Origin of the sequence: Halomonas sp. KM-1, from assembly GCF_000246875.1 — a bacterium.
Taxonomy (GTDB): domain Bacteria; phylum Pseudomonadota; class Gammaproteobacteria; order Pseudomonadales; family Halomonadaceae; genus Halomonas; species Halomonas aerodenitrificans.
Genome location: NZ_BAEU01000110.1, coordinates 1 through 191574 on the forward strand (window position 1 = coordinate 1; position 191574 = coordinate 191574).

Annotated in this window: 174 protein-coding genes; 98 read left to right on the forward strand and 76 right to left on the reverse strand. The window is 63.3% G+C overall.

The window, feature by feature from the left end; translation table 11 throughout:
- The coding region (locus B8115_RS11695) for an amino acid adenylation domain-containing protein (protein WP_010627984.1) at positions 1-8053 on the forward strand (8053 nt) is incomplete at its 5' end.
- Positions 8054-8248: 195 nt separating this feature from the next.
- Here B8115_RS11695 and B8115_RS11700 read toward each other — a convergent pair.
- The 4 genes from B8115_RS11700 to B8115_RS11715 form a co-directional block, all read right to left on the reverse strand.
- Complete coding sequence (locus tag B8115_RS11700; protein ID WP_010627985.1) at positions 8249-9157, reverse strand: ABC transporter substrate-binding protein; 909 nt, start codon at positions 9155-9157, stop codon at positions 8249-8251.
- A gap of 87 nt (positions 9158-9244) precedes the next feature.
- Positions 9245-11377: a TonB-dependent siderophore receptor gene (locus B8115_RS11705; RefSeq protein ID WP_010627986.1), complete on the reverse strand. Its 2133-nt coding sequence runs from the start codon at positions 11375-11377 to the stop codon at positions 9245-9247.
- Positions 11378-11613: 236 nt separating this feature from the next.
- Positions 11614-12918, reverse strand: coding sequence for a lysine N(6)-hydroxylase/L-ornithine N(5)-oxygenase family protein (locus tag B8115_RS11710; RefSeq protein WP_010627987.1), 1305 nt, complete (start codon positions 12916-12918; stop codon positions 11614-11616).
- A 24-nt stretch (positions 12919-12942) separates the two neighbouring features.
- Positions 12943-14049: a GNAT family N-acetyltransferase gene (locus tag B8115_RS11715; RefSeq protein ID WP_010627988.1), complete on the reverse strand. Its 1107-nt coding sequence runs from the start codon at positions 14047-14049 to the stop codon at positions 12943-12945.
- A gap of 153 nt (positions 14050-14202) precedes the next feature.
- Here B8115_RS11715 and B8115_RS11720 point away from each other — a divergent pair, with 153 nt between their 5' ends.
- Positions 14203-14427 (forward strand): hypothetical protein, encoded by a 225-nt coding sequence (locus tag B8115_RS11720; RefSeq protein ID WP_010627989.1) that lies wholly within the window; start codon positions 14203-14205, stop codon positions 14425-14427.
- Positions 14428-14670: 243 nt separating this feature from the next.
- On the opposite strand, the gene B8115_RS11725 is transcribed toward B8115_RS11720, so the two are convergent.
- The 3 genes from B8115_RS11725 to B8115_RS11735 all read right to left on the reverse strand — a co-directional run bounded on the left by B8115_RS11725 (position 14671) and on the right by B8115_RS11735 (position 19225).
- Positions 14671-16854, reverse strand: a complete 2184-nt coding sequence (locus tag B8115_RS11725) for a TonB-dependent siderophore receptor (RefSeq protein ID WP_010627990.1) — start codon at positions 16852-16854, stop codon at positions 14671-14673.
- 162 nt (positions 16855-17016) lie between these two features.
- Positions 17017-17793 carry a siderophore-iron reductase FhuF gene (gene fhuF / locus B8115_RS11730; protein WP_083861826.1) on the reverse strand — a complete coding sequence of 259 codons (777 nt, stop codon included), beginning with the start codon at positions 17791-17793 and terminating at the stop codon, positions 17017-17019.
- Between the two features lie 505 nt (positions 17794-18298).
- Positions 18299-19225 (reverse strand): ABC transporter substrate-binding protein, encoded by a 927-nt coding sequence (locus B8115_RS11735; protein ID WP_238539213.1) that lies wholly within the window; start codon positions 19223-19225, stop codon positions 18299-18301.
- A 637-nt stretch (positions 19226-19862) separates the two neighbouring features.
- On the opposite strand from B8115_RS11735, the gene B8115_RS11740 reads away from it, so the two are divergent.
- Positions 19863-21503, forward strand: coding sequence for a cyclic peptide export ABC transporter (locus B8115_RS11740; protein WP_010627994.1), 1641 nt, complete (start codon positions 19863-19865; stop codon positions 21501-21503).
- 73 nt (positions 21504-21576) lie between these two features.
- On the opposite strand, the gene B8115_RS11745 is transcribed toward B8115_RS11740, so the two are convergent.
- Both B8115_RS11745 and B8115_RS11750 read right to left on the reverse strand, forming a co-directional pair.
- Entirely contained in the window at positions 21577-22344 is a 768-nt protein-coding gene (locus tag B8115_RS11745; protein WP_010627995.1) for an ABC transporter ATP-binding protein, read from the reverse strand.
- Positions 22345-22399: 55 nt separating this feature from the next.
- Positions 22400-23293, reverse strand: coding sequence for a helix-turn-helix domain-containing protein (locus tag B8115_RS11750; protein WP_158409648.1), 894 nt, complete (start codon positions 23291-23293; stop codon positions 22400-22402).
- 116 nt (positions 23294-23409) lie between these two features.
- Between B8115_RS11750 and B8115_RS11755 the strand changes: the two genes are divergently transcribed.
- The 3 genes from B8115_RS11755 to B8115_RS11765 are packed head-to-tail and all read left to right on the forward strand — an operon-like array spanning position 23410 to position 27676.
- The gene (locus B8115_RS11755) at positions 23410-25398 is read left to right on the forward strand and encodes a TonB-dependent receptor (RefSeq protein ID WP_010627997.1); all 1989 of its coding nucleotides are present in this window, start codon (positions 23410-23412) and stop codon (positions 25396-25398) included.
- 8 nt (positions 25399-25406) lie between these two features.
- Positions 25407-26426, forward strand: a complete 1020-nt coding sequence (locus B8115_RS11760) for a methyltransferase (protein ID WP_202949081.1) — start codon at positions 25407-25409, stop codon at positions 26424-26426.
- Complete coding sequence (locus B8115_RS11765) at positions 26426-27676, forward strand: MFS transporter (RefSeq protein WP_010627999.1); 1251 nt, start codon at positions 26426-26428, stop codon at positions 27674-27676. Before B8115_RS11760 ends, B8115_RS11765 begins: the two co-directional genes overlap by 1 nt.
- Here the strand turns inward: B8115_RS11765 and B8115_RS11770 are convergent.
- Together B8115_RS11770 and B8115_RS11775 are read right to left on the reverse strand one after the other, a co-directional pair.
- Positions 27653-27931, reverse strand: a complete 279-nt coding sequence (locus tag B8115_RS11770) for a hypothetical protein (protein ID WP_238539214.1) — start codon at positions 27929-27931, stop codon at positions 27653-27655. The two genes, B8115_RS11765 and B8115_RS11770, sit on opposite strands and share 24 nt — an antisense overlap.
- A gap of 349 nt (positions 27932-28280) precedes the next feature.
- A complete protein-coding gene (locus B8115_RS11775) occupies positions 28281-30377 on the reverse strand; it encodes a TonB-dependent receptor (RefSeq protein ID WP_010628001.1) in 2097 nt (698 codons plus the stop codon).
- A 184-nt stretch (positions 30378-30561) separates the two neighbouring features.
- Here B8115_RS11775 and fhuB point away from each other — a divergent pair, with 184 nt between their 5' ends.
- The 4 genes from fhuB to B8115_RS11795 all read left to right on the forward strand — a co-directional run bounded on the left by fhuB (position 30562) and on the right by B8115_RS11795 (position 35479).
- Entirely contained in the window at positions 30562-32547 is a 1986-nt protein-coding gene (gene fhuB / locus B8115_RS11780) for a Fe(3+)-hydroxamate ABC transporter permease FhuB (RefSeq protein WP_010628002.1), read from the forward strand.
- 47 nt (positions 32548-32594) lie between these two features.
- Positions 32595-33374, forward strand: a complete 780-nt coding sequence (gene fhuF / locus B8115_RS11785; RefSeq protein ID WP_010628003.1) for a siderophore-iron reductase FhuF — start codon at positions 32595-32597, stop codon at positions 33372-33374.
- 79 nt (positions 33375-33453) lie between these two features.
- The gene (locus tag B8115_RS11790) at positions 33454-35124 is read left to right on the forward strand and encodes a multidrug ABC transporter permease/ATP-binding protein (RefSeq protein WP_010628004.1); all 1671 of its coding nucleotides are present in this window, start codon (positions 33454-33456) and stop codon (positions 35122-35124) included.
- Between the two features lie 82 nt (positions 35125-35206).
- The gene (locus tag B8115_RS11795; RefSeq protein WP_010628005.1) at positions 35207-35479 is read left to right on the forward strand and encodes a type B 50S ribosomal protein L31; all 273 of its coding nucleotides are present in this window, start codon (positions 35207-35209) and stop codon (positions 35477-35479) included.
- Positions 35480-35537: 58 nt separating this feature from the next.
- Here B8115_RS11795 and B8115_RS11800 read toward each other — a convergent pair whose 3' ends face one another.
- Positions 35538-36452, reverse strand: a complete 915-nt coding sequence (locus B8115_RS11800; protein ID WP_238539215.1) for an ABC transporter substrate-binding protein — start codon at positions 36450-36452, stop codon at positions 35538-35540.
- Positions 36453-36546: 94 nt separating this feature from the next.
- The gene (locus tag B8115_RS11805; RefSeq protein ID WP_010628007.1) at positions 36547-37374 is read right to left on the reverse strand and encodes an ABC transporter ATP-binding protein; all 828 of its coding nucleotides are present in this window, start codon (positions 37372-37374) and stop codon (positions 36547-36549) included.
- A 207-nt stretch (positions 37375-37581) separates the two neighbouring features.
- Here B8115_RS11805 and B8115_RS11810 point away from each other — a divergent pair, with 207 nt between their 5' ends.
- From B8115_RS11810 to B8115_RS11820, 3 genes are read left to right on the forward strand one after another with little or no spacing between them, the layout of a single operon-like run.
- Positions 37582-38409 (forward strand): ABC transporter substrate-binding protein, encoded by an 828-nt coding sequence (locus B8115_RS11810; RefSeq protein WP_010628008.1) that lies wholly within the window; start codon positions 37582-37584, stop codon positions 38407-38409.
- Positions 38403-39407 (forward strand): iron ABC transporter permease, encoded by a 1005-nt coding sequence (locus B8115_RS11815; RefSeq protein ID WP_010628009.1) that lies wholly within the window; start codon positions 38403-38405, stop codon positions 39405-39407. The genes B8115_RS11810 and B8115_RS11815 overlap by 7 nt, the downstream gene beginning before the upstream one ends.
- A complete protein-coding gene (locus B8115_RS11820) occupies positions 39404-40435 on the forward strand; it encodes an iron ABC transporter permease (protein WP_010628010.1) in 1032 nt (343 codons plus the stop codon). The genes B8115_RS11815 and B8115_RS11820 overlap by 4 nt, the downstream gene beginning before the upstream one ends.
- A gap of 58 nt (positions 40436-40493) precedes the next feature.
- On the opposite strand, the gene B8115_RS11825 is transcribed toward B8115_RS11820, so the two are convergent.
- A complete protein-coding gene (locus tag B8115_RS11825; protein WP_010628011.1) occupies positions 40494-42617 on the reverse strand; it encodes a TonB-dependent receptor in 2124 nt (707 codons plus the stop codon).
- Positions 42618-42840: 223 nt separating this feature from the next.
- On the opposite strand from B8115_RS11825, the gene B8115_RS11830 reads away from it, so the two are divergent.
- Positions 42841-44931 (forward strand): TonB-dependent siderophore receptor, encoded by a 2091-nt coding sequence (locus tag B8115_RS11830; RefSeq protein WP_026038070.1) that lies wholly within the window; start codon positions 42841-42843, stop codon positions 44929-44931.
- 73 nt (positions 44932-45004) lie between these two features.
- Here the strand turns inward: B8115_RS11830 and B8115_RS11835 are convergent, their stop codons facing one another.
- Both B8115_RS11835 and B8115_RS11840 read right to left on the reverse strand, forming a co-directional pair.
- Positions 45005-47107, reverse strand: a complete 2103-nt coding sequence (locus B8115_RS11835; RefSeq protein WP_010628013.1) for a TonB-dependent siderophore receptor — start codon at positions 47105-47107, stop codon at positions 45005-45007.
- Positions 47108-47210: 103 nt separating this feature from the next.
- A complete protein-coding gene (locus B8115_RS11840) occupies positions 47211-48146 on the reverse strand; it encodes an AraC family transcriptional regulator (protein WP_010628014.1) in 936 nt (311 codons plus the stop codon).
- Between the two features lie 306 nt (positions 48147-48452).
- Between B8115_RS11840 and B8115_RS11845 the strand changes: the two genes are divergently transcribed.
- The 6 genes from B8115_RS11845 to B8115_RS11870 are packed head-to-tail and all read left to right on the forward strand — an operon-like array spanning position 48453 to position 53379.
- On the forward strand, positions 48453-49226 hold the full coding sequence (locus tag B8115_RS11845; RefSeq protein WP_234255493.1) for a DUF3450 domain-containing protein: 774 nt from the start codon (positions 48453-48455) through the stop codon (positions 49224-49226).
- Positions 49223-50602 carry a MotA/TolQ/ExbB proton channel family protein gene (locus B8115_RS11850; protein ID WP_010628016.1) on the forward strand — a complete coding sequence of 460 codons (1380 nt, stop codon included), beginning with the start codon at positions 49223-49225 and terminating at the stop codon, positions 50600-50602. Before B8115_RS11845 ends, B8115_RS11850 begins: the two co-directional genes overlap by 4 nt.
- Entirely contained in the window at positions 50586-51134 is a 549-nt protein-coding gene (locus tag B8115_RS11855) for a MotA/TolQ/ExbB proton channel family protein (RefSeq protein ID WP_035590926.1), read from the forward strand. Before B8115_RS11850 ends, B8115_RS11855 begins: the two co-directional genes overlap by 17 nt.
- Positions 51127-51534, forward strand: coding sequence for a biopolymer transporter ExbD (locus B8115_RS11860; RefSeq protein WP_010628018.1), 408 nt, complete (start codon positions 51127-51129; stop codon positions 51532-51534). Before B8115_RS11855 ends, B8115_RS11860 begins: the two co-directional genes overlap by 8 nt.
- Positions 51531-52295, forward strand: a complete 765-nt coding sequence (locus B8115_RS11865) for an energy transducer TonB (RefSeq protein ID WP_010628019.1) — start codon at positions 51531-51533, stop codon at positions 52293-52295. Before B8115_RS11860 ends, B8115_RS11865 begins: the two co-directional genes overlap by 4 nt.
- 4 nt (positions 52296-52299) lie before the next feature.
- The gene (locus tag B8115_RS11870) at positions 52300-53379 is read left to right on the forward strand and encodes a hypothetical protein (protein WP_026038073.1); all 1080 of its coding nucleotides are present in this window, start codon (positions 52300-52302) and stop codon (positions 53377-53379) included.
- A gap of 30 nt (positions 53380-53409) precedes the next feature.
- Here B8115_RS11870 and xthA read toward each other — a convergent pair whose 3' ends face one another.
- Together xthA and B8115_RS11880 are read right to left on the reverse strand one after the other, a co-directional pair.
- On the reverse strand, positions 53410-54243 hold the full coding sequence (gene xthA, locus B8115_RS11875) for an exodeoxyribonuclease III (RefSeq protein ID WP_010628021.1): 834 nt from the start codon (positions 54241-54243) through the stop codon (positions 53410-53412).
- A complete protein-coding gene (locus B8115_RS11880; RefSeq protein WP_010628022.1) occupies positions 54240-54500 on the reverse strand; it encodes a hypothetical protein in 261 nt (86 codons plus the stop codon). Before B8115_RS11880 ends, xthA begins: the two co-directional genes overlap by 4 nt.
- Before the next feature lie 143 nt (positions 54501-54643).
- Here B8115_RS11880 and rhlB point away from each other — a divergent pair, with 143 nt between their 5' ends.
- Positions 54644-55918 (forward strand): ATP-dependent RNA helicase RhlB, encoded by a 1275-nt coding sequence (gene rhlB / locus B8115_RS11885; RefSeq protein ID WP_010628023.1) that lies wholly within the window; start codon positions 54644-54646, stop codon positions 55916-55918.
- A 210-nt stretch (positions 55919-56128) separates the two neighbouring features.
- Positions 56129-58261: an ATP-dependent DNA helicase DinG gene (dinG, locus tag B8115_RS11890; protein WP_010628024.1), complete on the forward strand. Its 2133-nt coding sequence runs from the start codon at positions 56129-56131 to the stop codon at positions 58259-58261.
- 63 nt (positions 58262-58324) lie between these two features.
- Here the strand turns inward: dinG and B8115_RS11895 are convergent, their stop codons facing one another.
- On the reverse strand, positions 58325-59401 hold the full coding sequence (locus B8115_RS11895; protein WP_010628025.1) for a 3-deoxy-7-phosphoheptulonate synthase: 1077 nt from the start codon (positions 59399-59401) through the stop codon (positions 58325-58327).
- 298 nt (positions 59402-59699) lie between these two features.
- Here B8115_RS11895 and rpoE point away from each other — a divergent pair, with 298 nt between their 5' ends.
- The 10 genes from rpoE (at position 59700) to pdxJ (ending at position 69690) form a co-directional block, all read left to right on the forward strand.
- Entirely contained in the window at positions 59700-60305 is a 606-nt protein-coding gene (gene rpoE / locus B8115_RS11905; RefSeq protein ID WP_010628026.1) for an RNA polymerase sigma factor RpoE, read from the forward strand.
- Positions 60306-60487: 182 nt separating this feature from the next.
- Entirely contained in the window at positions 60488-61198 is a 711-nt protein-coding gene (locus B8115_RS11910) for a sigma-E factor negative regulatory protein (protein ID WP_026038074.1), read from the forward strand.
- 68 nt (positions 61199-61266) lie between these two features.
- Complete coding sequence (locus tag B8115_RS11915) at positions 61267-62187, forward strand: MucB/RseB C-terminal domain-containing protein (protein ID WP_158409649.1); 921 nt, start codon at positions 61267-61269, stop codon at positions 62185-62187.
- A 43-nt stretch (positions 62188-62230) separates the two neighbouring features.
- Complete coding sequence (locus B8115_RS11920) at positions 62231-63664, forward strand: DegQ family serine endoprotease (protein ID WP_010628029.1); 1434 nt, start codon at positions 62231-62233, stop codon at positions 63662-63664.
- 198 nt (positions 63665-63862) lie between these two features.
- Positions 63863-65680 carry a translation elongation factor 4 gene (gene lepA / locus B8115_RS11925; protein WP_010628030.1) on the forward strand — a complete coding sequence of 606 codons (1818 nt, stop codon included), beginning with the start codon at positions 63863-63865 and terminating at the stop codon, positions 65678-65680.
- A 13-nt stretch (positions 65681-65693) separates the two neighbouring features.
- Positions 65694-66497, forward strand: coding sequence for a signal peptidase I (gene lepB, locus B8115_RS11930; RefSeq protein WP_010628031.1), 804 nt, complete (start codon positions 65694-65696; stop codon positions 66495-66497).
- 24 nt (positions 66498-66521) lie between these two features.
- On the forward strand, positions 66522-67214 hold the full coding sequence (gene rnc / locus B8115_RS11935) for a ribonuclease III (protein WP_010628032.1): 693 nt from the start codon (positions 66522-66524) through the stop codon (positions 67212-67214).
- Positions 67211-68110, forward strand: coding sequence for a GTPase Era (gene era, locus B8115_RS11940; RefSeq protein WP_010628033.1), 900 nt, complete (start codon positions 67211-67213; stop codon positions 68108-68110). Before rnc ends, era begins: the two co-directional genes overlap by 4 nt.
- A gap of 51 nt (positions 68111-68161) precedes the next feature.
- Positions 68162-68863, forward strand: a complete 702-nt coding sequence (gene recO, locus B8115_RS11945; protein ID WP_010628034.1) for a DNA repair protein RecO — start codon at positions 68162-68164, stop codon at positions 68861-68863.
- A 32-nt stretch (positions 68864-68895) separates the two neighbouring features.
- Complete coding sequence (pdxJ, locus tag B8115_RS11950) at positions 68896-69690, forward strand: pyridoxine 5'-phosphate synthase (protein WP_010628035.1); 795 nt, start codon at positions 68896-68898, stop codon at positions 69688-69690.
- Between the two features lie 55 nt (positions 69691-69745).
- Here the strand turns inward: pdxJ and B8115_RS11955 are convergent, their stop codons facing one another.
- Positions 69746-72460, reverse strand: coding sequence for an ATP-binding protein (locus B8115_RS11955; RefSeq protein WP_026038075.1), 2715 nt, complete (start codon positions 72458-72460; stop codon positions 69746-69748).
- 117 nt (positions 72461-72577) lie between these two features.
- On the opposite strand from B8115_RS11955, the gene cysM reads away from it, so the two are divergent.
- The 5 genes from cysM to ppc are packed head-to-tail and all read left to right on the forward strand — an operon-like array spanning position 72578 to position 80725.
- Positions 72578-73474, forward strand: a complete 897-nt coding sequence (gene cysM, locus B8115_RS11960) for a cysteine synthase CysM (protein WP_010628037.1) — start codon at positions 72578-72580, stop codon at positions 73472-73474.
- A gap of 1 nt (position 73475) precedes the next feature.
- Entirely contained in the window at positions 73476-74897 is a 1422-nt protein-coding gene (locus tag B8115_RS11965; RefSeq protein WP_010628038.1) for a 23S rRNA (uracil(1939)-C(5))-methyltransferase, read from the forward strand.
- Between the two features lie 4 nt (positions 74898-74901).
- On the forward strand, positions 74902-77178 hold the full coding sequence (relA, locus tag B8115_RS11970; protein WP_010628039.1) for a GTP diphosphokinase: 2277 nt from the start codon (positions 74902-74904) through the stop codon (positions 77176-77178).
- Positions 77175-78080: a nucleoside triphosphate pyrophosphohydrolase gene (gene mazG, locus B8115_RS11975; RefSeq protein WP_010628040.1), complete on the forward strand. Its 906-nt coding sequence runs from the start codon at positions 77175-77177 to the stop codon at positions 78078-78080. The genes relA and mazG overlap by 4 nt, the downstream gene beginning before the upstream one ends.
- Complete coding sequence (ppc, locus tag B8115_RS11980; RefSeq protein ID WP_010628041.1) at positions 78077-80725, forward strand: phosphoenolpyruvate carboxylase; 2649 nt, start codon at positions 78077-78079, stop codon at positions 80723-80725. Before mazG ends, ppc begins: the two co-directional genes overlap by 4 nt.
- Positions 80726-80839: 114 nt before the next feature.
- Here ppc and B8115_RS11985 read toward each other — a convergent pair whose 3' ends face one another.
- From B8115_RS11985 to B8115_RS12000, 4 genes are all read right to left on the reverse strand, one after another.
- Positions 80840-81499 carry a peroxiredoxin gene (locus tag B8115_RS11985; RefSeq protein ID WP_010628042.1) on the reverse strand — a complete coding sequence of 220 codons (660 nt, stop codon included), beginning with the start codon at positions 81497-81499 and terminating at the stop codon, positions 80840-80842.
- 173 nt (positions 81500-81672) lie between these two features.
- Complete coding sequence (locus B8115_RS11990) at positions 81673-82329, reverse strand: hypothetical protein (RefSeq protein WP_010628043.1); 657 nt, start codon at positions 82327-82329, stop codon at positions 81673-81675.
- 131 nt (positions 82330-82460) lie between these two features.
- Positions 82461-83366, reverse strand: a complete 906-nt coding sequence (locus B8115_RS11995) for a ketopantoate reductase family protein (protein WP_010628044.1) — start codon at positions 83364-83366, stop codon at positions 82461-82463.
- Between the two features lie 76 nt (positions 83367-83442).
- Positions 83443-85377 (reverse strand): DNA topoisomerase III, encoded by a 1935-nt coding sequence (locus B8115_RS12000; protein WP_010628045.1) that lies wholly within the window; start codon positions 85375-85377, stop codon positions 83443-83445.
- A 133-nt stretch (positions 85378-85510) separates the two neighbouring features.
- On the opposite strand from B8115_RS12000, the gene B8115_RS12005 reads away from it, so the two are divergent.
- Together B8115_RS12005 and B8115_RS12010 are read left to right on the forward strand one after the other, a co-directional pair.
- Positions 85511-86755 carry an AarF/ABC1/UbiB kinase family protein gene (locus tag B8115_RS12005; RefSeq protein ID WP_010628046.1) on the forward strand — a complete coding sequence of 415 codons (1245 nt, stop codon included), beginning with the start codon at positions 85511-85513 and terminating at the stop codon, positions 86753-86755.
- Positions 86756-86862: 107 nt separating this feature from the next.
- On the forward strand, positions 86863-88680 hold the full coding sequence (locus B8115_RS12010; protein WP_010628047.1) for an SEC-C domain-containing protein: 1818 nt from the start codon (positions 86863-86865) through the stop codon (positions 88678-88680).
- Between the two features lie 8 nt (positions 88681-88688).
- Here the strand turns inward: B8115_RS12010 and B8115_RS12015 are convergent, their stop codons facing one another.
- Positions 88689-90056, reverse strand: a complete 1368-nt coding sequence (locus tag B8115_RS12015) for an MFS transporter (RefSeq protein ID WP_010628048.1) — start codon at positions 90054-90056, stop codon at positions 88689-88691.
- Positions 90057-90235: 179 nt separating this feature from the next.
- Here B8115_RS12015 and rfaH point away from each other — a divergent pair, with 179 nt between their 5' ends.
- From rfaH to B8115_RS12045, 7 genes are all read left to right on the forward strand, one after another.
- Positions 90236-90778 carry a transcription/translation regulatory transformer protein RfaH gene (gene rfaH, locus B8115_RS12020; RefSeq protein WP_010628049.1) on the forward strand — a complete coding sequence of 181 codons (543 nt, stop codon included), beginning with the start codon at positions 90236-90238 and terminating at the stop codon, positions 90776-90778.
- Positions 90779-90841: 63 nt separating this feature from the next.
- Positions 90842-91348, forward strand: coding sequence for a peptidylprolyl isomerase (locus B8115_RS12025; RefSeq protein WP_010628050.1), 507 nt, complete (start codon positions 90842-90844; stop codon positions 91346-91348).
- A 157-nt stretch (positions 91349-91505) separates the two neighbouring features.
- The gene (gene ccoM / locus B8115_RS24110) at positions 91506-91622 is read left to right on the forward strand and encodes a cytochrome c oxidase subunit CcoM (protein WP_275949231.1); all 117 of its coding nucleotides are present in this window, start codon (positions 91506-91508) and stop codon (positions 91620-91622) included.
- Positions 91623-91775: 153 nt separating this feature from the next.
- Positions 91776-92261: a hypothetical protein gene (locus tag B8115_RS23920; protein ID WP_234260531.1), complete on the forward strand. Its 486-nt coding sequence runs from the start codon at positions 91776-91778 to the stop codon at positions 92259-92261.
- The gene (locus B8115_RS12035) at positions 92255-93385 is read left to right on the forward strand and encodes a diguanylate cyclase (protein ID WP_010628052.1); all 1131 of its coding nucleotides are present in this window, start codon (positions 92255-92257) and stop codon (positions 93383-93385) included. The genes B8115_RS23920 and B8115_RS12035 overlap by 7 nt, the downstream gene beginning before the upstream one ends.
- Positions 93386-93455: 70 nt before the next feature.
- Complete coding sequence (locus B8115_RS12040) at positions 93456-94406, forward strand: alpha/beta fold hydrolase (protein ID WP_010628053.1); 951 nt, start codon at positions 93456-93458, stop codon at positions 94404-94406.
- Positions 94403-94834, forward strand: coding sequence for a hypothetical protein (locus B8115_RS12045; protein ID WP_010628054.1), 432 nt, complete (start codon positions 94403-94405; stop codon positions 94832-94834). The genes B8115_RS12040 and B8115_RS12045 overlap by 4 nt, the downstream gene beginning before the upstream one ends.
- 6 nt (positions 94835-94840) lie before the next feature.
- Here the strand turns inward: B8115_RS12045 and B8115_RS12050 are convergent, their stop codons facing one another.
- From B8115_RS12050 to B8115_RS12060, 3 genes are all read right to left on the reverse strand, one after another.
- Positions 94841-95548 (reverse strand): lytic transglycosylase domain-containing protein, encoded by a 708-nt coding sequence (locus B8115_RS12050; RefSeq protein ID WP_083861829.1) that lies wholly within the window; start codon positions 95546-95548, stop codon positions 94841-94843.
- Positions 95508-97229, reverse strand: a complete 1722-nt coding sequence (locus B8115_RS12055; protein WP_010628056.1) for a proline--tRNA ligase — start codon at positions 97227-97229, stop codon at positions 95508-95510. Before B8115_RS12055 ends, B8115_RS12050 begins: the two co-directional genes overlap by 41 nt.
- A gap of 265 nt (positions 97230-97494) precedes the next feature.
- Entirely contained in the window at positions 97495-98088 is a 594-nt protein-coding gene (locus B8115_RS12060; RefSeq protein ID WP_010628057.1) for a GNAT family N-acetyltransferase, read from the reverse strand.
- A 134-nt stretch (positions 98089-98222) separates the two neighbouring features.
- Here B8115_RS12060 and B8115_RS12065 point away from each other — a divergent pair, with 134 nt between their 5' ends.
- Positions 98223-98660, forward strand: coding sequence for a hypothetical protein (locus tag B8115_RS12065; protein WP_010628058.1), 438 nt, complete (start codon positions 98223-98225; stop codon positions 98658-98660).
- A 40-nt stretch (positions 98661-98700) separates the two neighbouring features.
- Here the strand turns inward: B8115_RS12065 and B8115_RS12070 are convergent, their stop codons facing one another.
- Entirely contained in the window at positions 98701-99198 is a 498-nt protein-coding gene (locus B8115_RS12070) for an Lrp/AsnC family transcriptional regulator (protein WP_010628059.1), read from the reverse strand.
- Positions 99199-99390: 192 nt separating this feature from the next.
- Between B8115_RS12070 and B8115_RS12080 the strand changes: the two genes are divergently transcribed.
- A complete protein-coding gene (locus B8115_RS12080) occupies positions 99391-100407 on the forward strand; it encodes a 1-aminocyclopropane-1-carboxylate deaminase (RefSeq protein ID WP_010628061.1) in 1017 nt (338 codons plus the stop codon).
- Here B8115_RS12080 and B8115_RS12085 read toward each other — a convergent pair.
- The 7 genes from B8115_RS12085 to B8115_RS12115 form a co-directional block, all read right to left on the reverse strand.
- Positions 100404-101342, reverse strand: a complete 939-nt coding sequence (locus B8115_RS12085) for an N-acetylmuramoyl-L-alanine amidase (protein ID WP_010628062.1) — start codon at positions 101340-101342, stop codon at positions 100404-100406. The two genes, B8115_RS12080 and B8115_RS12085, sit on opposite strands and share 4 nt — an antisense overlap.
- 2 nt (positions 101343-101344) lie before the next feature.
- Positions 101345-102103, reverse strand: coding sequence for a DUF3307 domain-containing protein (locus B8115_RS12090; protein ID WP_010628063.1), 759 nt, complete (start codon positions 102101-102103; stop codon positions 101345-101347).
- Entirely contained in the window at positions 102100-102741 is a 642-nt protein-coding gene (locus B8115_RS12095; protein ID WP_010628064.1) for a hypothetical protein, read from the reverse strand. The genes B8115_RS12090 and B8115_RS12095 overlap by 4 nt, the downstream gene beginning before the upstream one ends.
- A 191-nt stretch (positions 102742-102932) precedes the next feature.
- Positions 102933-104111, reverse strand: a complete 1179-nt coding sequence (locus tag B8115_RS12100) for a VWA domain-containing protein (RefSeq protein WP_010628065.1) — start codon at positions 104109-104111, stop codon at positions 102933-102935.
- Between the two features lie 3 nt (positions 104112-104114).
- On the reverse strand, positions 104115-104969 hold the full coding sequence (locus B8115_RS12105) for a MoxR family ATPase (RefSeq protein WP_010628066.1): 855 nt from the start codon (positions 104967-104969) through the stop codon (positions 104115-104117).
- A gap of 127 nt (positions 104970-105096) precedes the next feature.
- A complete protein-coding gene (locus B8115_RS12110; protein ID WP_010628067.1) occupies positions 105097-106299 on the reverse strand; it encodes an MFS transporter in 1203 nt (400 codons plus the stop codon).
- A gap of 18 nt (positions 106300-106317) precedes the next feature.
- Positions 106318-107193: an NAD(P)-dependent oxidoreductase gene (locus B8115_RS12115; protein ID WP_010628068.1), complete on the reverse strand. Its 876-nt coding sequence runs from the start codon at positions 107191-107193 to the stop codon at positions 106318-106320.
- A 219-nt stretch (positions 107194-107412) separates the two neighbouring features.
- Here B8115_RS12115 and B8115_RS12120 point away from each other — a divergent pair, with 219 nt between their 5' ends.
- Positions 107413-107832 (forward strand): VOC family protein, encoded by a 420-nt coding sequence (locus B8115_RS12120; RefSeq protein ID WP_010628069.1) that lies wholly within the window; start codon positions 107413-107415, stop codon positions 107830-107832.
- A 134-nt stretch (positions 107833-107966) separates the two neighbouring features.
- Here B8115_RS12120 and B8115_RS12125 read toward each other — a convergent pair whose 3' ends face one another.
- Entirely contained in the window at positions 107967-108539 is a 573-nt protein-coding gene (locus B8115_RS12125) for a hemerythrin domain-containing protein (RefSeq protein ID WP_010628070.1), read from the reverse strand.
- 164 nt (positions 108540-108703) lie between these two features.
- On the opposite strand from B8115_RS12125, the gene B8115_RS12130 reads away from it, so the two are divergent.
- The 5 genes from B8115_RS12130 to B8115_RS12150 all read left to right on the forward strand — a co-directional run bounded on the left by B8115_RS12130 (position 108704) and on the right by B8115_RS12150 (position 112674).
- Complete coding sequence (locus B8115_RS12130) at positions 108704-109465, forward strand: metallophosphoesterase (protein WP_010628071.1); 762 nt, start codon at positions 108704-108706, stop codon at positions 109463-109465.
- Positions 109466-109487: 22 nt separating this feature from the next.
- Positions 109488-110099, forward strand: a complete 612-nt coding sequence (locus B8115_RS12135; RefSeq protein WP_010628072.1) for a glutathione S-transferase family protein — start codon at positions 109488-109490, stop codon at positions 110097-110099.
- A gap of 248 nt (positions 110100-110347) precedes the next feature.
- Positions 110348-110770, forward strand: a complete 423-nt coding sequence (locus tag B8115_RS12140; protein ID WP_010628073.1) for a hypothetical protein — start codon at positions 110348-110350, stop codon at positions 110768-110770.
- A 110-nt stretch (positions 110771-110880) separates the two neighbouring features.
- Positions 110881-111162: a DUF503 domain-containing protein gene (locus B8115_RS12145; RefSeq protein WP_010628074.1), complete on the forward strand. Its 282-nt coding sequence runs from the start codon at positions 110881-110883 to the stop codon at positions 111160-111162.
- A 525-nt stretch (positions 111163-111687) separates the two neighbouring features.
- Positions 111688-112674 carry a patatin-like phospholipase family protein gene (locus B8115_RS12150; protein WP_010628075.1) on the forward strand — a complete coding sequence of 329 codons (987 nt, stop codon included), beginning with the start codon at positions 111688-111690 and terminating at the stop codon, positions 112672-112674.
- Positions 112675-112802: 128 nt separating this feature from the next.
- Here B8115_RS12150 and B8115_RS24140 read toward each other — a convergent pair whose 3' ends face one another.
- Positions 112803-113162, reverse strand: coding sequence for a KGG domain-containing protein (locus B8115_RS24140; RefSeq protein ID WP_010628076.1), 360 nt, complete (start codon positions 113160-113162; stop codon positions 112803-112805).
- A gap of 545 nt (positions 113163-113707) precedes the next feature.
- Between B8115_RS24140 and B8115_RS12160 the strand changes: the two genes are divergently transcribed.
- On the forward strand, positions 113708-115243 hold the full coding sequence (locus B8115_RS12160) for a methyl-accepting chemotaxis protein (protein ID WP_010628077.1): 1536 nt from the start codon (positions 113708-113710) through the stop codon (positions 115241-115243).
- 81 nt (positions 115244-115324) lie between these two features.
- The gene (locus tag B8115_RS12165) at positions 115325-116293 is read left to right on the forward strand and encodes a DUF523 and DUF1722 domain-containing protein (protein WP_010628078.1); all 969 of its coding nucleotides are present in this window, start codon (positions 115325-115327) and stop codon (positions 116291-116293) included.
- 24 nt (positions 116294-116317) lie between these two features.
- On the opposite strand, the gene B8115_RS12170 is transcribed toward B8115_RS12165, so the two are convergent.
- Together B8115_RS12170 and B8115_RS12175 are read right to left on the reverse strand one after the other, a co-directional pair.
- Positions 116318-118093: an ABC transporter transmembrane domain-containing protein gene (locus B8115_RS12170; RefSeq protein ID WP_010628079.1), complete on the reverse strand. Its 1776-nt coding sequence runs from the start codon at positions 118091-118093 to the stop codon at positions 116318-116320.
- 117 nt (positions 118094-118210) lie between these two features.
- Positions 118211-120685 carry an NAD-dependent epimerase/dehydratase family protein gene (locus B8115_RS12175; protein ID WP_010628080.1) on the reverse strand — a complete coding sequence of 825 codons (2475 nt, stop codon included), beginning with the start codon at positions 120683-120685 and terminating at the stop codon, positions 118211-118213.
- 178 nt (positions 120686-120863) lie between these two features.
- On the opposite strand from B8115_RS12175, the gene B8115_RS12180 reads away from it, so the two are divergent.
- On the forward strand, positions 120864-121589 hold the full coding sequence (locus B8115_RS12180) for a glutamine amidotransferase (RefSeq protein WP_010628081.1): 726 nt from the start codon (positions 120864-120866) through the stop codon (positions 121587-121589).
- Positions 121590-121601: 12 nt separating this feature from the next.
- Here B8115_RS12180 and yejK read toward each other — a convergent pair whose 3' ends face one another.
- The 9 genes from yejK to B8115_RS12225 all read right to left on the reverse strand — a co-directional run bounded on the left by yejK (position 121602) and on the right by B8115_RS12225 (position 128761).
- Entirely contained in the window at positions 121602-122618 is a 1017-nt protein-coding gene (gene yejK / locus B8115_RS12185; RefSeq protein ID WP_010628082.1) for a nucleoid-associated protein YejK, read from the reverse strand.
- Positions 122619-122748: 130 nt separating this feature from the next.
- A complete protein-coding gene (locus tag B8115_RS12190) occupies positions 122749-123975 on the reverse strand; it encodes a GGDEF domain-containing protein (protein ID WP_010628083.1) in 1227 nt (408 codons plus the stop codon).
- Positions 123976-124196: 221 nt separating this feature from the next.
- Positions 124197-124958 carry an ABC transporter permease gene (locus B8115_RS12195; protein WP_010628084.1) on the reverse strand — a complete coding sequence of 254 codons (762 nt, stop codon included), beginning with the start codon at positions 124956-124958 and terminating at the stop codon, positions 124197-124199.
- Positions 124955-125878: an ABC transporter ATP-binding protein gene (locus tag B8115_RS12200; RefSeq protein WP_026038082.1), complete on the reverse strand. Its 924-nt coding sequence runs from the start codon at positions 125876-125878 to the stop codon at positions 124955-124957. The genes B8115_RS12195 and B8115_RS12200 overlap by 4 nt, the downstream gene beginning before the upstream one ends.
- Before the next feature lie 382 nt (positions 125879-126260).
- Positions 126261-126539 (reverse strand): peptidylprolyl isomerase, encoded by a 279-nt coding sequence (locus B8115_RS12205; protein ID WP_010628086.1) that lies wholly within the window; start codon positions 126537-126539, stop codon positions 126261-126263.
- Between the two features lie 74 nt (positions 126540-126613).
- Positions 126614-126901, reverse strand: a complete 288-nt coding sequence (locus tag B8115_RS12210) for a DUF1330 domain-containing protein (protein WP_010628087.1) — start codon at positions 126899-126901, stop codon at positions 126614-126616.
- Between the two features lie 17 nt (positions 126902-126918).
- Entirely contained in the window at positions 126919-127239 is a 321-nt protein-coding gene (locus tag B8115_RS12215) for a hypothetical protein (RefSeq protein ID WP_010628088.1), read from the reverse strand.
- A gap of 2 nt (positions 127240-127241) precedes the next feature.
- Positions 127242-128132 (reverse strand): SDR family oxidoreductase, encoded by an 891-nt coding sequence (locus B8115_RS12220; RefSeq protein ID WP_010628089.1) that lies wholly within the window; start codon positions 128130-128132, stop codon positions 127242-127244.
- The gene (locus tag B8115_RS12225) at positions 128129-128761 is read right to left on the reverse strand and encodes a glutathione S-transferase family protein (protein WP_010628090.1); all 633 of its coding nucleotides are present in this window, start codon (positions 128759-128761) and stop codon (positions 128129-128131) included. Before B8115_RS12225 ends, B8115_RS12220 begins: the two co-directional genes overlap by 4 nt.
- Positions 128762-129062: 301 nt before the next feature.
- On the opposite strand from B8115_RS12225, the gene B8115_RS12230 reads away from it, so the two are divergent.
- The 3 genes from B8115_RS12230 to B8115_RS12240 all read left to right on the forward strand — a co-directional run bounded on the left by B8115_RS12230 (position 129063) and on the right by B8115_RS12240 (position 132534).
- A complete protein-coding gene (locus B8115_RS12230) occupies positions 129063-129593 on the forward strand; it encodes a hypothetical protein (RefSeq protein ID WP_141638578.1) in 531 nt (176 codons plus the stop codon).
- Positions 129565-130776, forward strand: a complete 1212-nt coding sequence (locus tag B8115_RS12235) for a methyltransferase (RefSeq protein ID WP_010628092.1) — start codon at positions 129565-129567, stop codon at positions 130774-130776. Before B8115_RS12230 ends, B8115_RS12235 begins: the two co-directional genes overlap by 29 nt.
- Before the next feature lie 126 nt (positions 130777-130902).
- Complete coding sequence (locus B8115_RS12240; protein WP_010628093.1) at positions 130903-132534, forward strand: sensor domain-containing diguanylate cyclase; 1632 nt, start codon at positions 130903-130905, stop codon at positions 132532-132534.
- Here B8115_RS12240 and B8115_RS12245 read toward each other — a convergent pair.
- On the reverse strand, positions 132503-133624 hold the full coding sequence (locus B8115_RS12245) for a site-2 protease family protein (RefSeq protein ID WP_010628094.1): 1122 nt from the start codon (positions 133622-133624) through the stop codon (positions 132503-132505). The genes B8115_RS12240 and B8115_RS12245 overlap by 32 nt on opposite strands.
- Before the next feature lie 219 nt (positions 133625-133843).
- Here B8115_RS12245 and B8115_RS12250 point away from each other — a divergent pair, with 219 nt between their 5' ends.
- A complete protein-coding gene (locus B8115_RS12250; protein ID WP_010628095.1) occupies positions 133844-134854 on the forward strand; it encodes a M28 family peptidase in 1011 nt (336 codons plus the stop codon).
- Positions 134855-134943: 89 nt separating this feature from the next.
- Here the strand turns inward: B8115_RS12250 and B8115_RS12255 are convergent, their stop codons facing one another.
- On the reverse strand, positions 134944-135414 hold the full coding sequence (locus B8115_RS12255; RefSeq protein ID WP_010628096.1) for an aminoacyl-tRNA deacylase: 471 nt from the start codon (positions 135412-135414) through the stop codon (positions 134944-134946).
- A 139-nt stretch (positions 135415-135553) separates the two neighbouring features.
- On the opposite strand from B8115_RS12255, the gene B8115_RS12260 reads away from it, so the two are divergent.
- Positions 135554-136093: a PH domain-containing protein gene (locus B8115_RS12260; protein ID WP_010628097.1), complete on the forward strand. Its 540-nt coding sequence runs from the start codon at positions 135554-135556 to the stop codon at positions 136091-136093.
- The gene (locus tag B8115_RS12265) at positions 136090-137631 is read left to right on the forward strand and encodes a PH domain-containing protein (RefSeq protein WP_010628098.1); all 1542 of its coding nucleotides are present in this window, start codon (positions 136090-136092) and stop codon (positions 137629-137631) included. The genes B8115_RS12260 and B8115_RS12265 overlap by 4 nt, the downstream gene beginning before the upstream one ends.
- Here B8115_RS12265 and B8115_RS12270 read toward each other — a convergent pair.
- From B8115_RS12270 to glnH, 6 genes are all read right to left on the reverse strand, one after another.
- Entirely contained in the window at positions 137619-138023 is a 405-nt protein-coding gene (locus B8115_RS12270) for a glutaredoxin (protein ID WP_035590928.1), read from the reverse strand. The two genes, B8115_RS12265 and B8115_RS12270, sit on opposite strands and share 13 nt — an antisense overlap.
- A gap of 83 nt (positions 138024-138106) precedes the next feature.
- Positions 138107-139033 (reverse strand): MurR/RpiR family transcriptional regulator, encoded by a 927-nt coding sequence (locus tag B8115_RS12275; protein ID WP_083861832.1) that lies wholly within the window; start codon positions 139031-139033, stop codon positions 138107-138109.
- The gene (locus tag B8115_RS12280; protein WP_010628101.1) at positions 139002-140057 is read right to left on the reverse strand and encodes a C45 family peptidase; all 1056 of its coding nucleotides are present in this window, start codon (positions 140055-140057) and stop codon (positions 139002-139004) included. The genes B8115_RS12275 and B8115_RS12280 overlap by 32 nt, the downstream gene beginning before the upstream one ends.
- Positions 140047-140775, reverse strand: a complete 729-nt coding sequence (glnQ, locus tag B8115_RS12285) for a glutamine ABC transporter ATP-binding protein GlnQ (protein ID WP_010628102.1) — start codon at positions 140773-140775, stop codon at positions 140047-140049. The genes B8115_RS12280 and glnQ overlap by 11 nt, the downstream gene beginning before the upstream one ends.
- Positions 140772-141428 (reverse strand): glutamine ABC transporter permease GlnP, encoded by a 657-nt coding sequence (gene glnP / locus B8115_RS12290; protein WP_010628103.1) that lies wholly within the window; start codon positions 141426-141428, stop codon positions 140772-140774. Before glnP ends, glnQ begins: the two co-directional genes overlap by 4 nt.
- Positions 141429-141474: 46 nt before the next feature.
- Positions 141475-142212: a glutamine ABC transporter substrate-binding protein GlnH gene (gene glnH, locus B8115_RS12295; protein ID WP_010628104.1), complete on the reverse strand. Its 738-nt coding sequence runs from the start codon at positions 142210-142212 to the stop codon at positions 141475-141477.
- Between the two features lie 289 nt (positions 142213-142501).
- Between glnH and B8115_RS12300 the strand changes: the two genes are divergently transcribed.
- The 4 genes from B8115_RS12300 (at position 142502) to B8115_RS12315 (ending at position 145904) form a co-directional block, all read left to right on the forward strand.
- Positions 142502-143152: a LysM peptidoglycan-binding domain-containing protein gene (locus B8115_RS12300; RefSeq protein ID WP_010628105.1), complete on the forward strand. Its 651-nt coding sequence runs from the start codon at positions 142502-142504 to the stop codon at positions 143150-143152.
- Between the two features lie 94 nt (positions 143153-143246).
- Positions 143247-143600, forward strand: coding sequence for a hypothetical protein (locus tag B8115_RS12305; RefSeq protein ID WP_010628106.1), 354 nt, complete (start codon positions 143247-143249; stop codon positions 143598-143600).
- 54 nt (positions 143601-143654) lie between these two features.
- Positions 143655-144761: an acyltransferase family protein gene (locus tag B8115_RS12310; protein WP_010628107.1), complete on the forward strand. Its 1107-nt coding sequence runs from the start codon at positions 143655-143657 to the stop codon at positions 144759-144761.
- Between the two features lie 51 nt (positions 144762-144812).
- A complete protein-coding gene (locus B8115_RS12315) occupies positions 144813-145904 on the forward strand; it encodes a serine hydrolase (protein WP_010628108.1) in 1092 nt (363 codons plus the stop codon).
- A gap of 43 nt (positions 145905-145947) precedes the next feature.
- Here the strand turns inward: B8115_RS12315 and B8115_RS12320 are convergent, their stop codons facing one another.
- A complete protein-coding gene (locus B8115_RS12320; RefSeq protein WP_141638579.1) occupies positions 145948-146187 on the reverse strand; it encodes a hypothetical protein in 240 nt (79 codons plus the stop codon).
- A 272-nt stretch (positions 146188-146459) separates the two neighbouring features.
- On the opposite strand from B8115_RS12320, the gene B8115_RS12325 reads away from it, so the two are divergent.
- The 5 genes from B8115_RS12325 (at position 146460) to B8115_RS12345 (ending at position 151116) form a co-directional block, all read left to right on the forward strand.
- Complete coding sequence (locus B8115_RS12325; RefSeq protein WP_010628110.1) at positions 146460-147530, forward strand: TRAP transporter substrate-binding protein; 1071 nt, start codon at positions 146460-146462, stop codon at positions 147528-147530.
- A gap of 63 nt (positions 147531-147593) precedes the next feature.
- Positions 147594-148184: a TRAP transporter small permease gene (locus B8115_RS12330; protein WP_010628111.1), complete on the forward strand. Its 591-nt coding sequence runs from the start codon at positions 147594-147596 to the stop codon at positions 148182-148184.
- 3 nt (positions 148185-148187) lie between these two features.
- Positions 148188-149471, forward strand: a complete 1284-nt coding sequence (locus B8115_RS12335; RefSeq protein WP_010628112.1) for a TRAP transporter large permease — start codon at positions 148188-148190, stop codon at positions 149469-149471.
- 45 nt (positions 149472-149516) lie between these two features.
- The gene (locus B8115_RS12340) at positions 149517-150005 is read left to right on the forward strand and encodes a gluconokinase (protein ID WP_010628113.1); all 489 of its coding nucleotides are present in this window, start codon (positions 149517-149519) and stop codon (positions 150003-150005) included.
- 115 nt (positions 150006-150120) lie between these two features.
- Positions 150121-151116, forward strand: coding sequence for a substrate-binding domain-containing protein (locus B8115_RS12345; RefSeq protein ID WP_026038088.1), 996 nt, complete (start codon positions 150121-150123; stop codon positions 151114-151116).
- Between the two features lie 11 nt (positions 151117-151127).
- On the opposite strand, the gene B8115_RS12350 is transcribed toward B8115_RS12345, so the two are convergent.
- Positions 151128-151529: a RidA family protein gene (locus tag B8115_RS12350; RefSeq protein WP_010628115.1), complete on the reverse strand. Its 402-nt coding sequence runs from the start codon at positions 151527-151529 to the stop codon at positions 151128-151130.
- A 151-nt stretch (positions 151530-151680) separates the two neighbouring features.
- Here B8115_RS12350 and B8115_RS12355 point away from each other — a divergent pair, with 151 nt between their 5' ends.
- The 5 genes from B8115_RS12355 to B8115_RS12375 all read left to right on the forward strand — a co-directional run bounded on the left by B8115_RS12355 (position 151681) and on the right by B8115_RS12375 (position 156519).
- Positions 151681-153099 carry a bifunctional enoyl-CoA hydratase/phosphate acetyltransferase gene (locus B8115_RS12355; RefSeq protein WP_010628116.1) on the forward strand — a complete coding sequence of 473 codons (1419 nt, stop codon included), beginning with the start codon at positions 151681-151683 and terminating at the stop codon, positions 153097-153099.
- Positions 153096-154316, forward strand: a complete 1221-nt coding sequence (locus B8115_RS12360) for an acetate/propionate family kinase (RefSeq protein ID WP_010628117.1) — start codon at positions 153096-153098, stop codon at positions 154314-154316. Before B8115_RS12355 ends, B8115_RS12360 begins: the two co-directional genes overlap by 4 nt.
- 138 nt (positions 154317-154454) lie before the next feature.
- Positions 154455-155036, forward strand: coding sequence for a TetR/AcrR family transcriptional regulator (locus B8115_RS12365; RefSeq protein ID WP_010628118.1), 582 nt, complete (start codon positions 154455-154457; stop codon positions 155034-155036).
- 47 nt (positions 155037-155083) lie between these two features.
- Complete coding sequence (locus tag B8115_RS12370; RefSeq protein WP_083861833.1) at positions 155084-155731, forward strand: DUF1326 domain-containing protein; 648 nt, start codon at positions 155084-155086, stop codon at positions 155729-155731.
- Positions 155728-156519 (forward strand): DUF2182 domain-containing protein, encoded by a 792-nt coding sequence (locus B8115_RS12375; protein WP_010628120.1) that lies wholly within the window; start codon positions 155728-155730, stop codon positions 156517-156519. Before B8115_RS12370 ends, B8115_RS12375 begins: the two co-directional genes overlap by 4 nt.
- Positions 156520-156604: 85 nt before the next feature.
- Here B8115_RS12375 and B8115_RS12380 read toward each other — a convergent pair whose 3' ends face one another.
- A complete protein-coding gene (locus tag B8115_RS12380) occupies positions 156605-158002 on the reverse strand; it encodes a PLP-dependent aminotransferase family protein (protein ID WP_010628121.1) in 1398 nt (465 codons plus the stop codon).
- A gap of 99 nt (positions 158003-158101) precedes the next feature.
- Here B8115_RS12380 and B8115_RS12385 point away from each other — a divergent pair, with 99 nt between their 5' ends.
- On the forward strand, positions 158102-158704 hold the full coding sequence (locus B8115_RS12385; RefSeq protein ID WP_010628122.1) for a LysE family translocator: 603 nt from the start codon (positions 158102-158104) through the stop codon (positions 158702-158704).
- 18 nt (positions 158705-158722) lie between these two features.
- Here the strand turns inward: B8115_RS12385 and B8115_RS12390 are convergent, their stop codons facing one another.
- The 4 genes from B8115_RS12390 to B8115_RS12405 form a co-directional block, all read right to left on the reverse strand.
- Positions 158723-159670: a threonine/serine dehydratase gene (locus B8115_RS12390; protein ID WP_010628123.1), complete on the reverse strand. Its 948-nt coding sequence runs from the start codon at positions 159668-159670 to the stop codon at positions 158723-158725.
- A 9-nt stretch (positions 159671-159679) separates the two neighbouring features.
- Positions 159680-160297: an exopolysaccharide biosynthesis protein gene (locus tag B8115_RS12395; protein WP_010628124.1), complete on the reverse strand. Its 618-nt coding sequence runs from the start codon at positions 160295-160297 to the stop codon at positions 159680-159682.
- Between the two features lie 70 nt (positions 160298-160367).
- Positions 160368-161273: a cation diffusion facilitator family transporter gene (locus tag B8115_RS12400; protein WP_010628125.1), complete on the reverse strand. Its 906-nt coding sequence runs from the start codon at positions 161271-161273 to the stop codon at positions 160368-160370.
- A 105-nt stretch (positions 161274-161378) separates the two neighbouring features.
- Positions 161379-161834: an Lrp/AsnC family transcriptional regulator gene (locus B8115_RS12405; RefSeq protein WP_010628126.1), complete on the reverse strand. Its 456-nt coding sequence runs from the start codon at positions 161832-161834 to the stop codon at positions 161379-161381.
- A 130-nt stretch (positions 161835-161964) separates the two neighbouring features.
- On the opposite strand from B8115_RS12405, the gene B8115_RS12410 reads away from it, so the two are divergent.
- From B8115_RS12410 to B8115_RS12420, 3 genes are all read left to right on the forward strand, one after another.
- Positions 161965-163176 (forward strand): methionine gamma-lyase, encoded by a 1212-nt coding sequence (locus B8115_RS12410; RefSeq protein ID WP_010628127.1) that lies wholly within the window; start codon positions 161965-161967, stop codon positions 163174-163176.
- Positions 163177-163293: 117 nt separating this feature from the next.
- The gene (locus B8115_RS12415; protein WP_010628128.1) at positions 163294-165000 is read left to right on the forward strand and encodes a methyl-accepting chemotaxis protein; all 1707 of its coding nucleotides are present in this window, start codon (positions 163294-163296) and stop codon (positions 164998-165000) included.
- 126 nt (positions 165001-165126) lie between these two features.
- On the forward strand, positions 165127-166479 hold the full coding sequence (locus B8115_RS12420) for a cytochrome P450 (RefSeq protein ID WP_010628129.1): 1353 nt from the start codon (positions 165127-165129) through the stop codon (positions 166477-166479).
- 74 nt (positions 166480-166553) lie between these two features.
- Here the strand turns inward: B8115_RS12420 and B8115_RS12425 are convergent, their stop codons facing one another.
- Positions 166554-168080 carry a GGDEF domain-containing protein gene (locus B8115_RS12425; protein ID WP_010628130.1) on the reverse strand — a complete coding sequence of 509 codons (1527 nt, stop codon included), beginning with the start codon at positions 168078-168080 and terminating at the stop codon, positions 166554-166556.
- A 237-nt stretch (positions 168081-168317) separates the two neighbouring features.
- On the opposite strand from B8115_RS12425, the gene B8115_RS12430 reads away from it, so the two are divergent.
- Positions 168318-169151 carry an AraC family transcriptional regulator gene (locus B8115_RS12430; protein WP_010628131.1) on the forward strand — a complete coding sequence of 278 codons (834 nt, stop codon included), beginning with the start codon at positions 168318-168320 and terminating at the stop codon, positions 169149-169151.
- 22 nt (positions 169152-169173) lie between these two features.
- Here the strand turns inward: B8115_RS12430 and B8115_RS12435 are convergent, their stop codons facing one another.
- Both B8115_RS12435 and B8115_RS12440 read right to left on the reverse strand, forming a co-directional pair.
- Positions 169174-169767, reverse strand: coding sequence for a LysE family translocator (locus B8115_RS12435; protein ID WP_010628132.1), 594 nt, complete (start codon positions 169765-169767; stop codon positions 169174-169176).
- Between the two features lie 126 nt (positions 169768-169893).
- Positions 169894-170580: a type 1 glutamine amidotransferase domain-containing protein gene (locus B8115_RS12440; RefSeq protein ID WP_010628133.1), complete on the reverse strand. Its 687-nt coding sequence runs from the start codon at positions 170578-170580 to the stop codon at positions 169894-169896.
- A 182-nt stretch (positions 170581-170762) separates the two neighbouring features.
- Between B8115_RS12440 and B8115_RS12445 the strand changes: the two genes are divergently transcribed.
- Both B8115_RS12445 and B8115_RS12450 read left to right on the forward strand, forming a co-directional pair.
- Positions 170763-171635 carry a DUF3626 domain-containing protein gene (locus B8115_RS12445; RefSeq protein WP_202949083.1) on the forward strand — a complete coding sequence of 291 codons (873 nt, stop codon included), beginning with the start codon at positions 170763-170765 and terminating at the stop codon, positions 171633-171635.
- 37 nt (positions 171636-171672) lie between these two features.
- On the forward strand, positions 171673-172146 hold the full coding sequence (locus B8115_RS12450; protein ID WP_010628135.1) for a GFA family protein: 474 nt from the start codon (positions 171673-171675) through the stop codon (positions 172144-172146).
- Positions 172147-172165: 19 nt separating this feature from the next.
- On the opposite strand, the gene B8115_RS12455 is transcribed toward B8115_RS12450, so the two are convergent.
- Together B8115_RS12455 and B8115_RS12460 are read right to left on the reverse strand one after the other, a co-directional pair.
- Positions 172166-172591 carry a DCC1-like thiol-disulfide oxidoreductase family protein gene (locus tag B8115_RS12455; RefSeq protein WP_010628136.1) on the reverse strand — a complete coding sequence of 142 codons (426 nt, stop codon included), beginning with the start codon at positions 172589-172591 and terminating at the stop codon, positions 172166-172168.
- 75 nt (positions 172592-172666) lie between these two features.
- Complete coding sequence (locus tag B8115_RS12460) at positions 172667-173677, reverse strand: GlxA family transcriptional regulator (RefSeq protein WP_010628137.1); 1011 nt, start codon at positions 173675-173677, stop codon at positions 172667-172669.
- An 85-nt stretch (positions 173678-173762) separates the two neighbouring features.
- Between B8115_RS12460 and B8115_RS12465 the strand changes: the two genes are divergently transcribed.
- The 8 genes from B8115_RS12465 (at position 173763) to B8115_RS12500 (ending at position 180952) form a co-directional block, all read left to right on the forward strand.
- A complete protein-coding gene (locus B8115_RS12465; protein ID WP_010628138.1) occupies positions 173763-174866 on the forward strand; it encodes a DJ-1/PfpI family protein in 1104 nt (367 codons plus the stop codon).
- A 46-nt stretch (positions 174867-174912) separates the two neighbouring features.
- Complete coding sequence (locus tag B8115_RS12470; RefSeq protein WP_010628139.1) at positions 174913-175491, forward strand: hypothetical protein; 579 nt, start codon at positions 174913-174915, stop codon at positions 175489-175491.
- A 90-nt stretch (positions 175492-175581) separates the two neighbouring features.
- Positions 175582-175950, forward strand: a complete 369-nt coding sequence (locus B8115_RS12475; protein WP_010628140.1) for a glyoxalase superfamily protein — start codon at positions 175582-175584, stop codon at positions 175948-175950.
- A gap of 1 nt (position 175951) precedes the next feature.
- On the forward strand, positions 175952-176470 hold the full coding sequence (locus B8115_RS12480) for a GNAT family N-acetyltransferase (protein ID WP_010628141.1): 519 nt from the start codon (positions 175952-175954) through the stop codon (positions 176468-176470).
- Entirely contained in the window at positions 176467-177033 is a 567-nt protein-coding gene (locus B8115_RS12485; protein WP_010628142.1) for a dihydrofolate reductase family protein, read from the forward strand. The genes B8115_RS12480 and B8115_RS12485 overlap by 4 nt, the downstream gene beginning before the upstream one ends.
- Positions 177030-177776: an SDR family oxidoreductase gene (locus tag B8115_RS12490; protein ID WP_010628143.1), complete on the forward strand. Its 747-nt coding sequence runs from the start codon at positions 177030-177032 to the stop codon at positions 177774-177776. The genes B8115_RS12485 and B8115_RS12490 overlap by 4 nt, the downstream gene beginning before the upstream one ends.
- Positions 177777-177826: 50 nt before the next feature.
- Positions 177827-178438, forward strand: coding sequence for a hypothetical protein (locus B8115_RS12495; RefSeq protein WP_026038093.1), 612 nt, complete (start codon positions 177827-177829; stop codon positions 178436-178438).
- Positions 178439-178753: 315 nt separating this feature from the next.
- Complete coding sequence (locus B8115_RS12500; protein ID WP_010628145.1) at positions 178754-180952, forward strand: OsmC domain/YcaO domain-containing protein; 2199 nt, start codon at positions 178754-178756, stop codon at positions 180950-180952.
- A 9-nt stretch (positions 180953-180961) separates the two neighbouring features.
- Here B8115_RS12500 and B8115_RS12505 read toward each other — a convergent pair whose 3' ends face one another.
- The 5 genes from B8115_RS12505 to B8115_RS12525 form a co-directional block, all read right to left on the reverse strand.
- On the reverse strand, positions 180962-181663 hold the full coding sequence (locus B8115_RS12505; protein ID WP_010628146.1) for an aspartate/glutamate racemase family protein: 702 nt from the start codon (positions 181661-181663) through the stop codon (positions 180962-180964).
- 3 nt (positions 181664-181666) lie between these two features.
- Positions 181667-182971: a TRAP transporter large permease gene (locus B8115_RS12510; protein ID WP_010628147.1), complete on the reverse strand. Its 1305-nt coding sequence runs from the start codon at positions 182969-182971 to the stop codon at positions 181667-181669.
- The gene (locus tag B8115_RS12515; RefSeq protein ID WP_010628148.1) at positions 182968-183609 is read right to left on the reverse strand and encodes a TRAP transporter small permease; all 642 of its coding nucleotides are present in this window, start codon (positions 183607-183609) and stop codon (positions 182968-182970) included. Before B8115_RS12515 ends, B8115_RS12510 begins: the two co-directional genes overlap by 4 nt.
- 15 nt (positions 183610-183624) lie before the next feature.
- A complete protein-coding gene (locus B8115_RS12520) occupies positions 183625-184662 on the reverse strand; it encodes a TRAP transporter substrate-binding protein (protein ID WP_010628149.1) in 1038 nt (345 codons plus the stop codon).
- Between the two features lie 267 nt (positions 184663-184929).
- A complete protein-coding gene (locus B8115_RS12525) occupies positions 184930-185778 on the reverse strand; it encodes a MurR/RpiR family transcriptional regulator (RefSeq protein WP_010628150.1) in 849 nt (282 codons plus the stop codon).
- 190 nt (positions 185779-185968) lie between these two features.
- On the opposite strand from B8115_RS12525, the gene B8115_RS12530 reads away from it, so the two are divergent.
- From B8115_RS12530 to B8115_RS12540, 3 genes are all read left to right on the forward strand, one after another.
- Positions 185969-186445, forward strand: coding sequence for an NYN domain-containing protein (locus B8115_RS12530; protein ID WP_010628151.1), 477 nt, complete (start codon positions 185969-185971; stop codon positions 186443-186445).
- A gap of 87 nt (positions 186446-186532) precedes the next feature.
- Complete coding sequence (locus B8115_RS12535; protein WP_010628152.1) at positions 186533-187195, forward strand: dihydrofolate reductase family protein; 663 nt, start codon at positions 186533-186535, stop codon at positions 187193-187195.
- 152 nt (positions 187196-187347) lie between these two features.
- Positions 187348-188286, forward strand: a complete 939-nt coding sequence (locus B8115_RS12540; RefSeq protein ID WP_010628153.1) for a sensor domain-containing diguanylate cyclase — start codon at positions 187348-187350, stop codon at positions 188284-188286.
- 33 nt (positions 188287-188319) lie between these two features.
- Here the strand turns inward: B8115_RS12540 and B8115_RS12545 are convergent, their stop codons facing one another.
- Entirely contained in the window at positions 188320-188766 is a 447-nt protein-coding gene (locus B8115_RS12545) for an isoprenylcysteine carboxylmethyltransferase family protein (protein WP_010628154.1), read from the reverse strand.
- Positions 188767-188854: 88 nt separating this feature from the next.
- On the opposite strand from B8115_RS12545, the gene B8115_RS12550 reads away from it, so the two are divergent.
- Entirely contained in the window at positions 188855-189454 is a 600-nt protein-coding gene (locus B8115_RS12550) for a Crp/Fnr family transcriptional regulator (RefSeq protein ID WP_202949084.1), read from the forward strand.
- Between the two features lie 61 nt (positions 189455-189515).
- Here the strand turns inward: B8115_RS12550 and B8115_RS12555 are convergent, their stop codons facing one another.
- The gene (locus tag B8115_RS12555; protein WP_202949085.1) at positions 189516-190304 is read right to left on the reverse strand and encodes a siderophore-interacting protein; all 789 of its coding nucleotides are present in this window, start codon (positions 190302-190304) and stop codon (positions 189516-189518) included.
- An 84-nt stretch (positions 190305-190388) separates the two neighbouring features.
- Here B8115_RS12555 and B8115_RS12560 point away from each other — a divergent pair, with 84 nt between their 5' ends.
- A complete protein-coding gene (locus tag B8115_RS12560) occupies positions 190389-191132 on the forward strand; it encodes a TetR/AcrR family transcriptional regulator (protein WP_010628157.1) in 744 nt (247 codons plus the stop codon).
- Positions 191122-191511 (forward strand): DUF1801 domain-containing protein, encoded by a 390-nt coding sequence (locus B8115_RS12565; protein WP_010628158.1) that lies wholly within the window; start codon positions 191122-191124, stop codon positions 191509-191511. Before B8115_RS12560 ends, B8115_RS12565 begins: the two co-directional genes overlap by 11 nt.
- Positions 191512-191574 lie beyond the last annotated feature (63 nt).

Below are 191574 nucleotides of genomic sequence, written 5' to 3' on the forward strand. Positions count from 1 at the left end.
CGAAGAGCCAGAGCCTAGCCTTCCGGCACAGAACCCCCAGGGCAGCAATACCGTTGCCGATACCGCATCACTTGCCAGCAGCTTATCGATTGATGCAACCACGCAACTGCTGGGGCCGGTGCATAAAGCCTATCGCACCCAGGTGGATGACCTGCTTCTCACTGCACTATCGAGCGCCCTGTGCCAATGGGCGGAGCGAGGCAGCGTACTGGTCGAGCTAGAAGGCCATGGTCGCGAAGACCTGTTCGATGGTATCGATCTCAGTCGCAGCGTGGGTTGGTTCACCTCGCTCTACCCGGTGCGTTTGACGCCGGGCAGTACCGAACCGGGCTCGAGCCTCAAAGCCATCAAGGAGCAGCTTCGCCAGGTGCCCGACAAGGGACTCGGCTACGGCGTGCTGCGTTATTTGAAAGAAGAGCCCGCGCTGGTGAGTGGTGCCTACCCCCAGGCCACCTTCAATTATCTAGGCCAGTTGGATCGCTCCCTGCAGGGCGATGGGGCCTGGCGGCTCGCCAAAGAGAGCGCCGGGCAGCCCCGCGCGCCGCAAAGTGAGCGCCGTACCTGGATTGAGGTGGTGGCCTGGGTTCAAGATGGCCAGCTACGCTTTGACTGGCACTACAGTCGTGAGATTCACAGCGAGGCAACGGTGCGTGCCTTGCGAGCAAGCTTCCAAGCGCAACTGGAGGCACTGATCGAGCACTGCACCGGCGGCGCACAGGGTGCGACGCCCTCGGACTTCCCGTTGGCTGGGCTCAGTCAGAAGCAGCTCGACGACCTGCGATTGGATATCGCCAACGTCGAGGACCTCTACCCGCTGGCGCCGATGCAGCAAGGGCTGCTGTTGCATACCCTGCTCAACCCGGGCTCCGGGATGTACATGATGCAGGACCGCTACCGGTTCGCCTCGTCGATTGACGTGGGCGCCTTCGAGCAAGCCTGGCAGCGCGTCGTCGAACGTCACGAGATACTGCGTACGGGGTTCGTTTGGCGAACCGAAGAGATGCAGTGGCAGGTGGTGTATCGAAAGGTCCCTTCACCGGTGGAGTACCTCGACTGGAGCGGACTCGACGAACCCGAGGCGGAGCGTCGCCTGGCGGCGCTGTTGCGCCAGGAACTCGACGAAGGCTTCGCCCTGGAGCACCCGCCGTTGCTGAAGGTGCGCCTCATCCGGTTGGCGGAGGACCTCTTCTATTTCGTGCAGAGTTTCCACCACATCCTGATGGATGCCTGGTGCCGCTCCCTGCTGCTCACCGAGTTCTTCCACTATTACACGACCCATCGCCATGCGACTCGTACCGACCTGGCGCTGCCCCGGCCGTACCGGGATTTCATCGCTTGGTTGCAGAAGCAGGATGAAGGCGCGCTACGTGACTACTGGCAACGCGAGCTCGCCGGCTTCGATACGGTGACGCCGGTTCCCTACCTGAAGCCGCATGGCTCACTCGACAGCGTCGCCACGGTGGCCGATGTGTTCGCCTCGCTATCCCACGCCGAGAGTGCGGCATTGCAGGACCTGACGCGGCGCCATCAGCTCACCGTCAACACGATTGTCCAGGGCGCCTGGGCCCTGCTGCTGGGGCGGCTTGCCCAGGCGGACGACATCCTGTTCGGCGTGACGGTGGCCGGGCGTCCGCTCGAACTGGAGGGAATCCAGGAGACCGTTGGTCTGTTCATCAACACGATTCCACTGCGCGTGGCGCTGCCCTCGCCACAAACGTCGATTCTCGAATGGCTGCATGAGTTGCTGGCGAAGAACCTGGAGATGCGCCAATACGAGCACCTGCCGCTGGTGGATATCCAGGCAATGGGCGAAGTGCCGCGTGGTCGTAGCCTGTTCGACAGCCTCTTCGTGTTCGAGAACGCGCCGATAGATGCGGGCCTGGCCGTTAAAGGCCGGGATTTCCAGGTGGCGGTCAAGGGCAACCGCACGCATACCAACTATCCCTTGACCGTGGTTGTCGTGCCCGGCGAGGAATTGAAGCTGCAGTTGTCCTACGACGCGCGCAAATTCGACGGTTCCGATGTCGAGCGCCTGCTGGCCGGCTTCCGTCAGCTGCTTCTGCAGATCATCGCCAAGCCCGACGCGGCTTGTCATGAGTTGGAGGTGTTGCCGGCGGATGAGAGAAAGACGCAACTGGCGCAATGCCGGGGGCCGTCGGTCGCTTATCCCTTCGCGCGCGGCTATATCGACCTGTTTCGCGACCAGGTACACCAGCAGCCACACCGGGTCGCCGTGCGCCACCTGGGAGAAACGCTCACCTACGAAGAACTCGACGACCTCTCGAATCGTATCGCCCAGGCGCTGCGGCAAGCCGGCGTGAAGAAGGATGATGTCGTGGCGCTGCATGCCGAACGCGGCCTGGCGTTGCCGAGCATGATCCTGGGCACGTTCAAGGCCGGCGGGGCGTACCTGGCGCTGGATCACCGGCTTCCGGACCCTCGCATCGCCGCGATGCTGGCGTCCAGTCGGGCTTCGGTAGCGGTGGTTGCCGCCGAGCAGGCCTCACGTCTCGAAACGGTGTTTGCTGGCATGTCCCATCCGCCGCGGATGCTCGTGTTCGAGGAGCTCGCCGCGGCGGAAGATCCGCAGGGCGATGTCGCCATCCCGGTGCACCCCGATCAGGCCGCCTACGTCATCTATACCTCAGGTTCAACCGGTGAACCCAAGGGCGTGGTGGTCAGCCAGCGTGGCATGCTCAACAACCAATTGAGCAAGATTCCCTATCTGGGTCTGTCGCCCCGCGATGTCATCGCGCAAACGGCCGCGCTGAGTTTCGATATCTCCGTCTGGCAATCGCTGGCGGGCCTGCTGTGTGGTGCCTGTATCGAGATCGTCCCCGGCGAGGTCGCGCGTGACCCGGGGGCACTGCTCGATTACGTTCGCGACAACGGCATCACGGTGCTGCAAAGCGTGCCCGCACTGATCCAGAGCCTATTGGCCGCTTCCCCGGCCGAGCTACCGGCACTGCGTTGGATGCTGCCCACCGGCGAAGCCTCCACGTCCGATTTGGCACGCCAATGGTTCGCGCGCTATCCGTCGATCCCGCTGGTCAATGCCTACGGTCCCGCCGAGTGTGCCGATGACGTGTCGCTGCACCTGCTGCGTGCCGACGATGATGAGCGTGCGCCCGTGGTACCGATCGGCAAGCCGACCGACAACACCCGGCTGCTGGTTCTGGATGATCACCTGAATCCGTTGCCCAGCGGCGTGTGCGGCGAGCTGTATGTCGCCGGCGTGGGCGTCGGGCGGGGCTACCTGAACCGGCCGGGCCTGACGGCGGAACGTTTCGTGCCCAACCCGCATGCCGACGCGCCCGGGGAGCGACTCTACCGGACGGGCGATCTGGCCCGCTATCGCGCCGACGGCGTGCTGGAGTACGCCGGTCGTGTCGACCAGCAGGTCAAGATCCGGGGCCAGCGCCTTGAGCTCGGCGAGATCGAGTCCCGACTGGCGGAGGTCGAAGAAGTCCGCGATGCGGTGGTGGTGACCCAGGACGGGCCGGGCGGTGCCCGGTTGGTGGCGTATGTCGTGGCCCAGCCGCATGGCGCGATCGACACGGCTGCACTGCGTGAGCGCCTGGGACAACAACTGCCCGACTATATGGTGCCGAGTGTGATGGTGACGCTCGATGCCTTGCCGTTGACGCCCAATGGCAAGGTGGACCGCAAGGCGCTGCCGGCACCGGAGGTCGGCAGTGGAGAGGCGTATGTCGCCCCGCAAGGCGAAGTGGAGGCAGCGCTGGCGGCGATGTGGTCGGAGGTGTTGGGCATCGAGCGCGTGGGACGCCACGACAACTTCTTCGAACTGGGTGGGCATTCGCTTCTGGCACTTGGTGTGCTCGAGCGCCTGCGTGCCCGGGGCCTGGAGGCGCAAGTTCGAACCCTGTTTCAGTGGCCCGAACTGGCGGCCTTCGCCAAGGCGCTGTCTCAGGCACCGGAGCGGCAGCAACTCGTCGTACCGCCCAATCGGATTCCGGAAAACTGTCAGTCGATCCAGCCGGAGATGCTGACGCTGATCGACCTGGATATCGAGGAAATCGGCCGGATAGAAGGCGTGGTACCAGGCGGGGCGTCCAATATCCAGGATATCTACCCACTGGCACCGTTGCAGGAGGGCATCCTTTTCCATCACCGGCTGCAGCAAGTGGGCGACACTTATGTCCTTCCATGCTTGCTTGGCTTCGGTAGTCGGGAACAGCTCGAACGGTTCATTGCCGGTTTCAACCAGCTGATTGCCCGTCATGACATCCTGCGCACCGCGGTCTTGTGGGAAGGGCTCCACGAGCCGGTGCAAGTGGTGTATCGACACGCCTTGCTGGAGATCGAGTGGCTGGAACGGGAAGAAGCCGATGCCTCGAGCAACGTGGCCGAACGACTGAATGCCCATGTGGATCCTGAGCAGTACCGCATCGATGTACGCCAGGCGCCGATGGTCCGGGCGATTGCGGCACAAGACGCCGAGCAAGGGCGCTGGTTGTTGCAACTTCCCAGCCACCACCTGGTGCTGGATCACACCACCCTCGAGCTGCTGGTGGAGGAGATCGCCCTCATCCAGCAAGGACGAGAGGACGAGTTGCCCAAACCGCTTCCATTCCGAAACTTCGTGGCGCAGGCAAGGTTGGGCGTGAGCCCGGCAGAGCACGAAGCCTTCTTTAGAGAACGGCTGGGTGACGTGGAGGAGCCCACTGCTCCGTTCGGTCTTCTGGACGTACGCGGCGATGGCAGCGACATAGAGGAAGTGCGCATGCCGCTGGAGGCCGAGTTGGCTCAGCAAGTGCGACAGCAGGCACAGCGCCATGGCGTGAGCACGGCCAGCCTGTTCCATCTGGCATGGGCCCTGGTGCTGAGCAAGACGACGGGCCGAGACGATGTGGTGTTCGGCACCCTGCTGTTCGGGCGCATGCAAGGCGCCGAGGGTGCCGAAAGGGCGCTGGGGATGTTCATCAACACCTTACCTGTCCGCATCGGACTGGGCGTGAAAGGTGTGGCCGATTGCCTGCGTCAGACGCATGACGTGGTGACCGAACTGTTGCACCACGAGCATGCGAGCCTCGCCCTGGCGCAACGCTGTAGCGGACTGCCTGGGGGAACTCCACTGTTCTCGACCTTGCTGAACTATCGTTACAGTGCTCCTCAGCAGGAAGCTTCCACAAGGCGGGCGTGGGAAGGAATGGAGGTATTGGGTAATCGTGGTCGTACCAATTACCCGATCGTGATGTCAGTAGATGACATGCGGAGTGGATTCCAACTGGTGGGGCAGGCCAGCAATTCAGTCGGCGCACGGCGGCTGTGCGCTTACATGAGCGCTGCCGTTGCCGGCATCGTGGCCAGCCTGCAATCGGCTCCGCAGCAGGCACTGAGCGAAATTGCTCTGCTCAGCGAAGCCGAACGTCGCCAGCTTGTTGACTGGGGGCTCAATCACCAGCGCAATCCAGGTACCGACCCCGTGCATCGCCTGTTCGAGCGCCAGGTGGCGACGAGCCCAGACGTTAGGGCAGTGGTTTTCGAAGAGCAGACACTAAGCTACGCCGAACTCAATACTCGCGCCAACCAGTTGGCCCACCATCTGATCGGCCTGGGTGTAAAACCCGAGACACGGGTGGGCATCGCCATGGAGCGTTCCATCGAGATGATGGTGGGGCTTCTGGCGATCCTCAAGGCTGGTGGCGCCTACGTGCCGCTGGATACTGACTATCCGTCCGAGCGGCTGGCTTATATTGTCGAAGACAGTGGCATCGCGCTGCTGCTCACCCAGCAGTATCTGCGTGAAGTACTACCGTCGACTGAAGGCCTGAGTGTCATCGAGCTGGATCGTCTGGAAGTCGTGCACCATGCATCAACCAATCCAGAAGTGGAACTGCATGGTGAACACCTCGCCTACGTGATTTTTACCTCCGGCTCCACCGGGCGGCCCAAGGGCGCCGCTATCCGTCATGAGGCCTTGACCAACTGCATGGTGTGGATGCAGGAGACCTACCGGCTTACCGATACCGATGCCGTACTGCACAAAGCGCCGTTTGGGTTCGACGTTTCGGTATGGGAAATTTTCTGGCCGCTGAGTGTCGGGGCTCGTCTGGTAATCGCCCAGCCAGGCGACCATCGAGATCCCGAGCGCATCATCGAGCTGGTCCAGCGCCACGGCGTCACCACGCTCAATTTCGTGCCCTCAATGCTGAAGGCGTTCCTGGCCTATCCCGATGTCAAGACCAGGACGCGGCTCAAGCACATCATGTGTGGTGGGGAAGCGGTCCCGGCCATACTTCAGCAGGAAGTGCAGGAACGTCTCGACGGGGCGAACCTGCACGACCTGTATGGACCGACGGAAACCACAATCCATGTGACTTCCTGGTGGTGTCATGACGAGGCTCAGCGACAGATTCCCATTGGGCGACCGATTACCGGTACCCGCACCTATGTAATGGATGGCGAGCTCAACCTGGTGCCACCGGGTGTGGTGGGGGAATTGTACTTGGGCGGAGTAAGTCTGGCGCGAGGATATCTGAATCGTAGCGATTTAACGGCGGAACGTTTTGTCGCCGACCCGTTTGCAGCCGGAGAACGTCTCTACCGTACCGGCGACCTGGTGCGCTGGCGGGAGGATGGCCAGCTCGAGTACCTGGGACGCCTCGACCATCAGGTGAAGATCCGTGGGCTACGCATCGAGCTTGGCGAGATCGAAGCAGAATTGCTCTCCCAGTCAGAGGTTCGCGAGGCAGTAGTGGTGGCCCAGGAGGGACCGGGCAGTGCACGGCTAGTGGCTTACGTCGTTCCCGAAGCCGGCGCTGAACTCGACACCGCCTCGCTGCGCGAGCGACTGGGCCGACTTCTGCCAGATTACATGGTGCCGGCAGTCGTGGTGACACTGGAAGCGTTGCCGCTGAATGCCAACGGCAAAGTGGATCGCAAGACGTTGCCTAAGCCTCACCTAGAAGAAGTCCGAGATTACGTGCCACCCTCCACACCAGAGGCACGCCAACTCGCCGCGATTTGGCAAGAAGTGCTGGGTGTAGAGCGAGTCGGAGAAACCGATAACTTCTTTGAGCTGGGTGGAGACTCGCTGCTGAGCCTGAAAGTGTTGAGCCATGCGCAGGCTCTGCAGGAAACCAAGCTCGACTTCAAGTTACGCGATTTGATGCAGAAGCCGACCATTGCCCACCTGTTGGGAATGAGTAGACATACAGAGGCCTTGCATGAAGGAACTGTCATGCTCAATGGCGAATGTCATGAACAGCCGCCGCTGTTCTGTCTCCATGCCGTTATGGGAACGGTTTTCGACTACCAGGCGTTGGCCCGACGTCTGCAAGGTAAATGCACTGTGTACGGGTTGCCTTGCCGAATGCTGACCGATCCGCAGCATCTAGACATTTCGCTGGAAGCAATGGCCGATGCCTATGCAGGGACGATCCGTCGCTTGCAGCCCGTTGGTCCCTATCGGTTGCTGGGTTGGTCCCTAGGTGGAACATTGGCGGCCATGGTCGCTGCACGTCTTGAGGAGCAGGGCCAAGGGGTGAGTTTGCTTGCATTGGTGGACCCCTATGTCCCGGGGGCAGGGCGGCGAGTCGAGGACGGCTGGCTACGAGATTTTGCCGGCTTCGTATCGGTGATATTGCCGGGAGTCTCACTCGAGATGCTGGAACGCGATGATGAAGAGCGGAGCGAGGAACCGAGTGTCGAGGAACTTGCGACTAAGCTGAAGAAGCTGCTGACATCGTATGAGGCGAACGGACGGGAGGGTTATGCAGCATTGGGTAGTGAGGAACTGGCCAGGATCTTCTATGTGGCTCGCCACCTGAAGCGGCTCTCTCTGCAGACCGATACCTTACCGAAGTTGTGCTGCGAAGCGGACTGCTGGTGGGAGGCGGGACGACCGCAAGTGGAGCAAGGGGCACTGACGAACCAGTTGGACCGTATGCCGAGGCGCTCCATTGGGACCTCCAAGGATCATTTTTCCATCATTACTGATGACGACTTGCTATCCCAGATAGAAGAGCAGTTGTTAGAAAGTAGTGAGTGCCATCCGCATACACATGAGACTGTACTGCCGGTGCCATGAATCCAAACCCTTCGTAAGCAGGAGTTATTGAGCATGGAAAGTGCGCCAGACTTATCTGGCGCACTTTATTTATCAATGAATATTGAAAAAGGTGGAGTTCTTGAATTGTTCTGAAGGTATGGGATCGTAAAGGAAGTGGAAAGAGCTTTAGCGATGGAGGAAAGGGCAGCTGGCAGCCGAAGGTGGGTGTGCGGCTTAGTTTTCAATGAAAGCGTTAACCAAAGATTCTGCAAAAAACGTGGCAGAAGGAATAGCACCAAATACCCAAAATTCAGCATTCAGCATGGTGATGTTGTTTTTCTGTACACTAGGTAAAAGATTCCACAGTTCGCTACTCATCACATTTTCCTGTATGATTCTTTTACTCTGTAAGTGAGAGGTGTCGATGATGACAAAATGCACGTCATGATTGAATAGTTCGCTAATACTGATGGTGGCAAAGCCCCACCGGTTGGAGGGGCCGCTCCAGGCATTATATAATCCAAGCCGATCGAGAACGGCTCCTGGAAGGCTGTTATCTCCGTAAACCCTGACATGCTTCTCGTCAAGAAGTTGCATCACCAGTAAGGTTTCTGGAAAGAGTGAAGTTGAGACTTGCAGTCCGTCCATCAAGTTTTCCGCTTCAGAGATAAATCGGTCGGCTTCTTGCTCCCGGTTTATGTGAGATCCAATTTCCTTGGTGAAGGTTGTCATGCCTTCCCAGTTGTTCATGGAGCTAGGGTTGTAAGGGGATAGTTGCGCTACGGGAGCTAGTATCGAAAGATCATTCGCCAAGTGGGAATATTGTAGCGGTGCGAGTATTGAAAATAGATTTAATGAGGAAATTAATTCCTTGTTGGGGTTGGGGTTGGCACCTATGTCCACGAGATTTGATGGCGTTGAATTTTTTCCAGTCCAGCTCTTGTAATTATCGACACTACCCATAGCGATTGGCAGGTCTGCAATATCGAAAAGAGTCTCTGCAATCGCGAAGTCAAGGGCCAATATGTAGCCTTCATCGCTGGCTTGCTGTCCAAGTGCAGACGAAGAGGCGAATGAGATGGCGGCTGCCAGGGCAAGCAGCTCGCTTTTTTTTCTCAAGGCCAACACGAGTCCATGAAACATCTTTAATGCCTGTTGCCAATTTTCTATATTGTATGAGTAACTAAGGTGAAAGGCCAGTGCGAAAGACTCCCTCACCGGCCTTGCTGCTCAGTATTGATAGCGCATCGTTAGCATAAAGTTGCGTGGCGCACCATAGTAATTGTTGCGAGTATTGGCCCTCAATGTATCAAAGTACTTCTTGTCTGTCAGGTTTTCGCCTGTCAGGGAGAAATCAAGGTTACGATTGAACCTATAGCCGATCAGGCCGGAGAGTGTCGTGTACCCACCTTGTTGCCAACGCGTATCCATGGCTTCTGCATAGATGCTGCTGGAATAGTTGAGGCCGGCCCCGATTCGCCATCCCTGATCAGGGTTGTCGGAGAAGCGATAGCGCGTCCACAACTTAAAGTCATGCTTTGGAGTGTCGGTGGAAAATGGTTGACCTTCCTGGTTCGGGTCGTTGACATATTCTGTCTTGGTATAAGCATAGCCTGCCGAAATATCCCAGCGAGGCAAGGGGCTCCCGGTAATTTCAACCTCGAAGCCTTCACTCTCGGCTTCTCCCTCGGCAACCGAGAAGCCTGGGTTGGCTAGATCAGCAACGCTGCGGTTCTGATCGGTAATCTGGAAGACTGCGGCATGCCAGTTCAATGCCCCATTCAAGTGCTCGCCTTTCAGCCCCAGCTCGAGCTGCTTGCCACTGCGTGGCTCGAGGAAGTCGCCCTCAACAGTTTGTGAACTTTGCGGCTGGAAGATCTCGGTGTAGCTGGCATAAGTCGAGACTTGGCCGTTGATATCATATATCAAGCCCGCATAGGGCGTGAACTCGCTGTCAATTGAGAAGTTATTGGAAGAATCCAGTCGGTCCTGAGTTTCCCACCAGCTGACACGACCGCCCGCGATCAGCGTGGAATTATCAAAAATGGAAAGATTCAGCTGGCCGTAGAGGCTGGATTCTTCCGTCTTAATGTTCCTTGTTTCGTTAATGTCGAATGTGGGCTTCGGCGTATGGGGGTCGGGGTTGGTCAGGTTGCGTTGTATAAATTGCGGGTCACCAGATCCCCAGATGGTTTGTTCTTCGGTCACTCTGTGACTGGCGCCTATCATAAAGTTATGGGAGTTGCCAAAAAGCTCGAATGGCGTAGAAAGTGTTGCGTCGTAAAAACTGTCTTCACGCGGGTTAAGTTGACGCCATTGCCAAATATTGATGTCATCCATGTTGGATGCAGGAATACTGACGCCCGCAGTGCTTTGTTGAGTGTCAGATTCTCGTTCAATATGATTTGCACTGAAGCGCAAGCTGCCACCATTTGCCAGCTGATGCTCTAGTTCGGCAAAGTATCTCTCAATACTTTCATCCTTAATGTCCCAAAGCGAACCGTGGTACGTGGATCGGTCGATATTCAGCAATCGACCTCCGGCAAGCTGCGGTAGCCCATAGTTAGGCCTGGAGGCGCCGGACTGGCTCATGATACCGGCGGACAGGGTGGTGTTGGGAGTGACATCGTACTCTAGGGTGCCATAGCCTACAGTATTTTCGATATAGACATGATCGATGAAATGGTCTCGGTCATCGTATACGCCGACGAAGCGACCACGTAGTCTGCCGGACTTGTCCAGCGCACCAGTAACGTCGATCTCGCCGCGATAGGTGTCCCAAGAGCCATAAGTCAGGGCTGTTTCAAAACCGAACTCCTTTTGGGCACGCTTGCGCACCATATTGACGGTACCACTGGGTTCGCCAGAACCTTGTATCAGTCCTGCCGGGCCGCGCAGGACTTCTACACGATCCATGACAGCTGTATCGAACATGGTATCGGTTACGCCGATCGCGCTGTCGATCGGGCTGCCATCCAGTAGCAGGGTATCGATTTCGTACCCGCGCGACCGGAATGTGGAAGCTGTGGGGCCAAAGCTCCGCCTGGTGATGCCGGTGGTTTGGGTCAGGACATCATCGAGCGTCGTCATGTTCTGGTCGTTCATACGCTCGCGGGTGATAACGCTGACGGATTGCGGCGTTTCCCTGAGTGACTGCTCCCGTTTGCCGATGGTAACCCGGTTCGAGGTATATGAACCGGTGTCTGCGGTGGTGGCGTCATGAACATGCTCACCCGTTACCGTTAGGGTGGGAAGGGTATTGTCATCACTATCACTGTCCTGGGCCAGTGTGATGGTGGGAGAACTACAGGCGACGGCTATGGCTGTGGCCAATAAACTTCTGCGGGTGAGTAGGTAGGTCATGGTGAAGTTCTCTGGGGTTCCGTTTGATGATGCCTAATCTTAAATAGAATTGTTATTATTTGTATTTAGTATCATTGATGAGGCGCCCATATGCAACCGGAGGTACTCATGCCGAGTCAGGCTGCGCCGTGCTGGCATGAGATGACGGATGTCGGGATGCAAGATGGGAAGCCTTGGATAGAGCTACCGACGCAGGCCGCTCAGGCCGGAGTGGCGATGGCTGCATGCATGGCTATCTAGTTCGTGCTTAATGCGCTTTCTGCCTGAGCACTGGAGTAGCTTTCTCCCGCTGCCGGGAGCGTGGCGTCGAGCACTTCGCAGATCTCCTGGGTGCGTGACGCCAAAATCGACAACAGTGTATCGCTGAGGCCGTGGGTGGGCTCGCAGCAGCCCTGCAGGAAGATTGCCGGCTTGAAGTGGGGTGGGGTGAATACGCGGTAGTGACGATCGACGGCGAAGTCGCCGAGGTGGGGCTTAAGCGGGTCGAGCAGCGTTTTGTGCACGTCGCGCCGGTAGCCCGTGGCCAGTACGACGGCGTCGAAGCTGGCCGTGTCCGTGGCGCCGCTATCCAGTTCGGTGATGTCCAGTCGCACGCGGTCCTCCGTCGATTCGGCGTGGGTGACCTCATGGCGGCGGCGGAAGCGATGGCGCGTCTCGCCGGTGACCTTCTGCTGGTAGAACACGTTGTAGATCTGCTCGATCAGCGCCAGGTCGGGCGCCGAGTAGTTGGTGCTCTTGTACTCCTGCATCAGCGCCTGGCGCTGGCCGGTGGGGTTGTTGAACACATAGTCGGTGTACTCGGGGTTGAAGATTTCATTGACGAAGGGGCTGTCATCGGAGGGTTTGAATGCCCAGGCCCGGGTGATCAGGTCGACCTCGATGCCGGGGCGATTGTGGAGGTCGAGGAAGATCTCGGCAGCGCTCTGCCCGGCGCCGACCACGGCGATGCGTCGCGGCGACTTTTGCCGCGCCAGCTCCCTGAGGTAGTGGCTGGAGTGGAAGACCCTGGGATCGTCGTAGAGCCCGGCAAAGCAGGGCGGAACATTGGGTGCGCCGCCAACGCCGATCACCAGGGAGCGCGTCAGGCGCTCGTGGTGGTTGCCGTTGGCGTCTCGCGAGCAGACGCGTAGCAGCGTGATGTCATCGCCCTCGCCGTGTGGCAGCACTTCGACGACCTCTTCGCCATAGCTGCAGCGTTCCTCGAAGTGCGATGCCACCCAGGACAGGTAGTCGTTGAACTCGTGACGGCTGGGGAAGAACGTCTGCAGGTTGATGAAGTCCTGCAGTCGGCCTTTGGCATGCAGGTAGTTCAAGAAGGTGTAGTGGCTGGAGGGCGCGCGAGGGGTGACCAGATCCTTGAGGAAGGATATCTGCATATGGGCGTGGTCGAGCATCATGTCCGGGTGCCAGGCGAAGGCGGGCTGACGTTCGATGAAGAAGGCATCTCGCGCCTGCCCCCTTTGGTCCTGCTCTTCGAGGGCGATGGCCAGGGCGATGTTGGAGGGGCCGAAGCCGATACCGATCAGATCGTGAATATGCATGTGAAATCCTTGTGGGTGTCGTGATTATCGAGAGAAGCGCGGGTCGGGTCTGGGAGTCGATCCGGGGTGAGGCGGCTGGGGGATCCAACTGCGCTCGTTGAAGAAGTGCTCGCGTAGCTGCATGCCGAGCATGGCCCGCTTGTGCGGGAAGTCGAATGCCTTGAGGTGGGCGTAACCGCAGCGCGCCAGGTTGTGGAGCATCTTGGCGTTGTCCACGCGAGGCTCGATGACCAGGCGCTGGGTGCGGCAGTCGTCCAGGAACAGGTAGTGGGAGATGGAAGGCAGCCAGGCGGCGACATAGGGTGAGCCACGGAAGGCGGCCTCGCCGATCAGCAGGTGCCAGCCGCGGTCGAAGTCGTCGGCAGCGTAATACGTGCCGAGGCGGTCCTCCTTGGCCCAGTAGACCTCGAAATAGCCAAAGGGTTGGTCATCGAAGCAAGCGATCAGCGGCAGGGCGCTGGGATGGCGTAGGGTTGCTTCCAAGCGTTGGCGATGTTGGGCCAGGTCGCCTTGCTCCTCCCAGAAGTGAGCCACCACCGGATCGTTCATCCAGCGGCTGAAGCGCTCGAGGTCGTGTTCCAGGTCGAGAACGCGAAAGCTCAGAGTGGCATTCAGCCAGGGGATATGGCGCCTATAGACGGTGCCAACGGGCTTGGGGGGGCGGCGCGGATGGCGTCGACCATCGCTCGAGATCGGCTGCTGCGGATAGGGTAGTGACTTGGGGGAGGGAAGCCACAGGTCAGGCTGTTGCCAGAACAGCTCGGCGGGCACCCAGGGCACTCCCTCACTATCGTCCACCACGATGCCGGTATGGCGCAGCGATGGGTACATGGCCTCCGGCACCTGCAGCTGCAATGTCTGGCTGTCGGGATGCAAGGCAAAGGCGGTCTCGATGGCCGCGAGGGTGGCAGCGTGTGGTGGGGCGCTGCTGGTAGGCCAGGTGAGCGCCAGCCGGCCGGCGTTTTTGTCCAGGCGCCAGGTGGCGCTGTGACGGTCGCTCTCGACATGCAGGCGATGGGCTTCGGCATCGTGGTCGACCCGATGCGGTACGCCATGGGGGTAGGAGACGAACTCGTTGGCTGCCGTACGTTGCGGCGTGGCATGCGGTTCTGCTTGAACGGTGGTAGACACTGCTGGGCTCCTGTCAGGGGCTCGCGAAGGCAAGTGGCCTGCTCACCTTGATGACGAATGAGAATGCGCCTTGTTTAATTTTTGTCGTCGGTCGATAACTTTCCGGGGTGTCGCTCGTCAGCTAAATAGGTCTCCCGTTCGAGTGAGGTCGCTGTGCTCTCCTTTCTGATTCGTCGTTCCCTCGCCTTGATGCTGGCCGCAACCCTGGCCAGCGTAGGGGCGGGGTTATGCAGCGTGTTGTTGATCGCGCAGATCAACGCTGCCTTGACCAGCGATGCAGAAAGCCGCGCCGGTATCGCCTGGCTCTTTGCCGCCGTGGCGGTGGCATTGATGCTGAGCCGCATGTCGTCTGTAGTGCTGTTCGAACGCCTGGGGTAGCACGCCCTGGCGGAGTTGCGCGCTACTGGTGGTGGCTATTGGGAGGACCTGGTCTTCGACGAGTGGGCTGCGGACCAAGATCTGCTATTCAAGGAAGTGATCTCCCACGACGACCGCTATTTCCCTGGCTGGCGCGGTTGGAGAGCGGCAAACATGATCACATTTTTCATTTTAATTGGAGTGGTTGTTTAGTTGTAGGCAGGGGGCTTAGCCCCCTGCCTATGTTTTAGCATTAGGGCTTCATCAGAACTCGAAGCGAATACCGCCAAAGAATGTTCTGGGGTTGCCGACGCTGATCCGAGTGTTACCACCGGACGCAACGATATACTCCTCATCGGTGACGTTCTTGACGCCTAGGTCGAAGCGCAGGCGGTTGCCATTTCCGACCGGTAGGTAGTACCAGAGGCCGGTGTCGAGAATGGTATAGTCGCCAAGTTCGAAGGAGTGTGTATTGTCCCCATAGCGGTTGCTGGCATAGGTGATACCGCTGCCTATTCCCAGCCCCCTGAGGGCGCTTTCTGGGTTCTGGAATTCGTAACTTGCCCACAGACTGGCGGTAGTCTTCGGCACGTTACGCGGGCGGTTGCCATCCGTTGCGTCATTGTCGCTATCTATCTCGGCATCCAGTACGCCGACCCCACCACGCACGTTGAAGCCATCGATCGGATTGGCGGCCACCGAAACCTCCGCGCCCTTGGAAGTGATGCCACCCGTTGGCACAGGCTCTCCGTTGACGAACTCGACGACATTGTCTTCACGAATATCAAAGATGGCTCCAGTGATGAAATAGCGGTTGTCAGCTGATCTCCATTTCATCCCTGCTTCAACTTGCCTGCCCTCGCTGGGATTCTGCTCAATGACCCGTTGATCGCCAAAAAAGATATTCTGGGGTTCGAAGGTATCGGCATAGCTGATATAAAGGTTCAAGCCCGGAGTCGTTTCCCACACCAGTCCGAGTCCCTTGGTCAGCTTGTTCATTCTTCCCGAATCCAAGTCGGTGGTTACCCCCGTCAGCAAGTTTTCGTTATGGTAGTCGTTTTCGAATCGCTCGTATCTGAGGCCGAGGTCCAGTGTCAACGTGTCGGTCAATGAGAATTCGGTGGCGGAAAATACGCCATAGGACTTTATCGAGGCATCGGAGAACTGGGCGCGGCTAGGTGTGCCAATATCGTTTACTAGTGAGAATGAATCAGGGTTGCTGACTGTTCCGCCTGCCTGGATATTGCCGGAAAAGTTTTTCCACTCCTGATTGTATTCACGATATTCGACACCCGTTGCCAGCCGCATTGGTATGGCTGTGTCGATCTCGCCAATGAGCTGGGAGCGGGCGAATCTATGTACAATTTCCTGATCCCTGTTGTTTATCACTCTCCTGGCCAACACGTCATCAGGAAGGCCGCTATCTGGGCCGACAGAGGCGACTTCAGCCTTGATATCTTCACTGGTTTCCCGACTGTAGAAGAGCTTGTTGTCGATTTCCCAGGCCGGGTTGGCCAGCGGGATGGTGACATCGAGCTCGAAAAGATGAACTTCGGAGTCCCGCTCGTTGGGGATATCGCCATCGTATCGGGTATCGAAGGGCACGTCGGCGATCTCGCGCCTCGAAGCGCCGGTCGGCACCGTGATCAGCCCCCTGTCGACTTCACGGCGATCCCGCGTGTATTCATGGTTGAGGCCGATACGCACGCCCGAGTCGCCCTGCCAGAGCAACGAAGACGACAGGAACTGCCGGTCGACCGTGGTATCGCGGAAGGTATCGCTATCCTCGGCGGCACCGGTTATGCGGTAGGCCAGGTTCTGGCTGTCGCCGACCGGGCCGGTGAGATCGATTACGCCACGGCGCTGGCCATGCTCGTCGAAGGTCGTCGATACGGAATGTTCGCGCTGGAACTGCGGCTGCTTGGTTTCGATATTGACGATGCCACCTGGAGACATCCGCCCGATATCCGCAACCGGCCCCTTGATGATCTGGACATTGTCGATCGTGGCGGGATCCACACGACTGGCATTACCCGATGGAACGCCATTGCGGTAGATATTGTCGTTGCGATTGAAGCCGCGGATCAGGGTATGCTCACGACTACCGCCAAAGCCGTCGCCAACGACCATATTGGGCGATAGCCGGAAAGCATCCGCCATTTCCCGTGCCTGCTGGTCGAGCAGGAACTGTTCGGGAATGACGTCGATGGTGCGTGGTACTTCGGCAATGTCCTTGGGAATGCGCAGTGCCGTGTCGGCGTACCGCCCTTCATAGCGGGACGGGAGGGTGCCGTAAATAGTTACAGTGTCGAGCTGCTGGCCTGTCTCTGCGTCATCCGCGGAGGCATTCTGCGCTAGAGCGATAGAGGGGAATGGTGCCAGCACGGTGCCGCAGGCGGCAGCGATGGCAATGGTCAGAAGGGGCCTGCGTAAAGGGGGTTGATGCATTTTTGGTCTCCAATGTTGTCATGGCAGGGGTAGTTTTCTCCCGGGCTAATCGTAATAATAATTGTTATCATAAATGTGCAATATGTGACTGGATGGAAACCCCCAAGTGACTGGCTGCCAGGGATGGCCTTGCAGTGCTTGGTATCCAGGCTGGCTAATGGTTCATGAGGGAGAAGTAGCTCCTTTGCGCTTGCGAAATTCGGGGGAAAGAGGACAGAGGCCGCAGTAACTCCCTCCTGGCAGGAGGTAATCGAGGCAGCACTGTCGGTGCAGACGTACTGGCACCTCACCGTTTTCGGTGATCCGGGTCGCCTGGCGTTTGTGGCCGAACATTGGGTTGCGTTGGCCGTCCGGCCATGTCCGCCGTTCCAGCAGGTATTCCTTGTCGCGGGCAGCCCGTTGGGCGGTGTCGGCAGGATGGCCGGGCAATTGCTGTGCCAGGGTCAGGATGGTTTCCAGTCGCCGGGAGGTATTTCCCCATAAAATCTTGGCCGGGACCCGTGCTCGCGTGGAGAGATAGCCAATCAGCGGCTCCAGGTGCTCCTGGAGCAGTGGGGCATAGCGTCGCTGGGTATCGAGACCGGCAATGCTCTCGCCGAGATGCGGAATGACGAAGGCTACCGGCTTTGCATCGTCGTCCAACATCACCGAAATGTCCTTAGGATCGACGGGAAATCCATGCTCCAGTACCGATGCGGCCACAGCGACGGGGGGGACCAGCAGGGTGACGTATTTCAGCAACCAGACCGCTGCTACGGGACGCAAGTCGTCGCAACCGACGAAACGAGCCCGCCTTGTCAGGATGTCATCGATCTCTCGAGGTCGGTCGAGCAGGTCGGCAAGTCGGTATGCATGGCTTCCTGCGGTCTTGCTGCAGATCAGTGCTTCACCATGGTGAGCCCACTCGCCCTGGAAGACAGGGGTCAGTAGTTCGATCATGTGGCAGTGTCGCGTCGGCAGTTGATGGAGGTCTGCTTGGGAGCGCACGCAGAGCCAAGTATTCAAAGCATTGGAATAAAAATAACACGCAATGGTAGTGAATAATCATTCGTATTACAATCTGTGGCATTGCTTGCCACGCATCAGCTTCTTCACTGACTGCTGCAATGGGGAAATGCCAGGCTCATCGGCCTGGTGCCGGTTCCGGCTGAACTGGAGAGTTCGTCACTGAAAGGTGTCAGGCATTGCTACTACCATGAGCAGAGTGACGAGGTCTTCGAGCTGGGGTCCATCGACTTGACCTTCGGGCCTGGCGAGATCGTCTTCCTGGTGGCCGGCAACGACAGTGGCAAGACCGCCCTGGCCAAGCTGCATTTTGCAGCACAAGGTGCAGGTCGAGAACGGCGCCTTCACGACCCAGGCGCTGTCACAAGGGCAACGTAAGCGCCTGGCGCTTGAGGATCGTGAAGAAGACCGCTGCTACTTGAGCGGTACCTCAAGGCAGCTATGGTGTTGTCAGTGCCTCGACGAGAATGTCAGCAAAATGATAGGCAGAGGGTAGGGCGCCGAAGTGGCTGAACGTCGCTGGTAGGTAAATCGCATCGCCACGCCGTATGCTCGGTAAATGCTGCCAGATGCCATTCGCAGTGAATTGCTCGCGAATGGCGCTGGTGGCATAAGGGCTTTCCAGTATCACCAGGCGGGCATCGATGTTCATCAATTCATCGATGGTGACTAAGGTCATGCCCCAATGGTTGTCTGGGCCTTGCCAAGCATTGGTTAGTCCGAGTTCTTCCAAAGCTCCGTGGAATAGACTGTTTTGACCAAACACTCTGGCATGATGGTGGTCCATAAGGCGAACGACAAGCAATGGGGGAGTCTGTTGCCCGGAAAGCCTAGCCCTCAACGAACAAAGATCTGCTTCGGCTTCTTGGGCCAGTTGCTCTGCGCGGGGATCTTCGCCGATGAGGTGTCCCAGGTTTCTTGTGAAGCGCGTCATGCGTTGCCAACTGTTGGCCTCGTCGTCGGGACTGTAGGGGGTCAAACGCTCGACCGTGGCTGTGGGGAATCGGGACGCCGCATGCATGAAACTTGGTGAGGTCAGGATCAGCTCAGGCGATGCTTGATCAAGAAGCTCCAGGTTGGGCTGCATCAGCATTCCGAGATTGATGGCTTGTGCTGCCTGGGAAGGCGCGAAATGCTGAGTTTCCGGGTCTATGAGCGCTACTGGGGTGATTCCCATCGCAAGAAGAGTCTCGATGATGCGTGAATCGAGAGCGGCAATTGATGGGTGTGTGCGGGCAACGCCGCCCAAGCAGGGTGAAGGTATCGCCAAAGTCGCTATCAGTACCGCAACTGCCAAGCATTGAATTTTATGCGTCATACGTAAGTGCAGCCAGAGAGTGGCGTGAAGAACAAGGGTAGCAGCCAAAGGCGATCAGCTCGCTCGTGACGAGGTTTTTGGCTCTCGGCAGGGCTGGGGCAGATAGGCCACCCGTCGGGCGAATTCGCGTTGGTTCCAGTCACGCACGGGGCGGCCATCCAGCAGAATCGATCCCTATAGGGTAAACGAGAATCGTTGGCTTTATCTACCATGCTATACGGCTCGGGGTATAGCTGAAGAAATCCGAGAAGGCCGCGCTGACGTTGTTGGGCCTATGGACAGCGACACACCCGACACACCACTGGGTTTCTTCGGCGACGTGACGTATTACAAGCGTAGCCTGGACGTACATAGGGGCTGAGTAGGGATGTGCCGAATGCCTGTTTGACGGCTATCGACGACCTGTTGCTTGCGCACTGGCGAGGACTTGAGGCGCCGATGCGGCACGCCATGGGGGTAGGAGACGAACCCGTTGGCTGCCATGCTTTGCGGCGTGGTATGCGGTTCTTCTTGAGTGGTGGTAGACACTGCCGGGCTCCTGTCAGGGGGCTTACGAAGGCAAGTGGCCTGCTCACCTTGACGACGAATGAGAATGCGCCTTGTTTATATTTTGTTGTCTTGTCGAGTAACTTTTTCGGGACGTCGCTCGTCAGCTAAATAGGTTTCCCGTTCGAGTGAGGTCGCTGTGCTCTCCTATCTGATTCGTCGTTCCCGCGCTTTGATGCTGGCCGCAACGCTGGCCAGCGTTACCGCGGGGCTATGCAGCGTGTTGTTGATCACGCAGATCAACGCCGCCTTGACCAGCGATGCGGAAAGCCGCGCCCGTATCGCCTGGATCTTTGCCGCCGTGGCGGTGGCACTGATGCTGAGCCGCATGACGTCTGCAGTGCTGTTCGAACGCCTGGGGCAGCACGCCCTGGCGGAGTTGCGCCGCTTCATCTCCAGGCGTGTCGCCGCCGCCGACTATCGTCATCTCGAGCGGGTGGGCAGTGCCCGGGTGCAGTCAGCACTGTCGGAGCACAGCACCAATGTGGCGCAGTTCTTCGTCAGCCTGCCGGTGATCCTGACCAACACGGTGGTGGTGGTAGGCTGCCTGTGTTATCTGGCGCTGCTCTCCTGGCAGATCTTCTTGATGGCCATCGCCGTGATCGGCCTGGGGTCCATCGGCTACCACCTGGCGCACCTGCGAGCCATTCGCTTGCTCGATCAGGCATCGACCGAGCAGGACCGCTTGTTCGGCCACTTCCGCGCTCTCACCGACGGCGCCAAGGAGCTACGCCTCAATCGGCCTAAGCGAGGGGCCTTCATCGGCGAGGTGCTGGAGGCCTCCATCGACGGCGTGCGGCGCCTGCGCACCCGGGGCATGTCGCTGTTCGTGATCTCGACCAGTTGGGGGCAGTTTCTGATCTATGCCTTCATCGGCTTGGTGCTGTTCGTGCTGGTGGGGGGCGGCCAGGAGCAGACCCGGGTGATGACCGGCTTCGCGTTGGTATTCGTGTTCATGGTGACGCCGCTGGAGGCGCTACTGATGAACATTCCCCGCGCCAATCTGGCGCGTGTTTCGGCCACGCGTATCGGCGAGCTCACCGCGGACATGCCTGAGGCGGAGGGCACTGCCGAGGGGGCCGCACCGGCCAGGCTGGAGCGCCTGATGCTGAAGGGGGTCACCCACGGCTATTACCATGAGCAGAGTGACGACGTCTTTGAGCTGGGGCCCATCGACTTGACCTTCGAGCCCGGCGAGATCGTCTTCCTGGTGGGCGGCAACGGCAGCGGCAAGACCACCCTGGCCAAGCTGCTGGTGGGGCTCTATCCCCCGGAAGGCGGTGAGATATGGCTCAATGACGAGCGCATCGAGGCGCATAATCGCGATGCCTATCGGCAGCTGTTCTCGGTGGTGTTCTCCGACTTTCATCTGTTCGAGCGGCTGCTGGAGGCGCCGCGTGCCGATCTCGACCAGGAGGGCAACCGCCTGTTGGCCAAGCTGCATCTGCAGCACAAGGTACGGGTCGAGAACGGCGCCTTCTCCACCCAGGCGCTGTCCCAGGGCCAGCGCAAACGCCTGGCACTGGTGGTGGCCTATCTGGAGGATCGCCCCTTCCTGGTCTTCGACGAGTGGGCGGCGGATCAGGATCCGCTGTTCAAGGAGGTGTTCTACCGCGAGGTGTTGCCCGAATTGAAACGCATGGGCAAGGCCGTGCTGGTGATCTCCCACGACGACCGCTACTTCCCCCTCGCTGACCGTCTGGTGCGGCTGGAGAGTGGCAAGCTCAGATTGACCGAACCCTCTGCGAGTGAAGCACCGGTGTCTCCGGTGGCCTCGTAGACGACGAGCTGATGGGCAGTTGATGACTCGCCTTCAGACGAAGGCGAGTTTGATTCTATGATTGCTTGCGCAATCAGCACGCCACAGCAATACGATGCTCGCCGTTGGGATGCGACATGACCTGCATGGGCAAGCCGTAGATGGCTTCCAGGGTGGCGTCGGTCATCATTTCCGCGGGGGGGCCGTGGGCCAGCACCCGGCCTGTGTGTAGCGCGAGCAGTTCGTCGCAGTAGCGTGAGGCCATGTTGATGTCGTGGAGCACGATGATCACGCACAGCTTGAGTTCGTCGCACAGCTTGCGAATCAGTGCCAGCACTTCCATCTGGTGAGAAATATCTAGCGCGGCCAGCGGTTCGTCGAGCAGCAGGAAGCGGCTCTCCTGGGCCAGCAGCATGGCTAGCCATACGCGCTGGCGCTCGCCGCCGGAGAGGGTATCCACCAGGCGGTCGGCGAAGGCCTCGGTATGGCTGAGCTCGATGGCGCGCTCGACGGCGGCTTTATCCTCGGCGGTATGGCGGCCCAGCAGCCCATGCCAAGGGTAACGCCCGAAGCTGATTAGCTCGCGCCCGATGAGATTCTCGGCGCTCGGCAGGTGCTGGGGCAGATAGGCCACCCGGCGGGCAAATTCACGCTGGCCCCAGTCACGCACGGGGCGGCCATCCAGTAGCACCTCACCCTGGCTGACGGGCTGCTGCTGGGCGAGCAGCTTGACCAAGGTCGATTTACCCGAGCCGTTGTGCCCGATCAAACCGTAGACCTTGCCTTCCGAGAAGTGGTGGGTCACCGGCTGGAGCAGGCGCTTGCCATTTACCTCGAAGGTAGCGTCCTTGACCTCGAACATGGGAGTTCCTTGCACGTAGAATCGATCTGCATAGGGTAAACGAGAATCGTTGGCTTTATCTACCATGCTTTACGGCTTTCGGGGGGTAGCCGAAAAAACCCGAGAAGGCCGCGCTGAAGTTGCTGGGATGGCGATACCCGGTGGCATAGGCGGCCTGAGCCACTTGCTGGCCGCTTTCCAGCAGACGGTGGGCGTGGCGCATACGCTGCTCGTGGAGGAAGCGGCCTGGCGTGATGTCGAACAGGTGCTGAAATCCCGCCTTGAGTTTCTGCTCCCCCAGTCCCACCCGGGCCGCCAGGTAGGCCAGGGTCAGCGGGGTGTCCAGTTCCTCCACGATGATATTCCGGGCCTGGTGGATGCGCTCGGCGTCAGCCGTCGTCATGCGCCCCTTGGCAGGCGCAGCCGGAGTCGGAGTCGGCAGCACGGTCTCGAGTTGCTCCCCCATCAGGCTGAGCGCATGGATGTGTAACTGGATGCGCGAACCGTTCGTCTGGAGCAGGGTTCGCAGTGCCTGGAGGTGCGCGCCACTGCTTGCGGGTGTGGGCCGGAAGGCCAGAGTGCGAATTCCGCTGGAGGTGGGCAGCGTGGCCTGGCTGCTCTTGCCCAGGTAACGGGTCAACCATTCGGCACTGGCGATAAGGCGTAGCTGGAGCACGGGGTCGCCGGCCGGCATGCGGCGCTCGCCTCGGCTGTGGTCGAACGCGGTGACCGTGGTATGGCCGCGGCAGAAGTCGACCCGAGGCCCGCAGCACTCCCGATACTCGGAGCTCCCCTGCAGGCCGAAGGTCAGAATTATCCCTGCTTCGGCGTGTGGGGTGTGGCTCGTCTCGATCAAGGCCCGGGGCGGGCGGCAGCGCGTGAACGCCAGCGCAAGACCGTCGTCGAGCCGATGGAGCCAGGTGCCTTGCTGCAGGAAGTCGCGGCTGTTGCCTGAGGCACCGTATTGCATAGGAAGCGGATCGCTTTGCATATGAATGATCATGATAATTGATCGCGTTTGTCGTTAGCCTACTCCTTCGAGAGCTCCCGTACCAGCGGGAGATACCCGGTCGAAGGAGGCGAGCGATGCAACGCAGTGGCTGGTGGGGTGGGGCGGCAATGCTGCTGGTGGGAAGCTGGGCGTTCGGCGCAGCCGCTCAGGAGGACGTGCTGCCGGCGGTTACGGTTACGGCCAGCAAAGTGGTTCAGAGCGAAGAGGAGGTGCCATCGAGCCTGGCCGTGGTCTGGGGTGCAACCCTGGCGGACGGTGGGGCCAGCCGCGTGGAGGATCTGGCCCGACAAGCGCCAGGGCTGAGTTTCCAGCCCTTCGGCCAATCAGGAACGGCGCTGCCGGTAATGCGTGGGCTGACCTCGGGGGCCACAGCCTTCTCCTCCTCGGTGTTGATGCTGATCGACGGCGTACCGGTGGTGACCGGGCAGGGGTTCGATCACGACCTGCTGGGCGTGGAGCGGGTCGAGGTGCTGCGTGGTCCGCAGTCGACGCTTTACGGCCGCAATGCCGAGGCCGGCGTGATCAGCCTGCACACCCGGCCGCCCGATGAGGCTCCTTATGCAGAGCTGGAGAGTGTATTCGGCAGCCGTGACCTCCGCGCACTGCGCCTTGATGCCGCTCAGGCGCTGGTGCCCGAGCGGCTTTATCTGGGCGTCAGCGGCGAGGCGCGTCAGCAGGACGGCTATGTAGAGAACCTGGCTCAAGATGGAGCAGCAGACGATCGCCAGCGCTGGAGCGGTCGCTTGGCCCTGCACTGGCTGCCTGCACAGGGAACCGAGCTGACGCTGCGCCATGGCCAGCGGCACTATCGCGATGGGGCAGCGCCCTGGGGGCCTGCCGCGCGAGACTCTCGTCATGTCGACTCCGTCGATCCCGGCCGCAATCGTTCGTCCGGTCAGGACCTCTCCCTGGACATACGCCATGCCCTGGCCCCACAACTGACGCTGCGCGCCATTACCGCTCGGCGGGAGACTCGCGATCGTGTTGCTCAGGAGACCGACCTGACACCGGCCCAGCGCTTTGGTGTGGAACGCGATCAGAATTTCACCACGCTTTCCCAGGAGCTGCGCCTGGAGCACCAGGGCGATGCAGGGAGCAGTTGGGTGCTGGGCCTGTATGGCGACCGTGACGACCATCGGTTGCAGTTCGAGCAACGCAATCCAATGGGCGCGCAGCGCAATCGGGCGCTGCTGGAGGGAGAAAACCTGGCGCTGTTCGGGCAGTGGACGCTGCCGCTGGGGGAGCGCTGGCGCCTGACGCCTGGCTTGCGCCTGGAGCAGAGCCGCGTGGCCTTGACGCCCCAGGGAGCCGAGCGGCGCAGCGAGCGCTGGCGCGACGTGACCTCGCAGTTGGCGCTGCAGTACCGCTTGGGGGATGACGACTGGCTCTACGGCCGCTATGCCGAGGGTTTTCGCGCTGGCGGTTTCAATGCCTTTTCGCCCGCCAGCGACTACCCGAGCTATGCACCGGAAGAAGTGGCTTCCTACGAGCTGGGCATCAAGGGCACGGCGCTGTCTCAACGGCTGCGCTATGGGGTGGCCAGCTATTGGATGAGCATCGACGACATGCAGGTGCAGCAGGTCCTCCAGCCCGGAAGTGTGCTGATCAGCAATGCCGCCGCGGCACGCTCGCGGGGTGTGGAACTGGATCTCGATTATCTGCTGGGTGGCCACTGGACGCTGCAGGCGGGGCTGGCGCTGAATCGCACGCGCTTTCGTGAGTTCGAAGATCTGAGCGGTGACCATGCCGGCAATCGCAACCCGTTTGCGCCGGACATCAGCGGTCGGCTGGGGCTGCGCTACGATTCGCCCCAGGACTGGTATGCCCAGGCCAACCTCAGCGGCATGGGCAAGACCTACCTGGATGCGTCCAACCGCAACCGTCGCTCCGGGCACGCCCTGCTGGATCTGGCTGTTGGCTATCGCCACGGGCCTTGGTCGTTGGGAACCTACGTCAACAATGTCGCCGATCGTCGCTTCGATGCTGTCGGCCTGCTCAATGGCAGCGTGCGGGAGTACAGTCCCCCCCGCGAAATCGGCCTGCGTGTGGGGGTATCGCTATGAGCCGGCCCGTGGATGCGCCCCCTCATCCCCTGCAACCCTGCTGGGACCTGGCACTTGCCGCGGTGCAGGCCGAAGCTCTGCAACTGGCGTTGGCAGAGGACCTCTTCGAGACGCTGATAACGCCTTGCACGCCTGAAACCCTGGCGCGGCGACGGGGATGGCGCCCCGCAACGACTCATCATTGGCTGACGCTGCTGTGGAGTATGCAACTGCTCGAGCGGAACCGGGAAGGAGCGGGTGAGTGGCACTATGCCAGCAGCGCAGCGGCACGGCGCTACCTGGTCGCTTCGTCGGCGCTTTACTGCGGTGAGGCGTGGCGTTTTCGGCTCGCATCGATGCGTGACTTCGGCGCCACACTGCCCGCGGGCCTGCATGGCGCGGACCAGCCAGCGCCGTTGGCCAGCGGTGAGCGCTGGGCAGCGGCGGCGCGTGGCCACCTGGCGCGTGAGCAGGTGGCAGTGACGGCGCCCGCCGCCTGCCAACTGGTGGCACGGCGCGTATGCCGTAATACACCCAGGCGGCTGCTGGATCTGGGTGGCGGTCCCGGGCTAGTCGCCATCGCCCTGGTTCAGGCATTTCCGCACATGACCGGGGTGGTCTTCGAGCTGCCCGAGGCCGCCAAGGTCGCCGCGCAGCAGATTGCTGAAGCCGGCCTGACCGCGCGACTCGAAGCGCGTGGCGGCGATCTGGAGACGGATACCCTCGGCACCGGATACGACGTGATCTGGTGTTCCTCGGTGCTGCACTTTGTGCCCAACCTCTCGGCCAGCCTACGCAATCTACATACCGCCCTGAATCCTGGGGGTGAGCTGATCTGTGTGCATGCCGAAATTCCCGCCGCACCCGAGGCGGCACGCCGCATGCTCTCCTACTACCTGCCGTTGTTGTGGCAGGGGCGCCGGGTGACCCATGCCGGCGAGCTGCGCGACGCGCTGCTGGCTCATGGCTTCGAGGTGTGCGAGGAGCAGCCGATCAATCTGGCCATGGCCCCTGCCACTGCCTTGGTGGCACGGCGGAGGGTGGAGTGATGCGTTCACTGACAGTCAGACAGCTGGCGTTCGGTTGGCTCCACTTCGCTCTGGCACTGCCCAGTATCTATTTGCTGTTGGGAATGCCGCTGGTACTGCGCGAGCAGGGCTGGAGCGGTACCCAGATCGGCCTACTGCAATTGGCGGGCCTGCCGGCGGTGCTCAAGTTGCTCATGGCATTTCCCGTGGAGCGATGCCGGCCGGCGGGCGGCGGTTATCGGGCCTGGGCCGGCCTGCTCGGGGTACTGCTGTGTCTGGCGCTACTGGGGCTGGCGTACGACCTGCCGCTGACACAGCCGCTGCGCTTTGTGGCCTGGGTGTTGCTGATCAGCCTGCTGGCGACCTGGGCCGATGTACCCGTCAATGCGCTGGCGATTCGCTGCCTGCCCGCCGGGGAGCGGCTGCGCGCGGGCAGCATTCGCTCGGCGGCGCTGTTCCTGGCCGCGGTAGTCGGCGGTGGCCTGCTGCTGGTGTTGCACCAGCGAGCGGGCGGGACCGCTCCCTTCGTGTTGATGGCTCTACTGCTGGCGGTCGGCGGCATCATACTGTGCGCACTCGAGACCCCCGCGCAGGGGGAAGGTGGGCCGACGAGCAGTACATCGACACACGACTTGCCGCAGGGCAGTACGAGTATTGGCGGATTCTTTCTCCAGCCATCCGCCGCCATCTGGGTGGTGCTACTGATGTTGCTATTTCCCTTCGTCGGAGCTGGCTGGGTTTATCTCAAGCCACTGCTGCTCGATCTTGGCATGCCGGCGGAGCAGGTCGCCTGGTGGGTTGGGGTTGGCGGTGGAACGGCGGGAGCACTGGCGAGCCTGGCGGGACAGCGCTTGACGCAGGGGCTGGGCATTGGCCGTGCGCTGCCGCTTTATGCTGGCCTGGGGGCGTTAGCCTTGGCCTGCTTGGGTCTGGTGAGCCATATGGCGGCTGGGCAGACGTTATGGCTGGCGGGCGCGGGGCTGCTGGCCTGTGCCATGGGGGCGCTCTCGGGGCTGGTGTTCGGGCTGATGATGCACTTCGCACGGCCAGGGTATCGTGCGCTCGACTACGGTCTGCAGGCGAGCCTGTTCACCCTCTCTCGATTAGCGATGCCGATACTGGCCGGGGTGCTGCTGGATGGGCTGGGCTACGCGGGGATGTTCATGGTGCTGGCGCTGGGCATGGTGGCGGTGGGCGCGCTGACGCTACCCACAGCGGGCAGGCTTGAGTCGGCGCTGTCCCGAGTTCTACCACCCAAGCCAGCTGCGTAGGCGCTGGCCGGGCGACGACGCACGGCTGACAGCCGTGCGGTTGGCATTACCTGAGAGCTGGGCCGTGGCTTCCTTGAGCGGTGCCATGATGGCCTCGAGATGGTGTTGGCAGAGCTGGCGATCAAGGGCGGCAGGGCACTGGGCCATCAGCAGGCCGCAGTGATAGACCGCAGTATCCAGCGACTGCCGGACTTCCTTGAAAGGTGCTGCCTCTCTTCGGCAGCGCTGCAGTTCGCTGAGGAGCATGCGTAGCATCTGGGCATCCAGCCAGCAGGGTGTGTCATCCCGCTTCGGAGAAGTGGCTACCGAGTTATGCACGGCCTGGAAGGAGACGTGCAGGAAGACGCACGTGTAGTACAGCTGGGAGCGTTCCGTGTTCATAGGGCACCATAGGAAATCTCAATGAGATTTATTTGCATTTTGGTTGGTGGGAAGTTTCCTGTCAAACTCAGGCTGCAAGTTGATCCTGTTGAGTCGCAGGTGGTGCTCGGCCATTACGTCTGGTGCTTCCTTGACCTCTAGTATCTTCCACGCATGCGAAGCGCGGGTCGGCTGCGGGGGGCGAGAATGGGCTTGAGGGGGCGAGCATCACGATGAAGGCGGGTCAGTAGTCCATCGACCAGGTCAGGCTGTAGGTGCGTCCGCGGCCTTGGTAGTCGTAGAGGTATTCCGGGCCATAGTAGGGTGAATAGAACATCGCCGCGCGTTGGCCCCACACCGTGGAGTAGCTCTCGTCCAGCAGGTTCTGCACGCCGAGGCTGAACTTGCCGAAGTCGGTCTGTCGGCTCAGCGCCAGGTCCAGGGTGGTGTTGCCGTCGATCCTGCGATCGGCGTCATCCTCCAGGTCGAAGGTGTGGTTGGCCTGCAGGCGGGCCGAATGGACGTGGTCTCGCCAGCCGACGAAGGCGGTCGCCGAGGAGAGCGAGGCATAGCGGGCATCGCGCTTTTCCCATCCGCCTTCGTCGTTCTCCTGCTCCGAGCGCACCAGATGCAGAGTGCCGCCGACTTCGAGGCCGTCCGAGAAGTAGCGGGTCAGGGCACCTTCGATACCGTAGTCGCGCTTCCTGTCGTCGATCACGTCGACGCTCAGGTCGCCGCTGTTGATTTCCAGGGCCTTGTCGGACCAGGCGTAGTAGACCGCCGCCTGGGCCACCCAGTCGCCGCCCTGGTAACGCCAGCCGAGTTCAGCCTGGTCGGTCTCGATGGCGGAGAGCGGGTTCGCGCCGACGCTAATGCCCGGACGGCCGTAATACTTGGCCGGATCGGGAAGCTCGAATCCCTGGCTGTAGCGCAGCCAGCTCTGGTGGCCGTTGCCGAAGTCGTGGAGCGCGCTGGCGTTGAGCAGGGTGGCGTCGTAGTCGTTCTCGCCGCCGGGAATGCCGTTGAAGTCGTCGACCTCGACGTCGGAGTGCTGGCGCCGAACACCGGCCGATAGCTTGAGAGCATCGGTCGCCTGCCAGTCGAGCTGGGCGAAGGCGGCGAGAGTGTCGACCCGGTAGCCGGGATAGCGTGGTGCGATGCTGGCCTGTTCCTGTACCAGCCCGCCAGTGGCGTCGGATACGGCCTTGTCGAAGGTCATCTGGCTGGCGTCGAAGCTCTCGCGATCGTAATCCAGGCCATAGATGAGGCCGATACGCTCGTTCAGTCGTGCATCGAACAGCGCCTTTAGGCCGCTGAGCTCGGTGTTCTGCTGGGAGGCACGGAACTCGGAGCCGCCGGCGACCGGGTAGGGGAAGGCCTGGAAGCTGGCTTCCTCCTCGCGATGGAAGGCCTGCAGATAGAAGTTCTGCCCCAGCAGGTCAGCGTGGTGGTACTGCAGGTTGACCATCTTGCGATCGGTGGCTGGGTCGCGGTCGGAACGATAGCCGTCACGGATCTCGGCGTCCTCCAGGCTGGGACTGGCAGCGTCCAGGTGGGGGAAGTAGACCCCACGATCCCCCTCGTAGCCCGAGCGGTAGAGCTGGGCAGCGAGTTCCAGGGTTTGAGCGTCATTCAGCTGAAAGGTGAGGTTGCCCAGCACGTCGATACTGCGATTGTCCTGCAGGTCGGTCTGCGCGAGATCGGGGAAGATCTCGTTACCGCGACCGTCGAACTGGCGGCCATTATCCTGGAAGGCGGTGCCGAGATAGGCCTGCACCCGTTCGCTGCCACCGCTGACCGACTGAGCGATCCGCCTGTCGAGATCGCTGCTGCGATTGAAGCCGGTGGTGACTCCGACCTCGGTGCGCCAATCCGGCCCACCGACACGGCCTTTACGGGTGATGATGTTGACGATGCCGCCGGTGGCGCCGCCGCCATAGAGACTACTGGCCCCGGAGAGCACCTCGACGCGTTCGATGTTGAAGGGGTCGATGGAGTCGAATTGACGGGACAGGCCCCGAGAGCTGTTCATCGACACGCCGTCGATCAATACCTGTACGGTGCGGCCGCGCAAGTTCTGGCCATAGTTGGTGCGCCCCTCGGGGGCCATGTCGAGGCTGGGCACGAGCCTGCCCAGAGCCGTCTTGAGATCGGCGCCGGCTTCGATCTGCTGCTGTAGTTCCTCCTTTTCGATTATCCACACCGCGCCGGGTATCTGGTTGATCTGGGAGGGGGTGCGCGATCCCACTACCACCATGGTGTCCTGGCGTTCTTGGGCGTGAAGGGTCATGGCGGCCGAGCTGGCAACCACGGTGAAACCGAGGGCTATGCGTTTCTTCATGGGATTCCCTTGCCTGGAAGACTCGAGTGGTGTTGCTAGGCGGGAAAGAGTATCATTCACAATTAAGATATCAATGATAATTGTTAGCGTTAGTTGATGAGCTGATGAATCGATGAGCGAAAGGAGCCGCATGGCTGACGAAAGGGTGCCGCCGGGTGTGGCAAGGGCTGCAGGCGAGGCAAATATGATGGGGCACACGATGCGCGGCGGTATGCCGGCGCTTACCTGCTGGCTGCTGAGTCTGCCGCTGGTGGTGCTGTTCTGGCTGGGCCTGGAGGCCCAGGGCGGTATGGCGTTGGGCTTCAAGGCGCTGTTGTCGCCCTCGTTCGAGGATATCGACCAGTTGCTGCTGCATTACGCCTGGTGGCCACGGCTCTCGGTTGCGCTGCTGGCCGGAGGTGGCCTGGCGCTGGCCGGGGTGCTGATGCAGCAAGTGCTGCGCAACCCGCTGGCGTCACCTACCACCCTGGGGGTGGCTTCGGGGGCCAACCTGGCGTTGATGACGGCGACCCTGCTGGCGCCGGGGCTGCTGTCCTTTGGCCGCGAGTGGGTGGCGCTTGCCGGTGGCGGCTTGGCGGTGGGGTTGGTGTTCATGCTGGCCTGGCGGCGGGGCTTGGCGCCTATCGTGGTGGTGCTGGCCGGGCTAGTGGTGAACCTCTACCTGGGGGCGTTGGCCACGGCGCTGCTGCTGTTCAATCACGAGGCACTTTCGGGCCTGTTGATCTGGGGCGCCGGCTCACTGGCCCAGAATGGCTGGGATGGCGTGGCGATTCTTTGGCCGCGGCTGGCCATCAGCTGCGTGCTGGCCTGGTTCCTGCTGCGCCCCCTGGCGGTGCTGGAGTTGGACGATGCCAGCGCCAAGAGTCTGGGTGTGTCGCTTACCCATCTGCGCTTTGCGGGCATGGGGCTGGCGGTATTCATCACCGGTAGCATCGTCAGCGTGGTGGGCATCATCGGCTTCATCGGCCTGGCTGCGCCCAATATCGTGCGCCTGGCGGGGGCGCGCCGCCTTAGCGAGCGGCTGCTATGGGGCACGCTGCTGGGGGCGGTACTGCTGGCCACTACCGACTTGCTACTGCAGAACTTCACTGGTCTGGTGCCGATGCTGATTCCTACCGGCGCGGTGACAGGTGCCCTTGGCGCGCCGCTGCTGCTGTGGCTGATCCCGCGCCTGAAGCTGCAAGGTAACCGGGCACCACAGCCGTCAGCCGTGCAGGCCAACCGACATCCCGCCCCCGAACGCCTGGCCACGCGCCTGGCCATTGGCCTGCTGATGGCTGCCGCCCTGGGTCTGCTACTGGGGCAGGGGGTGAATGGCTGGTACTGGCTGTCGCCGGATAACTGGAACGTGATGCAGTGGCGTATGCCCCGGGTGCTGGCGGCGGCGGCCAGCGGCTTGATGCTGGCGGTGGCCGGTACCTTGCTGCAGCGCCTCTCTGCCAACCCCATGGCCAGCCCCGAGGTACTGGGTATCAGCGGTGGTTGTGCGATCGCCCTGATCCTGGGGATCTTTCTGCTACCCGCGCCGACCAGCGGCATGCTGGTCGGCGTCGGCACCCTGGGGGCCTTTGCCACGCTGCTGATCCTGGTGGCACTCAATCGCCGCAGCGGCTTCGTACCGGAGCGCCTGCTGCTCACCGGGGTGGCGGTCACGGCGCTGTTCGATGCGGTGCGCAGCGTGATGCTGGCAGGCGGTGATCCCCGTGGGCAGCAGGTGATCGCCTGGCTGGCGGGCTCTACCTATTACGTCGATCTCACCAGTGCTCTGGTGGTAGGGACGCTGGCCGCGTTACTCACGCTGTGCACCCTGCCGCTGACCCGCTGGCTGGACATTCTCCCCCTGGGGGCGCCCACCACGCTGGCGCTGGGCATTGCCCTCAATCGTGCTCGCCTGGTGCTGCTGTTGCTGGTGGCCCTGCTCACGGCCTGCGCCACCCTGGTGGTGGGGCCGCTCTCATTCGTCGGGCTGTTGGCGCCGCACATGGCCAGGTTGCTGGGGCTGTCACGCGCCCGCCATCACCTGCTGGGTGCGGCACTCGTGGGCATGCTGCTGATGGTGCTGGCCGACTGGCTGGGTCGCCAGGTGATCTTCCCCTACGACATGCCGGCAGGGCTGGTCGCATCGTTGATCGGTGGCGCCTACTTCATGTGGGGGCTGCGCAGGCTGTGATGTCGAGTCGACGCCCAGTCGATAAGTGATGGATACAGGAGGTACGCATGACTCACGCAGCGGAGCTCATCACTCGCCAGGCGGATCCGGTCGAGTCGCTGCTCGCGCTCTATCGTCAGCCGCCCCTGGACAACCTGAAAGTTCCCGCCTTCGGTGCCCCTGATGTGGCGACACTGCCTGGCAGTGCGCTGCTCGACCGGGCAATGCTCGATGAGCTGCTGGCACGCTATACGGCCAGTTTCGGTGAGGGGGTCGATCGAATGGCGGCGGCGTCGATCTGGTCGAAGTATCTTTTCAGCCTGGTCTCGATACCGTCCCTGGTAGCCAACCTGCTGTTGGGGCGGGCGCTGCCGGTGCAGCCCGAGGTGCTGCGCGTCGAGCTGGGCGACCGGGACGAGGCGACTCACCTGTGGCTGCGTGATGGCGGCGCTTCCCTGGCGTCACTCTACTTCGAGACCCGCTTCACCACGCTGTTCGATGATTTTTGTGCGCCCTTGATCGAGGCACTGGCCGAGTGCTCGGGGCTTTCGTCCAAGGTGTTCTGGAGCAACCTCGGCCACTACGTTGAATACGTGGGCCAGACCTGTTCGCGGCATCCACATTTTACCGCTGCCGGGGAGCCGCTGCTGCGCTATCTCGACACCAAGACGCTCGCTGACGGGCGTCGCAATCCGCTCTACCAGCCGGTGCGCTATCTCGAGTTGGGCGGTGATATCCCCACCCGTGTGCGGCGGTTGTGTTGCGTGAAATATCGTCTGCCCGATGAGCCGCTGTGTGGTGGCTGCCCGCTGAAGCCGGAGAACAAGCCGGCCAAGAAACGCCGCTAAGGCTTTGTCTGAAAGGCTTTGTCTGAAAGGCTATGAGACACGCTGCTGCGCGTTCAACTCTTTGAAGGGGCCAAGGTTGATGGAGCTGTTCAGGATCGTATGGAGGGATTACCGCTGGCCCTTCGTGGCCGTGGTGGTGCTGAGCCTGGCCAGTGCTGGGCTGGGCATTGGGGTCATCGCCTTTATCAATCAGCGGCTGCTGGGCACCTTTCCCGAGCCCTGGCGAATCCTGCCAGAGTTTCTGGGCCTGATCGCGCTGTTGTTGGTGATCACCCTCGCGTCGCAGCTGGCCTTGACTACCCTGGGCCACCACTTCGTTTTCCGGCTGCGTGGGCAGTTGATCAAGCGCATCATGGACACCGATATCGAGCGCGTCGAGCAGATCGGCAGCGCCCGTTTGCTGGCTAGTCTCTCCACAGACGTCCGCTATATCACGGTGGCCTTCGTGCGCTTGCCGGAGCTGGTGCAGGGTGGGGTACTTACCGTGGGCGCCTGCCTCTACCTGGGCTGGCTATCACCCTCGATATTGGCGGTGACGGCACTTTGGACCGTGGTCACGGTGGCGGTCTGCATGCGCCTGGTCACCTGGGTCTACCAGCATATGGCCAAGCTGCGCGAAGTCGAGGATCGGCTCTACGCTGACTATCAGTCGGTGATTGGGGGGCGCAAGGAGCTGGCGCTCAACCGCGACCGGGCCAAGTGGCTCTATCGTGACGTCTATACGCCAAATGCCGATGCCTACCGGCACCATATCGTGCGCGGCGACACCTACCACCTCAGCGCGATCAACTGGTTCAATATCATGATGCTGGGCGCCATCGGCCTGGTGTTCTTTCTGGCCAATGGCCTGGGCTGGGCGTCGGTGCAGGTGGCCACCACCTTTTCGCTCACGCTGCTCTTCCTGCGCGCTCCCTTGATCCAGGCGGTGGGGGCCGTGCCGACGCTGATCAACGCCCGGGTAGCGTTCGAGAAATTGAGCTCGCTGGCCCTGGCGGATTACCGCGATAGCTTCGATAGCGATACGCGGCGTCACGACTGGCAGGAGATCGTCCTCGAGCAGGTGACCTACCGCTATCCCGAAGAGGAGGCGCGGCCAGGCTTCGCGATAGGACCTGTCGACCTGACCCTGCGTCGTGGCGAGGTGGTGTTTCTGATTGGCGGTAACGGCAGTGGCAAGTCGACCCTGGCGCGCTTGCTCACCGGGCTCTATCAGCCTCAGAGCGGAGTCGTGCGAGTCGATGGCCGGGCACTGCAGGCGCCGGACTGGGTGACCTACCGCCAGCACTTCTCGGCGATCTACACCGACTTGCACCTGTTCGACCGCCTGATGGGGCCGGGAGGCGAGTCACCCGATGCGACGCTGGTGGAAGAGTGGCTGGCTGCCTTGAACATGCACAGCAAGCTCGACTTCGAAGACGATCGCGTCACCAATATCAATCTCTCTCAGGGGCAGCGCAAGCGCCTGGCGATGCTGCTGGCGGTGGCCGAGCACCGCGACCTGCTGCTGCTCGACGAGCGGGCCGCCGACCAGGATCCGCAGTTCCGGCGAGCCTTCTATCGTGAGCTGTTGCCGCGTCTGCGGGCGCTGGGCAAGACGCTGGTGGTGATCAGCCACGACGACCACTACTTCGATCAGGCGGACCGGCTGCTGGAGATGTGCGATGGCCAGCTGCATGAACTGGTCGGTGAGGAGCGTGTCGCCGCCAGCCGCGATGCGGTGGCGAGGGTAGGGCGACAGACCCCAGTGTAGGAGCAGTATGAGGGGCGCTTTGCAAGGAAATGAGAATCATATCTAATTGATATGTTATTTCGTTACATTTTATGGAGGCACCATGAAGAAAGGCATTCATCCCGACTACGGCTACGTAGTGTTTCGCGATACCAGCTGCGGTGCGACCTTTCGTGTCCGCTCCACCTGCAAGTCGGACAAGACCATCGTATGGGAGGACGGGGAAACCTACCCGCTCGTCGATCTCGATGTCTCCAGTGCTTCGCATCCGTTCTATACCGGGGAGCAGCGCCGGGTTTCCGCCGAGGGGCGTGTGGCACGCTTCCAGCAGCGCTTCGGTAAGATTTCCACGCCTCGATCCTCAGACTCGAGGTAGGAAGTTTCAGGAAAGCCAAGGCGGAAAGCAGGGCAGATAAAGCCCGCACCTCTTGACGTCAGGTGCCCGAAGTTTCTACCAGTTCTGCCACCAGCAGCTCGGCGAAGCGCTGTGCCGAGGGCAGGGCGCCAAAGCTCCAGACAGGGGGGAGCGTGATCATGCTGCCGTCACGCACGCTGGGCTGGTGCTGCCAGAGCGCGCTGGCGGCGAGCTTCTCTTCAATGCCGACGGGGTAGGGTTGCACCACAACCAAACGTGCCTCCAGGTGGAGCAGGGCCTCGAGTCCGACCAGCGAAAAGCCCCAGGCGTTGGTCTCGCCCCGCCAGGCGTTTTCCAGTCCCAGGCGGTCCAACACGGCCTGGAACAGGCCGTGCTCACCGAAGACCCGCACATGTCGCTCGTCCATGAACTGTACGACCAGCAAAGGCGGCATTTCCTCCGGGAGGGTCTGGCGTAGCGTCTCGAAGCGGGCTTCGGTGGCGGCAATCAACGCTTCGGCTTCATCCTGGCGACTGTAAGCTGCGCCAAGCTCACGGGTCAGAAGGAGGATCTGGCTCCAGGTATCCACCTGGGGTGTGTAGAGCTCTTTGGTATCGACCGCGCCGATCCTCTCGAGTCGAGGCGCCAATCGGCTGAACATCGGGGAGATGAGGATGTTCACAGGGGCTAGGTGGGCCAGCAGTTCGACATTGGGCTGAGAGCGAAGCCCGATGTCTGAGACGTCGCTTGGCAGCCTGGGCTCGCCGACCCAGCTGTGATAGTCCTCTACCTGAGCCACCGCTTCGGGAGGTTCGCTAAGGGCGACCAGAGTTTCGGCCAGCGTCCAGTCGAGAGTGGCAACGCGTGTATTGTCGCCGGCCACTGCCGGGGCGGCTGCCAACCATAGCCAACCCAGCCATAGCCAGCTGAGCATTCCGGCCAGGCATCGAGAGTGTATCCTGCGGCGAAAACCGCAAAGCAGCATTACGGGCATGACATGACTCGAGCCGAGGTCATGAGTGCAGCGTGCCCTCTTTGGGGAGCACCGCATGCCAGGCTTCCACGCGTGCAAAAGCGGCGGGCGTCACTCATGCCGGTGTTTCCTCCCTAATGGTTCCCCGCGCTGCGGTTCCCCCCAGGGCCGGTACGCAAACCAGTCTCCCGGTGTTGGGGGCGCGCATCACTGCGGCGTCGAGGCCGAAGACCTGTTTCAGGTTGGCGGCGGTGAAGACGTCGTCGGGAGAGCCGCGATGCTCCACGCGTCCGGCACGCATCATCACCAGCACGTCGGCATAAGCGGCGGCCAGATTGAGATCGTGGAGGACCACCAGCAGGGTACGGCTACGCTCGTGGGCCAGCCGTACCAGCAGCTCCAGCAGGTCGACCTGCACCTTGAGATCGAGAAATGTGGTCGGCTCGTCGAGCAGGATGAGGTCGGTCTCCTGGGCCAGCACCATGGCGATCCAGCAGCGCTGACGCTGACCGCCGGAGAGGGCATCCACGGGGCGTTCGGCGAACTCGGTCACTTGTGCGAGAGACATGGCCTCGCTTACCGCTCGTTCGTCCTCCTGCGACCACTGGCGCCAGATCCTCTGGTAGGGAAAGCGTCCCATACCGACCAGCTCGCGTACCTTCAAACCTTCCGGTGCGCTGGGGCTCTGGGGCAGGATGCCTAGCCTCTGGGCCACCTCGCGGGTGCGATGATGATGAATATCGTGCCCATCGAGCAGAACACGGCCTCGCAGAGGTGTCAGCGTCCGGGCCAGCGTCTTGAGCAGCGTGGACTTGCCGCTGCCGTTGGGTCCCAGCAGCACCGTGAGGCGGCCCTCGGCGACACGAAAGTCCACGCTCTCGAGCACCAGACGATTCTCGTAGCCGACGCTTAGGTTCTCGCTGCACAGGCGGTGGGTGGGCATTCAGGAATCGTATCCTTTACGATAATGGTTTGCATTAAAAGGCGTAAGTGTGTCACTTTCGCCGCCTTCGTGTCTATTCAGCTTCGAGTGCTTTCCGTGAGGCCATCTCTGCCCATGAGGCCATCTCTGTGTGTCCTGCTGTTGGGCCTACTGGCCCTTTTGCCAGCTGCAGGTGTCGGTGCCCAGGAATCGCAGGAAGAGCGCCCAGTGCGCATCGTGACGCTCTACCAGGGCGCCACCGACAGCGCCCTGGCCCTAGGGCTCGAGCCGGTGGGCGTGGTCGAGTCGTGGTTGGAGCGCCCCATGTATCGCTACCTGCGTGAAGAGCTGCCCGAGCGGGTACGCTATCTGGGGCTGGAAACCCAGCCGGACCTGGAAGCGCTGGCGGGGCTCGCGCCCGAGCTGGTGGTCGGGGTTGGCTACCGCCATGCCGGCCTCTATCCGCTGCTCTCGCGCATTGCGCCGACGCTGATTGCCGATACCGCTCACGACTTCGAGGCGCTGCTCGAACTGATGGGCGAGGCCACCGGTCGCGAGGTTGAAGCGCAGGTGCTGCTGGCCGAGTGGCGGGGCCGGGTTGCCGATTTTCGCTGTCGTGCCGAGGCACAACTGGGCGATGCCTGGCCGCAGCGGGTTTCGGTGGCCAACTTTCGCAGCGATCACGCACGTTTGTACTACGACGGCTTTGCTCGCCACATCCTCGATCAACTGGGCTTCCTGAGGCCATCAGGACAGTGGCGCAGCGGCTGGGGCGTCAAGCTGGTAAGCCGTGAGAGCCTGCCGGCCATGGACGCCGATGCCATTTTCGTTTTCATGCGCGACGAGCCGGCGGTAGCCGAACTGCACCGAGAGTGGACATCTCACCCGCTGTGGCAGCGCCTGGAAGCGGTTCAGGCGGGGCGTGTCTACTACGTCGACCCGGTGATCTGGAACATGGGGGCAGGCATCCTCGCTGCCCATCGCTTGCTGGATGAACTCTATGAACACTATGGTTTCGTCGACGAGCGGCAGACGGGGGAGGGCGGAGCGTGCTGAGTACACCTGCGTCGCGCTGGATTGGCCTGTCGCTGGTGGCGATGGTGGCGCTTCTTGCCGCCCTGGGCAGCCTGCTGCTCGGCGCCACCGAGATTGCCCCGGGCAGTCTCATCGATGCCTTCGTAGCGCCCGATCCGGGCTCGATGGAGCACCTCATTCTGCGCACCGAGCGCCTGCCGAGGGCGCTGATCGCGAGCGTGGTTGGTGCCAGCCTGGCGGTAGCCGGTGCTCTGACGCAGACGTTGACGCGCAATGCCTTGGCAGCGCCGAGCATACTCGGCATCAATGCCGGAGCGATGTGTTTCGTGGTGATAGCGAGCAGTTTTTTTGCGTTGCGCTCGCCACTGGCACTGGTGTGGGTGGCCTTCTTCGGGGCTTTGATGGCGGCGTTGCTGGTTGCGTTGCTGGGGCGTGAGCGGAGTGGCGGTCTTTCGCCGTTGCGGACGGTACTGGGTGGCGTGGCGGTCACGGCGCTGTTCGTTTCGCTTGCCCAGGGCCTGCTGATCGTCGATCAGGACGGCTTCGAAAGCCTGCTGCTATGGCTGGCCGGCTCGGTGGCGGGGCGCGGTCTGGATGTCTTGATGCCACTGCTACCGTTCTTCCTGGTCACGGCCGTGCTCTGCGCACTGATGGTGCGTCAGCTCAATCTATTGATCCTCGACGACGAAGTTGCCAAGGGGCTGGGCCAACGTACCGGCTGGGTCAGGCTGCTGGCTGGCGTGGCGGTGATCGTGCTGGCCGGTGGCTCGGTGGCACTGGCTGGCTTGATCGGCTTCGTGGGCTTGATCGTGCCGCACATGGTGCGCGCACTGTTCGGTCGCGACCATCGCTGGGTGCTGCCCGGCTGCGCCTTGCTCGGTGGCGGCCTGCTGCTCGCTGCCGACACCCTGGCACGTTTGCTGATGCCGCCTCAGGAGGTACCGGTGGGGGTGATGACGGCGCTGCTCGGCACGCCGTTCTTCCTCTATCTCGCCAGGCGTCGGAGCTTCGCACCATGAATGCTGCCGTCGTGATGCGCCTTGCCCGCGGGCGCCTGTCGCTACGTGTCGAGCACCGCACCCTGGTCGTGACGTTGCTGCTCGCCCTGGCTCTCGCCGCCAGCGCATTGACTTCGCTGAGCCTCGGCAGTCAGGCGACGTCGCCTGGGGCGGTGCTGGAGGCGCTGCTTTATCCCGCCCGCAGCGACATCGCTCTGATCGTGCATGAGATTCGTCTGCCGCGGGTCGTGTTGGCGGTGCTCGTCGGTGCGTGCCTGGGGGTGGCCGGCCTGTTGTTGCAGGGGCTGGTGCGCAATCCCTTGGCGTCACCCGATGTGATCGGCATCACCGGTGGTGCGGCATTGGCGGCGGTGAGCTTCCTGGCGCTGGGCGGAGCGGTATTGGGCGAGGCCTGGCTGCCCTGGGTGGCGCTGGCAGGTGCGCTGACGGTGACGCTGGTGATTCTTGCTCTCAGCGGGCGCGGCGTGACGCCCACCCGCCTGGTGCTGATCGGCATCGGCCTGGCTGCTGCACTCGGCGCGGGTACCACCCTGGTGCTGGTGCTTGCCACCGATACCACGGCCATGCAGGCCTATGTGTGGCTTACCGGCAGCCTCTATGCCGCTCAGTGGCGCAGCGTGGCGGGGCTGGCGCCCTGGGCGCTGGTGGGTTTGCCGCTGGCCCTGGTGCTGGCGCGGCGTCTGGATGCGTTGGCGCTGGGGGACGAACTGGCCACTGGGTTGGGGGCGTCGGTGCGGCGTACCCGGCTGGCGCTGCTGCTGCTGGTCGTGGCACTGGCCGGAGCGGCGGTAGCGTTCGCCGGCGGATTGAGCTTCGTCGGCCTGCTCGCACCGCATATCGCCCGCCGGCTGGTGGCGTCCCGCCATACCGGCCTAGTGCCGGCCACGGCGCTGATTGGCGCACTGATCGTGCTGCTCGCCGACCTGCTGGGACGTATCGCTTTCCTGCCGCGGGACCTGCCGGCAGGGATCTTCGTCGCTGGCATCGGTGCCCCATTCTTCGTCTACCTGCTCTACCGCTGGCGTTAAAAAAAGCGGCGCCCACAGGCGCCGTCAAGCAGTAAGCCAGGCCCGGAAGGGCGAGGATTCAGAAGTCCAGTTGATAGCCGATGGTGAAGGTGCGGCCGCGGCCGGCGAAGTAATATTCGTCGCTGGCTCGTGCCGACTGCGAGTAGTAGGTGATGTACTGCTTGTCGGTCAGGTTCTCGACGCCGAAGGAGAGCCTGCCGGCAGGCAGACGGTAGCCCAGCGATGCATCGATCAGGCCGTAGCCGTCGAATTCGAGCGCCGGATCATCTACGCTGCGGTCGAAATAGTAGCTGGCCTGCAGGTGCGAGGTAAGGCGATCGTTCCAGGCCGCGCTCCAGCCAAAGCGCAGCGTATCCGGCGCAATATTGATTCCCGTCAGTTTGGTATCGACACGACCGTCGCCACTAGTGTCCGATTTACCTTCGGCATGAGTGTACGAAAGGCTCAGGTCGTGGGCGTCTCCGAGTCGCATTTCACCGGTGATTTCCACGCCCTGGATCTCGGTGCGCTCGCGGCTGCCGACAAAGACACCGCTTTCATCGGTGAGACGCTCGCCATAATCGGAGTCGGACTCGTAGTAGCTCAGTTCGAGGCCGTAGCGCCCCCAGTCGAAGCGTGCGCCGATTTCGCGGTTGTCTGTGACGATTGGCTGCAACTGCAGCAGTGAGTCGATATCCCGTCCGGGAGTATCGATACCTCGTAACACCCGCCCTACATCTGGCATACCGAAACCCTGGGAATAGTTGGCATAGAGCTGAGCCCAGGCGGTGGCTTGGTAGACCACTCCCAGGTTGTACAGGGTCTCGTTGAAGGTGGGTGTGCCACCGGCCACGCTGACGTTGTCTTGCATGACGTTGCTGCGGTCGATGGTCGAAAAGTCGTCGACATTGAGCTCGGCATATTCGTAGCGTGCCCCGCCGTGCAGACTTAGGGAGTCCGTCAGGCTGAGGTCGCCTTGTACGAAGGCCGCGTAGTTGCGAAACCGGGTTTCCGGGACGTAGGTGCGGCCGGTATGCGCCAGCATCTGGCGCGTCTCGTCCTGCAGTATGTCGATGCCGGTGGTCAGTTTTAGACGCTCCTCCAGCAGGCCGTCACGACTCATGGTGAACTTGGCGCCCAGCTTATCCGATTCGTTACGAGTCTGGTCGTAGTGGGAATCACCGGCGGCATCTAGGTAGGGGAAGAAGGGCGTGGTAGCGAATTGGGCCCGAAAACGCTGACGATAGAGCTGGGCATTGAGTGCATTGCCATGCCAGTCGTCGTGTGAATAGGCGAGGTTAGCCATGCTGACCCGATTGTAGCCGGGATCGCCTACTGGGGTACCCCGCCGTGCCGTGGTGGGAATGCCCGCCGCTCGATCACCGACCACGGGGACGTAGTCGTCGCCTTCCTCTAGGTCGAAATGCTTGAGTGATATCTCGATATTCTGGTTGTCGTCGATCCAGTAGCCGAGCTTGCCGAACAGGTCATGGCTGATGGAGTTTTGCAGCTCCCCTGGGTAGGCCATACCCACGATCTCGTCGTTGCCGTCAAAAAAGACGCCGCGCTGTTGGCGGCTAATGGCGCCCAGGTATTCCCAGGCGCCGCTATGGCCGCTCAGCCGGTAGTCGAGCTTGTAGCCGAAGCCCTCGGACTCGAAGTTGTCGTCACTGGTCAGGCTGACTCCTGCATGCTGGTTGATCCCCTCTCCGCTGCCGCGCCGGGTGACGAAGTTGATGATGCCACCGGTGGCGCCCAGGCCATGCTCGGCGCTGGCACCGTGGATCACTTCGATGCGCTCGACCATCGCCAAGTCGATGGTGTAGCTGTCTCGAGCACCATCGCGCAGCGGGGTTGACTGCGGCACTCCATCGACCAGGAACAACGGCGACCGACCGCGGAAGGTCTCGCCGGTATTGGAGAGCTTCTGACGGCTCGGCGAGTAGGATGGAATCAGGTTGCTCAGTACCTGGCCGGGGTCCTGGGTTATGGCCAACTGCTGCTCGATCTGCTCGCGGGTGATGACGGTGACCTTCTGGGGCGTTTCTCCTGCCTGGCTGCGGTTGCGGGTCGCGGTTACCACCACGGGCGAAAGATCGGGCGAAGTGGCGGCTTCGTCAGAGGTCTGGGCAATGGCCAGTCCGGGCAGGGTGGAACCGAGTATCGCGGGTGCCAGCCAGGCGATAGGTGTCTTGTGGGTCATGGGGTCATTCCCTTGCTTACTGATGGGCTTTTTTACGTCACCGCGGCGGAGAGAACAGTCTGTTCGTCAAGGCTGCCAACGATAATGGTTTGCATTTTATTTATCAAATGATTTGAAATGATCTATGATGTAAATTTACATTCGACACTCAGTATTATCTGGATGCGCGTGCCAACCGCTGATTCCCACTCTGTTCTGTCATAGCCTCCGAGAGGTCGCTTCCATGTCCCATACTCGCCCTCCTTCTCAGCCGAATGCACTGGCTCAGGCGGTGCGTCTTTCACTTGGGCTCACGTTAGGGGGTGCGCTGTCAGGCGTGGTGCCTCAGGCGTTTGCCGAGCAAGCTCTCAAGGCCGAAACCCTGGTGGTGGTCGGCACGGCGCTGAAGACCGATACGCCGGCGTTGGAAACGCCACGGTCCGTTTCATTGGTGACGGAGGAGGAGCTCGGGACCCGCGCCGTCACGAAGTACGACGAAGCCTTGCGCTATCGCAGTGGGGTGCTGGCCGGCCATTATGGGCGTGATACCAAGGCCGACTGGTTCTTTCTGCGCGGTTTCAGCGGCGAGAACTCCACCTATCAGGACGGCCTGCGCCTCTTTCGTGAAGGGGGCTATTTCTGGTGGCAGACCGAGCCCTTCGGTTTGGAGCGAATCGAGGTGCTCAAGGGGCCGGCCTCGATCCTCTATGGTGAGGCGCCCCCTGGCGGGGTGATCAACGCCATCAGCAAGCGACCCACTGAGGATGCGCGCGGCCTGCTGTCGCTGCAAGGCGGCAACAAGGGCCATCGTCAACTTGGTATCGACAGCTCCGGCCCGGTGGGTGAGCGTGACGACGTGCGCTACCGCATGGTCGGGCTGTTCCGAGAAGGGGACGGCGACATCGACGGAACCGACAACCAGCGGGTCTACCTCGCGCCCAGTCTCGAGGTCGACCTGAGCGACAGGACGTCCATCACGCTTCTCGGCAGCTACATGCGCGACCATGGCACGCCGACCAACGGTTTCTATCTGCCTTACGGAACGCTCGAAAACACACCGTTCGGTCGCGTTCCGCGTGGCACCAACCTGGGCGAGCCGGGCTACGATCGACGTGAGGTGACCCAGCTGTCATTGGGGTACGAACTCGAGCACGAAGTCAGCGATACCTGGCGTTTCCAGCAGAACCTGCGCTACAGCGAGTTCGACATGCTGCTACGAGGGGCCTACCTGTTCTGGATGCTGGACGACAGACAGGGGGCGCGTGGTCTGACCTATCGCGACGGTAGCTACGATGCCTTTACCGTCGACAACCGGATGGTGGCCAACTGGTACACCGAGAGCACCGAAAATACGCTGCTGGTGGGTCTCGACTACCAGAAATTCGATGTCGAATACGGCAACGGCGACAACTTTGCTTTCGCTCCGATCGACATCTTTGCCCCTCGATACGGCAACTTCACGCCGGCGAACATTCACACTCGGCACGAAGAGGGCAAGGAGCAGCTTGGCTTCTACGTGCAGAATCAGTTGACGCTGCAGGATCGCTGGATCCTTCTGGCCGGACTGCGGCGCGATAGCGTCGACGTGACCAATCGAGCAGAAGGCAGTGCCGATCAGGACTTCAGTGACTCCCAGCTCTCCTTTACGGGTGGTGTCATGTACCTGGGCGATCATGGCCTGTCACCCTACCTTAGCTATAGCGAATCCTTCAGTCCTCTGGTCGGCAGCGACCCGGGTGGCAACGCCTACGTGCCCAGCGAGGGGGAGCAGTGGGAGCTGGGCGTGAAGTATGCGCCGAACTGGCTAGACGGCTACGTCAATGCCGCCGTGTTCGATCTCAAGGAGAGCAACACCCTTTATACCAGCGGGGAGGCCAGTTCCAGGCAGGGTGGCGAGCGCCGTTCCCGCGGCTTCGAACTCGAGGGTGTCGGCTATGTCACCGACCAACTGCAGCTAACCGCGGCGTATACCTATACCGACACCCGCGTCGATATCAGTCCTGAGGCGACGAATCTGCGTGCCGGCCTGATCCCTCGCCACCAAGCTTCGCTGTGGCTCGACTACGGTTTCGATTCGGAAATGCTGGCGGGTCTCAGCATCGGCGGTGGGGTGCGCTATGTGGGCGACAGCGTTGACCTGCCGCAATACAGCGACACCGAAGTCCCGTCCTACACGCTCTATGATGCCAAGCTGAGCTACGACCTCGACGAGAGCTGGACTGCGCAGCTCAACGTCAACAATCTCACCAACGAAGAGTACGTCAGCGGCTGCGACTACTGGTGCTTCTATGGCGAATCGCGCAGCGTGATCGGCAGCCTCACCTATCGCTGGTGATGCGTCATGGTCTTGAGCAAGACACCCGGTCGCTGGGCCGGGTGTCTGCGTTTGGGTTGGACTGCATCAAGGGTCAGAACGCGTAGCTCAGCGTGCCGAGCACGCCGCGCTCGGCGCCGAAGTAGCAGAACTCGAGCGAGTTGCACGAGGCGACGTACTCTTCGTTGGTGAGATTGGTGACGTTGAGGCGTGCGCTCATGCCGTCGAGGCCGAGACCACCGAGATCGTAGCCTAGGGTCGCGTCGACCAGCGTGTATGCCGGCACCCGGGCAGTGTTGGCGCGATCAGCCTGGATATCGGCGTAATGACGTACCCCGAATCCGGCATCGAGTCCTGCCAGCGTACCGTTCTGGAAGACGTAATGACCCCATAGGCTGGCCTGGTGACGCGGTGCATAGATGGCGCGATTGCCCTCATTGCCGTCGTCGCTGCGCTTGTAGGTGATGTCGGTATAGCTGTAGGCCACCTGCAGCCTCAGGCTGTCGGTCAGATGGGTGTACGCCTCGAGCTCGAGCCCCTTGGATTCGATCTCGCCCACGGCGCGATAGGGATCGATGGGCTGCTCCTTAGTGGCTACGTTCTCCTGGTTGATCTGAAACAGCGCTGCGCTGTAGCGATCCCGGGTTCCCGCCGGCTGATACTTCAGGCCGGTCTCGACCTGCCTGCCCTCCATTGGCGGGAGCAGGTCGCCCTCGGCATCGACGAAGCTGGTCGGCGTGAAGGCGGTAGAGTAGCTGAGGTAGGGGGCCATGCCGTTGTCGAACAGGTAGAGCAGGCCGGCACGGCCGCTGAACTGGGTGTCGTCGAGTTCGCTGGTGTCGTTGCTGTCGAGGTTGGTATTGGTGATGTCCACCCAGTCGTAGCGTCCGCCGAGCGTCAGCCGCCAGTTGCCCAGGGCCATTTGATCCTGCAGGTAGATGCCGGTCTGGCGGAGTTCATGGTCCTCACGCGTGGGGGCGTACATGGCGATCGGCCCGGCGCCGTATTGGGGGTCGAAGGCATCGACATTGGGGAACATGCCGGAGGGCCACTCAACGCGATTGTCGCGCCGTTGATAGTCGGCGCCGACCAGCACGGTATGGTCGATGAAGCCGGTGGACAGGCTGGCTTCGAGCTGGTTGTCGAGGGTCCAGGCTTCCAGGGATTCATCTGCGCCCGAGTAGTAGCGGATCAGCTCGCTGTCGCTGCCGGGCATCCAGCCGTAGGCATAGACCTGATTCAGCGTCACGTCGGCGTTGAGATAATTCAGCCGCTGACGTCCTGTCCAAGCCTCGTTGAAGCGGTGCTCGAGTTCGTAGCCCAGCAGTCGTTGGGTGCGCTGGTACTTGTCGTACTCGTCTTCTCCCTCGAAGAAATTATTGGATATGCGTCGGCCGCCGCGGTCCACCACGGTACCTTCATAGGGCAGGCCAGCATGATAGCCCCCCTCGGGATCCTGCTGTAGGTAGGCCTTGAGCGTCAGGCTGGTAGCGTCGTTGAGGTCCCAGGTCAGTGAGGGTGAGATGGCATAGCGTTCCTCTTCCACTGGGCCGAACTGGGTGTCGGCGGCCCTGGCCAGGCCGACGAGTCGGTAGGCGACGCGCTGCTGCTCGCCCAGTGGTCCCGTCAGATCGAAGGCGACGCTGCGCTGGGCGTTGTTGCCTGTGGATAGGCGCACTTCGCCACCCTGCTCGAACTGCGGGCGCTTGCTGGTGAGAGCGACGACGCCTCCCGGCGAAGCCTGACCATAGAGTACTGATGCAGGCCCGCGCACGATCTCGATGCTGTCGAGAAACCACGGGTCGATGGTCATCGAGCTATGTGAGTTGGTATCCCCCATCAGCTTGAGTCCATCGAGGAAGGTATTGCTCAGGCTGCCGTCGGAGAAGCCGCGCAGCACCAAGTAGTCGAAGCGGTTGGAGGCGCCGATCTGGTTGGTAAAAACGCCTGGAGTGTAGTCCAGAGCGCGCTGCACGGTTTGGGCGCCGCGGCTTTCCCACTCTTCGCGCTCGATGGTGGAAGTCGACTGTGGCGTTTCGACGAACGGCGTCTCGGTCTTGGTCGCAGCCTGCCCGGTAATGGTCATGGCCTCCAGGGTTTCTGTCTGTGCCTCCTCGGGCCGTTGGGCTTGGGCATGGCTGGCGACGAGGGCAGACACGAGTGCAATGCTCAGTGCCAGTGGGCGAGGTGTCGGCATGGTGGTTCCTCTGCGGAATGTCATCTCGTGGGGTAATGAGAATTATTCCTCGCCCAGGATGTTGTCGTCCTCTGTCGCATGCTCAGTTTTCTCTGCGCGTCGCTCAACCTGCACCGCGCAGAGAACTTGGTGGGTAACCGTAGCGTTGGCGGAAGGCCGTGGTGAAGTTGTTGGCATGCCGATAGCCAGCACACTGAGCGGCGCGCTCGATACCGTGGCCTTGCAGCAATAGTTCGCGGGCGAGTTCGAGACGCCGTTCGCGCAGAAAATCGAAGACGGAGCAGCCGTATACCGCCTGGAACTTGCGACGCAGAGTGGCGGGGCTCATGGCGGCCAGTTCGGCCAGCGCTGACAGGCTGTGCGAGCGTGCCGGGCAGCTTTGCAACTGTTCGCGGACACGCTCCAGGCGCTGCCACTCCCCGGGAGAAAGCCGGGCGGAGGATGCGTCCAGCTCTGGTGGCAGGCCGTGGGCCAACAGCTGAAGCGCCAGACCTTGCCATTGTAGGCGTGCAGCTGTAGCGGAAAGTGGGGAATCCAGAGCCTGCTCCAGCTGTTGTCTCAGGCCTGGGGGTAATTGCCAGCAGTGCAGGCTCGAGCCTGGCCTAAGCGACTTGCCGCCCAGTGTTGCGGCCAGGCGCGGCGCATCCAGTGCCAGGGTCAGGGCGCGGATGCGCTGGTTGGGAAGCTGCATCGCCTGAAGGCCGTTGCGTTCGTCCAGGCGCACGCTGAGGGCCATGCCGGTGGTGAACGCAAGGCGCTGCTCACCTAGACCGATCTTCGCCCTTCCTTCCAGCATGACGATGATCGACAGCGGGGCAGGGCGGTGCGAGCAGGAGTCGTAGCGCTGCAGCACTTCGATGTCCGAGGCCACCAACTGCATGCCGGTCGCCGGGGCAAGCTCGAGGATGCGTCCGCGAAGTACGGCCTGCCCAGCCGCAGCCGGAGGTTGCGTGGGAAAACGGTAGTCGATCCCGTAGCGCTCCCCATAGGTCCGGAGGTCGCGGGAGGTGTGCTGGCAGACGGCGGTGGCCAACGTCATGCCATCGATCCGCATATGATGCAGAGATTGGCTGGGTGGTGGTTGCCATGGCAAGCCGAGGCAGCGATAGCGGCATGAATATGCAATGGCATGGGCGCGACAGTGCCAGTCCTGATGTGGGGGGGATGGATGAGGGCAGTATAGCGTTTGTCCTTACAATCTCAATGATAAGCATTATTATTTATCTGCGATGATGAGCAAGCGATGCGTCGATTTCATTGATAACGGTTATCATTTATGGCATCGTCTTGGCCTGTTCACAGGGCGGATTGCCTGTTCAACGAGTTTCTTGCCGGGAGTCAAATCGTGAGACCGTTTCGCCATCCATGCCTCTGGGGGGCAATACTCTGGCTGGGTTTGGCCGCCTCGGCGTCCGCCGACCCCGAGCTGTACCAGGAGTCGCGTGAGGCCCAGCGTAGCCAGGCCGAGCTTCAGGCGAGCATCGACGCCGCAGATGACGAAGCCCGTGCCATGCTTGAGGAGCTGCGCGAGCTCGAGCGTGCCGAGCGTCGTCTGACGCGGGAGAACGCCGAACTCGCACCGCGCAACGAGCGCTTGGCCGAGACACTGGATCGCCGTGAGGCGGCACTCGATACCTTGGCGGAAACCCGCGAGGCCTTGCCCGTGCTGCAGGAGCGCTTGATCGAGCGACTCGAGCAGTGGGTCGATGGCGACATGCCGTTCCTGCGCGAAGAGCGGCTGGCGCGGGTCGCCAGCCTGCGCTCCCAGGGCGACGAGCTCTCCAGCGCCGAGCGTTGGGAGCGGATCGTCTCTGCGTGGCGTGCCGAGCTGGATTACGGCCGTGAGGTCGATGCCTGGCGCGGTTATCTCGGCGAGGGCGACTCGCGCCGCGAGGTGGATTACCTGCGTCTTGGGCGCGTGGGCTTCTATTACCTGACTCCTGACGGCCGCGCAGGCCGAGTCTGGCGTGCCGACAGCGGCAGTTGGGCACCGCTCGATGAGGCTGAGCGTCGAGAAGTGCGCAATGGTCTGCGCATCGCCCGGGATCGCCGTTCGCCTGAGCTGCTCACGCTGCCGATCACGCAGCCGGTCGAACAGAGTCGGGAGGATGACGCATGAAGGCGCTGCGCTATTCGGTTTCTCTCACGGCGGGGTTGCTTATCGCCATTTTTCTGACAGCCCCGGTCATGGCTCAGTCCGAGCCGCTGACTACCCTGCGCGCCGAGCGTGAAGCCGCCGAAGCCCGGGACCGGGCGCGACTGGCCGAGCTTCTCGAGGACCGCAGCGCCCTGCAGGCCGCCCTTGAGGAGGCGCGTGCTGCCCACGATCAGGCGGAAGCTCGCCACGCCGAGCTGCAGGCCGAGGCCCAGGTGCTGGGCGAGCGACAGGCCGAGCTCGAAGCCCGCCAGCAGGAGCAGGGCAACGATCTCGAAGCCGTGCTGGCCTCGCTTGCCCGCCACAGCGGCGAGCTGCGTGACGATCTGGCCGATAGCTGGTTGACGGTAGGGGGCGCGGCGTTGCCGCCGCGGCTCGACGATGCCGAGGTTCTCGAGCTCGAGCACCTCGAAGTGTTCGCCGACCGTCTGGTGGCGCTGACCGCCGATACCGCTCGAGTGGTCCGCTTCGAGGCGCCGGTGGCGTCGGTCAGCGGTGAGCTTGCGCCAAGAGATGTGGTGCGACTGGGGGATTTTGCTGCCTTCACCGAGGGAGAGTTGTTGCGTCGTGGCGCCGATGGCCAGACGCTGTCGGTGATCGAGCGCACGCCGCGGGAAGTGGCTACCAGCCTGGCAGCTTTTCATGGCGGAGAGTCGCGCTTGCTGGCGCTCGATCCTACCCGTGGGCAGGTCATCTCGGCGTTGGCCCAACGTCCGAGCCTGATCGAGCGTTTCCACCAGGGTGGAGCAGTCGGCTACGTGGTGGTGGGGCTCGGCGCTCTCGGCCTGCTGGTCGCGCTGCTTCAGTACGCCTACCTGTTGCGGGTGACGCTGGCCATGCGTCGCCAGCTGCGTGACCTCACCACGCTGCGCGAGGACAACCCGCTCGGCCGCGTGCTGCAGCGCTTCCGTGCGCTGCACGACGATCCCGTGCCGGAAGCGCTGGAGGCTCGCCTCGACGAAGCGGTGCTAGCCGAGCTGCCGCGCCTGGAGCGTGGCCAGCCGTTGGTCAAATTGCTGGCGGCGGTGGCGCCGCTGCTGGGATTACTTGGCACCGTCACCGGCATGATCGTCACCTTCCAGGCCATCACCGTGTTCGGCACCGGCGACCCGCAACTGATGGCGGGCGGTATCAGCCAGGCACTGGTGACGACAGTGCTGGGGCTGATCACCGCCGTGCCGCTGCTGTTTGCATACACCGCCCTTGCCGGTCGCAGCCGCCATCTGGCGGGTCTGGTCGAGGGGCAGGCCAGTGCGGCCCTGGCCGAGCAGCTCGAACATCGCCCGCAAGGGCCCGATGGCGTCACCGGGAGCGCGCGTCGCGATGCCGCCTTGGCTTGAGATAGGGGGCCTTGAGCCGTTGGAGCGCCTGGTCGAGGCCGGCGGCTCGGTGCTGGTGGTGATTGCCCTGGTAGCGATGGTGCTGTTCAGCCTGGCGTTGGAGCGGGTGTGGTATTTCCGCCTCACCTATCGCCGGGCCAGGCGTGCCCTTATCGCACGCTGGGCGGCGCGTCAGGATCACCTGAGCTGGAGTGCCCTGACCCTGCGCGAGGTCTGGGCGCGCGAGCTGATCGGACGGCTGCGGCGTCCGCTGCCGTGGCTCAAGCTGCTGGTGGCGCTGTGCCCGCTGCTCGGTTTGCTGGGCACCGTGACCGGTATGATCGCCGTGTTCGACAGCCTGGCGATGACCGATACCAGTCAGGCCCGCGCCATGGCCGATGGCGTGGCCCGCGCAACCCTGCCGACTTTGACCGGCATGGCCGTGGCGGTAGTGGGGCTGCTGTTCACCAGCCGCCTCGAGCAGATCATTCGACGCGAGGACCAGCGGCTGCACGACCGCCTGGCCCGCGCCGTGGAGGATACCGATGCGTAGACGCCGAGTTGGCGCCGATGACAGCGAGGCCAGCGAGGTCAACCTGACCCCGATGCTGGACGTTGTCTTCATCATGCTGATCTTCTTCATCGTCACCACCAGCTTCATCAAGGAGAGCGGAGTGGAGATCGAGCGACCCGAATCCAGCGCCGCCACGCCGCGACCCGATGCACAGGTGATGGTAGCCATCACACCCGAAGGGGCGGTATGGGTCGATGGTCGTGCCGTCGACCTGCACCGCGTGGGTAACGAGGTGGCTGGGTTGGTGAGCGAAGACGGCTCGGTGGTGATCCAGGCCGATCGCGACTCCACCACCGGGCTGCTGATCGAAGTGATGGACCGCATTCGCGAGGCCGGCGTGGAGCAGGTGGCCGTCGCCGCCAGCCGGAGTCGGTCGTGACGCGCATCCCTTTTTCTTCGCTGGGCGGCGTGGCGCTGGCGCTGCTGCTGTTCTGGCTGCTGGCGCTGCTGGTGACACCTCCGGAGGAGGAGTTCGACGTGGTCGACGTCAGCATGACCATGAGCATGGTCGAGGCGCCGGAGCCGGTGCAGGAGGAGACGGTCGAGTCCAGTGCCGAGCCGCCGCCCCCGCAGGTAGAGGCCACTCCACCGCCGCAGCCGGAGCCGCTGCCGCCACTGGAGAGCTCGATTGCCATGCCGGAGCCGGAGTTGCCGCCAGAGCCGCAGGAGACGGTGGAACTCGACACCACCCTGCCCGAGCTTGCCGAGGTGCAGCCTGAACCGCCGCCTGAGCCGAGGCCGGAGCCGCGACCCGAGCCGGCGCCACAGCCGGCTCCCGAACCAGCACCTGCTCCGAGCCCGCCTGCGGCAGCGCCCAGTGCTGCGCAGGAGGGGCCGACCACCGAGCAGGCGGCGCCTGCCGAGTCGGGCCCGGTGGATGTGGGTGAAATAGCGCCGACCAGCCGCGTGCCGCCGGAATATCCATCCCGCGCCCAGCGTCGAGGGTTGGAAGGGCATGTGGAGTTGCAGTTCCTGATCCGTCCCGACGGTAGCGTCGATCGTTCGTCCATTCGTGTGGTCGAGTCGCAGCCGCGTAACGTCTTCGATTCTGCCGCCGAGCAGGCCGTGGCGCGCTGGCAGTTCGAGCCGGCTAGCGGCGTGCGTCGGGCGCGGCAACGTCTCGAGTTCCAACTGAGGTGAGGCCATGAGGATGCGCGCTGCAATTCGCCTGATCGCCTGTGCCGGCCTGCTGCTGACCGCTGTTGCCCATGCCGATGCGCCGGCACTTCCAGGCGACGTCATCGCTGACTTGGAACAGCTCCAGCGTCAGCTGCAGCAGGGTGAGCATGACAGAGTCGCCGAGCGCGCACGCTCGCAGGCCCAGCGTTTGGAAGGCGGCAATGCCGCCGACCGCTGGGCCGGTGCGCTGTACCGCCAACTGGCGGCGGGGGCCGAAGCCGATATGGGGCGCAGCGAATCTGCTGCCGATCAGCTGCGTCAGGCACGCCGGGTGCAGGAGGCGCCGACGCGTCAGCGTGATCGCTGGCTGCGCGAAGAGGCCCGCCTGCGTCTGGCGGCAGGGCAGACCGAAGAGGCAGTGGCGCTGTGGCTCGACTGGCATGAACGCCACGACGGCAGTACCGATGACAGCTGGCGCCTGGCCCGTGCTCTGGCAGAGTTGGAGCGTTGGGAAGATGCCGCGGGTTGGGTCGAGCGTGCGCTGGCGGACGACCCCGCTCCCGATGAGCGACGTCAGATGCTGGCTGCCAGCGTGTTCCAGCACGCCGGGCGCGGCGAAGAGGCCCTGGCAAGGCTGGAGACTGCCCTGGGGGCCGAGGCTCCGCCCGAGGCCTGGCGACGGGCGACGGCACTGGCTCAGGGGTTGGGCGATACCCAGCGCGCTGCGGCCATCTGGGAAGCCGGCTGGCGCCTGGGGGTGTTGCGCAACGAGGCGGACCTGCGTCAGCGCATCGAATTGCATCTGATCGCTGGTACACCGGCCCGAGCCGCGGAACATCTCGAAGCGGCGTTGGACGATGAGGCGCTGCCCGATACCCTGGATAACCGGCGCCTGCTGGCTCGCGCCTGGGAGCAGGCCCGCGATCGAGAACGGGCGCTCGCGGCCTGGCGCGAGGTGGCACAGCGCAGCGAGAAAGGCGATGACTGGCAGCGCCTGGCGCTGCTGGCCAATGGCTGGGGGCGGCTCGAGCTGGCGCAGGAGGCTATGCAGCAAGCCCAGCGCCGTGGGGCGGAAGTCGATCCGCACTGGCTCTCGACTCGCTAGCAAGCCGAGAGCCAGTGGGTCAGGAACGGCTCAGAGTTCGAATTCGGTCCACACCGGGGCGTGGTCGGAAGGGCGCTCCATGCCGCGCAGGTCGTAGTCGATGCCAGCATCGCGCACGCGCTCGGAGAGCGGTGCCGTGACCAGGATATAGTCGATGCGCAGGCCGCGCCTGGGCTCGCGTTCGAAACCGCGGGAGCGATAGTCGAACCAACTGAAGCGGTCGTCCACCTCTGGATAACGCACCCGATAGCTGTCGCTGAGTCCCCACGCCTTGAGCGTTCCGAGCCACTCCCGCTCTATGGGCTGGAAGCTGGTCTTGCCTTCGCGCAGCCAGCGCTTGCGGTTGTCCTCGCCAATGCCGATGTCGATGTCCTCGGGTGAGATGTTGAAATCCCCCATCACCACCAGCCGCTCGTCGGGGCGATGCCGCTCCTGCAGCAGCGCGATCAGCTGTGCGTAGAACTCGCGCTTGTTGGGAAACTTGGTGGGATGATCGACGTTCTCGCCCTGAGGGAAGTAGCCGTTCCACACGGTCAGCGCCTCGCCGTCGGCGGTGCGCAGACGCACACCGATCAGACGGCGCTGGGACTCCTCGCCGTCGCCGGGCAGGCCGAAGAAGACCTCTTCCGGCCCGTTTGGGCAGAGCGTCTTGTGGCACATGAGCGCAACGCCGTAGTGGCCCTTCTGGCCGTGGTAGTGGACGTGATAGCCCATCGCCTCGACCGCCTCGCGGGGAAACTCGTCGTCATGCACCTTGGTTTCCTGCAGGCCGATCACCAGCGGCTGGTGGGCTTCGATCAGCGCCTCGAGCTGGTGCAGCCGGGCGCGCAGGCCGTTGATGTTGAACGAGACAAGGCGTGTCACTCGTCATGCTCCTCGCGAGTCGTTGCACTCTGTTCTGAGGCGGGGGTGGGGTGGATGGCGATGCTGGCGCCCTGTTCCTGGCGGGCCAGCTTGCGTGCCGCCTGCAGCTTGCGCTGCTGGCGCTTCTTCTGGGTGAAACGGCGCGACGAGGTCACCTGGTCGGGGTTTTCGTGGCGCCACTTCTTGTAGTCCTTGCGCTTGCCGGTGCGGATGGTCACCTTGTCGGCCAGCGAGCGGGTCTTTTTGCGGCGTGTCATTGGCCGGACTCCTAATCTTCAAGAGCTGCATGAGTGGGCATTCTACCAGTCCGATGCAAGAGGCGCGCCCTCCTCGCCATAGGCTGGTACAATATGCGGCTGTACGAAGTTCACCCCATTGCTACGGACAAGACATACAGCCTATGAGCGAGTCGGAACAGACCACAGCCCCGGCCGAGAACCGCAAGCCCAAGCGTCGTCGTCGCAAGCCGCGCCGCAGCCAGTCCAACTGGGACCTGCGCCAGTTTCAGGTGCCTGCCGTGGCGGGCAAGTGGCGCTTTCACGACTTCGATCTACCGCTGCCGCTGATGCGCGCCATCCACGCCCTGGGCTTCGAGTACTGCACGCCGATCCAGGCCGAAGCGCTGGCCCACACCCTGCTGGGTGGCGATGTGGTGGGCAAGGCCCAGACCGGCACCGGCAAGACCGCTGCCTTCCTGATCTCGATCCTGGCCTACTTCCTCGAGGAAGAGGTGCCGAATGGGCAGAAGCCCGGTGCGCCGCGTGCGCTGATCGTGGCACCGACCCGTGAGCTGGCGCTGCAGATCGAGAAGGACGCCAAGGCCCTGGCGCGCTTCACCGATCTCAACGTGGCCAGCGTGGTCGGCGGCATGGACTACCAGAAACAGCGCGAGCACCTGGGCAAGAAGCTCGACCTCCTGGTCGCCACGCCCGGTCGTCTGCTCGACTTCCACGAGAAGCGCGACGTCGATCTCACCCAGGTCGAGATCCTGGTGCTCGACGAGGCCGATCGCATGCTGTCGATGGGCTTCATTCCCGACGTCAAACGCATCATTCGCCATACGCCGAAGAAGGAAGAGCGTCAGACTTTCCTCTTCTCGGCCACCTTCTCCGAAGACATCCTCAACCTGGCCAGCCAGTGGACCCATCAGCCGACCCACGTCGAGATCGAGGTCACGGTAGACAACAAGGCCAACATCGATCAGCGCGTCTACATGGTCAGTGATGACGACAAGCAGCGCCTGCTGATCAACCTGCTCAAGCAAGAGAGCTTCGACCGGGTGATGGTGTTCGGTAACCGTCGCGATCTGGTTCGCAAGCTAGAGAGTCTGCTCAAGAAGGCCGACATCAACGTGGCCATGCTCTCCGGCGACGTGCCGCAGAATCAGCGCATCAAGACCCTGGAGCGCTTCCGCGAGGGCGAGGTGCAGGTGCTGGTGGCCACCGACGTGGCCGGCCGCGGCATCCACATCGAGGATGTCAGCCACGTGATCAACTACACCCTGCCGGAGGATCCGGAGGATTACGTCCACCGCATCGGCCGTACCGGCCGTGCCGGGGCCACCGGGGTGTCGATCAGCTTCGTCGGCGAGGAGGACGCCTTCTCGCTGCCGGAAATCGAGCGCTACATCCAGGACAAGCTGCCCTGCGAGCACCCGCCCGAGGGGCTGTTGTAACGGCATGCTGTCTTGCTGCACAGGGCCGGGGACAGGTTGAAGAGGAGGTCTTTTGCCATGGATGGCAAAAGTAGCGCCCAGGGATGGGTTCACAGCGCCTCCTCGTAAACCTGTCGACGGACCCGGATTCGCCGCCAAGGGCTCCCTGGCAGTCGCTGAGCTCCGGTTTGCTCGAAGCCGTTCCTCCCAAGTTCTCTAGAGAGTGAGGCCATGCTCGACGAGGCCCTCAAGGGTGAGATACAGGCCGCCTACCGTCGCGTGCTGGAGGCCCAGGGGCTGACGCCACGCTACGGCCAGCGGCTGATGATCGCCGAGATCGCCCGCACGCTGGGCGGCATCGAGGCCGACGACGCCGGCCGGCGGCTTTCCGACGAGCACGTCTGCGTGCTCGAAGCGGGCACTGGCACCGGCAAGACCCTGGCCTACCTGCTGGCGGCGCTGCCGGTGGCCAAGGCCAAGGGCAAGCGCCTGGTGGTGGCCACGGCCACCATTGCCCTGCAGGAGCAGGTGCTGCTGCAGGACCTGCCTACTCTCAAGGCCCACAGCGGCCTCGACTTCGACTACGCCCTGGCCAAGGGGCGCGGTCGCTACCTCTGCCTGACGCGCCTGGAACAGGCCCTCGACGGCGTCGAGGACAACCCCACCCTGTCGCTGTTCGAGCAGAGCCTGGCCCAGGGTGCCGGCGATCATTTCCAGGCGCTGGTGCAGGAAATGGCCGATGCCTACGGCAGCGGTCGCTGGGAAGGGGATCGCGAGAGCTGGCCCGTGGCCATCGACGACGGCGACTGGCGGCGGCTGACCATCGACCATCGCCAGTGCACCAATCGCCGCTGCGGTCATTTCGCCGCCTGCGCCTTCTTCCGTGCCCGCCGCGACCTCGAGAGTGCCGACATCATCGTCGCCAACCACGATCTGGTACTGGCCGACCTGTCGTTGGGTGGCGGTGTGGTGTTGCCGCCTCCCGGCGACTGCATCTACGTCTTCGACGAAGGCCACCACCTGCCGGATAAGGCGTTGAACCACTTCGCCCACCGTGTGGGCATCAATGGCACGCTGCGCTGGCTGGGCAATCTGAAGAAGTCGCTGACCGAGCTCAACCAGGCGCTGGCGATACAGCCGACCCTGGCGCGGTTGCTCGCCGGGCTGCCGGAAACCATCGCCGCGCTGGAGCCGCGTCTGGGTGAGGCCTATTCCCTGGGCCATCAGCTGGCCGGGCGGCAGCATGGGCTCGCGGAAGATGAGGAGAATCATCAGTTTCGCTTCGAGATGGGACGCGTTCCCGAGGCCCTGCGCGAGCATGCCGGCAGCCTGCTGGTGGGCTTCGCCGAACTCTCGCGCACGCTGGAAACCATGAGCGACATCCTGCGTGAGAGTCTCGACCCCGACAAGCACACCGGGCTCGAACGCGAGCAGGCCGAGGCGTGGCTGCCGCTGCTGGCGCTGTTGCACGGTCGCGCGCTGGAGGCCCACGGGCTGTGGGAGTCATACGCCGAAACCGACATGGAAGGCGAGGCGCCGAGAGCGCGCTGGCTGACGCTGGAGCGCTTCGGCAGCGAACCCGAGCTGGTGTTCTCGGCGAGTCCCGTGTCGGCGGCACCGACTCTGGCCAAGAGCCTGTGGGGCAGCTGCTTCGGTGCGGTGGTGACCTCGGCCACGCTGACCGCCCTGGGCCGCTTCGAGCGCCTGCAGGAGCGTGCCGGGCTGGCCAACCGCTACCGCTACCAGCGCCTGCCGAGCCCCTTCGATTACTCCCGAGCGGTGCTCAGTGTGCCGCGCCAGGCCGTGGACCCCGGCGACCGCGATGCCCACGAGCGGGCCATCGTCGATTTCGTCAGCGGGCTGGGCGACAAGGAAGCCGTGCTGATGCTGTTCTCGTCGCGAGCGCAGCTGCGCGCGGTGGAAAAGGTGCTACCGGCGAAGTGGCGCGAGCGGGTATTGGCACAGGACCGCTTGCCCAAGCGCGAGCTCATCGAGCGGCATCGGGCGCGGGTGGATGGCGGCGAGGGCAGCGTGATCTTCGGTCTGGCAAGCTTCGCCGAGGGCATCGATCTGCCCGGCGACTATCTGACCCATGTGGTGATCACGCGGCTGCCGTTCGCCGTGCCCGACGACCCGGTGGGTGCGACCTTGGCCGAATGGATCGAGAGCCGGGGTGGCAATCCCTTCATGCGCATCAGCGTGCCCGATGCCTCGATCAAACTGGTGCAGGCCTGTGGCCGTCTGATTCGCAAGGAGGCCGATCAGGGACGCATCACGCTGCTCGACCGGCGCGTGCTCACGCGGCGCTACGGACAGGCATTGCTCGATGCGCTGCCGCCGTTCAGGAGAGAGATCGACGGCTAGGGCCCCAACGAGAAGGGCCCGCAGTGCGAGCCCTTCTCTGTCGTGCTGCTTGTGTCGCGGCTGTCAGCCCTGGCGTCGCTCCGCTAGCACCGTGCTCAGCTTGCTCGCCATGCGCGTCATGGTCTCCTCGGTGGTGGCCCAGTCGATGCAGGCATCGGTGACGGAAACGCCGTACTGCATCTGGCTGTGGTCGTCTAGGATCTTCTGGCTGCCCCAGCCGATATTGGACTCCACCATCAGCCCCATGATCGAGCGGTTGCCCTCGAGGATCTGGTTGGTGACGTTGTCCAGCACCAGCGGCTGCAGCGCCGGGTCTTTGTTGGAGTTGGCGTGGGAGCAGTCGATCATGATGTTGGGCTTGATGCCGGCCTTCTTCAGCTCCTGCTCGGCCAGCGCCACGCTGACGCTGTCGTAGTTGGGCTTGCCGTTGCCGCCGCGCAGCACCACATGGGCGTAAGCGTTGCCGCGGGTGCGGATGATCGCCACCTGGCCGCTCTGGTTGATGCCGAGGAAGTTGTGCGGATGCGAGACCGACTGCAGGGCATTGATGGCCACGTCGAGGCTGCCGTCGGTGCCGTTCTTGAAGCCCACCGGGCTGGAGAGGCCCGAGGACATCTCGCGATGGGTCTGGGACTCGGTGGTGCGCGCGCCGATGGCCGACCAGCTGATGCAGTCCTGCAGGTACTGCGGCGAGATCGGGTCCAGCGCCTCGGTGGCCAGCGGCAGGCCGAGCTCGGAGAGTTCCACCAGCAGCCGGCGGGCGATGTGCAGGCCTTCCTCGATCTCGAAGGAGCCGTTGAGATGCGGGTCGTTGATCAGGCCCTTCCAGCCGACAGTGGTACGCGGCTTCTCGAAATAGACGCGCATCACGATGAACAGGCTGTCCTTCACCTCGTCGGCCAGGCGGCGCAGGCGACGCGCATAGTCCAGGGCAGCGTCGACGTCGTGGATCGAGCAGGGGCCGACCACCACGAGCAGGCGCGGGTCGCTGCCGTCGAGAATGTTCTGAATGGTCCGGCGACCCTCGATCACCGTTCTCTCGGCGACGTCACCGAGGGGGATCTCGTTCTTGAGGGCTTCGGGAGTGATCAGTACGTCCTGGGAAAGGACGTTGAGGTTGCTGACCTGCTGATCTGACATGTTGCTACCTGTGTCGTGATGCGTTGAAGGCAAGAAGATGAACTACTATACACCCGCCGAGGGAATAATCGGCAATCGGAACGGAACCCGAAGCTGCCCGAGGGGTCTCAGCGCCGGCAGCATGGCGGCCGGCTTGATGCGCGGCCAAGAAACAGGAACACTTGTCGGGACGGACGACGACGTCCAGGGACATTCAGCGGCCAACGGGCTCCAGGTTGAAACCATGCAAGCAGATTATTCAACGACGCTTTACTCCCGCATCCCGCCTCGGGGCGCTGCCCTGTCGGGGAGGGCATGAATGGGCAACCGGGAAACCGATCAGCAGCTCGTGGAGCGTGCGCAAAATGGCGATACGCGTGCCTTCGACCTGCTGGTGAAGAAGTATCAGCACAAGATCATCGGCTTGATCGGTCGCTACGTTCAGGACCACGCCGAAGTACAGGACGTGGCCCAGGAGGCTTTCATCAAAGCCTATCGTGCTCTTGGCAAGTTCCGCGCCGAGAGCGCGTTCTATACCTGGATGTATCGCATCGCCATCAATACGGCCAAGAACCATCTCGTCTCGAAGGGGCGCCGCCCACCAGGCAGCGATCTCGATATCGTCGATGCCGAAATTCTCGACCATAGCGGTCGGCTTTCCGATATCGAAACCCCGGAGTCGTCGCTGGCCCGGGATCAGCTCGAGGCGGCCGTCTTCGAGGCCATCGAAAACCTGCCCGACGATCTGCGCACGGCCATCACCTTGCGCGAGCTCGATGGGCTCTCCTATGAGGACATCGCCAACATCATGCAGTGTCCGGTGGGAACGGTGCGCTCGAGGATCTTTCGTGCTCGTGAGGCGGTGGATCAACATATTCAACCGCTGGTGGAGACGGCTCGGACCCGGGAATCGGTGACCGAGTGAAGTTTTTCAAGAAGTTTTCGTCTCGACGCTGAACTGTCTCGCGTCGATGACGTCTGAAGCATTGACCGCAGTTTGAGAGCGGCAAATCATGGGCTGTCGGCATTCCGTTTCGGTGCGTTCGGGAATGCCGGAAAACATTGGTAGCAAGGCAGGGTGCCTTGTCGATGTGGGGGTGTTGAGGAATGAGTCAGAATGCACGGGAATCGCTTTCTGCCCTGATGGACAACGAAGGTGATGATCTCGAGCTTCGCCGAATGCTCAAGTCACTCGAAGAGCAGCCGGACGCGGCGGAAGCCTGGCGGCGCTATCATCTGATGCGCAGCGTCATGCGGCGGGATCATGACATCGATGTCAGTACGGACCTCTCGGCCGGTATCATGGCCAGGCTTGAAGCCGAGCCGGTGCCTGAAATGGAAGCGCCTCGTATTGCACCGCGTCGCATCCAGCCCTTTGCTCGCAGCGCGGGGATTGCGGCGGCGGTCACGCTGATGGTGATCACCGGGGTGCAATTCTACAACGGCACCGATTTCACTCGCTCGGGCGGTGAGACCGAGCTGGCCGACAATCAAGCGCCCGCTGCCGTGGGTCAGACACAGCGCAACCTCGTGGCCCAGGCCGGAAGCGGCAGCCAGGCCACCCCCGTTGGCATGCCGTTGTTCTCTCCGGCGGTGTCGGGCGGTCAGGCCGGTGGCGTGATGCCGGTCGGCGCCGGTTTCGACAACCCTCTGTTCCTGACTCCCAATCCGCGGCAATCCCGCAGCACCGACCAGGAGCAGGCGCGCTTGCTGCAGTCATACCTCGACCGTCATTCTCAGGGGGCCACCAACCTGAGCGGCGACGTCTGGATGCCACTCTTGCGGGCTTCGGGTAACGAGACGCTGGGGCAGCGCTGATGGTCAACAGGCGTAACGCCAGGTGCCTGGCTGCGTTTAGCGGTGCCTTGCTCCTGGCTTACGGTGCCGTGGCGATTGCAGAAACTGCGGATGAGCCAACCGAGACCGAACGCTTCGACTGCCGCCAGCTGGCCGAGTGGGAGCGTCCCGAATCGCCATTGGAGTGGTTCGAGCGCAGCCTGTGGGCGGGGCACTGTCATGTCTTTCAGGCGCGGGCGGTACGCATCGGCATCGATGGCGTCCGCACACTGGCGCTTTCCCGCGACATCCAGGACGGCATCGAGCGCGAAGTGGCGCGTTTCCTCGACGGGCCGCCCGTCTTCTTCGAGCGCCGTGGCCATATCGGCCGCATGAGCTGGTCCAACGGCGAGCCGGAAGTGCCCGCATCGCCGGCAGGCATGGCCAGGCATATCGAGCAGTATTATCGGCTTTCCATGGGCAGCGATGAGCGTATCGCCAATCGCAGTGCGGTTCGGCTGGATATCGAGCCGTTGGACGGTTTGCGCTTCGGCCATCGCCTGTGGCTCGACGAACACACCGCATTGCCGCTCAAGCGCGAGTTGATCGACGACCGAGGGCGTGTGGTCGAGACGTTCCAACTGACCGAACTCCAGCCACCGCAACTGTACCAAGGCGGCGTGGTGCTCGATGCGAGCCCCACGCCGCCACGGCAGGCCTGGCGGGCGGCCTGGCTGCCCAATGGATTTCTCGATCAGCCTGTCGATACGCAGACCGACCGACACGATCCGGAGATCGGTCATCGCATCTACAGCGATGGCCTTTCGACCCTGAGTCTGTTCGTCGAGCCGATCGAGGAGGGGCGGGAGCGGTTGATTCCGGGGCTGCATCGTCTGGGAATCTCGCTCGCCGTGGTACGCCATGTGGTGGTGGATGGTCGGCCCATGCAGGTGGTGGCAATGGGTGAGTTGCCGCCGCGGGTGTTGGCCCAGGTGGCGGAAAGTCTCACCTGGCGCGAAGCATCCGAATAGTAAGTTCCGCTAGAGATAACGAAATGCTGATGCAGGAGCTCTCATGAAGCCATTGACGCGACAGGTCTCTCTTTGGGCGCTGCTGGTGGCCATGCTGCTGTCATGGCAGTCTGCCTTTGCCCGCGAACTGCCCGATTTCACCGTGCTGGTCGAGCAGGCGGCCCCCGGAGTGGTCAACATCTCGACGACTCGCATGATCTCGGGGCGCTCCCAGGGGTTCGAAGATTTCGGCGGACAGGACATTCCGGATATCTTCCGCCACTTCTTCGGCGACCGCTTCCCGGCGCCGCCCGGTGGCGGAGGCGGTGGGCCGGGGCGGGGACATGAACGTCAGTCCCTGGGCTCCGGTTTCATCATCAGTCAGGATGGTTACATCCTCACCAATGCCCATGTGGTCGACGGAGCCGACGAAATCCTCGTGCGTCTCAACGACCGCCGGGAGCTCGAAGCCGAGCTGATCGGTGCCGATACCCAGACCGACGTGGCGCTGCTCAAGGTCGATGCTTCCGACCTGCCGACGCTGCGCATGGGAGATTCCGACCGGCTGCGCGTAGGCGAATGGGTGGCGGCCATCGGTTCGCCGTTCGGTTTCGATCACTCGGTGACCGCGGGCATCATCAGCGCCATCAACCGCACGCTGCCGCGTGATGCCTACGTGCCTTTCATCCAGACCGACGTTGCCATCAACCCGGGCAACTCCGGTGGGCCGCTGTTCAATCTCGATGGTGAGGTGGTGGGCATCAATGCCCAGATCTTCACCCGCAGCGGTGGTTTCATGGGTGTGTCGTTCGCGATTCCCATCAACGTGGCCATGGACGTTGCCAATCAGCTGCGTGACGACGGCCGCGTGCGTCGTGGCTGGCTCGGCGTGATGATCCAGCCGGTGTCGCGCGACCTGGCCGAATCGTTCGGCATGGACAGCGCCAGCGGTGCTCTCATCGCCGACCTCGACCCCGAAGGTCCGGCAGCACGTGCCGGCCTGCAGGCGGGTGACATCGTGCTCGAGGTCGATGGCGAGGAGGTCGAGCGTTCGCGCAACCTGCCGCGCCTGATCGGGCGGGTCACGCCGGGCAACGATGCCGAATTGACCATCATGCGTGACGGTGAACGCCGAGACATTGCCGTCACCATCGGCGACTGGCCGGATAGCGAGCGCTCGGAGCAGGCACGGCCCGGTGGCGATTCGGACGCTCAGGCGCGCCTGGGCATTGCCGTGGCCGAACTCGAGGATGCCGAGCGTCAGCGGCTCGGAATCGACAGCGGAGTAGTGGTGCGTGACGTCGACCCCCGTGGGGCGGCCGCCGATGCCGGCATTCGACCCGGTGACGTGATCGTCAGCCTTGACCATCACGCCGTGGAAGAGCCGGCCCAACTGCGCGAGCTGGTCGAAAGGCTGCCTACCGATCGCGCCGTGCCGGTGCGCCTCTACCGTGAGGGTCGCTCGCTGTTCGTGGCACTGCGCCTGGGCAACGGCTGAGCGGCGAAGGCAACCGACCGTCGCTACGACACCTCCCGCTCATGCGGGAGGTGTCGTCGTTTTTGCCGCTGCATGCGGCTGTGCTGTCCAACCCTTGGCCATGCCGGTACAATACCGGCCATTGAATTCATATGACGTGAACGGGCGCCGTCCTAGATTGCCGCTGCCGCGCTCGTGTCGAATACCGGACTGGGTTAGATGAGCAACGAAGCAAGCAACGGAAAACTGAAGCACATTCGTAACTTCTCGATCATTGCCCATATCGACCACGGCAAGTCGACCCTGGCAGATCGCCTGATTCAGAGTTGCGGCGGACTGACCGAGCGCGAACTGAAGGAGCAGGTGCTCGACTCGATGGACCTCGAGCGCGAGCGCGGCATCACCATCAAGGCCCAGTCGGTCACGCTGGATTATCATGCCCAGGATGGCAACACCTACCAGCTCAACTTCATCGACACCCCGGGGCACGTCGATTTCTCCTACGAGGTATCGCGCTCGCTGTATGCCTGCGAGGGGGCACTGCTGGTGGTGGACGCCGCTCAGGGCGTCGAGGCGCAGTCGGTGGCCAACTGCTACACCGCCATCGAGCAGGGGCTCGAGGTGCTGCCGGTACTCAACAAGATGGACCTGCCCCAGGCGGACCCGGACAAGGTCTCCCACGAGATCGAGGAGATCATCGGGCTGGACGCCACCGATGCCTGCCAGGTGTCGGCCAAGAGCGGTTTGGGCATCGATGGGCTGCTCGAGCGCCTGGTGCGCGACATTCCGCCGCCCAAGGGCGATCCCGATGCGCCGCTGCAGGCGCTGATCATCGACTCCTGGTTCGACAACTACCTCGGTGTGGTGTCGCTGGTGCGCATCTTCGACGGCACCCTGAAAAAGGGTGAGAAGATCCGCATCAAGTCCACCGGTCGCGACTGGCAGGCCAACGAGGTGGGTATCTTTACCCCGATACGCAAGGAAACCAACATCCTGCGTGCCGGTGAAGTGGGCTTCGTGGTGGCCGGTATCAAGGACATCCACGGCGCCCCGGTGGGGGACACCATCACCCACGCCAAGACACCGGACGTCGAGCGCCTGCCCGGCTTCCAGAAGGTCAAGCCGCAGGTCTACGCCGGCATGTTCCCGGTCAGCGCCGACGACTACGAAGACTTCCGCGATGCGCTGGAGAAGCTGGCGCTGAACGACGCCTCGCTGGAGTACGAGCCGGAAAACTCCGATGCGCTGGGCTTCGGCTTCCGCGTCGGTTTCCTCGGCACGCTGCACATGGAGATCATCCAGGAGCGGCTCGAGCGCGAGTACGATCTCGATCTGCTCACTACCGCGCCTACGGTGGTCTACGAGCTGGCGATGAAGAACGGTGACGTCAAGTATGTCTCCAACCCTTCCAAGCTGCCCGACATGGCCGACGTGGACGAGATGCGCGAACCGATCGTGCGCGCCAGCATCCTGGTGCCGCAGGAGTTCGTCGGCAACGTGATCATGGAGTGCGAGAACCGTCGCGGTAACCAGCTCGACATGCAGTTCCTCGGCAGCCAGATCCAGCTCACCTATGAGTTGCCCATGTCCGAGGTGGTAATGGACTTCTTCGATCGGCTGAAGTCTATTTCCAAGGGCTATGCTTCGCTGGACTACAACTTCGAGCGCTTCGAGGCGGCCAGGCTGGTGCGGCTGGACGTGCTGATCAACGGCGACCGGGTCGATGCGCTGGCCGTCATCATTCACCGCGACCATGCCCACACGCGGGGGCGGGTGCTGGTGGAAAAGATGAAGGAGCTGATCCCGCGCCAGATGTTCGACGTGGCGATCCAGGCTGCCATCGGCGGTCAGGTGGTGGCTCGCTCCACGGTCAAGGCGCTGCGCAAGAACGTGACGGCCAAGTGCTACGGTGGGGACGTGACGCGCAAGAAGAAGCTGCTCGAGAAACAGAAGGCGGGCAAGAAGCGCATGAAACAGGTCGGTCGGGTGGAGATTCCCCAGGACGCTTTCCTGGCCGTACTCAAGGTGAACGACTAGGACCGGCGATAACATGGATTTCTCTTTGCTACTGGTGGTGGCAGTCGCCATCACTGGACTGATCTGGCTGCTCGATCTGGTTTGGTGGCGCCCGGCGCGTCGCCGCAAACTGGCCGCCGTAGAGGCGGGCACCACGGAAGGGCTCGACGAGGCTGCCCGCGAGCGGGCCATGAAGGAGCCCTGGCCGGTCGACTATGCGCGCTCGTTCTTTCCGGTATTGCTGGTCGTCCTGCTGCTGCGCAGCTTCCTGGTGGAGCCGTTCCAGATCCCCTCGGGCTCGATGCGTCCGACCCTGGAAGTGGGTGATTTCATCCTGGTGAACAAGTACGCCTATGGTTTGCGTCTGCCGGTGACCCACACGCGTATCGTCGAGTTGGGTGAGCCCGAGCGTGGCGACGTCATGGTGTTCCGTTTCCCCAGTGAGCCCTCGGTGAACTTCATCAAGCGAGTGGTGGGCCTGCCGGGCGATACCGTGCGCTACGAAGACAAGCAGCTGTACGTCAACGGCGAGCCCGTACCCAAGCGCGTGCTGGACGAAGCGCCGCCCACCGCGCCGGGCGAGTGGCTGCTGGAGGAGCGCCTGGGCGAGGTCAGCCATCGTATCTACAATAATCCACGTGACCCGGGCCCGCGTGTGCGCGAGATCGTGGTACCCGATGGCCACTATTTCACCATGGGCGACAACCGCGACCACTCCAACGACAGCCGCTACTGGGGCTTCGTGCCCGAGGAGAACGTCGTCGGCCGAGCCTTTGCCGTATGGATGCACTGGGACGGTGGTCTGCCCAGTTTCACCCAGGTTCGCCGCATCCATTGATGGATCAGCAATAACAGGAATTTCGTGAGCAAATCCCTTTCCGCCTTCAGCCGACGCATCGGCCACGATTTCAGCGACATCACTCTGCTGGAGCTGGCCATGACGCACCGCAGCTTTGGGGGCCAAAACAACGAGCGGCTCGAGTTTCTCGGCGACTCCATCGTCAACTTCGTGATTGCCGAGGCGCTATACGAGCGTTTTCCCCAGGCTCGCGAGGGCCAGCTGTCGCGCCTGCGGGCACGGCTGGTTCGCGGCCAGACCCTGGCCGAGCTGGCCAGGGAGATGTCGTTCGGCGAGTGCCTGCGGCTAGGCTCGGGCGAGATGAAGAGCGGCGGTCACCGGCGCGACTCGATCCTGGCCGACGCAGTGGAAGCCGTGCTTGGCGCCATCTATCTCGATGCCGGCATGGATGTGGCGCGTACCCGCGTGCTGGCGTGGTACGCCGAGCGCCTGGAGTCGATCGATCTGCAGGATACCCAGAAGGATCCCAAGACCCGGCTGCAGGAGTTCCTGCAGTCGCGTCAGTCGCCGCTGCCGCGCTACGATGTGGTGTCCGTCGAGGGCGAGGCGCACGACCAGACCTTCACGGTCGAGTGTCACGTCGAACTGCTGGCGACGCATACCCTGGGTACCGGCTCCAGCCGCCGTCATGCCGAGCAGCAGGCCGCCGAGCTTGCTCTGCTCCAGCTCGAAAACCAGAAAGGGGCGAAATCATGAGCGAGACCTGTGGCTTCGTGGCCATCGTCGGTCGTCCCAACGTCGGCAAGTCGACGCTGATGAACCGCATCCTCGGCCAGAAGATATCGATCACCTCGCGTCGCCCGCAGACCACCCGACATCAGGTCATGGGGATCAAGACCGAGGGCGAGGCGCAGTTCATCTACGTCGACACGCCGGGCATCCATATCCTGGGGCGCGATCGCAACAAGGCGATCAACCGCTTCATGAACCAGGCCGCCACTCAGGCCCTGCGCGACGTCGATTGCGTGGTGTTCATCATCGACCGCACGCGCTGGACCGATGAGGATCAGGTGGTGCTGTCGCGTCTGGAGCACGTTCAGGCGCCGGTGATCCTCGCCGTCAACAAGGTCGACCGGCTCGAGGACAAGAGTACGCTGCTGCCTTGGCTGGCCGAGGTCGGCGCGCGCCGCGACTTTGCCGCCATCATTCCTGTTTCCGCCAAGCACGGTACCAACGTACCGGAGCTGGAGGCGGAGGTGGCCAAGCATCTGCCCGAGGGCATCCACCACTTCCCCGACGATCAGGTCACCGACAGAAGCCAGCGCTTCCTGGCGGCGGAGCTGGTGCGCGAGAAGATCATGCGCCAGCTCGGCGACGAGCTGCCCTATCAGGTGACGGTCGAGATCGAGGAGTTCCGTGACGAGGGCAGGGTGGTGCACATCAGCGCCCTGATCCTGGTGGAGCGCGCCGGGCAGAAGAAAATCCTCATCGGCGACAAGGGTGAGCGAATCAAGAACATCGGACGCGAGGCGCGGCTCGACATGGAGCGTGCGCTCGACGCCAAGGTCATGCTCAATCTCTGGGTCAAGGTGAAGCGCGGCTGGTCGGATGATAAGCGAGCGCTGAAGAGCCTCGGCTACGACCTGGACTGATACTGCCCAAACCTGTCTGCGCTTGCCCCTTTTTCGTTCAGGCGATTCACCATGCAGCCGCAGCCGGCCTTTCTTCTCCACAAACGTCCCTATCGCGAGACCAGCGCTCTGGTCGAGCTGCTGACCCTCGAGCACGGCCGCGTGCGGGCGGTGGCTCAGGGCGTGCAGCGACCGGGCTCGCGCTCGCGGGGCCGTCTGCAGCCCTTTGCGCCGCTGCACGTCACTTGGGTGGGAGAAGGGGAGCTCAAACGCCTGCGCCTGATGGAGAGTCGTGGCGCGGCGGCGCTGCTGGCCGGGGAAGGGCTGCTGTGCGGACTCTATGCCAATGAACTGCTGACGCGAACGCTGCCGGTGGAGCTGCCCGTGCCGGACGTGTTCGCCTTCTACACTGCTCTGCTCGGGGCGCTGCCGCGACCCGATGGGCGTGCCATGGCGCTGCGGCGCCTGGAGTTCACGCTGCTCGATGCGCTGGACGCCTTGCCGCGCTACACCACGCCTGAGGGCGAGGAGCTGGACCCCCAGGCACGCTACCGTTTCGATACCGCCTCGCGTGCCTTCGTACCCGGCTCGCCCGGAATCGATGGCCGTACCCTGCGTTTGCTGGCCGGCGGCGACTGGGCAGCCCCCGGGCTGGCCGGGCCGGCCAAGGCGGTGGCGCGGGCGGCGCTGGTGCCCTTGCTCGGCACACGTCCGCTGCGTTCCCGTGAGCTGATGCGTCAGCTTGCCGAACGGCGCCGTCCCCCCTCACACTGATTCGCTCATTCAACCAGCCGCTGGAGGCCACCATGCATCCCCCGCGCATTCTGCTTGGCGTCAACATCGACCACATTGCCACGCTGCGTCAGGCGCGCGGCACACGCTACCCCGATCCGGTTCAGGCGGCGCTACTGGCAGAGGAAGCCGGCGCCGACGGTATCACCGTGCACCCGCGGGAAGATCGTCGTCACATCCAGACACGCGACGTGCGCCTGCTGGCCGAAGTGCTCAATACGCGCATGAACCTGGAGATGGCCGTCACCGAAGAGATGCTGGCGCTGGCCGAGGAGGTGCGCCCGGCGCACGTATGCCTGGTCCCCGAGAAGCGCGAGGAGCTGACCACCGAAGGCGGGCTGGACGTGGTGGGCAATTTCGCTGCCGTGGCCGATGCCTGCCGACGTCTGGCGGCAGCGGGCTGTGAGGTCTCCCTGTTCATCGATCCCGAGCCGAGTCAGATCGAAGCGGCCAAGCGCGCCGGGGCACCGGTCGTCGAGCTGCACACCGGGGCCTATGCCGAGCGCTCCGGGCAGGCGGCGCGCGAGGAGCATGCGCGGCTGACGGCAGCGACAGAAATGGCACTCGAACTGGGGCTGACGGTAAATGCCGGGCATGGGTTGAACTACCACAACGTCGAGGCGATCGCTGCCATTCCGGGCCTGCACGAGCTCAACATCGGCCATGCCATCATTGCCCGGGCGCTGTTCGTCGGGCTCAAGGAGGCCGTGGCCGAGATGAAGCGGTTGATCATCGCCGGGCAGGAGGCGGGCTTCGTCGCTTCGCTCGAAGAGCATGACCATCACCATGAGCACGACGATGAGGATTGACCTCAGCGCCGCTGCCGATAACGCCGTCAGGTGGGGCTAGGCGACGCAGCCAGGCTCACTTGGCGGTACTGGGAGGCGCTTCCTGGCTCTGGGCATGCCACTCGTTGAGCCTGTCGATGGCTTTGAACAGGTCTTCGAGCAGCGATGAGACCTCCGACATTCCTCGCGAACGCAGCCGTGTTTCCAGGGTTTCGGCGACCAGGGCCAGCTCGGGCGCGCCGCAGTAGCGGCAGGCGCCGTTGAGGGCATGCACGGCATCCAGCAGTGCCTCGGAATCGCTGCTGGCCAGTGCCTTGTGTAGCTGTTCGAGGGTGTCGGGCAGTGAAGCCACGAGCTCGCCGATCAGTTCGTAGGCCAGACTCTCGTTGCCATTCGCCAGTCGTGTGCCCAGTTCCAGATCGACGACCGCCAGATCCGCGGCGATGTCATTTTCACGCACCGCCGGCAGGGCGGGGGTAGGAGCAGAAGCGTTAGCGGGGAGGGGTGGCACGAAGCCGAGGTGGCGCTGCAGAATGGTTTCGAGGCGATTGGAGTCCACCGGCTTGATCAGGATTTCCTGCATGCCGGCCGCCTGGAGGCGCGTTCGCTCGCTGTCGTGAGCATGAGCGGTCACCGCGATGATGGGGCAGCGCGCCCAGTGCCCACCCATGCGGCGCAATGCCTGGGTCGCTTCGATACCGTCCATTCCCGGCATGCGGATGTCCATCAGCACCAGATGAAAGGTCTCGCCTTCGGCCAGGGCCAGGGCTTCTTCGCCGCTGCCGGCCTCGGCCAGCTCCAGGCCGGGTCTTTGCAGCAGTTCGCGCAGCAGTCGCCGGTTGATCGTATTGTCATCCACCACCAGGATTCGTGCCTTGTGCTGCCGTTGCGCTTCGATGGCGGGGCGACGCTGTGCCGAGCTGCAACGGCGCAGCGCATCGGCAAGGGCCTGGCGCGAAACCGGTTTGCAGAGGATCTCGCAGCCGCGTGGCAGGTGCAGGTCGGGTAGCTCCAGCGGCGCCATGTTGACCAGCAGCAGCACCGGGCAGGGGCAGGCCTGGAGGCGTGCGCGCCACTCCTCGACCACATCGTCATTCAGCTCGGTGGGGAGCGTGGCGACGAGCAGCGCGGGGGCGGGCGGCAGCAGATCCGGTTGGTGAGTTTCTTCCACCTGCCCACCCCACAGGGTGAGCAGGTGGTTCAGTGCGTGGCGGGTCGGGGCATGGGGCTCGAAGAGGGCGACCCGGCTGCCGTCCAGGATGTCGTCACTTGTCTCGATGCCGTTGCCCACGACGTCCAGCGGCAGTGTGAAGGAGAAGGTCGAGCCGCGCGAGGGCTCGCTCTCCACGGTGATCTGCCCGCCCATCTGTTCGACCAGCTGCCGGCTGATGGCCAGACCCAGGCCGGAACCTCCGTATTGCCGGGGATGGCTGGCGGCGGCCTGGCGGAAAGCCTGGAAGAGATTGTGCTGCTCCTGGGAGGTGAGTCCGATTCCGGTATCGCTGATGCTGACACGCAGGAGGACATGCTCGACGTCGGGCTGCTCCTCGACCATGACCCGGACGATGACCTCGCCCTGCTCGGTGAACTTGAGCGCATTGTGGGTCAGGTTGGTCAGTACCTGGCGAATGCGAAGCGGGTCACCGCGCAGCGGCGAAGGCACGTCGTCGTAGACCAGGCCCAGCAGATGAAGACCCTTCTGATGGGCCAACGGAGCCTGAAGCGCGAGCGCTTCGTCAACCAGCGAGACCATGTCCAGCTCGGCGCGATCCAGCTCCAGGCGACCGGCTTCCATGCGTGAGAAGTCCAGCACGTCATTGACCAGGGCCAGCAGGTTGTCGCAGGCGACCTGCACCTGATCGAGCCACTCGCGCTGACGCGGTTCCAGGCGCGAGCGCCCCAGTAGCCGGCAGAAGCCGACGATGCCGTTGAGCGGGGTGCGGATCTCGTGACTCATGCTGGCCAGGAACTCGGACTTGATGCGGTTGGCTTCCAGCGCTCTGCGGTGTGCCAGGTCGAGCTCGATGTTCTTGATCTCGATGGTTTCCATCGACTCTTCCAGCTCGGAGGTGGTCTGCTCGATCTGGCGTTGCGTGTTTTCGCGGGATTGCTGCATCTCGTCGCCCAGGGCATTCACGTGACGAGCCAGGCGGCGTAGCTCCGGGGCGCCCTCTTCCGGCAGGCGGATGTCCAGGTCGCCGCTGCGCAGGCGCCTCAATGCTTCGGCGGCGTTGTCCAGGCTGGAGTCGAGCCGGCGGCCCAGGGCGGAAGCAATCACGAACAGCAGCAGCCCCAGGATCAATAGCCCCAGGCCAGCGGTGGCCAGGCGCCGATAGTAATCCAGCGTGAGCGCGCGGGTATCGATATCCAGTTCCAGCCATGCCTGGGGCATGGCAGTGCCCTCGTTATTGGCCACTGCCAGGGGCATCATCAGCCGCCACAGGTCGCCGCTGGTGTCGAGTTGCGTGGTGTGCGGTGGCGAGGTGGCCACCTGGGCGCGATTGCGCCCCATCTCCAGCTCGATCAGGCCTTCGTCGGTGTAGATACCGACGCCGCGTGTCTCGTCGATCTCCAGCAGGCGCCGGGCCATGCCATCGAGCCGGGACTGGGCGCCATCGAACAGAGCCTGCGCCATTTCCGGGCTCTGCTGCTCGACGGCGGTGACGATACGGTCGCGCAGGGCCGCCTTACGCCACTCGGTATCCTGCTTCAGCAGGGAGACGCTTACGAGCAACAGCACAAGTAGAGGGAGACACAGTATCCATAGTGTCAGTCGATTTCCGAGCGACATCGGTGTTCCTTGGTCACGGGCCAGCCTCCTCAGTATGCCACATTGACGGGGCATGCCTGTCCAGTCGATGACGGCGCGGATATACTACGGAAAAGACGTTAGCCTAAGGACGCTTACATGCAGTTCCCCACCATCGAGGATGTCGTAGGCCACACGCCGCTGGTGCGACTCAAGCGAATCACCGCAGGACGCAACAACACGCTGCTCGCCAAGCTCGAAGGCAACAATCCCGCAGGCTCGGTCAAGGACCGCCCGGCGCTGTCGATGCTCGAACAAGCAGAGGCGCGCGGCGACATCACGCCGGGCGATACGCTGGTCGAAGCCACTTCGGGCAACACCGGCATCGCCCTGGCCATGGCGGCTGCCATCAAGGGTTATCGCATGGTGCTGATCATGCCCGACAGCGCATCCAGCGAGCGCAAGCAGGCCATGGCCGCCTATGGTGCCAGGTTGGTCACCGTGAGCAAGGAGGGCGGCATGGAGGAAGCTCGCGACCTGGCCGAAGCCATGGTGTCGCGGGGCGAAGGCAAGCCGCTCAATCAGTTCGCCAACCCCGACAACCCGCTGGCCCACTATCGCGGTACTGGCCCCGAACTATGGGAACAGACCGACGGCACCATCACGCACTTCGTCAGCTCAATGGGTACCACCGGAACCATCATGGGCGTTTCGCGCTATCTCAAGGAACGCAATCCGGAGGTGCAGATCGTCGGTCTGCAGCCGGAGGATGGCGCCAGTATCGCCGGTATCCGCCGCTGGCCGAAGGAGTACCTGCCGAGCATCTTCGATGCCACCCGTGTCGACCGGGTGCTCGACATCGGCCAGCACGAGGCCGAAGAGCACATGCGCCGCCTGGCGCGCGAGGAAGGGATTCTGGCCGGAGTCTCCTCAGGCGGCGCCCTGGCCGGTGCGCTGCGTGTTGCCGAAGAAGTCGAGAACGCCGTGATCGTGTTCATCGTTTGTGATCGTGGCGATCGTTATCTCTCGACTGGGCTGTTCGCCCCGGAGGTTTGAGTTGGCATTGCTTGGCAAGCGGCGACCGGCACGTCAGCGTTCCGGTGTCTCAGGTCTGCACAAGCGGCACGCCGAAGCCCAGCGTCCGGCAGAGCTCGAAGCCGACGGCGAGGCAGTGAGCATCGAGCGTCTGGCCCACGATGGCCGGGGCGTAGCTCGCACCGCTGCCGGCAAGACGCTGTTCGTCGAGGGGGCGCTGCCGGGCGAGCGTGTCGAGGTGGCGGTGCATCGCACCCGCAAGCGCTTCGACGAAGCCCATGTGCGCACGCTGCTCAAGCCCGCGCCCGAGCGGGTCACGCCGCCTTGCGCTCATTACGGTCAATGCGGTGGTTGCGACATGCAGCACCTGGCGGTGGCGGCGCAGCGTCGGCACAAGGGCAACGTGCTCACCGATCTTCTCGGCCGTGAGGGCATCGAACTCGCTCACCCCGTTCGACTGCTGGCGGGACAATCGCTGGGTTACCGGCGCCGTGCGCGTCTGGGCGTCAAGGTGGACGCCCAGGGCGACGTTCACCTGGGGTTTCGTGCCCGGCATGCCAGCCGTCTGGTCGATATCCGGGCCTGCGAGGTGCTCGTTCCCGAGCTTGCGGCCCTGCTCTTGCCTCTGCGGGCTCAGTTGAGCGAGCTCGAAGCGCCGCGACTGGTGGGCCACCTGGAGCTGATCGCCGCCGACTCGACCCGCGTGGTGGTGGTTCGCCAGCTGCGCGAGAACCCCACCGACCTGCAGCGTTGGCGGGAGTTTAGCCAGGCCAATGACGTCGTCGTCGCGTACCTGCTGGGGCGTGACGAACCCACTCTCGAATGGCTGGGGCAGCCGGCCTCGCTCGGTTATCGGCTACCGCTCGACGTGGGCGAGCTGCGCTTGAACTTTGCGCCGGGAGACTTCATTCAGGTCAACGCAGAGATCAATCGCGAGATGGTGCGTAGCGTGCGGGAGTGGCTGGCTCCCGCCAGCGGTCAGCGCCTGCTGGATCTGTTTGCCGGCATCGGCAACTTCAGCCTGCCGTTGGCCGCCGACGGTGCCCGGGTCACGGCGGTGGAGGGCAATCCCGCCATGGTGGCTAGGCTCGAAGCCAACGCACGCGATAGCGCGCTCGAGCTCGAGGCACACCAGGCCAACCTGAACGATGAAGTCGCCGTAGCGAAGCTGCTGGCACACCTGGTGCCCGATATCGTGGTGCTGGACCCGCCCCGGGACGGTGCCGATGCGGTATGTCGCGCATTGGTCGAACGCCCGGTGCCGAAGCTGGTCTACATTGCCTGTGACCCTGCCACGCTGGCGCGCGATGCGGCACGGCTCGTGCATGGCGGTTATGGCATCGTTCAGGCGATGGTAGCCGACATGTTCGTGCACACTTCGCACCTGGAGACCCTGCTCCTGCTCGAACATGGTGCAGGCCAGCCGTCATCGCAAGGAGTCTAGAAAGATGGTGAAAGTCCGCGACGACCAGCCGCTGACCGACGATGGCGACGTCGATATCGGCCATTGGCTGGAGCGGTTGCAGGAAGACGTCAAGCTGCGCGATCCCGACGAGATGCGCGAGGCTTGTGAACTCACCAAGCGTCTCGCCATGGAGGCGGACCGCCCCCACAAGGCGTGGCTGCCCCGCGACACCACCTATCGCATGGGCCTGGAAATGGCCGACATTCTGGCCCTGCTGAAGCTCGATCAGGCGGCGCTGGAGGCGGCGGTGCTCTATCGCGCAGTGCGTGAGGGGCTGATCTCCATCGACGCCGTCACCCGGCAGTTCGGCAAGGAGGTGGCCGAGCTGATTGCCGGCGTACTGCAGATGGCCGCCATCAGCAACATCCAGGTTCCCAGCCAGGGCCTGGTGCAACACGACCAGCAGGACAACCTGCGCAAGATGCTGGTGACCATGATCGACGACGTGCGTGTGGCGTTGATCAAGATTGCCGAGCGTACCTGCGCCCTGCGTCAGGTCAAGGATGCCCCGCGCGAGAAGCGCCTGCAGGTGGCCCGTGAGGTGTTCGACATCTACGCGCCGCTGGCCCATCGCCTGGGCATCGGCCAGGTCAAGTGGGAGCTCGAAGACCTCTCGTTCCGCTACCTGCACGAGGACGATTACAAGGCGATTGCCCGCCAGCTGGCCGAGAAGCGCCTGGATCGCGACCGCTACATCCACGACGTGGTCGAAACCCTCAAGAGCATGCTCGAGGCCCAGGGAATCAACGAGTACGAGGTCAACGGCCGCGCCAAGCATATCTACTCGATCTGGCGCAAGATGAAGCGCAAGCGCATCGACTTCTCCCAGGTCAACGACGTACGGGCCGTTCGCATCCTGGTGCCGGAGGTGACCGACTGCTACACCGTGCTGGGGTTGGTACACTCGCGCTGGCACCACGTGCCCAACGAGTTCGACGACTACATCGCCAACCCCAAGAAGAACGGCTACCAATCGCTGCACACCGCCGTGCTGGGGCCCGAGAACAAGGTGCTGGAGATCCAGATCCGCACCTTCGCCATGCACGACGAGGCGGAGCTGGGCGTCTGCGCCCACTGGCGCTACAAAGGCCACGACACCGGCGGCAAGAGCTCCAGTTACGAGGAGAAGATTGCCTGGCTGCGCCAAGTGCTCGAGTGGCAGGACGAGGTGGGCGACTTCGGCGACCTGCGCGAAGGGCTCTCCAGCGACGTGGCGCCGGATCGCATCTACGTCTTCACCCCGGACGGCCACGTCATCGACCTGCCGCGCGTCGCCACGCCCATCGACTTCGCCTACCGGGTGCATACCGAGGTCGGCCACCGCTGCCGCGGGGCCAAGATCGACGGCCGCATCGTGCCGCTCACCTACAAGCTCAAGACCGGTCAGCAGGTCGAGATCCTCACCGCCAGCAAGGGCGGGCCCAGCCGCGACTGGCTCAACCCCAGCCTCGGCTATGTGCGCACCTCGCGGGCGCGGGCCAAGATCCAGTCGTGGTTCAAGCATCAGGCCCGCGAGCAGAACGTGGAAGAGGGCAAGGCGCTGTTCGAGCGCGAGATGCGCCGCCTCGACGTGGAGGACATGGATCTCGAGACCCTGGCCAACAAGGTCAATTACGCCTCGCCCGAGGACATGTATGCCGCCCTGGGCGCGGGCGATCTGCGCATCGGCCAGGTGCTGCATCAGGCCCAGCAGCTGTTCGGCGAGACCGACGATCAGGAGCAGCTCGACCGTCTGCTGGCCAAGCCCAAGCGCGATCAGTCCAAGGGCGGCAGCAGTGACATCACCGTGCTGGGCGTGGGCAACCTCAAGACCAGCATGGCCAACTGCTGCCACCCGGTACCCGGCGAGCCGATCGTCGGCTTCATCACCCAGGGGCGCGGCGTCACTGTGCATCGCCAGGACTGCCCCAACATCCTGCAGCTGCGCATCGACGAGCCCCAGCGGGTCATCGAGGTGGAGTGGGGCCAGCGCGCCCGCACCCAGTATCCGGTGGACATCGAAATCCAGGCCTGGGACCGCTCCGGCCTGCTGCGCGACGTGACCGGCATCCTCAGCAATGAGAAGGTCAACGTGCTGTCGGTCAACACCCTGACCGACACCAGCGATGGCATCGCCCGCATGCGCATCACCGTGGAAGTCGACGGTTTGGAGACCCTGGGGCGGCTCTTCTCGCGCATCCAGCAGCTTTCCAATGTGATCGAGGTGCAGCGTTTGCGCACTGGGGCCAAGGGGATGAAACGCAAGGGGAGTGGTTCATGAGCGAGACCCGCCATGGCATCGACGACCTGCTGACGCTGATGGCGGTGCTGCGCGACCCGGCGCAGGGCTGCCCGTGGGATCTCAAGCAGGACTGGGACAGCATCGTGCCGCATACTCTGGAAGAGGCCTATGAGGTGGCCGATGCCATCGAGCGCCGAGCCTGGGGCGAGCTGCCCGGCGAGCTCGGCGACCTGCTGTTCCAGGTGGTGTATTACAGCCAGTTCGCCAGTGAAGAAGAGCGCTTCGATTTTCACGACGTGGTGCATACCCTGACGGCGAAGATGGTGCGCCGCCATCCGCATGTGTTTCCCGACGGCACCCTGGCCTCGCGACGGCCGCCCGGTGTCAGCGCCGAACAGGTCGAGACGCGCCAGGCTGAACTTGAGAGCGTCAACAGTCGCTGGGAGTCGCTCAAGGCGAAGGAGCGCGTCGAGCGTGCCGAGGCCGACGTGTCGGTGCTCGACGACGTGCCGCGTACGCTGCCGGCGCTGTCGCGTGCCGTCAAACTCTCCAAGCGCGCAGCTCGGGTCGGCTTCGACTGGCCCGACGCCACGGGTGTGATCGCCAAGATCCGCGAGGAGCTCGGCGAGGTCGAGCAGGCCCTGGCCGAGGGCGATCATCGTCATGCGGCGGAGGAAGTAGGCGATCTGCTGTTTGCCGTGACCAACCTGGCGCGCACCTTGAAGGCCGATCCCGAGCAGTGCCTGCGCGACACCAATGCCAAGTTCGAACGCCGCTTCCGTCACGTGGAGCGTGCCCTGGCCGAGCGCGGCATGACCACCCGCGACGTCGACCTGGACACCATGGAGCGGCATTGGCAGGAGGCCAAGCGGCTCGAGAGCAGCGTTTCCCCGATATCTGCCGAATCACCAGAACCGTCTTCAGGAGGAGATCGACCATGAGCGGCGATCTGCACGAATCCCTACGCGACAACGTACGCATCCTCGGTGACAGCCTGGGCCGCACCATCGCCGACGACCTGGGCAAGGGCTTCGTCGACCGCATCGAGACCATCCGCGGCCTGGCCAAGAGCGGCCGACAGGGAGACGTGCAGAGCAGCCGCGAGCTCATCGAGTACCTGCGCAAGCTGCCGGACCGCGACCTGCTACCGGTGACCCGCGCCTTCAACCAGTTCCTCAATCTGGCCAACATCGCCGAGCAGCACTATCGGGCACGTTTTCGCCGCGTGGAGGACTACAAGCCGGGTTCTCAGCCAGTGCTCTCCGAGCTGCTGCAGCGGGCCCGCGGCGCCGGCCACACGCCGCGTAAGCTGGTCGAGAGCCTGGCCAGCATGCGCGTCGAACTGGTGCTCACCGCCCATCCCACCGAGGTCATTCGTCGTACCCTGATCCAGAAGTACGATGCCATCGACGAGTGTCTCACCGTCATCGAGTCGTCGCTCGACTACCCCGAGCGTGCCAGCCGCGCCCGCGGGCGCCTCGAGGAGCTGATCAGCCAGGCCTGGCATACCGACGAGATCCGCCACGAGCGACCCACGCCGGTGGACGAGGCGAAGTGGGGGTTCGCGGTTATCGAGAACTCGCTGTGGCAGGCGGTGCCGGCGTTCCATCGCGATCTCGACAGCCTGCTGTTGGAATCCGCTGGTGAACGCCTGCCGCTGGATGCCGCACCAATCGTGTTCGCTTCATGGATGGGTGGAGACCGAGATGGCAACCCCAACGTGACCTCCAAGGTAACCCGTGAGGTGCTGTTGCTGGGGCGCTGGATGGCGGCGGATCTCTACTTGCGTGACCTCGAACAGCTCAAGGCCGAGCTGTCCATGTGGAAGTGCAACAGCGCGCTGCGGGCCGAGGTGGGCAACGTGGCCGAGCCCTACCGCGAGCTACTCAAGCGTCTGGTGCAGCGGGTCGAGGCCACCCGCGACTGGGCCAAGGCGCAGCTCGACGGGCGCAGCTACGAGGGCGGAGCGATCATCGAGAGCAGCGACCAGCTCTATGCGCCGCTGCTCACCTGCTACCGCTCGCTCTGCGACGTGGGACTCGACACCATCGCCAACGGCGCGCTGCTCGATACTCTGCGCCGGGTGGCGGTGTTCGGCGTGACCCTGACCAAGCTCGACATTCGTCAGGAGGCGAGCCGGCACGCCATGGTCATGGAGGAGCTGACCCAGACCCTCGGCCTCGGCCACTACCGCGAGTGGAGCGAGGAGCAGCGCCAGGCCTTCCTGCTCGCCGAGCTGGAGTCGCGGCGCCCCTTGATTCCGCGCCGCTGGGAGTGCTCGCCGGAGACCCGCGAGGTGCTCGACACCTTCCTGGTCATCGCCAACGAGCAGTCAGAAGCGCTCGGTACCTACATCATCTCCATGGCCGGCCAGCCCTCCGACGTGCTCACGGTCGCGCTGCTGATGAAAGAGGTGGGGGGCGTCGTCTCGCTGCCCATCGCGCCGCTGTTCGAGACCCTGGATGACCTCAACCGCTCCGGCGACGTGGTCGACCGCCTGCTGGCGCTGCCGGGTTACCGTGCGCTGGTCGGCGACCGTCAGGAAGTGATGATCGGCTACTCCGATTCGGCCAAGGACGCCGGCCAGCTGGCGGCGGCCTGGGCGCAGTATCGCGCCCAGGAGCGCCTGGTGGAGGTATGCCGCAGCCATGGTGTGGCGCTGACCCTGTTCCACGGTCGCGGCGGCGCCGTCGGCCGCGGCGGCGGTCCGGCCTATGCGGCCATCCTGTCGCAGCCGCCGGGTTCGGTGAACGGCAGCCTGCGGGTCACCGAGCAGGGCGAGATGATTCGCTTCAAGTTCGGCCAGCCCGACATCGCCCTGCGCTCCATGGAGATCTACGCCTGTGCGGTGCTCGAGGCGACGCTGCTGCCGCCGCCGGCGCCGGAGGCCCACTGGCGCGAGGAGATGGATCGTCTGGCCGGACTCGCCCACCGGGCCTATGTCGGTGTGGTGCGCGAGGACCCCGACTTCGTGCCGTATTTCCGCGCGGTGACGCCGGAGGGTGTGCTGGGACACTTGCCGCTCGGGTCACGCCCGACCAAGCGCCGTCAGGATGGCGGCGTCGAGACGCTGCGGGCCATTCCGTGGATCTTCGCCTGGACCCAGATCCGCCTGATGCTGCCGGCCTGGCTGGGCAGCGGGGAGGCCTTCGGCACCCGCCTGGAAGAGGAGGGCGGGCTCGAGGTGCTGCGCGAGATGCGCGATCGCTGGCCCTTCTTCGGCACCTATCTCGACATGCTCGAGATGCTGCTGGCCAAGGCGGACGTGGGCATCGCCTCCTACTACGAGCAGCGTCTGGTCGACGAGCCTGCACTCAAGGAGCTGGGCGCCCAGTTGCGGGAGCGCTTCACCCGGCTGCAGTCGGTGCTGCTGAGCATTCTCGACCAGCCGCAGCTGCTGGAGCAGACGCCGCTGATCCGACAGGCCATCGAGGTACGCAATCCCTACATCGATCCGCTGCACGGCCTTCAGGCGGAGCTGCTACAGCGTAACCGCGATGCCGATGGTGCCATCAGCGGTGAGCTCTCCCGCGCCCTGATGGTCACCATGGCGGGGATTGCCGCGGGCCTGCGCAACACGGGCTAAAGTCACTGCGTTTGGCCATGCTTTGTCGAGGCCATGCTTTGTCGAAAGCGGCTTCATGACGATCGCCCCGGCAAAACCGGGGCGATCGTGCTATGCGGTTAGCGCAAGAGAGGTTCAGCGGGGCTGCTTGACGGTGCGAAGGTAGGGCTTGATGGTGGTGAAGCCCTCGGGGTACTTCTTCCTGGCCTCCTCGTCGCTAACCGAGGGTGGGATGATCACGTCGTCGCCGGGACGCCAGTTCACCGGTGTGGCCACGGTGTGCTTGGCATTGAGCTGTACCGAGTCGAGCAGGCGCATCACTTCGTTGAAGTCGCGGCCTGAGGTCATCGGGTAGATCAGCATCGCCTTGATCTTCTTGTCCGGCCCGATGATGAATACCGCACGCACCGTGGCGTTGTCGGCCGGCGTGCGGCCTTCGGCGCTGCCCGGCTCCTCGGCGGGGAGCATGTCGTAGAGCTTGGCCACTTCAAGCTTGTCGTCGCCGATCATCGGGTAATTGGGCGCGGTGCCCTGGGTTTCCTCGATATCCTTGGCCCAAGCGGCATGATTGTCGACCGGATCCACCGAGAGGCCGATGATCTTGGTGTTGCGCTTGTCGAACTCGGGCTTGAGCTTGGCCATGAAGCCCAGCTCGGTAGTACAGACCGGGGTGAAGTCCTTGGGATGCGAGAACAGAATGCACCAGCTGTCGCCGATCCATTCATGGAATTTCAAGGTGCCCTGGGTGGTTTGCGCCGTGAAGTCGGGCGCGGTGTCGCCGATTCTGAGACTCATCGTCGTGCTCCAGGATCATGGGTTCGGGGTAGCGTCGCATGGTCCCATGCGGACGCTGCTTGAATATAGGACACGCATGAAAGAAGCGCAGGTAATAAGCACGAGGGGCGACACTCAGGCAAAGAGCTAGCCTGAGGAGGCAGAGGCATGTGCGCTCGGAAGGCGTATGGAGGTTAGAAGGCGTAGTGCAGCGAGGCGGTAATGAGGTTCAGGTGCGCCATGCTTGGGGCGTCGATCTCCTCGAATTCGAGCCGGCTCACCAGGCGGTTGTGCTGCAGCCGGGCGCCGAAGCCCTGAATCCTGGCGGTGCCGGCGGTCGCCATGTAGAGCGACTCGCTCTGGGTCACCGGGTCGCCCTCCCATTCGGCAAAGCCCGACTTGGCATAGAGGCCCAGTTGGCCCAGCCGCACGCCCGCTACCAGGCTGCCGCCCAAGGTCGTGGTATTCACCAGCAGCGCCTGGTCAGCGTGGCGGGTCGGCACCTCGTCACTTTCGCGGTAGGTGAACTCGGCCCCCAGGTCGAGCCGCGGTAGGTTGACCGGCGAGAAGCCTGCTGTCACCCGAAAGCCCGAAGTGTAGCCATCCGGCGTCTGCAGGTCGCTGCCCTCCAGCACCAGACCGTTGTCGAGATACATCAGGTCGCTGTTCTTGCCGGCATAGGCGGGAGTGTTCAAAGGAGAGTGCGCCAGGGCGGCTAGCAGGTCGAGGGAAGCGTGGGAGTATGCCAGGGGCTCATCCGCGACGGACATGCCGTCGTCCGCCATGGCCGACAGCGGCAACAGCGTCAGGCAGGCGGCCATGGCCACGGCACCTCTGAAACACGCCTTCATGTTTTCAGATCCATTTCCCTGTGCGATGAATCAGTAGTGATGCCTCAGGCTTGGTCGCAAAATTATGCGCATGCCTTTGAGGATCCCCACAAAAGCCTAGCAGTATGGCCAGAGTATCGCCAGACTGGGCTTCAACGAAGCGTAACCGAGACGCTCGCCAGGTAGTCGTAAAGCTCCTTGAGACAAGGCGTATCGAGGCCATGTTCGTGGGCGGCAGCGAGCAGAGGTCCGAGTATGGCGTCGCGTTCGGTCGGTCTACCTGCGAGCACGTCCTGCAGCATCGAGGCGCGATTGTCGGCGGTGCCCTCGATCACCTGCCACACCAGTGCGTGCCAGCCAGCCGGGGGTGGAGATATACCCACTTTCGCCATGATTGCGGCCACTTCGCCGACGATACGTTCCACCATGGGGCGAAACGGCCGGTCGCGCAGCTGACCGTTACGGATACGGTAGCGTGCCACCAGGGGGTTGATCGCTGCGTTTATCGCCAGCTTGTGCCATAGCCGCCTCTCGATGTCCGACACCGCCTCGGCGACCAGGCCCGCGCGATTCAGCGTAGCGGCGAGCTGACGGCAGCATTCGGCATGGCGGCCGATCAGATCGCCGAGGTAGGTGATGCCGCGTCCGGCATGGGTCACGCCCTCGTCGCCCGAGAGCCAGGCACCCTCTGTGGTGGAGGCGCACAGCACGGGCCCCGGGTGGCGGCGCTGAAGTTCGGGCTGGACCTGATAGCCGTTCTGCCACAGCACAAGAATCGGGCTGCCGGTGAGCCGGGCCATGGCGCTCTCGTAGGCCGCATGAGCGTCGTAGGCCTTAGTGGTCAGGTGCAGAAATGCCGGTGCCAGCGGCGGCAGCTCTGCCAGGGTGGTCATGTCCAGGGGCACGGTGCGCCGGATGCCTTCCGGCGTGACGAGGGTCTGCGTGGTGGGCAGGCCCCGCCGTCCGGCCACCTTGACCGGTGCCACACCCGCCAGGTGCAGGGCCACGAGCCGGCCCAGGGCGCCGGGGCCAACGACCAGGTGAGTCTGCTCGTTCATGGTGTGCCTCGTTGATGGAATACGGCAGCATACCGATGGCTTGCCGAATCACGCCAGCCCGACGTGTCAGGCACGGCTAGGCCTTGGTGCGTGGCTTGCGTTGCCCTCGTGTCGACGCCGCTCGGCTACGCCGCGGCTTGCCGGACGCTTTGCGCCGGGGGCTACGCGAGCCGGTCGCTACCTCGCCCTGGGCCGCGGCCATGGCCTGGCGCAGTCGCTGCGAGTCGGCCTTGCTCAGCAGGCCGCGCAGGTCGTCGACGAGAGCGCTGAGAAAGGGGGCCGGGTCGTCGTCGCGTTCGGCAATCGCCGTCAGGCGCTGCTCCCATAGCGCCGTGCGCTCGGGACGGGTCGCGGCATCGGGCAGCGAGGCGATCAGACCGCTGCCCAGGCGAGTGGCGCGCAGCGCCTTGTTCTGGCGTACCAGATAGCCGCGCTCGATCAGCGTCTCGATGATGCCGGCGCGGGTCGCTTCGGTGCCCAGGCCGTCGTGCTCACGCAGGGTGCGCTTGACCTGGGGGTCGTCGACGTAGCGGGCAATGTTCATCATCGCCTTGATCAGACTGGCATCGGTGAAGGGTTCTGGCGGGCGCGTCTCGCGATCTTCCACGGCGCTTGCCGTCACCCGACAGCCTTCCCCCTCACTGAGAGGTGGCAGCGGTGGAGCCTCGTCGCGGGTGGTGAAGAGTGGCTTCCAGCCCGGCTGCAGCAGTTCCTGTCCGCTGGCGCGGAAGCACTCGCCCATAATGGTAAATTCCGCCTTCACCTCACGAGCGATCAGCGGCGGGTAGAACTGGGCCAACACGTTGCGGGCGATCAGTCGGAACACATCGGCTTCGGCACGCTCTAGGCGTGCAAGTTCGGCCGGTTTGCCGGTGGGCGCCAAGGCGTGGTGGGCGCCGACCTTCCTGTCGTCCCAGGCCTTGGAGCGCAGCGCGAAATCGGCGCCGGCGAGCCAGCCGCGTAGCGTCTCGTCCTGGCTGCAGGCGCCGCTCAGCGTGGCGCGAGCCTGGACCAGATGCTCCTCGGGCAGGTAGCGACAGTCCGAACGTGGGTAGGTGATCAGCTTGTGGCGTTCGTAGAGCCGCTGGCAGATATCCAGCACCATCTGGGCGGAGAGGCCGAAACGCCGTGCGGCGTCCACCTGCAGCGCAGAAAGCGAATAGGGCAGCGGAGCGGCCTGGCGTTTCTGGCGGCTCTCTAGCGACGTCAGACGCCCCTCGGCGCCTGGCAGACGTGCCGCCAGCACCTCGGCCGGGGCGCGCTCGAGCAGGCGGCCCTGCTCGTCAAGGCGGTGCTGCTCGCCGGGCTGCCACCAGGCGCGCAGGCTGCCGTTGGCGACTGCCAGATCGGCCCACAGCACGTGGAAGGGATAGGGCCTGAAGTCGCGGATCTCGGCGTCGCGGCGCACCACCAGGCCAAGCACCGGGGTCTGCACACGGCCCACCGAGAGCACCCCGTCGTGGCCGGCCTGACGGCCGGTCAGGGTCCAGGCGCGGGTCAGGTTGATGCCGTACAGCCAGTCGGCCCGAGAGCGCGACTCGGCGGCGCGATAGAGCGGCTGATATCGGGCGTTGTCCTCCAGACGGGACAAGGCGCGCTGTACCGCAGGCCGGTTGAGGTCGTTGACCAGCAGACGCGCCACCGGCCCCTTCCAGCCCAGATATTCGATCACTTCCTGCACCAGCAGCTGGCCTTCGCGGTCCGGATCGCCGGCATGCACTACCACGCGGGCCTGCTTGAGCAGCTTGCGAATCACGGCGAGCTGGCCTCTGGCCTTGGGACGTGGCGCCAGTTGCCATCGGGTCGGCAGGATCGGCAAATGGTCCAGCCGCCACTGCTTGTAGGCGCTATCGTAGGCATCGGGCGGTGCCTGCTCCAGCAGGTGGCCCAGGCACCAGGTGACGACGGTATCGTTGCCGCGCAGGGCGCCGTCCTCACGCTTCGTGTCGCCCGGTAGGGCGTCGGCGATGGCTCGGGCGAGGCTGGGTTTCTCGGCAATGATCAGGCGCATGAAAGACTCGGACTTGGGAGTTCGTTTATGGATATTCTTACAGTAACCCGTCGGTAAGACCAGATGTCGTGCGCCAAAAAGCTGTACAGTTCCTGTATCGTGGTTCGGCAGCAAAGGCCAGGAGAGCATCCACATGCGTGAGCGAGGAAGGACGAGACGGCTTTTCGGTCTCGGTGCGCGTACCGGCGGGGCGTTTCTGCGCAGTCGCTTCGGTGGCGAAGCCGATTGGCGCGCCTTGGGCGAGGCGCTGTTCGACGGCCTCTCCGAGCTCAAGGGGCCGGCCATGAAACTGGCCCAGATCGTGGCCCAGTGGGACGACCTGCTGCCGCCCGATCTCGCCGAGGAGCTGGCCCGCCTGCAGCGCCAGGCCGAACCGATGCCCTGGGAGGGCATTCGCCGCACCCTGGAGGCGCAGTACGGCGACCTGGAGCGTCACTTCCGCGAGGTCGAGACACGGCCTTTTGCCAGCGCTTCGATGGGGCAGGTGCATCGCGCGGTCACCCATGCCGGCGAAACCCTGGTGCTCAAGGTGCAGTACCCGGGCCTGGCCGAGATTCTGGAAGGCGATCTGGCCCAACTGCGACGCATCATGCGGCTGGGGCGCTGGCTGAAGGTGCCCCAGGTGCGTCTGGATGCGCTGTTCGAGGAGCTTGCCGCCAGCCTGCGCGGCGAGCTCGACTACCATGCCGAGGCCAACGCGCTGGCACGCTATCGCCAGCGCTACTCTCATCTCGAGGGATTGCTCATCCCCGAGCCGTTGCCCGAGCTTTCCGGACCGCGGGTACTGGCCATGCGCTACGTGGCCGGCACGCCGCTGCGCGAGCTGGAGCAGGCCGACGATGCGACCTGCCAGCGCGTTGCCGCAACGCTTGCCGATTGGCTCACCGAAGAGCTATTTACCCACGGCGAACTGCATGCCGACCCGCATGCCGGCAACTTTGCCGTGGCCGACGATGGCCGGCTGGTGATCTACGATCTGGGGGCGGTGATCCCGGTACCTGAAGCCCATCTCCGCGCCATGATGCAGCTGCTCGATGCCACCCTGGCCGGCGACCCCATGGCGATGGACGATGCCCTGCGCCGACTGGGCGGACGCCAGGGGCAGGGAGCGCCGCTGGCGCTGTATCGTGAATCGGCCGAGGCCGTGGCGCCGCTGTTCGAGCCTGGCCCTCAGGACTTCTCGGACGTCAGGGTGCATCGCCGCTTGCGCGATCTCACGCCCAAGGTGTGGGCGGCCATGGACCGCCTGCAGCCGCCTGCCGACGTGCTGCTGCTCTCGCGCACTTTGAACGGGCACTACTGGAACCTGGTACGCCTGGGGGCCCGCCTGGACATGCACGCCCGTACCCGGCCGCTGTTGGAATGGGCGCGCCGTTGAGTTCCGAGGGCGGAACCCGGGACGGGTGCGAACGCTCCTTGCGCACAACACCGAGTCACGCTTCCCTGTTACTATATGCGCCATTTTCGAACTGGCGGAGAGAGTGAATGCTGGCAGTATGGGTGGAGCAGCTGCTGGGTTTTGCCTCGGGTGCCTTGGCAGTCATCCGAGAGGAAGAGCGCTATCCGGCGTTCATGGCTTGGGCGCGCGAGGAAGGCGCCGAACTGATGGGCGGCGATCTGGCCATGGCCCAGGCAATGGCGCCCATCCTGTGGAGCCAGACCCCGCTGGAGCGCGCCGGCTTCACCTGTGAGCCGCTGGCACGTCCGGGCCGCAACGAACCCTGCTGGTGCGACTCCGGGCGCAAGACCAAGCACTGCTGCGGAGCCGTCGCGATGCCGGCCGAAGTGCCGGACCACCTGATGTGGATGCTCTCGCTGCGCGACTGGAAGGGGCCCACCCTCAAGGCGGCCCTGGAGAGCGGCCACGCGCCCGCTCAGGCCCTGCTGGAAGCAGGCCTGATCGCCGCCGAAACCGGCCAGCGCGGTCGCGCCCAGCAGATCCTCGAATCGCTGTTCCAGCGCGCCGACTGGTCGCGCCTTCCGGCTCAGGCCGAGCCGGCCTTCGAGCTGCTGATCGACCTCTACCAGGAGCGCGGCTTCACTCGCAAGCGGGCCGAGCTGCTCGATGAGGTGCTCGACCGCGGCCCGCTGTTCCTGCGCGGGGTGGCGCTGGAGCGCCTGTGCCTCATGCACCTCGACAGCGACGATTTGGACAGCGCCCGCGCCGCCTTCGTGCGCGCCCAGCAGGCGCTGCCCGACTCGCCGACCCTGGCCTACATCGAAGCCATGCTGCTGCTGCACGAAGGGCACGAGCAGGAAGCCGCCGAGCGGGCCCGCTTCTGGTTCCGGCGTCTGGCCCGCAAGGGCGACCTCGAGCCCGAGCAGCTGCAGTTCCTGGCCGATCTGGCGGAGAATCCGGGCGCCACCCTCGCCGATCAGTTGCTCAACGCCGAAGAGGACCTGGCGGAGCCGCTGGCTTCGCTGCAGGCACTGCTGGCGGAGCTGCCGCCGGCCCCTGGGCTGAACATTGGCGAGACCGAGAACGGCGAACTGGAATATCGTAGCAGCGCCCGTGAAGACACCCTATTCGCTGCCTGGCAGAAGCACTTCCAGGTCGACGTGGACGACGACAGTGCCCTGGGACTCAAGGGTGACCCTTGGCTGCAGGCCGGCGACTGGCTGCGTGAACTTTGCGCGCATCCGGAGTGGCTCGATTCGCCGCGGGTGGTGCAGTCGCTCACCCTGGCCCTGACCAGTCGCTTCGGCAGTCTGCCGTGGATGTCGCCCAGCCTGTTCGAACCGCTCTCCGACCGTCTCGAGCGTTGGCTCGAGCGCATTCGCGGCGAGGGCGAGGGGCCGTTTCTTTGGGACAGCGCCGACAACGCCGTGCTGCTGCGCACTGGGCTGGCGCTGGTGGTTGGCATGGAGCGGGGGGCTCGCGAGCGTTCCCGGCGGCTGGCCGAGCGGCTATTGACGCTCGACGACCAGGACAGTCTGGGCTTGCAGGAACTGGTGCTGGATCAACTGCTGCGGGAAGGGCGCGACCGTGAGGCGCTGAGCGTGACCGAGACCCAGCGCGACGATACGCCGGTGCTGGGCCTTCTCATGGGGCGAGCTCTGGCCCTGTTCCGACTGCAGCGTATCGACGAGGCCAACGAGGCGCTGCGCGACGTGCGTCGCCACAATCCCCACGCGCTGCCGATGCTGTGTGCCGAGCAGACCCGCCCGGTGCAACTGGGCCCGGACAACGTCGCCGAGCCCGGCACCCGCGCCGAGGCGTGGCAGTACCGCACGTTGATGCGCGACCAGTGGCGTGCCACGACGGGGGCGCTGGACTGGCTGCAGAGTCAGATTGACGATTGATACTCCCGTCAGGCGGCCCGTGGCGTCGGCGGCGGTACCAGATCCTTGTCGCGGCTGATCCAGATCGCCAAGGCAATGGCGGGCAATCCCAGCGCGGTGGCAATGACGAAAAAGGTGGCGTAGCCCTCTGCCGCCACTACCAGCCCGCCGAAGCCGCTCAGGAACTTGCCCGGCAGCGTCATCAGCGAAGAGAACAGTGCGTATTGGGTCGCGGTGTAGGCACGTGAGGTCAGACTCGACAGGAAGGCGATGAACACCGCACTGGCCAGGCCATTGGCCAGGTTGTCGCCGACGATGGCCATCACCAGCATCGGCAGGCTCTGGCCGGCCAGCGCCAAGGCGGCGAACAGCAGGTTGGTCAGGGTGGCCGCCGCCGCGCCCAGCACCAGGATCGGCCCGATGCCGTAGCGCGCTACCAGCAGTCCGCCGAGAATGCCGCCGCTGATGCTCATGGCAATGCCGAACACGTTGGTCACGTTGGCGATGGTCGCCAGGGAGAAGCCCAGGTCGATATAGAGCGGATTCGCCATCGATGCCATGGCCAGGTCGCTGATGCGGAACACGGCCACGAACACCAGCAGCCACAGCGCCTTGAGGCGATGACGGGAAATGAAATCGGTGAACGGGCATATCACCGCGCCGATCAGCCACGCGCCCAGGCGGCGCAGCGCTCGCGGTTTGCCGCGGCTGGCCCGGATGAAAGCCCGAACCTTGGGTTCGTGGATCAGCTGAGTGGTGAGCGACAGCCGCTTGGGCTCCGGGCGCAGCAGCACCGTGATCACCCCCACGCCGACCAGCAGGGCCATGGCCAGGTAGGCTGCCTGCCAGGAGAGCCACGAGGCGACGTAGAGGGCGCCGGCGCCGGCGGCCAGCAGGCCGCCGCGATAGCCGATGATATAGGTGGAGGCCATGGCCGCCTGGATGTCATCCGGCGCCGACTCGATGCGAAAGGCGTCGATGGCGATGTCCTGGGTCGCCGAGCCGAAGGCGACCAGCAGGGCGAAGGCGGCCACCAGGGCCAGGTTCTGCTGTGGGTCGAGGCTCGACAGGCCGATGAGCCCACCGGCGATCATGGCCTGAGCCAGCAGCATCCAGCCGCGGCGCTGGCCGAAGGTTCGGGTCAGCACAGGCAGTGCCAGGCGGTCGACGATGGGGGCCCAGAAGAACTTGATCGAATAGAGCATGCCGATCCAGGAGAAGAAGCCGATGGCGGCCACCTGGATGCCATCGCTGCGCAGCCATGCGGAAAGGGTGGAAAAGACCAGCAGGAACGGCAGCCCGGCCGAGAAACCCAGGAACAGCATGGTGATCACGGGCGCGCGCAGGTAGATGGCCAGGGCGGCTCCCCAACTGCGCTGAGCGGTAGGGATTGTCATGCGTGGCGAAACTCCTCGATGTAACGATGGCCAGGGGGCGGCCCGGGGCTCGTAACGATGTTAGAATGACCCGCCGTTCAGCGGAGGTGGACGGTCCAGGAGGACCCATCGTCCGGCCGCTCGATTGTTGCAGAGCACCGGCATCGATGCCAGCAGGTAATTCCGATCAGGAGGCCTTCATGAGCCATAGCGAACGTCAGCCGATCGATGACACGGACGATAACTTGCCTCGGTGGTACGTCGTTCAGTGCAAGGGCGGAGAATCCTTCCGTGCCGCACAGCATCTGGCCAATCAGGGCTATGAACTGTTTCATCCCATTCTGCAGGTGCAGAAGAAACGCGGGGGCAAGCTGGTGTGGCTGGATGAGCCGTTGTTCCCTCATTACCTTTTCATTCGCCTCGATCGAATTGCCAGTAACTGGCGACCGATTCGCTCGACTCGTGGCGTGCTGCGTGTCGTCAATTTCGGCAACCATCCGCTGCCGGTCGACGACGACCTCATCGCGATGCTGCGCGAGCAGGGCTCCCAGAGCCTGGAGAATACCGTCAACGTCTATTTCCGTGCCGGCGAGAAGGTGGAGATCACCGAAGGGCCGTTCAAGGATCTGCAGGCGGTCTTTGCCAGTCACAAGGGCGATGAGCGGGCCATCGTGCTACTCAATCTGCTCAACCGGCAGCAACAGTTGGAAATGCCCGTGGCCAGCTTGCGCCCGGGCAACTGAAGCGGCTGCCGGTCTTTCCCCCGACACTACCCATCAACGCTCACAGAGCCTCAGGAGTTCACCATGAACATCGCCCCGCAGCGGGTCGTGACCCTTCACTACGTGCTGAGCGATGCGCAGGGCCAGATTCTCGACGATTCGCGGGCACGTGCCAGGCCCCTCGAGTACCTACACGGCCACGACAACATCATGGCGGGCCTCGAGCGCGAGCTCGAGGGCCACGCACCCGGCGACAGACTGAACGTGACGCTGCCGCCGCAGGACGCCTACGGTGAGCGCAATGAGGAGCTGGTGCAGTCATTCGGCCGCAGCGCCTTTCCTCAGCAGGAGCTGACGCCGGGCATGCGCTTCCAGACGCCGGGCGATGACGGCCCGCAGATCGTCACCGTGCTCGAAGTCAGCGACGACGAGGTGCTGGTCGACACCAACCACCCGCTGGCTGGCCAGACCCTGAGCTACGCGCTGGAAGTGCTGAGCGTGCGCGAGGCGAATCGCGCCGAGCTGGCCAAGGGGCACCCGCTGCCCGACGATGTTACGCCAGCCCAAGTCGAAGACCGCAAGCTTTCCTAAAGCCGAACCCACGCGAATCCCCCTCAAAAACTGACCTGCATCAATTCGTCGGGCGCCACTCGTCATGGCTGAGACGAAATTTGATGCAGGTCAGTTTTCCTCTGCCTTCAACGGGCTAGAGTGAACTCATCGCATCGAGTGACGGGGAGAAAACGACATGTACTGGGATGACGCCGTAATTTTCGGACTGGTAACCGTCGCGATGATGATCGCATTCATGGCAGGTTGGGTCGGCTTCGTGATTCGCGACCATCGTCGCAAGCGCAAGCACTGAATCAGCCTGTAGGCAAGTCGTCAGGGGAGGGGGGAGTTTTCCCCCCAGTAGCCGGCCCAATTGGGCCGGCATTTTTTCGTGTTAGACTCCAGCGAAACGATACGCCGATGGCGTGATCGATAACAGCAAGAAAAAGAACGAGGGGTCTTGATCATGTTCCAGTCTGGACGCGACGTTTACGGCCGTGCCCTGGCGGTGCTGCTCGGAGCGCTGTTGCTGTCTCCGGCCGTACAGGCCAACCCCGATTCGCTGCTGCTGCACGACGGAGAACGGGAAATCGAGCTTTCCATCGAGTCGCTGCGGGAGCGGGCCGACGTCGAATTCCATTTCTTCGAGCCTTATCTGACCGAAGAGGTGAGTATTCGAGGCTTGGTCTTCCGCGATCTTCTCGTCGAACACTTCGGCCGGGTGCCGCCCCAGCTGCACTTCGTGGCCTGGGACGACTACGATGTGACCCTGCCGGACTGGGACGACCCGAACTGGATTCTCGTCACTCACCAGGATGACGAACCTATCAGCCTTCGCCAGCGTGGCCCAGTGCGCTTGGTAGAGCGTGATTACGGCAGCCGCGATCCCGGAAATTTGCGCAATTTCAACGACTGGGTGTGGATGATCCGCAGCATCGAGGCGGTATGGTAGAACCGGAGCTACCTTGGTGGCGACATGTACGCTGGCTGTGGCTCAGCCTGATGAGCTTCGTGGCGTTGATGTTGTTGATTGCGTATCAGACGCGCTGGGTCTACCCCGAGATCCATGCCTATTTCAGCCAGTCGGGAAATCTCACCGGTCAGCAATTGGCCACGCGTGCCCGCGATTATCTGCAGCAGGGGCTCGACCTGCTTCTGTTGGAGCCTGACGATGCCGAGATCCGGCAGCAGGCCCACTTCCAGATAAAACTTGCCTACAGTCTGTTCGATATCGGTCTTTATCGACGTGAGTACGACTGCACTCCGCCAAGTCTCGACGCCATCGACGAGTTGCTCCTGCGTCTCGAGGGCGATGCGCCTGTCACGGCCACCCACCTGCGGCAGAGCGTGCTCGCGCCGATGCATTGCCTAACCCGAATCGAGATGCACCAGTTGGACCGGCGCAGTGCCGTCACGGCGGAGTTCGTCGACGAGACGCGTCGTCACCAGGGGCAGGTGCTGGCCGGGAGCCTGGTGATATTCGTGCTGGGCCTGGGTTTCTGGCTAATGCATGAGCTGCAGCGCCGCCGTGCAGCCAAATCGGCAAAAGAAAGCCTAGAGTGGATGAGTCGAGCCCTGCGAGATCCGCTCACCGGCGTGGGCAACCGCAGTGCCCTGCATGATGACGTCGTGGCCAAGCATGGGCAGCAGATGGGGCTACTGCTCGTCGATATCGATTATTTCAAACAGTACAACGATAGCCTTGGCCATCCCGATGGCGATCGGTTGCTGCGTCGTCTGGTCGAATTGATCCAGCAGACAATGGAACAGCGGGCGCGGCTGTATCGCCTGGGGGGCGACGAATTTGCCGTATTGTTCGAGTGCCAGGATGATCGCTCCTTGGATGCGAGCTGTCGCAATCTCGTCGAATCGCTGCGTGCTGCTGCCTTGCCCCATCCGTCGCATCCGCATGCCACGCATGTGACGTTCAGCGTCGGGGCGGCACGTTTCAAGGCGGACCATGCCGGTTACGAGAGAGGTTATGCTGCCGCTGACGTGGCGCTATACGAAGTCAAGAAGAAGGGGCGCGACGGCTGGCAAGTGGCGGCATTGGACAGTCGCGAGATGGCTGGCTAGGGTGGGTACTAGGCAGATTTTACATTCGACCTGACATTCTTCAGCGCCACGGAAGGAAAGGGGGCGTCGGATGATGACTCCGCATGAGGGCAGGGAAACGCCCGAACGTCACTGCGGTGCCCGCGCCGCCGACAATATCGATCGTCGCCGTTTTCTGCAGCTGGCCGGGGGCGGCAGTCTGGGGTTGCTGCTCGGTGGCTGTGGCGACACCGACGATGAGCTTCTCGCACCTGAGTTTCCCCCGTTCCATGAATGGATGGACCTCGGCCCGCTCGAGGCAAGGCGAACGTCGGTACACGGCGTCTCGCTGCATGCGCTGGTCGCTACCGAAGCCGCACCACCCGATGCGCCGCCGCTGGTGCTGATTCACGGCTCGGGGCTCTCGGGGCGTTACATGGTTCCCACCGCACGCCTGCTGGCGCAGGACTTCCCCGTCTACGTTCCCGACATTCCGGGGTACGGAGACAGCGAGAATCCCGGTGAAGTGCTCGATATCCCCCAGATGTCGGGCTGGCTGGTGGCGTGGATGGATGCCATCGGCCTCGAGCGTGCCTCCTTTCTCGGCAACTCCTTCGGTTGTCAGGTCATCGTCGATCTGGCGATGCGCTACCCCGAGCGGGTGGATCGAGTGATTTTGCAAGGGCCCACTACGCCACCCGACGAGCGCTCGACCTTCTGGCAGTTCGTTCGCTGGCGTCAGAACGAGCCCTACAATCCCGAGATGCTGGGGGAGGTGACGGCTCCCGAGTACGGCAAGGCGGGGCTGTGGCGCATGATCCGCTCCTATATATTCCAGGTCACCGATCCCGTCGAGGAGAAGGTACGCCATGTCGAGGCGCCGGCCTTGGTGGTGCGTGGCGAGCACGATCCCATCACCCATCAGGAATTCGCCGAGATGCTGGCGAGGCGTCTGCCGCGGGGTGAGCTCGAGATACTCCCGGATGTTGCCCATACCCTGGTGTTCACGGCGCCGGGGCCGTTGGCCGAGGTCACCCGGCGCTTCATGGAGGAGAACGCATGACGTTGACAGCCAGGAAGCAGATCTTGTTGGCCGAAGTGGTGCTACTGCTGGTGCCGCTCACGCTGTTGATGGCGCTGTTGGTGCCGCTCACCTACGTGGCTTACCCGATTCCGGATCTCCATGCCACGCTACTGGCGTTCGATCTGGGCATGCTGATCAAGCTGCTCGGCATTCTGGCGGCCTGGCGGCTGGCCATAGGCTTTCTGCGCTTCGGTATCGATGGCCTGCGTCGGGCGCATCTGGCCTGGTTCGTCATTCTGCTGGCCGCGGTGGCGATCGGTATCGCCAGTAGCGTGGTGGCCATCGAGCAGAACATGCTCACGTCGGTCTACCAGACCCGGGTCGGCTTCACGCTGCTGGCGCCGGCCTTGGCGTTGGCACCGCTGGCCGCTCATCTGTGGTGGGAGCGTCGGCGCGGCTCGGAGTGACGAGGGTCAGCGTGCGAGCCACCAGTTGTCGTGCCAGGCGCGCATCACCCGCTCGGGATACCAGGTCTGGCCCAGGCTGCCGTTGTAGCGGGCCAGGGCGCGGGTGAGGTCGCCGCGCTCCACGGCGAGATAGTGGGCAAGAATGGTGCAGCCGTAGCGCAGGTTCAACCATGGATCCATCAGGTCGTCGGCGGAGCGGCCCAGCTCGCGAATCCAGAATGGCATGATCTGCATCAGCCCGACGGCGCCGGCTGAGGAGACGGCTTCCGGCTGAAAGGCACTTTCCACCTGAATGACGGCCAGAACGATCTCCGGTGCCAGGCCGGCCAGGCGCGCTTCGTGATAGATACGGGTTAGCATTTCTCCACGCAGTGCCTCGTCGGGGATGAAGCGTGCGAGCTTGGGTTCCATCTGGCTCATCCAGCGACGCGCCGCCCATATCTGATCCGGCGAGGGCGGCACGGCAACCAGGGTGTCGAGAGTCTGGCGCAACGAGGGCGGAATGTCGGGCTCCACCCGCACGCGCTGGGCAGGCGGGGTCTGCAAGGCCGCGGGTAGGGCGTCGGCCAGGTTCGTTGGCTCGCTCCCACCTGGGCTGAGCCGCTCTTCACCCGTCAGTGGCGGGGCGAAAAGGCCGGCCGCGGCCAGCAGGGCCGCGGCGGCCAGTCGCCGGTCAGGCGCCGATCCGCTCGCGCAGGAACTCGACGATGCCATCGGCCGGGACCATGGTCGCTTCACTGTCACGCCGCCCCTTGTACTCCAGCTCGCCATTGTCCAGCCCGCGGTCGCCGACCACCAGGCGGTGGGGTATGCCGATCAGCTCCTGGTCGGCGAACTTCACCCCGGGACGCAGGTCGCGGTCGTCCAGCAGCACGTCGATACCGGCAGCCGTCAGCGCCTCGTAGAGCCGCTCGGACTCTTCGCGCACGCGCTGCGACTTGTGTGCGTTCATCGGTACCAGTGCCACCTGGAAGGGAGCGATGGCATTGGGCCAGATGATGCCGGCCGCGTCGTGGTTCTGCTCGATGGCGGCGGCCACCACGCGGGTCACGCCGATGCCGTAGCAGCCCATCCAGGTATGTGCCGCCTTGCCGTTGTCGTCGAGCACCGTGGCGTTCATCGCCTCGGAGTACTTCTTGCCCAACTGGAACACGTGACCGACCTCGATGCCGCGCTTGATCGAGAGCGTGCCCTTGCCGTCCGGTGAGGGGTCGCCCTCGACCACGTTGCGGATGTCGGCCACCTTGGGCAGCGCCACGTCGCGCTCCCAGTTGATGCCGAAGTAGTGCTTGCCGTCGATGTTGGCACCGGCGCCGAAGTCGCTCATCAGGGCCACGCTGCGGTCGACGATGATCGGCATGTTCAGCTTCACCGGACCCAGCGAGCCGGGACCGGCGCCCACCACGGCGCGAATCTCTTCTTCCGTGGCCATGGTCAGCGGGGCGGCCACCTCGGGCAGGTTCTCGGCCTTGATCTCGTTTAGCTCGTGGTCGCCGCGCACCAGCAGGGCAATCAGGCCACCTTCGGCGGCGCGCACCATCAGGGTCTTGATGGTCTTCTCGATGGGCAGGCCGTGCTGTTCCACCAGGGCGGCGATGGTCTTGGCGTTGGGCGTGTCGACCAGGCGCAGCGCTTCGCTCGGCGCGGCGCGCTCGGGGTTGGTGCCCAGAGGTGCGGGCAGCGCCTCGGCCTTCTCGATGTTGGCGGCGTAGTCCGATTCGGTGGAGAACGCGATGTCATCCTCGCCGGAGTCGGCCAGTACGTGGAACTCGTGGGAGTTGTCGCCACCGATGGCGCCGGTGTCGGCCAGCACCGGACGGAAATCCAGGCCCAGGCGGGTGAAGATGCGCGTGTAGGCGTCATACATCGCCTGGTAGGTCTCCTTGAGGGAGTCCTGGTCCAAGTGGAAGGAATAGGCATCCTTCATGATGAACTCGCGCGAGCGCATCACGCCGAAGCGAGGGCGGATCTCGTCGCGGAACTTGGTCTGGATCTGATAGAAGTTGGCCGGCAGCTGCTTGTAGCTGGAGAGCTCGCGGCGCATCAGGTCGGTGATCACCTCTTCGTGGGTGGGGCCGACACAGTAGTCGCGCTCATGGCGGTCCTTCAGGCGCAGCAGCTCGGGGCCGTACTGCTCCCAGCGGCCCGACTCCTGCCACAGCTCGGCGGGCTGCACCGCCGGCATCAAGACTTCCTGGGCGCCGGCGCGGTCCATTTCCTCGCGCACGATGCGTTCCACCTTACGCAGGGTGCGCAGGCCGATCGGCAGCCAGGTGTACAGGCCCGAGGTGAGGCGGCGGATCATGCCGGCACGCAGCATCAGCTGGTGGCTGATGACCTCGGCGTCGGCAGGCGTTTCCTTGAGGGTGGCAATCAACAGTTGGGTGGCGCGCATGGGTCCGGCGTTTCCTTCAGCGTGGGCTGACATGAGTCGAGATGCCGCGGCGAGCGGCGTTCGGGGCATTGTAAGGCCAACGGGGAACGGCGGCAAAAGCGTTGCTCAACCTGGCATGGCTGCTCGGGGCTTATCCGTCGACAGGGCTCCGAGGAGGCGCTGTAAACCCATCCCTGGGCGCTACTTTTGCCATCCATGGCAAAAGACCTCCTCTGCGCCCTGTCCCCGGCGCCCCTCGCTCGCGGTGGCTCAGTCTGTGTGCAGGTTACTGCAGCGACTTCAGCCAGAACACCATTGGCTTGTCGGTCTCCGTCGGCTCGCCGATGTCTTTCCAGTGGAAGGTGGTGGCGAGCTCCGGGTGGCGCTCGTAGCCCTGGGAGCGCCAGAAGCCGTGCAACGGCACATAGCCTGCCGGTTTCAGCGGGTGGTCGTCAGGGCGCTCCACGGCGCAGAAGGCGACGGTGGTAAAGCCGCGTTCGGCAGCGTGATGCTCGCGCTTGGCAAGAAAGGCCTTGCCGATGCCGCGGCCACGGTAGCTCGGCAGCAGCACCGACTCGCCGTAGTAGAACACGCTGTTCACATCGAAGCCGGCCTGCTCGAAGGGGGCGCGAAACTCCGCCACGTCCTTGGCCAGCGGCATGCCCGTGGCGGCTCCCACCAGAGCATCGCCATCCTCGGCCAGTACGAACAGGCTGTCGGGACACTCGGCGTAACGGCGCAGGTAGTCGGCCTCGTAGTCGAAGCTGCCGTCATAGAGATAGGGAAAGTCACGGAACACGGTGATGCGCAAATGAGCCAGTTCCTCCAGCCGTGGCTCGATGGCGCTGCCCTGGCAGGTATGTAATCCGATCTCGCTCATGTGGGCCTCCGTGAAAAATGTAAACGCTCGTATCAGTCGTGACTGTGGTAATCTCCCGCCATTCTCCATGGCGGCGCCCAGGGCGGCAATCGCCCTCGACGCCGGTAACCCGACTTCTGCGGAGCATCCCTTCCATGAGGATCCTGATCCGTCGTGCCCTGACCGGCCTGGTGCTTGGCGTTTCCATCACCGCCCTGGTGGGCTGCGGTACCGTCTTCCACCCCGAGCGCAAAGGCCAGATGAGTGGGCGTATCGACCCGGTGGTCGCCATCGCCAACGGCGTGGGCCTGCTGTTCTTCATCGTTCCTGGCGTGATCGCCTACGCCGTGGACTTCTCCAACGGCACCATCTACCTTCCCGGCACCCACGACACGGCCAGCGTCGATACCCTGATCATGGATGAGAACATGGACGTGCCGACCCTCGAGAAGCTGCTCTCAGAGAAGACCGGCAAGCGGGTCAGTCTCGACAGCGAGCTGCTGCGGGTCGAAGAGGTGGAAAGCCTCGACGAGGCCCTGGCGCTGGTGCGCATGGCCGGAGTGAATGACAAGGAGCGGTTGGCCACGCTGTAAGAGCAAGATCCTCCATCGATCTACCGGGTGCCCTTAGATGCTATAGCGGCACCCGGTGGGTCGAAACCACTTCTTTCAGGCCCATGAACGAGCGGATCTGGCGCACCCCGGGCAAGTAGAGTAGTTGTTCGGCGTGCAGCTTGTTGAAGCTCTGGCTATCTCGAGTTCTGACCAGCATGAAGTAGTCGAACTCGCCGGTGACGACATGGCACTCCATGCAGCCGGTGACGCGCTGCGCGGCCTCCTCGAAGGCGGCAAAGGACGCCGGCGTCGAGCGATCCAACACCACCCCTATCAACACCACCATGCCGGCATTGAGCCGTTCGGGATCGAGGTGCGCGACGATGCCGCGGATCAGGCCTTCCCGTTTTAGCCGTTCGACGCGCCGCAGGCAGGCGGGTGGGCTGAGATTGACCTCGGCCGCCAGCGCCACGTTGGAGATCGAGGCGTCCTGCTGCAGCCGCCTGAGAATACGCTTGTCGATGCGATCCAGCTCGGCGGCAGTCGCGGAAGCGGAGTGAGTGGTCGTGTCGCGCAATTTTATTTCCTTCTCATGTCTATATACGGACTTATATTCGCAAGAAGCGAGAAAAAGCCTTCTTTGGTTTTAATAATCGACCCTATTTTGCAACCAGGCAACTCTTTCTGACGAGTAGTATGAAAAAAGGTCAAGCTCCGGTGGCCGAGCGGACCGACCATTGCCATTTGCTTCGTCAGCAGGAGAAACTCCATGAACTTGCAGCGCTTTCCCCGATATCCATTGACCTTCGGACCGTCACCCATCACCCCGCTGAAGCGCCTCAGCGACCATCTTGGCGGTAAGGTCGAGCTGTACGCCAAGCGTGAAGACTGCAACAGCGGCCTTGCTTTCGGCGGCAACAAGACACGCAAGCTCGAATACCTGATTCCCGAGGCTCTGGAACAGGGCTGTGACACGCTGGTTTCCATCGGCGGCATCCAGTCCAACCAGACGCGCCAGGTCGCTGCCGTGGCGGCCCATCTCGGCATGCAATGCGTGCTGGTACAGGAAGACTGGGTCAACTACTCGGACGCCGTGTACGACAGAGTCGGCAACATCGAGATGTCGCGCATCATGGGCGCCGAGGTGCGCCTCGACGAGGCGGGCTTCGACATCGGCATCCGTCCCAGTTGGGAGCAGGCGCTGGAGGACGTGCGCGAGCGCGGCGGCAAGCCTTTCCCGATTCCCGCCGGCTGTTCCGAGCATCCCTATGGCGGCCTGGGCTTCGTCGGGTTCGCTGAAGAGGTGCGCCAGCAGGAGCGGGAGCTTGGCTTCAAGTTCGACTACATCGTGGTCTGCTCGGTGACCGGCAGCACTCAGGCCGGCATGGTGGTCGGCTTCGCCGCCGACGGCCGGGCGCGGCGGGTGATCGGCATCGACGCCTCGGCCAAGCCGGAGCGCACCCGCGAACAGATCCTGCGCATTGCCCGACACACTGCCGAACTGGTCGAGCTGGAAGGGGGGATCGCCGATGAGGACGTGGTACTGGATGCCCGCTACGGCGGCCCCGAATACGGCTTGCCCAGCGAAGGCACGCTGGAGGCGATCCGTCTCTGTGCGCGCCTCGAAGGCGTGCTGACCGATCCGGTCTACGAGGGCAAGTCGATGCAGGGCATGATCGATATGGTGCGCAACGGCGAGTTCCCCGAGGGCTCCCGCGTGCTCTACGCCCACCTGGGTGGGGTGCCGGCGTTGAACGCCTACAGCTATCTGTTTCGTAACGGCTAACTGTTGCGTAACGGTTGACTATGACGTAACGACGGGGCGAGGCCATCCAGCGCTGCTGGACGATAGCGCTCCAGCAGCGCCCACAGGATGGCGGCGGTTTCCGCATCCGGCGTGCCGCGATAGTCGCTTGGGCGGAAGCGCATCTGGAAGGCCCGCAGCACGGCCCGGGTTTCACGGTCCAGCTCGCCAGTCTCTTTCAGCGGATAGCCCCATACCCTTAGCGCCTCCTGCAAGACGCTCAGCGCTGGCGGCTGCGCTTCGAAGCGCGCCTGCCAGCTTGCTACTGCATCGTCTTCTGGCCACACCCCGATACCCGCTTCGTACAGTTCGCGCCAGGGGAAGCGCGGGCCGGGGTCGATCTTGCGGGTGGGCGAGATGTCGGAGTGGGCCACCACGTCGGCGGGGTGGATGCCGTGGCGTTCGATGATGTCCCGGGACAGCGCGATCAGCGCCTCGATCTGGGCGTCGGGATAGGGCGCCCATTGGATATCCACCGACGCTTCCGGGTTCTCTTCCAGCAGGCGTTCCACCTCGGCATAGGGGCGGTCGGGCCCGAGATTGACGATCTCGATGCCGATGGAGGTGTCGTTGATGTTGATGCGCCCCCGCCAGGCGCTGGCGCCGGCATGCCAGGCGCGGCGGTTCTCGTCGACCAGTTGATAGACTAGCGGCTGGCCGCGGTGGTCCCGCGGCGGCAGAGGCAGCACGTAATGGGCGCTGACATGAGGGCCGGTGAGCACGGCCAGCGACTCGGCTTCGTCGATATCGGTGTAATGCATCACCAGATGGCGCACTCGACTGTTGTGCGAAGGAGCTACCCAGGAGTGATCCACTACATAGCCGCTGCGCCGCTCAAGCTGTTCCGGTGCGGCGCAGCCGGCCAGCCACGCGCCGGCCAGGGCGATGCTCATGATGGCTGTCCAACGCTTCGACATGCTCAGCTCCCCTGTACCGCCAGTCGTATCAACAAACCGAGCACCATGGCAGTCGAGACGCTGAGCAGAGTGCCCATCAACACGTACTCGGTCAGCTTTCGATCCTGGGCGCCGCGCAGCTCCCCGAAGCGCAGCACCGACTTGGCCGCCAGCAGGAAGCCGATGGCGGTCAACTGGTCGAGCAGCACCAGGGTCAGCACCAGCACCCGCTCGGCCATGCCGATACGGGCGCCGGCGGCAATGAGTGTGCCCGGATTATCGATCTGGGCGCTCCAGCGCTGTATCACCAGGGCGATGACGATCGACAGCGGGCGGGTGACGAGCACGTAGGCGACGGCGGTGCCGAGCACCCGTGGCGTGAACAGCCACTGCCAGAACGCCACCAGCGGCTCCCAGTGGCCCAGCCAGCTCAGCCAGACGCCTATCAACACCAGCAGATGCAGCAGCTGGTCGAGCATGAACCAGCGCAGCCGCATGGGTGACAGATAGGCCTTGCCGAGGTCGATCACGGCATGGCTCACGGCAATCGCTGCCGCGCCACTCAGCACCATGTTCCAGGAAGCGCCAGTGGCCTGAGTCAGTGTGGCCGCACTCAGCACCGTCAGGGCCAGGGCGCCATGTAGCGCCGCGTGCAGGTAGAGCTGAGCGGAGCGCACCTTGTGCATGTAACGCGCCTCGACCCAGCGGCTGGGCTGCAGGGCGAAGTCACCGAGCAGATGGACCAGCACAAGCCCCAGCAGCAGCGAGAGATCGGCGTTCATCGTGGGTCGTCCTTGAATCGTTGGCCGAGATAGCGCAGATAGTCGTCGAGCAGTGCCCAGCGCGCGGCCCGCAGTCGCTTGTGCACGCTAGGCTGGCTGATGCCGAGCCGCTTGGCCAGCGCCTGCTGGGATTCCTCGTGCCACAGGCTGAGATAGACGGTTTCGGCGGAGTAGCGCGACCAGCCGTCGAGCAGATCGTCGACAAAGCGGGTCAGCAGTGCCAGACACTCGCTGTTGGGCTCCTCGACCAGGCTGAGCGCGAGGTGGGCCGTGCCTTCGCTCATGGTATCCAGGGTCTGGCCGGAGCGCACGAATACCTCGCCGCTGGCTTCGGTGACCCGCTGCCCGGGTTGCCAGGCATCCTGGCCGATGGCAACGGCAATGCGCGCATCCCAGCGCTGGTGCTCCTCCGAATGGCGAATCAGAGCCGCACGCAGCAGCACCGCCGCGGGCATGGCGACCGTCGGGTCGGGCAGGGCGATCTGGAACCCGTCGCCACGATAGCGCTCGCTCTGCCCGCCGTAGCGCACGGTGATCGCCTCGATGGCGGTATCGAGTACCTGAAAGAGCCGCTGGGGATCGCTGGCCTTGCGGGAGTCGACCAGGTCGCCCGTGAGAACGGCAATGCGCTGCGCCATAGGCTTGCTCTACGCGTCGGTGATGTCCTGATAATAGCCCTTAAAGGCTATTTTTCAACATAATAACCAAAAAGGGCTATAGCGAGTCCATTCGCCATTGTCGTTTGCCCGGGCTGGCCGAACAGGGTGGCCAGCCATACAAAACATGTATGAATATACAGTATATGGGTGAGCCAGGCATGGGGCAAGCATCAGCGCGCCAGATCGCGCATGGCGTTTTCGAGCCCTTCCAGGGTCATGGGGTACATGCGGTCGTCGATCAGCTGACGGATCAACTGGGTGGAGTGGGTGTACTCCCAGGCTCGCGGCGGCATGGGATTGAGCCAGGCCAGACGGGGGAACTTGTCGGCCAGGCGCTTGAGCCATACGGCACCGGCCTCCTCGTTGAAGTGCTCCACGCTGCCGCCGGGGTGTGTCACCTCGTAGGGCGACATGGCGGCATCGCCGACTATCACCACCTGGTAGTCGCGGCCGTAGGTATGCAACACGTCCATGGTGGGGATGCGCTCGCTGGTGCGGCGGTAGTTGTTGCGCCAGACACCTTCGTACAAGCAGTTGTGAAAGTAGTAGTGCTCCAGATGCTTGAACTCCGAGCGGGCGGCGGAGAACAGCTCCTCGCAGACGCGGATGTGATCGTCCATGGAGCCGCCCACGTCGAGGAACAGCAGCACCTTCACCGTGTTGTGCCGCTCCGGGCGCATGCGCACGTTGAGCAGACCGGCGTCGCGGGCGGTGTCGCGAATGGTGGCGTCGACGTCGAACTCCTCGGCCGCGCCCTGGCGGGCGAACTTGCGCAGTCGGCGCAGCGCCATCTTGATGTTGCGCGTACCGAGTTCGAGGGAGTCGTCGTAGTCGCGGAAGCGGCGTTCGTCCCACACCTTCACCGCCCGGCGGTGGCGTGAGCCCTGCTGGCCGATGCGAATACCCTCGGGGTTGTAGCCATAGGCACCGAAGGGGCTAGTGCCGCCGGTGCCGATCCACTTGTTGCCGCCGGCGTGGCGCTCCTTCTGCTCTTCCAGGCGCTTCTTGAAGGTCTCGATCAGCTGCTCCAGGCCGCCCAGGGATTCGATCTGCGCCTTCTCTTCCTCGGAGAGCTGTTTTTCGAACTCGCGGCGCAGCCAGTCGTCGGGAATCAGCGCCTCGATGGCTGCATCGAGGTTTTCCAGGCCGTCGAACCAGGCCGCGAAGGCGCGATCGAAGCGGTCGAAGTGGCGCTCGTCCTTGACCATCACGGTGCGCGCGACCTGGTAGAACGCTTCCATGTCGGCGAATACCACGCCGCGCTCGACCACCGCATGCAGGTCGAGCAGTTCGCGCAGCGATACCGGCACGCCGGCGCGTTTGAGGGTTTCGAACAGGCCGATGAACATGGCTCAGCGCCTCTGGTTGCCTTGGCGGCGCATCATGAAGGCCAGCCGTTCGAGCAGTTGGGTATCCTGCTCGTTTTTCACCAGGGCGCCGGCCAGCGGCGGGATCGCCTTCACCGGGTCGCGGTGGTAGAGCGCCTCGCGGGCCAGCTCGTCGGCCATCAGCAGCTTGAGCCAATCCACCAGCTCCGAGGTAGAGGGCTTCTTCTTCAGCCCCGGTGCCTGGCGCAGGTCGAAGAACACCTCCAGCGCCTGGCTCACCAGCTTCGGCGCGATGTCGGGGAAATGCACATCGACGATGGCCTGCATGGTCTCGCGATCGGGGAACTCGATGTAATGGAAGAAGCAGCGGCGCAGGAAGGCGTCGGGTAGCTCCTTCTCGTTGTTCGAGGTGATGACGATGATCGGCCGGTGACGGGCGCGCACGGTCTCGCCGGTCTCGTAGACATGGAACTCCATTCGATCCAACTCCTGGAGCAGATCGTTGGGGAATTCGATGTCGGCCTTGTCGATCTCGTCGATCAGCAGCACCACGCGCTCGTCAGCGGTGAAAGCCTCCCACAGCTTGCCGGGCTTGATGTAGTTCTCGACGTTCTGCACGCCCTCCACGCCGAGCTGGGAGTCGCGCAGGCGGCTCACCGCATCGTACTCGTAGAGCCCCTGGGCGGCCTTGGTGGTGGACTTGATGTGCCAGGTGATCAGCCGTGTGCCAAGCGAGCGGGCCAGCTCTTCGGCCAGCAGGGTCTTGCCGGTTCCCGGCTCGCCTTTGATCAGCAGCGGGCGTTGCAGGGTCACGGCGGCGTTCACCGCCTGCTTCAAGGCATCGGTAGCCACATAGGTAGAGGTCGAATCGAAAGCCATGGGTGCCTCGGCGTAGCATCGTGTAGGGGATAATCAAACGAGTGTACGGAAGGGCGGGGCAGGCGACAAATACAACGACGGAAACGCTCGCGTCCGCCATGACTCACAACGAGACGGGAAGAGGAGCTCAATCGACGCTGGGGCGCGAGGCGTGTCGCCTCACCACCAGCCAGGCCAATACGGACAGCGCCACCAGCAAGATCAAGGGCAGCATGGCCAGGTTGAGCGCCTCCCAGCCCAGCCGGTGGAACAGGTGGCCCGACATCAGTGAGCCGATGGCAACCAGCGAGAAGATGATCAGGTCGTTGATGCCCTGTACCTTGCCCCGCTCTGCCTCGCTATGCACGGTGGAAAGCAGCGCGCTGCCGCCGACGAAGAGGAAGTTCCAGCCGATGCCGAGCGACACCAGGGCCACCCAGAAATGGGCCATCGTCTGGCCCAGGTTGGCCAGCAGCACGGCAGCCGCAAACATGGCGGCACCGGCCAGCAGGATGCGATCGACGCCGAAGCGGGCGATGAGGCTGCCGGTGACGAACGAGGGTGCGAACATGCCGAGCACGTGCCATTGCATGATCAAGGCGACCTGGCTCATCTCGAAACCTGCCGCCCGCATGGCCAGCGGTGTGGCGGTCATGACCAGTATCATGATGGCGTAGCCCACGGCGCCGGCCAGCACAGCGACCAGAAAGCCCGGCTGGCTGCCGATCACTGCCATGGGACGGGAAATGTCGCCGGGCTTTGGCTCGCCGCTTGGCGGCACGCGTAGCTGAGTCAACAGGCCGATGGCCACCAGGGCCAGCACGGCAATCACCAGATAGGGGCCGCCCGAGGGCACCCCGGCCACCCAGCCGAGGGTGGCGCTGGCATTCCACGGCCCCAGGAAGGCGGCCACCACGCCGCCTGCCATCACCAGTGAGATGGCGCGACTGCGAAAGGCGGGGCTGGCCACATCGGCGGCGGCGAAGCGGTAGTACATGGCGAAGCCCTGGTAGAGCCCGAGCAGCAGATTGCCGGCGCAGAACAGCCAGAACGAGCCCGCCGCGATGGCCGCGAAGCTCAGCAGGCCACCGCCTACACCACCCAGAGCCGCGCCGGTGATGAAGCCCAGCCGCCGGCCCACGCTCTTCATGAACAGCGAAGCGGGCAGCGTGGAAACCACCGTGCCCACCATCATCAGCGCGATCGGTAGCGTGGCAAGCCCGGGGTCGGGACTCAGCTGATGACCCACCACGCCGCTCAGCGTCATCACGGTGATGGCGGCGATCATGAACAGAGTCTGTCCGGTGACCAGAATGGCTACGTTGGCTTTCTCGCGGGATGGGGCCGCCATGGGATGTCCTGGTTGCGCTTATCGTCGATAAGCTTTTACCAGCGTAGCCGGATCGTGCTCGGCGTGCCCGTGGCCGACGTGGGTGCGCATCAACTGTGCCGCCAGGCCTGTCATCGGTGTGCCGCTGCCGGCGCGCTGGCTCTGGGCCACGGCCATGTCGAGATCCTTGAGCAGGGTGCGCAGATGCCAGGCCGGGTTGTCGAACTCCCTTGCCGCCATGCGCGGGGTCAGAATCTGGAACGGCCTGGAGTCGGCGAAGCCGCCGGCCAGCGCCTCGGTCAAGCGCGAGGCATCCACGCCGCTGGCCTCGGCCAGGGCCACCATCTCGGCAATTACCGCCGCCTGACAGCCGACGATCATCTGGTTGCACACCTTGGTCACCTGGCCCGCGCCCACCGGGCCCATGTGCGTCACCCGCGCCGAGAGCGGAGCCAGCAGGGGACGTACCGCCTCGACGTCCACTTCCGCACCGCCGCACATGATCGCCAGGCTGCCGGCCTCGGCACCTGCCACGCCGCCGGAGACCGGTGCGTCCACCCAACGCATGCCGCACTCTTCTTCCAATCTCTCGGCAAAGAGCCGCGTTGCCGCCGGGTCGCTGCTGGAGAGGTCGACCAGGCGCTGTCCCGCGCGGCCATGCGCCGCCACGCCGCCGTCGCCGAACACTACCTCTTCCACCACGGCCGTGTTGGCCAGACACAGCATCACCACATCCACCCCTGCCATCAACTCAGCGATGGAGGTTGCCACCGTGGCTCCGGCCTCACGCAGTGGAGTGCACTTCTCCGCTGTGCGGTTCCATACCGTGACCATGTAGCCGGCATCGAGCAGGCGGCGCGTCATGGGGTCGCCCATCAGACCGATGCCGATGAAGCCGAGGCGGGGCTGTGTCATGTCGTTTCTCCAGAATGGGGGCAGGGAAGCGGAACACCTAGCATGCGCTATGGAAGTATTTTCCATCAAGCTGGTCACTGTATATCGCAGCGCAAAGTTCAGTGAACCGATCCGCATCGGGCTACGCTTCAAGGCAGCCACCGAAATGGAGCCGGTCCACTCATGGTAGGCGGCATTGACAAGCGCGGTCGCGCAAGAGGTGAGCAAGAGGGAAGTAATATGAGCGACACAAAGAACACACGTGCCAAGGTGATTCCCTGCCTACGCTATCGAGACGCGCCAGCGGCCATTGAATGGCTCTGCCATGTCTTCGGCTTCGAGCAGCAATTCGCGGCCGCCAACGATGATGGTTCCATAGCCCATGCTCAACTGACGTTCGGCAACGGAATGATCATGCTGGGGTCCGCCACGGACAGTGAGTTCGGGCGCCTGATGAAACAGCCGGATGAGATCGGTGGCGCCGAAACGCAGTGTGCCTATCTCATCGTTTCGGATGCCGACGCCGTCTACACCCGCGCCAAAGCGGCTGGTGCCGAGATCGTCATGGAGATCAAGGACGAAGATTATGGCGGCAGGGGCTTCAGCTGCCGCGACCTGGAAGGCCATCTCTGGAACTTCGGCACCTACGACCCTTGGTAAAAAGGCACTGCTTTGACTCGGCTATGGCGCCTAGCCGTTGATTGGGCAAGCAATTACGGCGTACCCCCAGACTTGAATTATGAGCGGACCATCCAGGTGCCTTGAATCAGGCACCTGGATCCGGCAAGTAATGATCAGCCGGTCATTCTTCCGCTGAGCTTGTCACGCAGGCGGTCGACCATGCCCACGCCCGCCCCCACGGTCTTGTGGAACAGTTCGGAGTGGGGCGCGCTGGGGTGAGGGCGGGTTGGCGCCAGCTGCTTGGCGTTCTCCACTTTCTTGCCCAGGTCGATTCGCTCTTCTTCGGGGAGACGCTGACGCAGTTGGGGGAACTGGTCGGCTTCCTCGTCCTTGGCATGGTGGCGCAGCAGTTCGTCCAGCTTGTGCACATGGTCCATGAAGGCCGGTTCGGCGGCGTCGGCATCTTCCAGTTGTTTCATCACCTGGACGATCTCGTCGTGCTCCTCCTTGTCGTGCTCGGCTTCCTCTTTGCCGTTGGGAATACGCTTCTCCATCACCGGATAGACGTACATTTCCTCGGCAACCGAATGACGCATCACTTCGGCAATCAGCGTATCGGTGAGCTCCCGGCGCTGCTCGGCGTCGGGGGAACGCTGGATCTGGTCCAGCAGGTCCTCCATCTCGCGATGGTCGAGGGTGAGAATATCGACGACGTCGTGTGTAGACGTGTTGGTATGCTGATTCATGAGACTCCCTCCATTGAGTCGTTGCGCCTTTTGCAACAGGCCATCTCAACATAGCCGTGAGTGGTCGTATCAGCCAAACCTGGCATAGCCGGGCACTACCGCCTTATGCTGAATCGCTCGCCAGGAGGCGGATCAACGATCCTGCGCTTCGAAAGGGAGGGGACATGCGACTCAGGGTGCTATCCGACCTTCATCTGGAACACTTCGATGAAGGGCGCGAATTGCCGGACGTCCCGGCTGATGCGGTGGTTCTCGCCGGTGACATTCACCGGCATGCCGAGGGGCTGAGCTGGGCGGCCGAGCGTTTCGCCGGGTTGCCCATTCTCTACGTGCCGGGCAATCATGAATTCTATGGCACCAGCATGCCGCTGTTGCGACAGGCCATGGCGTACGAAGCCGAGCGGCTGGGCATCGAGTTGCTCGACAATCGCTCACTGACGCTGGATGGGGTGCGCTTTCATGGCACGACGCTATGGACCGACTTCGCCCTGTACGATGGTGAGCCGGAACATGATCCTGAGCTGACCGAGCAGAAAGCCCTCTGGATGATGCCCGATTTCAGCATCATCGAACAGCCGGAAGGGCAGACCTTCAGCCCGGCGGAGAGTCGCCGGCTGCATGCCGAATCGCTGTCCTGGCTGGAGGCGGAACTGACCCGGCCCTTCGACGGGCCGCGGGTAGTGATCAGCCACCACGCTCCCTTGGCGGAGTGTATACCGCCGCGCTACCGGGGCGATGCGCTGTCGCCAGCCTTTGCCTCTCATCTGCCGAGCCTGATGGGACGTATGGAGCTGTGGATTCACGGCCACGTGCACGAGCCGGTGGATCGTGTGCTTGGCGGCACGCGGATACTGGCCAACCCAGGCGGCTACCCCGACGAGTTCGAGCCGCCGCTGTTCGTGAACGACTTGGTCGTCGAAATATGAGCGAGAAGAGGGAATGAGAATAATGTTCAAGGTCTACGGCGATCGTCGGTCCGGCAACTGCTACAAGATCCAACTGCTGATGAGCCATCTGGGCATCGAGCACGAATGGATCGATGTCGATATTTTGGCTGGCGATACTCGCAGCCCCGCGTTTCTGGCCAAGAACCGCAACGGCAAGATTCCGCTGCTCGAGCTGCCCTCTGGCGAGTATCTGGCCGAATCCAATGCCATTCTCGATTATCTAGCCCACGGTACCGCCTATCTGCCCGATGAGCCGCTGGCCATGGCGCACGTACTGAGCTGGCAGTTCTTCGAGCAGTACAGCCACGAGCCCTATATTGCGGTAGCGCGCTTCATCGCCAAATACCTTGGCCTGCCCGAGGAGCGCCGGGCGGAATACGAAGGCAAGCAAGCGAGTGGGTACAAGGCACTCGACGTCATGGAGCAGACGCTTGCCGCCTCGCCCTACCTGGTGGGGGAGACGCTCACCGTGGCGGACATCGCATTGTATGCCTATACCCACGTCGCCAAGGAAGGTGGCTTCTCGCTCGCTGGCTATCCTGCCGTGCAGGCCTGGCTCGCCAGGGTGGCTGCTCATCCACGACATGTTCCGATGGGCTCGAAGAACTCGTGACGTAGCCCATCAAAGCTAGTACCCAAGTATCCGATTTGGTGCCATAAAGAAATGGCGTACCCATGGTACGTGGTTGCGCCGTTTCAGCATTGGCAGCGCAGCCTGTCACCACCCTGACAATAACGAAATCAACCCGTCAACGGCAGGCGGTCTGCACCATCCTGTCCTCATGGAGGTTTCACATACTCCATCGGGGCCATGGCCGAGCCGACGTTGCCCGCTGAGCAAGGGTTCGTGGGAGAACGACAATGACCGGTGCAATGGCAGACAAGAAAATGGCCCTTCTGTGGCTGAAAATTGCGGTGGTGTATCTCCTGGTTGGCGTCATCTACGGCATCGTGATGGCCGCCAGTCATCAATATGTCTTTCGCAGCGTGCATGCACACATCAACCTGCTGGGTTGGGCAAGCCTGGCCCTGGCCGGTCTGATGTATCACTTGTATCCGGCTGCTGCGCGTAGCCTTCTCGGCCGACTTCACTTCTACCTGCACAACGGCGGTCTACCGGTGCTGTTGGTATGCCTGCACTTTTACGCGGGCGGCATGCGACAGCTCGAGCCAGTGGTGGCATTGGCCTCGGTGATCGTTGGCTTGGGCATCCTGGCGTTTGCGGTGAACGTCATGATGAACATGAAGGTGACCTTGCCGACGGGCAACGTCGATAGCGCCTGAGCGCGACGGCTGCCGGTTGAAAGCGGTCTGCCTGGGCCTCATCTGGATGGGTGAAGCCGCATCGCTCTACTGGCCCAGGCGGGCCATCCATCGACAGGAGCCTCAGCCGCATGTTCATCGCCGTACTGACACTCGACGTTTCCCTGCCGGGCTGCGCATCGCTCAAGGAGAAGCGCCAGCGCATGGGTGGCATTCACGAGCGCTTCGGTCGTAATCCGGCTGTGGCAGTGTGCGAGAGCGGCCAGCACGATCGGCTCGAAGCAAGCGAGTGGACTTTCGTGGTGACAGGGAACGAGCGGCAGAAAGTGGAGTCGCTGTGCAGTGAGATCGAAGACAAGTTGCAGCGCACGGTGGACGGCCGAGTGCTGAAGGTTTCACGCGAAATGCTGTAGATGAGTGCTTGGCATATGAAGGCACGCTGATTTTGCATTGCATCAAAATAAGTCAGCAGGCCATTTTTATGAGCATTGATGGTGCAGAAGGGAGTGAGCTGGCGGCGTATGGCACAAAGCCTGCGTACTGTTTTTCTTGCAGGTCTTTGTTTTTTCAAGAGTTCTGTAATTGTTGGCGCGGCTATCGCATTGTATTGGGCAACGAAGCAAGAAACCCAGTGCTGAGTTACTAATTAGTACTGAGTAACCGATCAACGCTTCGGAAGGTCGGCAAGAACTGCCTTCTGAGCAACGTCGCCAAAGGCTGAATGACAGCGGGCGATATACCGATGTGAGCTGGCGTGCTCCACCTGACCCCCTTCGGGGGGTCTTTTTTATTTTTCCCGAGCTTGGGCGAACGTGTCGGCAAAGGCAATGCGACCTTGGTCGGTCGGTGGTGTTCTCTTTTCGTTGGCATGGTCTACCCTTGCGGAGCGGTATTCGCAATGCAGCAAGTCGCAGGGAGGTGACATGCAGGAAAGAATCATGCTCGTACTCAATGGCGGTGGCGCCCTGGGTGCTTACCAGTTCGGCGTTTATCGCACTCTGGTAAACCGCCTGGACGAACGCGCAAGGCGTGACATGGTCGTGGTGGGGGCATCGATCGGGGCGGTTAACGGGTATCTGCTGGCGGCGCACCACGCAGCTCCGGATGCGGGTGTGGAAGCCTTGGCAAGCTTCTGGCGTGAGGTGGCCCAACCCGCCTTGCCGTTCGTTCCATTCTTCGATGTCAGAAGCCAGCGCCTGAGCGCCACCCTCACCGGGCTCACTTTCGGCAATCCACCGGTATTCTCGGCCGTGCCAGGCGGCTTTATGATCGGCCTGGGTGGCTATCCTGCCACGGCGGGCTACGACAACCGCAGACTGGTCGAGACTGTGGCGCGTCATGCCGAGCACTATACGGCGTTGAGCGATGCCGGCCCTCGACTGATGATACGCGCCATCGATATCGAAGCGGCGGAACCGGTCTGGTTCGACAGCCAGGAGCAGCCCATCGTGCCCAGCATGATCGGTGCCAGCAGTGCGATTCCGCTACTGTTCAAGCCCGGGCGGCACGAGGGGCGGGCCTATTGGGATGGAGATGTCTGGCATCGCGGCTTGCTGCTGCCAGCTCTCGAACGCCTTTCGTCACCGAGGAGCGGGCAGCCGTGGCATGTCATTACAGTGGAACTGTTCAAGCAGACGCCGGGCATGCCGCAAGGGCTTGGTGAGGGCCTGGATCATTTCAGGCGTCTATTCCTAGGGGCGCGCAGCGACGATGAAGCCCGCGAGGCGACCGAGCGCTACCCCGAGCTGCGCCTGACCCGCATCCGCCGTGATCCACATCCCGGTGAGAGCGCTTCGCTCTGGTTGACGGACTGGGCGCCAGATCGCCTGACATATCTGATCGAGCAGGGCGAGGCGGATGCACAGCGGGCGCTGGATTTGGCTCTTCCGAGCCGAAGCAGCCACAAGGTAAATGAGGAGCGCTGAAAATGACTGAGCTGCCAGGGTGGTCCCTGACAGCTCGTTCGATCCCGGCCGGCTACAAACCTATCTGCCTTCCTTGGCAGACTGAGCTCTACACGACTTCCCTGTCGCTTGCAGCCATCACCGGTATATCAGCGGTCTTGGTTCTTGCCGCCCTTGCGGCCTGCCTCGGAGGCCTTTTGCGGGTCATTGGCAAAATTGCCCCCGCTGTGCTGACCGCCTTTCTGACCGGCCTCGGAGGCACGCTGCGGATCGTTGGCGAAATTGCCGCTGCTCTCCTTACCGCCTTTCTGGCCGGCCTCGGAGGCACGCTGCGGGTCGTTGGCAAAATTGCCCCCGCTGTGCTGGCCGCCTTTCTGGCCGGCTTCAGAGGCGCGCTGTGGGTCGTTGGCGAAGTTGCCGCTGCTTTGCTGGCCACCTTTCTGGCCAGCTTCAGATGCCTTCTTCGGATCGTTGGCAAAATTGCCCGGATTCTGGTTGCGCTGTGCCATGTCAGAACTCCTTCTACATGCTTGTCGATTCAACAAGCGAAAACGTACTTCCATTTACCGGCTGTCCGGCGCTTCTGGCGTTTGCCAGCATGGTTAAACGTAGGAGCACTCAACCGGCATATCAAGCCAGGTCGGGTATCCTAATGCTAAGAAAAGTTGTTGTTTCTAAAGAAAGATTGCGTCCTGAGACGGAGGCGTGATGCGCTTGTCGGCCGTCTCGTTTCAACCCTTTGATTCACTGTCGAAGAGTCTCTATGACAGATTGTTCAGCGGAAACATTTTCGGGCCAGCCACAGGGCCATCGGCTTGTAGTTTTTCGTTTCCCACAGGCTCAATGGGGCACCTCGAGTAGCGAGGTAAGCGGGGCGAAGAGCAAGGTCAAAGAAGCGCGGCAGAAAATGGTTTGATGTAGATCAACGGAGTGTGAGGTAGCGCCACTCATTGGTATGTAGGGACCTGGCACTATTCGCTGAGCTGAGGCTTCATGACAGCCTGAAAATTTTCACAAAATACTCTGCCCACTCAACAGCGAGAATGGCCTTTCCATGAAAACGTACGCATCCAATGGGGAAGCGTTCGCCAGCCTCAAGCGGCTGCTGGCGCTCAATCTGCAAAACAAGATCCTGCTTCTGGTGCTGGTGCCGCTGATCATCTCTTCATCTTGTCTGCTGGTACTCGAGGGCCTGGAGCGCATCGATTCCAACCGTGCCCAGTTGGCTCAGCAGCGTGAACTGATGCTCGAAGCCCGACACCAGGGAGTGGAGAGTGTCGTCGACATGGCGGCGGCGCTGGTGGAGAGCGTCGCCGGTACCATCGACGACCCGGATGCGGCTCGCCTGGCGGCTGTCGAACTGCTGCGTGATCGGCGTTTCGAAGAGGACAATGCCAGGGTCGTGGATGCCGCCATGGCGGTAATCGAAGAGGCGGCCAGGCAAGATCTGATCCAGACCCTGGTGCGGCTCTGGGCCATTGCCTCGGTGATCAACCTGGCCATTACCTTCTTTGCCATCTGGATCACCCGCCGGACGGTGCGTCAGATTCGGCGTACCGCCAATGACATGCACGAGATCGCCCAGGGCGTGGCGGAAGGACGAGGGGATCTCACTCGTCGCCTGCGTGTCACCAGTAAGGACGAGATCGGCGAGCTAGCCCGCCAGTTCAACGGTTTCCTGTCGCGCATCCAGGCCACCCTGCGCGAAGTGAGAGCCGGGGCCAACGATGTCTATTCGGCCTCGTTGAGCATTTCTCGCAGCAGCGACGAGCTGGCTTCGCGCACCGACCAGGCGGCGGCCAGCCTGCAGCAGACCTCCTCGGCAATGGAGGAGATCACCTCGACGGTGGAGAACAATGCCGAACACACCGGGCAGGCGGACCAGTTGGTGCGAGGCAGCTCCGAAGTGGCGCGGCAGGGCAGGGAGTCGATGCAGAGGGTCGAAGAGACGATGGGGCGGATCAGCGCCTCCTCGACCAAGATCGGCGAGATCGTCTCACTCATCGACGGCATCGCTTTCCAGACCAATATCCTGGCGCTCAACGCCTCGGTCGAGGCCGCCAGGGCGGGCGAGCACGGCCGCGGCTTCGCCGTGGTGGCCCAGGAGGTTCGCTCCCTGGCCCAACGCTCGGCGGATGCGGCCCGTGAGATCAAGGGGCTGATCGAAGCATCGATCACGCATACCCGGCAGGGCACCGACATCGTGCACCAGGCCGGCGTCACCATGCAGGAGATCTTCGACAGCATCGCCAAGGTCAATGACGTCATCGCCGAGATCAGCGCCGGCTCGCGTGAGCAGAGTATCGGTATTCACGAGGTGAATACGGCTGTCAGCCGCATGGATACGATGACCCAGCAGAACGCGGCGATGGTGGGACACAATACCGCTACGGCCGCGGCCATGCGCAGCCAGGCGGAAAAACTCACGCAGTTGATCAATACCTTCGTGCTTGGCGGGGAGCTGGAGCGGCCCGCCGTGGTGGCCCCGCCCCTGGAGCTTGTGCCGTCACCGCCCGCGCCCATGCCGGTTCGAGGAAAAGCGCCCGCGGGCGGAAAAGTGCAGGCCGAGGCGGAGTGGGAGGCTTTCTAGGTAGCGGGATGAGTTGCGATGCTTGCCCGCAAGCGGCCAAGAAGCGACGATGAGCCAAGGTAACGGGAAGGGAGCCTTGCCTTGGCTGACATCACCACGACGAATGCCATCCCGGTGGGTATCAGCGCTTGCCTGATGGGCGAGCAGGTACGCTACAACGGGGGCCACAAGCGCTCTCGCTACTGCCTGGAAGTGCTGCAGGAGTGCTTCGCCTTCGTACCGTTCTGCCCCGAACTCGAAGCCGGCCTGGGCGTGCCGCGGGAGCCGATCCGTCTGGTCGGCGCCCCCGGCGAGCCGCCGCGGGTGAAGGGCACGGTGGATCCCGAGCTGGACGTCACCGAGCGCCTGCGTGAAGTCGGCGAGGCGTTCGTGGCGCGCCATCGCCATCTGCGCGGCTTCATTCTGATGAAAGGCTCGCCGAGCTGCGGGCTCGAGCGGGTCAAGGTCTATCACGAAAACGGCATGCCCAGCCATGCCGATTCCGGGCTCTTCGTCCAGGTCATGCGCGAACACTTCCCCGAGCTGCCACTGGAGGAGGAGGCGCGCATGAACGACGCCGTACTGCGCGAGAATTTCATCACCCGTGTGTTCGCCTTCGACGACTGGAAACGCAACGTCGAAGAGGCCGGGGAGTATCACGCTCTGATCCAGTTCCACAGCCGCCAGAAATATCTGCTGATGGCACACCACGTGGAAGCCTATCGCGAGCTGGGCCGCTACCTGGGCAGCGAGGCTCATGCCCTGCCGCTGGAAGAGGTCAAGCGCTCCTACCTGCAGCGCTTCATGGCGGCGCTGTCGCGTCCGGCCACGCGCAAGACCCATACCAATGCGCTGATGCACGTGATGGGCTACCTGAAGCAGGAGCTCGACAGCGAGGTCAAGCAGGATCTGCTACAGGCGATCGAGGAGTATCGCCTCGGCCATGTGCATCTGGCGGTGCCGGTCAGGTTGCTCAACCATTACATGAAGCGTCACGGCTCGGAGTACATTCGCCAGCAGACGTACCTCGATCCGCATCCTTACGAACTCGGTCTGCGCAACGCCATTTGAATCAGGCACGGGCCTCGCGCAAGTTCATGCCTCCGCTCGATGTCGACCGAACTGCAGCTCTGCCAGGTGGCGGTAGAGCGGGCTGCGTTCGAGCAGTTCTCCGTGGCGGCCGGCGGCGACCAGGTGTCCCTCGTCGAATACCAGCAGACGGTCGGCGGCGGTCACCGTGGCCAGCCGGTGAGCGATTACCAGACTGGTGCGGCCGACCATCAGGCGGTCCAGTGCCTGCTGTACCAGGCGCTCGCTTTCGGCGTCTAGCGCGCTCGTCGCCTCGTCGAGCAGCAGCACGCTCGGGTCCTTGAGCAGCGCGCGGGCAATCGCCAGGCGCTGACGCTGGCCACCGGAGAGCTGCACGCCGCCGGGGCCGAGCTCGGTATCGAAGCCGTGGGGCAAGGCCTCGACGAAGCCCAGGGCATTGGCGTCGCGGGCCGCGGCGCGTAGTTCGTCCACGGTGGCGTCGGGCTTGCCGTAGCGAAGGTTATCGGCCACCGTGCCGGTGAACAGTACCGGCTCCTGGGCCACCAGGCCCATGCCGGCGCGCAGCGCCTTGGGGTCGCATTCGCGCAGGTCGATACCGTCCAGCGTCACGCGGCCCCGCTCGGGGTCGTGAAAGCGCAACAGCAGCGTGAACAGCGTACTCTTGCCGGCGCCGGAAGGGCCCACCAGCGCCACGCGCTCGCCGGAGCGAATCTCCAGGTCGAGTGAATCCAGGGCCGGACTTTCCCGCCCTGGGTAGGTGAAGCTCACACCTTCCAGGCGGATCTCACCGCGCAGCGGCGTGGGCAGGGGCGTCGGTGCATCCGGCGAACGAATGGTCGGCTCGGCGTCGAGCAGTTCGAGCAGTCGTTCGGCGGCACCGGCGGCACGCTGCACGTCGCCGGCCACTTCGGCCAGGGTCGCCACCGCCCCGGCCGCCAGCACCGCATAAAAGACGAAGGCCGAGAGTTCGCCCGCGCTGATGTCGCCGGCCAATATCGCCTGACCGCCTTGCCACAGCATCAGGCCCACGGCGGCGAATACCGTCAACATGGCGGCGGCGGTGAGCCAGGCCCGCTGGCGGGTACGTACCACGGCGGTGGCGAAGGCCTGCTCGGCTCGCTCGCCGTAGTCGTGGCGGTCGATCGCTTCGTGGGAAAAGGCCTGCACGGTGCGAATGCCGTCCAGTGCCTCGCTGGCGTAGCGGCCCAGTTCGGCCACCCGGTCCTGGCTGTGGCGGGAAAGCCGTCGCACGCGGCGGCCGAACCAAAGGATCGGCAGCAGCGTGGCCGGTATGCCGATCAGCACCAGCGCCGATAGCCAGGGTTGGGTCACCAGCATCAGAGTCACCGCACCCAGCAGCATCACCAGGTTGCGCAATGCCAGCGAGATCGACGAGCCGAACAGGGTCTGCAGCACGCTGGTATCGGCGGTCAGGCGCGAGGCGATCTCGGCGGCGCCGCGGTCGCGCCGGGAGGCGCTCTCGAAGTAGGCCGGCTCCAGTTCGAGCAGATGATCGAAGACCTGACGCCGCAGGTCAGCGGCCAGGCGCTCGCCGATCCAGCTCACCTGGTAGTAGCGCAGCGCCGAGGCGCCGGCCAGCACGCTGACGACGGCCAGCATCACGCCCAGGGTCTGGTTGAGGCGGGTGGCGTCTGCGGCGAGAAAGCCCTGGTCGATCACCAGGCGCAGCCCCTGGCCCAGCAGCAGCACGCTGCCGGAGGCCACCAGCAGTGCCAGTGCGGCGATGATCAGGCGGCCGCGATAGGGGATGAGCAGCGCCAGCAGGCGCAGCAGTACCCGCGGGTCCGGGCGTGGGGTCATGTCGGGTGGTCACTCATGGCAGGCATGGGGATACGATATCAGGGCTGCGGCATCGGTGCATGAGTGAGCCCGGGGCGCCCGCAGGCAACCCCGGTACTCTCTTCAGATCAGCAGGCTTCAGGCCAGCAAGCGGCTCCAACTGCCATACTCGCCGCGGATCGGCCCGCGACGCAGGCAGAGCAAGATCACCGCCACCGCGCAAATCAGACTGTTGATCGTCGCGGCCGTGTCGGCGCCGTGCAGGAAGGGTGTGAACAGCAGGATGGTGGCCAGCGGTATCATCAGCCAGCGGGCCGGACGGGCCGACTCGGCCATGGCGATGACTCCCAGGGTGATGAGCAGCGCCCCAACCAGGTGCTCCCAGTTGGCCAGGGTGCCCTCGGCGCCGAAGGTGATGCGGGTCAGCATCAGCCAGGCGCCGATCAGGATGCACAGGGCCAGGTTCCAGGGCAGGTTGACCCCGGTACCCAGCGCGTCGCCGAGAATGGCGGTGGGCTTGCACTGGAAATCCTCGTCCGGCGATTCGTTGGGACCTTCGTCGGTATCGCCGGTGAAGAAGATCTTGAGCACCGGAGCACCGGCCTTGCGCCGCCGCTTGAGGAATTCGCCGGTGGCGACGAACTCGTTGAAGGCGTAGGCGATCTGCAGCAGCATCGCCCCGGCCTGGATCAGGCACAGGGTGCACCAGGTGCCGATCAGAATGGGCTGGATGATGATGAAGGTCACCGAGACCACACCGAGCGGCACGATCAGCACGCCGAACGAGGCCACTACCCAAGGCATGGTGCGCCAGCGGTTGGCCGCACCCATCAGACCGAGCATGATCTCCAGCATGTAGACCATGCCGCCCAGGCCGGCATCGGGCACCGGCCAGGCTTCGGAGGCCTCCGAGGTGATGATGTCCTCGGTGCCGTTCAAGCCCTCACGGGTGCCGCCGAAGAATGGGTCCCACGCCGCGTCGATGTGCCCCAACTGATAGGCGGCGAGATAGCGCGAGATGAAGAAGCCGACGAAGGCCAGCGCGATGATCGGCATGCGTTGGCGCCAGCTCGACGGGTTGTTGTTCCACCCGGGCGGCGTGGTCGGGCCGGTCATGGCCGCTGCCGGTGAGATACCGGGCGCCGGCCGCACCACCGCAGCGAAGCCGATGGCCAGGGAACCGACGATGGTGCCGTTGAGGTAGGCGGCGGCGCTGTCGCTCCAGAACACCAGCGGCGCGAACAGCACCCACAGACCGATCACGGCGCACACCCAGCGCGCCCAGAGCAGTTTCAACGAAAGCGAAAGCGCGCCGAACAGCGCCAGCAGCAGGCCCGAAGCCATGTCGCTGTAGGCCATGGCGCCGTCGTAGCCCAGCGTGGCGGGGGAGACCACCAGCCAGGCGCCCAAAGCGATGTTGAAGAAGTGCGCCCACAGGAAGCGGTAGTGCTCGCGCTGGGTATGTGCCTGATAATCTTCCAGTACCCGCTCGGGATTGACGCCTTTCTCCTCGGCCTCCTCGATCCAGTCCGGGGGGGTAATGCCATTGGCCTCGTACCAGCCGTGGGGGTCGCTGAGCAGGTGGTCGACCATCGCCTCCAAGGTGTCGAAGACCTCATGGCGCGGCTCCCAGCCGAGCTGTTCCCGCGCCCGGCGGATGTCCAGCTCGTAGTGGTCGTCGGCCATGTCGATCATGAACGGCCGGATGAAGGGCTTCTCGCCCTTGTCGAAATCGTCCGGCACCAGCGGCTCGCTTTTCTCTTCCAGCAGCGCACCGGTCTTGGCCAGCGGCTTGGGCATGACCACGGTCTTCCATTTCTTCTTGCCGTGGATCAGCTCACCCAGACGGTTCTGCAGCGCCTCGTAGCTGACGGCATGCTCCTCACCGATGAGGATTTCGTTCTTTTCGGGCAGTTCGCGGCGCCGGTCGATGGTGCGGCGAAAGGCCTCGATCATGTCCTCCTTGTGCACGCAGGCCTGGCCGGCGTTGGTGTTGCCCGAGTAGAAATGACTCTTGAGGGTGTGCTCGTAGATGCGCGCGATCTGGTGGGAGAGCGTCGGCACGCTGGTCTTCTCGTCGTACATACCGGCCAGGCGCAGCAGGGTGTAGGGCATGCGGGCATATTCCCTGATCACCTCCTCGGTGCGCGCCTTAGACTGCGGATAGGCCCAGGTGGGGCCGATCGGCGTCTCCTCGCTGACCCGGCGGCCCGGTACCTGAGGCTCGTGCACGAGCATGGTGCTGGAGTAGATGAAGCGCTCGACGTTCATGTCTGCCAGCGCCTCGAGCAGGTTGCGCGTACCCTGCTCGTTGACCTTCTCGTAGAGTGGCGACTCCTCGCCGGTGAAATCGAAATAGGCCGCCAGGTGCACCACGGCGGCGATGTCGTGCCCGTGCCGCTCGGCGATCTCGCTCATCGTGCGCTTGATGGAGTCGACCTCTGTGAGGTCGAATTCGTAGCTCTCGTCGGCCTCTTCGCCCGCGCTGCGGTCCAGTCCGATGATGTGATAGTCATCCTTCAGGCTGCGGGTCAGGGCGGTTCCTACGCCCCCCGAAGCCCCGGTGATGATCACCACCGGTTTATCCCGGTTTGTGACTTCCTTGCCTTGCATGACCAAGACCCCTTCTCAATCCATGAGCGCACAGAACGATGATGCTCCCTCAAGCTAGTCGGCTTTACCTCAGAACGGCAAACCCAAGTTATTACGCTTGGTGTTTCCATTGGCTATGCTGCTGATGCGGTTGGCGTGTCTGCCAAACCGTCCGGAACGGAAAAGGAGTTTCTTGCGCATGAAGAGTGTCGTTGCCATCCGCCACGTTGCTTTCGAGGATCTGGGCATCTTCGAGCCGATCCTCGAGGAGTTCGGCTACCGCATCCGCTACCTCGACCCGGGACTGCTGGGGCCGGATGCTCTGGAATCGCTGGATGTCGACAGCCCCGAGCTGATGGTGGTGCTGGGCGGGCCGGTTGGCGCCAACGACGATGCGCTCTTTCCGTTTCTCGCCGCCGAGCTGGACGCCATTCGCCACCGGCTCGATTCGGGACGTCCGCTGCTCGGTATCTGCCTCGGGGCACAGCTCATCGCCCGCGCCATGGGCGGGCGGGTCTTTCCGATGCCGGAAAAGGAGATCGGCTTTGCCGACGTCTACCTGACGCGAGACGGACAGGAGGGGCCGCTACGCCACCTGGGCAATCCCGATCACGTCCTGCACTGGCATGGCGACATGTTCGAAACGCCCCCCGGCGCCACGCGGCTGGCCTACAGCCACCCCTGTTCGCACCAGGCCTTCGCCGTGGGCGATCAGGTGCTGGGGCTGCAGTTTCATCTCGAGGTGGACCCGACCCGAATCGAGCCCTGGCTGATTGGTCATGCCGCCGAGCTTGCCGTGGCGGAAGTCGATCCGGTCGAACTGCGTGAGCAGGCGCAGCTGCACGGTCCGGGCATTGCCCGGCGCGGTCAGCAGGTACTGCGCGAATGGCTGACCAACGCTGAGGCTACCCACGACATCGAGTAGCGCCGGGCTTCGTCACTCCTTGCGTTGCTTGAGCTGCTCCTTGAGTTGTTTGGGCACCTGCTTGATGATCAGCCGGTCCTGGCTTTCGTCATACTCGATGGACGACCCCAGCAGATGGGAGTCGAAGCTGATCGAGACACCGCCGGCGCGGCCAGTGAAGCGGCGAAACTGTCTGAGGGTGCGCTTGTCCGGCGGTATCTCGGGCGAGAGACCGTAGTCGGCGTTGCGGATGTGGTCGTAGAATGCCTTGGGCTGTTGCTCGTCGAGCAGCTCCGAGAGCTCTTCCAGGGTGATCGGCTCGCCGCGGCCGGCCTGCTCATTGGCGTAGTCGATCAGCGCTTCGGTCTTCTCCCGGCTCTGCTCCTCGGGCATGTCTTCGCGCTCGACATAGTCGCTGAAGGCCTTGAGCAGGGTGCGGGTCTCGCCGGTGGCGTCGATCCCCTCGGTGGCACCGAGTACGGTGGCCAGATCCTCCGAGAGCTTCCTGCCGCCGCGATCGTGAATCCACGACAGGTAATGACGCGAAGCGGCGCCGTCGCGCCACTGGGTCAGATTGATTCGCAGCCCCAGGCTCATGCGCGCCAGGTTGAGCTGCGCCGCGGGCACGACCCGCATGGCCGAGTCGATACCGAACCCCGTACGTTGATGCAGCAATGCCACGCCGAGATAGTGGGTTTCACCCTGACGATAGTCGATGCACAGGAGATGGCCGGAGGCGGAGAGGTGCGCGTCGACCAGCGGCAGCAGGCGATTGGCCAGAGCCTGGCTGAAAGCGGCAAAGTCGCTGCGCGCTTCCAGATAGTCGGTCAGCTCTTGGGCGAAGGGCGTTGCCGAGCCCGGTTCGCTGGCGTCCGGCTCCTGAAAGTGACCCCATGCCTTGGTCTTGGCATGGTAGGCATCGTGAAATCCCGACAGCAGGTCTTCCAGCAGCGGCGACGATGCCAGCTCGGCAGTGGCTGCCCGCAGGCTTGCCGGCTGCTCGCCGCTCTCCTTGTCGATCTCGTGGACGATGCAGTGCTGTATCGGCATGACCATCTCCGCCGTGAAGGGCGCCGTGATAGGCGTTGGGTGGGCTGTGCCAGCTACTCGGACAGAGCCTGGGCAGGAGACGAATCATACCGGGCCCGGCGTCGAGTTCAAGCCGGGGTGGTGGCCACGCTCAGGCTCTTGCCGAGAACGCGGGCGGAGCCTCGCCGGCCACCACGACGCAATTTCTGCCGCGCGACTTGCCGACATAAAGAGCGTCGTCGGCGCGTTGCAGTGCCGGTTCCAGCCTCGTTTCCCCTGGCGCGACCTGGCTGATGCCGACCGTGACGGAAAGACGCTGGCCGAGGGGCAGCATGGGGAGCTGCAGGGAGGTCACCTTGTCTCGCAGGCGTTCGGCGATTGAGTTGGCGGTCTCGAGATCGGCCTGGGGCAGGGCGATGACGAACTCCTCGCCGCCGTAGCGGCCGATGATGTCCGTCTCGCGCAGCACCGAGGCGCAACAGGAGGCCACCGTCGTCAGCACCAGGTCGCCCACGGCATGGCCATGATGATCGTTGAGGGTCTTGAACAGATCGATATCGACCATGCAGATGGCCAGCGGCGTGTGCTCGCGATGAGCCCGGGTCAGCTCGCGCTCCGCCAGTTCGAAGAAGTGCCTGCGGTTGGCGATACCGGTCAGTGGGTCGGTACTTGCCATGTGGCGTAGCTGGGCTTCGAGCATTTGGCGCTCCTCGATCTCGCCCTGCAGCTTGCGATTGATGTCGCGCTCATCCATCAGCAGGGCGAACTGCTTGCGCTGCAGCCGGTTCAGTCGGCTGAAGGTCAGCCAGCCCATCAGATTGGCGAAGGCGATGATCATCAGGGTGCTCGCCAGCATGCCGGGGGCCAGGGGTTTCCACAGCAGCGCCAGCAGAATGAAGCCGAACGACAGATAGCCATTCCAGACGAGAATCCAGGTCAGCCGGTTGGGCACCAGCAGATAGATAGTCAGACTGGCCACCACGATGCTCGAGATGTGCAGCCCGACACTGCCCGGGTGGAGGTAGATCGTCAGCAGCAAACCGCTGATGGCGGCGAAGTAGACCAGATTGAGCGGCAGCGGCCGGTGGGCCTGGGCAGGGTCTCGGGTGATGTAACGGGCCAGCACCAGGCAGCTGAGTGTCACGCCGATACGGGTGGCGGCCAGGATGAGAAAGGTGCCGCTTGCGCCGAGCAGGAGATAGTCAGCTGCGATGAACAAGAGGAAGGTGGCAGCAATCAGCCATAGCGCATAGCGCAGCTGCTGTGCGTCCTGTAAGCGCATGGTGCGGCGATAGAGGGCTTCCAGCGGGGCGTCGTGAAACTCGACGCACCAATTGAGCGAAGCTCCCTGCCTAGCTTCGTTCTTGCCAGCAGTCATTGCAGTTCCCTTGTGATGGAGCAATGGAGTCGTCGTGGAATGGATCACTCCGCTGCTCGCTTATTCTCGTGTTCTGCTCGTGCTGTAAGTAGTCTGTGCCTCGTGTTACAAGTATGTAAACGCAATCTGTGAAAGCATGGCCAATAACGCTCGCGAGCGCCAGCGGCAACTGTGCCGTAGCGCTCAACGCTGCAAGCTAACCGCCGGCTGCATGCGTTGCCTCAAGGTTTGAGCCGATAGCCGGTGCGGAAAATCCAGTTGATCACCGCGAGGGCTACACCGAGAAACAGTGTGATGATGGCGAGGCTGGCCCAGATACTCACGTCACCGGTGCCATAGAAACTCCAGCGGAAGCCGCTGACCAGGTAAACCACCGGGTTGAGCAGTGTCACCGCCTGCCACAGAGGGGGCAGCATGTCGATGGAGTAGAAGGTGCCGCCGAGGAAGGTCAACGGCGTGACGATCAGCAGCGGTACCAACTGCAGCTTTTCGAAGCCGTCGGCCCAGATGCCGATGATGAAGCCGAGCAGGCTGAAGGTCACCGCGGTAAGGATCAGGAACAGCAGCATCATCAACGGATGCTGAATGGAAAATGGTACGAACAGCCGCGCCGTGCCGAGTACGATCAGGCCCAGGATGATCGACTTTGTGGCCGCCGCCCCGACATAGCCGAGCACGATCTCGAAATAGGAGATCGGCGCTGAGAGGATTTCGTAGATGGCCCCCGAGAAGCGCGGGAAGAAGATGCCGAACGAAGCGGTCGAGACGCTCTGAGTGAGCAGCATCAGCATGATCAGCCCCGGCACGATGAACGCGCCGTAGCTCACGCCGTCCACTTCGCTGATGCGGGTCCCAATGGCCGCGCCGAACACCACGAAGTAGAGCGACGTGGAGACCACCGGGGAGACGATGCTCTGCAGCACCGTACGCAGGCTGCGAGCCATCTCGGCCTGGTAGATGGTTTTCACCGATTGCAGGTTCATGCACTCTCCCTGACCAGGTTGACGAAGATCTCCTCCAGCGAGCTCTGTCGCGTGTGCAGGTCCTTCACCCTGATGCCGGTTGCCTCCAGGTCGGCCAGCAGCCCGGCGATGCCGGTGCCTTCGTCCTGACGGCTGACGTCGTAGGTGTAGACCAGCGCATGGCCCTCGTCGGCCAATACGAGGTCGTGGCCGCTAAGGGCTGCAGGCACGGCTTCGAGCGGTACCGCCAGGTGCAGGGTCAGCTCCTTGCGCCCGAGTTGCTGCATCAGGGCGGCTTTCTCCTCCACCAGGACCAGCTCGCCGCGACGGATGACACCGATGCGATCGGCCATTTCCTCGGCTTCTTCGATGTAGTGGGTGGTGAGAATGATGGTCACGCCCTGGTCGCGCAGACCCCTCACCACTTCCCACATTTCCCGGCGCAGTTCCACGTCGACGCCGGCCGTGGGTTCGTCGAGGAACAGCACCTGAGGGTTGTGCGACAGTGCCTTGGCAATCAGCACCCGCCGCTTCATGCCGCCGGATAGCTCCAGCAGGCGGTTGTCACGCTTGTCCCACAAGGTCAGGGCGCGCAGCACGTTCTCGATATGCGCCGGATCCTTGGGCTTGCCGAACAGCCCGCGGCTGAAGCTGACCGTGTCCCATACCGTGGTGAAGGCCTCGTTGGTCAGCTCCTGGGGTACCAGGCCGATGCGCTCGCGGGCTTCACGGTAGTGGGCCACGTTGTCGAAGCCATCGACCCGGACGCTGCCGCTGGTGGCATTGACCAGCCCGCAGATCACGCTGATCAGCGTGGTCTTGCCGGCTCCGTTGGGGCCGAGCAGGGCGAAGATCTCGCCGCGGCGGATGGTCAGGCTCACCTCCTTGAGCGCCTGGAAACCGCCACCATAGATCTTGGAGAGCTGTTCGACCTGAATCATCGGCGTGCCGGCCTCGCCGCCGTTGCCGGCAGCGGAGCCTGGTTCCGGCATACTGATCCGCGAAGGGTTGGCTGAGAGAGTCATGCGACGTCCCTGTTGGCGAAAGATCGATTCGACATGGCTCTATCCTAGCGCGTGAGGCCGCTCGGCACAGGGGGCCAAACGAGAAAAGCCGCCGTGCGGTTCAAGGCACGAGCGGCTTCTCCTGACGGGCGGCGTCATGCTATCGCCACGCTTCACGAAAACGCTGCACAAACCGACGAGCGAGATGAAGAACAAGGCGCACGGAGCGCAGGAGCCGGAGCATATGGGGTATATGTGAGGGCTTCGAGCACCGCGCAACGCAGTGATTCGCTCGTGCAGGCCTTTGTGCAGTGTTTTCTCAGCTGCGGCTGGTGATCTCCAGCAAATGATAGCCGAACTGGGTCTTCACCGGACCATGGACCTTGTTCAGCTCGCCGGAGAACACCACCTCATCGAATTCGCGCACCATCTGGCCGGGGCCGAAGCTGCCGAGGTCGCCGCCCTGGCGACTGGAAGGGCAGGTGGAGTGCTCGCGCGCAACCTCGGCAAAGTCGCGACCGCCTTCGATCTCGGCCTTGAGAGCCTCGCACTTCTCTTCGCTGTTCACCAGAATGTGTCGCGCAGTTGCCTTGGCCATGTCGTGCTCCTGTCGTGAGAGGCTGTCGTGAGATAAAGCCCGCAGCATAGCATGCGTGTACGCAGTGCCGAAGTTTATCCCTCGTAGGCGGCCAACTCGACCTGGGCCGCCGAGTCGCGCAACGGCACCAGGGCCTGGTACTCGGGAGAAGCGTACCACTGCTCCACGGCCTGCCGGTCGGGGAAGCGCAGCATCACGATGTTGGGATGCCCCGGCTCGCCTGCCAGCATGGCCGTACGTTGACCACGCATGATCACCTCGCCGCCCCAGGGGGCGAGAGTTTCAGGTACCCGTTCGACATACTCCATCCAGCGCTCGGGGTCATGTACCGTAACTTGTCCGACCACGTAGGCACTGCTCATGGGTGTCCTCCTGTTGGTTATCCTCCCACGCCAAACCTTAGCCGCAGGTTCTGCAGGCCGTCGAGCTCCATGCGCACCTCGTCGGAAAAGATAGGGTGGCCCTCGAGACGAACGCTAACCGTGGCGTCGGCGCCGCGATAGTGGATCTCGGCAGCGATGGTGGCTCGTGTACTCAGCGGTGCCAGCGGCTCATAGGTGACCCGTCGCACCTCCACGGCCGAGAGACCGCGCGCCTCGAGCTGCTCATCGATGGCCTGCCTGACGACATGGCCGTAGTAGAAATAGAGGCCTCCATAGGCTAGGGCGGCCAGGAAGATCAACGAAATGAGTCGGCCCAAGTTCAGTCTCCTTTGCGTTCGTCGCGTGTCGATGCCAGCAGTACCCGGTCCATCCCCCGGGTGGTGAGCAGGCGCTTGAGCACGCCGAACAGATGGGTGGGCAGCGTGACATGATAACGCGCTTTCGGCCTACGGCTCTCCAGCGCGTGGATCAGCTTGTCGACCACGGCGTCCGGCCCCAGCGTGAAGGCTCCACCCGAGGATGTCCCTTTCCCTGCCAGGCGAGCCTCGACGACACGGTAGGTGTCGCGATGGTAACTACGCTGGGCATCGATGTGCTCGAGAAAGGCGCGGTAGGCGTTCTCGCGGAAGCGGCTGGCGATCGGGCCAGGCTCGATCAGGCTGACGTGGATGCCGCTGCCGTAAAGCTCCTGACGCAGCGTATCGGTGAGCCCTTCCAGGGCGAACTTGGAGCACACATAGGCACCGCGATACGGCAGGGCGGCGAAACCGAGCACCGAGCTGTTCTGCACGATCCGGCCGAAGCCCTGTTCGCGCATGACGGGAACGATGCGCGTGGTCAGTTCGTGGGTGCCGAGCAGGTTGACTTCCAACTGCGTACGCAGCGCCTCGCGGGAGAGGTCTTCGACGGCTCCCGGCTGGCCGTAGGCGGCATTGTTGAACAGTGCGTCGAGCCTGCCGCCTGTGTGCGCCAGCAACTGCTCCACGCAGGCGGTAATGGAGTCGCTCGAGGCCAGCTCCAGCGGCAGTGCCTCGAGCCCTTCGTCGTGCAGGCGCGTCAGGTCTTCCTCGCGCCGCGCGGTGGCAAACACGCGCCAGCCCCGCTTGGCCAAGGCATGGGCGGCGGCATGGCCGATCCCGCTGGAGCAGCCCGTTACCAGCACGCTGCGCTGAGTCGCGTCCTGCCTATTCGTCGTGGCAGCGTGGCTCATGGCAGAGGAATCTCGTTGACCTTGTGCGGTACCTGATAACCGCGTTGCACCGCCGGGCGGGCAGCGATCTCCAGGTACCAGCGCTTCACGTTGGGATAATCGTCGAGAGTGATACGCTGCCACTCGTAGCGCGATACCCAGGGCCAGCAGGCGATGTCGGCAATGGTGTACTCATCGCCGGCCAGGTAAGCGTTGTCGGCCAGGCGTGCATCCAGTACGCGGTAGAGGCGCTCGGCCTCGGCGTGGAAGCGCTCCTCGGCATAGGGGGCCTTGCCGGCGTTGAACTTCAGGAAGTGGTGGGCCTGACCCAGGATGGGGCCAAGCCCGCCCATCTGCCACATCAGCCATTCCAGGGTGCGGTAGCGTTTTTCGGGTTCGCTGGGCAGGAAGCGTCCCGTCTTCTCGGCCAGATAGATCAGGATCGCACCCGATTCCATCAAGGCCGTGCCGGTTTCGGCGTCGCGAATGGCGGGAATCTTGTTGTTGGGGCTCACCTCGAGGAAAGCCGGCTCGAACTGCTCGCCCCGGGTAATGTCCACGGCGTGGGTACGGTAGGGCAGGCCGAGCTCTTCGAGCAGAATGGAAACCTTGCGGCCATTGGGAGTGGTCCAGGTCCAGAAATCGATCATCGTGTAGTCCTTGTCACCGGGAACGGATTGCGCAACATCAGACCCGCAGGGTTGTCGGAGACCTTACCATTCCGTCACCCATTGGCGTAACGGCCAGCCGCACTGTCGGCGCGGTCGGGTTCGTGTGGTGCCATGCAGGCTATGCTGAATGACATGCTGAGTAGCGTGGCACGGTCGGGAGTTCAGTGTGCCACACACGGGGCCTGGCGTTTTTTCACGGGGCTTGTCAGTCAGGTAAGCGCCCGGGAGAATGGCCGCGACGCGGTTGCCGATGAGTGCCGAAGCACGTCAAGGGGGAGACATGAGGGTTAGAGCGACGCTGTGGTCATGGCTGGGGCCTGTGATGCTGCTGGCCATGACAGGGGCGGCCCATGCCCAGGAGGAAGCCGAGACCGTCGGCATGATGACGGGGCTGCTGGATGGCCAGGAGCGCGAGTGGTTCATTCTTAGCCAGGGTCTGGATTCCAACGCCACCTTCACCGAACTGGGTGATCGGGTCGTGATCGATCTGGTCGGCTTCACCGCACCGGACAGCTGGCGTGTGCGTGATTCGCTCTCGCTCAGCATCACCCTGGTGGAGGGTGAAATCGCCAAGTTCGATCTGTTGCACCCCATCGGTGCCAGCGTGATGCCGCCGGTATTCACTTCCGACAACGCCGAGGTTCGCCTGGCCTTGGATACCTTCGAGGTGGAAGGCAGCAAGGCTCATGTGGTGGGTAGGGTGGAGGGCGTTCTGGCCCTGCAGCAGGCCCTGGGCGAAGAGGCGAGCCTGGAAGAGGGTATCGACATCGCGGTGGAGTTCGATGCCAGCGCATCCCGCATCGAATATTGAGCCGCAGTTTTCCCGCCTCACCGCTCTGCTGGCCGAATGGCAAGCGGTCTGGCGTCCGCTTCCGTTCACTCAGCGTCGCGCCGCCTGGTGTGACCGTTACCCGGAACTGACCGAAACGCTGCTGGGGCTCAGCGACGCCCAGCTCGCCCATCTGCAGGCCGATCCCTGGCACGACTCTCCGCTCGCGGACCGACTGCCGGTCGCTGAGCTGGCCGAGCTGGTCGAACTGTCGCCACTGTCTGCCACAGGCGAGTCGTTGCCGGAGGCCTGGAGCCAACATGTCGGCGGGCGCAAATGGCAACAGATCGAGGCCTTCGTCCGGCACCTGGACGTCGCGCCCCATGAGCGCTTGCTGGAGTGGTGCGCCGGCAAGGGGCATCTTTCCCGCGCCCTGGCCAGGTGGCATGGCCGGGAGGTCAGCGCCCTGGAGTGGCAGGCCAGCCTATGCGAGGAAGGCCAACGGTTGGCTGTGGCGCAGCAGGCGGCGGTACGGTTGTACCGGCAGGACGTGTTGGCCGACGAGGTGGTGGGTTTTCTCTCTGCCGATACGCATGTCGTCGCGCTGCACGCCTGCGGCGACCTGCATCTCGGGCTGCTCGAGCGCGCCGTGGCATCGGGCTTCGCCGTGACCCTGGCGCCATGTTGCTACCACCGCACGCAAGCGGCGGACTATCGCCCCGTATCTCAGCTCGGGCGGACATTGTGTCACAGTCACTCCCTGCATCTGGAACGTGCCGACCTGGCGCTGGCGGTTCAGGAAACCGTTACGGCGCCGCTGGGAGTGCGTCGGCATCGTGAGCGGGCCAATGCCTGGCGGCTGGGTTTCGATGAGCTGCAGCGCGAGCTGCGTGGCGTGGATACCTACCTGCCCGTGCCCAGCCTGGCCTATGGCCAGATGCCCGAGCGCTTCGACGCCTTCTGCCACTGGGCGGCGCAGTGCAAGGGGTTGGCGCTTGAGGACGGACTCGACTATCGGCGTTACGAGGCCGCGGGCTGGCAGCGGCTGGCGGAGGTGAGCCGGCTGGAGCTGGTACGTCACCTGTTTCGGCGCCCGCTGGAGATTTGGCTGGTCATGGATCGCGTCCGGCGGCTTGAAGAAGCGGGCTTCAGGGTGGAAATCGGCACATTCTGTGCGCATCGATTGACCCCGCGCAATCTATGCATTCGCGCCAGGACGTCATAATCTCAAAGTATCGGCAGGCTCATGCCTTCAGCTCAGACTGAAACTGCCGAAATAACGATATGACCATTATTATAACGACGCCTGCTCATGTTCGAGACAAGCCGTCGATACGCAAGGGGCTCACCGTTGACCAGTGACGATCACGCTTCGTTCTTTGAGCAGCTGTTCAATACCAATCCGGCCATCAAGCTGCTGATCGACCCCAGCGATGGGCGTATCGTCGATGCCAATGCTTCCGCCGTGCACTTCTATGGCTATCCCGCCGACGTGCTGAAACAGTTGAAGATCACCGACATCAACTGCCTCGATCCTGAAGCAGTGCATGCCGCCATGGCCAAGGCGGAAGCCTGCCAGCAGCTGTTCTTCGAGTTCAGGCATCGCCTCGCCAGCGGGGAGGTCCGCGACGTGCACGTCTACTCGGGGCCGGTATGCCTCGAGGGGCGCGAATACCTTCACTCGATCATCATCGACGTCACCGACGAGAAGCGCTATTACGCTATGTTGGAGACCTACAATGACCTGTTCCACAACCTTCCCGTAGGGGTCTATCGCAACTCCGCCGAGCCGGAAAGCCGCTTCACGGCAGCCAATCCCGCCATGCTGAGGATCTTCGAGGCCGAGTCGCTCGAGGCATTGCTGGGGGTGCGGCCCTCATCGCTGTATGTTTGCAGCGAGGAACTCAAGTCGTTCATCGCGGATCTGGAACGGGACGGGGTCGTGAGCCGCCGCCCGCTGCGTCTGCGTACCTTGAAGGGAGCGCTCATCCACACCGAGGTCACCGTGCTGCGCCAGGTCGCGGAAGACGGCAGTGTCGACTTCAGCGGCATCGTCGAGGACGTGACGGCTCGCCATGCCGCCGAGATGAACCGGGATCGGCTGACACACCTGCTGGACGCTTCGCCCGACATCGTCGCCATCGCCGATGGCCAGGGCCGTGTGGTCTATCTCAACAAGGCCGGGCGCGACCAGTTCGGCGTTCTGCCCGACAAGCTGGCCGATGCGTTGGTCAGCGCGCATCCGCCATGGGTGTGCCATCTCATCGAGGAGGAAGGTATTCCCTACGCCATGGAGCACGGCTACTGGTACGCGGAGACCGCCGTGCTGGGGCGTGACGGTGAGATTCCCGTTTCACAACTGATCGTGACGCGCCGCAATGAAAGCGGCGAAATCGACAGCATCGCTACCATCATGCGCGACATCAGTCAGACCAAACAGCACCAGGTGGAGCTCGAGTATCATGCCGGCCACGACCCGCTTACCGGCGCGGTCAACCGTAACCGCTTTCTCGATCTGCTGGCCCGCGAGCGTAAGAGAGCGCATCGCAGCGGCGAGCCGCTTAGCCTGATCATGTTCGATCTGGATCACTTCAAGCGCATCAACGACACCTTCGGTCACAGTGTTGGAGACATGGTACTGAAAAAGCTGGTGCACACCTGCCATGCACTGCTGCGTGACGTGGACGTGCTGGCGCGCTGGGGCGGCGAGGAATTCATGGTGCTGCTGCCGGCCACGCCGCTGACGGGGGCGGTTAACCTTGCCGAGCGGCTGCGTCAGGCCATCGCCGACGAGCCGTTTACTCCAGTTCCGACTCTTACCAGCAGCTTCGGCGTTGCCGAGCTGGGGGAAGAGGAAGCAGAGGCACAGTGCTACAAGCGCCTCGATAAGGCGCTCTACCGTGCCAAGGCGACCGGGCGCAACCGGGTCTGCATGGCCGAGCCGGCCACACTCAACGGTTCACTTCCAGATGAATCTCGATAGTGCGAAGCAGGCGCTGCCGATCGATCCAGCCGCTTACCCGCCCATCCTGCATGACCGGGATCTGATTCAGCCCGTGCTCGTTGAGAAGCTGAAGCACTTCGTCGGCCTTGGCTCCGGGTGATACGTGATGCAGCTTCTTCACCGGTGTCATGATGTCGGCAACCTGGGTCGAGGCCCACCGTGAGTGCTCTACATGCCGCGCATCGCTGAGTGATACCAGTCCAACCACTTCGGCGACGTTGGTCCCCACCAGGAAGGCCCGACGACCGGAAGGCAATACGTCCTGATGCAGCCACGCCTCAATGGAGCGTTGCGGATCTACCAGCGGTATCTCCGCTTCGGCCAGGTCGCGGGCGCGCACGCCGGCAAGCCGCTCCCTGAGCATGTGCATGCGACCCTGTGCCTGGGTCATGTTGAGCAGGAACCAGGCGATCAGCATGATCCACAGGCCGCCCACGAGATTGCCAGCCACCAGATTCCAGATGGCCAGGCCGAACAGGCCGTAGGCGACCAGCTTGCCGCTGGCAAAGGCGGTTTCGTTGGCCTTCTTGGCGTCGCCGGTCACTTTCCAGACCAGCGCTCGCAGCACGCGACCACCGTCGAGGGGGAAGCCGGGAATGAGGTTGAATAGCGCCACCAGCAGATTGATCGTTGCCAGCCAATTCAGCGCAACGGTAAGCGGTTGGTACCAGCCCGCCGTCAGCATGGCCAGCACAGCGAAGGTGGCCGCCAGAGCAAAGCTGACGATTGGCCCGGCAATGGCGATCGAGAACTCATCGTTTGCCTTGTCGGGGTCGCGGGCCATCTGGGCTACGCCGCCGAAGATGAACAGAGTGATGGCCGTGACGGGTACGCCGCGGCGGATGGCTACCAGGCTATGCCCCAACTCATGGGCCAATATCGAGGAGAAGAAGAGCAGAGCCGTCACCAAGGCAGTGAGCACGGCGGTGGCGGTGGTCCAGTCCGGATACTGATGCCTGAACCCTGCGCTCATGGTCATCAACAGCAGGGCAAAAATGATCAGCCAGCTGATATGGACTTCCAGCCGGATGTCACGGAAACGCCCTATGACCAGCACGGACTTGAACATCGACGGCCACCTCGCTCTGTTTGGTCCCAGTTTGGCGGCATTATGAGAGGAAATCCAAGCCGTCTGGCCGTTAGGCATGTTTCCCCTTTGCAGCAACGGGTCAGGCACCTATCTTGAGCAGGGTGGGGTGTCCAGGGAGAGGGAGATGATGGCAACGGACCGCGAAGACCTCGGTAACAGGGCCGGTAGCGCTGCAGGTACCGCTGAGAGCGGCCTGAGATGAAGCGTACCCGCTCGCCGCTGGCGGCCGTGCTGGGCGGGCTGGGGCTCGTCTGCGTTCTCGTGCTGGGCGGAGGCTACTGGCTGATGTTGCATATGCCCGGTACATCCTTCCGCGGCGAGCCGCCGCCACTGAGCGCCGAAGGCGAGCGGCTGAGCGAACGGCTTCACCAGCATGTGCGAATCCTGGCGGATGAGATCGGCGAGCGCCACTACTGGCGGCCGGAGGCGCTCCAGGCCGCTGCTGATTACATCGAGCGGGCCTTCCAGGAGGCAGGACATCGGCCTCGGAGGCTGGAAGTGCCCACCGGCAGCCGGGTATTTCACAATATCGAGGTGGAGCTGCCCGGTGCCCGGCGCGCCGATGAGGTGCTGGTGGTGGGGGCGCACTACGACACGGTGCGTGGTAGTCCCGGAGCCGACGACAATGCCTCCGGCGTGGCCGTACTGCTCGAACTGGCGCGCCAGTTGCAGGGAGCAGAGCTCGATCGTTCACTGCGGCTGGTGGCGTTCGTCAATGAAGAGGCGCCGTTCTTCGGCAGCGATGCCATGGGTAGCCTGCACTACGCGCGGCAGGCCAAGGCCGAGGGGTGGACCATCGTGGGCATGATCTCGCTGGAGATGCTCGGCTACTACAGTGACGAGCCCGGCAGTCAGTTCTACCCATTCCCTCTCGATCTGTTCTATCCGGACCGGGGGAACTTCCTCGCCTTCGTCACCAAGCTGGAATCGCGCCGGCTGCTCCATAACGCTATCGGTGCGTTTCGTCGTCACGCGACGGTACCTTCGGAGGGCTTGGTGGCGCCGCCGCAGATGGGCGACATACATCGCTCGGACCACTGGGCGTTCTGGGAAATGGGCTTTCCGGCCATGATGCTCACGGATACCGCCAACTTCCGCAACCCTCACTACCATCGCCCCAGCGACACCCCCGAGCGATTGGACTACGTCACCATGGCCAGGGTGACCGAGGCCCTGGCGGCCATGCTCGAGAGCATGGCCCAACGATAGCGCAACAGCAGGCTAGGGCCCCGCGCGGGCGAGACCCGAGAGCACCCGACCGGGGCGACCGGGTGCGAAAATCACTACCACCGGCTCGTTCAGTGATGACGGCTGAACTGGCCGTGGGGGCATTCGCCCATCAGCTTCTCGAACTCCCTGCCGCTCATGTGCAGCAGCGTTTCGTGATCGCCGGCGTCGAAATAGATATCCGGCTGGTGTCGCAACATGTCGTCGACATAGACCTGCAGGCCATAGGCCTGGCCGACAGGAGTGATGGCCCCTGGGTCGCAGTCGTTGAAGCGATTCACGATCTCCTCTTCCTCGGCCAGTTCGACCGGTTCGTTGAACAGCCGCGACAGGCTCTCCAGATCGGCATCGCAAGTGCTGGGCAGCACCGCGACGCGATAGCCGGAGCGGCCGTGCAGCATGATGGCCTTGGCGAGCTGCTCACCGGTAACGTGCGACTGTTGGGCAATGCGGCTGGCACTGACTTCGTAGTCGTGCTTGACCTCCTCGTAGTCGATATCACAGGCTCTCAAGTATTCCCTTAGGGTGGCCGGGATCGCCATGACACTGTCTCCCTCGGCGCAAGGGCCGACGTTCGCTGGTGGAGCGCATCCATGCTGCAGTGTTTTCCTCATCTATCAGCATAGCGCCTGTGGGCCTGCTGAGCAGGGTGTTCGCCCAGCCGTCGAGCAAGGAGCCGATGTGACCTTCACCAATGCTTCGCTGGATCCACAGAATCTCCCTGCGCTTGCGGAGGCGCCATTGGAGCCCGTTTCTCCTCGTCTGGCGCCCTGCCAGGCAGTGCTGCGCAGCCTGCACTGGCTGCTGCTGACGGGGCTGGCCGCGTTAGTGCCCTTCATGATTGCCGATATCGCCGCCTGGCAGCCGTGGCCGGCGGTCGCTGTGGCTCTGCTGGGCGCCAGCGGCATCGTGCTCGGCTGGCTCGAGGCGCGTCGCCGGGCCTACGGCCTGCGTCAGCACGACCTGATCTATCGGCGCGGCCTGCTGGTGCAGAGCACTCAGGTGCTGCCGTTGGCTCGCCTGCAGCACATCGAGACGACGAGCAACCCGGTCGAACGTGCCTTCGGCCTGGTACGCCTGGTGTGCTTCACGGCGGGAGGAAGAGGGGCGGACATGGTACTCGAAGGCTTGACCGCCGATCGGGCCGCGGCGATTCGTCAGCATCTGCTGGCCCGCCTTGAGAGTGCGGAACCGGAGCCCACGGGGGCGGATGCGCCATGAGCGAAGCGTCGCCACTCGGCGAAAGGCAGGGCGGAGAGTTGAAGTGGCAGCGTCTTTCACCTTGGGCAGTACTCCTGCTGCTGCTCAGCGGCAGTGCGTCGCTGCTGCGCCAGCACATGCCGCTGGTACTCGGCGCCGGGGCCGGCCTGGCACTGGTGGAGCGCCTGGGCCTGCGTGAGCTGGCGCTGGGTGGGGCGGTGCTACTCATCTTGGCAGTGCTGATCAGCCTGCTCTACTACCGCCGCTTTCGCTACTGCTGCGACGGCGATGTGCTGATCGTGCAGAAGGGATTGTTGGAGCATCGCGAGTTCAAGGTGGCGGCACGCCACGTGCAGAGCATCGTCATTCGCCAGCCGGTCTACATGCGCCCCTTCGGCCTGGTGCTGTGGGAAGTGGAAACGCTGGCCGGCGAAGCCTCGCGCATCGCCTTGCCGGGCATTCGCCGCGAACGGGCGGAAGCGCTCGAAAGGGAGCTGCGGCCGCCCGAGCAGTGGCCGGGCGTAGCGTCCGAGTCCGCCCCGGCGGCGGAGAGACAGGTCGTGCCGTGCTTTGCCATCAGTGGCAAGGCCATCGTGCTTCATGGTCTGGCCAGCCGTTCGATCTATCTCATCGCGGCGATGCTGTCGCCGCTGGTGCGCCCGCTCGAGCGCTGGCTGCACGACCGGCTGCCGCAGCTAGATCTCGACACCTGGATGCCGGGTTCGCCGCTGCTGGCGGTCCTCGTGGGACTCTTGGCGGCGCTGACATTACTGGCATTGTTGGCCATTCTGGCGGCCTGGTGGCGCTTTCACGGTTTCGTGCTGCTCGACGCCGGCGAGCGACAGATCCAGCGCAGCGGCCTGTTTCATCGCCAGGAGCAGACCCTGAGCCTGGCGCGGCTGCAGGTGGTGGAGTGGGTACAGACGGGGCTCGGCCGGCTGCTCGGGCGTGGCTATCTGGTGTGTCATCAGTACGGTGCACTGGGCGGCGATGCGGGGGAGTCGCGCCGCTTCCTGGTGCCGGGGCTCAGCGAGGCGCAGGGGGCGGCGCTGACGGCCCATTTCTGGCAGACCTATTCAAGGCAGAGCGATTCAAGACAGGGTGCTGCCGGGCAACCGCTGCGGCGTGTCGACCCCAGCTATCGGCGGGTGCTGTTCCTGCGTTACCTGTTGCTGCTCGCCGGTGGGGCGGTACTGGTGCTGGGCGTGTTGATACCGCTCGAGCTCTCATGGCCTGCCTGGAGCGGCTTGGCCGCGGTGCTGCCGCTGTTGGCCGCCGTGTTGGCCCACTGGCGCTGGATCGCGACCGGCTGGGCTCAAGAGCAGGGCTTCTTGCGCGTTCGGCGCGGGGTGGTGGGCCAGCGCACCGGCATCTTTCCCATGCAGCATCTCATCTCGCTGCGGCTTCAGCAGAGCTGGCTGCAACGCCGGCGCGGCGTTGCCACCCTGCACCTGGAGCTGGCCAACGGTCGCCAGACCCTGCCCTATCTGAAGGAGGACGATGCCCGCCGCCTGGCCGATACGCTGCTGTTCACCGCCGAGAGCGCTCAGCTCGTTTGAGCATCAGCACCGAAGCGCCGGTGCAGCCAGGCGTTGATGGCGTTGGACTCGTACAGCCACTCATGGCGGCCATCGTCATGCTCGATCAGCAGGCACGGAACCTTGACCTTGCCACCGCCTTCTTCCAGCTCAAGGCGACGATCCGGGTCGAGCTGGGCATCGCGGACCTCGATCTTCAGGCCCAGCCGTGCCATCTCCTTGCGCACCTTGATGCAGAACGGGCAGGAGCAAAACTGATACAGCGCCAGCTGGCGGCACGCCTCGTCGACCTCAGCCTGCTCCTGTTCGCTGCGTTCGACGCTCTGCGGCGTGGAGAGCTTTTCGGCGATCAGCATGACCGGCGACAGCACCAGCCGTACGCCGCGAAAGAAGTAGCGCAACACGATTCTCATTGTGACCCCAGGATGAATGAATTTTTCACGGGCCACATGATGCCGTGCCAGGCATCGAGTTCCAAGCCAAGGGGCACAAGAGATCAACGCATCTCGATTTTCAGCTCGTCGATGAAGCGATCACGGCGTGACAGCGCCTCGGCAGCCGTTTCACCCGATAGCGTGGCGCACGTATTGACCAGACATTCCACAGCACTCAGGAAAGCCACCATGCTGTTCGAGATGAAGCTGGTTTCGTGAGGTACCAGCAGGGCCTGTTCGGAGTGGCGTACAAGCGGGGAGTTGGACATGTCCGTGACCACTAGGACCCGGATGCCGTGGTTGCGGGCCGCCTTGCAGACGTTCACCACTTCACGTGTGTAGGGTTTGCAGCTAGCGGCGATCAGCACGTCGTCGGTACCCATGCCGGCCAGACCCTCGGCAATGCCGTGACCGCTGTCGCTGAGCAGACTGACGTCGGAGCGCAGCATTCCCAGGCCGTAGGCCAGAAAGCTGGCGAAGGCATGGAACTGACGCACGCCGTACAAGCGAACGCGGGCTGCATTCATCACGGCGTTGGCAAAGGCTTCCAGTTCGTCGCTGCGCAGGTTGTCCAGCAAGCGCTCTATATTGCGGCACTGCTCGCCGGCAAGCTGGCGAGCCTGATTCAGCAGATCGCTCTTGTCCGCGGCCAGGGCAACGCTGGCATGCTGGCGGTAGAACGAATGGGGCGGGGTCAGCGAGTCGCTGAGAAGGATGCGCTGGAGCTCTCCGAAGCGAGTATAACCGAGCGATCTGGCCAGCCGGGAAATCGTCGAGGGATTGACTTCGAGCTTCTCGGCCAGCGCGGAGATGGAGAGCAGCGCCGGGTCGCCGCGCAGTTCGATCAGTCGCGAAAGCACCTCCTGAGCCTTGGGTCCCAGGTGTCGGTCACTTTCGCCTCGGGCGATGGCTAGGGAGAGGGCTCGGAGCGACTCGAGGTCGGATGGGGCGCGTTCGTTATCCGTCAAAGAGGGTGTGTCTGCTGCCATGAAAGGGCTCGCTATGGCCAGGTGGGTGTATCTCCCATTGAACGCCGTCATTAAGCAGGCGGAACACGCCAGTCGCAAGGGTATTCTCGTGATCGGGGTCGTCTGGCGCACGACGATAGATGGGCAACCCGTTGCCCCCGGTATCTCGCAAGATGCGTAGGGGGTCTAGCTGCGTCGATGCAATCAGTTCGTCGCCTCGCTGCTGGCGGTCGCGAGAGGAGCGGGTGATCGTCTGACCGTCCTCAGCTCGTGGATGGTGCAGCGCATGGTTGGCGTGCACATAGGCGTTGTCGATGACTTTGATGGATAATTGGCCGCTTCCTATTTCTACGCTGTAGAGCCTGCGCTCGCCCTGCTGGGCCAACGTGAAATGAAATCCCCCGCTGGCCGGTGCCTCAGCGAGCAGGCTGAGAATGGCGTCAAGTGTGGGTTCGGCCAGCATGGCGCGGCCCAGCACCATGCGGGGTATCGCGGGTACTACGCCATCGAAGCGCAGGTTGTTGACGGCCTGAACGATGCCTAACTCGGTAAGGGCGAAGGTATGACCTGGCAGTGAGCCTGGATAGCAGCAAGCCATGAAGCTCGGCTGGCCGACCGGCGACAGCTGAGCCACGAAGACGTCGCCGTCGAAGCAAGGGAGCCCATCTTCGTTGTGTGCGATGCAGGGCTCGTGGCCAGGAAGGACGACGGTAGTGCATCCGTCCGGACAGTGAGTGAGCAAGTCTCCTCGGCTGTTCCATGCGAAAACCTGCAGAAAGGGCAGTTCGAGCCCCTCGGCCAGGCCTTCGAGCTCTTCGAGCACCCAGGGGAAACGGCTCCTGCAGCATGCCAGCATGCGAGCGACCGCAGCATCGTGACGGGGATGGGTGATGTCTTGCCACAGCTCGCTGGACAGCAGCTTGTCATGCACGGCACGGTGTCCGGCCTGCCCCAGTGCATAACCCAACTGCCGGTGATTGCCGCTAGCGCGCAGGCATCCCAGCCCGGCTCGGCGCTCCGTGCCGTTCGGCGGGTCAATGTACATGTCTGAGAAAGTCCTTGAGCCTGGGGTTGGTGGGAGCCGAGATCATCTCTCGCGGGTCTCCGTCGACGGCGATCTTGCCGTGTTCCATGAATATCAGGCGTGAGCCCACCTGCCTGGCGAAGGACATCTCATGGGTCACTACCACCATGGTCATCCCCTCTTCTGCGAGTGTGCGCATCACGTTGAGCACCTCCTGTTTCAGCTCGGGGTCGAGCGCCGAAGTCGGCTCATCAAAGAGCATCACCTTGGGTTTGACGGCCAGCGCCCGGGCGATGGCAACACGCTGCTGCTGCCCACCGGAGAGTGAGTCGGGATATTGCTCGGCTTGAGCTTTCAGACCCACTTTGTCGAGCAGCGCCAACGCTTGTGCCCGTGCTTGAGTTCGGCTCATGCCGCGTACGTGCCTGGGGCCGAAAGCGACGTTCTCCACGGCGGTCAGCTGCGGAAAAAGGTTGAATTGCTGAAATACCATGCCGGCTTCCTGACGAATCTCTCTCAGCCGAGCGTTACCTGCCAGCACGCTGAGGTCATCCACCACCAAGTCTCCGCCGGTGATCATTTCCAGCCCGTTGATACAGCGCAGCAGCGTCGATTTTCCCGATCCCGAAGGACCAATCAACACGACCACTTCGCCGCGGTCGATGGTAAGGTCAACCTCATCGAGCACCTTGAGCGAACCGAAGTGCTTGGATACGTTTCTGAATTCGATGATGCTCATAGAATCTTCATCCTTCTCTCGATGAAGCGCAGCATTAGGGTCAGGCTTCCGGTCATGATGAGATACATGATGGCGATGGCGCTCCAGATCTCCACGGCACGGAAATTGGCCGCCATGATTTCCTGCCCGGTTCGTGTCAGCTCACCGACGCCGATCACGATGAACAACGAGGTGTCCTTGAGGCTGATGATGAACTGGTTGCCAAGAGGTGGAATCAACCGCCGAAAGGCGAGTGGCCCGACGATATAAAGCAACACCTTCCAGCGGGGCAGGCCGAGAGCCAGTCCGGCCTCGGCGAGGCCACGACTGATTGATTGCAGGGAACCCCTGACGATCTCGGCAATGTAGGCTCCCGCATTGATTACGATGGCGATCATGGCAGCGGTGAGCGGGTCGATGCGAATGCTCGCCAGCACCGGCAACGCAAAGTAGAGAAACATTACCTGCACCACGATGGGTGTGCCGCGAATCACCTCGATGTAGACCATCGCCGTGTAGTTGAGCAGCCAATTGCCGTAGGCGCGCATAAGGCCTGCGATGGCGCCTACCGCCATGCCGCCGCACAGCCCCACTACGGTGATGAAGATCGTCATCTGTGCACCTTTGAGCAGCTGAGGCATGAAGGTGACGATGACGGACCAATCCGTATTCATTGGGAACCTCGAGATTCGTCAGGGATGAGGGGTGCAGATACTCGACTCATTGGTTGGGGCGGGTGCCGAACCAGGTCTCGTAGATATCGTCGTAACGACCGTCCTCACGCATGGTGGCCAGAGTGGCATTCACGTCTTCCACCAAAGGGCTGCCTTTGGGGAAGCCGATGCCGTATTCATGGGCCATCATCTGCTCCCCGACGGCTTTCACCTGACCGTCTCCTGCAGTGGCGATGTAGTAAAGCACGTTGGGCGTGTCGTGCATGGCGGCATCGACGCGACCGGTGCGTAGCTCCAGATAGGCGTTGTCGATATTGGGCAGCAGCCTAAGTTCTGTCTCGGTGAAGTGTTCCTGGGCGTAATCGGCTGCCGAGGTACCCATGCGCAGCGCCAGAGTACGGCCGGCCAGATCGTCGGTATTCTCGATGTCGCTGTCCACGGGGACCATCAGGGTGAAGCCGCTATCGTAGTAGCCATCCGAAAAGTCGATCACCTCCTGACGGTCCGGGCGGATGGTGATGCCGGCCAGCGCCACGTCGACCTGATTGGTCTGAAGCGCTGGGATGATGCCGGAAAAGTCCATCGGCCTTAGCTCATACTCCCAGCCGTTTTCCTCGGCGATGGCCCTCCACATGTCAATGTCGAATCCGACGTATTCGCCGTCTTTCATGAACTCGAAGGGAACGAAGGCGGTATCGGTAGCTACGATCAGCTTGTCGGCAAAGGCAGTAGGGGCAAGGGCAAGGCTGACCCCCATGGCGGCATACAGAATCTGCGTTTTCATCATGCTTCCTCGTTGGCATTGTTGTTGAGCATTGTTGCGCTGCTTGTGGAACAAGGTTCGAGCAGAAGCAGTGCATGCGAACCTTGTCTGCAAATATATTTGTACATAAAAAATGAAAGCGCAAGAAATTTGCATATTGCGTTGCGTTGATTAGCAAGCGGGCATGAATGGCCCACTCTGGCCATACTGTTCATGTGGGCGGGCTTGCGAGCTTGCCGGGCTCCTCTTGAGTGCCGATGGTTGACGATGACGTCGGTCGAAATCACAAGAACAGCAGAGAGGTTGCGTCATGAAAGAAGCGAAAGAGACACGCGGGGAGGGCTCCCGGCATTGGCCGTTCGCCGGGCTGTTGCTGGTGGCCTTGCTGGTGCTGACGCTCGGCCAGACCGTTCACGCGCAGCAGGATGAAGCGGCGGAAACCGACGCGGAAGAGCAGGTCGAGGAGGCTGCCGATGAGGCAATCGCCGACGAAGCCGCGGATGACACTGCCGGGCAGGATGCTGCTGCGCTGGCCGAACAGCTGGAAGCGCACGAGCGCCAGCTGCGTGCGGCGCAGCGGGAAATTGCCGCGCTACGCGCACGCCTGCCGGCGGAAGAGGGCGGTGAGATAGACCTCGACGGCGCCTTGCGCTCGGCCAGCGTGACCATGGGTGCGATTCGTTCGACTCGTGCTGAACTGATGCGAGCCGGGGGGCGCGATGAAGCCCTGCTGGAGAGCATCGACGAGCTGGTCGAGGAGCTCGAGCGGGATCAGCGGCTGGTGGCTCGTGCGCTGGATGCCAACCTGTACCAGGTGCGCCGTGGCGATACCCTGGCCAGCATCGCCGGGCGCTTCTACGGCAGCTCCCAGCGTTGGCAGGAGCTGCATGAGGCCAACCGGCACGTGCTCGAGAATCCCGATCTCGTGTGGCCGGGGCTGACGCTCGTCATTCCGCGCTGATGGCTGCCGCCGCCGGCCTCCGGGCTGGCGGCGGAGCGGTATGTAGCGGACTTATTTGTGCAGTACTTCTTTGAAGGAGCGAAGGATCAAGGACATGAAAGCGAGATGGCAGCGTCAGGGAATCGTCGCAGGCTTGATGCTGGCAGGCCTTACGGCCTGCTCGGGTCCGTCGGACGAACTGCGCGAGGTCACCCTGCCGGTGCTGGTCGACCAGGCCGAACAGCTCGATGGTGCCAGGGTGCGCACCCAGGGCGTGGTGCGGCACTTCGAGGATCCGCTGCATTACTGGATCGAGGACGAAGACCTGAACCGGGTCGAAATATTTCCACACGAGGATATCGCGCCTCACCTGGGGGAAACGGTGCGCGTCGTCGGTAGTTTCGAGTACTCTGCCACGGAAGGGCGTCGTTTGACGCTGGAGAGCGTCGAGCCAGTCGCAGGTCAGTAGGCCATGGCGGGTGGGGCGGTGGCATCAGGGAAGCACATCATTTAGGGAATCGCCATGATCAGGCTCAACCAGCCACCGCAGCTGCCGGCCTTGTCCTCCCGGGTGGATGCCATCGACCTCGCCCGCGGCATTGCCATCGCCCTGATGATTCTCAGCCACGCGGTGAGTGGCCTGCTCGGCATTCGCCAGGTGCCCGACTGGGGCATGGTGCCGATCCACCTCATCACCAAATTCTCTTCCTCGCTGTTCATCATGGTGTTCGGCATCGCTCTGGCGGTGGCTTTCCTGCCCAAGACGGGAGCGGCCGACTGGCCGCAGCGCAGGCTCAAGCTGATGCTGCGTGGGCTGGAAGTGCTGTTCTGGTACAAGGCGCTGACCATCGTCGAGATGCTGCCGATGTTCACCACCCAGGACATCGTCGATGCGCTGCTCTATCAGCGCTTCGCCATCTGGGTGGAAATCCTCGGCTTCTATGCGCTGGCGCTGCTGTGGATTCCCTGGGCTTTACCACTGTGGTGTCGCATGCCGCTGTGGTCGCGCTTGTTGGCGCCGGTTGCGGTCGGCGTGCTGTCGGTGATGCTCGAACGTCACTTCCACTTCTGGGACAGCGTGATTCTCAAGGCGCTGCTGGTGGAGGACGCCGACCACTACACCTGGGGGCAGCTGGCACGGCTGCCGCTGGTCATGCTGGGCCTGCTGATCGGCGAGGCCATTCTGCGCTGCTACGGCGAGCCCTCGACCAGACGGCGCTTGGTCGCCGCTCTGGCAGGTGTGGGAGCGGTGTTCCTGCTGGGGTTCGTGGTGCTCTCTCTGCCCGAACTCGACGCAGCGCTGCTGGCGGTGGCCTGGAACGCCGGCAAGCACCCCCCGGAGGTGCCCTTCATGCTGTTCAGCGTCGGCGGGGCATTGATCATTCTGGCGCTGTGCTTGCTGGGTGGCCGGTCGGCGGCTCGGTGGCTCAAGCCGCTCACCGTGATCGGCACGGACGCTCTGCGGGCGTTCATCTTCCACATCGTGGCGATTTTCCTGGTGCTGCGCTTGCTGTTCGACGCCTGGCAGGTCTACAGCTATCCGCAGGTATTGGGTATCGGCCTGACGCTGATTCTCCTCGCGGCAGGCTGGATCGCCTTCATGCGCTGGTTCAGGCAGCACAGTCAATGAGGGTGGTGGAACAAGGGCGATGGAAGAAGGACGATGGAAGAAGGACGATAGATGAAGGGCAGGTGGGTCACGCAAGTACTGTTGCTGCTGGTCATGGTGCTACCTTCCATGGCCATGGCGCAGCCGAGCTGGGCGGAGCAGGTCGACGCCCGTTTGGAGCCGGTCTGGGCGGAGCGCCTGGAAGCCAGGCTGGCGCTGCTCGAGGCCGGTTATGCCGGCGAGATCGGCGTGCATGTCCGCGAGCTCGGCAGCGGCGCGCGACTGGGCTGGCGCGACGATGAATACTGGTACCTGGCCTCGCTGGTCAAGCTGCCGGTGGCCATCGAGCTGATGGCGCGGGTCGAGGCCGGTGAAATGTCGCTTCAGGATCGCCTGACGCTACAGCGCAGCGACTACGTCGACGGCGCCGGCTCCACCAACTGGGCATCGCCTGGCAGCGCCTTGCCGCTGCGACAGCTGCTGGAGTCGATGATGATCGTCAGCGACAACACCGCCAGCGACATGCTGATTCGCCACCTGGGCCTGGAGAGCGTCAATTATCGTGCCCGGCACCTGACGCCGGGCGGTGGGCTGGGGCCGATTACCACGCTGGTCGACGTGCGGCGCCATGCCTATGCCAACCTGCACCCCAGCGCCTTCACCCTCGGCGGCATGGATTTCATCGAACTGCGCAAGCGGCAAAGCGACGTCGCCCGCCTGGCATGGCTGCGTCAGCGCCTCGGCCTGACGCCGCAGCAGCTGCAGGTTCCGAGCATCGATCAGGCCTTCCAGCTCTACTACGCCACCGACCTCAACGCCGGGCGGCTGGATGCCTTCGCCGACCTTCTCGAGGAACTCGCCGAAGACCGCGCCCTGGGCACGCAAGCCACCGCCGAGCTGCTGGCGATTATGGCGCGCACCACCAGCGGGGAACGGCGGCTCAAGGCCGGCCTGGGGCGCGACATTCGTCTGGCCCACAAGACCGGCACCCAGCATCGCCGCGTTTGCGATGCCGGCATCGCCACTCACGGCTATGGCGACGATGCCCGCCGCGTGGTGATCGTTGCCTGCGTACGGGGGGAACTGGACCTGGCTCGCAACGAGCAGATCCTGGCGGCGGTGGGGCGGGCCATACGCGAGGCGGGGGTATTCGAGTCTCGCTAGACAGGAAGCTTTCGTATGGCCCAGGCTTTCTCAAGAATGAACGTCACATGAACTCACTAGCGATTAGCGTGGCACCAAAAACTATGAGGGACAAGCTGAAAATTAAGATTATCCTCTTTAAGCTGGTATCTAGCTTCTTTTGTAGTTCCAGCGATTTTTCAGAATGATCAATAAACTCTTCAATTTTTTGTTTGTTTTCTAGAATCTCAGCTTCCTGATTTTGAATGGCTCGCTTTTGATTTTCTCGTATGTCTTTGAGTATCTCTATTATCTCGTCGTTCATGATGTTCTTCTCTGTGGTATTAATGAGCCTTGAGAAAAGGAAGTATATCAAAAACGTTCCAGCTACTTACCTTAATTGCTTTCTGGTCGGGCCTAATACCAAAGTCTATACTATGTCGACCTGTTCGTGATTGACACCTCCCCCGTGCCTGGCTAGCCTTTTGACATCGAATGTTACCGGTAACAAAAGCCGCATTCGACGCTCGAGGCCACACGCCATCGGGGAGATGCCAAGACGTGCCAATACACAACGACAATCGACTGGAGTCCGCCATGACCATTTTCTGGCGCAATACCCTCACGCTAGCCGGTGCGGCTACGCTCTCGCTGGGCATTGCATACGCACAAGCCCCTGACCTCTCCGATCCGCCCGCCATCGAGGGTGAAGCGGTGGGCGATCACGGCAGCCACACGCTGCGCATGGGGCTCGGCCTGTCCGATACCTCGCCGCAGTACCTCTCAAGCCGCTATTTTGCCGATATCCTCGAACAGCGCACCGAAGGCCGCATTACCGTCAACATCTTCCCCAACAGCCAGTTGGGCGACGACGTGCAGATGATGGAAATGCTGCAGACCGGCTCGCTGGACATGAGCTATCCCTCTTCGTCTCCGGCCACTACTTACGTTCAGGAACTGGCCGTCTTCGACCTGCCGTTCCTGCTGCCGAGCCGTGAAGCGGCCATCGCCGTAATGCAGAGCGATACCGCCCAGCGCATGCTCGATGCCTTCGAAGGTACCGGCATCAAGGCGTTGACCTTCTCCGAGAACGGCTACCGTCAGCTCACCAACAGCGCGCGTGCGGTGGAGTCGCCGGAGGATGTGGCAGGGCTCGACGTGCGCGGTCTCAGCGTCCGCACCATGGAGAACCCGGTGCATCTGTCGATCTGGGAAACCCTGGGCGCCAACCCCACACCGATGGCCTTCGGTGAGCTGTTCTCCGCCATGGAGCAGGGCGTCGTCGATGGTCAGGAGAACCCCTGGAGCACCATCCTGACCTCCAACTTCTACGAGGTGCAGGACTACGGTTCCGAGACCCGTCACGTCTATACGCCCTTCATCATGATGATGTCCCAGCGCACCTGGGATCGTCTGGCGCCGGAGTATCAGGAACTGGTGCAGGAAGCGGCGCGTCTTTCGGCCGAGTACGAGATTCAGCTGTCGACCGAGTACGACGACTGGGCACGTGACCAGCTCGAGGAGCGCGGCATGCAGATCACGCGGCTCGATGACGACCAGGTCGCCGCCTTCCAGGAAGCCGTGCAGCCGGTCTACGACCGTTGGGCACCGCGTATCGGTGAGGACCTGATCGCCGAAATCCAGTCCATCGTCGACGCCACCCAGTAATTCACCCATCCGTCTGAACTTGTAGGGCAGGGGGCTTCCCCCTGCTCCTGTACGGAGCGCCGCATGACTTCGCCCAATCCCCTGCCCGACGAGGCGAGTGCCTACTTGGCAGACCCTCGGCGCGAGCCGCTCGAACTCGATATCGAAGGTGGCCGTGGTCCGGCTCCGTTTCGCTGGCTCACCCGCCTAATGGAGCACCTTATTGCCACGATTCTGGTGGCGCTGATCGTTTCGGTGTCGGCCAACGTCATCGGGCGCTCGCTGCTCAATCGCTCGCTGCCCTGGGCCGATGAGCTGGCCCGCATGCTGTTCATCTGGCTGATCTTCATCGGCGCGGCGGCGGCGTTCGCCCGCTACGAACATATTGCCGTCGATTTTCTCGTCCGCCGGCTGCAACCGCGGGCTGCTTACGCGCTCTATCTGCTGCAGCACCTGATCATCGCCACATTGATGAGCATCATGGTGTGGGGCGGTTATCTGGTGATGTCCCGCTCCACCGGGCGCACCGCCATCCTCGGCGTTCCATGGAACCTGATCAACGTCTCGCTGGTGCTCTGTTCGCTGTTCATCGTCGCCGTTGCGCTGTGGCGCGCGTGGCAGTGCCTGCGCTTGATTCGCGACCCGAATCTCGACCAACCTCAGGCGGGAGACTGAACCATGCTGTGGATTTTTCTGGGCATCCTGTTCGCCTCCATCGCCATGGGGCTGCCGATTGCCTTCGGCCTCGGCGTGGCCGCCGTGGTCCTGGCTATACTCTCCGATATTCCGCTGTCGATCCTGATCGAGCAATCGATCCGCGGGGTCAACAATTTCCCGCTGCTGGCCATTCCTTTCTTCATTCTGGTGGGTGAGGTGATGAGCCATGGCGGTATCGCCCGGCGCCTGATGGAGCTGGCAGGTGCGCTGGTAGGCTTCGTGCGCGGTGGCCTGGGCCAGGTCGCCATCACCGGGTCGATGTTCTTCGGTGGCATCAGCGGCTCGGCCGTGGCCGACACCGCCGCCACCGGCTCGATGATGATTCCGTCGATGAAACAGCAGGGCTATTCCGCGCCCCATGCCACGGCGATCAATACCGTCTCCTCGGTGATCGGCATCATCATCCCGCCGTCGATTCCGCTGATTCTGTTCGGCATCGTCACCGAGACCTCGATCAGCCGGCTCTTCATTGCCGGGATCGTGCCGGGCTTGATGATCGGCTTCGCGCTGATGGTGACCACCTTCATCATGGCCAGCATCGAGCATGCCGGGCAGACCCGCCGCTTCGAGCTGGGCCGTCTGTGGCGTGCGTTCAAGGCAGCCTGGCTGGCGCTGGTACTGCCGGTGATCGTGATCGGCGGCATCATCGGCGGCGTCTTCACCGCTACTGAAGCGGCGGTGGTGGCACTGCTCTATTCGCTATTCATCTCACTGGTGTTCTACCGCGAGTTCCACATCCGCGAGCTGTGGGGCATGTTGATCCGCACCGCGCGGCTGACCGGTATGGTATTGCTGCTGCTTGCCTTCGCCACCGTCATCGCCTGGTTCCTGACCATCAACATGGTGCCGCAGACCCTGGTGCGCCAAGTGCAGGCGATCACCGAAGAGCCGTTCCTGCTGTTGCTGATTGTGGCGGCCCTGCTGCTGCTGGTGGGCTTCGTCATGGACCTGACCCCGGCCATGGTGATCATGGCGCCGATGCTCACGCCCATCGTCACCTCGGTGGGGGTCGACCCGGTCTACTTCGGCGTGTTGATGGCCTTCATCCTCGGCATCGGTCTGTTGACCCCACCGGTGGGTACCTGCCTCTACGTGGGTTGCGGCGTCGGCCGTGTCAGCATGGAGCAACTGGTGCAAGCCATGTTGCCCTACTACGCGGCGTTGCTGGTGGTGCTGGTGGTGCTGATCGCCTTCCCCGGCATCGTGACCTGGCTGCCCGATCTGGCTGCCGTGCGCGGCAACTGAGCACAGGGAGATCTCGTGAAGGATGCTACGTACCGCATCGTGGTGATGGGGGTGTCGGGGTCGGGCAAGTCGTGCGTTGGCGCGCTGCTTGCCCGCCGTCTCGGCGTCGCCTTCATCGACGGCGACGACTACCACTCGCCGACCAGCGTCGCCAAGATGGCGAGCGGCATTCCGCTCGACGACGAGGATCGCCGTGAGTGGCTCGAGACTTTGGCGCAATTGATCGACGATCATCGCCGCCGCGATGAGACCCTGGTGCTGGCCTGCTCGGCGCTCAAGGAGCGCTATCGTGAGCTGCTGCGGCAAGGCGACCCGGAGCTCGTGTTCCTGTTCCTCCAAGGTGAGCGCGCCCAGCTGCGCGAGCGCCTGGCGAGCAGAGAAGAGCACTTCTTTCGTGGCGATGCGATGCTCGACAGCCAGCTGCGCGATCTCGAGGCGCCCGCTGTGCACGAGGCCGTGACCTGCGGCATTGCCGATGCGCCGGAGGTCATCGTCGACACCTTTCTCGAGGCCTTGCCACACTGCCGAGGCTGACGGCCCGGAGCGGTTGGGCTGGGCAGCGTGGCCTGAGGAACTCCGGTATCATGCGTTGCTTTGCCGATATCGGGCACAGGATGCCGGCAGGCCCAACTACCGTCAGCGGGGAATCGTGAAAAAGAAGCGACCGACACTTCAGGACATCGCCGACCGGGTCGGGGCGACCAAGATGACGGTCAGTCGTTGTCTGCGCGATCCGGCGACGGTTTCCGAGGGCCTGCGTGAGCGCATCTTCAGCGTGGCGGAGCAGGTCGGCTACATCCCCAATCGGGCGCCCGACCTGCTTTCGCGTGCCACCAGCCACTCCATCGGCCTGCTGGTGCCGTCGCTCTCCAATCAGGTATTTGCCGACGTGCTAGTGGGTATCGAGGAGGTGACCGAGCCGCTGGGCTACCACCTGATGCTGGCGCACTACGGTTACAGCCCGGAGCTGGAAGAGCGCAGCCTGGCATCGCTACTCTCCTACAACGTTGACGGGCTGATCCTCTCCGATAGCCACCACACCGCGCGCACCTGCCGCATGCTGGAAACCGCGGGCATTCCCACGGTCGAGATCATGGACTCGCTGAGCAAGCCGCTGCATCAGGCGGTGGGCTACGACAACGTACGTGCTGCCTACGACATGATCAGCGAGATGATTCGCCAAGGTCGTCGGCGCATCGTCTATCTCGCCGTGCGCCTCGACCAGCGTACGCGCCAGCGGGAAGAGGGGTATCGACGGGCCATGGCAGAGCACAGGCTCGAACCGCTCACGTTGCATCGCAGCCAGCGCTCCTCCTACAGCGTGGGGGCGGCGCTGCTCAACGAGATTCTCGTCGAGCACCCGGAAACCGACGGTATCTTCTGCACCAACGACGACGTGGCGGTGGGGGCCTACTTCGAGTGTCTGCGTCAGGGGGTGGCGGTACCCGAGCGAATGGCCATTGCCGGTTTCCACGGCCACGACGTGGGTCAGGTGATGTCGCCGCGGCTGGCCAGCGTGATCACGCCGCGGCGGGATATCGGCAGACGCGCTGCCACCGAACTGATGGCTAGAATCCAGGGCAAGGCGCTGGAGGAGGCCGTGATCGATCTGGGGTATAGGATCGAGCCCGGCATGACGCTTTAGCCCCGCTTCCCCTAGGCTGTGTCGTTTTGCTCGGGTTGGCGCGCCATCAGCGTGATCTCGACGTTGGAGCCGCCGCTCAGGCGTGGCGATTCGGTGCAGGTGCGGGCGGGGTAGCGCTTGTTCTCGAAGAATTCGGCGTAGGCCGCGTCCATGGTGTGGATGGTATCCAGATTGGTCAGGTGAACGTCTACCCGTACCACGTCGGCCATCGAGGCGCCGGCATATTCCAGCATGCGTGAGAGGCGGCGCATCACCCAGCGGGTCTCCTCGGCGATATCACCCAACACGGCTTCGCCGCCCTGGATGTCGGTCACCGTCAGGCCGGAAAGGAAGATGTAGTGGCCGTCCAGCACGATATGGCTGCCGGGAAAGATCGGAATGGCGAGCGTCGGGTCGTTGCGGAAACGGTGCATGGCGCTGCCCCTGGCTGCGATGGCGTTCCCTCATTGTGGTTGCATCTGTCAGAGGTGCAAGGCGCTTGCCTTCGTTGCATGCCTGGCCGATGCTATCGACTGAAGTATGCTGCGACGCAGTATTTTCCTTCATTCGATCAGGGCGACGCGCATGGACGGTCAGGAACCACAGTCAGGCAACGGCTACATCGAGAACCGGACCTTCGACGAGATCGAGGTAGGCGATACGGCTGCACTGGAGAAACGCCTGACGCTGGATGACATCAAGCTCTTTGCGATCATGTCCGGCGACATCAACCCGGCCCACCTGGACGATGATTTCGCCAAGAGTACCCGCTTTCAGGAAGTCATCGCTCATGGCATGTGGGGCGGGGCGCTGATCTCCACCGTGCTCGGCACCGAACTGCCTGGGCCCGGTACTCTTTACCTGGGCCAGACCCTGCGCTTTCGCAAGCCGGTGAGGCTCGGCGACGTGCTGCGAGTGAGCGTGCGCGCCCAGGCCAAGGACGAAGCGCAAAAGCGCATCACCTTCGACTGTCTGTGCACCAACCAGAACGGTGAAACCGTGATCGAAGGACAGGCGGAGGTGCAGGCGCCGACAGAAAAGATACGCCGGCCGCGCACCGTGCTGCCGCGGGTACGGCTGGCCGAGCGGGCGCACCTGCACGAGATGCTCAGTGCCGCCGAGCATCCCGCGCCGGTGAGCATGGCCGTGGTGCATCCGGTGGATGAGGTCTCGATCATGGGCGCCTACGAATCGGCACGCCAGGGGCTCATTCGCCCGGTGCTGGTGGGGCCCAAGGCCAAAGTGCATGCCGCCGCCGAGGCTGCCGGTGTCGATATCGCCGAGTTCGAACTGGTCGACGTGCCCCATAGCCATGCCGCCGCGGCCGAGGCAGTGGCCATGACTCGGGCGGGCCGGGTGGAGGCGCTGATGAAAGGGGCGCTGCACACCGACGAGCTGTTGCACGAAGTGGTCAAGCGTGACACCGGCCTGCGCACCGAGCGCTGCCTGAGCCACGTGATGGCCTTCGACGTGCCGACCTACCCCCGCCCGCTGTTTATCACCGATGCGGCGATCAACATCTATCCGACCCTGGCGCACAAGAAGGACATCGTGCAGAACGCCATCGATCTGGCACATGCGGTCGGGCTCACTTCGCCCAGAGTGGCGATTTTGTCGGCGGTGGAGACGGTCAACCCAAAAATTGCCTCGACCGTGGAAGCCGCGGCCCTGTGCAAGATGGCGGAGCGTGGGCAGATCCGCGGCGGGGTGCTCGACGGTCCGCTGGCCTTCGACAACGCGGTTTCCGAGGCGGCCGCGGCGGCCAAGGGGATCGACTCGCCGGTGGCGGGGCGCGCCGACATCCTGGTGGCACCCGATCTCGAGTCGGCCAACATGCTGATGAAGCAGCTCACCTACCTGGCCGACGCCACCGGCGCCGGGCTGGTAGTCGGCGCGCGGGTACCGATCGTGCTCACCAGCCGCGCCGATGACGCCATCACGCGCATGGCCTCCTGTGCCCTGGCGCTGCTGGTTTCCGAGCAGCAGAAGAGGGCACGGGCATGAGCGGCGAGATCCTGGCCGTGAACAGCGGCTCCTCGAGCCTCAAGTTTGCCCTGTTCGATGCCGCCAGCACTGCCAGCCCCATGGCCATGCAGGTGCGCTACCGCGGCCAGTTCTCGGGCCTCGGCAGTCGGGCTCGGGCCGAGCTGCAGGCTGGATTCGGTACCGAGCTGAATGAAGAGCAAGACGCCGCGCTTTACGACGTACCGGCAGCGCTGGACCACGCAGGAGCGTTGGAACGCCTGCTGCAATGGGTCGAGGACAACCCGGCATTGGGCGACATTCGCGCCGTGGGCCACCGCATCGTGCATGGCGGCGCCCGCTACCGCGAACCGCTGCGCCTGAATGCCGAATCCTTTGCCGCTCTGGAGGCGCTGAACGAGCTGGCGCCACTGCATCAGCCGCATGGCCTGGCGCCCGTTCGCGCGTTGATCGGCCTGCGTCCGGGGTTGCCCCAGTTCGCCTGCTTCGACACCGCCTTTCATGCCACTCAGCCGGCAGTAGCGCAGACCTTTCCGCTGCCGCGTCGTTTTCGCGAGCAGGGCGTGATCCGCTACGGCTTTCATGGGCTCTCCTTCGACTACGTCAGTCGTGCACTGAGCGCTGAGCGGCAGCGTGGTCAGGCGCTACCGGGCGGGCGCGTGGTCATTGCCCACTTGGGTAACGGGGCCAGTCTGTGTGCGCTGCGCGACGGCAAGAGCGTGGCCGCCACCACCGGGTTCACCGCCGTGGAAGGGCTGATGATGGGCACCCGCAGCGGCAGCCTCGACCCTGGCCTGGTGCTGCATCTGATTCTGCATGAGGGCATGAGCGCCGAGGCCGTGCAGCGGCTGCTCTACAAGGAGTCGGGTTTGCTTGGGGTGTCCGGTATCAGCGGCGACATGCGTGAACTGCTGGCCAGCGAGGCGCCTGAAGCCGCCGAGGCCATTGCGCTGTTCGTCTATCGCATCGTGCGCGAGATCGGCAGCCTGGCGGCGGCCCTGGGTGGGCTCGACCATTTCGTCTTCACCGCCGGCATCGGCGAGCGCGCCGCTCCGATCCGCGCTGCCGTGGCGCAGGGCTGCGAATGGCTCGGCGCGCGCCTCGACGACGCGGCCAATGCCGCGAATGCCCTCGATATCGCCGGACCGGACAGCCGGCTCGGGCTGTGGGTCATACCCACCGACGAAGAGCGCATGATCGCCTGGTACACCGCCACCGAGCTGGCGCGGCGGACCTGATCCGCACTATCGACCGCACCTCTATATATCGCTTCATCGGCTTCATCGGCTTCTCAGCCAAGGGCCGGCTTTCAAGCCGGCCTTGACGCCGCTTGCGTACGTCCTATTCTGAATAGACCGGTCGGTCTAGGAGAGAGAATGGCACTCAACACCAAGGAGCAACTGCTCGAAGTCGGGCTATCGATGCTGCTCAAGCACGGTTACAACGATTTGGGCATTCAGGCACTGCTGGAGGCAACGGGCGTACCCAAGGGGTCCTTCTATCATCACTTCGGCAGCAAGGAGGACTTCGCCCTGCAGGTCGTCGATCGGTACATGCAGGAGGTGCATCAGGGGCTGGAAGCCGCCTTGCAGGACCAGACGCTGCAACCGTTGGATCGGGCACGACGCTTCTTCGAGCTATCGCGGGAGAAGTACCGTCAAGACGGTCACCTGGGCTGCATGCTCGGAGCTTTGGGGCAGGAACTTTCCGGCGTGAATCCGACCTTCGCGCGCAAGATCGAGAACTGTTTCTCCGTGGTGACGCGACATATTGCGGAGTGCCTGGAAGAGGCAAGACAGCAGGGCCAACTGGCGCCCGATGCCGACCCCGTGGAGCTGGCCAACCTGCTGCTGAACTGCTGGGAGGGGGCTGCCTTGCGCAGCCGTTTACTCAGAGATCCGGCACCGCTCGATCGAATGCTGGATTTCTATTTTGCAGCGGCGACTCGTGACGCTTGAACGTGCCGGGTTGCCGGTGCTCACACTCAAGCTGATGGAGGTGGATCATGACAACAACAATGACGACGCCGACAACGACAAAGGCAGGCTATCGACTCGAGGGCACGATGCTGGAGATCTGCTCGTGCTCCGCGCCCTGTCCATGCTTTCTCGGTGAAGACCCCGACGGTAACGAATGCCATGGCGTGATCGCCTTCAAGCTGGAAAAGGGGCAGGCCAGGGGCGTCGATGTATCCGGTTTGACTCTCATGAACGTGGCGTACATACCGGGCAATGCGTTGGCTGGCGGCTGGCGTTCGGTCAACTTGATCGACAGCGCCGCAGACGATGAGCAGTACGAAGCGCTGCTGGACGCCTTCGGTGGCAAGCTGGGTGGGCCGCTGGCCGACCTTGCAGGCCTGGTAGGTGAGATCGTGGCCGTGGAGCGTGTGCCGATCGTGCATGAGGCCCAGCAGGTGGAAGGGCGCTTGATCGCACAGGGCAGGGTCGAGGCGGAGCTTGCCCCGATCCAATCCTCACCGGACGGAACTACGGCCACGATGCATGACAGTGCCTTCACCACGGTCAAGGGTGCCCCGGCCTATCTCGGTAAGTCGCGGCGCTATCGGGTCAGCATGCCGCAGCATGGCATGAGCTGGACTCACGACGGGCAGAATGCCATCCAGACCGCCTGGAAGATGGAGTTCGAGCCGTGAGTGCCGTGCTCGAGCGGCAGGCGAACCGAATTGCCACTGCCACGCCCCTGTTGCTGGGCATCATTGTCCTGGCGTGGCTGTTGGCCATCGTGGCCGAGCTGACCGGCAGGGTGCAGTGGGTGCATCATCACCAGCTGCTCGTCGACGACATGACGCTATGGAGCAGCCTGATCCTGTTCCTGCTCGCCTGGCAGCTGCACATCGCGGCCATGATGTTGCCGTCCTCCCTGCCCATGATCGGCCTGTTCCGTCAGGCGGCAGCCGGCCAACCTCATCCGGGGGTAGCGCGGGTCTGCTTCTTGGGTGGCTATCTGCTCGTGTGGACCATGTTCGGTGTGTTGGCCCTGCTGGGTGACACGCTGCTGGGGATGGCTCTTTCAGACTGGCACTGGTTGATGCGTCGACCTGAATGGCTGATGGGAGCCGTGCTGGTGCTGGCCGGGGCCTTTCAGTTCACCTCACTCAAGTCGCGATGCCTGGATAAGTGCCGCCAGCCACGCTCCTTCCTGCTGGCGCATTACCGTCGAGGGTGGGGCGGGGCCATGGCGCTCGGCGTCCGGCATGGGCTGTTCTGCCTGGGGTGTTGCTGGGCGCTCATGCTGGTGATGTTCGTGGTCGGCATTGCCAACCTGGCGTGGATGGCGCCCCTGGCTGCGCTCATGATTTACGAGAAGATCGGCCGCCATGGAGACAGGCTGGTGCGACCGGCCGGCACGGCCCTGATCCTGCTGGGTGCACTGGTGTTCATCGGCCCGGCGTGGATGCCGACCCTGGTGCACATGCATTGATGAACCTGCACTGATGAACATGGATTGAAAGGAAGTTCGCGGTGGCTCCTGCCGTGCAGGAGCCGCCGTGCCATGCCGGGGAATGCTACAGCGTCTGCCAGGGAGCGGCTGGGGGCTCGGCGAGCAGTTCGACTAGTGTGTCCAGCGCCTGGGTCAGTGCCTCCCGCGACACGGCGGCGCTGAGGCACAGCCGCAGTGCCTGGGGCGCCGGTTCGCTGCCTACGCAGAAGGGCTCTGCGCTGCTGACCAGCACGTTACGCTGCGCCAGGGCCGCCGTCAGGATGGCGCTGCGCTGTCCTTCGGGTAACGGCAGCCACAGATTGTTGCCGTGTGCCCGTCCACCTAGGGAGTATCCGACAAGTCGTTCTCGTGCCAGCCGCTGGCGTGCTCCCAGCTCTTCGATCAGCCAGTCGAGCAGCACGCGGCTGTCGTCGCTGGCGACCCAGCGGCACACCGCCTCGACCATCAAGGGCGGCACCATCCAGCTCTGAGCGCGCAGCGCCGTCCCCAAGCGTTCACGCAGCATGGCGGGCGCCAGCAGGGTACCGATGCGCAGTCCCCCGGCCAGTACCTTGGAGGTGCTGAAGATGAACAGCGTGCGTTCCGGTGCCAGGCGATAGAGCGGGGTGCCCCGCTCCACGGCGGGCAGGTACTGCACACCATCCTCGACGATCCAGAAGTCATGGCGATGGGCCAGTGCCGCCAGTCGTTCGCGGCGGCTCTCGCTCAGCGGCGTACCGGTCGGGTTGTTCTGATCGGGGGTGACGTAGACCAGCCGCGGTGGCTGCTGCTGGGCGCAGAGCCGGGCGAGGGCATCGACGTCCATGCCGTGCTCGTCCATCGGCACGCCAAGCAGCTTGAGGTGCGCCTGGCTGGCAGCGCTGATCAACCCGGGGTAGGTCAACACGTCCGCGGCAATGCGCTCGCCCGGGCGTGTCAGCGCCTGCAGGGCTAGGCTGATACCGTGCTGCCCGCCCTGGGTGACCAGCAGCGACTCGGCCTCGGCGGGCATGCCGAGTTCGGTCATCCAGGCCGCCAGCCGTTCGCGGTGCTCCGGCACGCCGCGATCCGACTGGTATTCGACCGCACGCTGCAGCAGCGGCTCCTCGACGGCGATCTCCTGCAGTACGCGCCCCAGCGAGGCGGCCCGCAGCGGATGCGGCGGGGGCAGGCTCAGGCTGAGGTCGATGAGGCCGTCTTCGGCGGGGCGACTGGCGAGAAAGTACTGGCCCGACGGTGCTTCGTTGCCGCGCACGTAAGTGCCGCTTCCCACGCGGGCCACGACCCGGCCCTGGCGCTCGGCTTCGGCATAGGCGCGGGTCACGGTGCCCACCGTAACGCCAAGCCGGTCGGCCAGCTGGCGCTGCGGCGGCAGCTTCTGACCCGGAGCGAGCTCGCCGGTCTGAATCGCCAGGGCGATGGCATCGGCAATCACCCGGTAGCGCACGCCCTCGGAAGGGAGCTGAGGAACCCATATTGTCATGGTGACAATAAAACCTTTGACGCCAATATTGGCAGGATTATGCTGGAAATTGTGCGCACAATCCAAGCGGAAATCAAAAATTGTATGGGTGCAAATGCAATGGAAGCTTTGGCGTTACTCGGGCCGGCGGCCCTCTACATGATCTCGATGACCATCACTCCCGGGCCCAACAACGTGATGCTCACGGCCTCGGGAGCCAACTACGGCTTCATGCGCACCTTGCCGCACATCTTCGGCATTCTGGGCGGCTGCTTCCTGCTGTTCGCCGGCATTGCCCTGGGGTTGGGGCTGATCTTCGAGCGCTACCCGGCGGTGCAGACGGTGCTACGGGTCATCGGCAGTGCCTACCTGCTCTATCTGGCGTGGAAGATTGCCACCGCGCCGCCGCCCGATTTTCGCCTGGAGGGCGAAGGGCGACCCTTGAGCTTCTGGCAGGCGGCGGCGTTTCAGTTCGCCAATCCCAAGGCCTGGGTCATGGGATTGGCGCTGATGGCAGGGTTTCTGCCGGAAGGCGGTAACCTGGTGATCAACGCACTGATGCTGGCGGCCTTCGCCGAGCTGGTCGGTCTGCCCTGCATCGCCCTGTGGGCCGGATTCGGCGTGGCCATCGGGCGCTGGCTCGACACGCCCCGCGCCTGGCGAATCTTCAACTGGACCATGGGGGGGCTGACCGCCGCCTGCGTCTACTTCATCCTGGCCTGATCGAGGGGGTAACCGTGGTTACAGGAAATCGGTCAGCTCCTCCGGGCTCATGTTGCCGCCAGTGATCACCACCACCACATCGCCTTCGGGGGGCAGTGCGACCGCCCCTTCGAGCAGGGCGGCCACACCCACGGCCGCGCCCGGTTCTGCCAGCAGCTTGGCCTGGTAGAGCAGATGGCGCATGGCGCGGCCGATGGCATCGTCGTCCACTTGCAGCAGTGTCTGGGTCGTTTTACGGCATACGGGGTAGGTGTGCTCACCAACGATGGCGGCGCCCAGGCTCTTGGCGCAGGTAGCGACCCGTGCCAGGCGCTCAGGCGCGCCGGCCGACCAGGCCGCGGCCATGCTGGCGGCCCCGCTGGGTTCCACGCCGATCAAGGCAAGCTCGGGCTTCAGTGCTGCGGCGGCCGAACCGATACCGGCGATCAAGCCGCCGCCACCCACCGGGCACAGGATGGCGGTAGCCTCGGGTGCCTGTTCGAGAATCTCCAGCCCCACCGTGCCCTGGCCGGCGATGATGCGCTCGTCGTCGTAGGGGTGCACCAGGGTCAGGCCGCGCTCCGCTACCAGCTTGCGCATCAGCTCCCAGGCTTGGTTGATGTCGCCGTGCAGAATCACCTCGGCGCCGAGCTTGCGGCTGCCTTCCACCTTGAACACGCTGGCGTTCTCGGGCATCACGATTGTCACCGGCACACCAGCCTCGCCGGCCGCCCAGGCGAGCCCCAAGGCGTGATTGCCCGCCGAGACCGCTCCCAGCCCGCCGGCCAACTCCGCATCGCCGGCGCTGCGCAACCAGTTGAGCCCACCGCGAGGCTTGAACGAGCCGGTGCGCTGAAACAGCTCCCCCTTGAGCCAGATGCGCCGCCCGAACTGCTCGGACAGCACATGGTCGAGCAGCAGCGGCGTGGGCGGCAGGCTGTCGGCGATACGGCGCTGGGCTTCCAGAATACGTTCAAGCGGTAGCATGGAAGACTCCTACAGCAGGTTGTAGAGCATGGTGAAAAGACTGATGCCGGTAATGATGAAAGCGATGATGGAGAGCAGGCCGTCCCGGGCCATGATGGCTAGCCCGAACAGGGTCAGCGCCACGCCGGCAATGTTGACCGTCAGCGGTACGAGTTCCATGGGGGGCATGGCGATGGAGAGCACGAAACAGGTTACGGCGATCACACGTATGGCGAAGTCGCCGGTCATGAACGAGATGCGATGGTAGACCAGGCGGTCGATCATTCGAGATGGCTTGCGCATCCAGCCCAGACCCTTGTGAACCTTGTCGCTTGAAAGCTGGCGATTTCGCAGCCAAGCCGGTAGCCAAAAGGTGCGTCGGCCGACCAGTAACTGAGCGCATACCAGAAAGGTAAACATGCCCATCAGTGAAGGCACCCCGGGAATCCCGCTGATGACCGGTGCCAAGGTCACCAGGCCGGCCAGCAACAGCAGGGGGCCGAAGGAGCGACGTCCGATCGCCTCCAGTACGGCATCGAAACGCAGCTTGCCCGAAGGGGTTTCGATCGCTTCGATGGTCTCGATCAGTTCGATCAGATTGTGCGGCTCTCTGGGCTCATCCTCGGTGTCTCCCTTGGATACTGCCATAGTCTCCTCGCTGCCTGGGTCCAGGGCCGCCTCAAGGGCGGCGCCTCATACAGCATAGCTTCGCTATCGCTCAGGCCCAGCGCGGATCGGCGGTGAACGCCACCGTGAACCAGCGTCGCTCCGGGGGTGGGCTCAGCTTCGCGGCGATCTCCTCGCGTATTTCGTCCAGAGCGGCGATGCCCCGCTCGGCGGCAAACTCAGGCGTGGTGACGATATGGATCTCGATGTAATGCCCGCGCCCGGCCTTGGCCACGTGGCTGAAGTATTCGAGCAGTCCTTCACGCTGCATCACCGGCGCCATGGCGGCGTGCACTTCACGGTCGATGTTGCTGGGAGCGATCAGCAGGATCTCGCGCAGCGCACGGCGCACGATACCGATGGGCACCGGCATGAAGCAGACCGTGAGGATCACCAGGAGCAGCGAATCGATGTAGCGGGTCAGGTGTTCCCACTCGGTGCCCTGCAGCAGCAGGCCGATGCTGAAAGCCACCAGCAGCGAGGTGGTGATGAGCGCGGCCATCAGCCAGCCCTGCATGTCGATCCGCACGAACTCCGACTGCGCCCGGCGGTTGATGCGGCGCTGGTAGAAGACCATGGCGTAGCACATGGTGGCGACTACCACGGCGTAGCCGATGGCCACGTCGAAGGCCAGCGGCTGGCCGCCCTCCATCAGCCCCTGGAGCGCATTGAGGAAGGCGTAGAAGCACAGCAGCATCAGAATGCTGCCGTTGAGTGCCGCCACCAGCGGCTCCAGGTGCCAATAGCCGTGCTGAAAGCGCTGGCTGGCTTCGCGCACCGCCAGCCTTGCCACCAGCAGGGCGAGCGCCGACATGGCGGCGTCGATGGTAGAGAACACCCCGTCGAACAGGATCGACTGTGAGCCGGCCAGCAGCCCGAACGTCACCCCCAGGCTGGAGACCACGAGGGTGACGACGATGGAGATCTTGAGCGCCCGCTGCTCGAGAGAGGCTTGCATGATGGTTCCTCGAAACGCAAAACCTCTCATGCTAACCGAGCCGGGAGAAAGAGGGGAGAGGGAGGGCAACTAGGCGTGTGAAAGAGGCTAAAGGTGAGGAAGCGGCTAAAGGTGTGGAAGCGACGGCGCCTGCTTCACCACCCCAAACGCAAAGCTGGTATCGATGGAGCCGATGCCGGGGATGGTGTGCAGGGTGTCGCGCATGAAGCGCTCGTAGTCCTCGAGGCTGGCTGCCACTACCCGCAGTTGGTAGTCGCGCTGCCCCGTCAGCACGAAGCAGTCGATGATCTCGTCGATCTCCCGCACCCTGCGCTCGAACTTGGCCACCGTCTCGGTATCGTGGCGGGCCAGCGAGATGCGGGTGAAGACGGTTAGGGGATAGCCGTAGCGTTTCTGATCGATGATTGCCGTGTAGCCGCGTATCACACCCTGCTCCTCGAGCCGCCGGACCCGCCGCAGGCAGGGGGAGGGAGAGAGATTGACCCGCTGGGCCAGGTCCTGATTGCTCAGACGCCCATCGAGCTGGAGCTCATGCAGGATCTTGCGGTCGATCTTGTCCATGACTGAGCCTTTTATTGGAATATTATTGCCAAAAACTAGCTAAACGAGGCAGAGAACGAAAGCAAATTCTCTTGATACGGGCATAGCATGACAAGACAACAAGCGACATTCCTCACCGTGGAGTCGAGTCATGCAGCATTCTCAGCAGGGCTGTTATCACCAAGAACAGGGCTTCGCCACGCGAGCCATTCATGCCGGCTACGACAGCCGGGACGAGCAGGGGGCGCTGACACCGCCCGTGCATCTGACCTCTACTTTCACCTTCGAGAGTGTCGAGCAGGGCGCCGAACGCTTTGCCGGCGAAGCTCCCGGCCATTTCTACTCCCGGATTTCCAATCCCACGGTGGCCACTCTGGAACAGCGCATGGCCAACCTGGAGGGTGCCGAGGCCGGCCTGGCCACCGCCTCGGGCATGGGGGCCATCACCGCGCTGATGTGGAGCCTGCTGCGCCCCGGGGATGAGCTGATTACGGACAGCCATCTATACGGCTGTACGCATGCCTTCTTTCATCACGGCCTGACCGAGTTCGGCATTCGGGTCAAGCACGTGGACCTCTCCCGACCGGAGGCGTTGGAAGCGGCAATCGGCGAGCGCATCAAGCTCGTCTACTTCGAGACGCCGGCCAACCCCACCATGCGTCTGGTGGACATCGAGGCGGTGAGCCGCATCGCGCACCGGCACGGCGCGCGCGTGGTGGTGGACAACACCTACGCCACCCCCGTCATCACTCGGCCTATCGAGCGGGGCGCGGATTTCGTGGTCCACTCCGCCACCAAGTACCTGGGCGGCCACGGCGATTTGATCGCTGGCATGCTGGTGGGCAGCGAGGAGGAGATGCACCGGGTGCGTCTCACCGGACTGAAGGACTTCACCGGCGCGGTGATGTCGCCCTTCACCGCCTTTCTGATCATGCGCGGCCTGAAGACGCTCGAAATCCGCATGCAGCGGCAATCTGCCTCGGCGCTCGAGGTGGCCCGCTGGCTGGAGCGGCATCCGGCGGTCGAGCGCGTCCATTACCCCGGGCTTACCAGCTTTCCGCAGCATGAGCTGGCGCGGCGGCAGATGAGCGATTTCGGCGGCATCATCGCCTTCGAACTCGCCGGTGGTCTGGTGGCAGGGCGCCGCTTCATGAACCGCCTCGAACTGATTCAGCGAGCCGTATCGCTGGGCGACGCGGAAAGCCTGATCCAGCATCCGGCCAGCATGACCCACTCGGTACTGAGCCCCGAAGAGCGTGCCGAGCATGGGATTTCCGAAACGCTGATCCGCCTTTCCGTGGGACTTGAAACGCCGTCGGACATACAAGCGGATCTGGCCCAGGCGCTGGAGGCCAGGACGTAATCGGGATAGACAAAAGTCGTAATTTTGGACTTTTGGCTAAAATCTGCCGCTTGGCTGCCGATGAAAACTTTATATCTGGAGGTTTCACAAAGTTCTACGACCCATGGGAGCGGTACGATGAAGCATCTTTCCATCAAGTGGAGCCTGACGGCAGCCCTGGCCGCGCTGGTGCTGATGATCGGACTGATCAGTGGGTTGGCGTTCTATTCCAACAGCACCAGTGAAGCCGCCCTGCACGAGCTGGCGGAAACCAATGCTCAGCTCTCCAACCTGGCCAACCGCGCCCAGGTCAACGTACTGCGTGCGCAAACCTTCCTCGATCGCTATGCCGCGCACAGCGCCCAGGGCAACCCCGACCTCGGCCGCGAGAATCAGGAAATGGCCGTGGCGGCGGTAGAGACCGCGCAGGAGCGTTTCGCCGAGTTTCGGCAGATTGCCATCGCGCCTGACGATACCCGCGCGCCATACGTGGCAGCCATTGCCGAAGCATACGATGCCTACGTCAATGAAGGGCTGGTGCCGCTACTGGATGCCGCTCCCTTCCTCGTACAGCGCCGACAGGACCAGTTGGCCGAACTGGGGGCAGGCCTGGACGATGCCATGGAGGCCTTCATTGCCTACAGCGATCAGCGTGGCGCCGTTGCCATCGCACAAGTGAAAACCCTGAGCAATCGCATCGGGGCGACTGCCCTCGGTCTGTTGATCGTGGCCTTGGCCGCCGCTTTCTTCATTCGCCTCGCCATGATGCGGGCGGTCGTGACACCCCTGCGTGAAGCCATTGCCCACTTCGAGCGTATCGCCGATGGCGACCTGACGGCACGTATCGAAGACCGGGGCCGCAACGAGATCGGCCAGCTCTACGGTGCCTTGGGGCGCATGCAGGAGAAGCTCAAGACGCTGGTGGTATCGCTGCGGCAAAGCAGTGAATTCGTCTTCACCGGCGCCGGAGAGATCGCCTCGGGCAGCCAGGACCTATCGTCGCGTACCGAGGAGCAGGCTGCTGCCCTGCAGCAGACGGCCTCCAGCATGGAGGAAATGGCCTCCACGGTGAGCAAGAATACCGACACCGCCGTCGAGGCCGACCGGCTTGCCGCTTCGGCTTCGAAAACCGCCGAGGCGGGGGGCGAAGAGGTGGAGCGCACCGTCAAGCTGATGCGCGAGATTTCCGAGAGTGCCAAACGTATCAACGAGATCATCGGCGTGATCGATTCCATTGCCTTCCAGACCAACATCCTGGCGCTCAATGCCTCGGTCGAGGCGGCGCGGGCGGGCGAGCAGGGTCGCGGCTTCGCCGTGGTGGCAAGCGAGGTCCGCTCCCTGGCCAGCCGCAGTGCGGAGTCGGCCAGAGAGATTCGCACCCTGATCGAAGCCACTACCAGCCAGATTGGCACCGGTGCCGAGCAGGCCGAGCGCAGCGGTGAAACCATCAATGCCACCGTCGACTCGATTCGGCAGGTCACCGCGCTGATGGCCGAGATTTCCACCGCGACACGAGAGCAGAACAGCGGCATCGAGCAGATCAATGCTGCGCTCACCGAGATGGATTCCGTCACCCAGCAGAATGCCTCTCTGGTCCAGCAGACGAGTGCCGCCGCTGCCTCGTTGGAGCAGCAGGCCAGCAGTCTGGCGGGATTGATTGCCACCTTCCGCGTCGACGAACATGCCGTCTCGGCCACTGCCGCGGCTCAGCCGCGTGAGCGTCACCCGGAGCAGGGCGAAACGACGCAAGGGCCTGCCGAGAAGCGTCAGTCCGTCAAACTGGTCGATCCCAAGCCAGGGGCACGTCGGCGCTCCACCGTAGAGGAGGACTGGAGCGAGTTCTAACCGCTTCTCGCCGTTGGTGAGTCGGAAGCTTCGAGTTAACTGCTGTAAATTTTTGTGAGAACAAAGGCTTGTCATAAGTTGCGCGACTAGACTGCGAACCAGGATGGATAGCAGAAGGAGTGCAACATGACGAAGGATTCGACATCCAACAGCCTGCCTCAAGCCACCACAGGCGAAACGTTGGCGGTGATGGGCGATGTCTTCGTACCCAACATCGCCAAAGGGGTGATCATTCGCCGGCCCAAGGTGGTGGGAGTGGCGGAAAAACTTGGCCTCGATGCGAGAGCCATTAGCCGCCTGAAATCGCTCAACGAGAAGTACGGCCCGGGCCCGCTGATGCTGAACACGCCCGAGGGCAAGCCGATGGCGTTGATTCTCGACCCCGACCACGCCAATCGGGTGCTCAACGAAACTCCCGAGCCGTTCGCTACTGCCGAATGGGCCAAGCGCAAGGCGCTCGAGCACTTCGAGCCCGATATGGCGTTGGTTTCTCACGGTCCCGAACGGGCCGAGCGCCGTCGTTTCAACGAAAAGGTGCTGCACAGCGAGTGCCCGGTGCACGGCCTGGGGGCTCGTTTCGTGCAAGTGGTCGAGCAAGAGGCCGGCGAGCTGCTCACCCAGGTCGAACGGCATGAGAACAAGCTCGACTGGGACATGTTCGAAGCGACCTGGAATCGCGTGGTACGCCGTGTGGTACTGGGCGATACCGCCCGCGACGACCATGCCCTGACGGAGATGTTGGAGAAGCTGCGTTCCGCTGCCAACTGGGCCTTCTTCCACCCGGGCCACGACCGCGTGAAGGACGACTTTCTCGAGCGAATCCGCACCTACCTGAAGCGTGGGGAAGAGGGCAGCCTGGCAGGGGAGATCGCCCGCACGCCGACCAACGAGACCACTCAGCCCGAACATCAGGTGCCACAGTACCTGTTCGCCTTCGACCCCGCGGGTATGGCTACTTTCCGCGCCCTGGCGCTGCTTGCCGCTCACCCCAATCAGGCCGAGCGGGCCCAGGCCGAGATAGCCGAGAATGCCGGTAACCCCGCCCCCAAACTCGACTTTCTGCGAGCCTGTCTGCTCGAGTCGCTGCGGCTATGGCCCACCACGCCCATGGTGCTGCGCCAGACCACCGAGGAGACCGAGTGGGAGAACGGCACCATGCCGGCCGAAACGTCGATACTCATCCTGGCGCCCTATTTCCATCGCGATGATCGCCACCTGGATGAAGCCGATCGCTTCAACCCCGACCTCTGGCTGAAGCCTGATGCCGTTGGCGACTGGCCGCTGATCCCCTTCAGCGGCGGTACCGGCATCTGCCCGGGGCGCCGCGTGGTGCTGACGGTGACCAGCCACATGCTAGCCAAGCTGTTGCAAGGCCGAGAGTTCCAGTTGAACCCACCGACGCGCCTGCTCAGCAGCAAACCGATGCCGCCGCTGCTCAACAACTACGACCTGGAGTTCAAGGTCGGCGGCAGACAGTGAACATCTAGATAGAGAATGTGGGTACCACTCAGCAGTGACACCGTGCTACCACAGCATGAGGGGTGCGGTGTCGCTCAACTGAGGGCTCGCTGCTTGCGCCGCTCGCTCTTGTCGTCGTACATGCGCTCGTCGGCCAGGGCAAGCACTTCCTGGGCAGGCACCTCGGTGGAGCTGGCACTACCGAGGCTCAAGCGTAGCTCCAGCGTCAGTTGCTTGCCGTCGGCCGTGGTGATGCTGCAGCGTTGGCCTTCGATATGCGTTCTGATCAGGCTGGCCAGGCGATTCGCGGCCGTGAGGTCCGCAGAAGGAAACAGGACGACGAATTCGTCACCGCCGTATCGCGCCAGGATGTCACTGGCGCGGCAGTGGACTTGCAGGCGCTCGGCCACCGTGGTGATGAGCTGATCGCCCGCTACATGACCGTAGCGGTCGTTCACCGCCTTGAGTCCGTCGACATCCATCATCAACACGGCAAAATTCAGGCTTGGCGTCTGCCCCTTACCCTGGATGCTCAACTGCAAGGCCGATTCGAAGAAGCCACGGTTGTAGAGCCCTGTCAGCCCGTCGCGCTCCGCCGTTTTCTTCAGCGCGAGGTGCAGCAGCTTGTTCTCGGTGGCGGCCGCCAACTGGTCGACGAAAAGGGGCAGCATGCGCTCCAGCCGGTCATCCAGCATGGGGGCACGCACGATCAACCAGCCATCGTACAGGCTTAGCCGGCCCGCCATCGAGGTAGCATAAAGCTGTTCGCCGACACTCTGCTCGCGTAGCTTGACCACACTTTCCTGCCGATCATGGAGCGTTGCCAGCAGGCCGCCCAGCCGTCGCTCATCCTCGACGCCGAGCTGCAGACCGGCCACGGCGGCGTAGCGTGTCACTTCGGGCCGACTGCGCTCCTGCAGGAACACGGCGAATCCGTACTCGGGGAAATCGGCATGCAGGTGTTTCAGGGAGTCGTCCAGCAGCATATGAATGTTCGAGGCGCTGTTGGCAACGCCGCCCAGTTCGAGCAGGGCGTGGAAGACCCGGTTCTGGAACTTGGTCTCGCGCATGCTGCGACCGAGCTGACGATTTTGCCCGTACATCACGTAGGCAATGGCCAGAAAATAGACCACGGCGCCGGCTCCCTGATAGATGTCCAGCCCGGTGCTGACGTAAGGCCGAATCTCGAAGCCGGACAACGCGCTCCAGCCCAGGGCGCCGCCGGCGAACAGTGACATGGAGACCAGCATGCGGCGCGGGCCGGCTACCACCATGTTGTTCATGAAGCAGGCGAGTGCGATGGACAGTGTGGCCAGCACGTAAAAATCCAGCACGCTGCACCACACACCAAACAGCAGGCTGTCGCACAGCAGATTCTTGAACTCGGCTCGCTTCGAATCCTGGGCTTGGGCCGCGTGCAGGTAGGCCATCGCCGGCCATAGCAGCAGGAGCAGCCCCGGTAGAATCAGCGACCAGCCGCGGCCTTCCGCGAGCGCGATCCATACTGTAAGGCCGAAGGTGTGGAGAAAGGCAAAGGCACGGGGAGGCAGCGTTGCCAGGGCGAGTCGATGAGGACGCCTGGCACCGAGCAACTTGTGAGAGTAGGCCTTGGATGTCAGCAAGATCTCAGTCTATTTTGAAGGCCGAACGGATGAGACGGCGCTAGCACATTGAGCCCGGGCGTCTCGTACGAATTTCCATTAGCCTAGCATTAGTGAAAGCAGTAGACAGTACCCATCAATGGGATCGTTCGTATTCAGGCCAACGCCCTTTATCGTGTGAGTGTGAAGATGTGGCTGTGGCGCATCGAGTGTGGCAAGGCGCTACACTGTGGTGAGCTGCCAGTAAGGAAACTCATCATGACGACTCCCACCAAGCCGCTGTTCTGGCGCGATGCGCGCATGCCCCACGTGGAGCTGCGCAAGGTAGAGGATGGGCGCAAGGTCTGTTACGCGCCACACAGTCATACCCAATGGTCGCTGGGGGCGATCACCGCGGGGGAGAGTACCTTCCGCTACCGGGACGACCGCCATCACGTGCGGGCCGGCACCCTGGTCATGATGAACCCCGGCTGGATGCACGCCTGCAGCGCCATCGAGGACCGACCCTGGGGCTACCTGATGCTCTACGTGGATGCCGAGTGGCTGACCGCGTTGCGTTACCAGGCAGGGTTGCTGGAGGCACAGCACTGGCAGGACATCGCTACCGCGGTGATCGACGAGAACGAGTGGTACATGGGGTACTGCCGCATGGCGGCCTGCCTGCTGGATACGAACCGCGACCTGCTCGACAAGCAGACCGAAGTGGTGGAATACCTCTCAGCGTTGATGCACCGACTAGCCGGCCAACCGGCGCGACCGATAGCCCGGGCGCCGGCCACGCTGAAGGCTTTGGCCGCTTATCTGGACGAGCACGCAAGCGAGGACATATCGCTGGACGACTTGTGCGAGCGCAGCGGCTACAGCGCCGGCCATCTGATACGCGCCTTCAAGCGTCATTTTGGGTTCACGCCTCACGCCTATCTGGTCAATCGGCGCATCCAGCTCGGCCAGCATGCCTTGAAGAACGGCACTCCCATTGCCGAAGCGGCACTGAATGCGGGCTTTGCCGACCAGCCGCACTTTCAGCGCACCTTCAAGCGCATGGTCGCCGCCACGCCGCAGCAGTATCGGCAGTCCTCACTCGAGCAATAGGTTCTCACTCGATGAATAGCCCTCACTCAAGCAAAAGATAGAGGCAGCTGGCAGCAAGCAGCAGCGCGAGGGTACGGTTGATCGTCACCAGTACCGTCGGGCGATGCACGTAGCGGCGCAGAAAGGCGCCGGCATAGACCCAACTGCCCAGCGACAGCCAGCAGATCGGCAGATAGAGGGCGGCGAACAGCAACACCTGGTTCAGATCGCTGCCGCTGGTGTAGGCGCCGATGCCCGACGCCGACGCCAGCCACGCCTTGGGGTTGAGCCACTGCATCAGGGCTCCCGTCATGAATCCCGGTGCCCGCTGGGCCTCGTTCTCGGGCAGGCGGCCATCGTCGCGAAACAGCCGCCAGCTCAGGTAGAGCAGAAACGCCACGCCGGCCCAACGCAGCGCCTGGGTGAGACCCGGCACCAGTGCCAGTGCCGAATAGAGGCCCAGGCCCACGGCAACGAAGAGCACAATGAAGCCCAGGGTGGCGCCAGTGACGAACACCAACCCCTGGGAAAGCGGATAGCGCGTACCGCTGCTCAGGCATACCAGGTTTACCGGCCCGGGCGAGATCGAAGCCGCAAGGGCAAACGCCGACATCGGCAGAATCATGGCAAGGCTCATCGTCATCCTCCTGGGTGGCAATGGCCTGAGTCTGCCGCTGCGGCGCGGTGCGGTATTGAAGGAAATTGATACGGGATCAAGTCAGCGGCTACCGGTCAGAGCGGCCGGTAGCCTGAAGAGTGGTGACTACTTGCCCAGCGCCTCCAGCAGCAGCTTGGCCGTAGGCTCCGACGAGGGCGGGTTCTGCCCGGTGATCAACTTGCCGTCCTGGCGGGCATATGGGGTGAACACATCCGCCTTGGAGTAGTGGGCGCCACCCTCCTGAAGGGCGTTCTCCACCAGATGGGGTACGACGTCGGTAAGGCCGACCGCCGCCTCCTCGTCATTGCTGAAGCCGGTGACCTGACGGCCACGGATGATCGGATTGCCATCGGGATCGCGGGCATGGATCAGCACGATGGGTGCGTGGCAAACGGCAGCCACCGGCTTCTGCTGCGCCCAGAAGGTCTCGACCAGGCGGATCGAGTCCGCATCGTCGACCAGATCCCAGAGCGGGCCGTGGCCGCCGGGGTAGAAGATGGCGTCGAAGTCGTCGGCGCTGACCTCGCTCAGCTTGTGCGTATTGGCCAGGGCCTGCTGGGCCTTGTCGTCCTGCTGGAAGCGACGGGTCGCTTCGGTCTGGCTCTCCTCGGCGTCGCTCTTCGGGTCCAGCGGCGGCTTGCCGCCCTTGGGCGATGCCAGTACTACCTCGGCGCCGGCATCCACGCAGACATAGTAGGGGGCTGCCAGCTCCTCCAGCCAGAAGCCGGTGGGCTCGCCGGTATCGCCGAGGCGGTCGTGGGAGGTCAGGACCATCAGAATGCGTGGGCTCATGAGGCTCTCCTTTACTTGATGCCGGTGGGCAACCGGGTCCATGGTGGTTTAAAAGGCTATACAGGAGCGTAGCGTGTCTATCGTCGCGAGCCTAATAGCATGCGGTAATGACCAAAGAGGCGTTGCCCTCGCTCCGCACGGCTGTCAATGGTGTCGCAGGCTGTCGGATTCAAGGTTCCCTAATGGCTGATGAAATGGATACCAACAACACCCTTGGTGCTTTGAGCGATCCCCAATCAAAGTGTATTGATTTCTTTAGGAAAAACGGCTGCGTAAAAGCCGTGACTGATACCTTGGAAGTGACGATCAACTTCCATCCTGATCGTTTGACGTCAACAGGCATGCCTTTGCTGGCAGCGATTATCAGCGATGGTGTGCTGAAATCTCAGTTCGAAACGCGCACCAGTAATGGGGGGCTCACTGCCTTTCCAGGCGGTGCGCGGTGGGTATGGGAAAGCCGTGCATTCAGAGGCGCTTACGATAGCTGTGAGCCTTCCGCACGACCGAAGTATGGCGCTTTGAACTACAAGAAGCTTGGCTCTGGAGGCTCTCCTCGCTTCGGCTCCTCGTATTTCAAGCTCAAACCGACATTGCTGGATAGGGTGACATTTTGTTACCCGGAAAGTTTTTTTGGCCCCAGAGGCTACGGGGCGGGACGCCATGTAGGGCACTTGATTGAAATGGCGGATGCTGACGAAAGAGATCCTCTCGATCACTATATCGAAGCGCATGTTCATGGAGTGATTGATATCCATGAAGACATCCAGGCGGTGGTCCTGGATCCGAGTTACAAGAATACCGAGGTGCAGAAGTTGGCCAATGAGTTGCCGTTTGCAACCTCGTGGCACGCAGGATTTCGATTGTCGACTGAAACCATGAGCCAGCATCCTGGCTTTCGAGGACAAGAGATAGTCAGGGTTGGCCAGGAAATCGCAGTCGATGGCTGGCTGACACCAGAAATCATAGGAAGGGCGGTTAACGAGGAAGTCATGGATGCTCAGAAGTTGAAAAAAGTCTGGCACTATCTGGCTCGCTTCGGAGACCAGAACCTGTAAACGCCAGTGGACCCGACATGCAGCCAAGGAGGAAAACATGTTGCTCGAAGGTTCCTGCCACTGTGGTGCGGTTCGTTTCAGCGTCGAATCGCCGCATCCGTATCCTTATCAGCGCTGTTACTGCTCCATCTGTCGCAAGACCGCTGGCGGGGGCGGCTACGCCATCAACCTGAGCGGGCTCGCCGAAACGCTGCAGGTCGAGGGAGCGGAGCATCAGGGTGTTTATCATGCCGTGATCGATGGCCAAAAGAGCTCCGGTGAGCGCCACTTCTGCAAACAGTGCGCCTCGGCGCTATGGGTCTTCGATCCCAACTGGCCCGAGCTGGTACATCCGTTTGCGTCGGCTATCGACACCGAGCTGCCGGTGCCGCCGGAGCGGGTCCATCTGCTGCTGGACAGAAAGGCCGCCTGGGTGGAGGTCGAGGCGAAGGAGGGCGACCAGTGCTTTGCCGGCTATCCCGAGGAGAGCATCGCCGAGTGGCATCAGCGCCGAGGGTTGGAAATGCCTTGAGCGTTTCGGTCAGGCAGGCTCACTTTCGCCCCAGGTTGTCGATGCGGCCTTTTCTCAGCACCTTCAGCAGGCCGGTGCGGCACGCTCTGAACAGAGGATAGAGCCGTGCCGTGCGCTCGGGGCTGGCAAACAGCCGGTACATCAGGCGATTGAAAAGGCCGCTGCGGGTCCCGAGCAGCGTAAGGCGGTGCAGAGCTTCGCTGCCGTGATACCAGCGTTCGCCTATCTGCAGGGCAAAACCTTCGTCCAGGTCGAAGCCCATGGCGGTGAGTTCGCGGCGCGCCTCACTGTCTTGCCTGGCATCGATCAGTTCGAGTTCGCCGACGTCATGGCGAATGCGCTGCCAGCGTACGTAACGCCGGCACATCGGGCACTCGCCGTCGTACACCAGGCGCAGGCGGCGGTTCGAGGGAGCCGGCACATTCGAATCATCCGCTGACGGCATCTTGCTATTCCTTTCTTAGGATTAAGGCGCTGCGTGCCAATACGCAGCTTGCCTCGTAGTACGGCTTAGTAGACCTCACTTGTCATCGGACTCGTTGGTGCGTACTCCAAAGTAGCTACGATACGCTGCCGGCGTCACTCCGACCTGCTTGAGGAAGGTGCGATGCAGGGCATCCAGGCCGGAAAATCCCGACCGGTCGGCAATGCGAGCCAAGGGCCAGCGGGTCGTCTCGAGCAGCGTCTTGGCACGCTCCACACGCACCTGCTTGACGAATTGAGCGGGGGTTTCCCCGAGCTCGGCACGAAATCTGCGCACGAAGGTACGTTCGCTCATGCCGACCCGTGCCGACATGGCGGGCACGCTGAGGTCGCCTCTAGGATCGTCGACGATCTGTGCAACGAGTGGAGCCAGGCGTGAGCTGGCGGCGCCCTGTGCTCGCAATGCCACGCTGAACTGGGCCTGCGTACCCGGGCGGCGCATGAACAGTACGAGATCGCGCGCCACGTTCAGTGCTACCTGGGCGCCGCAATCATCCTCGACCAGGGCCAGGCAGAGGTCCAGTCCCGTGGTCACGCCGGCAGAGGTATAGAAGGGCGGTTCGGCTGTGTAGATGGCGTCTCGGTCCACTTCGATATCCGGCCACATCGCTTGCAGCGTATCGCATGCCGACCAATGCGTTGCCGCCCGCCGGCCCTTCAGCAATCCGGCCGCTGCAAGGACGAAAGCGCCGGTACAAACGCTGGCCAGCCGGCGAAACGAATCGGCTCGCTGCTGCAGCCAGTCGAGCAGTTCACCCTCTGCTGCAACCTTGCGCAGTCCCGCCTCGTCACCGCCGGCAACGATCAGCGTATCCACAGAGTTCGGCAGTGCCGACAAGGGCTCGGTTCCGGCGATGCGCAATCCTGCGTTGGAAACGATATCTCCGCCTCGCGGTGATGCCAGCAGCACCCGGTAGGCGGGCGATCCGGCAGGGCAATAGGTGTTGGCCTTGGAAAAGACTTCCATGGGGCCAACGAGATCGAGGGCCTGAATGCCATCGAAGCCCAGGATGACGATGGTGCGAAGCGTCGGGGATGGAGTCTGCATTGGCTGATTTTGCGATATCTTTGTCATTTACGCCAGTTGCCGGCATGGCAGAGCATGAGCGGAGTTCTTCATTGGAGACACGAACATGCGTAATTCAGCCGCTTCTCGGTCGCTGGGCACAGCCTTGCTGGTGCTGGCGACAGTCTTCGCAGGCGGGTGTAGCGCAGAGCGCACCTCGCCACTCACCTCACCGCATCATGAAGCGCTCGAGCTGGCTCCGCCCAAGGGTGGGCGCGAGCGGCATGTCGTGGCGATCATGGCGGCCAACGAAGGCACCGAGACGACGGACTTCATGGTTCCCTTCGGTGTGCTCGAGGCGTCGGGCCACATGGAGGTGGTCACGGTCTCCACCCGGCCGGGTGCCGTAGAACTCCATCCCGCTCTCAAGGTGTGGGCGGAACAAACGATGGCGGAATTCGACGCCCAGCGGCCCGAAGGGGCCGATATCGTCATCGTGCCGGCACTGCATCATCACGATGATCCGAGGGCAGTTCGATGGCTGCAGCAGCAAGCGCAGTCCGGGGCTCTGTTAGTGGGGATCTGCGATGGGGTGCTGACTCTGGCCCATGCCGGCCTCTTGCAGGACAAGATGGCGACCGGGCACTGGTTTTCACTGGGCAAGCTGAACCGACGCTATCGGGATACGACCTGGGTACGTGACCGGCGTTATGTGGTCGATGGCCAGAGGGTCACCACCACGGGCGTATCCGCTTCCTTGCCCGTTTCCCTGGCGCTGGTCGAAGCGGTGGCAGGAACGCCCGAGGCCGAACGTCTCGCCCTGACGCTGGGAGTGTCCGATACAGGTGCGAGCCATGATTCGTCCGCTTTCGGTTTGAGTGCGGGTCTGCTCCTGAACATGGCGTACAACTGGGCGGCTTTCTGGAATCGTGAGCGTCTGGAGCTGCCGATCGATCACGGCGTCGACGAAATCGCTCTGGCACTGACGGCAGATGCCTGGTCGCGGACCCTTCGCGCCTCTTTCACAGCGACCCATGACAGTGAGACGCTCATACGCACCAAGCGAGGTCTGCTTGTCGAGGCGGTGCCCGGCCATGCCGGTGCCGAGTTGTTGGAACCGCTCACTGAACCGCCGGCCGCTGCGCTCGAACAGGCCCTGGCGGACATCCAGCAGCGCTATGGTATGCGCACGGCCACCACAGTGGCTGCACAGCTCGAGTATGTCTGGTAAGACCGTCGCTTGAGGCGTTCTACGCTTTATTCAAGAGGAGATCGGCATGAGCCAAGGCTACAAAACACCCCCAGACCAGATCGACATGCAGCGTGCCGAACGCAAGATCCGTTCTGCGGGAACGCTCGGCTTCGTGCTTTTCGGCATGGCGGTGGGTGCAGCCTACTGGCTCTTGCCTGCGCTCATCGTTTTTCCCGTTGAGCTCGGGGAACGTCTGGCCTTTGCCGTGCGTGCCGGCGCCGTGGTGCTGTTCTGTGTGCTGGTGGCCGTCGGCCTGGTCTCTACTACTCGCCGGTTCTCGCCCGAGGACATCGGCGGCTCGGCCGCAGGGCCGCCGAGCGAGAAACTCGCCATCTATGTGGCGTTCCTGCAGAACACCCTGGAGCAAGCGATATTGGCGGTGGGGTTCTATGTCGCCTATGCCAGCCTGGTGGCAGGGGCGTGGCTCTCGCTCATCCCCGTCAGCGTGACGTTCTTCGTTGTCGGCCGCGTGCTGTTTCTGCGTGGCTACCGGCGAGGCGTGGAAGGGCGCGCGCTGGGCATGGTGCTCACCATGACCCCTGCCATCGTGGGCTATCCGGTCGTGTTTATCCTGATGGTGCTGGGGTGGCTATTAGGTAGCTGACAGTCTGCTGAAGCCTTAGCGGTAAACCTCGATTCGCGGTATATCGTACAACCTTGCGAGCTACTTTCGACCCAAAAGGAGATTCACAGCATGAGCTTCGGCAAGACGACGCCAATACTGCGCATTTTCGACGAAGCCAAGGCCAAGGAGTTCTACATTGAATTTCTCGGCTTCACGGTGGATTGGGAGCACCGCTTCGCGGAAGGCATGCCGCTGTACATGCAGATTTCCAAGGATGGCTGCGTGCTGCATCTCTCCGAGCATCACGGCGATTGCAGCCCGGGCGCTGCACTACGGATCGAGACCGATGAGCTCGAGGCGTTCCATCAGCAGCTCAATGCCGCTGGCTATGGATATGCCAAGCCAAACTTACAAGCGATGCCATGGGGCAGCCAGGATATGACGCTAGCCGACCCGTTCGGCAACCGACTAACCTTCACTAATACGGTCAGTACCTGAAATGGAAGCAAACATCGCCATACGTACAGAAACAGCCGCCGATATCGATGCCATACACGACGTAACCGTCGCGGCTTTTCGAGAAATGGAGCACACCAGCCATACCGAGCAGTTCATCGTCGCCGAATTACGCTCCGCTGGCGCCTTGGCAGTATCGCTGGTGGCGGAGAGGGAAGGTCGGGTGGTGGGGCATATCGCTTTCTCGCCGGTAAGCATCTCGGATGACACCACGGGCTGGTATGGCTTGGGGCCGGTTTCCGTACTGCCGGAATACCAGCGGCAGGGTATCGGGAAGGCGCTGATCGAAGAGGGCTTGGCTCGGCTGCAAGCCATAGGCGCCCAAGGCTGCTGTCTCGTCGGCCACCCTGAGTATTACGTCAAGTTCGGGTTCCGTAATGTGCCTGGGCTCGTCTACGAGGGAGTGCCACCGGAGTATTTCTTCGCTTTGCCCTTCGGCGATCATGTTCCGCAGGGTAGCGTTACCTTCCATGAAGCTTTTCTTGCAGATGGGCAATCATGAAAACCCAGTACTACACCGCAGCCAGTCTCGATGGCTTCATTGCCACGGAAGACGATTCCCTGGAGTGGTTGTTCACTCTGGGCGACCTGAGCGACTCCAGCTATCCGGCGTTCATCGCCGAGGTGGGCGCGTTGGCCATGGGGGCTTCCACCTACGAGTGGATCCTGCGCAATGCCGATACCGTGGCGGCCGAAACCGGCTCGCCATGGCCCTACACCCAGCCGACCTGGGTATTCACCCATCGCGACCTGGCGATTCCCGAAGGAGCGGACGTCCGCTTCGTGCAGGGGGAGGTGGGGCCTATCCATGAAGAGATGCGTGCAGCCGCGGGCGGAAAAAACCTCTGGGTCGTCGGTGGTGGCGATCTGGCGGGGCAGTTTCACGATGCCGGCCTGCTCGATGAGCTCATCGTCCAGATTGGCTCCGTTACCCTGGGCAAGGGTAAGCCGCTCTTTCCACGCCGCGTGCTGAGCCCAACCCTGCGCCTCGAATCGGTACGCCAGATGGGTACCGGTATGGTCGAGTTGCGGTATGGGGTGGTCGCAAGGGAGGTATCGCATTGAAAAAGGTCCTGGTGGTTACCGGCGGCAGCCGGGGCATCGGTGCAGCCACCGCCCGCCTGGCAGCGGCCAGAGGCTACGCCGTGTGCATCAACTATCGCCACAACGAGGCGGCGGCGCTGGCCGTGGTCGAGGAGATTGCCCAAGCCGGCGGCGAGGCAATTGCCATAGCGGGCGATGTCGGCCACGAGCCCGACGTGATGCGCCTGTTTGCCGAAGTCGACGAGAAGCTCGGCCCGGTCACGGCGCTGGTCAACAACGCCGGCATTCTGGAAAGGCAGATGCGGGTCGAGGAGATGGACGCCGCGCGCCTGAGCCGGGTACTGACTACCAACGTGGTTGGCAGCTTTCTCTGCGCCCGGGAGGCCGTACGGCGCATGTCGACCCGGCACGGTGGGCAGGGTGGGGCGATCGTCAATGTTTCCTCCATCGCCTCGCGGCTCGGCGCGCCGGATGAGTACGTCGACTACGCCGCTGCCAAAGGCGCCATCGACAGCTTTACCATCGGCCTGGCCAAGGAGGTGGCGGGTGAGGGCATTCGGGTCAACGCCGTGCGCCCTGGGGTGATCTACACCGAGATCCATGCCAGCGGCGGCGAGCCCGGCAGGGTCGAGCGGGTAAAGGCGGGCGTGCCCATGCAGCGCGGCGGGCAGCCGGAAGAAGTGGCCCGCGCCATTCTCTGGCTGCTCTCCGATGAAGCCTCGTACTCCACCGGCACGCTGTTGGACGTAACCGGCGGAAGATAGCGGCGCAAGATAGCGGTGCGGAGTCTCAGGCCGGAAAGGGGGCAATAGCCGTGTTGTTCAAGAAGGCGTTTCTCGAAAAGATCCGTGATGGCCGTGTGACGCTGGCCTTCCGACGCTGGCGACGGCCCACCGTAAAGTCAGGAGGTACGCTACTCACCGCTGTGGGCGAGCTGCCCATCGTGTCGGTGACCCAGGTCGCGCTCGAGGAGATCTCTGAGCAGGATGCGGTGCAGGCTGGCTATGAATCCCGCGAGTCGCTGCTGCGCGAACTCTCCCGGCGTAGTGAAGGCGAGCTCTACAAAATCGAGCTGGGCGAGTTACGCCCCGATCCTCGGATAGCCCTTCGCGAATCGACGGAGCTGACGGGTGAGGAAATCCGGGGCTTGCACGAGCGTTTGCGGCGGCTGGATGAGCGAGCCGCACATGGGCCGTGGACCCGAAAGACGCTGGAAGTGATAGGGAACCGTCCCGGCGTCCGCGCAGGGGAGCTGTGCGAGATGATGGATCTGGAGAAGGAAGCCTTCAAGCTCAACGTGCGCAAGCTCAAGAATCTGGGCCTGACAGAGAGCCTGGGCACGGGCTATCGGCTCTCTCCGCGGGGCCGGAGAGTGCTCGAAGCACTGCAACATGAAGGAGTGCACCATAGTGAGAGCGCCAAGTAAGACGGCCTGAGAGCGGCCATGCTTTAGCCTAATGTCTATGTTGCTTTTAGCGTTACTCAACGTTAATTTGCGTAAACAAAGCCGCAGAGACGGCTCTGACGAAAAAACACAAGTATGCAGGGAACTACCCGGTAACCAGTTTGCCGGGTAGATTCTTGTTTGCCCTACTGCCAGACTCCCACGACTTCCTCTTCCGACTCGCGGCGTATCGCTGAGCCTTTTACCCTTGCCGTCGGTTACCGAAAGCGCCCGGGTGGTGTGATAGACTGCGCGCCTCGGCCTGCGCCAGCAACACTTCCCCATCGGTAGCCCGTCATGGAAATCAAAGTCAATTTTCTTGAAAATCTCAGGCTTGAAGCCAAGTTTGACGATTTCACCGTCATCACCGACCAGCCCATCCGCTACAAGGGCGATGGCTCGGCACCAAGTCCGTTCGACTACTTCCTGGCGTCTTCCGCGCTGTGTGCGGCCTACTTCGTGCGGGTGTACTGCCTGGCGCGCAACATCCCCACCGAGAACATCCGCCTCTCGCAGAACAACATCGTCGACCCGGAGAACCGCTACAACCAGATCTTCAAGATCCAGGTCGAGCTGCCGGAAGACATTTCCGAGAAGGACCGCGAGGGCATCCTGCGCTCCATCGATCGCTGCACCGTCAAGAAGGTGGTGCAGACCGGCCCCGAGTTCCAGATCGAGACGGTAGAGAACCTCGACGAGGACGCCCAGGCGCTGTTGATAGCCAAGCCCGACGAGGACGCCTACACCTGGATCGAGGGCAAGGACCTGCCGCTGGAGCAGACCATTGCCAACATGTCCGGCATGCTGGCCGAGCTGGGCATGAAGATCGAGATCGCCTCCTGGCGCAACATCGTGCCCCACGTGTGGTCGCTGCATATCCGTGATGCCGCCTCGCCGATGTGCTTCACCAACGGCAAGGGTGCCACCAAGGAGAGCGCGCTGTGCTCGGCGCTGGGCGAGTTCATCGAGCGCCTGAGCTGCAACTTCTTCTACAACGACCAGTTCTTCGGCGAAGAGATCGCGAACAGCGCCTTCGTGCACTATCCCAACGAGGAGTGGTTCAAGCCCGGGCCCAACGACGAGCTGCCCGAAGGCATCCTCGACGACTACACTCGCGAGATCTACGACCCGGAGGGCGAGCTGCGCGGCTCGCACCTGATCGACACCAACTCCGGCAAGCGGGAACGGGGCATCGTCGCCTTGCCCTTCATGCGCCAGTCGGACGGCGAGACGGTCTACTTCCCCTCCAACCTGATCGAGAACCTCTACCTCAGCAACGGCATGAGTGCCGGCAATACGCTGCCTGAAGCGCAGGTACAGTGCCTCTCGGAGATCTTCGAGCGGGCGGTGAAGCGTGAGATTCTCGAACAGGAACTGGCACTGCCGGACGTGCCCATGGAAGTGCTCGAGCGCTACCCGGGCATTCTCGAAGGCATCCAGGCCCTGGAAGCCCAGGGCTACCCGGTACTGGTCAAGGACGCCTCACTCGGTGGCCAGTTCCCGGTCATGTGCGTGACCCTGATGAACCCGCGCACCGGCGGCGTATTCGCCTCCTTCGGCGCCCACCCCAGCTTCGAGGTGGCGCTGGAGCGCAGCCTCACCGAGCTGCTGCAGGGCCGCAGCTTCGAGGGCTTGAACGACTTCCTGCCGCCGACCTTCAATTCCCAGGCCGTCTCCGAGCCCAACAACTTCGTCGAGCACTTCATCGACTCTTCGGGGCTGGTCTCCTGGCGCTTCTTCAGTGCCAAGAGCGAGTTCGAGTTCGCCGACTGGGACTTCTCCGGCGCGAACGAGGATGAAGCGGCCACGCTGTTCGGTATCCTGGAAGAGCTGGGTCTCGAGGCCTACATGGCCGTGCACGAAGACCTGGGCGCACCGGTGTGCCGCATCCTGGTGCCGGGCTACTCCGAGGTGTACCCGATGGACGACCTGATCTGGGACAACACCAACATGGCGCTGGACTACCGCGAGGACATCCTCAACCTCCACGCCCTGAGCGACGAGCAACTGGCCGATCTGCTGGCGCGCCTGGAGGAGAGCCAGCTCGACGAGCACATGGACATCATCACCCTGATCGGCATCGAGTTCGATGAGAACACCGTGTGGGGCCAGCTCACCATCCTCGAGCTGAAGCTGCTGATCCACCTGGCGCTGGGGCAGCACGAAGAGGCCCTGGAGCGGGTCGAGATGTTCCAGCAGTACAACGACAACACCGTGGAGCGCGGGCTGTTCTACCAGGCCGTGGCGGCGGTGCTGGAGATCGTGCTCGACGACGAGCTGGAACTCGACGACTACCTGCACAACCTCACCCGCATGTTCGGCGAGCAGACCATGGCCGCGGTGGTCGGTTCGGTGAACGGCGAGGTGCGCTTCCATGGCCTGACGCCCACCAACATGCAGCTCGAAGGTCTGGAGAAGCATCAGCGTCTGATCGAGAGCTACAAGAAGCTGCACGCCCACCGCGCCAAGCGCGCGGGGGCGTGCACACCTACCTGAGCGAAAGCGCTAGGTGCCTCGGGCTCTCATGGGCTCCGCCTGGCGCAGCACGAAGGCCAGCGCCTCGGCGAAGCCGTCCATCACTGGAAGGCCGTGGCGCCTGGTAAGCTGCGCGCCGCGTCCGGCGAAGGCGCCGGAGCCCAGCACGATGGCTCGCGCCCCCTCCGCACGGGCTCCCTCGCAGAGGCTCGCCAGTCGCGTCTCGGCCAGGGTGGTGCGCGCCGCGGTCTCGCTCACGCCGATGCCGGTGGCAACGACGCGGCAGCGCTCCTTCACGTCGTAGCTCTCGCAGAGCGACTCAATGGTGGCCACGGCGCCCTCGAAGGTGGTGATCACCGTGAAGGGACCACCGGTGGCGTCCGCGCGGCGAATGCCGGCCTCCGCCAGGCTGACCACCGGGGCGCCGGTCAGAGCGCGGGCCTCAGCGACGGCTATGTCATCGAAGCAGGCGAGGATATAGCCGGCGTAGCCCTGTGCCATGCGGCTTTCGATCAGCGCCATCACGTGGCTGGCGGCGCGGGTCTTGTCCTGCCCGCTTTCCACCGCCCGGGGCCCTTGGTGCGGGCTCTCCGCTTCGATGATCACGCCGGGCGGCGCCAGGGCCTGCAGCACCTCCCGCACTCGCCGGGTGACGGTCGGGTTGGTGTTGGGATTGATGGCCAGCACGCGAACGGGGGCCGGCTGAGTGGCGTCTCCAGGGTAATGGGTCATGGATCAGCGCCCCGCTAGCAAGTCGGGGAGCCACATCACGATCTGCGGCCAGACCATGATGGTCAGCGTGAACAGCGCCATGATCGCCACGAAGGGCAGCGAGCCCCAAATCACGTCGTTGAAGCTGCCGCCATCCTTGCGCACCCCCTGCACCACGAAGAGGTTCATGCCCACCGGCGGCGTGATCAGGGCGATCTCGCACATCAGCACGATGAAGATGCCGAACCAGATGGGGTCCACGCCCACGGCCATCACCATCGGCACGGTGATCGGCACCGTCAGCACCAGCATCGACATGGCATCCATGAAAGTGCCGAGCACCACGTAGAAAAGCAGCAGCACCAGCAGCAGGCCCACCTGGGTGAGGCCGAAGCTCGCCACCCACTGGGTCAGCGCCTGGGTTACCCCCAGCATCGAGAGGGTCACGTTGAGCAGCAGCGCGCACATCAGCACGATGATCACCATGCCGGTGGTCTTGGCGGCGTGCAGCGAGCAGTGGATCAAGAGGTCGAGGCTCAGCTTGCCCCCGCCCACGATGAAGGCCAGGGCGATCATCACCCCGATGGCTGCGGATTCGGTAGGCGTGGCGACCCCGCCGTAGATGCTGCCCATCACCACCCCGAAGATGACGAAGGGCGGCACCAGGTGGCGCGAGAGGGCAAGCTTCTCTCGCAGCGGCAGGTTGACCTCCACCAGGGAGGTACTGCCCGCCTTGCCGTGAGCGATGAACAGATAGACGGAGAAGAGCAGGGCCAGGGTGAGGCCCGGGATCAGACCGGCGGCGAACAGCTGGCTGACCGAGGTATTGGCCAGTTGGCCGTAGACCAGCAGGTTGATGCTGGGGGGAATCAGGATGCCCAGAGTGCCGCCGGCAGCCAAGGAGCCGAGCGAAGGGCGCACCGGATAGCGGTACTTCTGCAGCGCCGGCAGCGAGATGGTGCCCACGGTGGCGGCGGTAGCCACCGAAGAGCCCGAGGTGGCGGAGAAGAGCGTGCAGGTGGCGATGTTGGTGTGCAGCAGCCCGCCCGGCAGGCGGTTGAACCACACCGAGAGCGCCGCGTACATCCGGTCGGCGATGCCGCCGCGAAGCAGCAGTTCGCCGAGCAGCATGAACAGCGGAATCGCCAGCATGGAGGGGCTGTTCAGGCTGCTCCAGACCACGCCACCCATCATGTCCACCAGGGGGAAGCCGTGCATCAGGTAGCCGCCGATCACGCCAACGAAGAGGATGGCCACGGCCACCGGGATGCTCAGCAGCATCAGGCTGAGCATGATGAAGAACGCCGAGGCGATCAGGGGAATGCTCATGACTGGCCTCCTTTGCGCACCGGGTCGCCGGTACGGGATTCATCCGCCTGTGGTTCATCGAGCGGCAGCCCGTCTGATTGCTGTTCGCGTAGCTTGAGGTCTTCGAGCTCCGCTTCCAGCTCGTCCTGGGTCGAGCTCGGGCCGAAGCGACGGTTGAGCGCCTTCCAGTCGCCCTTCGCCAGCAGCCCCATGGCCTGCACGGTGAGCACCGTGGCGGCCAGGGTGAAGGCGACCATGGCGATCAGCCACACGGTCTGCGGGTAGATCAACGGCGTGGCCCGGGGCGTCTGGGCGATGGAGCCGTAGAGCCGGGTGTCCTGGACGGTCTGGATGGTGAAATACAGCAGGAAGGCTGCCAGCAGCCCGAGGGTCAGGGCGGCCAGAGCGTTGAGCACCGCCTGCACCCTGAAGGGCAGGCGCATGTGCACCAGGTTGATGCGGATATGGGACTGCTCGACCATGGCCACGCAGAAAGCCAGCGGGGCGGCGATGGCGATGGCATAGCCTCCCAGCTCGTCGACCCCGCCGAGCGACATCGAGAAGGCCTTGCGGATCACGGTTTCCACCGTGATCAGCAGGGCGAGCAGCAGCATCATGGCGCCAAACAGCATGCCGAGAATGCGAGCGTAGATCGTCATCGTCGCCTCCCGGGCTCAGAGGCCGAGCTTCTGGCCGACGGTATCGCGCCACACGTCCTCGCAGTCCGCGGCGGCGGCGTTGCATTGGCGCGCCCAGATCGGCAGGGAGACCTCTTCCACTGCGGCGGCCACCTTGGCCAGATCCTCCTCTGTCACCGGCACCTCGGTGAGGGAGTAAGGGGTGCCGTACTCACAGGGTGTTTCGCCGGCGTTGCAGCGCATGGCGTCTTCATAGAGCTCCTCGGAGTAGGCCCAGATCTCGTCGCTCAGCTCGGCGATGGCCGATTCGAGCTGGGTCTGCTGCTCCTCGGTCATGCTGTTCCAGGTATCGAGGTTGATGGCGTAGCCGTTGATGGCCAGCTGCAAGGCGATGGGCAGTACCGTGGTCGTGGCTTCCGGCCAGCCGCCGGAGTTGGCCGAGGCAGGGCCGGTGATGGCACAGTCGATCACGCCGCGGGAGAGCGACTGCTGGACGTCGCCGAAGGGCATCGAGATGCCGGTGGCGCCGAGCTGGCCGACGAAGTTGGCCGCGCTCTGGTCGCCTACACGCACGCGCTTGCCGCGCAGGTCATCCAGGCCGCCGATCTCGCCGCGGCAGAAGATTACCTGGGGGCCGGCGGGCCAGGTGCCCAAGAGTTTGGCGTTGAAGCGCTCCTGCAGGCGGCTATCCACGTAATCGTAGAAGGCGGCGACATGCTCACGGCCGGCTTCGAAGCTGGTGTTGAGCCCGATCAGGTCGAGCCCGAGGATGGAGGGCTCATCGCGGCTCACCTGGGGGCCGCGCAGAGAGACGATATCGAAGAGGCCGGAGCGTAGTACGCGCAGGCCGTCGGTGTCGGGAACCCCCGCCACGTCCACCGGCAGGTACTGCACGGTGATATCGAGGCCGGTGTTGTCCGCCAGGTTGGTGAAGAAGGGCTGCTCCTTCTGCTGGGCGATCAGGCCGGAGCCGGCGGGCTGGCCGAGCACCTGGATCGACAGCGCGCTGGCCTGAGCGGCAGAGGCCATCAGGGCGGCGGAGACGGCGGTTACCAGAGCGGTACGTTTCAGCATGGTCTTGGTCCTGTCATCGGCGGCACCTTGGGAGGGAGTACGGCTCCGCTGGGCGCCAGGTGGCGGTATCGGCCCACCGCGTTCAGGCGGCGGCAGTCGCCTTGAGTGATCCAAGTTTCATGCCATCGCATTCAAGAAACTGTAGTTTCATAGCGAAAACAGCCAATTACTTCAGAATCGCCTGTTGGTACGCCGCGCGAGTGTTTCTTTTTTTGCCCGGAAAGTGTGCAGATTGGTAGCGCCATGCGCCAGGATGGTGCCGTCTTCCTACAGTTCTTCGAGCTTATCGTTCAGTGTCTCGATGCGGCGCAGGCGGCGGCGCGAGTCGTCACCGGCAAGCTCGATAGTGCGCATGGCCAGCAGGTGGCAGAGCGCCATGACGGCGGTGTGGTTGAACAGCGGCCCTGCGGCCAGGGTGCAGCAGCGGAAGTGCCAGGTGACGCTGGGGTCCGGGGCTAGCCCCTCGTCGGTGATATAGAGCACCCGAGCGCCGCTCTCGCGGGCCTCGGCCAGCACCTGCTCGGTGATTGCCACCCGGCGACGCAGGCCGATGACGACCACGCAGTCCTCCGCACGCACGCTGACCAAGTGCTCGCCCAGGGTCTCGCCGCCGCCGGGCAGGCTGACCACCTGCTCCACCACCTGGGTGAGCTGCCAGCGCAGATAGTCGGCGAAAGGGTGGCTGGCGCGAAAGCCGATTACCCAGGTCTTGCGGGCGTCGAGGATGGCCTGGGCCACGGAGTCCACCTGCGCCTGGGTGATCGCCGAGAAGGTTCGATCAAGGTTGTCCTTGCCCTGGTCCAGGTTGAGCGCCAGGGAGCGCTCGCCCGGCTCCAGGGCCGCGCTCTGCAGGAAGAGGCGTGAGCCGGTGGCCTGCTCCTCGCGGGCGTGCTTGCGCGCCGCCTCGTAGCTCTCGTAGCCGAGCCGGCGTACGAAGCGCGACACCGTCGCCTTGGATACCCCGGCAAACTTTGCCAACTCCTGGGCATCGTAGCTGGCGATTTCACCGGGGAAATCGCACACGAACTCGCCCAGCCGGCGCTCGGCCGGGTGCAGGGAGGGCAGGGCGCTGCGCACTCGGGAGAGGAAGGAACGCGTCTGCGAGGATCTGGCCATGCCGACTCCTGAAACTGTGGTTTCAGATATCATGTCCGGTGAGGAACGGTGCCGCAACCATCGAACCGCGGGTCTGGCGATTAAGTCAGCGAAAGCAGCAACCGGAGCACACAAGCGCCCTGAGTCAGTTCATACTGGCTCGGGGCGCTGCGTTTGGCGCCACTAGAGCAATAAAAGATGAGAGCATTCCATGGACAAGGTGGCGATCTTCGTGGACGTCCAGAACGTCTACTACACGGTGCGACAAGCGTATAAGCGCAATTTCGATTACAACGAGTTCTGGGCCGAAGCCACCGCGGGGCGAGAGGTCGTCAAGGCCATCGCCTACGCCATCGACAGAGGCGACCGGAAGCAGCAGGAGTTTCAGAACATCCTTCGCGCCATCGGCTTCGAGGTGAAGCTGAAGCCCTACATTCAAAGATCGGACGGTTCTGCAAAAGGGGACTGGGACGTCGGTATTACCCTCGATGCCATCGAGTACGCCGAGCAGGTGGACGTCATCGTGCTGGTTTCGGGCGATGGGGATTTCGCCCTGCTGGTAGACAAGATCCGGCAAGTCCATGGGAAGGTGGCGGAGGTCTATGGCGTACCGCAGTTGACGGCTAATTCTCTGATAAGCGCCGCCAACGAGTTCAAGCCCATTGATGAGAGGCTCCTGCTGTCTTAGAGGGTGGCGGGCTGGCCGGTAGGATGTCGAATCCCATGCGGACCGTTCGACTACTGACCATGCGATGCATCCGTTCAGGAGGTCACGATGAGTCAGCTACGCGTTTCCTGCTTCAGTATCTCGCTGGACGGCTTTGCCGCCGGCCCCGAGCAGAGCCTGGAAAATCCGATGGGTATCAACGGCCTGGAGAATCAGGACTGGCAGTTTGCTACCGCGACCTTTCAGCAAAGGGTGCTGGGCCAGGAGGGAGGAGAAACCGGCCCCGACGACGATTTCGTGGCCCGCGGCTTCGAGAATGTCGGCGCCTGGATCATGGGCCGCAACATGTTCGGCCCCGTGCGTGGCCCTTGGCCGGATGAAAGCTGGCAAGGATGGTGGGGCGATAACCCGCCGTTTCACATGCCGGTTTTCGTATTGACCCATCACCCTCGCGATCCCGTCGAGATGCCGGACGGCACGACGTTCTACTTCGTCACCGAAGGCATTCATGCGGCCCTGGAGCGCGCTCGCGAAGTCGCAGGTGGCAGGGACGTGCGTCTCGGCGGCGGTGTGGCGACCGTGCAGCAGTACCTGCGTGCACAGCTCGTCGATGAGCTTCACCTTGCCGTCACGCCGGTCCTGCTTGGCACAGGGGAGTACCTGTTCACAGGCCTCGACATGCGCGCGCTCGGCTATCGTTGTACAGAGCGGGTGGCGACGGAAAAGGTGACCCATATGGTACTCAGGAGAAGCGCAGCAAGAGCGAACTGATATCCGTCGGCCCCAGCTTCACCAATAGCTAAAACTATCGGCTCCATTAATGGCATTTTTCGCCTGATTCCGGCCACTCTGTGGCAGACTGGGTCATAAGCAGGTTCGATCCGGCACGGACGCGCATAGCAGCCTAGTGGAGCCCACGCACTATGAGTGACGATGCCGCGCCGTTGAGCGTAGATACCGCTGTCTACAAAACACTGCTGGAGTCTACCCAGGCCATCCCCTGGAGAATCGACCTCCAGACCATGCGCTTCTCCTACATCGGGCCGCAGATCGAGCGGCTGCTGGGCTGGTCGCCGTGCAGTTGGGTCACCGTCGACGACTGGGTCGAGCGCATGCACCCGGAGGATCGTGAGCGGGTGGTCAGCTTCTGTATCGAACAGTCCAGGAATGGCATCGATCACGAGGCGGACTACCGCGCCCTGAAGACCGACGGCAGCTACGTGTGGATACGTGACGTCGTGCACGTGCTACGCAACGAAGCCGGCGAAGCGGAAGCGCTGGTCGGCTTCATGTTCGACATCAGCGAGCGCAAGAAGAGCGAAGAGAAGCTGATGCGGCTGCAACGGGAACTCGAAGAGCTTTCGTATCAGGATGGCCTCACCGGTATCGCCAACCGGCGCCTGCTCGATTCCGTACTGGAATCGGAGTGGGCCAGCGCCAAGCGCGCCGGCCAAGCCCTCTCGTTCATCATGCTCGATATCGACTGCTTCAAGCTCTACAACGACTACTACGGCCATCTCGCCGGTGACGACTGCCTGCGCCGGGTTGCGCAAATCGTAAGTACCTCGGCCGCACGACCTCGCGACTTGCTGGCACGCTTCGGTGGCGAAGAGTTCGCTCTCGTATTGCCGGAAACGGATCTGGAAGCCGCCTGTCAGGTGGCAGAGCGCTGTCGAGCCGCCCTTTGTGATGCAGCCATACCTCATCGCGCTTCCGACGTCTCACACCTCGTCACCGTCAGCATGGGCGTGGCAACCGCTACCCCAGCGGAAGGGGGGATCCCGGCCAGCCTGATCGAACAGGCGGACCGGAGGCTCTATCAGGCCAAGCAGAGCGGGCGGGACCGTATCGTTGGGGAGTGACAGGCCCGCTCAGCTCGGTTGAGGCCGGCAAGCCTAGAGCCAGCGGCGCACCGCTGCCTTGTAATCGAGGTAGGCTTGGCCGAACTTGTGCTGCATGTTGCGCTCCTCGACCGGGATGTACCAGAAGTTGACCAGCAGGGCGAAGCAGAGCGCTGCCAGGAAAGGGGCTGCTGAGCCAAGGCAGATGGCAAGGCCCGTCAGAGCGATGACGAAGCCGAGATACATGGGATTGCGCGTTACCGCGAAAAGGCCTTGCCGGGTCAGCGAACCGGGTTCACCGAAGGTGTCGATGTTGGTTTCCAACCGACGGAACAGGTGTGCATGCCACTGGGCGATGCCGAGACCAACGAGCAGCACCGCAATGCCACCCCAGCGGTACGGCGTCTCCCATAGGCGCACGAGTGGAGCGTAAAGATCCAGCAGAACCATGATGACAGCGGTGAAAAGTAGCGCACTGGGCGGCAGGATGAGCCAACGCATGATGAGTCTCCTAAGGGGGATATTGGCGGCAGCATCCCTTGGTGATGTACGGTCAGCGTTAACCTAGGTTAATGAGCGGTGAAGGATAGTGAGCGCGGCAAAGGAAATTCTCGAGCGGCTGGCGGGCGATTCGCTACCGGACTGGCACCTTGTTGAGTCTGCGCTACGGCGTAAGACACTGGCATCTGGTGAGTGCTTATTCCTGGTGGGAGTTGCCCATCCAGTCGTCTATTTCGTGAAAAGCGGCGTCATCAAGATGGTCTACGAAACCTACGACGGCGATGCCTGGGTCAAGGCATTTGCTGCCGAAGGTAGGTTCTTTGCCAGTATTGCCGGGCTATCACCCGGTGGCGTTACCAGCTTCAGCGCCGTTGCCGCTTGTTCGGCCTCGGTCGAATCGCTGCCATACCACCTGCTGGATCAGCTAGGCGACAAGCACCCACAGTGGCAGCGTGCCCTGCGGAAAGGCTTCGAGCTCTACGGTTTTCGCAAGGAAGCGCGTGAGCGCGACCTGCTCACACTCTCTGCGGAGGAGCGCTATCAGCGTTTCATCGAAGAATACCCGCATATCGCCGAGCGAGTGACGGATCGGGACATAGCAGGCTACGTCCGGGTCACTCCCGTTGCCCTCAGCCGGATCAAAGCACGCATCAAGCTCAGGCAAATGGATGATCGTCTCGACATATGAGGGTGATGAGATCGATTTGCGGAGCCGCTGTCCGGTTCGATGAAAGAGCAGATGTGGCGCATTAATGTAAGCCTCGCTTGCCCAGTGCCCAGAAGGGCTTCGTCCTGATCGCATCCCGGGGCCAGCCGCGCTCCTCGATCAGGTGATGTCGGGCCAGCTGGCAAGTGCGTGCTTCACCGGCAATGTAGGCGAAGCCAGGCTGGCCCGGGAGATCCAGTTCCGCTAGTGCTACCAACAGGGTGGTAGATGCTACGGGTGAACCCCCGTTTCGGTGCACTCTAAGCAACGCCCCACTGTCAGGCAGCGGCAACTCCTCTCCCGCGTTGGCGCTTTCGAGTACGCCATAGAGCCGAGCTTCGGCGGGCATGGCGGCGATCATCGCTGCGAAGGCGACCGTAGCCGTTTCTTCGCCAATGAACAAATGGTAGTCGGCCGCCTGCGGTACGAAGTCACCCTGCGGCCCCCAGAAAGTCACGGTTTCTCCGGGGCTAGTACGTTTCGCCCATTCCACGCCAATGCCATCACCACGGTAGAGATGGACACATAGGTCGATGTATTGGTCCTCGCGGGAATAGTGCCAGATCGTGTAGGTGCGCAGCGTCTCGGCAGGGCGCAAGATCCCATAAAGGGAAAGCGGATCGTTAATCTCGATCCGAACGTGTTGGCCCGGGATGTACGAGAGCTCACCCAGCGCTTCGGATGCTATGCGAATCCGGCGCATCGAGGGGGTAACGTCTTCCACCTCGGTGACCACGCCGTGAGAGAAGTGCTTGGCCAGTAGTCGTGCCAATGGATTGCGAGATGCCCGCTGCGAAGGCAGAGGCCGGTGCTGTGATGACGTCATGTTCATGGCTCTCGTCAGTTTAGTTAGAGGGTATAACTGACAATAATAGCTGTAACATGTCAAGCAGATTGGCATGAAGGGAGCATTCAAATGGCGACGCAGGTGAGCAGACGCGAGAGGTTGAGGCAGGCTACCTTGGCAGAGATACGCGAGGCGGCGCGCAATCTATTGATTTATAAAGGCACGGCTGCGGTAACCATCAACGCCATCGCCCGAGAAGTGGGCATGAGCGGGCCGGCGGTGTACCGCTACTATGAGAGTCACGATGACTTGGTGAGCGCACTCACTGCCGAATTCTACGAGGAGCTGACCGCTGCCATGAAGGCCGCGGGAGCGGCGACATCCGGCACACCGGGGCAACGCCTGATAGCGATGGCACGTGCCATGCGTACCTGGGCCGTTAGGCACCCTGCCGAGTTCGGCTGGGTGTTTGCCAGCCCGGTGCCGGCGGTCGATATACGCAACCCGGAGTCCTCCAGGCACCAAGCGGGGGTGGCGTTCGGTAAGACGTTCTTGGATCAATTGGTGGAAGTGTGGGAGACCAAGCCGTTCGCCGTCCCGGCGTTGGATGAGCTGGATCCTTCTCTGCTAAGGCAACTCCAAGATTACTCCGAAGCTATTGATGGGCTATTGCCGCCTGAAGCGGTCCATGTCTTCCTATGGTGCTGGATCCGCTTGTACGGCTTATTGTGTATGGAGATCATGAACCAACTCGCATTTGCCTACAGTGATATGGAGCCGGTTTTCGAAGAGTGTCTGGAGGAAATCTGCGAGAAGCTATCCATTCGCTACGAGCGCTGCATCAGCCAAAGGAGGGGGCGCGATGCATCCTGACATCCACGACTACAACCAACGGCAGGAGCCCAGCGACAAAGCCATCTGCGACCTCCTGGCCGAGACCATCGAGCGCCACCTGCCCGAGGCCGAGAGCAAGGTATGGCACGCCCATCCCGTATGGTTCCTCGATGACAACCCGATAGTCGGCTACAAGAAGCTCAAGCACTGTGTGCGGCTGCTGTTCTGGAGCGGCCAGTCCTTCGAAGAGGAAGGCTTGCAGAAAGAGGGCAGCTTCAAGGCCGCGGAAGTCCGCTACACCGCCGTCGAGCAGGTCAATGTGAAAGACCTCGAGCGCTGGCTTGGTAAAGCCCGAGACATCCAGTGGGATTACCGAAACATCGTCAAACGCAAGGGGCGGCTTGAACGGCTGAAGTGAAGCTGGGCGCTGCCCTCAGCTCTACGATGGCGCTAGGCTCTGTCTGAAAAGTCGGCGAGCGAA

Bases quoted from the DNA above. Each gene is read 5' to 3' on its own strand.
- B8115_RS12245 (WP_010628094.1), bottom strand. From the start codon at position 133,624: ATGTTCAAGTCCGTGCTGGTCATAGGGCGTTTCCGTGACATCCGGCTG.
- B8115_RS12275 (WP_083861832.1), bottom strand. From the start codon at position 139,033: ATGGCAGCAGACACACCCTCTTTGACGGATAACGAACGCGCCCCATCC.
- mazG (WP_010628040.1), top strand. From the start codon at position 77,175: ATGAGCGAGACCCGCCATGGCATCGACGACCTGCTGACGCTGATGGCG.
- B8115_RS11790 (WP_010628004.1), top strand. From the start codon at position 33,454: ATGGAGCTGTTCAGGATCGTATGGAGGGATTACCGCTGGCCCTTCGTG.
- B8115_RS12485 (WP_010628142.1), top strand. From the start codon at position 176,467: ATGAAAACCCAGTACTACACCGCAGCCAGTCTCGATGGCTTCATTGCC.
- B8115_RS12305 (WP_010628106.1), top strand. From the start codon at position 143,247: ATGAAAGCGAGATGGCAGCGTCAGGGAATCGTCGCAGGCTTGATGCTG.
- B8115_RS11830 (WP_026038070.1), top strand. From the start codon at position 42,841: ATGTCCCATACTCGCCCTCCTTCTCAGCCGAATGCACTGGCTCAGGCG.
- B8115_RS12280 (WP_010628101.1), bottom strand. From the start codon at position 140,057: ATGTACATTGACCCGCCGAACGGCACGGAGCGCCGAGCCGGGCTGGGA.
- B8115_RS12085 (WP_010628062.1), bottom strand. From the start codon at position 101,342: ATGTCGAAGCGTTGGACAGCCATCATGAGCATCGCCCTGGCCGGCGCG.
- B8115_RS11775 (WP_010628001.1), bottom strand. From the start codon at position 30,377: ATGAAGAAACGCATAGCCCTCGGTTTCACCGTGGTTGCCAGCTCGGCC.
- B8115_RS12450 (WP_010628135.1), top strand. From the start codon at position 171,673: ATGTTGCTCGAAGGTTCCTGCCACTGTGGTGCGGTTCGTTTCAGCGTC.
- B8115_RS12315 (WP_010628108.1), top strand. From the start codon at position 144,813: ATGAAGGGCAGGTGGGTCACGCAAGTACTGTTGCTGCTGGTCATGGTG.
- rhlB (WP_010628023.1), top strand. From the start codon at position 54,644: ATGAGCGAGTCGGAACAGACCACAGCCCCGGCCGAGAACCGCAAGCCC.
- B8115_RS12105 (WP_010628066.1), bottom strand. From the start codon at position 104,969: ATGGCTTTCGATTCGACCTCTACCTATGTGGCTACCGATGCCTTGAAG.
- B8115_RS12035 (WP_010628052.1), top strand. From the start codon at position 92,255: ATGGTAGAACCGGAGCTACCTTGGTGGCGACATGTACGCTGGCTGTGG.
- B8115_RS12390 (WP_010628123.1), bottom strand. From the start codon at position 159,670: ATGCTACCGCTTGAACGTATTCTGGAAGCCCAGCGCCGTATCGCCGAC.
- B8115_RS12110 (WP_010628067.1), bottom strand. From the start codon at position 106,299: ATGGCGGCCCCATCCCGCGAGAAAGCCAACGTAGCCATTCTGGTCACC.
- B8115_RS12150 (WP_010628075.1), top strand. From the start codon at position 111,688: ATGCTCGTACTCAATGGCGGTGGCGCCCTGGGTGCTTACCAGTTCGGC.
- B8115_RS12145 (WP_010628074.1), top strand. From the start codon at position 110,881: ATGTTCATCGCCGTACTGACACTCGACGTTTCCCTGCCGGGCTGCGCA.
- relA (WP_010628039.1), top strand. From the start codon at position 74,902: ATGGTGAAAGTCCGCGACGACCAGCCGCTGACCGACGATGGCGACGTC.
- ppc (WP_010628041.1), top strand. From the start codon at position 78,077: ATGAGCGGCGATCTGCACGAATCCCTACGCGACAACGTACGCATCCTC.
- B8115_RS12365 (WP_010628118.1), top strand. From the start codon at position 154,455: ATGGCACTCAACACCAAGGAGCAACTGCTCGAAGTCGGGCTATCGATG.
- B8115_RS11765 (WP_010627999.1), top strand. From the start codon at position 26,426: ATGCGTTCACTGACAGTCAGACAGCTGGCGTTCGGTTGGCTCCACTTC.
- B8115_RS12410 (WP_010628127.1), top strand. From the start codon at position 161,965: ATGCAGCATTCTCAGCAGGGCTGTTATCACCAAGAACAGGGCTTCGCC.
- B8115_RS12330 (WP_010628111.1), top strand. From the start codon at position 147,594: ATGACTTCGCCCAATCCCCTGCCCGACGAGGCGAGTGCCTACTTGGCA.
- B8115_RS12385 (WP_010628122.1), top strand. From the start codon at position 158,102: ATGGAAGCTTTGGCGTTACTCGGGCCGGCGGCCCTCTACATGATCTCG.
- B8115_RS11710 (WP_010627987.1), bottom strand. From the start codon at position 12,918: ATGCATATTCACGATCTGATCGGTATCGGCTTCGGCCCCTCCAACATC.
- lepB (WP_010628031.1), top strand. From the start codon at position 65,694: ATGGATTTCTCTTTGCTACTGGTGGTGGCAGTCGCCATCACTGGACTG.
- B8115_RS11850 (WP_010628016.1), top strand. From the start codon at position 49,223: ATGAAGGCGCTGCGCTATTCGGTTTCTCTCACGGCGGGGTTGCTTATC.
- B8115_RS12520 (WP_010628149.1), bottom strand. From the start codon at position 184,662: ATGCTGAAACGTACCGCTCTGGTAACCGCCGTCTCCGCCGCCCTGATG.
- B8115_RS12515 (WP_010628148.1), bottom strand. From the start codon at position 183,609: ATGACGATCTACGCTCGCATTCTCGGCATGCTGTTTGGCGCCATGATG.
- B8115_RS11805 (WP_010628007.1), bottom strand. From the start codon at position 37,374: ATGCCCACCCACCGCCTGTGCAGCGAGAACCTAAGCGTCGGCTACGAG.
- B8115_RS12000 (WP_010628045.1), bottom strand. From the start codon at position 85,377: ATGCGCCTGATCATTGCCGAGAAACCCAGCCTCGCCCGAGCCATCGCC.
- rpoE (WP_010628026.1), top strand. From the start codon at position 59,700: ATGGGCAACCGGGAAACCGATCAGCAGCTCGTGGAGCGTGCGCAAAAT.
- B8115_RS11745 (WP_010627995.1), bottom strand. From the start codon at position 22,344: ATGTTCGAGGTCAAGGACGCTACCTTCGAGGTAAATGGCAAGCGCCTG.
- B8115_RS12470 (WP_010628139.1), top strand. From the start codon at position 174,913: ATGAGCCAAGGCTACAAAACACCCCCAGACCAGATCGACATGCAGCGT.
- B8115_RS11725 (WP_010627990.1), bottom strand. From the start codon at position 16,854: ATGCATCAACCCCCTTTACGCAGGCCCCTTCTGACCATTGCCATCGCT.
- B8115_RS12480 (WP_010628141.1), top strand. From the start codon at position 175,952: ATGGAAGCAAACATCGCCATACGTACAGAAACAGCCGCCGATATCGAT.
- B8115_RS12225 (WP_010628090.1), bottom strand. From the start codon at position 128,761: ATGATCGATTTCTGGACCTGGACCACTCCCAATGGCCGCAAGGTTTCC.
- B8115_RS12080 (WP_010628061.1), top strand. From the start codon at position 99,391: ATGAACTTGCAGCGCTTTCCCCGATATCCATTGACCTTCGGACCGTCA.
- fhuF (WP_083861826.1), bottom strand. From the start codon at position 17,793: ATGATCGAACTACTGACCCCTGTCTTCCAGGGCGAGTGGGCTCACCAT.
- B8115_RS12565 (WP_010628158.1), top strand. From the start codon at position 191,122: ATGCATCCTGACATCCACGACTACAACCAACGGCAGGAGCCCAGCGAC.
- B8115_RS12010 (WP_010628047.1), top strand. From the start codon at position 86,863: ATGCTGGCAGTATGGGTGGAGCAGCTGCTGGGTTTTGCCTCGGGTGCC.
- B8115_RS12465 (WP_010628138.1), top strand. From the start codon at position 173,763: ATGCGTAATTCAGCCGCTTCTCGGTCGCTGGGCACAGCCTTGCTGGTG.
- B8115_RS12120 (WP_010628069.1), top strand. From the start codon at position 107,413: ATGAGCGACACAAAGAACACACGTGCCAAGGTGATTCCCTGCCTACGC.
- B8115_RS12415 (WP_010628128.1), top strand. From the start codon at position 163,294: ATGAAGCATCTTTCCATCAAGTGGAGCCTGACGGCAGCCCTGGCCGCG.
- B8115_RS11955 (WP_026038075.1), bottom strand. From the start codon at position 72,460: ATGTCGCTCGGAAATCGACTGACACTATGGATACTGTGTCTCCCTCTA.
- B8115_RS12420 (WP_010628129.1), top strand. From the start codon at position 165,127: ATGACGAAGGATTCGACATCCAACAGCCTGCCTCAAGCCACCACAGGC.
- B8115_RS12130 (WP_010628071.1), top strand. From the start codon at position 108,704: ATGCGACTCAGGGTGCTATCCGACCTTCATCTGGAACACTTCGATGAA.
- B8115_RS12545 (WP_010628154.1), bottom strand. From the start codon at position 188,766: ATGCGTTGGCTCATCCTGCCGCCCAGTGCGCTACTTTTCACCGCTGTC.
- B8115_RS12440 (WP_010628133.1), bottom strand. From the start codon at position 170,580: ATGAGCCCACGCATTCTGATGGTCCTGACCTCCCACGACCGCCTCGGC.
- B8115_RS12350 (WP_010628115.1), bottom strand. From the start codon at position 151,529: ATGCACCGTTTCCGCAACGACCCGACGCTCGCCATTCCGATCTTTCCC.
- fhuF (WP_010628003.1), top strand. From the start codon at position 32,595: ATGACTCACGCAGCGGAGCTCATCACTCGCCAGGCGGATCCGGTCGAG.
- B8115_RS12380 (WP_010628121.1), bottom strand. From the start codon at position 158,002: ATGACAATATGGGTTCCTCAGCTCCCTTCCGAGGGCGTGCGCTACCGG.
- B8115_RS11825 (WP_010628011.1), bottom strand. From the start codon at position 42,617: ATGACCCACAAGACACCTATCGCCTGGCTGGCACCCGCGATACTCGGT.
- B8115_RS12015 (WP_010628048.1), bottom strand. From the start codon at position 90,056: ATGACAATCCCTACCGCTCAGCGCAGTTGGGGAGCCGCCCTGGCCATC.
- B8115_RS12355 (WP_010628116.1), top strand. From the start codon at position 151,681: ATGGACGGTCAGGAACCACAGTCAGGCAACGGCTACATCGAGAACCGG.
- B8115_RS12250 (WP_010628095.1), top strand. From the start codon at position 133,844: ATGAAGCGTACCCGCTCGCCGCTGGCGGCCGTGCTGGGCGGGCTGGGG.
- B8115_RS12560 (WP_010628157.1), top strand. From the start codon at position 190,389: ATGGCGACGCAGGTGAGCAGACGCGAGAGGTTGAGGCAGGCTACCTTG.
- B8115_RS12065 (WP_010628058.1), top strand. From the start codon at position 98,223: ATGAGGATCCTGATCCGTCGTGCCCTGACCGGCCTGGTGCTTGGCGTT.
- B8115_RS12535 (WP_010628152.1), top strand. From the start codon at position 186,533: ATGAGTCAGCTACGCGTTTCCTGCTTCAGTATCTCGCTGGACGGCTTT.
- recO (WP_010628034.1), top strand. From the start codon at position 68,162: ATGCAGCCGCAGCCGGCCTTTCTTCTCCACAAACGTCCCTATCGCGAG.
- B8115_RS12135 (WP_010628072.1), top strand. From the start codon at position 109,488: ATGTTCAAGGTCTACGGCGATCGTCGGTCCGGCAACTGCTACAAGATC.
- B8115_RS12265 (WP_010628098.1), top strand. From the start codon at position 136,090: ATGAGCGAAGCGTCGCCACTCGGCGAAAGGCAGGGCGGAGAGTTGAAG.
- B8115_RS23920 (WP_234260531.1), top strand. From the start codon at position 91,776: ATGTTCCAGTCTGGACGCGACGTTTACGGCCGTGCCCTGGCGGTGCTG.
- B8115_RS12095 (WP_010628064.1), bottom strand. From the start codon at position 102,741: ATGGCGCAGCGCATTGCCGTTCTCACGGGCGACCTGGTCGACTCCCGC.
- B8115_RS12175 (WP_010628080.1), bottom strand. From the start codon at position 120,685: ATGCAAGGCAAGGAAGTCACAAACCGGGATAAACCGGTGGTGATCATC.
- cysM (WP_010628037.1), top strand. From the start codon at position 72,578: ATGCAGTTCCCCACCATCGAGGATGTCGTAGGCCACACGCCGCTGGTG.
- B8115_RS12055 (WP_010628056.1), bottom strand. From the start codon at position 97,229: ATGCGCGCCACCCAACTGTTGATTGCCACCCTCAAGGAAACGCCTGCC.
- glnP (WP_010628103.1), bottom strand. From the start codon at position 141,428: ATGAATACGGATTGGTCCGTCATCGTCACCTTCATGCCTCAGCTGCTC.
- dinG (WP_010628024.1), top strand. From the start codon at position 56,129: ATGCTCGACGAGGCCCTCAAGGGTGAGATACAGGCCGCCTACCGTCGC.
- B8115_RS11800 (WP_238539215.1), bottom strand. From the start codon at position 36,452: ATGCCCGTAATGCTGCTTTGCGGTTTTCGCCGCAGGATACACTCTCGA.
- B8115_RS11910 (WP_026038074.1), top strand. From the start codon at position 60,488: ATGAGTCAGAATGCACGGGAATCGCTTTCTGCCCTGATGGACAACGAA.
- B8115_RS12325 (WP_010628110.1), top strand. From the start codon at position 146,460: ATGACCATTTTCTGGCGCAATACCCTCACGCTAGCCGGTGCGGCTACG.
- B8115_RS12320 (WP_141638579.1), bottom strand. From the start codon at position 146,187: ATGAACGACGAGATAATAGAGATACTCAAAGACATACGAGAAAATCAA.
- B8115_RS12060 (WP_010628057.1), bottom strand. From the start codon at position 98,088: ATGAGCGAGATCGGATTACATACCTGCCAGGGCAGCGCCATCGAGCCA.
- B8115_RS12270 (WP_035590928.1), bottom strand. From the start codon at position 138,023: ATGAGAATCGTGTTGCGCTACTTCTTTCGCGGCGTACGGCTGGTGCTG.
- B8115_RS12335 (WP_010628112.1), top strand. From the start codon at position 148,188: ATGCTGTGGATTTTTCTGGGCATCCTGTTCGCCTCCATCGCCATGGGG.
- B8115_RS12045 (WP_010628054.1), top strand. From the start codon at position 94,403: ATGACGTTGACAGCCAGGAAGCAGATCTTGTTGGCCGAAGTGGTGCTA.
- B8115_RS12180 (WP_010628081.1), top strand. From the start codon at position 120,864: ATGAAGAGTGTCGTTGCCATCCGCCACGTTGCTTTCGAGGATCTGGGC.
- B8115_RS11795 (WP_010628005.1), top strand. From the start codon at position 35,207: ATGAAGAAAGGCATTCATCCCGACTACGGCTACGTAGTGTTTCGCGAT.
- B8115_RS11770 (WP_238539214.1), bottom strand. From the start codon at position 27,931: ATGCTACGCATGCTCCTCAGCGAACTGCAGCGCTGCCGAAGAGAGGCA.
- B8115_RS12140 (WP_010628073.1), top strand. From the start codon at position 110,348: ATGACCGGTGCAATGGCAGACAAGAAAATGGCCCTTCTGTGGCTGAAA.
- B8115_RS12455 (WP_010628136.1), bottom strand. From the start codon at position 172,591: ATGCCGTCAGCGGATGATTCGAATGTGCCGGCTCCCTCGAACCGCCGC.
- B8115_RS12195 (WP_010628084.1), bottom strand. From the start codon at position 124,958: ATGAACCTGCAATCGGTGAAAACCATCTACCAGGCCGAGATGGCTCGC.
- B8115_RS12125 (WP_010628070.1), bottom strand. From the start codon at position 108,539: ATGAATCAGCATACCAACACGTCTACACACGACGTCGTCGATATTCTC.
- B8115_RS24140 (WP_010628076.1), bottom strand. From the start codon at position 113,162: ATGGCACAGCGCAACCAGAATCCGGGCAATTTTGCCAACGATCCGAAG.
- lepA (WP_010628030.1), top strand. From the start codon at position 63,863: ATGAGCAACGAAGCAAGCAACGGAAAACTGAAGCACATTCGTAACTTC.
- B8115_RS12310 (WP_010628107.1), top strand. From the start codon at position 143,655: ATGATCAGGCTCAACCAGCCACCGCAGCTGCCGGCCTTGTCCTCCCGG.
- glnH (WP_010628104.1), bottom strand. From the start codon at position 142,212: ATGAAAACGCAGATTCTGTATGCCGCCATGGGGGTCAGCCTTGCCCTT.
- B8115_RS12445 (WP_202949083.1), top strand. From the start codon at position 170,763: ATGGCTGATGAAATGGATACCAACAACACCCTTGGTGCTTTGAGCGAT.
- B8115_RS11750 (WP_158409648.1), bottom strand. From the start codon at position 23,293: ATGCAATACGGTGCCTCAGGCAACAGCCGCGACTTCCTGCAGCAAGGC.
- B8115_RS12170 (WP_010628079.1), bottom strand. From the start codon at position 118,093: ATGACCCCACGCCCGGACCCGCGGGTACTGCTGCGCCTGCTGGCGCTG.
- B8115_RS12395 (WP_010628124.1), bottom strand. From the start codon at position 160,297: ATGGCAGTATCCAAGGGAGACACCGAGGATGAGCCCAGAGAGCCGCAC.
- B8115_RS11920 (WP_010628029.1), top strand. From the start codon at position 62,231: ATGAAGCCATTGACGCGACAGGTCTCTCTTTGGGCGCTGCTGGTGGCC.
- fhuB (WP_010628002.1), top strand. From the start codon at position 30,562: ATGATGGGGCACACGATGCGCGGCGGTATGCCGGCGCTTACCTGCTGG.
- B8115_RS11870 (WP_026038073.1), top strand. From the start codon at position 52,300: ATGAGGATGCGCGCTGCAATTCGCCTGATCGCCTGTGCCGGCCTGCTG.
- era (WP_010628033.1), top strand. From the start codon at position 67,211: ATGAGCGAGACCTGTGGCTTCGTGGCCATCGTCGGTCGTCCCAACGTC.
- B8115_RS11880 (WP_010628022.1), bottom strand. From the start codon at position 54,500: ATGACACGCCGCAAAAAGACCCGCTCGCTGGCCGACAAGGTGACCATC.
- B8115_RS12510 (WP_010628147.1), bottom strand. From the start codon at position 182,971: ATGAGCATTCCCCTGATCGCCTCGGCGTTCTTCATCATGCTCAGCCTG.
- B8115_RS12555 (WP_202949085.1), bottom strand. From the start codon at position 190,304: ATGAACATGACGTCATCACAGCACCGGCCTCTGCCTTCGCAGCGGGCA.
- B8115_RS12190 (WP_010628083.1), bottom strand. From the start codon at position 123,975: ATGACTGCTGGCAAGAACGAAGCTAGGCAGGGAGCTTCGCTCAATTGG.
- B8115_RS12255 (WP_010628096.1), bottom strand. From the start codon at position 135,414: ATGGCGATCCCGGCCACCCTAAGGGAATACTTGAGAGCCTGTGATATC.
- B8115_RS11860 (WP_010628018.1), top strand. From the start codon at position 51,127: ATGCGTAGACGCCGAGTTGGCGCCGATGACAGCGAGGCCAGCGAGGTC.
- B8115_RS11835 (WP_010628013.1), bottom strand. From the start codon at position 47,107: ATGCCGACACCTCGCCCACTGGCACTGAGCATTGCACTCGTGTCTGCC.
- B8115_RS12460 (WP_010628137.1), bottom strand. From the start codon at position 173,677: ATGCAGACTCCATCCCCGACGCTTCGCACCATCGTCATCCTGGGCTTC.
- yejK (WP_010628082.1), bottom strand. From the start codon at position 122,618: ATGCCGATACAGCACTGCATCGTCCACGAGATCGACAAGGAGAGCGGC.
- B8115_RS12505 (WP_010628146.1), bottom strand. From the start codon at position 181,663: ATGACCCATTACCCTGGAGACGCCACTCAGCCGGCCCCCGTTCGCGTG.
- B8115_RS12090 (WP_010628063.1), bottom strand. From the start codon at position 102,103: ATGAACGCCGATCTCTCGCTGCTGCTGGGGCTTGTGCTGGTCCATCTG.
- B8115_RS11840 (WP_010628014.1), bottom strand. From the start codon at position 48,146: ATGACGTTGGCCACCGCCGTCTGCCAGCACACCTCCCGCGACCTCCGG.
- B8115_RS11985 (WP_010628042.1), bottom strand. From the start codon at position 81,499: ATGAGTCTCAGAATCGGCGACACCGCGCCCGACTTCACGGCGCAAACC.
- B8115_RS12115 (WP_010628068.1), bottom strand. From the start codon at position 107,193: ATGACACAGCCCCGCCTCGGCTTCATCGGCATCGGTCTGATGGGCGAC.
- B8115_RS12005 (WP_010628046.1), top strand. From the start codon at position 85,511: ATGCGTGAGCGAGGAAGGACGAGACGGCTTTTCGGTCTCGGTGCGCGT.
- B8115_RS11705 (WP_010627986.1), bottom strand. From the start codon at position 11,377: ATGACCTACCTACTCACCCGCAGAAGTTTATTGGCCACAGCCATAGCC.
- B8115_RS12210 (WP_010628087.1), bottom strand. From the start codon at position 126,901: ATGAGCAGTGCCTACGTGGTCGGACAAGTTACGGTACATGACCCCGAG.
- B8115_RS12300 (WP_010628105.1), top strand. From the start codon at position 142,502: ATGAAAGAAGCGAAAGAGACACGCGGGGAGGGCTCCCGGCATTGGCCG.
- B8115_RS12160 (WP_010628077.1), top strand. From the start codon at position 113,708: ATGAAAACGTACGCATCCAATGGGGAAGCGTTCGCCAGCCTCAAGCGG.
- pdxJ (WP_010628035.1), top strand. From the start codon at position 68,896: ATGCATCCCCCGCGCATTCTGCTTGGCGTCAACATCGACCACATTGCC.
- B8115_RS12360 (WP_010628117.1), top strand. From the start codon at position 153,096: ATGAGCGGCGAGATCCTGGCCGTGAACAGCGGCTCCTCGAGCCTCAAG.
- B8115_RS12205 (WP_010628086.1), bottom strand. From the start codon at position 126,539: ATGGCCAAGGCAACTGCGCGACACATTCTGGTGAACAGCGAAGAGAAG.
- B8115_RS12475 (WP_010628140.1), top strand. From the start codon at position 175,582: ATGAGCTTCGGCAAGACGACGCCAATACTGCGCATTTTCGACGAAGCC.
- glnQ (WP_010628102.1), bottom strand. From the start codon at position 140,775: ATGAGCATCATCGAATTCAGAAACGTATCCAAGCACTTCGGTTCGCTC.
- B8115_RS12430 (WP_010628131.1), top strand. From the start codon at position 168,318: ATGACGACTCCCACCAAGCCGCTGTTCTGGCGCGATGCGCGCATGCCC.
- rfaH (WP_010628049.1), top strand. From the start codon at position 90,236: ATGAGCCATAGCGAACGTCAGCCGATCGATGACACGGACGATAACTTG.
- B8115_RS11895 (WP_010628025.1), bottom strand. From the start codon at position 59,401: ATGTCAGATCAGCAGGTCAGCAACCTCAACGTCCTTTCCCAGGACGTA.
- B8115_RS12025 (WP_010628050.1), top strand. From the start codon at position 90,842: ATGAACATCGCCCCGCAGCGGGTCGTGACCCTTCACTACGTGCTGAGC.
- B8115_RS12500 (WP_010628145.1), top strand. From the start codon at position 178,754: ATGGAAATCAAAGTCAATTTTCTTGAAAATCTCAGGCTTGAAGCCAAG.
- B8115_RS12040 (WP_010628053.1), top strand. From the start codon at position 93,456: ATGATGACTCCGCATGAGGGCAGGGAAACGCCCGAACGTCACTGCGGT.
- B8115_RS11855 (WP_035590926.1), top strand. From the start codon at position 50,586: ATGCCGCCTTGGCTTGAGATAGGGGGCCTTGAGCCGTTGGAGCGCCTG.
- B8115_RS12235 (WP_010628092.1), top strand. From the start codon at position 129,565: ATGCCAGCGCATCCCGCATCGAATATTGAGCCGCAGTTTTCCCGCCTC.
- B8115_RS11995 (WP_010628044.1), bottom strand. From the start codon at position 83,366: ATGAACGAGCAGACTCACCTGGTCGTTGGCCCCGGCGCCCTGGGCCGG.
- B8115_RS12220 (WP_010628089.1), bottom strand. From the start codon at position 128,132: ATGAGCCACGCTGCCACGACGAATAGGCAGGACGCGACTCAGCGCAGC.
- ccoM (WP_275949231.1), top strand. From the start codon at position 91,506: ATGTACTGGGATGACGCCGTAATTTTCGGACTGGTAACCGTCGCGATG.
- B8115_RS12230 (WP_141638578.1), top strand. From the start codon at position 129,063: ATGAGGGTTAGAGCGACGCTGTGGTCATGGCTGGGGCCTGTGATGCTG.
- B8115_RS11755 (WP_010627997.1), top strand. From the start codon at position 23,410: ATGCAACGCAGTGGCTGGTGGGGTGGGGCGGCAATGCTGCTGGTGGGA.
- B8115_RS12540 (WP_010628153.1), top strand. From the start codon at position 187,348: ATGAGTGACGATGCCGCGCCGTTGAGCGTAGATACCGCTGTCTACAAA.
- B8115_RS12100 (WP_010628065.1), bottom strand. From the start codon at position 104,111: ATGTTCATCGGCCTGTTCGAAACCCTCAAACGCGCCGGCGTGCCGGTA.
- B8115_RS12400 (WP_010628125.1), bottom strand. From the start codon at position 161,273: ATGCAAGCCTCTCTCGAGCAGCGGGCGCTCAAGATCTCCATCGTCGTC.
- B8115_RS11820 (WP_010628010.1), top strand. From the start codon at position 39,404: ATGAATGCTGCCGTCGTGATGCGCCTTGCCCGCGGGCGCCTGTCGCTA.
- B8115_RS12370 (WP_083861833.1), top strand. From the start codon at position 155,084: ATGACAACAACAATGACGACGCCGACAACGACAAAGGCAGGCTATCGA.
- B8115_RS12200 (WP_026038082.1), bottom strand. From the start codon at position 125,878: ATGATTCAGGTCGAACAGCTCTCCAAGATCTATGGTGGCGGTTTCCAG.
- B8115_RS11700 (WP_010627985.1), bottom strand. From the start codon at position 9,157: ATGTTTCATGGACTCGTGTTGGCCTTGAGAAAAAAAAGCGAGCTGCTT.
- B8115_RS12525 (WP_010628150.1), bottom strand. From the start codon at position 185,778: ATGGCCAGATCCTCGCAGACGCGTTCCTTCCTCTCCCGAGTGCGCAGC.
- B8115_RS12340 (WP_010628113.1), top strand. From the start codon at position 149,517: ATGGGGGTGTCGGGGTCGGGCAAGTCGTGCGTTGGCGCGCTGCTTGCC.
- B8115_RS12405 (WP_010628126.1), bottom strand. From the start codon at position 161,834: ATGGACAAGATCGACCGCAAGATCCTGCATGAGCTCCAGCTCGATGGG.
- B8115_RS12050 (WP_083861829.1), bottom strand. From the start codon at position 95,548: ATGGCATCGTCGAGTTCCTGCGCGAGCGGATCGGCGCCTGACCGGCGA.
- B8115_RS12530 (WP_010628151.1), top strand. From the start codon at position 185,969: ATGGACAAGGTGGCGATCTTCGTGGACGTCCAGAACGTCTACTACACG.
- B8115_RS11990 (WP_010628043.1), bottom strand. From the start codon at position 82,329: ATGAAGGCGTGTTTCAGAGGTGCCGTGGCCATGGCCGCCTGCCTGACG.
- B8115_RS12435 (WP_010628132.1), bottom strand. From the start codon at position 169,767: ATGAGCCTTGCCATGATTCTGCCGATGTCGGCGTTTGCCCTTGCGGCT.